The sequence below is a fragment of the Arthrobacter sp. T572 genome, from assembly GCF_056780115.1.
The window spans coordinates 2,622,560-2,852,715 of sequence record NZ_JBRAZQ010000002.1 but is presented as its reverse complement, the minus strand read 5'-3'; the positions used below and the strand labels follow the sequence as shown (position 1 = coordinate 2,852,715).

General features: G+C 64.1%; 201 protein-coding genes, 3 tRNA genes, 1 other RNA gene and 2 riboswitches (2 of these 207 running past the window's edge). Of the genes, 135 read left to right on the top strand and 70 right to left on the bottom strand.

Annotated elements, in window-relative coordinates; genetic code table 11:
* Positions 1-664: the 5' portion of an amino acid ABC transporter ATP-binding protein gene (locus tag ACUYMZ_RS14365; protein ID WP_426003446.1), read on the bottom strand. It extends 92 nt beyond the left edge of the window; 664 of the gene's 756 nt are visible here — the first part of the coding sequence; its start codon is at positions 662-664; its stop codon lies beyond the left edge, outside the window.
* Between the two features lie 164 nt (positions 665-828).
* Here ACUYMZ_RS14365 and ACUYMZ_RS14360 point away from each other — a divergent pair, with 164 nt between their 5' ends.
* From ACUYMZ_RS14360 to ACUYMZ_RS14345, 4 genes are all read left to right on the top strand, one after another.
* Positions 829-1,662, top strand: a complete 834-nt coding sequence (locus tag ACUYMZ_RS14360) for an LOG family protein (protein WP_426003444.1) — start codon at positions 829-831, stop codon at positions 1,660-1,662.
* A gap of 18 nt (positions 1,663-1,680) precedes the next feature.
* Positions 1,681-2,040: a DivIVA domain-containing protein gene (locus ACUYMZ_RS14355; protein ID WP_426003443.1), complete on the top strand. Its 360-nt coding sequence runs from the start codon at positions 1,681-1,683 to the stop codon at positions 2,038-2,040.
* Between the two features lie 80 nt (positions 2,041-2,120).
* Entirely contained in the window at positions 2,121-3,311 is a 1,191-nt protein-coding gene (locus tag ACUYMZ_RS14350) for a hypothetical protein (RefSeq protein ID WP_481605898.1), read from the top strand.
* Between the two features lie 197 nt (positions 3,312-3,508).
* The gene (locus ACUYMZ_RS14345) at positions 3,509-3,676 is read left to right on the top strand and encodes a DUF3117 domain-containing protein (RefSeq protein WP_364159638.1); all 168 of its coding nucleotides are present in this window, start codon (positions 3,509-3,511) and stop codon (positions 3,674-3,676) included.
* A gap of 112 nt (positions 3,677-3,788) precedes the next feature.
* On the opposite strand, the gene ACUYMZ_RS14340 is transcribed toward ACUYMZ_RS14345, so the two are convergent.
* Entirely contained in the window at positions 3,789-4,421 is a 633-nt protein-coding gene (locus ACUYMZ_RS14340) for an O-methyltransferase (RefSeq protein WP_481604016.1), read from the bottom strand.
* 251 nt (positions 4,422-4,672) lie between these two features.
* On the opposite strand from ACUYMZ_RS14340, the gene sigE reads away from it, so the two are divergent.
* The 3 genes from sigE to ACUYMZ_RS14325 are packed head-to-tail and all read left to right on the top strand — an operon-like array spanning position 4,673 to position 6,639.
* On the top strand, positions 4,673-5,296 hold the full coding sequence (gene sigE, locus ACUYMZ_RS14335) for an RNA polymerase sigma factor SigE (protein WP_426003440.1): 624 nt from the start codon (positions 4,673-4,675) through the stop codon (positions 5,294-5,296).
* A 7-nt stretch (positions 5,297-5,303) separates the two neighbouring features.
* On the top strand, positions 5,304-6,209 hold the full coding sequence (locus ACUYMZ_RS14330; RefSeq protein WP_481604014.1) for a hypothetical protein: 906 nt from the start codon (positions 5,304-5,306) through the stop codon (positions 6,207-6,209).
* A gap of 31 nt (positions 6,210-6,240) precedes the next feature.
* Positions 6,241-6,639 carry a twin-arginine translocase TatA/TatE family subunit gene (locus ACUYMZ_RS14325; protein WP_481604012.1) on the top strand — a complete coding sequence of 133 codons (399 nt, stop codon included), beginning with the start codon at positions 6,241-6,243 and terminating at the stop codon, positions 6,637-6,639.
* A 70-nt stretch (positions 6,640-6,709) separates the two neighbouring features.
* Here ACUYMZ_RS14325 and ACUYMZ_RS14320 read toward each other — a convergent pair whose 3' ends face one another.
* From ACUYMZ_RS14320 to ACUYMZ_RS14310, 3 genes are read right to left on the bottom strand one after another with little or no spacing between them, the layout of a single operon-like run.
* The gene (locus ACUYMZ_RS14320) at positions 6,710-7,852 is read right to left on the bottom strand and encodes an Mrp/NBP35 family ATP-binding protein (protein ID WP_481604011.1); all 1,143 of its coding nucleotides are present in this window, start codon (positions 7,850-7,852) and stop codon (positions 6,710-6,712) included.
* A gap of 4 nt (positions 7,853-7,856) precedes the next feature.
* Positions 7,857-8,576 (bottom strand): DUF1003 domain-containing protein, encoded by a 720-nt coding sequence (locus ACUYMZ_RS14315; protein WP_426003435.1) that lies wholly within the window; start codon positions 8,574-8,576, stop codon positions 7,857-7,859.
* Positions 8,569-9,852 (bottom strand): magnesium transporter, encoded by a 1,284-nt coding sequence (locus ACUYMZ_RS14310; protein ID WP_426003434.1) that lies wholly within the window; start codon positions 9,850-9,852, stop codon positions 8,569-8,571. The genes ACUYMZ_RS14315 and ACUYMZ_RS14310 overlap by 8 nt, the downstream gene beginning before the upstream one ends.
* A 76-nt stretch (positions 9,853-9,928) precedes the next feature.
* Between ACUYMZ_RS14310 and ACUYMZ_RS14305 the strand changes: the two genes are divergently transcribed.
* The gene (locus ACUYMZ_RS14305) at positions 9,929-10,783 is read left to right on the top strand and encodes a YflT domain-containing protein (protein ID WP_481604008.1); all 855 of its coding nucleotides are present in this window, start codon (positions 9,929-9,931) and stop codon (positions 10,781-10,783) included.
* 106 nt (positions 10,784-10,889) lie between these two features.
* On the opposite strand, the gene ACUYMZ_RS14300 is transcribed toward ACUYMZ_RS14305, so the two are convergent.
* Complete coding sequence (locus ACUYMZ_RS14300) at positions 10,890-12,473, bottom strand: aminopeptidase P family protein (protein WP_426007580.1); 1,584 nt, start codon at positions 12,471-12,473, stop codon at positions 10,890-10,892.
* Between the two features lie 80 nt (positions 12,474-12,553).
* Here ACUYMZ_RS14300 and ACUYMZ_RS14295 point away from each other — a divergent pair, with 80 nt between their 5' ends.
* A complete protein-coding gene (locus tag ACUYMZ_RS14295) occupies positions 12,554-13,399 on the top strand; it encodes a PHP domain-containing protein (RefSeq protein ID WP_481604006.1) in 846 nt (281 codons plus the stop codon).
* Here the strand turns inward: ACUYMZ_RS14295 and ACUYMZ_RS14290 are convergent.
* The 3 genes from ACUYMZ_RS14290 to ACUYMZ_RS14280 all read right to left on the bottom strand — a co-directional run bounded on the left by ACUYMZ_RS14290 (position 13,396) and on the right by ACUYMZ_RS14280 (position 17,735).
* Positions 13,396-14,295 (bottom strand): DNA-methyltransferase, encoded by a 900-nt coding sequence (locus ACUYMZ_RS14290; protein WP_426003430.1) that lies wholly within the window; start codon positions 14,293-14,295, stop codon positions 13,396-13,398. The genes ACUYMZ_RS14295 and ACUYMZ_RS14290 overlap by 4 nt on opposite strands.
* Positions 14,296-14,303: 8 nt before the next feature.
* The gene (locus ACUYMZ_RS14285; protein WP_481604004.1) at positions 14,304-15,974 is read right to left on the bottom strand and encodes a DEAD/DEAH box helicase; all 1,671 of its coding nucleotides are present in this window, start codon (positions 15,972-15,974) and stop codon (positions 14,304-14,306) included.
* Between the two features lie 291 nt (positions 15,975-16,265).
* The gene (locus tag ACUYMZ_RS14280) at positions 16,266-17,735 is read right to left on the bottom strand and encodes an RNB domain-containing ribonuclease (protein WP_481604002.1); all 1,470 of its coding nucleotides are present in this window, start codon (positions 17,733-17,735) and stop codon (positions 16,266-16,268) included.
* A gap of 41 nt (positions 17,736-17,776) precedes the next feature.
* Between ACUYMZ_RS14280 and ACUYMZ_RS14275 the strand changes: the two genes are divergently transcribed.
* Positions 17,777-18,445 carry a ferritin-like fold-containing protein gene (locus ACUYMZ_RS14275; protein ID WP_481604000.1) on the top strand — a complete coding sequence of 223 codons (669 nt, stop codon included), beginning with the start codon at positions 17,777-17,779 and terminating at the stop codon, positions 18,443-18,445.
* A 3-nt stretch (positions 18,446-18,448) separates the two neighbouring features.
* Here the strand turns inward: ACUYMZ_RS14275 and thiE are convergent, their stop codons facing one another.
* On the bottom strand, positions 18,449-19,132 hold the full coding sequence (gene thiE, locus ACUYMZ_RS14270) for a thiamine phosphate synthase (RefSeq protein ID WP_481603998.1): 684 nt from the start codon (positions 19,130-19,132) through the stop codon (positions 18,449-18,451).
* 27 nt (positions 19,133-19,159) lie between these two features.
* Positions 19,160-19,277, top strand: a riboswitch (TPP riboswitch).
* Here thiE and thiO point away from each other — a divergent pair.
* From thiO to ACUYMZ_RS14255, 3 genes are all read left to right on the top strand, one after another.
* Positions 19,271-20,548, top strand: a complete 1,278-nt coding sequence (thiO, locus tag ACUYMZ_RS14265) for a glycine oxidase ThiO (protein WP_481603996.1) — start codon at positions 19,271-19,273, stop codon at positions 20,546-20,548. It overlaps the preceding riboswitch by 7 nt.
* A complete protein-coding gene (gene thiS, locus ACUYMZ_RS14260) occupies positions 20,545-20,781 on the top strand; it encodes a sulfur carrier protein ThiS (RefSeq protein ID WP_481603994.1) in 237 nt (78 codons plus the stop codon). The genes thiO and thiS overlap by 4 nt, the downstream gene beginning before the upstream one ends.
* Positions 20,782-20,785: 4 nt before the next feature.
* The gene (locus tag ACUYMZ_RS14255; RefSeq protein ID WP_426003417.1) at positions 20,786-21,598 is read left to right on the top strand and encodes a thiazole synthase; all 813 of its coding nucleotides are present in this window, start codon (positions 20,786-20,788) and stop codon (positions 21,596-21,598) included.
* Between the two features lie 85 nt (positions 21,599-21,683).
* Here the strand turns inward: ACUYMZ_RS14255 and ACUYMZ_RS14250 are convergent, their stop codons facing one another.
* The 3 genes from ACUYMZ_RS14250 to ACUYMZ_RS14240 are packed head-to-tail and all read right to left on the bottom strand — an operon-like array spanning position 21,684 to position 23,031.
* Complete coding sequence (locus ACUYMZ_RS14250; protein WP_426003416.1) at positions 21,684-21,986, bottom strand: hypothetical protein; 303 nt, start codon at positions 21,984-21,986, stop codon at positions 21,684-21,686.
* A gap of 35 nt (positions 21,987-22,021) precedes the next feature.
* Positions 22,022-22,246 carry a DUF3107 domain-containing protein gene (locus ACUYMZ_RS14245; RefSeq protein ID WP_426003415.1) on the bottom strand — a complete coding sequence of 75 codons (225 nt, stop codon included), beginning with the start codon at positions 22,244-22,246 and terminating at the stop codon, positions 22,022-22,024.
* Between the two features lie 50 nt (positions 22,247-22,296).
* A complete protein-coding gene (locus tag ACUYMZ_RS14240) occupies positions 22,297-23,031 on the bottom strand; it encodes a TetR/AcrR family transcriptional regulator (RefSeq protein ID WP_426003413.1) in 735 nt (244 codons plus the stop codon).
* 6 nt (positions 23,032-23,037) lie between these two features.
* Between ACUYMZ_RS14240 and moeB the strand changes: the two genes are divergently transcribed.
* The gene (moeB, locus tag ACUYMZ_RS14235; protein WP_426003411.1) at positions 23,038-24,237 is read left to right on the top strand and encodes a molybdopterin-synthase adenylyltransferase MoeB; all 1,200 of its coding nucleotides are present in this window, start codon (positions 23,038-23,040) and stop codon (positions 24,235-24,237) included.
* Positions 24,238-24,351: 114 nt separating this feature from the next.
* Here moeB and ACUYMZ_RS14230 read toward each other — a convergent pair whose 3' ends face one another.
* Entirely contained in the window at positions 24,352-25,674 is a 1,323-nt protein-coding gene (locus ACUYMZ_RS14230; protein WP_426003410.1) for a glutamyl-tRNA reductase, read from the bottom strand.
* A 159-nt stretch (positions 25,675-25,833) separates the two neighbouring features.
* Between ACUYMZ_RS14230 and hemE the strand changes: the two genes are divergently transcribed.
* From hemE to ACUYMZ_RS14180, 10 genes are all read left to right on the top strand, one after another.
* On the top strand, positions 25,834-26,949 hold the full coding sequence (gene hemE, locus ACUYMZ_RS14225; RefSeq protein ID WP_481603990.1) for a uroporphyrinogen decarboxylase: 1,116 nt from the start codon (positions 25,834-25,836) through the stop codon (positions 26,947-26,949).
* A gap of 5 nt (positions 26,950-26,954) precedes the next feature.
* Positions 26,955-28,412 (top strand): protoporphyrinogen oxidase, encoded by a 1,458-nt coding sequence (gene hemG, locus ACUYMZ_RS14220; protein WP_481603988.1) that lies wholly within the window; start codon positions 26,955-26,957, stop codon positions 28,410-28,412.
* 72 nt (positions 28,413-28,484) lie between these two features.
* The gene (gene hemQ, locus ACUYMZ_RS14215) at positions 28,485-29,186 is read left to right on the top strand and encodes a hydrogen peroxide-dependent heme synthase (protein WP_426003405.1); all 702 of its coding nucleotides are present in this window, start codon (positions 28,485-28,487) and stop codon (positions 29,184-29,186) included.
* On the top strand, positions 29,183-30,406 hold the full coding sequence (locus ACUYMZ_RS14210; protein ID WP_481603986.1) for a ferrochelatase: 1,224 nt from the start codon (positions 29,183-29,185) through the stop codon (positions 30,404-30,406). The genes hemQ and ACUYMZ_RS14210 overlap by 4 nt, the downstream gene beginning before the upstream one ends.
* Positions 30,403-31,401: a hydroxymethylbilane synthase gene (gene hemC, locus ACUYMZ_RS14205; RefSeq protein WP_481603984.1), complete on the top strand. Its 999-nt coding sequence runs from the start codon at positions 30,403-30,405 to the stop codon at positions 31,399-31,401. The genes ACUYMZ_RS14210 and hemC overlap by 4 nt, the downstream gene beginning before the upstream one ends.
* Positions 31,388-32,275, top strand: a complete 888-nt coding sequence (locus tag ACUYMZ_RS14200; protein WP_481603982.1) for a uroporphyrinogen-III synthase — start codon at positions 31,388-31,390, stop codon at positions 32,273-32,275. The genes hemC and ACUYMZ_RS14200 overlap by 14 nt, the downstream gene beginning before the upstream one ends.
* The gene (gene hemB, locus ACUYMZ_RS14195) at positions 32,272-33,252 is read left to right on the top strand and encodes a porphobilinogen synthase (RefSeq protein WP_481603980.1); all 981 of its coding nucleotides are present in this window, start codon (positions 32,272-32,274) and stop codon (positions 33,250-33,252) included. The genes ACUYMZ_RS14200 and hemB overlap by 4 nt, the downstream gene beginning before the upstream one ends.
* Positions 33,252-34,331, top strand: a complete 1,080-nt coding sequence (locus ACUYMZ_RS14190; protein WP_481603978.1) for an LLM class flavin-dependent oxidoreductase — start codon at positions 33,252-33,254, stop codon at positions 34,329-34,331. Before hemB ends, ACUYMZ_RS14190 begins: the two co-directional genes overlap by 1 nt.
* Before the next feature lie 61 nt (positions 34,332-34,392).
* Entirely contained in the window at positions 34,393-35,712 is a 1,320-nt protein-coding gene (gene hemL / locus ACUYMZ_RS14185; RefSeq protein WP_481603976.1) for a glutamate-1-semialdehyde 2,1-aminomutase, read from the top strand.
* 107 nt (positions 35,713-35,819) lie between these two features.
* The gene (locus ACUYMZ_RS14180; protein ID WP_481603974.1) at positions 35,820-37,085 is read left to right on the top strand and encodes a glycoside hydrolase family 3 N-terminal domain-containing protein; all 1,266 of its coding nucleotides are present in this window, start codon (positions 35,820-35,822) and stop codon (positions 37,083-37,085) included.
* Between the two features lie 87 nt (positions 37,086-37,172).
* Here ACUYMZ_RS14180 and ACUYMZ_RS14175 read toward each other — a convergent pair whose 3' ends face one another.
* The 4 genes from ACUYMZ_RS14175 to ACUYMZ_RS14160 form a co-directional block, all read right to left on the bottom strand.
* Positions 37,173-37,910 (bottom strand): amino acid ABC transporter ATP-binding protein, encoded by a 738-nt coding sequence (locus ACUYMZ_RS14175; protein WP_426003394.1) that lies wholly within the window; start codon positions 37,908-37,910, stop codon positions 37,173-37,175.
* Positions 37,907-38,671: an amino acid ABC transporter permease gene (locus ACUYMZ_RS14170; protein WP_426003392.1), complete on the bottom strand. Its 765-nt coding sequence runs from the start codon at positions 38,669-38,671 to the stop codon at positions 37,907-37,909. Before ACUYMZ_RS14170 ends, ACUYMZ_RS14175 begins: the two co-directional genes overlap by 4 nt.
* Positions 38,672-38,683: 12 nt before the next feature.
* Positions 38,684-39,634, bottom strand: coding sequence for an ABC transporter substrate-binding protein (locus ACUYMZ_RS14165; protein ID WP_442424785.1), 951 nt, complete (start codon positions 39,632-39,634; stop codon positions 38,684-38,686).
* A gap of 317 nt (positions 39,635-39,951) precedes the next feature.
* Positions 39,952-40,662 carry a 3'-5' exonuclease gene (locus ACUYMZ_RS14160; RefSeq protein WP_426003389.1) on the bottom strand — a complete coding sequence of 237 codons (711 nt, stop codon included), beginning with the start codon at positions 40,660-40,662 and terminating at the stop codon, positions 39,952-39,954.
* A 65-nt stretch (positions 40,663-40,727) separates the two neighbouring features.
* On the opposite strand from ACUYMZ_RS14160, the gene ACUYMZ_RS14155 reads away from it, so the two are divergent.
* The 3 genes from ACUYMZ_RS14155 to ACUYMZ_RS14145 are packed head-to-tail and all read left to right on the top strand — an operon-like array spanning position 40,728 to position 48,078.
* A complete protein-coding gene (locus ACUYMZ_RS14155) occupies positions 40,728-41,144 on the top strand; it encodes an MGMT family protein (protein WP_442424787.1) in 417 nt (138 codons plus the stop codon).
* Positions 41,141-44,545 (top strand): ATP-dependent helicase, encoded by a 3,405-nt coding sequence (locus ACUYMZ_RS14150; RefSeq protein ID WP_481603970.1) that lies wholly within the window; start codon positions 41,141-41,143, stop codon positions 44,543-44,545. The genes ACUYMZ_RS14155 and ACUYMZ_RS14150 overlap by 4 nt, the downstream gene beginning before the upstream one ends.
* Positions 44,542-48,078 carry an ATP-dependent helicase gene (locus ACUYMZ_RS14145; RefSeq protein WP_481603968.1) on the top strand — a complete coding sequence of 1,179 codons (3,537 nt, stop codon included), beginning with the start codon at positions 44,542-44,544 and terminating at the stop codon, positions 48,076-48,078. Before ACUYMZ_RS14150 ends, ACUYMZ_RS14145 begins: the two co-directional genes overlap by 4 nt.
* 14 nt (positions 48,079-48,092) lie before the next feature.
* Here the strand turns inward: ACUYMZ_RS14145 and ACUYMZ_RS14140 are convergent, their stop codons facing one another.
* Entirely contained in the window at positions 48,093-49,406 is a 1,314-nt protein-coding gene (locus ACUYMZ_RS14140) for a macrolide 2'-phosphotransferase (RefSeq protein ID WP_481603966.1), read from the bottom strand.
* Between the two features lie 171 nt (positions 49,407-49,577).
* On the opposite strand from ACUYMZ_RS14140, the gene nudC reads away from it, so the two are divergent.
* Genes nudC through ACUYMZ_RS14125 form a run of 3 tightly spaced genes read left to right on the top strand, consistent with a single transcriptional unit; the run spans position 49,578 to position 53,325 of the window.
* Positions 49,578-50,561 carry an NAD(+) diphosphatase gene (nudC, locus tag ACUYMZ_RS14135; RefSeq protein ID WP_481603964.1) on the top strand — a complete coding sequence of 328 codons (984 nt, stop codon included), beginning with the start codon at positions 49,578-49,580 and terminating at the stop codon, positions 50,559-50,561.
* Entirely contained in the window at positions 50,558-52,708 is a 2,151-nt protein-coding gene (locus tag ACUYMZ_RS14130; RefSeq protein ID WP_481603962.1) for an ATP-dependent DNA helicase UvrD2, read from the top strand. Before nudC ends, ACUYMZ_RS14130 begins: the two co-directional genes overlap by 4 nt.
* Positions 52,708-53,325 carry a YgjP-like metallopeptidase domain-containing protein gene (locus tag ACUYMZ_RS14125; RefSeq protein WP_481603960.1) on the top strand — a complete coding sequence of 206 codons (618 nt, stop codon included), beginning with the start codon at positions 52,708-52,710 and terminating at the stop codon, positions 53,323-53,325. Before ACUYMZ_RS14130 ends, ACUYMZ_RS14125 begins: the two co-directional genes overlap by 1 nt.
* Before the next feature lie 31 nt (positions 53,326-53,356).
* On the opposite strand, the gene ACUYMZ_RS14120 is transcribed toward ACUYMZ_RS14125, so the two are convergent.
* The gene (locus tag ACUYMZ_RS14120; protein ID WP_426003378.1) at positions 53,357-54,802 is read right to left on the bottom strand and encodes a zinc-dependent metalloprotease; all 1,446 of its coding nucleotides are present in this window, start codon (positions 54,800-54,802) and stop codon (positions 53,357-53,359) included.
* A gap of 211 nt (positions 54,803-55,013) precedes the next feature.
* Here ACUYMZ_RS14120 and ACUYMZ_RS14115 point away from each other — a divergent pair, with 211 nt between their 5' ends.
* From ACUYMZ_RS14115 to ACUYMZ_RS14095, 5 genes are all read left to right on the top strand, one after another.
* Complete coding sequence (locus ACUYMZ_RS14115; protein ID WP_481603957.1) at positions 55,014-56,150, top strand: YlbL family protein; 1,137 nt, start codon at positions 55,014-55,016, stop codon at positions 56,148-56,150.
* Positions 56,151-56,279: 129 nt separating this feature from the next.
* Positions 56,280-59,264 (top strand): UPF0182 family membrane protein, encoded by a 2,985-nt coding sequence (locus ACUYMZ_RS14110; RefSeq protein ID WP_481603955.1) that lies wholly within the window; start codon positions 56,280-56,282, stop codon positions 59,262-59,264.
* A gap of 132 nt (positions 59,265-59,396) precedes the next feature.
* A tRNA-Met gene (locus ACUYMZ_RS14105) sits at positions 59,397-59,470 on the top strand.
* A 190-nt stretch (positions 59,471-59,660) separates the two neighbouring features.
* Positions 59,661-59,734, top strand: a tRNA-Met gene (locus ACUYMZ_RS14100).
* A 119-nt stretch (positions 59,735-59,853) separates the two neighbouring features.
* Positions 59,854-60,651 carry a GntR family transcriptional regulator gene (locus tag ACUYMZ_RS14095; RefSeq protein ID WP_426003374.1) on the top strand — a complete coding sequence of 266 codons (798 nt, stop codon included), beginning with the start codon at positions 59,854-59,856 and terminating at the stop codon, positions 60,649-60,651.
* An 87-nt stretch (positions 60,652-60,738) separates the two neighbouring features.
* Here ACUYMZ_RS14095 and ACUYMZ_RS14090 read toward each other — a convergent pair whose 3' ends face one another.
* The gene (locus ACUYMZ_RS14090) at positions 60,739-61,527 is read right to left on the bottom strand and encodes a PspA/IM30 family protein (protein WP_426003372.1); all 789 of its coding nucleotides are present in this window, start codon (positions 61,525-61,527) and stop codon (positions 60,739-60,741) included.
* A 99-nt stretch (positions 61,528-61,626) separates the two neighbouring features.
* Positions 61,627-63,672, bottom strand: a complete 2,046-nt coding sequence (locus ACUYMZ_RS14085; protein ID WP_481603952.1) for a TPM domain-containing protein — start codon at positions 63,670-63,672, stop codon at positions 61,627-61,629.
* Between the two features lie 320 nt (positions 63,673-63,992).
* On the opposite strand from ACUYMZ_RS14085, the gene ACUYMZ_RS14080 reads away from it, so the two are divergent.
* The 5 genes from ACUYMZ_RS14080 (at position 63,993) to ACUYMZ_RS14060 (ending at position 69,105) form a co-directional block, all read left to right on the top strand.
* Positions 63,993-65,684 carry a S1C family serine protease gene (locus ACUYMZ_RS14080; protein ID WP_481603950.1) on the top strand — a complete coding sequence of 564 codons (1,692 nt, stop codon included), beginning with the start codon at positions 63,993-63,995 and terminating at the stop codon, positions 65,682-65,684.
* Positions 65,685-65,930: 246 nt separating this feature from the next.
* The gene (locus ACUYMZ_RS14075; RefSeq protein WP_481603948.1) at positions 65,931-66,734 is read left to right on the top strand and encodes an electron transfer flavoprotein subunit beta/FixA family protein; all 804 of its coding nucleotides are present in this window, start codon (positions 65,931-65,933) and stop codon (positions 66,732-66,734) included.
* A gap of 14 nt (positions 66,735-66,748) precedes the next feature.
* Entirely contained in the window at positions 66,749-67,702 is a 954-nt protein-coding gene (locus tag ACUYMZ_RS14070) for an electron transfer flavoprotein subunit alpha/FixB family protein (protein WP_481603946.1), read from the top strand.
* Positions 67,703-67,706: 4 nt separating this feature from the next.
* Positions 67,707-68,486, top strand: a complete 780-nt coding sequence (locus ACUYMZ_RS14065; RefSeq protein WP_481603944.1) for a PIG-L deacetylase family protein — start codon at positions 67,707-67,709, stop codon at positions 68,484-68,486.
* A gap of 73 nt (positions 68,487-68,559) precedes the next feature.
* Positions 68,560-69,105 carry a gluconokinase gene (locus ACUYMZ_RS14060; protein ID WP_481603942.1) on the top strand — a complete coding sequence of 182 codons (546 nt, stop codon included), beginning with the start codon at positions 68,560-68,562 and terminating at the stop codon, positions 69,103-69,105.
* A gap of 95 nt (positions 69,106-69,200) precedes the next feature.
* Here ACUYMZ_RS14060 and ACUYMZ_RS14055 read toward each other — a convergent pair whose 3' ends face one another.
* The 4 genes from ACUYMZ_RS14055 to ACUYMZ_RS14040 all read right to left on the bottom strand — a co-directional run bounded on the left by ACUYMZ_RS14055 (position 69,201) and on the right by ACUYMZ_RS14040 (position 72,313).
* A complete protein-coding gene (locus ACUYMZ_RS14055; protein WP_481603940.1) occupies positions 69,201-70,031 on the bottom strand; it encodes an anti-sigma factor in 831 nt (276 codons plus the stop codon).
* A 37-nt stretch (positions 70,032-70,068) separates the two neighbouring features.
* A complete protein-coding gene (gene sigK / locus ACUYMZ_RS14050) occupies positions 70,069-70,674 on the bottom strand; it encodes an ECF RNA polymerase sigma factor SigK (protein WP_481605896.1) in 606 nt (201 codons plus the stop codon).
* Positions 70,675-70,862: 188 nt separating this feature from the next.
* Complete coding sequence (locus ACUYMZ_RS14045) at positions 70,863-71,330, bottom strand: tRNA (cytidine(34)-2'-O)-methyltransferase (protein ID WP_442423520.1); 468 nt, start codon at positions 71,328-71,330, stop codon at positions 70,863-70,865.
* Between the two features lie 44 nt (positions 71,331-71,374).
* Entirely contained in the window at positions 71,375-72,313 is a 939-nt protein-coding gene (locus ACUYMZ_RS14040) for a J domain-containing protein (protein ID WP_481603938.1), read from the bottom strand.
* A gap of 207 nt (positions 72,314-72,520) precedes the next feature.
* Here ACUYMZ_RS14040 and ACUYMZ_RS14035 point away from each other — a divergent pair, with 207 nt between their 5' ends.
* From ACUYMZ_RS14035 to ACUYMZ_RS14025, 3 genes are read left to right on the top strand one after another with little or no spacing between them, the layout of a single operon-like run.
* Positions 72,521-73,195, top strand: coding sequence for a hypothetical protein (locus ACUYMZ_RS14035; protein WP_481603936.1), 675 nt, complete (start codon positions 72,521-72,523; stop codon positions 73,193-73,195).
* 53 nt (positions 73,196-73,248) lie between these two features.
* Positions 73,249-73,959, top strand: a complete 711-nt coding sequence (locus tag ACUYMZ_RS14030; RefSeq protein ID WP_481603933.1) for a helix-turn-helix transcriptional regulator — start codon at positions 73,249-73,251, stop codon at positions 73,957-73,959.
* 31 nt (positions 73,960-73,990) lie between these two features.
* Positions 73,991-75,223: a cysteine desulfurase family protein gene (locus tag ACUYMZ_RS14025; RefSeq protein WP_481603931.1), complete on the top strand. Its 1,233-nt coding sequence runs from the start codon at positions 73,991-73,993 to the stop codon at positions 75,221-75,223.
* A 14-nt stretch (positions 75,224-75,237) separates the two neighbouring features.
* On the opposite strand, the gene ACUYMZ_RS14020 is transcribed toward ACUYMZ_RS14025, so the two are convergent.
* Positions 75,238-76,491, bottom strand: coding sequence for an NAD(P)/FAD-dependent oxidoreductase (locus ACUYMZ_RS14020; RefSeq protein WP_481603929.1), 1,254 nt, complete (start codon positions 76,489-76,491; stop codon positions 75,238-75,240).
* 194 nt (positions 76,492-76,685) lie between these two features.
* On the opposite strand from ACUYMZ_RS14020, the gene mnmA reads away from it, so the two are divergent.
* Together mnmA and ACUYMZ_RS14010 are read left to right on the top strand one after the other, a co-directional pair.
* Entirely contained in the window at positions 76,686-77,810 is a 1,125-nt protein-coding gene (gene mnmA / locus ACUYMZ_RS14015; protein ID WP_426007577.1) for a tRNA 2-thiouridine(34) synthase MnmA, read from the top strand.
* Positions 77,811-77,901: 91 nt separating this feature from the next.
* On the top strand, positions 77,902-79,521 hold the full coding sequence (locus tag ACUYMZ_RS14010; RefSeq protein WP_481603927.1) for a gluzincin family metallopeptidase: 1,620 nt from the start codon (positions 77,902-77,904) through the stop codon (positions 79,519-79,521).
* 57 nt (positions 79,522-79,578) lie between these two features.
* On the opposite strand, the gene ACUYMZ_RS14005 is transcribed toward ACUYMZ_RS14010, so the two are convergent.
* Positions 79,579-80,406, bottom strand: a complete 828-nt coding sequence (locus tag ACUYMZ_RS14005) for a caspase family protein (RefSeq protein WP_426003354.1) — start codon at positions 80,404-80,406, stop codon at positions 79,579-79,581.
* 217 nt (positions 80,407-80,623) lie between these two features.
* Here ACUYMZ_RS14005 and ACUYMZ_RS14000 point away from each other — a divergent pair, with 217 nt between their 5' ends.
* The 6 genes from ACUYMZ_RS14000 to ACUYMZ_RS13975 all read left to right on the top strand — a co-directional run bounded on the left by ACUYMZ_RS14000 (position 80,624) and on the right by ACUYMZ_RS13975 (position 87,696).
* Positions 80,624-82,252, top strand: a complete 1,629-nt coding sequence (locus ACUYMZ_RS14000) for an ABC transporter substrate-binding protein (RefSeq protein ID WP_426003353.1) — start codon at positions 80,624-80,626, stop codon at positions 82,250-82,252.
* A 114-nt stretch (positions 82,253-82,366) separates the two neighbouring features.
* Positions 82,367-83,458 carry an ABC transporter permease gene (locus ACUYMZ_RS13995; RefSeq protein ID WP_481603923.1) on the top strand — a complete coding sequence of 364 codons (1,092 nt, stop codon included), beginning with the start codon at positions 82,367-82,369 and terminating at the stop codon, positions 83,456-83,458.
* 2 nt (positions 83,459-83,460) lie between these two features.
* Positions 83,461-84,438 (top strand): ABC transporter permease, encoded by a 978-nt coding sequence (locus ACUYMZ_RS13990; protein ID WP_426003350.1) that lies wholly within the window; start codon positions 83,461-83,463, stop codon positions 84,436-84,438.
* On the top strand, positions 84,435-86,138 hold the full coding sequence (locus ACUYMZ_RS13985) for a dipeptide ABC transporter ATP-binding protein (protein WP_481603921.1): 1,704 nt from the start codon (positions 84,435-84,437) through the stop codon (positions 86,136-86,138). The genes ACUYMZ_RS13990 and ACUYMZ_RS13985 overlap by 4 nt, the downstream gene beginning before the upstream one ends.
* A 109-nt stretch (positions 86,139-86,247) precedes the next feature.
* Positions 86,248-86,637 carry a chorismate mutase gene (locus ACUYMZ_RS13980; RefSeq protein ID WP_426003347.1) on the top strand — a complete coding sequence of 130 codons (390 nt, stop codon included), beginning with the start codon at positions 86,248-86,250 and terminating at the stop codon, positions 86,635-86,637.
* A gap of 3 nt (positions 86,638-86,640) precedes the next feature.
* Positions 86,641-87,696 carry a uroporphyrinogen decarboxylase/cobalamine-independent methonine synthase family protein gene (locus ACUYMZ_RS13975; RefSeq protein WP_481603919.1) on the top strand — a complete coding sequence of 352 codons (1,056 nt, stop codon included), beginning with the start codon at positions 86,641-86,643 and terminating at the stop codon, positions 87,694-87,696.
* On the opposite strand, the gene ACUYMZ_RS13970 is transcribed toward ACUYMZ_RS13975, so the two are convergent.
* The 6 genes from ACUYMZ_RS13970 to ACUYMZ_RS13945 are packed head-to-tail and all read right to left on the bottom strand — an operon-like array spanning position 87,693 to position 94,011.
* Positions 87,693-88,406, bottom strand: a complete 714-nt coding sequence (locus ACUYMZ_RS13970; RefSeq protein ID WP_442423529.1) for a DUF4166 domain-containing protein — start codon at positions 88,404-88,406, stop codon at positions 87,693-87,695. The genes ACUYMZ_RS13975 and ACUYMZ_RS13970 overlap by 4 nt on opposite strands.
* A gap of 11 nt (positions 88,407-88,417) precedes the next feature.
* Positions 88,418-89,710: a DUF58 domain-containing protein gene (locus ACUYMZ_RS13965; protein WP_481603917.1), complete on the bottom strand. Its 1,293-nt coding sequence runs from the start codon at positions 89,708-89,710 to the stop codon at positions 88,418-88,420.
* Between the two features lie 35 nt (positions 89,711-89,745).
* Entirely contained in the window at positions 89,746-90,819 is a 1,074-nt protein-coding gene (locus tag ACUYMZ_RS13960; RefSeq protein ID WP_481603915.1) for an AAA family ATPase, read from the bottom strand.
* Positions 90,816-92,009, bottom strand: coding sequence for a DUF4350 domain-containing protein (locus tag ACUYMZ_RS13955; protein WP_481603913.1), 1,194 nt, complete (start codon positions 92,007-92,009; stop codon positions 90,816-90,818). The genes ACUYMZ_RS13960 and ACUYMZ_RS13955 overlap by 4 nt, the downstream gene beginning before the upstream one ends.
* Positions 92,006-92,662, bottom strand: coding sequence for a DUF4129 domain-containing protein (locus ACUYMZ_RS13950; protein WP_481603911.1), 657 nt, complete (start codon positions 92,660-92,662; stop codon positions 92,006-92,008). Before ACUYMZ_RS13950 ends, ACUYMZ_RS13955 begins: the two co-directional genes overlap by 4 nt.
* 29 nt (positions 92,663-92,691) lie before the next feature.
* Positions 92,692-94,011 (bottom strand): DUF7847 domain-containing protein, encoded by a 1,320-nt coding sequence (locus ACUYMZ_RS13945; protein ID WP_481603909.1) that lies wholly within the window; start codon positions 94,009-94,011, stop codon positions 92,692-92,694.
* 257 nt (positions 94,012-94,268) lie between these two features.
* Here ACUYMZ_RS13945 and mtrA point away from each other — a divergent pair, with 257 nt between their 5' ends.
* The 7 genes from mtrA to secA all read left to right on the top strand — a co-directional run bounded on the left by mtrA (position 94,269) and on the right by secA (position 104,612).
* Positions 94,269-94,943: an MtrAB system response regulator MtrA gene (gene mtrA, locus ACUYMZ_RS13940; RefSeq protein ID WP_426003336.1), complete on the top strand. Its 675-nt coding sequence runs from the start codon at positions 94,269-94,271 to the stop codon at positions 94,941-94,943.
* 148 nt (positions 94,944-95,091) lie between these two features.
* Entirely contained in the window at positions 95,092-96,873 is a 1,782-nt protein-coding gene (mtrB, locus tag ACUYMZ_RS13935) for an MtrAB system histidine kinase MtrB (protein ID WP_481605894.1), read from the top strand.
* Positions 96,870-98,579 carry an LpqB family beta-propeller domain-containing protein gene (locus ACUYMZ_RS13930; protein ID WP_426003335.1) on the top strand — a complete coding sequence of 570 codons (1,710 nt, stop codon included), beginning with the start codon at positions 96,870-96,872 and terminating at the stop codon, positions 98,577-98,579. Before mtrB ends, ACUYMZ_RS13930 begins: the two co-directional genes overlap by 4 nt.
* Positions 98,580-98,650: 71 nt before the next feature.
* Positions 98,651-99,637 carry a ComF family protein gene (locus tag ACUYMZ_RS13925; RefSeq protein WP_426003334.1) on the top strand — a complete coding sequence of 329 codons (987 nt, stop codon included), beginning with the start codon at positions 98,651-98,653 and terminating at the stop codon, positions 99,635-99,637.
* Between the two features lie 143 nt (positions 99,638-99,780).
* Positions 99,781-100,509, top strand: a complete 729-nt coding sequence (hpf, locus tag ACUYMZ_RS13920) for a ribosome hibernation-promoting factor, HPF/YfiA family (RefSeq protein WP_426003332.1) — start codon at positions 99,781-99,783, stop codon at positions 100,507-100,509.
* Between the two features lie 29 nt (positions 100,510-100,538).
* Positions 100,539-101,828, top strand: coding sequence for a winged helix-turn-helix domain-containing protein (locus tag ACUYMZ_RS13915; protein WP_481603905.1), 1,290 nt, complete (start codon positions 100,539-100,541; stop codon positions 101,826-101,828).
* Between the two features lie 42 nt (positions 101,829-101,870).
* On the top strand, positions 101,871-104,612 hold the full coding sequence (gene secA, locus ACUYMZ_RS13910) for a preprotein translocase subunit SecA (protein WP_481603902.1): 2,742 nt from the start codon (positions 101,871-101,873) through the stop codon (positions 104,610-104,612).
* A gap of 56 nt (positions 104,613-104,668) precedes the next feature.
* Here the strand turns inward: secA and ACUYMZ_RS13905 are convergent, their stop codons facing one another.
* Together ACUYMZ_RS13905 and ACUYMZ_RS13900 are read right to left on the bottom strand one after the other, a co-directional pair.
* Complete coding sequence (locus tag ACUYMZ_RS13905; protein ID WP_426003328.1) at positions 104,669-105,091, bottom strand: Rv3235 family protein; 423 nt, start codon at positions 105,089-105,091, stop codon at positions 104,669-104,671.
* A gap of 153 nt (positions 105,092-105,244) precedes the next feature.
* Positions 105,245-106,018 (bottom strand): LysM peptidoglycan-binding domain-containing protein, encoded by a 774-nt coding sequence (locus ACUYMZ_RS13900; protein ID WP_481603900.1) that lies wholly within the window; start codon positions 106,016-106,018, stop codon positions 105,245-105,247.
* A 140-nt stretch (positions 106,019-106,158) separates the two neighbouring features.
* On the opposite strand from ACUYMZ_RS13900, the gene ACUYMZ_RS13895 reads away from it, so the two are divergent.
* The gene (locus tag ACUYMZ_RS13895) at positions 106,159-106,719 is read left to right on the top strand and encodes a hypothetical protein (protein WP_481603898.1); all 561 of its coding nucleotides are present in this window, start codon (positions 106,159-106,161) and stop codon (positions 106,717-106,719) included.
* A 10-nt stretch (positions 106,720-106,729) separates the two neighbouring features.
* On the opposite strand, the gene ACUYMZ_RS13890 is transcribed toward ACUYMZ_RS13895, so the two are convergent.
* Positions 106,730-106,957 carry a helix-turn-helix domain-containing protein gene (locus ACUYMZ_RS13890; RefSeq protein ID WP_442423537.1) on the bottom strand — a complete coding sequence of 76 codons (228 nt, stop codon included), beginning with the start codon at positions 106,955-106,957 and terminating at the stop codon, positions 106,730-106,732.
* Positions 106,958-107,098: 141 nt separating this feature from the next.
* Here ACUYMZ_RS13890 and ACUYMZ_RS13885 point away from each other — a divergent pair, with 141 nt between their 5' ends.
* Genes ACUYMZ_RS13885 through ACUYMZ_RS13870 form a run of 4 tightly spaced genes read left to right on the top strand, consistent with a single transcriptional unit; the run spans position 107,099 to position 115,471 of the window.
* Entirely contained in the window at positions 107,099-107,743 is a 645-nt protein-coding gene (locus ACUYMZ_RS13885) for an SAF domain-containing protein (protein ID WP_426003323.1), read from the top strand.
* Positions 107,740-109,056, top strand: coding sequence for a CpaE/TadZ family protein (locus ACUYMZ_RS13880; RefSeq protein ID WP_481603896.1), 1,317 nt, complete (start codon positions 107,740-107,742; stop codon positions 109,054-109,056). The genes ACUYMZ_RS13885 and ACUYMZ_RS13880 overlap by 4 nt, the downstream gene beginning before the upstream one ends.
* A 58-nt stretch (positions 109,057-109,114) precedes the next feature.
* On the top strand, positions 109,115-113,971 hold the full coding sequence (locus tag ACUYMZ_RS13875) for an NAD-glutamate dehydrogenase (protein WP_426003321.1): 4,857 nt from the start codon (positions 109,115-109,117) through the stop codon (positions 113,969-113,971).
* A gap of 30 nt (positions 113,972-114,001) precedes the next feature.
* Positions 114,002-115,471: a sensor histidine kinase gene (locus ACUYMZ_RS13870; RefSeq protein WP_426003320.1), complete on the top strand. Its 1,470-nt coding sequence runs from the start codon at positions 114,002-114,004 to the stop codon at positions 115,469-115,471.
* 82 nt (positions 115,472-115,553) lie between these two features.
* Here the strand turns inward: ACUYMZ_RS13870 and ACUYMZ_RS13865 are convergent, their stop codons facing one another.
* Positions 115,554-115,802, bottom strand: a complete 249-nt coding sequence (locus tag ACUYMZ_RS13865) for a WhiB family transcriptional regulator (protein ID WP_003804966.1) — start codon at positions 115,800-115,802, stop codon at positions 115,554-115,556.
* A 238-nt stretch (positions 115,803-116,040) separates the two neighbouring features.
* Here ACUYMZ_RS13865 and ACUYMZ_RS13860 point away from each other — a divergent pair, with 238 nt between their 5' ends.
* The gene (locus ACUYMZ_RS13860) at positions 116,041-116,544 is read left to right on the top strand and encodes a hypothetical protein (protein ID WP_426003319.1); all 504 of its coding nucleotides are present in this window, start codon (positions 116,041-116,043) and stop codon (positions 116,542-116,544) included.
* A 45-nt stretch (positions 116,545-116,589) separates the two neighbouring features.
* Here ACUYMZ_RS13860 and ACUYMZ_RS13855 read toward each other — a convergent pair whose 3' ends face one another.
* Positions 116,590-120,849 (bottom strand): FtsK/SpoIIIE domain-containing protein, encoded by a 4,260-nt coding sequence (locus ACUYMZ_RS13855; RefSeq protein WP_481603893.1) that lies wholly within the window; start codon positions 120,847-120,849, stop codon positions 116,590-116,592.
* Positions 120,850-121,011: 162 nt separating this feature from the next.
* Here ACUYMZ_RS13855 and ACUYMZ_RS13850 point away from each other — a divergent pair, with 162 nt between their 5' ends.
* The 10 genes from ACUYMZ_RS13850 to ACUYMZ_RS13805 all read left to right on the top strand — a co-directional run bounded on the left by ACUYMZ_RS13850 (position 121,012) and on the right by ACUYMZ_RS13805 (position 132,304).
* On the top strand, positions 121,012-121,629 hold the full coding sequence (locus ACUYMZ_RS13850; protein WP_481603891.1) for an acyltransferase: 618 nt from the start codon (positions 121,012-121,014) through the stop codon (positions 121,627-121,629).
* Positions 121,626-122,717 carry a DegT/DnrJ/EryC1/StrS family aminotransferase gene (locus tag ACUYMZ_RS13845; protein WP_426003315.1) on the top strand — a complete coding sequence of 364 codons (1,092 nt, stop codon included), beginning with the start codon at positions 121,626-121,628 and terminating at the stop codon, positions 122,715-122,717. Before ACUYMZ_RS13850 ends, ACUYMZ_RS13845 begins: the two co-directional genes overlap by 4 nt.
* Entirely contained in the window at positions 122,717-123,703 is a 987-nt protein-coding gene (locus tag ACUYMZ_RS13840; protein WP_426003314.1) for a Gfo/Idh/MocA family oxidoreductase, read from the top strand. Before ACUYMZ_RS13845 ends, ACUYMZ_RS13840 begins: the two co-directional genes overlap by 1 nt.
* A gap of 188 nt (positions 123,704-123,891) precedes the next feature.
* A complete protein-coding gene (gene glf, locus ACUYMZ_RS13835) occupies positions 123,892-125,076 on the top strand; it encodes a UDP-galactopyranose mutase (protein ID WP_426003313.1) in 1,185 nt (394 codons plus the stop codon).
* Positions 125,073-127,085, top strand: coding sequence for a glycosyltransferase (locus tag ACUYMZ_RS13830; protein WP_481603888.1), 2,013 nt, complete (start codon positions 125,073-125,075; stop codon positions 127,083-127,085). The genes glf and ACUYMZ_RS13830 overlap by 4 nt, the downstream gene beginning before the upstream one ends.
* A 2-nt stretch (positions 127,086-127,087) precedes the next feature.
* Positions 127,088-127,945 carry an ABC transporter permease gene (locus tag ACUYMZ_RS13825; RefSeq protein WP_426003311.1) on the top strand — a complete coding sequence of 286 codons (858 nt, stop codon included), beginning with the start codon at positions 127,088-127,090 and terminating at the stop codon, positions 127,943-127,945.
* The gene (locus ACUYMZ_RS13820; RefSeq protein ID WP_426003309.1) at positions 127,946-128,677 is read left to right on the top strand and encodes an ABC transporter ATP-binding protein; all 732 of its coding nucleotides are present in this window, start codon (positions 127,946-127,948) and stop codon (positions 128,675-128,677) included.
* 70 nt (positions 128,678-128,747) lie between these two features.
* Positions 128,748-130,856: a DUF6541 family protein gene (locus ACUYMZ_RS13815; RefSeq protein WP_481603885.1), complete on the top strand. Its 2,109-nt coding sequence runs from the start codon at positions 128,748-128,750 to the stop codon at positions 130,854-130,856.
* 2 nt (positions 130,857-130,858) lie between these two features.
* Positions 130,859-131,344, top strand: coding sequence for a GtrA family protein (locus tag ACUYMZ_RS13810; protein ID WP_426003306.1), 486 nt, complete (start codon positions 130,859-130,861; stop codon positions 131,342-131,344).
* 3 nt (positions 131,345-131,347) lie between these two features.
* Complete coding sequence (locus ACUYMZ_RS13805) at positions 131,348-132,304, top strand: glycosyltransferase family 2 protein (protein WP_426003305.1); 957 nt, start codon at positions 131,348-131,350, stop codon at positions 132,302-132,304.
* A 76-nt stretch (positions 132,305-132,380) separates the two neighbouring features.
* Here the strand turns inward: ACUYMZ_RS13805 and ACUYMZ_RS13800 are convergent, their stop codons facing one another.
* Complete coding sequence (locus ACUYMZ_RS13800) at positions 132,381-135,710, bottom strand: chitobiase/beta-hexosaminidase C-terminal domain-containing protein (protein WP_481603883.1); 3,330 nt, start codon at positions 135,708-135,710, stop codon at positions 132,381-132,383.
* Positions 135,711-136,028: 318 nt separating this feature from the next.
* Here ACUYMZ_RS13800 and ACUYMZ_RS13795 point away from each other — a divergent pair, with 318 nt between their 5' ends.
* Together ACUYMZ_RS13795 and ACUYMZ_RS13790 are read left to right on the top strand one after the other, a co-directional pair.
* On the top strand, positions 136,029-136,823 hold the full coding sequence (locus ACUYMZ_RS13795) for a hypothetical protein (protein ID WP_481603881.1): 795 nt from the start codon (positions 136,029-136,031) through the stop codon (positions 136,821-136,823).
* Between the two features lie 194 nt (positions 136,824-137,017).
* Positions 137,018-137,440 (top strand): hypothetical protein, encoded by a 423-nt coding sequence (locus ACUYMZ_RS13790; RefSeq protein ID WP_481603879.1) that lies wholly within the window; start codon positions 137,018-137,020, stop codon positions 137,438-137,440.
* A gap of 49 nt (positions 137,441-137,489) precedes the next feature.
* Here the strand turns inward: ACUYMZ_RS13790 and ACUYMZ_RS13785 are convergent, their stop codons facing one another.
* Entirely contained in the window at positions 137,490-138,836 is a 1,347-nt protein-coding gene (locus ACUYMZ_RS13785; protein ID WP_426003300.1) for a hypothetical protein, read from the bottom strand.
* A 237-nt stretch (positions 138,837-139,073) separates the two neighbouring features.
* Positions 139,074-141,812, bottom strand: coding sequence for a GH25 family lysozyme (locus ACUYMZ_RS13780; protein ID WP_481603877.1), 2,739 nt, complete (start codon positions 141,810-141,812; stop codon positions 139,074-139,076).
* Positions 141,813-142,098: 286 nt separating this feature from the next.
* On the opposite strand from ACUYMZ_RS13780, the gene ACUYMZ_RS13775 reads away from it, so the two are divergent.
* From ACUYMZ_RS13775 to ACUYMZ_RS13710, 14 genes are all read left to right on the top strand, one after another.
* Entirely contained in the window at positions 142,099-143,322 is a 1,224-nt protein-coding gene (locus ACUYMZ_RS13775; RefSeq protein WP_442423547.1) for a TadA family conjugal transfer-associated ATPase, read from the top strand.
* Positions 143,322-144,176, top strand: coding sequence for a type II secretion system F family protein (locus tag ACUYMZ_RS13770; RefSeq protein WP_481603875.1), 855 nt, complete (start codon positions 143,322-143,324; stop codon positions 144,174-144,176). Before ACUYMZ_RS13775 ends, ACUYMZ_RS13770 begins: the two co-directional genes overlap by 1 nt.
* On the top strand, positions 144,173-145,117 hold the full coding sequence (locus tag ACUYMZ_RS13765) for a type II secretion system F family protein (RefSeq protein ID WP_481603873.1): 945 nt from the start codon (positions 144,173-144,175) through the stop codon (positions 145,115-145,117). Before ACUYMZ_RS13770 ends, ACUYMZ_RS13765 begins: the two co-directional genes overlap by 4 nt.
* A gap of 200 nt (positions 145,118-145,317) precedes the next feature.
* Complete coding sequence (locus ACUYMZ_RS13760; protein WP_426007639.1) at positions 145,318-145,551, top strand: hypothetical protein; 234 nt, start codon at positions 145,318-145,320, stop codon at positions 145,549-145,551.
* Between the two features lie 113 nt (positions 145,552-145,664).
* Complete coding sequence (locus ACUYMZ_RS13755) at positions 145,665-146,012, top strand: TadE family protein (protein WP_481603871.1); 348 nt, start codon at positions 145,665-145,667, stop codon at positions 146,010-146,012.
* 43 nt (positions 146,013-146,055) lie between these two features.
* Positions 146,056-146,448 carry a hypothetical protein gene (locus ACUYMZ_RS13750; protein ID WP_481603870.1) on the top strand — a complete coding sequence of 131 codons (393 nt, stop codon included), beginning with the start codon at positions 146,056-146,058 and terminating at the stop codon, positions 146,446-146,448.
* A complete protein-coding gene (locus ACUYMZ_RS13745; RefSeq protein WP_481603868.1) occupies positions 146,445-146,957 on the top strand; it encodes a pilus assembly protein TadG-related protein in 513 nt (170 codons plus the stop codon). The genes ACUYMZ_RS13750 and ACUYMZ_RS13745 overlap by 4 nt, the downstream gene beginning before the upstream one ends.
* 48 nt (positions 146,958-147,005) lie before the next feature.
* The gene (gene prfB / locus ACUYMZ_RS13740) at positions 147,006-148,121 is read left to right on the top strand and encodes a peptide chain release factor 2 (protein WP_426003287.1); all 1,116 of its coding nucleotides are present in this window, start codon (positions 147,006-147,008) and stop codon (positions 148,119-148,121) included.
* Positions 148,122-148,276: 155 nt separating this feature from the next.
* On the top strand, positions 148,277-149,041 hold the full coding sequence (ftsE, locus tag ACUYMZ_RS13735; protein WP_426003286.1) for a cell division ATP-binding protein FtsE: 765 nt from the start codon (positions 148,277-148,279) through the stop codon (positions 149,039-149,041).
* Positions 149,038-149,952 (top strand): permease-like cell division protein FtsX, encoded by a 915-nt coding sequence (gene ftsX, locus ACUYMZ_RS13730; protein WP_481603866.1) that lies wholly within the window; start codon positions 149,038-149,040, stop codon positions 149,950-149,952. Before ftsE ends, ftsX begins: the two co-directional genes overlap by 4 nt.
* Before the next feature lie 49 nt (positions 149,953-150,001).
* The gene (locus ACUYMZ_RS13725) at positions 150,002-151,414 is read left to right on the top strand and encodes a peptidoglycan DD-metalloendopeptidase family protein (RefSeq protein ID WP_426007573.1); all 1,413 of its coding nucleotides are present in this window, start codon (positions 150,002-150,004) and stop codon (positions 151,412-151,414) included.
* A 76-nt stretch (positions 151,415-151,490) separates the two neighbouring features.
* Positions 151,491-151,961 (top strand): SsrA-binding protein SmpB, encoded by a 471-nt coding sequence (gene smpB / locus ACUYMZ_RS13720; protein WP_426003282.1) that lies wholly within the window; start codon positions 151,491-151,493, stop codon positions 151,959-151,961.
* A 106-nt stretch (positions 151,962-152,067) separates the two neighbouring features.
* Positions 152,068-152,436: a transfer-messenger RNA gene (ssrA, locus tag ACUYMZ_RS13715) on the top strand.
* A 160-nt stretch (positions 152,437-152,596) separates the two neighbouring features.
* Positions 152,597-153,616: a S1C family serine protease gene (locus ACUYMZ_RS13710; RefSeq protein WP_442423551.1), complete on the top strand. Its 1,020-nt coding sequence runs from the start codon at positions 152,597-152,599 to the stop codon at positions 153,614-153,616.
* 10 nt (positions 153,617-153,626) lie between these two features.
* Here ACUYMZ_RS13710 and ACUYMZ_RS13705 read toward each other — a convergent pair whose 3' ends face one another.
* Entirely contained in the window at positions 153,627-153,956 is a 330-nt protein-coding gene (locus ACUYMZ_RS13705) for a hypothetical protein (protein WP_481605892.1), read from the bottom strand.
* Positions 153,957-154,031: 75 nt separating this feature from the next.
* On the opposite strand from ACUYMZ_RS13705, the gene ACUYMZ_RS13700 reads away from it, so the two are divergent.
* Entirely contained in the window at positions 154,032-155,474 is a 1,443-nt protein-coding gene (locus tag ACUYMZ_RS13700; protein WP_481603863.1) for an MFS transporter, read from the top strand.
* Positions 155,475-155,492: 18 nt separating this feature from the next.
* Here the strand turns inward: ACUYMZ_RS13700 and ACUYMZ_RS13695 are convergent, their stop codons facing one another.
* From ACUYMZ_RS13695 to ACUYMZ_RS13665, 7 genes are all read right to left on the bottom strand, one after another.
* Complete coding sequence (locus ACUYMZ_RS13695; protein ID WP_442423552.1) at positions 155,493-156,206, bottom strand: metal-dependent transcriptional regulator; 714 nt, start codon at positions 156,204-156,206, stop codon at positions 155,493-155,495.
* Between the two features lie 9 nt (positions 156,207-156,215).
* Positions 156,216-157,019: a class I SAM-dependent methyltransferase gene (locus tag ACUYMZ_RS13690; protein WP_481603861.1), complete on the bottom strand. Its 804-nt coding sequence runs from the start codon at positions 157,017-157,019 to the stop codon at positions 156,216-156,218.
* A gap of 174 nt (positions 157,020-157,193) precedes the next feature.
* Positions 157,194-158,588, bottom strand: a complete 1,395-nt coding sequence (locus ACUYMZ_RS13685; protein WP_426003277.1) for an aminotransferase class V-fold PLP-dependent enzyme — start codon at positions 158,586-158,588, stop codon at positions 157,194-157,196.
* 30 nt (positions 158,589-158,618) lie between these two features.
* Positions 158,619-158,732, bottom strand: a riboswitch (SAM riboswitch).
* 183 nt (positions 158,733-158,915) lie between these two features.
* The gene (hisN, locus tag ACUYMZ_RS13680) at positions 158,916-159,728 is read right to left on the bottom strand and encodes a histidinol-phosphatase (protein ID WP_426003276.1); all 813 of its coding nucleotides are present in this window, start codon (positions 159,726-159,728) and stop codon (positions 158,916-158,918) included.
* Positions 159,729-159,782: 54 nt separating this feature from the next.
* Positions 159,783-160,898, bottom strand: a complete 1,116-nt coding sequence (gene rsgA, locus ACUYMZ_RS13675; RefSeq protein WP_481603858.1) for a ribosome small subunit-dependent GTPase A — start codon at positions 160,896-160,898, stop codon at positions 159,783-159,785.
* 2 nt (positions 160,899-160,900) lie between these two features.
* Positions 160,901-162,274 carry a 3-phosphoshikimate 1-carboxyvinyltransferase gene (aroA, locus tag ACUYMZ_RS13670; RefSeq protein WP_481603856.1) on the bottom strand — a complete coding sequence of 458 codons (1,374 nt, stop codon included), beginning with the start codon at positions 162,272-162,274 and terminating at the stop codon, positions 160,901-160,903.
* Positions 162,275-162,280: 6 nt separating this feature from the next.
* On the bottom strand, positions 162,281-162,796 hold the full coding sequence (locus tag ACUYMZ_RS13665; protein WP_426003271.1) for a DoxX family protein: 516 nt from the start codon (positions 162,794-162,796) through the stop codon (positions 162,281-162,283).
* Positions 162,797-162,960: 164 nt separating this feature from the next.
* Here ACUYMZ_RS13665 and ACUYMZ_RS13660 point away from each other — a divergent pair, with 164 nt between their 5' ends.
* Together ACUYMZ_RS13660 and rsrA are read left to right on the top strand one after the other, a co-directional pair.
* Positions 162,961-163,758 (top strand): sigma-70 family RNA polymerase sigma factor, encoded by a 798-nt coding sequence (locus ACUYMZ_RS13660; RefSeq protein WP_426003270.1) that lies wholly within the window; start codon positions 162,961-162,963, stop codon positions 163,756-163,758.
* The gene (gene rsrA / locus ACUYMZ_RS13655; RefSeq protein WP_426003269.1) at positions 163,755-164,015 is read left to right on the top strand and encodes a mycothiol system anti-sigma-R factor; all 261 of its coding nucleotides are present in this window, start codon (positions 163,755-163,757) and stop codon (positions 164,013-164,015) included. Before ACUYMZ_RS13660 ends, rsrA begins: the two co-directional genes overlap by 4 nt.
* A gap of 83 nt (positions 164,016-164,098) precedes the next feature.
* Here the strand turns inward: rsrA and ACUYMZ_RS13650 are convergent, their stop codons facing one another.
* The 5 genes from ACUYMZ_RS13650 to ACUYMZ_RS13630 all read right to left on the bottom strand — a co-directional run bounded on the left by ACUYMZ_RS13650 (position 164,099) and on the right by ACUYMZ_RS13630 (position 170,376).
* Positions 164,099-164,173 (bottom strand): 50S ribosomal protein bL37, encoded by a 75-nt coding sequence (locus ACUYMZ_RS13650; protein WP_369299106.1) that lies wholly within the window; start codon positions 164,171-164,173, stop codon positions 164,099-164,101.
* Between the two features lie 101 nt (positions 164,174-164,274).
* On the bottom strand, positions 164,275-164,889 hold the full coding sequence (locus tag ACUYMZ_RS13645; RefSeq protein ID WP_481603853.1) for a PadR family transcriptional regulator: 615 nt from the start codon (positions 164,887-164,889) through the stop codon (positions 164,275-164,277).
* Entirely contained in the window at positions 164,889-165,740 is an 852-nt protein-coding gene (locus tag ACUYMZ_RS13640; protein ID WP_481603851.1) for a DUF4097 family beta strand repeat-containing protein, read from the bottom strand. Before ACUYMZ_RS13640 ends, ACUYMZ_RS13645 begins: the two co-directional genes overlap by 1 nt.
* 103 nt (positions 165,741-165,843) lie before the next feature.
* Positions 165,844-166,443, bottom strand: coding sequence for a GDSL-type esterase/lipase family protein (locus ACUYMZ_RS13635; RefSeq protein ID WP_426003265.1), 600 nt, complete (start codon positions 166,441-166,443; stop codon positions 165,844-165,846).
* Positions 166,444-166,581: 138 nt separating this feature from the next.
* Entirely contained in the window at positions 166,582-170,376 is a 3,795-nt protein-coding gene (locus ACUYMZ_RS13630; protein ID WP_426003264.1) for a multifunctional oxoglutarate decarboxylase/oxoglutarate dehydrogenase thiamine pyrophosphate-binding subunit/dihydrolipoyllysine-residue succinyltransferase subunit, read from the bottom strand.
* A gap of 504 nt (positions 170,377-170,880) precedes the next feature.
* On the opposite strand from ACUYMZ_RS13630, the gene ACUYMZ_RS13625 reads away from it, so the two are divergent.
* The 5 genes from ACUYMZ_RS13625 (at position 170,881) to ACUYMZ_RS13605 (ending at position 176,349) form a co-directional block, all read left to right on the top strand.
* Complete coding sequence (locus ACUYMZ_RS13625) at positions 170,881-172,233, top strand: hemolysin family protein (RefSeq protein ID WP_426003263.1); 1,353 nt, start codon at positions 170,881-170,883, stop codon at positions 172,231-172,233.
* Positions 172,230-173,300 carry a hemolysin family protein gene (locus ACUYMZ_RS13620; RefSeq protein ID WP_442423559.1) on the top strand — a complete coding sequence of 357 codons (1,071 nt, stop codon included), beginning with the start codon at positions 172,230-172,232 and terminating at the stop codon, positions 173,298-173,300. The genes ACUYMZ_RS13625 and ACUYMZ_RS13620 overlap by 4 nt, the downstream gene beginning before the upstream one ends.
* A gap of 138 nt (positions 173,301-173,438) precedes the next feature.
* Positions 173,439-174,449 carry a metal ABC transporter solute-binding protein, Zn/Mn family gene (locus ACUYMZ_RS13615; protein WP_481603848.1) on the top strand — a complete coding sequence of 337 codons (1,011 nt, stop codon included), beginning with the start codon at positions 173,439-173,441 and terminating at the stop codon, positions 174,447-174,449.
* A 193-nt stretch (positions 174,450-174,642) separates the two neighbouring features.
* A complete protein-coding gene (locus ACUYMZ_RS13610) occupies positions 174,643-175,458 on the top strand; it encodes a metal ABC transporter ATP-binding protein (protein ID WP_426003260.1) in 816 nt (271 codons plus the stop codon).
* Positions 175,459-176,349: a metal ABC transporter permease gene (locus ACUYMZ_RS13605; RefSeq protein WP_426003259.1), complete on the top strand. Its 891-nt coding sequence runs from the start codon at positions 175,459-175,461 to the stop codon at positions 176,347-176,349.
* Positions 176,350-176,371: 22 nt separating this feature from the next.
* On the opposite strand, the gene ACUYMZ_RS13600 is transcribed toward ACUYMZ_RS13605, so the two are convergent.
* Complete coding sequence (locus tag ACUYMZ_RS13600) at positions 176,372-176,839, bottom strand: Fur family transcriptional regulator (protein ID WP_481603846.1); 468 nt, start codon at positions 176,837-176,839, stop codon at positions 176,372-176,374.
* A gap of 93 nt (positions 176,840-176,932) precedes the next feature.
* Here ACUYMZ_RS13600 and ACUYMZ_RS13595 point away from each other — a divergent pair, with 93 nt between their 5' ends.
* Entirely contained in the window at positions 176,933-177,613 is a 681-nt protein-coding gene (locus ACUYMZ_RS13595; protein ID WP_481603844.1) for an MBL fold metallo-hydrolase, read from the top strand.
* Here ACUYMZ_RS13595 and cds1 read toward each other — a convergent pair.
* A complete protein-coding gene (cds1, locus tag ACUYMZ_RS13590) occupies positions 177,610-178,701 on the bottom strand; it encodes an L-cysteine desulfhydrase Cds1 (RefSeq protein WP_481603842.1) in 1,092 nt (363 codons plus the stop codon). The genes ACUYMZ_RS13595 and cds1 overlap by 4 nt on opposite strands.
* Before the next feature lie 135 nt (positions 178,702-178,836).
* On the opposite strand from cds1, the gene ACUYMZ_RS13585 reads away from it, so the two are divergent.
* Genes ACUYMZ_RS13585 through ACUYMZ_RS13575 form a run of 3 tightly spaced genes read left to right on the top strand, consistent with a single transcriptional unit; the run spans position 178,837 to position 181,324 of the window.
* A complete protein-coding gene (locus ACUYMZ_RS13585) occupies positions 178,837-179,754 on the top strand; it encodes a sulfurtransferase (protein WP_481603840.1) in 918 nt (305 codons plus the stop codon).
* Positions 179,751-180,899: an NAD(P)-dependent alcohol dehydrogenase gene (locus tag ACUYMZ_RS13580; protein ID WP_426003251.1), complete on the top strand. Its 1,149-nt coding sequence runs from the start codon at positions 179,751-179,753 to the stop codon at positions 180,897-180,899. Before ACUYMZ_RS13585 ends, ACUYMZ_RS13580 begins: the two co-directional genes overlap by 4 nt.
* Positions 180,896-181,324, top strand: a complete 429-nt coding sequence (locus tag ACUYMZ_RS13575) for an HIT family protein (RefSeq protein ID WP_481603838.1) — start codon at positions 180,896-180,898, stop codon at positions 181,322-181,324. The genes ACUYMZ_RS13580 and ACUYMZ_RS13575 overlap by 4 nt, the downstream gene beginning before the upstream one ends.
* A gap of 70 nt (positions 181,325-181,394) precedes the next feature.
* Here the strand turns inward: ACUYMZ_RS13575 and hrpA are convergent, their stop codons facing one another.
* The 3 genes from hrpA to ACUYMZ_RS13560 all read right to left on the bottom strand — a co-directional run bounded on the left by hrpA (position 181,395) and on the right by ACUYMZ_RS13560 (position 186,652).
* Complete coding sequence (gene hrpA / locus ACUYMZ_RS13570) at positions 181,395-185,411, bottom strand: ATP-dependent RNA helicase HrpA (RefSeq protein WP_481603836.1); 4,017 nt, start codon at positions 185,409-185,411, stop codon at positions 181,395-181,397.
* The gene (locus ACUYMZ_RS13565) at positions 185,408-186,409 is read right to left on the bottom strand and encodes a helix-turn-helix transcriptional regulator (RefSeq protein WP_481603834.1); all 1,002 of its coding nucleotides are present in this window, start codon (positions 186,407-186,409) and stop codon (positions 185,408-185,410) included. Before ACUYMZ_RS13565 ends, hrpA begins: the two co-directional genes overlap by 4 nt.
* Positions 186,410-186,481: 72 nt before the next feature.
* Positions 186,482-186,652, bottom strand: coding sequence for a hypothetical protein (locus ACUYMZ_RS13560; RefSeq protein ID WP_426003244.1), 171 nt, complete (start codon positions 186,650-186,652; stop codon positions 186,482-186,484).
* An 81-nt stretch (positions 186,653-186,733) separates the two neighbouring features.
* On the opposite strand from ACUYMZ_RS13560, the gene ACUYMZ_RS13555 reads away from it, so the two are divergent.
* A complete protein-coding gene (locus tag ACUYMZ_RS13555; RefSeq protein ID WP_426003243.1) occupies positions 186,734-187,702 on the top strand; it encodes a GlxA family transcriptional regulator in 969 nt (322 codons plus the stop codon).
* 67 nt (positions 187,703-187,769) lie between these two features.
* Here ACUYMZ_RS13555 and ACUYMZ_RS13550 read toward each other — a convergent pair whose 3' ends face one another.
* The 6 genes from ACUYMZ_RS13550 to ACUYMZ_RS13525 all read right to left on the bottom strand — a co-directional run bounded on the left by ACUYMZ_RS13550 (position 187,770) and on the right by ACUYMZ_RS13525 (position 192,416).
* Complete coding sequence (locus tag ACUYMZ_RS13550; RefSeq protein WP_442423567.1) at positions 187,770-188,072, bottom strand: protealysin inhibitor emfourin; 303 nt, start codon at positions 188,070-188,072, stop codon at positions 187,770-187,772.
* A gap of 71 nt (positions 188,073-188,143) precedes the next feature.
* Positions 188,144-189,187, bottom strand: a complete 1,044-nt coding sequence (locus tag ACUYMZ_RS13545) for a M4 family metallopeptidase (protein ID WP_481603831.1) — start codon at positions 189,185-189,187, stop codon at positions 188,144-188,146.
* Positions 189,188-189,372: 185 nt separating this feature from the next.
* Positions 189,373-189,445 (bottom strand) — tRNA-Arg (locus ACUYMZ_RS13540).
* A 112-nt stretch (positions 189,446-189,557) separates the two neighbouring features.
* Positions 189,558-191,060 carry an FAD-dependent oxidoreductase gene (locus ACUYMZ_RS13535; protein ID WP_481603829.1) on the bottom strand — a complete coding sequence of 501 codons (1,503 nt, stop codon included), beginning with the start codon at positions 191,058-191,060 and terminating at the stop codon, positions 189,558-189,560.
* The gene (locus ACUYMZ_RS13530) at positions 191,057-191,929 is read right to left on the bottom strand and encodes an FAD:protein FMN transferase (protein WP_481603827.1); all 873 of its coding nucleotides are present in this window, start codon (positions 191,927-191,929) and stop codon (positions 191,057-191,059) included. Before ACUYMZ_RS13530 ends, ACUYMZ_RS13535 begins: the two co-directional genes overlap by 4 nt.
* A gap of 4 nt (positions 191,930-191,933) precedes the next feature.
* Positions 191,934-192,416, bottom strand: coding sequence for an FMN-binding protein (locus ACUYMZ_RS13525; RefSeq protein WP_426003237.1), 483 nt, complete (start codon positions 192,414-192,416; stop codon positions 191,934-191,936).
* A gap of 231 nt (positions 192,417-192,647) precedes the next feature.
* Between ACUYMZ_RS13525 and argS the strand changes: the two genes are divergently transcribed.
* The 25 genes from argS (at position 192,648) to ACUYMZ_RS13400 (ending at position 220,070) form a co-directional block, all read left to right on the top strand.
* Positions 192,648-194,312 carry an arginine--tRNA ligase gene (gene argS, locus ACUYMZ_RS13520; RefSeq protein WP_481603825.1) on the top strand — a complete coding sequence of 555 codons (1,665 nt, stop codon included), beginning with the start codon at positions 192,648-192,650 and terminating at the stop codon, positions 194,310-194,312.
* A gap of 2 nt (positions 194,313-194,314) precedes the next feature.
* A complete protein-coding gene (gene lysA, locus ACUYMZ_RS13515; protein ID WP_481603823.1) occupies positions 194,315-195,778 on the top strand; it encodes a diaminopimelate decarboxylase in 1,464 nt (487 codons plus the stop codon).
* A complete protein-coding gene (locus ACUYMZ_RS13510) occupies positions 195,771-197,084 on the top strand; it encodes a homoserine dehydrogenase (RefSeq protein ID WP_426003234.1) in 1,314 nt (437 codons plus the stop codon). The genes lysA and ACUYMZ_RS13510 overlap by 8 nt, the downstream gene beginning before the upstream one ends.
* A complete protein-coding gene (gene thrC / locus ACUYMZ_RS13505; protein ID WP_481603822.1) occupies positions 197,085-198,188 on the top strand; it encodes a threonine synthase in 1,104 nt (367 codons plus the stop codon).
* Between the two features lie 2 nt (positions 198,189-198,190).
* Complete coding sequence (gene thrB / locus ACUYMZ_RS13500) at positions 198,191-199,165, top strand: homoserine kinase (protein WP_426003232.1); 975 nt, start codon at positions 198,191-198,193, stop codon at positions 199,163-199,165.
* Positions 199,166-199,471: 306 nt separating this feature from the next.
* Complete coding sequence (gene rho / locus ACUYMZ_RS13495) at positions 199,472-201,595, top strand: transcription termination factor Rho (RefSeq protein WP_481603821.1); 2,124 nt, start codon at positions 199,472-199,474, stop codon at positions 201,593-201,595.
* 274 nt (positions 201,596-201,869) lie between these two features.
* Positions 201,870-202,943, top strand: coding sequence for a peptide chain release factor 1 (gene prfA / locus ACUYMZ_RS13490; protein WP_426003228.1), 1,074 nt, complete (start codon positions 201,870-201,872; stop codon positions 202,941-202,943).
* Positions 202,944-202,962: 19 nt separating this feature from the next.
* Positions 202,963-203,835: a peptide chain release factor N(5)-glutamine methyltransferase gene (prmC, locus tag ACUYMZ_RS13485; protein ID WP_426003227.1), complete on the top strand. Its 873-nt coding sequence runs from the start codon at positions 202,963-202,965 to the stop codon at positions 203,833-203,835.
* Positions 203,836-203,847: 12 nt separating this feature from the next.
* Entirely contained in the window at positions 203,848-204,639 is a 792-nt protein-coding gene (locus ACUYMZ_RS13480; RefSeq protein ID WP_481603818.1) for an L-threonylcarbamoyladenylate synthase, read from the top strand.
* A complete protein-coding gene (locus ACUYMZ_RS13475) occupies positions 204,636-205,424 on the top strand; it encodes a WecB/TagA/CpsF family glycosyltransferase (RefSeq protein ID WP_481603816.1) in 789 nt (262 codons plus the stop codon). The genes ACUYMZ_RS13480 and ACUYMZ_RS13475 overlap by 4 nt, the downstream gene beginning before the upstream one ends.
* On the top strand, positions 205,421-206,383 hold the full coding sequence (locus ACUYMZ_RS13470) for a glycosyltransferase (RefSeq protein ID WP_481603814.1): 963 nt from the start codon (positions 205,421-205,423) through the stop codon (positions 206,381-206,383). The genes ACUYMZ_RS13475 and ACUYMZ_RS13470 overlap by 4 nt, the downstream gene beginning before the upstream one ends.
* A 276-nt stretch (positions 206,384-206,659) precedes the next feature.
* Positions 206,660-207,772 carry an MraY family glycosyltransferase gene (locus ACUYMZ_RS13465; protein WP_442423575.1) on the top strand — a complete coding sequence of 371 codons (1,113 nt, stop codon included), beginning with the start codon at positions 206,660-206,662 and terminating at the stop codon, positions 207,770-207,772.
* A 121-nt stretch (positions 207,773-207,893) separates the two neighbouring features.
* Complete coding sequence (locus ACUYMZ_RS13460; RefSeq protein WP_442423576.1) at positions 207,894-208,385, top strand: Cg1360 family ATP-synthase-associated protein; 492 nt, start codon at positions 207,894-207,896, stop codon at positions 208,383-208,385.
* The gene (locus tag ACUYMZ_RS13455) at positions 208,372-208,707 is read left to right on the top strand and encodes a hypothetical protein (RefSeq protein ID WP_426003219.1); all 336 of its coding nucleotides are present in this window, start codon (positions 208,372-208,374) and stop codon (positions 208,705-208,707) included. The genes ACUYMZ_RS13460 and ACUYMZ_RS13455 overlap by 14 nt, the downstream gene beginning before the upstream one ends.
* A gap of 81 nt (positions 208,708-208,788) precedes the next feature.
* Positions 208,789-209,589 (top strand): F0F1 ATP synthase subunit A, encoded by an 801-nt coding sequence (gene atpB, locus ACUYMZ_RS13450; protein WP_426003217.1) that lies wholly within the window; start codon positions 208,789-208,791, stop codon positions 209,587-209,589.
* 83 nt (positions 209,590-209,672) lie between these two features.
* A complete protein-coding gene (atpE, locus tag ACUYMZ_RS13445; RefSeq protein WP_011775261.1) occupies positions 209,673-209,891 on the top strand; it encodes an ATP synthase F0 subunit C in 219 nt (72 codons plus the stop codon).
* Positions 209,892-209,941: 50 nt separating this feature from the next.
* Positions 209,942-210,496 (top strand): F0F1 ATP synthase subunit B, encoded by a 555-nt coding sequence (locus ACUYMZ_RS13440; protein ID WP_426003216.1) that lies wholly within the window; start codon positions 209,942-209,944, stop codon positions 210,494-210,496.
* On the top strand, positions 210,496-211,323 hold the full coding sequence (locus ACUYMZ_RS13435; RefSeq protein ID WP_426003215.1) for a F0F1 ATP synthase subunit delta: 828 nt from the start codon (positions 210,496-210,498) through the stop codon (positions 211,321-211,323). Before ACUYMZ_RS13440 ends, ACUYMZ_RS13435 begins: the two co-directional genes overlap by 1 nt.
* Positions 211,324-211,406: 83 nt before the next feature.
* On the top strand, positions 211,407-213,044 hold the full coding sequence (gene atpA / locus ACUYMZ_RS13430) for a F0F1 ATP synthase subunit alpha (RefSeq protein WP_426007570.1): 1,638 nt from the start codon (positions 211,407-211,409) through the stop codon (positions 213,042-213,044).
* A gap of 76 nt (positions 213,045-213,120) precedes the next feature.
* Positions 213,121-214,011 carry a F0F1 ATP synthase subunit gamma gene (locus tag ACUYMZ_RS13425; RefSeq protein WP_426003213.1) on the top strand — a complete coding sequence of 297 codons (891 nt, stop codon included), beginning with the start codon at positions 213,121-213,123 and terminating at the stop codon, positions 214,009-214,011.
* Positions 214,012-214,088: 77 nt separating this feature from the next.
* Positions 214,089-215,540 carry a F0F1 ATP synthase subunit beta gene (gene atpD / locus ACUYMZ_RS13420; protein ID WP_426003212.1) on the top strand — a complete coding sequence of 484 codons (1,452 nt, stop codon included), beginning with the start codon at positions 214,089-214,091 and terminating at the stop codon, positions 215,538-215,540.
* Position 215,541: 1 nt separating this feature from the next.
* Positions 215,542-215,826, top strand: coding sequence for a F0F1 ATP synthase subunit epsilon (locus tag ACUYMZ_RS13415; protein ID WP_364158459.1), 285 nt, complete (start codon positions 215,542-215,544; stop codon positions 215,824-215,826).
* 10 nt (positions 215,827-215,836) lie between these two features.
* Entirely contained in the window at positions 215,837-216,268 is a 432-nt protein-coding gene (locus tag ACUYMZ_RS13410) for a DUF2550 domain-containing protein (RefSeq protein WP_426003211.1), read from the top strand.
* Positions 216,269-216,273: 5 nt separating this feature from the next.
* Positions 216,274-217,572 carry an alpha/beta hydrolase gene (locus tag ACUYMZ_RS13405; RefSeq protein WP_481603809.1) on the top strand — a complete coding sequence of 433 codons (1,299 nt, stop codon included), beginning with the start codon at positions 216,274-216,276 and terminating at the stop codon, positions 217,570-217,572.
* A gap of 32 nt (positions 217,573-217,604) precedes the next feature.
* Positions 217,605-220,070, top strand: a complete 2,466-nt coding sequence (locus tag ACUYMZ_RS13400; RefSeq protein ID WP_481605890.1) for a phosphatidylglycerol lysyltransferase domain-containing protein — start codon at positions 217,605-217,607, stop codon at positions 220,068-220,070.
* Positions 220,071-220,238: 168 nt separating this feature from the next.
* Here the strand turns inward: ACUYMZ_RS13400 and ACUYMZ_RS13395 are convergent, their stop codons facing one another.
* The 3 genes from ACUYMZ_RS13395 to nucS form a co-directional block, all read right to left on the bottom strand.
* The gene (locus ACUYMZ_RS13395; protein WP_018776337.1) at positions 220,239-220,442 is read right to left on the bottom strand and encodes a cold-shock protein; all 204 of its coding nucleotides are present in this window, start codon (positions 220,440-220,442) and stop codon (positions 220,239-220,241) included.
* Between the two features lie 269 nt (positions 220,443-220,711).
* Positions 220,712-221,968: an N-acetylglucosamine-6-phosphate deacetylase gene (locus ACUYMZ_RS13390; protein ID WP_481603806.1), complete on the bottom strand. Its 1,257-nt coding sequence runs from the start codon at positions 221,966-221,968 to the stop codon at positions 220,712-220,714.
* A 45-nt stretch (positions 221,969-222,013) separates the two neighbouring features.
* The gene (nucS, locus tag ACUYMZ_RS13385) at positions 222,014-222,709 is read right to left on the bottom strand and encodes an endonuclease NucS (protein WP_426003205.1); all 696 of its coding nucleotides are present in this window, start codon (positions 222,707-222,709) and stop codon (positions 222,014-222,016) included.
* Positions 222,710-222,758: 49 nt separating this feature from the next.
* Between nucS and ACUYMZ_RS13380 the strand changes: the two genes are divergently transcribed.
* Together ACUYMZ_RS13380 and ACUYMZ_RS13375 are read left to right on the top strand one after the other, a co-directional pair.
* On the top strand, positions 222,759-223,103 hold the full coding sequence (locus ACUYMZ_RS13380) for an ATP/GTP-binding protein (RefSeq protein WP_426003204.1): 345 nt from the start codon (positions 222,759-222,761) through the stop codon (positions 223,101-223,103).
* Positions 223,104-223,122: 19 nt separating this feature from the next.
* Positions 223,123-223,917, top strand: a complete 795-nt coding sequence (locus ACUYMZ_RS13375; RefSeq protein WP_442423580.1) for an alpha/beta hydrolase — start codon at positions 223,123-223,125, stop codon at positions 223,915-223,917.
* Here the strand turns inward: ACUYMZ_RS13375 and ACUYMZ_RS13370 are convergent.
* Positions 223,914-225,206 (bottom strand): AI-2E family transporter, encoded by a 1,293-nt coding sequence (locus ACUYMZ_RS13370; RefSeq protein ID WP_442423581.1) that lies wholly within the window; start codon positions 225,204-225,206, stop codon positions 223,914-223,916. The two genes, ACUYMZ_RS13375 and ACUYMZ_RS13370, sit on opposite strands and share 4 nt — an antisense overlap.
* A gap of 201 nt (positions 225,207-225,407) precedes the next feature.
* Between ACUYMZ_RS13370 and ACUYMZ_RS13365 the strand changes: the two genes are divergently transcribed.
* The 5 genes in view from ACUYMZ_RS13365 to ACUYMZ_RS13345 are tightly spaced (at most 40 nt apart) and all read left to right on the top strand, a layout consistent with a single transcriptional unit that may run on beyond the window.
* Positions 225,408-227,147: a DUF8094 domain-containing protein gene (locus tag ACUYMZ_RS13365; protein ID WP_481603803.1), complete on the top strand. Its 1,740-nt coding sequence runs from the start codon at positions 225,408-225,410 to the stop codon at positions 227,145-227,147.
* A gap of 38 nt (positions 227,148-227,185) precedes the next feature.
* A complete protein-coding gene (locus ACUYMZ_RS13360; protein WP_442423583.1) occupies positions 227,186-228,169 on the top strand; it encodes a tetratricopeptide repeat protein in 984 nt (327 codons plus the stop codon).
* Positions 228,169-229,269, top strand: a complete 1,101-nt coding sequence (locus ACUYMZ_RS13355) for an NADH:flavin oxidoreductase/NADH oxidase (protein ID WP_426003197.1) — start codon at positions 228,169-228,171, stop codon at positions 229,267-229,269. The genes ACUYMZ_RS13360 and ACUYMZ_RS13355 overlap by 1 nt, the downstream gene beginning before the upstream one ends.
* Positions 229,270-229,309: 40 nt before the next feature.
* On the top strand, positions 229,310-230,149 hold the full coding sequence (locus ACUYMZ_RS13350; protein WP_426003195.1) for an ABC transporter ATP-binding protein: 840 nt from the start codon (positions 229,310-229,312) through the stop codon (positions 230,147-230,149).
* Positions 230,131-230,156 carry the 5' portion of a transporter gene (locus ACUYMZ_RS13345; RefSeq protein WP_481603800.1) on the top strand. 1,546 nt of this gene lie beyond the right edge of the window, so only the first 26 of its 1,572 coding nucleotides appear in the window; the start codon lies at positions 230,131-230,133; its stop codon lies beyond the right edge, outside the window. Before ACUYMZ_RS13350 ends, ACUYMZ_RS13345 begins: the two co-directional genes overlap by 19 nt.

The following is a 230,156-nucleotide window of genomic DNA, read 5'->3' as shown; positions in this document are numbered from 1 at the left end:
GGCCGTCGGCCATGAACACCACGCGGTCGGCTGCCTTGCGGGCAAAACCCATCTCGTGGGTGACCACGATCATGGTCATGCCTTCCTTGGCCAGTTGGATCATGACGTCCAGGACCTCATTGATCATTTCCGGGTCCAGTGCCGAGGTCGGCTCATCGAACAGCATGACCTTGGGCTTCATGGCCAGCGCCCGGGCGATCGCAACACGCTGCTGCTGTCCGCCCGAGAGCTGCGCGGGGAGCTTGGGAGCCTGGTGGCCAACGCCTACGCGTTCCAGGAGGGCCATGGCCTCGCGTTCAGCAGTTCCCTTGGCAACGCCTTTGACCTTGATCGGCCCCAGGGTGACGTTCTCCAGGATCGTCTTGTGGGCGAACAGGTTGAAGGACTGGAAGACCATCCCGACATCGGCGCGCAGGTGCGCGAGTTCCTTGCCTTCCTCGGGGAGTTTCTTCCCATCGATCGCGATCTCGCCGTCGTCGATCGTTTCAAGACGGTTGATCGCACGGCACAGGGTGGACTTGCCGGAACCCGAGGGTCCGATGACCACCACGACTTCGCCCTTCTTGACCTGAAGGTTGATGTCTTTGAGGACGTGCAATTGACCGTAGTGTTTGTTGACGCCATTCAGGGAGACGAGAGCATCGCCGGACACATGAGTAGTCATACGACGAATCTAGCGAACAAAGATGCAATTATGACCACGGTCACGGCAAGTTCTCCAAGATCGTGACTGAACAGAAACCTGCTTCCCGGACCCGTACCGCAACTGCAATGCAAGAACCGGGTCGCTGGGGCAGCGTACGCGCCCATGCACGCTAGCCTTGGGCAATGAGCATCAGCCAGCACCCAGTTCCCCATCCGGATGCCAATGGAAGGTCAGGCGGCACTGTGCCCCTTCCGTCGGACATTGCACCGGCCAAGCACAAAGGCCCCTTGGAGCTTCGGCGCAAACAGGCGGATGCGGGAATGTCGGACCAGCATTTGCTCGATTCAAAGGGCGCCGGCCAATTCATCCACACCGACCCCTGGCGCGTCCTGCGGATCCAAAGCGAGTTCGTGGAGGGCTTTGGTGCGTTGGCGGACCTGGGCCCTGCGGTGAGCGTGTTCGGTTCCGCCCGGACGCGGCCCGGTACGGAGTACTACGACATGGCCGTCGATGTGGGACGCAAGCTCGCAGAAGCCGGTGTCGCCGTCATTACCGGTGGCGGGCCGGGCTCCATGGAGGCTGCCAACAAGGGCGCCGTGGAGGGCAACGGCGTGTCCGTGGGACTTGGCATTGAGTTGCCGTTCGAACAGGGCCTGAACCCGTGGGTGGACCTGGGCATCAACTTCCGGTACTTCTTCGCCCGGAAGACCATGTTCGTCAAGTACGCCCAGGGCTTCGTGGTCCTCCCCGGCGGGCTGGGTACCCTTGACGAGCTGTTCGAGGCCATGGTCCTGGTGCAGACACGCAAGGTCACGTCGTTCCCGATCGTCCTGTTGGGCGTCCGTTTCTGGGGACCCATGATCGAATGGATCCGCGACACCCTGGTGGCCGAGGGAATGGTTTCCGAGAAAGACCTCGACCTCATCCAGTTGGTGGACGACCCCGCCGACGCCGTCCACCGCGTGCTGCATGGAGCGCCCCTTCCGAGCCCGACCGGGGAGCAGCGGCCGGAATAGGGCCGGCTATCTGGCACGATGGTGGCTGTGAGCTTTTTCCTCGTTTTCCTCGCGGTCGTCCTCATTGGAGCTGCCCTGTATCTGGGTGCGGGACTCGTGCGCGGAGGCAGGATGGGCGCAGGCCTTGATGAGCCCGTCCCCAACTTGCCTCCCGTCCTCCTGCCGGCTGACGCGACGGCAGCCGACGTCGATGCCTTGAGGTTCGGTTTGGGCCTGCGGGGTTACCGGATGGACCAGGTGGACCAGGTCCTCGACGAGCTCAAGGACCAGCTGGAAGCGAAGGACCGCGAAATCCAACGTCTTTCCGCCCACCCACGCTCCGGTTCACAGCCATCCTCCCGGGCCGGGGAAAGCGACGCCGGCCACTTGGCACCGTGACCGCGCCGGTCCCTGCCGCGCCATCCACCGAAGGCCCGGTGCCCCTGATCACCGGCGCGTTGTCGCGGGCGGCCGCACGCATGGGACAGTGGCCGTGGTGGCTGCAGGTTTCAGCGGTCTTCATCGCCGCCCGGCTCGTCAGTGCCTGCATCTTCATGGCGGCTGCGGTGCACCAAGGCACCAATCCCTGGTTCCCGCCTGCTCCCGACTACTGGAGCTTCATCACGATCTGGGATGGCCGCTGGTACCAGCAGGCAGCAGAGTCCGGCTACCCCAGTGAGCTTCCCGTTGACCAAAACGGAGTAGTCAAGGAAAACGCGTGGGCTTTCTATGCGCTCTTCCCCTTCCTTGGCCGCGGGCTCAGTGCCATGACAGGGTGGGGAACCCTCCCGTCGTTGACTGTGATCGCGATGGTGGCCGGACTTGCGGCAGCGTTGGTCGTGTACAAGCTGTTCCGCGAAGCCGGCAGCGGGAAGGCAGCGCTGTGGGGTGTGGTCTTCATGTCCACCTTCCCGGTATCTCCCATTTTGCAGGTGCCCTACGCCGAGTCCCTCAACCTGTTCCTCCTGGCGTCCTCGCTGCTGCTCGTGGTGCGCCGGCACTACCTTGCCGCCATTCCGGTGGTGATCCTCATGTGTCTGTCCCGGCCCACGGGGGTGCCCTTTGCCGCGATGCTGGGACTGCTCCTGGTATGGCGGCTGTGGCAGCGTTTCGGTCCGAACGCTCCCGGCGGGTCCCGGGACGGAACCACGACGTCGACTCCCGACCTCGTCCGCCTTGCCGTCCTGGTGCTGGTGGCAGGGACGGGAGCCTTGGCATGGCCGGCCATCGCCTGGGCGGTCACCGGAGACCCCACGGCATATACACGGACCGAGACGGCGTGGCGAGGGGACGACCTGGTGCCCTTCAAGCCCTGGTTCGATACCGGGCGGATGCTGTTCGGCCCGTTCCTGGGCGTGCTCGCTCCCTTCGTCTTCGCCGGGTTGTTTGTCCTCATGATGATGTCCAGGCCGGTCCGCGCCCTGGGAACTGAGTTGCGGCTTTGGTGCGCCTGCTACATGGGGTACCTGATCACCTTTCTCCACCCGCAGACCAGTACGTTCCGCATGCTTTTGCCGTTGTTCCCGCTGGCCCTGGCCGCGGTGCTGCTGTCGAAGTCCAAGGCTTACCGGGGCACTGTCGTGGTGATGTTTTTCCTGCTCCAGATCGTTTGGGTGGTCTGGCTGTGGGCATGGGCTCCCTTGCCCGGTGGCGGCGACTATCCACCGTGAATCTGTGCCCGTCATTAATCCATTGATTCGCTACGGATGGGTAAGTACGGGATAATGGAAGACGAGCAAGGACAAAAGCACGTAAAAGTGCCCGGCCAAGGCGGCCTCCAAAGCGTTGCCGCCGGCTGCAATTGCTAACGCTGATCCAGCCCGGCCGGGTTGGGCGTGACTTGGGACAAATGGAGGGGATTTTCCTAATGGCGGCTATGAAACCACGTACCGGCGACGGCCCTATGGAAGTGACCAAGGAGGGCCGCAGCCTGATCATGCGTGTGCCGCTCGAAGGCGGAGGGCGGCTTGTGGTAGAGCTCAATGCCACCGAGGCGGAGAACCTCAAGGAATGCCTTGTAGGCGTGACCGAATAGAGCGCATGGAAGATTCACTGGCAGGGCACGGCATGAAGCCGTTGCCCTGCTTTTGTTTAATCCCCGGCAGTTTTTACGGAATGCCGGAGCAAAGCCTGCAACGAATTCGCAGCTATTTCTTCACGGCCACCAGAAGGCCATCGCCGGTAGGCAGCATTGCCGAGGCAAGGCGCTCGTCGTCCCTGATCGATTTGCCCACCTGGCGCAGGACCACAGTGGTTGAATCGCGCGCCGCCGGGTTTGAAACACGGTCCTTGTCCAAGGCGTCGTTAATGACCAGCGTGCCGCCGCGCTTGAGCAGCCGGATCGCCTGCTCAACATAGTTGGGGAAATTGGGTTTGTCCGCGTCAATGAAGACGAGGTCGTAGGCGGAGTCCGTGAGCCGCGGAAGGACATCCGCGGCGCGTCCGGAGATGGTCCGCGTGCGGTTGGCGGGGCTTCCCGACTCCAGGAAGGCCTCCCGGGCGGCCTTGAGGTGTTCGACGTCCACGTCGATCGTGGTGAGCACGGCCTGGGGACCAAGTCCACGCAGGAGGCAGACGCCGGAGACTCCCGCGCCCGAACCCACTTCCACCGCGGTCTGGGCCTTGGATGCTGCGGCGAAGACGGTCAGTACAGCCCCCACGCCCGGACTGACCGGGGTGACGCCCAGCTCGAAGGACCGTTCCCTGGCGCGCAACAAGACGTCGTCCTCGGCAGGCAGATCTTCTGCGTAGGACCAGCTGGTTGACTTGTCGGCACTCATGAAGTGATCGCTTTCGGCGGGTAATGGGGGTGTCACTACCAGACTACTGGGTGGGAGGCTTTCCTTCGGGCGTTGAGGGCGGAGCGGAAGTGTGTCCGAAGGCCTCGATGCCTCCGCTGGAAGTTGTCCGGAAAATGCGCCTTTAGTCAGGAAACTCCCAGACAAACTTGACATGATAATGCTCCGGCCATCCAGCGGGGTGACCGGCACCGAATAACGTACGGTGAACCACAGTGTGAGGGGAGTGGACGATGCCGGCATCGCATGCTGCGCCTGTCCAAACATCAGCAAGCCTTGAGGCGGCAAGCGACTGGGTCATGCCCAGCTGGGAAGAAGTGGTGTCCAACCACTCTGCCAAGGTCTACCGCCTTGCCTACCGCCTGACCGGCAACAAGTTCGACGCCGAGGACCTCACCCAGGAGGTCTTCGTCCGTGTCTTCAGGTCGCTGGAGAACTTCAAGCCCGGCACTCTCGATGGCTGGCTGCACCGGATCACCACCAACCTGTTCCTCGACCAGGCCCGCCGCAAGAGCCGCATCCGCTTCGATGCCCTCGCCGAGGATGCTGAGTCCCGCCTGCCCGGGCGCGAGCCCGGACCGGAGCAGAGCTTCGAGCACAACAACCTGGATCTCGACGTCCAGCGCGCCCTGGAGGAATTGCCGCCGGACTTCCGTGCCGCCGTCGTACTGTGCGACCTCGAAGGCTTGTCCTACGACGAAGTCGCCGAGGCGCTGGGAGTCAAGCTCGGCACCGTAAGGTCGCGCATCCACCGTGGCCGGACCATGTTGCGGGAAAAGCTCGCCCACCGGGATCCCCGGGCGGCCGGTGCCCGCAAACCCCGGCTTAAGATGCCCCGCATCGCCGGCATCCTCTAGGCAGTCGATGGTTCGACGCACTGAGCGTCCGGGTCCTTTGGCCCGGCACCATCTGGCTGCCCTGCGCCATTCGCGGAATCCGGCGCACCTTGAACGGTGCACGGAGTGCCGCGCAGCCCTGAAGCGCGAGCGGGAGTACCTGGAACGGCTGCGTGGTGCCGCAGTCCCGGAGGCCAGCCATGAGCTCACCGCCCGGCTTCTGCTGCACACCCAGCGGCTTGCGAGCGAGCCAACCCCTGCTTCACCCGCGCCCCGCTCCGGTGCCGGACGGACGCTGCGGGCGGCGGGCATCGGTGCGGCGTCGCTGGTGATCAGTGTGGGAGCCTTGGGCGTTGCCGCCTACGCGGTGGCTGGCGACGGCGCGCCCGCAGCCTCCTATGCCGCCGGTTCCGGCAGTTCCCCGCTGAGCGCCGCCGTGACGGGCGATGGAGGCGGTCCCGTGGCGCACCAGGAGTTCAGCCCGGGCAGTTCCGTGGCCCTGACCGCAGGGCAACTGGATGCCTTACGTGACCAGGGGTGGGCCTGTCCTGAACTCGAGTCACTCGGTTTCACGGTGGTCGGTGCCGAGGCCACGCTCCACAACGGCCATCCCGCTGTTGAACTGCGGCTTGAAAGCAACGGCCATTACGCCACCGTCACCGAGGAACACCTGGAGCCTTCCTTCTCCGGAGGGACGTCATCAGCACGGCTGACGGTAACTCAAGGGCAGCCGTGGGAGGCTGTTTACAGGACGTCGACGGCGGTTATCAGCTACGCATCGGACCTGCCGGCAGACCTGGCGGACGACGCCGTTCCGGAACTTGTCCGTGCAGGTGACTCCATGACCGCGCGGACGGATGCTGAAACCGGCGAAGAATGGCCCGGACGGTTGCTTCGGGGCCTTCAAACACTCCTGCGCACTGCCGGTTTATGAGGGTTCCCACAGACAAGGTAATCTTCGTAGCGTGCTTGGAATCAACGGCCCGGAGTTCATACTCCTACTGATCATCGGCGTACTCGTGATCGGTCCCAGCCGTTTGCCCGAATACACCCAGAAGCTCGCCAACCTGGTGCGCGAGGTCCGCCGTATGGCCTCCGGCGCCCGCGAGCAGATCAAGGAAGAAGTCGGCATCGACATCGATGAAGTCGACTGGAAGAAGTACGATCCCCGGCAGTATGATCCCCGCCGCATCATTAAGGATGCGTTGCTGGACGACGATTCCGCTCCAGTGAATGCGGGGGCCCCGGCGGCTGCCGCAACAGTCGCGGCAGCAACGGCCGACATCAAGCCCAAGGCTCCTGCCCGCATGATCGAACGGCTGGCCGAAGGCGAAGCCGCACCGTTCGACACTGAGGCTACCTGAGCTGTGCAGAACAACACCTGGTAGTCCCATGGGCGGCCCGCCCCTCCTGTGTGGCAGCCCGGCGGCGACGTTACCTGGGCTGGATCCCCAACGGCATGCCCGCCAAGCCCCGTGGGCGTGAGGCGAGCTTCCCGGCAATGGCGGTCAAGGCAGTAGCCGCAGCGGCTCCATGTGAGGATTCGCCGTTCGCGGCCAGGACCACCGGCTTTCCTGCATCGCCGCCCTCGCGGAGCCTGATATCCAGGGGGATCTGCCCCAGGAGGGGCACTTCGGTTCCCACGGCGGCGCTCAACCTCTCAGCCAGGGTGGCACCACCGCCACTTCCGAATACTTCCATCCTGCCGCCGTCGGGCATTTCCAGGAAAGACATGTTCTCGATGACGCCGGCCACCTTCTGTCCTGTTTGGGTGGCGATGGTTCCGGCCCGTTCGGCGACGTCCGCCGCTGCCGCCTGGGGAGTCGTAACCACCAGGATTTCGGCGTTGGGGAGAAGCTGCGCCACAGAGATGGCGATGTCTCCCGTCCCGGGCGGAAGGTCCAGGAAGAGGGCGTCCAAGTCTCCGAAGTAGACATCGGTCAGGAACTGCTCCAGGGCACGGTGCAGCATGGGGCCACGCCACGCAACGGGCTGGTTGCCGGCAACGAACATGCCGATCGAGATGACTTTCACGCCGTAGGCAACCGGTGGCAGGATCATGTCGTCCACCTGCGTGGGCTTCTGGGTGATTCCCATCAGGGCCGGAACGGAAAAACCGTGGACGTCGGCATCCACGATCCCCACCCGCAGTCCCTGCGCTGCCAAGGCACACGCCAGGTTAACAGTCACCGACGACTTGCCCACGCCGCCTTTGCCGCTTGCTACGGCGTATACCTTGGTGAGTGACCCGGGCTGTGTGAACGGGATGCCGCGCTGGCCTCCTGGCCCCCGGAGTTTTTCCTTGAGGGCTTCGCGCTGATCCTGCGTCATGACCTGGAGGTCCACCTCCACGCCTGTCACCCCGGCAACGGCCGAGAGCGCCCGGGTGGCATCGCCAACGATAGTGTCGCGGAGCGGGCAGCCTGCAATGGTCAGCAGGACGGTCACGCGGACCATGCCGTCAGGATCAGCCTCTACGGAATCCACCATGCCGAGTTCGGTAATGGGACGCCGGAGTTCGGGGTCGATGACGGTTGCCAGGGCAGCATGCAGTGCCTCGGCGGTTGCGGTACTCATGGGGTCAGGCTCGGCTTTCGGGGTTTTCGGGTGTGGCCGGCTTGGTGCCGGAGGAGTCGGGCCGTGCGCGCGGCGGCCTGACTTTGGGGATCTGCTGCGTGCGGGGTCCCCGTGATTTGTCGCGCTTGTCCTTCAGCCGTTCCTTGACTTTGTCCGCGGTGGATTCCTGGCCCTCGGTCGTGGATTCGCCGTCCCGCAGTTCTTCCTGGGCCTCGATGATGTCCTCCAGGAGGCTCCGGAGTTCGGCCCGGACGTAGTCTCGGGTTGCGACTTCGCGGAGGGCGATGCGGAGGGACGCGAGTTCGCGGGTGAGGTATTCGGTATCGGACAGGTTGCGCTCCGCGCGCTGGCGGTCCTGCTGCAGGGACACACGGTCGCGGTCGTCCTGGCGGTTCTGGGCCAACAGCAGCAGCGGAGCAGCGTAGGAGGCCTGGAGGGACAGCATGAGCGTCAGGAGGGTGAAACCGAGCTCCACCCGGTCGAACTGCCAGTCTGTAGGCGCGAAGGTGTTCCACGCCAGCCAGAACACGCAGAAGATCGTCATGTACAGCAGGAACTGCGGCGTTCCCATGAACCGGGCAAAGCCCTCGGTGGCGATGCCAAAGGCGTCCGGGTTCGGCGAGAACTTGGGCAGGATGCGTTTGCGTCCGCTCAGCGGAGTGTCAAGGCTGCTGGTGGAGCGGCCCGGGGCTTTGGGGGAACGGGGGGCGTTGTTCTCAGCCAATGCGGCCTCCGAGTTTCCTTACAGGGGCGTCGTCCTCGTGGGCGCGCCAGTCATCCGGCAACAGGTGATCCAGCACGTCATCAACAGTCACCGCCCCCACAAGACGGCCGTCATCGTCGACGACGGGCAGCGAGTTGAGGTTGTACGTGGCCAGGGTCCGGGCTACTTCGCTGATGTGGGCCTGGTCCGACACCGGTTCCAGGTTCTTGTCCACGAGGTTGCCCAGCGGTTCAGGGGGTGGAAACCGCAGGAGCTGCTGGATGTGGACCACGCCCAGGAACCGCCCGGTGGGAGTCTCCAGCGGTGGCCGGGTAATAAAGATGGAGGAAGCGAGGGCGGGGGAGAGTTCCTCGCGCCGGACGTGGGCGAGGGCTTCGGCAACCGTGGCTTCCGGAGGAAGGATGACCGGCACCGGGGTCATCAGGCCACCGGCGGTGTCTTCGTCGTACTCCAGGAGCCTGCGGACATCCTCGGCTTCCTGCGGTTCCATGAGCTGGAGGAGTTCTTCAGCCTGCGCAGAGGGCAGTTCGGCCAGGAGGTCGGCGGCGTCGTCGGGGTCCATCTCTTCCAGCACGTCGGCAGCGCGCTCCACGTCCAGGGCGGAGAGGATTTCCACCTGGTCATCTTCAGGGAGCTCCTGGAGGACGTCGGCAAGGCGCTCGTCCTGCAGTTCGCTGGCTACTTCGAAGCGGCGTTTGTCGCTCATTTCCTGCAGGGCTTCAGCGAAGTCGGCGGGCTTGAGGTCCTCATGGGTTGCCACGAACTGTGTGGCGGCCTGGGGCTCGTTGCGGGCACCCGTTTGGGCATCGGCCCAGTCGATGATCAGGGTTTCGTTGCGCCTGAGCCGGCTGAGGGCCGAGAAGGAATGGCCCCGGCGGACGAAGAGTTTGCTGACGAACCAGTCCTTGGAGCGGTGCTGGTCCATGGCGATGTCTTCGATCGTGGCGTCACCGCTGCCATCGGCCAGGGTCACCCGGCGGTCGAACATCTCGGCCACCACCAGGGTTTCGGCGCCGCGCTGTTCAAAGCGTCGCAGGTTGACCAGTCCGGTGCAGATGATCTGGGTCTGGTCGATCGACGTAATGCGGGTCATCGGTACGAACACGCGTTTCTTGCCGGGCACTTCCACCACGATGCCCACCACATGCGGCGCTCCGCGGGTCCCTCTTGAAAGCACCACGACGTCGCGCAGGCGGCCAAGACGATCGCCCAAGGGGTCGAAGACGTCCAGGCCGAGCAGGCGCGCGACAAAGACGCGGGAGGGATGTGTGCTCATGTTTACAATCTACCGAGTCTGCTCTCTTTTAGCTGAATTCCAGCCGCTTCACATGTCCATGCGACAGAATGGGGCTATGTCGAACATTTTTGGTGCCCCCAAAGCAGTTGAGGAATCCCGCAGCGTCCCCCAAGGAGACACGGTAGGCTCGTACACCTCCTATTTGGATGCCCAGAAGGCGGTGGACTACCTGGCGGACCAGCAGTTCCCGGTGCAGATGGTGTCGATCGTTGGAAACGACCTCAAAATGGTGGAGCGGGTCACGGGCCGCCTGAGCTACCCGCGGGTTGCCTTGTCCGGCGCATTGAGCGGCATGTGGTTCGGCTTGTTCGTGGGCGTGATGTTGTCCTTCTTCGCCCCGTCCGGTGGTCCCTTCTCCATCATCACTTCGGTCCTGATGGGTGCTGCTTTCTTCATGCTGTTCGGCATCGTCACCTACGCCACCCAGCGCGGTAAGAGGGATTTCACGTCCACCAGCCAGGTGGTGGCCACCAACTACGACGTCATTGTTTCCTTTGAGGCAGCGCACGAGGCCCGGCGCCTTCTCCAGCAACTGCCCATGAACCCGTCCCAGGCGGCGGCCGGACAGGCCCACCACTACAACCCGCAGAACTTCCAGCAGCCCGGGCAGGCACCGGAGCGTCCCTCGACCTGGAACGATCCTTACGGCCAGCGCGGCCAGGACCAGCACGGCCAGGACCAGCGCGGGCAGGGCCAGCAGGGCCAGGGTGCAGGAAACACCGCCCCGCAGCCTTCAGGTTCCAGCGCCGTGAACGGGCAGGCAACCCCGGCTCCGTCCTCCATGCGTTATCCGGACTTGCCGGACGGCCGTCCGCAGTACGGTGTACGGGTCACGGAGGGCCAGAACCCCCCGTCGCAGGACAGCGGCCAGGAGTCCGGCGACGGCGAGGCTCCCCGGCACCAGGCTTAACAGTAGGCACCAGGCTTGGCCACCAGGCACCAGGCTTAACAGCAAAGGCCACCGGATATCCGGTGGCCTTTGCTGTTGCCGCATGATGCGGCGGAGATGAAGGAACTCAGCCCTGGGCTTCGTGGTAGATGCCGGCCATCCACGACTCGACGTCGTCGGCCTTGCGCGGCAGCGCGGCGCTGAGGTTGACCGGTCCGTTCGCGGTCATCAGGATGTCGTCTTCGATGCGGACACCGATGCCACGGTATTCCTCGGGGATAGCGAGGTCTTCGGCCTTGAAGTAGAGACCTGGCTCGATGGTGAAGACCATGCCCTCGGTGAGGATGCCGTCCAGGTAGAGCTCCCGTTTGGCCTGCGCACAGTCGTGGACATCCAGGCCCAGGTGGTGGCTGGTACCGTGCGGCATCCACCGGCGGTGCTGCTGGCCTTCGGGGCTGATGGCTTCTTCCACGGACACGGGCAACAGGCCCCATTCGGCCAGGCGCTCGGCGAGCACAGTGGTGGCCGCCGTGTGGATGTCCCGGAAGCGGACGCCTGGCCGGGCTGCGGCGAATCCGGCGTCGGCGGCATCCAGGACAGCCTCGTAGACCTTGCGCTGGATATCCGTGAAGGAGCCGTTTGCGGGCAGCGTCCGGGTGACATCGGCGGTGTAGAGGGAGTCGGCTTCCACCCCGGCGTCCAGGAGCAGGAGCTCCCCGGCATTGACCGTGCCGGTATTCCTGTTCCAGTGCAGCACAGTGGCGTTGTTGCCGCATGCTGCGATGGTGTCGTAGCCGAGCTCGTTGCCTTCTTCACGGGCACGCGCAAAGAACGCACCTTCCACCACGCGTTCGCCACGCTTGTGCGTGAGGGCGCGGGGCAGTGCCCGGACCACGTCCGCGAAGCCCTCCACGGTTGCCGCAACGGCGGTCTTCATCTGCTCGATCTCCCACTCGTCCTTGATCAGGCGGAGTTCGGAGAGTGCTTCGGAGAGCTTTTCGTCCAGGGCATCGAGTTCACCCAGGTCCAGGTTCTCGGGATCCTTGGCCGTGTTGTAACGAGCAGTGTCCACCAGGGCGTCGATGTTTTCATCCACCTTGCGGACCAGGCGGATGGAGATGCCCCCGATTTCAGGCGCGCCGACGTTCTTGGTGATGGCCACCTCAAGTTCGGAAATATGGGCCGTGGGCAGGCCGAGGCGGGCCTCGAACTCGGCGAGCGTGGGGCGTGGGCCGATCCAGAACTCACCCGCACGGGAGTCGGCGTAGAACTGTTCGGTGTCCCGGCCGGCCAGCGGACGGAAGTACAGGGTGGCCGTGTGGTGGCCGCCGTCGTCGCCCTTGCCCTCAGCCACGGGCTCGAGGATCAGGACAGCGTCGGGTTCGTGGTCCAGTCCCAGGCCGGTGAGGTGCGCGAATCCGGAATGCGGGCGGAAACGGTAGTCGCAGTCGTTGGAGCGGACCTTCAGGGGACCGGCGGGGATGACGAGCCGTTCGCCCTTGAACAGTTCGGAGATGGAACGACGGCGGCGGGCGGCGTGGTCCGCAACGGCGTCGCGCGCAGGGGTCACCTGCGGAGCGGGCGCCCAGTTGCTGGCCATGAATGCCTTGAAGGCATCTGACGTGGGCCGCTGGGAACGGTTGTTGACGCGTTCCTGCAGGGGCTGGGAATTTGTGGAGTCCATGTTTTGGGTGTTTTCGGCAACATTCACCGTTACATCGTCCCACCAGTTCAGGAAGGAGGCCAACGGCGCTGCGCTCCTTGCCGGTCCGCATCCCCTAGGCTGGGGAAGTGAGGATTGACCTGCATGCGCACTCCAATGTTTCCGACGGAACCGAAGCCCCGGCCGGTGTCATTGCCTCGGCGGCCTCCGCCGGCCTTGACGTGGTGGCCTTGACCGACCACGACTCCACGGACGGGTGGAACGAAGCAGCCGAGGCGGCGGGCAGGCACGGAGTGGTGTTCGTCCCCGGAATGGAGATTTCCTGCCGCACGGAACAGGGAATCAGCGTCCATCTGCTCAGCTACCTGCACGATCCCGACCACCCCGGACTGCTGGAAGAAATCACCAAATCAAAGGACGCACGGCTGACGCGCGCCGAGCGGATGGTCACCCTGCTGTCGGAAGATTATCCGCTCACGTGGGATGACGTGATCCACCACGTTGCCCCGGGTGCCACTGTGGGGCGCCCGCACATCGCCGATGCCTTGGTCGCCGCAGGCGTGGTCTCCGACCGTTCGGAAGCCTTTGCCACGATCCTCACGTCCCACTCGCGGTACTTCGTACAGCATTACGCTCCTGACCCGGCCCTCGCCGTCGGGCTTGTCCGCGCCGCAGGCGGAGTTCCGGTCTTCGCCCATCCGGTGGCTTCGTCCCGGGGACGCATCGTGGGGGAGAAGACGTACAAAGAGATGATCGACGCCGGGCTCATGGGCCTGGAGATCGAGCACCGGGACAATCCGGAGGAAGGCCGGCTGTTCCTCCGGAAGCTGGCCGCCGAGCACGACCTCCTGGTCACCGGTTCGTCGGACTACCACGGGGCGGGCAAACCGAACCTGTTGGGGGAGAACCTGACCTCGCCGGACGCGCTCGCCCGCATCGAGGAGTTGGCCACCGGCAGCCGGGTGGTCCGCTAGGAAGTAGCGCCCAGCTGGTCCTGGGCTGTTGCGGACGGGGAGTGGAACAGGGCCTTGCTTCCCAGCCGCTTGCGCATGACGTCGATCGCCTGCTCGTTCTGATCGACGCAGACGAAGTTCCTGCCCAGTTTCGCAGCGACAGCCCCCAAGGTTCCGGAGCCCGCGAAGAAGTCCAGGCACCAGTCGCCCTTGCGGCTTGAGGCCGAGACGATCCGTCGGACGAGGCCTTCGGGCTTCTGGGTGGGGTAGCCGGTTTTTTCACGCCCGGTAGGGGAGACGATGGTGTGCCACCATACGTCGGTGGGAAGCTTGCCGAGTTCGCGCTTGGCAGGCGTCACCAGTCCCGGTGCCATGTAGGGTTCACGGTCGACTTCGGAGTTGTCGAAGTGGTACTTGGCCGGGTTCTTGACGTACACCAGGATGTTGTCGTGCTTGGTGGGCCAACGGTTTTTTGCCCGCGCCCCGTAATCGTAGGCCCAGATGATTTCATTCAGGAAGCACTCGCGGCCGAAGATCGCATCCAGCATCACTTTGGCATAGTGGACTTCCCGGTAGTCCAGGTGCAGGTACAGGGTGCCGTCTTCGGACAGCAGGCGCCACGCCTCTACGAGCTTCGGCTCCAAAAAGGACCAGTAGTCGCTGAAGGCGTCATCGTAGCTGTGGAGTGCGCCCTTGATGGTGTCGTAGGAGCGGCCCTTGAAGCCGACCCTGTCGCCGTCGCCGTCCGCGTTACGGACCATGCGCGTCTCCTGGCGGCGCTGGACCCTTCCTGTGTTGAAGGGAGGGTCCACGTAGATGAGTGTGAAGGCGCCGTCCGGCAGCGTGGGGAGGAAGTCCGCGTTGTCTGCGTGTACCACCAGGTTGCCGCCGTCCGGCGCCCAAACAGTGTCAGTCATTGAAGGCTTTAGGCCTCGCCGTTGCCGGACGCCGTGCTCTTCTGCTCGCCGGAGACAACCTCGCCGTTGCGGCGGCGGGTGCGGGGACGGCGCGTGCGGGCGGGCTTGGTTTCCGCAGCGGCAGCCGATGCCTCGGAAGGACCGGCAGCCGGGGCTGTTTCGGCATCGGACGTACGACCGCGGCGCGTGCGGTTGCGACCGCCCTCGCCCTGGGTTTCGCTGCGGTTTTCGTCAGACCGGCTACGGCTGCGGCCCCGGGTTCCGCCGCGGCCCGAACCACCGGAACGGGAGTTCTTCTTGCCGGTCTCGCCGAGGTCCTCGAGGACTTCGGCGTCAACGCCGGCCAGGGTGCGCCGGCTGCGCGGCAGGCGTCCCTTGGTGCCTTCGGGAATGTCGAGGTCCGTGTACAGGTGCGGCGAGGACGAGTAGGTTTCCACCGGCTCCGGAACGTTGAGTCCAAGGGCCTTGTTGATCAGTGCCCAGCGGGGCACGTCATCCCAGTCCACGAACGTGACGGCAGTTCCCTTGTTGCCTGCGCGGCCGGTGCGGCCTACGCGGTGGAGGTAGATCTTCTCGTCCTCCACGCACTGGTAGTTGATGACGTGGGTGACGTCCTCGACGTCGATGCCGCGGGCCGCGACGTCGGTAGCCACCAGCACGTCCACCTTGTTGTTCCGGAACGCGCGCAGTGCTTGCTCGCGGGCGCCCTGCCCAAGGTCTCCGTGGATGGCGGCAGCAGCGAAGCCGCGATCCACCAGCTCCTCGGCGACCTTCGCGGCAGTGCGCTTGGTCTTGGTGAAGATAACGGTCCGGCCGCGCCCCTTAGCCTGCAGGATGCGGGCCACGACCTCGGTCTTGTCAAGGCTGTGCGCGCGGTAGATAAGCTGGCGGATGTCGCGCTTGGTCATGCCTTCGTCGTTGGGATCAGCGGCCCGGATGTGGGTGGGCTGGGTCATGTAACGGCGGGCCATGGCAATCACAGGCCCGGGCATGGTGGCGGAGAACAGCAGCGTCTGGCGCACTGCGGGCGTTCCGGCGATGAGGGTTTCAACATCGGGAAGGAAGCCCAGGTCCAGCATTTCGTCGGCTTCGTCGAGGACCACGATCTTGACGTTCTTGAGGCTGAGATGGCGCTGCTTGTAAAGGTCGATCAAACGGCCGGGCGTGCCCACGACCACCTCGACGCCCTTCTGCAAGGCCTCGATCTGGGGCTCGTAGGCCCTGCCACCGTAGATCGTGGCGATGCGGGCGTTGCGCTTGCGGGACGCTGTCTGGAGATCGTTGGCTACCTGCACGGCCAATTCGCGTGTCGGAACGATCACCAGGGCCTGTGGCGCTCCCGGCACGGCGAGCTTGTCATAACCGGCGTCGTCGCGTCCCAGGACCCGCTGCAGCGCGGGAATGCCGAAGCCGAGGGTCTTGCCCGTTCCGGTTTTTGCCTGGCCGATGATGTCGTGTCCGCTGAGTGCAACGGGCAGGGTCATGGCCTGGATGGGGAAGGGATGGGTGATGCCGGCGTCGGCCAGGGACTCGACGATGTCGGCGCGGACGTTGTAGTCCGCGAACGACTTTTCTTCGAGCTCGTGGGGAGCTTCGTCCGAGGTGATGGTTTCCTCGGGCTCGATCGACTCGGTGCCGGTGGCGTCCGTCAGGACTTCATGGGTGTGCAATTCACTCACAGGGAGTTTCCTTATTCATTTGGGCATTGGCGCTGCACGCTCAACGGCGGCCGCAAAGCCGTACCGGAGCACGGACGGGCGCACAAGCAATTCCAGTGGAAGCCGATCGCGGGCTATCTAAGTACTGGCACTGGGGACCAGTTGGTACATCTCAAGATCGCGTAGGGGCGGGCTTGTTGATTTCAAGAAAAGGACTGAATCAACGACCGGGCATCCATTACTACAGGCCCAGTCTATCCTCTGCGGACCCCAAACCCCGGATCATAAGCGTATTCCCGCCGCGGAACTGCCTCAGGGCAGGAGTTCGAAACGGATTTCCCGTGCCGCGATGTCTGCCTTCACCAGCCGGACCCGGACCTTGGTGCCCGACTCAAGTTCGCCGTCGCACTTTGCCGTCACGGCAGGTTCCGCGATCTGGATGGTGCCGAAAGGGCCGTTGCCGTTCCCGTTGTTGCCGTTCCCGTTGGACGGCTTTGACCCCGAGATCACCACGGCGTCGAATTCGTCCCCGATCCGGTTGGCCACCAGGGCCGCTTCCACCGTGTCCAGGGCCAGGCGCTCCAACCGTCCCGCGAGCTGGTCTGAGGCTGCCATGATCTCCGGCAAGGTAGGCAACGCCTCGCGTGCCCAGTCCGGGATGTCGTGGCCGTTGCTGAGGGCCTCGCAGATCACCAGCACAAAGCGGTCTATCAGGCGGCGCAGCGGGGCAGTCGTATGCGCGTACGGCGCACCGATGGCCGCCTGGACGACGTCGTCAGGGACATCGCCGTCGAAGGGCGTGTAGCCGGCGCCGCGGAACAGCGTGCCCGCCGAGTGCAGGATTGCCAGCTGGCGCGGATCGGACGCGTCCAGCGTGCGGAGGTATTCACCATAGGTAATGCCGCCGTCCCACGGCTTTCCCAAGGCCTGCGTCTGGCGCTTGAAGTGCAGCAGTGAGCGCTCATCCGGGGCGGGCATGGTCCGCAGGATGCCTACCTTGCCCTCCAGCATCAACTGCGCTGCCGCCATGCCAGTCATCAGGGAGATCTGGGCGTTCCAGTCTTCCACCGGCAGCGAAGGTGCGGCTGCAATCCGGTAGCCACCTCCGCCTGTTGCCTGGACAATCTCCTGCTCGGGCATGTTGAGGCTGGCGCCGCCACGCCGGCGTTCCAGCTCGACGCGCTTGAGTCCCACTTCCTTCAGGAGCCGAAGCACCTCAGGCGCCGTGCCGGCGTCGAGCTGCTCCTGGGCGCCCTTGTAGCTCAACTTGGCGCGGCTGCGGACGGCGGCCCGTGACACGGACGTGCCAGCAACCTCACCGTTCGGGTCCAGCCTGAAGTCCCAGACGAAAGCACTGCAGTCCTGGTTCGCCAGGAGGCTGCCGGCGTTCTCGCTGATCACCTCCGGGTGCAGCGGGATCCGGCCATCGGGCGCATAGAACGTCTGGCCGCGCTGCCGGGTCTCCGCGTCCAACGCACCGCCAGGGGCAACGAAGGACGGCACATCGGCTATGGCATACAGGACCTTGTAGCCGTCGCCGTCGCGCTCGATGAAGAGGGCCTGGTCAAGGTCCGTGGAGCTGGCAGGATCGATCGTCACGAACGGAACGTGCCGCAGATCGTGGTCCGGCAAGCGGTGCTCTTCCACCGCGCGCCGGGCCTCCTCCACAGCCGGTGCCGGGTACTCCCGGGGAAGATCCAGCTCCGTCCTCAAGGCAGCCAGGGCATCGGCAAGCTGGTCCGTGGAGTCGTCGACGTTGGGAGCTATCCGATGATGTGACACGAAAGTCACATTAGCCCGAAAACCGCCGATAGTCTTGAAGCATGGGCACTTCCCAGGACAGCAATGCTCCAGTTGGCACCCTTGCGATCGAGCTCCTTGGGGCCATGGCCTACGGGGAGTTGTCGGCCTTCGGGAGGCTGTCCGCGGACTCCCGGCATGCTCCCACCCTGCGGGATGCGGCCATGCTGGGCAAGATTGCCGTGGGAGCCTACGGAAACTTCGCCATGATCAGCGACCACCTCGCCGGGTTGGGCGTTGATCCCGAGGATGCCATGCTGCCATTCCAACGGTCCTTCGACCACTTCCATGAGCGCACCCGGCCGGGCGACTGGTACGAGTCGGTCATGAAGGCCTACGTCATCGATACGGTCTCGGCTGACTTCTACCGTACCGTCGCAGGATTCCTCGACGCCCGAACACAGGTGGTCGTGCACCAGGTCGCTTCTGCCGACCATGCCACGGAGGCCCTCCGCATGCTGCTGCGGAAGGCGCTCGCCGACGATCCCAGGCTCGCGTCACGACTCGCGCTGTGGGCACGGAGGCTCGTGGGGGAAGCACTGACGCAGGCACAGCGGGTGGGACTGGAACATCCCTGGCTGGGCCCCGTGCTCAAGGCCGGCGGGGAGGCGCGGGAAGCGGTGGGCCGCTTGACTGCGGACCTGGCAGCGGGGCACGGACAGAGGATGTCGGGCCTGGGACTGGCCCCCTGACCGTCAGCGGCCGGCGTCGAGGGCCTCGAGCAGCGACCTTGCCGCCGCCGTCGGATCGTCCGCCTCCGTGATGGCGCGAACCACCACGATCCTTGCGGCACCTGCGGCCACTACGTCCTCGACGTTGCCGAGGTCGATCCCGCCGATGGCGAACCAGGGCAGATCAGCGCCCGCGGCGTCGTTCCCGCGGGCACGTTCCACTGCTTCTGCGGCAAATGTGACCAGCTCCAGTCCAACGGCCGCGCGACCGGGTTTTGTGGGAGTGGCCCATACGGGTCCGACACAGAAATAGTCCAGCCCGCCCGGCACCTGCGACGCCGCGATGGCGGCATCGGCCTGTTCCGGAGTGTGGGTGGAGAGGCCTATCGCGGCACCGGGCAGGAGCTGCCGGGCGGCCGGAAGCGGAAGGTCCTTCTGGCCGATGTGGAAGACCGGAGCCCCGGAAACACTGGCAACATCGGCCCGGTCGTTGACCGCCCACAACTTTCCGTGGCGTGCAGCGGCCTTGCCGAGGACCTCCAGGAGCTCCAGCTCCCGGCCGGCCTCCATGGACTTGTCCCGGAGCTGGATGATGTCCACGCCACCGGCGAAGGCGGCGTCCACAAAGTCCGCAAAGTCCTCCTTCTCCTGGCGTGCGTCGGTGCACAGGTAGAGGCGGGCAGAAGCAATGGCGTTGGGCTGGGTCATGGAAACCAGAGTAGTTCCTCTAAACTGGGCTCGTACTGCGGGAGCCGTGGCAGCGTCATATGACTGCCCGGCTGAGAGGGCTTCAGCGCCGACCGCTTGACCTGATCCGGGTAATACCGGCGTAGGGAAGGGAAAAACATGGTCGTATCCCGGCCCGTTCCGGAAACAGCACCGGACCTTGAAGCAGACGTGATCGTCATCGGTGGCGGGATCATCGGATTGGGCATCGCGCACGAGGCCCGGGCGGCCGGCCGTTCGGTGGTGGTGGTCGATCCCGCACCTGCCACGGGGGCCACTTTCGCAGCAGCAGGCATGCTCGCCCCCGTCAGCGAACTCCATTACCAGGAGGAAGACCTCCTGGAACTCATGCTGGAATCAGCCCGGTTGTGGCCGGCTTTCGCGGCGGACCTCGCCGGACGTGGAACAGCCATCGGTTACTGCACGACGCCGACACTTGGTGTGGGTGCCGACGCTGCCGACCGCCGTGCCTTGACCGATCTGCGGTCCGCCCAGCTTGCGGCCGGATTGGCCGTGGCGCCGCTGGCCCTGCGGGAAGCGCGGGAGCGCGAACCGCTTTTGAGCCCGCAAATTTCCTGTGCTTTCGATATCCCCTCCGACCACCAGGTGGACCCGCGGAGGCTGGCCGCCGGCCTGATGTCGGTCCTGGCCTCCCATTCTCCGGAAGACCAGACCTGGGTCTCCGGGGCCGCCGACGGTTTCCTGGTGACGGAGTCCGCAACCCGGTTGCTCCGCGAGGAGGACCGGGTGTTGGGTGTGGGGCTGGAGTCCGGCATAAAAGTCCGGGCTGCGGAGACGGTGGTGGCCAACGGACTCGGCGCCGCCAAGCTCGACGGACTCCCTGATGGGCTGTCCCTTCCCGTTCGTCCCGTCTACGGGGATATCCTGCGGCTTCTCGTGCCGGAGCACCTGCGCCCGCTCGTGACAGCCACGGTCCGGGGAATGGTGCGCGGGGTCCCGGTCTACATCGTCCCGCGTGACGACGGGACCGTGGTCATCGGGGCAACGCAGCGCGAAGACAACCTTTCTGCCACGTCCAACGCAGTCTCAGCCGGAGGTGTCTACCAGCTCCTTCGCGATGCCCAGGTCCTGGTGCCCGCCGTCGCCGAACTCGAGCTGCTCGAGGCCACGGCACGTGCACGGCCAGGCACACCGGACAACGCACCCCTGCTGGGACGGGTGACCGGCAGCACCGGGGAGGTTCCCGGACTGGTCATCGCCACCGGCTTCTTCCGCCACGGCGTCCTCCTCACCCCGGTCGCGGCAAAGATCGTGGGCGGGCTGCTGGGCGGCTCCAGCGACCCGCGCTGGTCGCGGTTCGCACCGGACCGTTTTGCGCCAACTGCACAGCATGAACTTCCTCCCGCACCACGCACGTCGATCAAGGAACCCGCATGAACATCAAACTCAATGGCACTGCCCGTTCAGTGCCGGACGACGCATCCGTCAGCACCCTCGTCAGCGACGTCACCGGCCGCGCCTTGGACCACCGCGGTCAGGCGGCCGACGGCGGCAAGCTGGGTGTCGCCGTCGCACGCAACTCCGAAGTAGTCCCGCGGAGCCAATGGGCCGCGACGACCCTGGCCGACGGCGATGAACTCGAACTCGTTACTGCGGTCCAGGGAGGCTGAGAGCATGACCATCACCAGCACAGGCAATACGCGGCAGACCGGGACCGACGACGCCCTGGTCATAGACGGAGTCGGATTCTCGTCCCGCCTCATCATGGGAACCGGAGGGGCGCCGAGCCTGGACGGACTTGGTGCGGCGCTCCTGGCCTCGGGCACCGAGCTCACCACCGTGGCCATGCGCCGGTACTCGCCGGCAGAGACGGGCTCGCTTTTCCAGCTCCTGGTGGACAACGGCATCCGCGTACTGCCCAACACGGCCGGATGCTTCACTGCCAAAGACGCGGTGATGACGGCCGAACTGGCCCGTGAAGCCCTGGAAACCGATTGGGTCAAGCTGGAGGTCATCGCTGACGAGCACACTCTCCTCCCGGACGCAGTGGAGCTGGTGGATGCCACGGAGCAACTGGTGAACCGGGGTTTCAAGGTGTTCGCCTATACCAACGATGATCCTGTCCTTGCCCTGCGCCTGGAGAACCTCGGAGCCACGGCCGTCATGCCTTTGGGATCGCCCATTGGGACAGGACTGGGCATCCTGAATCCGCACAACATCGAACTGATCGTGTCCCGTGCCTCCGTTCCCGTGGTGCTGGATGCGGGCATTGGCACGGCATCGGATGCGGCGCTGGCCATGGAACTCGGCTGCGACGCCGTCCTGCTGGCTACCGCTGTTACCAGGGCCCAAAACCCTGCGCAGATGGGCGAGGCGTTCAAGCATGCGGTGGCGGCTGGCCGGCTCGCCCGGCGTGCCGGCCGTATACCGCGGCGCGAGCACGCTTTGGCGTCCTCTGCCATGGAAGGCCGTGCCGAGTTCCTGTGACCGGTGCTGCATTCCCTGCAGCGGCGGGGACTCAAACGGCTGTGGCCACCACCCGAGGGGTGGTGGCCACAGCCATTGCCGGGACCTAGAGCCGGAGGGCCTTGGTCAGGGCCGCAGTGTCGTGTGCTGTCCGCTGCCGGCCCAGGAAGACCGCTACGCCCGCAGCTGCCGCCGTGCCCAGCACAATCGGGAGGACCCACGGGATCCACGTCAGGCCGGGCTGGTAGCCCAGGCCGAACGCGATGAAGATGATCCAGGCAACCGTACCTGCAGCCGCAGCGACGCCCGCCGGCACCGCGATGCCGTACTTGCTGTGGCGCTTGTCATTGGCCCACACAATAAAGCCGGTGGCAACGGTGGCTAGCACCACAACGACGAGTGACAGCATCGGTTCTCCTTGCGGCTGGCTATGAAACGGTGGCTTTAGAGGGCGCCAAAGCCCACGCGGCGGACTTCCTCGGCGCCGATCTCCACATATCCCAGGACGCTGCCCGGAACGATCACCTGGCGGCCTTTCTCGTCCGTGAGACGCAGGTCAGACCCCTTGGAGATAGCTTCCCCTACGATCTTGGCGACGGCCTCGGCATCGAGGGCGGATTCGAGCACGATTTCGCGGCCAACATTCTGAATGCCGATCTTTACTTCCACAGCAAGGCCTCCAAGCCAGTCAAGAGTTTAGTCAGTCCTCTATTTGTAGCTTAGGACTCTTTGGGGAATCGACTGATTCCGCGCCAAGCTAAACGATAGATCAGATCGCTGGCGACATCGAGGTCGAGGTTCCCGTCCGTTTCCAGCCAGTAACGCGCGCTGACCTGCGCCATTCCCGCCAGGCCCCGGCCCAGGAGCTGGGCCTCCAGAGGGGGCAGTTTGGTGTCTTCCGCGATCACGCGGGCCACGGCGTCGGCAAAGGTCTTGTTGAACGTTTCCAGCCGGGAACTTACGTCGGGATCGTTGATGAGGTCCGATTCGAACACCAGGCGGTGCGCCTGGTCGTCGTCGGCGATGAACTTGTAGTACGCACGCATCACGGCCTTGACGCGTTCCTTGTTGTCCGTGGTGGAGTTCAAGGCGGTGAGCATCAGTTCCGTCAACGCGGCCAGGTGGCTGTCCAGGAGTGCCATGTAAAGCTCGCGCTTGGAGGGAAAGTGTTGGTACAGGACGGGCTTGCTCACATGGGCGGTCTCGGCGATTTCATCCATGGCAGCACCATGGAACCCATTGGAAACGAACACTTCCAAGGCAGCATTGAGCAGCTGCGCGCGGCGTTCATCCCGCGGCAACCTCGCTGAACGCGTGGTGCCGCTCCGTTCCTGCTTAGCCGGTGATCCGTCGCTTGCCCGTGTGCCGTCAGCCACAGTCTGCCGCCTTTCCCTTGCAGTTATGACCACTGTACCCGTGGGTAATATGACCGGGCGGCATCGGCAGGCATACATTGGGGTATGGCCTCAATTCCTGCTGCCCGCACCGCGCCCGCCGTCCTGCCGCCCCTTGTTGAACCGGCCGACGCTCTGACGCCGGCCGAGGTGGAGCGTTACTCCCGGCATCTCATCATTCCGGAAATCGGCGCGCTGGGCCAACGGAGGCTTAAGAATGCGAAAGTCCTCGTCATAGGGGCAGGCGGCCTGGGTTCACCGGCACTGCTGTACCTGGCTGCAGCCGGCGTGGGAACCCTCGGAATCGTGGACGACGACGTCGTGGATTTGAGCAACCTCCAGCGCCAGGTGATCCACGGGGTCAAGGATGTGGGTTCGCCCAAAATTGAGTCAGCACGGAACGCGATCGCGGAGCTGAACCCCTTGGTCACCGTGGTTCTGCACGATCTCAGGCTTGACGCGTCCAACGCCCTGGACCTTTTTGCCCAGTACGACCTCATCCTGGACGGCGCGGACAACTTCGCCACGCGGTATCTGGTCAATGACGCCGCTGCCATCCTGGGCAAGCCCTACGTATGGGGTTCCATCTTCCGGTTTGACGGCCAGGTCAGTGTCTTTTGGGCGGAGCACGGCCCCACCTACCGCGACCTCTATCCCGAGGCGCCGCCCGCCGGCTCAGTGCCGTCCTGCGGGGAAGGGGGAGTGTTCGGCATGCTGTGCGCGGCCGTGGGGTCCCTCATGGTGACTGAAGCGGTCAAGCTGATCACCGGCGTCGGACGTTCCTTGCTGGGGCGCGTGGCGCTATTTGATGCCCTGGGTGGAAGCTGGCGCGAAATCAAGGTTTCCAAGGACCCTGAAGCCGCGCCCATCACCGAACTGACCGACTATGAGGCTTTCTGTGGCATCACTCCCGCGGCAGAAACGGACCGGGAGCACACCGTCTCCGCGGAGGAGCTGTCACGGATGCTGAAGGAGCGTGCTGAGGGGGAGCGGGACTTCGACCTCGTGGATGTCCGGGAGTCGGGGGAACACAGCATCGTCAACATCGAAGGTTCCGTGCTCATCCCGCAGGGCAGGATCCTCGCGGGCGAAGCGTGGGTGGATCTGCGGCAGGACCGGGACATCGTCTTCCACTGCAAGGCGGGCACGCGTTCGGCTGCCGTGCTGGAGGCCGCCAGGACGGCGGGCTACACCAGGGTCAGCCATCTCGACGGCGGTATCCTCGCCTGGGTGCGCGACGTGGAGCCGTACAAGCCGGTCTACTAGGCACCGCCGGTGTACCAGGCAGCCAGGCGCAGCAACGCAGTAGCAGCGCGCAGCAGCAACGCAGCAGCAACGCGCAGCAGCAAGGCGCAGCGATTCAGCGCCTGGCGCTGATTCTCAGGCGCTTTCGGAGCGCAGCTGTTCGTGGTCTACCGGGCATTCGGCGGCAGGCGCGGCAACCTGGGGCTGCTCGACCTGGATGCCGTAGAGTGCCTCGAGGGCTGCCACATAGTCGTCCTGCTGGCCCTTGGCGGCAAGCTCCCTGGCCCGCACGGTGGGAACATGGAGGAGCTGCTTGACCATGCGGCGGAGGGCGAACTCCACTTCTTCGGCAGCAGCCGTGCAGCCGTGGCGGGCGCGCACTTTTTCCATCTCGGAATCCAGTACGTTCATGGTGTGGCGGCGCAGGGCCACGATCGCCGAATCCACCGAGCGCGATTCACGCTCCGATTCGAAAGCCTGGGCAGCGGTGTTGACGATCGTGCTCGCCTGGGACAGGGACTCGGCCTGCTCCTGGGGCGCTGCGAGGCGCACGGATTCCAGGGTGAGGAGTTCAACTCCGTCGAGTTCCCCCACGGCGGGGTCGAAGTCGTGGGTGAGGGCGAGGTCGATCGCGATCAACGGCTTGCCGGAGTTGGCGCGGACCCGCTCCAGGTCTGCCGCTTCGACGCGGGTATCAGATCCGCTGCAGCCGATCATGACATCCGCCGCAGCCACGGCAACGGGCAGGGTGTCGGCATCCAGGGCCGTGCCGCCGCGGGTGGCCACGAAGCCTTCGGCGCGGCCGGAGGAGGAGTAGACCGAGATGTCCGTACAGCCGCGTTCACGCAGCAGGGACATGGTGGCGCCGGCGTAGGCGCCCGTACCGAAGACGACCACTTTCTTGGTGGACCAATCCGCGGAGTCCGACAAATCCGTTGCGAGGTCCAGGGCCACGGACACGATGGACAGGCCGCGTGAGCCCAGGGCAGTCTGCGCCCCGACGTCCTTGGCGGTCTTGGATGCCGCTTGGAAGAGCCGCACCAGCCCGGAGCTGGCGGTACCCTCCTGCTGCGCGGTGATCAGGGCACGGCGTACCTGGCCGGCGATTTCACGCTCGCCCACCACAGCGGAATCAAGGCCGGCGCTCACGGCGAAGAGGTGGCGGGTGACGTCTGGCCCCGTGTTGGTGCTGAAGGAGCGGGAGACGAGTTGCTCGTTGAGTCCGCTGAGCTCGCTGATCTGGGAAACGAGGGCCGAGCGCGCGGCTTCAAGGTCCGCGCCATTGGCCGTTTCGCCATAGATTTCGTAGCGGTTGCAGGTGGCCAGGACCACCGTTCCGGAGACCACCGGAGACCCGGACAGGGCCGAAGTGGCAAGCCCGGAAGAACCGTTGCTCAGTTGAGCGACGGTTTCGAGATCGATGTCGGCGTGTGTAGCCACCAATGAGAAAAGAACCACAGCAACCCCATCATAGCTTTTTCGTAGCTCGGTAGAACAATGCCCGGCAGTGGGAATCGACACCGGGCAGGGTGATCCGCGCCACTCCGGTGCCCGACAGGTCTGTACATGACAGCCTGTCGTTATCTTTTAGCCCGGATTTTCGGCACAATCGAAGGCATGACTTCAAGCGCGGCAGCTTCCAACAATACGGCCATCAATGCCCCGGCGGGGATCCTCGGCGCCGACCATCCGCTGGTGGACGGCCGTACTTCGGACTCTCCGCTGATCACCGCCTACCGCGGTGGAACGCCCTCCCGCAGGCCGGTGTGGTTCATGCGCCAGGCAGGCCGCTCCCTGCCCGAATACCTCAAGGTCCGCGAGGGTGTCGCCATGCTTGACTCCTGCCTGCGACCGGAACTCGCGGCGGAAATCACCCTGCAGCCGGTCCGTCGGCACGACGTCGATGCCGCAATCTTCTTCTCGGACATTGTCATTCCGCTGAAGCTGGCAGGCGTGGGAGTGGACATCGTGCCGGGCGTGGGGCCGGTCCTGGACAAGCCGGTGCGTACTGCAGAGGACGTTGCGGCTCTTCCGCAGCTGACCTGGGAAGCGCTTGAACCTATCCGGGAGGCTGTCCGACTGACCGTTGCCCAGCTGGGCAAGACGCCGCTGATCGGATTTGCCGGTGCTCCCTTCACGCTGGCTGCCTACATGGTGGAGGGCCGGCCTTCACGCGACCACCTGGGACCGCGGACCATGATGCACGCCGACCCGGAAACCTGGGCAGCGCTGGCCGCCTGGGCTGCGGACGCATCGGGTTTGTTCCTGCAGGCACAGCTGGAAGCGGGTGCCTCCGCCGGACAGCTCTTCGATTCGTGGGCCGGTTCGCTGGGCCTTGGAGACTACACCAAGTATGTGGCCCCGGCTTCAACGCGGGCCCTGGAACACGTCCGCGGGCTGGGTGCACCCTTGGTGCACTTCGGTACGGGAACCTCCGAGCTCCTGGTAGCCATGCGCGATGTCGGCGTGGACGTCGTGGGGGTGGACTACCGGCTTCCGCTCGATGAGGCGAACCGCCGCCTGGGTGGCGCGGTTCCCTTGCAGGGCAACATCGATCCCGCCCTTTTGTCCGCTCCGTGGGAGGTGCTGGAGGCCCACGTCCGCGAGGTGATCGCGGCCGGTTCCGAGGCGCCCGGCCATGTCCTGAACCTGGGACACGGCGTACCGCCGGAGACCGACCCCACCGTGCTGACCCGCGTGGTGGAACTCATCCACTCCATCCCGGCCAAGTAGGACTGATGCGCGGGGGACACGCACCTTCCCGTCCTGCTGCCATCGTGGTAGGCGGTGGAGTCTCCGGCCTGGTGGCTGCCCGGGAGCTGGCGCTGGCCGGACACGCCGTGACGGTCCTCGAAGCGACGGAGGCGTGGGGCGGATGTGTCGGCCGGCACGAGGTGGCCGGCCTGGCCCTGGACAGCGGGGCGGAGTCTTTTTCGACGCGCTCGTCTGTGGTTGCGGATCTGGCCGCCGCACTGGGGCTGCAGGACAACATCGTCGCTCCGCATCCTGGCGGCGCGTGGGTGCAATTGCCCGATGGACCCCGCGAACTCCCCAAGACGGGGGTGCTGGGTATCCCGGCGAATCCCTGGGATCCGGAAGTCCGGAGGTCCCTTGGCTGGGCCGGGGCCTTCCGGGCCTCCCTGGACCGGTGGCTTCCGGCGTCCGTTGGCAGTTCACAAGATGTGACCAGCGTTGCTTCCCTGGTCCGGCAGCGTATGGGCCGGAGGGTCCTCGAACGACTGGTGGTTCCGGTTGTTGGTGGTGTCCACTCCGCCGATCCCGCCTTGCTGGATGTCGACATGGTGGCGCCGGGCCTGCGCACGGGCCTTCGCGTCCACGGCTCCCTGGCGGCGGCCGTGGCGGCGCAACGCAAAGCTGCGTCCGCGTCGGGGCCGGCACCCGCCAAGGCCGGTTCCGCCGTCGCCGGCTTGAAAGGCGGCATGAATACCTTGGTGGAGGCGCTCGTCAAGGATGCGCGGGACCGGGGCGTGTCGCTGTTGAGCGGACGGCGCGTGGACGGCATTGCCAAAACAGCCACGGGCTGGCGGGTCACCGCGGGTGAATCCGCGTACGACGCCGGCAGGCTCGTCGTGGCGCTCGACGGTCCCGCCGCCGTCGGGCTTCTTGGGAAGGCCCTGCCGGAACTGACCGGCTTGCGGCCGGCGGCAGGGCCGCTGGTCAGCCTGGTCACGATCGTGGTGGACCTTCCCCAACTCGACGGCCGCCCGCGCGGTACCGGAATCCTGGTAGCGCCCCAAACGCCGGGAATCACTGCGAAGGCTTTGACCCATGCCACCGCCAAGTGGGACTGGTTGGCAGAAGAGGCCGGTCCGGGAACGCACGTGCTGCGGCTTTCATACGGGCGGCGGGAAGAAGCCGGGGGAGAAGCGGTGGACCTGGTCCTGTCCGACGACGAACTCCTGGCGGCGGCCCTTGCCGATGCCTCGGCCCTGCTGACGGTGCCGGTCACCGGTGCCGACGTCCTGGACTGGGACGTGGTGCGGTGGGATGGAGCGTTGCCTTTTGCCGCGGTCGGTCACAAACAGCGGGTTGCCGAGGTGCGGCGAGTGTGCGCTGCAGCCAACGGCTTGACCGTGGTCGGCGGGTGGTTGGCAGGCAATGGCCTGGCCGCCGTGGTGTCCGACACCCAGGCCCAGTTGGCGGACATGGTGGACCCGAAACCCTCCAGAGTGTGATTTGTATCACTTCTACGTGTTGTAGAACTATTCCGTTTCGACTTAGGGGCCGGCACGGGGCAAACTTGAACCATGAGCCACACTTCTGCCGAATCTGTCACTAAAACTGCTGGAACCGAGGAACAGTTCTACACGCTGTGGACGGTCTTCAAGCGCTCGGCCGACGTCCTGCGCAGCGACGACGCTGTCGAGGAATTCGAGACCCTGGTCGGGAAGCTCGCTGCGAACGGCGTGATCCTCAGGGGCAGCTACGACGTCTCGGCCATGCGCTCGGACGCCGACGTCATGGTGTGGCTCCACGGTGCCAAGCCGGAAGACCTGCAGTCCGCCGTGCGGGACATCCGCCGCAGCGCACTGTTTGCGGGCACTGGGATCGTATGGTCCGCCATGGGTGTGCACCGCGAGGCCGAATTCGCCAAGAGCCACGTCCCCGCCTACGCACGCGGTGTGGAACCCAGCACCTGGCTTTGCGTCTACCCGTTCGTCCGCTCCTACGAGTGGTACCTCCTGCCGTCCGAGGAACGCGGCAAGATGCTGCGGGACCACGGGCTCCTGGGCCGTGAATTTCCCCAGGTCATCTCCAACACCGTCTCATCCTTCGCCCTGGGTGACTGGGAATGGATCCTTGGCCTTGAAGCACCTGAGCTGGTGGACCTCGTTGACCTGATGCGCCACCTCCGCGCCACCGAGGCCCGCCACCACGTCCGTGAAGAAATTCCCTTCTACACCGGCCGCCGCATCTCGGCCGCCGAGATCGCCGAGGTCCTGGCATGAGTGAACTCCTTGTCTCCACCGAACCCAACGCCGTGACGGAGCGTGGGCGCCAGGAGCCGCAGAACTATGACGCCGTCCTCCTGGCCTCCTTCGGCGGTCCCGAGGGCCAGGAAGACGTCATCCCCTTCCTGCGCAACGTCACCCGCGGCCGTGGAATCCCGGACGAGCGGCTCGAAGAGGTCTCCCACCACTACCGGGCGTTCGGCGGCATCAGCCCCATCAACCAGCAAAACCGGGAGCTCAAGGCCGCCATCGAGGCCGAACTCGCCAAGCGCGGCATCGGGCTGCCGGTGCTGTGGGGAAACCGGAACTGGGACCCCTACATCGCTCCGGTCCTGCAGGATGCTTACGACGCCGGCCACCGCCGGATCCTGATGCTCACCACCAGCATCTACTCCTGTTACTCCAGCTGCCGCCAATACCGCGAGGACATCGGCGTCGCGCTGACGGAAACGGGCCTCGACGGCAAGCTCCAGGTGGACAAGATCCGCCAGTACTTCGACCACCCCGGCGTGGTGCAGCCGTTCCTCGAGGGCACGGCTGCGGGCCTGGAAGAGATCCGCACCAAGCTCGCCGCTGCCGGGGAAGCCGATCCGGATTCGGTCATCCGCGTGCTTTTTGCCACCCACTCCATCCCCACGCGGGATGCCGAAGCTGCCGGCAGGTCCGACGACGAACCGCGGGACTTTGCCGAGGGCTCCGCCTACGCGGCCCAGCACCTTGCCAACGCCCAGGCCATCATGGATGCCGTGGCACCGAACGTGGCCTGGGACCTTGTGTACCAGTCGCGCTCGGGGGCACCGCACATTCCGTGGCTCGAGCCAGACATCAACGACCACCTCGAGGAGATCGCCCCCACCGGCGTCAAAGGCGTCGTCATCGTGCCGCTCGGCTTTGTCAGCGACCACATGGAAGTTGCCTGGGACCTGGACACCGAAGCCCTGGAAACCTGCAGCAACCTCGGCATCGAGGCCACCCGCGTTCCCACGCCGGGAACCCACGCTGCCTTTGTGTCCGGCCTGGTGGACCTGATCTGCGAACGCACGGTGGAGAACAACATCGCCGACCGCCCGCACCTGACGGGACTGGGGCCCTGGTACGACGTCTGCCGGCCCAACTGCTGCGAAAACTTCCGTGGGGCCAAGCCCGTCATTTCGGAGGTTGGTTCCACCACCGGAACCTCGCACGACGCCTACCCTGCCGCGGAGGCCACCAAGTGACCGTAAGGATCGGCACGCGGGCCAGCAAGCTCGCGCTGACCCAGACCCAGCAGACAGCCGACCGGTTGGCCGCTGTGGGTGGCTTCCCCGTGGAACTGGTCCACATCCGCACCGAGGGCGATGTGAAGACGGGATCGCTGTCCCAGATGGGTGGCACCGGAGTCTTCGTGGCTGCGCTGCGGGATGCCCTGCTGGTGGAAAACTGCGACGTCGCCGTGCATTCCCTCAAGGACCTGCCCACCGGGCCTGCCCTTGGCCTGAGCATCGCCGCCACGCCTCAGCGCGTGGATGTGCGGGACGTCCTTTGCGCGCGGGACGGGCTGACGTTGGCCGAACTGCCCGGTGGCGCAAAGGTAGGCACAGGCTCGCCCCGACGCGCGGCCCAGCTGCGTGCAGCGCGTCCGGACATTGAAGTATTGGATATCCGCGGAAACGTGGACACCCGCCTCAACAGGGTCCCGGGCCTGCCTGGCAACACCGTGGTCGATGTTGTGGAAGGCAAGTCCAACGACCTCGACGCCGTGGTGCTCGCCGCCGCAGGGCTGGAACGCATGGACCGCCTGGACACCGTCACGGAATTCTTTGACACCTCGGTGATGCTGCCGGCTCCCGGACAGGGTGCGCTGGCCATTGAATGCCGTACCGCCGATGCCCCGCAACGCGAGGGCTCGGCCGACGGCGGCAACGTCGTGCTGGCCCAGGCCTTGGCCGCACTCAACGACGACGACACCCGGCTTGCGGTCACCGCGGAGCGGGCAGTTCTGGCGAGGCTGGAAGCCGGCTGCGCTGCCCCCGTAGGCGCCTATGCCTACCGTAAGGGAAGCATGCTCCATCTCGAAGCCGTGGTGTGCGCAGTTGACGGCACAAAAACAGTCCGGGAAAAGAAAGCAACCGACGGCTTGACCGAGGTAGGCGCCACCCTGCTGGGTATCGAGGTCGCAGAACTCCTCCTCGCTGCCGGTGCGGCGGAGATTGCCGATCTTGCAGCGTCCTGAGCTGCCGCAGCATGCAGGCCTGGCCGGCCGGCGCATCCTGATTACCAGGAGTGCCGACCGCGCCAGGCCGCTTGCTTCCCTCCTGGCCGGCCTTGGCGCGGAACCCTGGATCCTTCCCCTCATCGACTTTGAGCGCGCCCGGGACCAAGCACCCCTCGACCTGGCCTTGGACAAACTGGCCCATGGCGAATTTGACTGGATGGTGATCACCAGCATCACCACCATCCGCGCCCTGCTGGGGAAGGCAGCTGAACGTGGGGTTGAGCCCGCCGCGTTGGTTCCTTCCGGAACCCGCATCGCCGTGGTGGGTGCGGCATCGCGCCAGGCCCTTGAAGCGCTGGGCCTCACGGTCGCACTGGCTCCGTCGGGTTCCCAGTCCGCAGAAGGGCTCCTGGCAGAGTGGGCTGCTGCAGAGCAACCTGCAGGACGTGTCTTCCTGCCCCAAGCTGATATCGCCGCTCCCGCGCTTCGGGACGGGCTGACGGTCCTTGGCGCAAGCGTCACCGCCGTGACGGCTTACCACACGGTCGATTACCCGGCCCGGCCGGAACTGCGGGTCGACGCCCCGCCGGGGTCCGCCGTCGTGGGTTCCGCTGACGCGCCCATCACCGAGCCAAGCCCGGAAGACGTCCGCGCCGCGCTGGCGGACCAGGCACTGGATGCCGTGGTTGCCGCCTCGCCGAGCGCCGCCCGGCGGATAGCTGCGACCCTGCTGCCATTGGGCACCTGCCGTTTCGTAGCGATCGGGCGTCCGACGGCGGAAGAAGCCGCCGCGCTGGGGATCGCCGTTGCTGCGGTCGCCCGGGAGCCGACTCCAGAGGGCATCGCAGACGCCCTCGCAACAGTTCTAGCCAATGAAGGGAACCCAGCATGAGCTTTCCAAACCACCGGCCCCGCCGCCTTCGCACCACACCGGCCCTGCGCAAGCTCACCGCAGAGAACCGCCTTGCCCCGGCCGACCTGATCCTTCCGGCCTTCATCCGGGAAGGACTGACGGAGCCAAGCCCCATCACCTCCATGCCGGGTGTGGTGCAGCACACCACCGACACCCTCAAACGTGCTGCCGCTGAAGCAGTGGAACTTGGCGTCGGCGGCATCATGCTGTTCGGTGTGCCCCAGGTCCGGGACGCCCGCGGTACCGCTTCCCTGGACCCTGACGGGGTCCTGAACAAAGCGATCCGCGATGTCCGGTCCGAGGTGGGCGACGCCCTGGTGGTCATGAGCGACGTATGCCTGGACGAGTTCACCGACCACGGCCATTGCGGCGTGCTTGATGCCGACGGGTACGTGGACAATGACGCCACGCTGGAAATCTACGCCCGGATGGCTGTGGCCCAGGCGGACGCCGGCGCGCATGTGCTCGGACCCTCGGGAATGATGGATGGCCAGATCGCCGTGATCCGGCAGGCGCTGGAGGACGCCGGCCACAAGAACACCGCCGTCCTGGCCTATGCGGCCAAGTACGCGTCGGCGTTCTACGGGCCGTTCCGGGAGGCTGTTGACTCCCAGCTCAAAGGCGACCGCCGTACCTACCAGATGGACGCCGCCAATCGCCGGGAAGCCATCCTGGAAGTGGAGCTGGACCTCGAAGAAGGCGCAGACATGGTCATGGTCAAACCTGCCATGAGCTACCTGGATATTCTTGCGGACGTAGCGGCCATGAGCCCGGTGCCGGTTTCGGCCTACCAAATCTCCGGGGAATACGCCATGATCGAAGCTGCCGCCGCCAACGGGTGGATCGACCGGCGCGGTGCCATCACCGAGTCGGTCCTCGGCATCAAGCGTGCCGGTGCTGACAACATCCTCACCTACTGGGCCTCCGAGCTGGCAGGCTGGCTGAAGGAGTCCTGATGAACCCCGTCCCCGCCGACCCCACCGCCCCCGTGCCGGGCGACCGCATCCTGCTTGGACTCAACACGTTCGGTGATGCCGGCGTGGACGCCGACGGCAACCCGAAGGACCATGCCCGGGTCCTGCGTGAGCTGCTGGAGGAAGCAAAGCTGGCTGACGCCGTCGGAATCCATGCATTCGGCGTGGGGGAGCACCACCGCCGCGATTTCGCCGTGTCTGCCCCCGAGGTGTTCCTGGCGGCCGCCGCGGCGGTGACATCCCGGATCCGCTTGGGCTCTGCCGTTACTGTCCTCAGCTCGGACGATCCCATCCGTGTCTTCCAGCGGTTCGCCACAGTGGATGCCATAGCCAATGGCCGCGCCGAAGTCATGCTGGGCCGTGGTTCGTTCATCGAGTCCTTTCCTTTGTTCGGGCTGGACCTCGCGGACTACGAGGTCCTGTTCGAGGAGAAGCTCGCACTCTTCGACCAGGCACGCGCCCAGAAGCCCATCCACTGGGAAGGCCGGACCCGGCCGGGCATCAACGGCCTGCAGGTGTACCCGCACCTGCAGCACCACCTGCTGCCCGCCTGGATTGGCGTGGGCGGAACGCCCGAGTCCGTGCTGCGGTGCGCGGAGTACGGCTACCCCATCATTTTTGCGATCATCGGTGGCGAACCCCGGCGTTTTGGCCCGCTCGTCAAGCTGTACCGGGACGCCATGGCCAAATACGGGCATCCCATGCAGCAGATTGCCACGCATTCTCCGGGGTACATCGCGGACACGGACGAGGCCGCCCGCGAGGAGCTCTTCCCGCACTGGCTCGAACAGCGCAACCGGATCGGTGCCGAACGTGGCTGGGGGCCGGGCAACCGGAGCGAGTTTGAGGCCATGTGCGGCCCCGAAGGCGCGCTCTATGTGGGATCTCCGGAAACGGTTGCCCGGAAGATCGTGCTGCTCAAACGCAACCTCGGCGTCGACCGCTTCGACCTCAAATACAGCAATGGAACCCTGCCGCACGGCTCCATGATGCGTTGCATCGAACTGTACGGAACCGAAGTGGCACCCCGGGTTGCGCAACTGCTGGCCGAGGCCCCGTAAGCCCTGCGCACCCCTGGCGCTTCCCCGGAAGCTGCCGCCAAAGACTGAGAGAATAGGAACCATGACTTCAAACACCCCTGTGTCCGACCAGCTGTTCGACCGCGCCAGGTCCCTGATGCCCGGCGGCGTGAACTCCCCGGTGCGCGCCTTCGGTTCAGTGGGCGGAAACCCCAAGTTCATGGTCTCGGCCAAGGGGGCCTACCTCACCGATGCCGATGGCCGGGAATACGTGGACCTCGTGTGCTCCTGGGGTCCCGCGCTTCTTGGACATGCCCACCCGGCAGTACTGGATGCAGTCCACGCCGCAGTGGACCGCGGCCTGTCCTTCGGTGCTTCCACTCCGGACGAAGCCAACCTTGCCGCGATCGTCAAGGAGCGGGTTTCAGCCGTGGAGCGCCTCCGCATGGTGTCCACGGGCACGGAAGCGACCATGACCGCCGTACGCCTCGCCCGCGGCTTCACAGGACGCAACCTCATCATCAAGTTTGCGGGCTGCTACCACGGACACCTGGACGGACTGCTGGCGTCTGCCGGGTCCGGCGTGGCAACGCTGGCCCTTCCCGGATCGGCGGGCGTCACTGAAGCCACCGCTGCGGAAACCCTGGTTCTTCCCTACAACGACCTCGCTGCCGTCGAGGAAGCCTTCGCAGCCCACGGCAGCAACATCGCAGCAGTGATCACGGAGGCAGCCCCTGCCAACATGGGCGTGGTAACCCCCAAGGATGGCTTCAACGCCGGGCTGTCCCGGATCACCAAAGAGTACGGCTCCTTGTTGATCGTGGACGAAGTCCTGACCGGGTTCCGCACCGGCTACGCCGGCTACTGGGGCCTCACCGGGCAGCACGAGGGGTGGGTGCCGGACCTGCTCACCTTCGGCAAGGTCATCGGAGGCGGAATGCCGACGGCGGCACTGGGTGGCCGGGCGGATGTCATGGATTACCTTGCTCCGGTGGGACCCGTCTACCAGGCGGGGACGCTGTCCGGAAACCCGGTGGCCATGGCAGCAGGTGTGGCCACGCTGACGCACGCCACGCCGGAGGTCTACGCCCACGTGGACGCGCGTTCACTGGAGCTCTCCTCCGCGCTGTCCGCAGCCCTGGACGCAGAAGGAGTGGACCACTCCATCCAGCGGGCAGGCAACCTGTTCTCAATGGCGTTCGGCACGTCGGCCAACGGCGTCAACAACTATGCGGACGCTCAAGGACAGGAAGCCTTCCGGTACGCCCCGTTCTTCCACTCAATGCTCGACTCCGGCGTCTACCTTCCGCCGTCCGTGTTTGAAGCGTGGTTCCTCTCGGCAGCACATGATGACGCTGCCATGGGCCGCATTATCGATGCCTTGCCGGCCGCAGCGAAGGCGGCAGCAGCTGCAAGCGCATGATTCGTCCGGCAGCGGCAGGCTCGTGAGTTACCCCGGAGAGGAATACGACCGGATTCTTGGGTAGGCTCGTACATGGAAACCCACCCCCAACGAATTCACGGTTTGCCATGCGCACGTCCCAGCCAGCAGCATTCTCCCGTCTGAAGTTGGTGGCCGCCGGAGCCCTTGTCCTGATGGTCGGGGGTTGTTCCGGCGGCACTGGCGCACCGGGTCCGACGCCCTCCGGAAACGCCACGTCAACGCCGACGGCCGCCACCGTTACGCCTCCGGCCCCGGCCACCCCGCAAGCCGGGACAGGGTCTCCGCCGGCGGCCTCCACGGCCCCGCCTGCTGCCGCGACACCGGCGGAGGAACAGTTGGCCAGGCTCAGCCTCGAACAACGTGTGGGACAACTCTTCATGGTCGCAGCGAAGGCCACCGGCGCCGAGCCTGGCACCCTGGAGGCGTTGAAGAGCTATCACGCGGGCAACGTGTACCTCAGCGGTCGAAGCAAGGCCGGCGCGGCAGCTACCGCCGACGTTGTTGCCTCCCTGACCGCTACGGTCTCGCCGGAGACCACCGGCGGACTTCCGCTCTTCGTGGCCACCGACCAGGAGGGTGGCTATGTGCAGGTCCTGTCGGGTCCCGGGTTTTCAACCATCCCTACGGCCGTGGAGCAGGCCCAGGCCGGTCCTGCCAAGCTCAGGGCGAATGCCGCACTATGGGGCAAGGAGCTCGTGTCTGCCGGAATCAACGTCAACCTTGCACCCGTCCTGGATACGGTGACCAGTCCCGACTTCGCACCATCGAATGCACCCATCGGCCGGTTCCAGCGCGAATATGGCTACACCCCGGCCCAGGTCTCTTCCCTGGGCAACGCCTTTGCCCAGGGAATGCAGGACGCCGGCGTGGATCCGGTGGTCAAACACTACCCGGGGCTTGGCAAGGTAGTCCCCAACACGGACGTCAGCAGGGATGTCCGGGACACTGCCACCACCCGCAACGATCCTGCGCTGGAACCCTTCAACGCAGCCATCAGGAACGGGGCGGATTGGGTCATGGTTTCGAATGCCTATTACGACAAGATCGACCCCGCAGCCATTGCGCCCTTCTCGCCGGTCGTCATGGAATCCATGCTGCGGCAGGACGCAGGCTTTACGGGCATTATTCTGTCCGACGACGTCTGCAGTGCCGCGCAACTGGAGCCGTGGACCGACGCTGACCGCGCGCTTAACTTCTTCGGCGCGGGTGGCACCATGCTGGTGTGCGCCGATCCCACCAGCATTCCGGCCATGTACGGGGCGGTCCTGGACAAGGCCGGGAAGGACCCGGCGTTCCGTGCCAGAATCGATGCCGCGGCGCTGACTGTCATCAGGGTGAAAACCGGGCAATAGCCGGCAGGACCAGGCAGAAAAACCCCGCCTCCATCCCTTGCGGTCATGGAAGCGGGGTCTGCTGGTTCAGTGCTGGGGAACGTCCGGCTAGAGAACGTCCGAAAGGAATCCCTGAAGACGTTCCGTCTGCGGGTTGGTGAACAACTGCTCGGGTGGTCCCGACTCAACAACCACGCCGGCATCCATGAACGTGACTTTGTCGGAAACGTTCCTGGAGAAGCCCATCTCGTGCGTCACCACCACCATGGTCATGCCGCCCCTGGCCAGGTCTGCCATGAGGGCAAGAACGCCCTTGACCAACTCCGGATCCAATGCAGAGGTTGCCTCGTCAAAGAACATGACCTCCGGCTTCATGGCCAGGGCACGGGCAATGGCCACACGCTGCTGTTGACCGCCGGACAGGTTGGCCGGACGCGAATCGGCCTTGTGCTTCAGGCCCACGAGGTCCAACTGATCCAAGGCTTCCGCGCGAGCCTCATCCTTGGACATGCCGCGGAGCTTGCGCAAGGCCAGGGTGATGTTCTCCGCCACCGTTTTGTGCGGGAACAAGTTGAACTGCTGGAACACCATGCCAATCCGGCGGCGGAGCTCATCCGGATTGTCCTTCAGCACCGACCGGCCGTCCAGCAGGATGTCGCCCTGGTCAGGTTCGATCAGGCGGTTCATCACGCGCAGCAGGGTGGACTTACCGGAACCGGAAGGGCCGATAACCGAGGCCGTTGTGCCTTTTTCCACGTGCAGATCAATGCCGCGCAGAACATGGTTGCTGCCAAAGGACAAATGGATGTTCCTGGCGGTCAGCGTTCCGGATGCGAACTCGGTCATGCTTGGGCTCCCTTTCCTACGACCGCGGCGGCGTCGTCAGGCTCTTTCTTCTCGGGCCGGCCCGAACGGAGGCGTGCGTCGATCCAGTTGACGAAGTGGGTGAGCGGGATCGTCAGGACAAGGTAGAACACAGCTGCGGCCACATAGGGAGACAGGTTGCCCGTGTTGGCTGCAGCGTCCTTGCCGATCTGGAAGATCTCGCGTTCCGTCGCCAGGAGGCCCAGGAGGAACACCAGCGACGACTCCTTGATGAGCGCGATGAACTGGTTAACCAGCGCCGGCAGCACCCTTCGGACACCCTGGGGAACAACCACCAGGCGCATGGATGCGCCGTAGCCGAACCCCAGGGCCCGGGAGGCTTCCAGCTGGCCCTTGTCCACGCTCTGGATGCCGGACCGGAAAATTTCGCCGATGTAGGCACCCGACATCAGGGACAGCGCGGCAATGGCCATGGGATACGGGCTGGTGGAGCCCGTCAGTTCCCGGATGATCGGGCCGAAACCGAACCCGATCACCAGGATGGTCAGTACCGGGGGAAGGCCGCGGAGGATGTCCGTGTAAACACGGGCAATCCACCGCGCCACAGGGTTCCGGGAGATCCCCATCAGGGCGAGGGCCATGCCCAGCAGTGTCCCGATGATGCCCGAAATGACCGCGAGCACGATCGTGTTCGGCAGGCCCACGGCGAACATCTTGGGAATGACTTCGCCCATCGCCTCCCAGTCAAGGAAGGTGTCTGCGAGTTGCTTGAGGATATCCATGGAACCCCCGGATTACTTGGCCGGGAGCTGGACGGCCTTGCTGCCCGGCTTCCAGCCCTGCGGGGTCTGCTCGGCAGCGGTCGGACGGTCCTTGTACCACTCGCTGGTCAGCTTGGTCCACGTGCCGTCCGCGATGACGGCGTCCAGGCCGGCGTTCAGCGCGTCAATGAGGGCCTGGTTGTCCTTGTTCACGGCGTAGGCGGTGAAGTTCTGGGTGTTGACGACCTTTTCGGCGATCTTGGTGTTGTCGCCTTCCTTGACCTGGCCGTCGGCCTGCTGGGACGGAGCTACCCAAGCGTCGATCTGGCCGTTCTTCACGTTGCCGTAGACCGTGTTGTAGTCCGGGAAGCGGACCGGTTCGAGGCCCAGGGTGTTGGTGACGTAGTCGTCCTGCACGGTGCCCTGGACGACGCCGATGCGGACGCCCTCCTTGAGGTCGGCGAAGCCGGCGACCTTGGCGTCGGTCTTGGTGACCACTGCCATGTAGCCGAAGTCGTAGCCGTTGGTGAAGCCGACCGTCTTGCGGCGCGCGTCCGTGGTGGAGATCGAGGAAGATCCGACGTCGAACTGCTTGTTTGCAACCTGGGAGAGCAAAGCGGAGAAGTCGGTGGAGGCGAACTCGACCTTGAGGCCCAGCTTGTCGCCGATGGCGCGCAGGAGTTCGTTGTCGTAGCCGGTGAACTTGCCGGACGGATCGATGAAGATGTTCGGCGGGGCATCGGAGAGGGTTCCAACACGCAGCGTGCCGTCAGTGATCAGGCCAAGCTTGGACTTGTCGATCTGGTCCAGGGCAGTGACATCCGCGGTGGTGTACTTGTCCAGCGTCTGCTGGTCGCTGCCTGCAAGCGCGTCGGTGGGCGAGCTGCCGGGCTCCGGGCTTCCACCGCCGCACGCGGCCAGGGAGATAACCAGGGCTGCGGCTACCGGAGCGGCAGCAAGCCACTTGGGGGCTTTGAATTTCATGAAGAAATCACTTTCATCGAGGGTCACGTCAGACGTATGCGGTGGGCGGGGAAAACAGGGCAGCAAGCAAAGGCTTCAGCCGCCGTAGCAGACTTCGACCCGCCAAACTTAATTATGTCACCAGCGTTGCAGGCCGGGTCGAATCGAAGAAATGAGTGCTCAAACTCAATTTGATCGAATGTATGGACTGTGTTGTGGCCTCAGTGGCCGAGAGTGTTCCGCTTCACGAGTCCAGTCATGAATCCCCACACGGCTCGGGGCCGCGCAGTAGATACCGGAAAAGTTGTGACTTGCATCGCAATAGGTAGTACTGGCGTCTAGAAACCGCCCCGGCTGGCGTCTTCCGGAGGCAGTACAGGCCATTCTCCCTCAATGACGGCAGTGGGCTTGCTTCGCCTCAGGTACTGCTGGAAGTCGGCTGCCTGCGTGGCTGCCCAGTCCACCTGCAATCCGTGCAGCGTGGAAGCCGGCATGTGGAGTTTGGGGAACTTGCCCGCCATGGCATCGAGGACACGCAGCGTTGCCAGGGCGTCCGCCGCAGACGTATGGGCGTTGTCCAGGGTTATCCCATACTCCTCGCAAAGTGCCGTGAGCGTGCGCTTGCCCTTGCGGTACCTGTCCACCTGCTTGTTCATGACGTATGGATCCAGGACCGGGAACCGGCTCAACTGGGGGACACCATGGCGTGCCGATTCGGCGGCAAGGACAGTGAAGTCGTAACTGGCGTTGAACGCGATGACTGGAGTGCCGTCGTCGAACAGGGCCTGAAGCACGCCCGCGACCTCGCGGGTGACCTCCGCCGCAGGCCGGCCTTCGGCCCGCGCTTTTTCCGTGGTGATGCCGTGGACTTCGCTGGCTTCGGCGGGAATCTCGACCCCGGGATCTGCCAGCCATTCATGCTCGCGGACGAGTTCACCGTGGGCGTCGACCACAGTGATGGAAGCCGTGACGATGCGTGCTGAGCGGGAATTCTTCCCCGTGGTTTCAAGGTCGAAAGCGGCGCGGGGGAGGGTGTTCCAGGAGCTCATGTTTTCAAGCTACCGGCTGGCCCCGACACTATGGGGCACGACACTCCTGCAGCTACGCTGAAGTCATGCGGATGGAATATGTGACGGCTGTCCTGGCCGTCGTGGATCTCGTTCCATCCGGTGCGGCCGTCTCCTATGGGGACGTCGCGGAGCTCCTGGGATCCGGCGGGCCCCGGCAGGTCGGGTCGGTCATGAGCCACTACGGCAGTTCGGCAGCGTGGTGGCGCGTCCTCAAAGCCAGCGGTGAAGCGCCGCCCGGGCATGAAGCCGAGGCGCTGCGGCATTACCTGCAGGAATCAACGCCCCTGCATGGCGCCTACGAGGCATTCCAACGGACGGGCGAGGGGCGTTGGCGGGTGGACCTCGCCGCAGCCCGATGGGCTCCCACTGAGGCGGATTTCGACCGGTTGGATGTGATCTCGGACCACTTGGAGCGTCAGCTCCATGTTTTGTCGGTGCCCGATGATGAAATGACTGTGTGACCGCAACAGCAGCAAGAATCCGCCAGGCATCTGCAGCCCTCCGCCTGCTTCCGCCACGCGAAACCCACTACGCGGCGCCCCGGCTCTCGCCGGACCAGCTCGCCGTCGTGTCGGCCGTACAGGGGAGCGGGCCGCTCCTTGTGCCTGGCGCTCCCGGCACCGGAAAGTCCACGGTCCTCGTCGAATCTGCAGTCAGGCGGGTCCGCGAGGACGGAGTCGACCCCGAGCGGATCCTGATCCTGGCTCCCGGCAGGCATGCCGCTGCGGCGCTGCGGGATACTTTCACGGGGCGGCTGGACAGAAGCTTAAGTACGACGCCGGCCCGCACCTGGGCGTCGTACGCTTTCGATCTCATCAGGCGGGCCAAAGCGGAAGGCATCCTGCCGCTGCCGCGGCCCCCGAAGCTCCTCTCCGGCCCGGAACAGGACCTCATCATCAAGGAGTTGCTGGAGGGCCACGCCCGTCCGGGAGCCGGTCTTCCGTGGCCCGAGGACTTTTCGGCGGCGCTGTCCACCCGGGGATTCAGGCACGAAATCCGTCTCCTGTTCGACCGCATCATCGAGTCCGGGCGGACCGCGGAAGACCTGGCCGCCCTGGCCCGTGAGTGCGGACGCCCGGACTGGGTGGCCGCTGCCCGGCTCTACACGGAGTACAGGGACGTCCTGGACCTGCGGATGCCGGAGGCCTTCGACCCCGCGGGCATTATCACGGCCGCCCGGCAGATTTTCCAGGAGGCTCCGGGTTTCCTCGCGGCCGAGCGCGAGCGGCTCCAGCTGATCCTGGTCGATGATGCCCAGGAGTCCAACCCGGCGGTGTTTGAACTCCTGGCGGACATTGCAGAGGCCAAGGATGCGATCGTGACGTATTCGCCGGACACTGTGGTGCAGGGCTTCCGCGGAGCCCGCCCGGACCTCGTTTCCGAGCTCCCCGTTTTGCTGGGCGGGGTCAACGGCCGCGTCACGGAGGTTCCGCTGAGCTTCACGCACCGGCACTTGCCCGGCATTGCTGACGCTTGGATCCGTGTTGCGGCCCGCATCTCGCAGCGTTCGGGCGGGCAGCTTGCCCGCCGCCTGGATCAGCCTGGGCCGGAAGCCCGTCCGGGCCCCGGAGTGCAGCCCGGAGGAGAGGGACGGCAGGAACCGGGAAAGATTGCGCCGCCTGGTGCCGGAGAGCCCTCCAGGGATGGGCAGGTCGAAGGCCACGTGCTGCCATCGGCTGTCCACGAGATGCGCTACATCGCCCAGCGGATCCTGGAGGCACAGCTGCGGGATGGCCGCACCCTGGGAGACATTGCCGTGATTGTCCGCAACGGTGGAATGATTTCGCGGTTGCAGCGTTACCTGAGCGGCCAGGGTATTCCGGTCAGGGTCCCGGTGGCTGATGCCGCTGTGCGGGACGAGGTCGCCGTCCGTCCTTTGCTCCAGGTTTTCGAAGTGGTCCTGGACCAGGAGAAGCTCACCCCGGAGGCAGCGGTTTCATTGCTGACCTCCCGGATCGGTGGGGCTTCCGCCATCGAGCTGCGCCGCCTCCGCCAGTCCCTCCGGAGGGAAGAACTGCTGGGCGGGGGTGGACGGTCCAGCGACGCGCTGCTGGTGGAAGCGCTTCTCCACCCCGGGGCATTGGCCACAGTCGGAATTGAAGGCAGCTCCGCGCGTCGTCTCTCGCGCATGATCGCCGCCGGCACCGCTGCCGTGGCCAAACCGGGCGCCAACGCCGAGTCGGTGCTGTGGGCGCTGTGGGACGCGACGGGACTCTCCTCACGCTGGGCGGAAGCTGCCGTGGATGGCGGGAACGCCGGGGCGCGTGCTGACCGGGATCTCGATGCCATGATGGCCCTGTTCCATACGGCTGAGCGTTTTGTGGACCAGTTGCCGGGGTCCGGCCCCGAACAATTCCTGGACTACCTGCTGAACCAGGAACTGCCCATGGACACCCTGGCTGCCCGCGCGCAGCTGGAGGAATGCGTCGAGCTCATGACGCCCGCCAGTGCTGCCGGCAGGGAATGGCCCGTGGTGATCGTCGCCGGCCTGCAGGAAGGTGTCTGGCCCAACACCCGGCTGCGGGGTGAGCTCCTTGGCAGCACCTTGTTCGCAGATGCCGTGGAACACGGAGTCGATGACGCGCTGGGGCGGGGGCCTCTGAGTCTGTTGCGTGACATCCGCTATGACGAACTCAGGAGCTTCTCCACGGCGGTCTCGCGCGCCCGTGAAGTCCTGGTCTGCACGGCCGTCTCATCCGAGGATGAGCAGCCGTCGGCCTTTCTGGACTATGTCGCCCCCCTCGCTGCCGGAGCCATCAGGCGTGAGTACACGCCAGTGGACAGGCCCATGACGCTCCGCGCACTGGTGGCCGAACTCCGGCAGCACGTGCAGGAGGAAGACCCGCAGTCCGGACGGCCTACAGATGCTGCGCTCGAGGCAGCACGTATCCTGGCACGTCTGGCACAAGCCGGGCCCCCCGTCCCGGGGGCCCATCCGGATACGTGGTGGGGCCTTGCACCGCTCAGTTCCACGGAACCGGTGATTCCCGCGGGAGGCGTGGTTCCGGTTTCGCCTTCCAAGGTTGAAGCCGTCCATAAGTCACCGCTCGACTGGTTCGTTCAGGCTGCCGGAGGTGAGGCTGCAACGGACTTCGCCCGAAGCCTGGGAACCTTGGTGCACGGCATCGCGCAGGAAATGCCGGAGGCAACGGGGGCGGAGTATGTCGCTGAGCTGGCCCGGCGGTGGCCTTCCCTGGGCATGAAGGACAATTGGGAAGGAAAACTCGACTTCCAACGTGCCGAACAAATGGTCCGCAAGTTGGCCCGGTACGTCCTGATCATGCGAAGCGAAGGCCGTAGCCTGCTGGCTGTGGAACACGACTTCCAAGTGGACTTACCGGACGTTGAGTTGCCTCCTGCAGGGGAGCACACAGGCGTTACGAGCCGCCGCGCCGTTCTTCGCGGCCAGGTGGACCGCCTGGAAATTGACGCCGAGGGGCGTTTGGTGATCGTCGATCTCAAAACAGGGAAAAGCCAGCCGGGTAAAGCCGAGATGGAACGGCATCCGCAATTGGGGGCCTACCAGGCCGCAGTGCTTGAGGGAGCTTTCGAGGACGCCGTCGTTACGGATACACCAGCGCCCGGCGCCGGCCCCACAGCCGGTGGTTCCGGGCGTTCACCTGGTGGCGCTGTCCTTGCCCAGCTCGGCACCAAGGCCAAGAGCCCGGCGGTCCAGCAGCAGGACCCGCTGGATGGGAAGGACAATTGGGCGGCGGAACTGGTCAACCAAGCGGCCGTCCTGATGGCCGGTGCGGCGTTCGAGGCGCGGCACGACCCCGCTAAGGGCGGACACGGGGGGCATGGGTGCCGCCTGCCTGATGTGTGTCCGCTGTGTGCAAGAGGAAAGCAGGTTACGGAATGACGATCGATCTCCTGGAGGGAGCAGACCTCAACGGAGCTTTGGCATCGGAACCCGGACCAGACCTGCCGAAGCCCCGGTTCTCCCCGGCAGGACTGGCCGCGATCCTTGGTGAAAAGAACAGTCCCACCGACGAGCAATCGGGCATCATCGCTTCTCCGCTCACACCGCGCCTGGTCATCGCCGGTGCCGGTTCCGGCAAGACAGCCACCATGGCGGACCGTGTGGTGTGGCTCGTGGCCAATGGATGGGTCCGTCCCGAGGAAGTCCTGGGCGTGACCTTCACTCGCAAGGCCGCGGGGGAACTCGCTACCCGTATCAGGTCCAAGCTCGCCACGCTCCAGCGAATCGCCGCTGAAGATGATGGATCCATCGGATTCCCGGAGGGAATTTCAAGTGCCACGGACCTTGAGCCCAAAGTATCCACCTACCATTCCTACGCCAGCGGCATCGTCGCCGATTATGGTTTGCGTCTCGGGGTGGAAAAGGATGTCGTCCTGTTGGGTCAGGCCCAGTCCTGGCAACTGGCCAGCGAGGTAGTTGAAGCCTACGACGGCGATTTCGAACATTTCCGTGCCGCCAAGTCCACCTTGGTCAATGGGGTCATCCAACTCGCCGGAGAATGCGCCGAACATTTGCAGGATCCCGGCGCGGTCCGGGATTGGGTGCTGGACCGCGTTGCCACCTTCGAACAGTTGCCGTATCTCGCCACCGCCAAGAAGAACCCTACGCAGGGTGCACTTGATCTCGCGGGCTTGCTGCGGACACGTGCCAGCGTCGCCGACATGGTGGTTCGCTACCAGCAGGCCAAACGCCAGCGTGGCGTCCTGGATTTCGGTGACCTCGTGGCCCTGGCCGCCCGTATTGCCAGTGAGATCCCTGTTGCGGCCGCAGCCGAACGCGCGCGCTACAAAGTGGTGCTCCTGGACGAGTTCCAGGACACGTCCCACGCCCAATTGGTGCTGTTCTCGCGGCTCTTCGGCCAGGGCCATGCCGTGACAGCGGTGGGGGACCCCAACCAGTCCATCTATGGGTTCCGGGGTGCTTCCGCCGGCCAGCTCTTCCATTTCGTGCAGGAGTTTCCGGTCAAGACTGCCGACCCCACCACGGGGACAGTGTCCTACGGCGTCGCTCCGACGTCCTATCTGACCACTGCATGGCGGAACGGGAGGAACATCCTGGCGGCAGCCAACATGATTGCTGCGCCTTTGAACCGGGCAGTCGCAACCACGTCCGGCCCGGGAAGTCCCGCCGGTTCAGGTCCTCATGGTGGCGGGGTGCCAGCTCTCGTGCCCAGCCCTGCCGCAACGGACGGCGTGGTATCCATGGGTCGCTTTGTCACCGACGAAGACGAAGCCTCCGCCATAGCCCGGGATGTGCAGCGTTATCAACGAACCGTGTTCGAAGAGGAGAAGGACGGAACCCCGGTTAGGCCGACCCTGGCTGTGCTGTGCCGAAGGCGTGCCCAGATGGAAAGCCTCCGCCGCGAGTTCGAACTCCAGGGAATCGCCTACGAAATCGTGGGTTTGGGGGGACTCCTCGATACTCCGGAAGTCGTGGACCTGGTGGCAACACTGAGGGTCCTGGCCGACCCCGGACGTTCAGATTCCTTGATGCGGCTCCTTGCGGGTGCCCGCTGGAGGATCGGCCCGGCGGACCTGATGGCCTTTCATGATTGGTCCAGGTTCCTCGCGCGCAGGCGCGAAACCCACGCCGATGATTCCCCAGCCGACCAACCCGAGGACGCAGCAGTCGTGGTGGAGGGCGACATCACGGACGCGTCCAGCCTGGTAGAAGCCTTGGACTTCCTTCCCAAGCCGGGGTGGACGTCAGCGCAGGGCAGGACCCTGGGGCCGATCGCCCTGGCGCGGTTGCAGTCCTTGGCTGCCGAGCTTCGGACGCTGCGAACATTTGTCGGTGACGACCTCACGACGCTCCTCAATGAGGTCGAACGTTCCATGCTGCTGGACATTGAAGTCGCTGCCAAGCCGGGTGTCAGCATCCACCAGGCGCGCCGGAACCTGGATGCGTTCCAGGACGCGGCTGCCGGGTTCCTCCAGACGTCCCAACGGATCGATCTCCTGGCATTCCTGTCCTGGCTGGAAGCTGCAGCGTCCGAAGAAGGCGGGTTGGACGTGGCGCCGGCGGAGACCAACCGCGAAGCCGTCCAGTTGCTGACCGTCCATGCCTCCAAAGGCCTGGAATGGGATGTTGTCTTCGTGCCGGGGCTCAATGACGGCTCCTTTCCCAGCAACAGGGACTCCCGCTGGACCAGCGGGGCGGCCGCCTTGCCGTGGCCTCTCCGGGGTGACCGGGCTGATCTTCCCCAGTGGGACACTGACCAGCCGGACCAAAAGGGCTGGTTGGATGCGGAGAAGGTTTTCAAAGCCGATGTCCAGGCGCACGGTGAAGCCGAGGAGAGACGTCTTGCATATGTGGCCTACACCCGGGCCAAATTCGTGCTGTGGGTTTCCAGCGCGGCGTGGAACGGTTCACGTGCCGGCATCGCCGGGATGTCCCCGTTCCTCGCTGAACTGGCACCCCTGGCCGGTGTCGGGGAGACCGCGGAACGCCCGTCCGGGATGGCGGGATCAGCAGCTGTGGTGCATCCGCAGTCAGTCGCAGAGGACGTCCTCCCCGGCAGCAGCCCGCTAACCAGCGTCCTGGAAGTCGCGGAATTCCCCTACGACCCCTTGGAAGGCCCCATCGACCCACGGACCGGTCACCGCTTGAGGCTTGTTCCGGGCCGACGCGCCGCCATGGACCGTGCCGCTGGTCTGGTGAGGGAGTTCATGGAACAGCCCGGGAACGGTGCGGCATCAACAGATCTCCCGGGAATTGCGGGCAAGTGGTCCGCGGAAGCCGACTTGTTGCTTGACCGCCAGCGGGGACGGAACCTTGGCCAGGACGTACATCTGCCGAGCCATATCTCTGCCTCGCTCTTCGTGGACCTGGGCGCGGACCCGTCCGGCGTGCTCGCAAGGTTGCGCCGACCCGTTCCACGGGAGCCGGGGATGTCGGCGCGTCAAGGTACCGCGTTCCATGCCTGGGTGGAAGAGTATTTCGGCACCGCGGGAATGCTGGACCTTGACGAGGCCCCGGGCTCGGACGCCCATATCGATGAGGCCTATGGCCTCGACCAGATGGTGGCCGCGTTCAAAAAGTCGGAGTGGGCCCACCGTGAACCCGCCTTTATCGAGGTTCCCGTCGAGACGAGGATCGGCGACGTCGTTGTCCGCGGCCGCATCGACGCCGTATTCCAGGATGCGGACGGCCAGTGGCAATTGATCGACTGGAAGACGGGACGCCGCCCCACGGGCCAACAACTGGCCATCCGGTCAGTCCAGTTGGCTGTGTACAGGCTTGCATGGGCGAGGCTGAAAGGCGTGCCGCTGGGGGAAGTCAGCGCGGCGTTTTATTACGTCGCCGAGGACGCCGTGGTCCGGCCGCACGATCTTGGCACGGCGGAGGATCTCGAGCGGATCATCGTCGGCGCCCTCAGCAGGCAGCGTTCTGCGGAGACCGTTGGTGAGTGACGCCTTGACTGTGGTCAGGGCACCGCCTTGACCACGGTCAATGCGGTGGTCGAGGTATCGTCAACCGCACTGGATGCCGGTGCCTGTTCCTGCGTTTCCTGCGTGGCGTCCGGGCCGTCGTTCTCAACGCTCTGATCGCTGGTCCGTGCGTCGGACGCCGGCCCTGTGGGAGTGTCATGCGCCTCCCCGGGGGCGTCCTGGGCGGGCGGGACAGCGTCCGCGCGTGGTTCCGGCGCTGTTTGCACAGCGGGACGTATGGACGAGACCGACACCGGTGCGGCGCCGTCGGGCATGGCGCTGTCGGGGATGGCGGCGACGGTGACCGCAGCCGACTGCGGCGCAACCTGCGGCACCCCGGTGGCGGCGGTTTCCGGGTCGGCGTCACCGGGGTGACCTGCCTGGGCGTCCTGTTCCTCCTGGGCCTCGATGTCCTCAGCCAGCGTCTTGAGCATGGATTCGGCTTCCGCTGTCATGTCCTCATGCCCCACAGCCATGGCTTTGACCAGGTACTGCGCCAAAGCGAATTCCGCCAGGAGCGCAGCACGCCGAAGGAGGTGCGCGTCAGGGGATTCCCGACGTGCCTTGGTGTACTGGTACAGGACAGCTTCCACGAACGCCGGCTCGTTCGACGCCACCAGCCAGGCGAAGTCGTCTGCAGGATCACCGATCCGGAGGTCGGTCCAGCCCGTGACGGCGGTCACGGCGTTGTGGTGGATCATCAGGTTGTCTTCATGAAGATCTCCATGAACCACCGAGGTGTTGAAGCGCCACAAGGCGACGTCTTCCAAAGCGTGTTCCCACCGGCGCAGCAGCGACGCCGGGATCTTTCCGGTAGTGGCCGCCTGATCCAGCTCATTGAGTTTGCGCTGGCGGAACTCGTTGGCTGAGTAGCTGGGAAGGTCGGCGTTCGTGACCAGTGCCAAGGGAAGGTCATGGATCGCAGCCAGTGCTGTACCGACCTCCCGCGCCAAGGCAGGGCTTGCCGACGACAATTCCTCGATGGAAAGAGTGGAGCCTTGCAGGTGGGCGTAGACGAACGTCGTGAGGGCACCCTGGCGGACGGTGCCTGCCACGGTCGGTACGTGGAAAGGGAGTTCGGCCCTGATGGCAGGCGCAAAGGCGCGCAGGACCATGAGCTCTGTTTCCAGGCGCGTACTCGCCTCGGGATGCCGCGGGGAACGGACGCGCCAGCGCTTGCCTTCCGCGTCGAGCAGCAACGCTGAATCGAAGTCGGCGTCGTCGTCGGGGGAAAAGGCTGTAGCCGTCGGTGCCAGGCCGGGCACCGCCGCAGTTGCTACAGCGGCCAGTTCGAGCGGTGTTCTTCTCACGCTTCAACGGTAGATTGACCGGAGCGTCTGGCCATGATGCAGTGCGGCGAGTCTTCACATCCGCCTGAAAACAAGGGCCCTTTCTACCTTTGCTGCGCCTGTCCCGGTGATGTCCACAACGCCCAGGCGGTCCAAATGTTTTTTGTCGGTGGGAATCAGTACGGTAGGTACATGAGTTATGCGGAGTCTCCGGCGCTTGCCAACCACCTGATGGATACTGTTCTTCCAGTTCGTCCTGCGCTGGTGGACCGCGGCTCAGTGGAACGCATGAAGCCCGGCATGGTCCAGCAGTTGGTGGATTCAGGCACGGCCAAAGCCATGGTGATTTCGCAGCGCAAAGCGTTGGTCACCCCGGACGGGCTGTGGTTCGGCGACGCTTCACCGTTGTGGGCGGCCCTGGAAGCATCCGGTACGGCTTCGGCCATCTATCTGGGCGCCACGCTGGGACCGTCGTCCCTGCCCCAGGGAACACCTGTATTGCTCTTTACTGTCGCGGATGCCCCGGAGCCGGGCACCCTCGGCATTCCCGCCAACGCGGAATGGTCGGGTTTCCGGGAGGTCGCCGGCAGCCTGGATCCCAGTGACACCGCACTGTTCATCGAGGCCAGTGCCATCTCGAACTGGCATGCCACCCACACCCACTGCCCCCAGTGCGGGGCGCCCACGGACATTGAAGCCGGTGGATGGGTACGTCGGTGCCCCAAGGACAACTCGGAGCATTACCCCCGCACTGATCCGGCCATCATCGTCACGGTCGTGGGGCCGGACGGCCGGGTTCTCCTGGGCGGAGGTGGCCCGGCGGACGCCCGGAATTACTCCACGTTCGCGGGTTTCGTGGAACCGGGGGAGTCCTTGGAACAGGCCGTGGTAAGGGAGATCGGCGAGGAAGTCGGGATCCGCGTCACTGCCTGCCAGTATCTGGGTTCCCAGTCGTGGCCGTTCCCGGCCTCCCTCATGCTGGGCTTCACTGCTGTCACTGAAGACTCTGTCGCGCGACCAGACGGTGTCGAAGTCACCCGCGCCCGCTGGTTCAGCCGCGAGGAACTCCAGAAGGCGGTGTTGGAGGGTGAGATCACCATTTCCACGCGTCTCTCCATCGCACGTTCCCTGATTGAGCATTGGTACGGCGGCGTTATCGAAGACCTTCAACCGTGACGCTGGGCATTTTCGACACCGCCGGTTCCTTGGAGGACAGGGTCCTCGGGGGACTGGACGAAGAACAGCGCGAAGTTGCAAGCACCCTCAGCGGTCCTTTGTGCGTTCTTGCCGGTGCAGGCACCGGCAAGACGCGTGCCATTACGCACCGCATTGCCTACGGGGTGCATTCCGGGGTTTATTCGCCCCAACGCCTGCTGGCGGTTACCTTCACCGCACGGGCCGCGGCAGAGATGCGAAGCCGTCTGCGGGATCTCGGTGTAGCCAACGTCCAGGCCCGGACCTTCCATGCAGCGGCCCTGCGTCAGTTGCAGTTCTTCTGGCCGCAGGCCATCGGTGGTACGTTGCCCAGTCTCCTGGACCACAAGGCCACCATGATTGCCGAGGCTTCCCGCCGGCTGCGCCTCAGCACGGACCGGGCCTCCATCAGGGACCTCGCCGCGGAGATCGAGTGGGCCAAGGTCTCCATGCTCACCCCGGCAAACTACCTTGAAAACGCCAAGGGCCGGGGTTCGCCCGGCGGGTTCGATCTCACCACCGTCTCCCGGGTATTCCAGGCCTACGAGGATTTGAAGACGGACCGCAATGTCATCGACTTCGAGGACGTCCTGCTGATAACCGTGGGGATCCTTCAGGAGGACCCGAAAGTTGCAGCCACGGTGCGGGAACAGTACAGGCATTTCGTCGTCGACGAATACCAGGACGTTTCGCCACTGCAGCAGCGGCTCCTTGACCTGTGGCTGGGTGGCCGGGAAGAGCTGTGCGTCGTTGGGGATGCCAGCCAGACCATTTATTCCTTCACGGGAGCTTCGCCTGAACATCTCCTGAACTTCAAAGCCCGGTATCCAGGCGCCACCGTGGTCAAGCTCGTCCGTGACTACCGTTCAACCCCGCAGGTGGTAAAGCTGGCCAACGATCTCCTGGGCAACCGGCGCAGCGGTGGTCCTGCAGCCGACGCGGCGTGGGCTCCACCGCTCCGGCTTGTGGCCCAACGGCCTTCCGGTCCGGAGCCGCGTTTCATGGAATGCCCTGACGATGAAGCCGAAGCCGCTGTGGTGGCCGGCAGGATCCAGGAGTTGCTGGACGCCGGGGTAAAGGCCAGCGAAATTGCCATCCTTTTCCGCACGAACGGCCAGTCCGAGGCTTACGAGCAGGCGCTGGCGTCTGCGGGTATCGGTTACCAGCTCAGGGGCGGCGAGAGGTTCTTCGCCCGCAAAGAGGTCCGCGACGCCATTCTTCAGTTGCGTGCTGCTACCCGTGCGGTCGCCGAGGAAGGGCAGCAGTCCCTGGGGCAGGTCGTGCGGGACATCGTGTCGTCCCTGGGCTATACGGATTCAGCTCCGCACAGCGGCGGGGCGCTTCGTGAGCGGTGGGAGTCCCTTGCTGCCTTGGTGGCGCTGGCCGATGAGCTGGCTGCCAGCCGCGGAGAGTCGTATGCCCTGGGCGACTTCGTCAATGAACTGCAGGAGCGTTCCGTGGCGCAGCATGCTCCGACCGTCCAGGGTGTCACTCTGGCCTCCCTTCATGCCGCCAAGGGCCTCGAGTGGGACGCCGTATTCCTTGTGGGCTTGAGCGAGGGCCTGATGCCCATTTCCTTCGCTGATTCACCGGAGGACGTGGACGAAGAACGTCGCCTGCTCTACGTGGGCATCACGCGCGCCAGGGAACATCTCACTCTGTCATGGTCCACGGCCCGGACCCCGGGAGGGAGGGCCAACCGCAAGCCGTCGCGCTTCCTGGAGGGGCTGCGCCCGGAAACCGCCGGCGCCGCGGGTGCGCGCAGCCGGACAACCACCCAGAAGCGGAAGGCAGCCGCGCCGGCCTCGTGCCGGGTTTGCGGGAGCATGCTGGCTACTGGCGCGGAGCGCAAGGTCGGCCGGTGCAACCAGTGTCCTCCCGGGTATGAGGAACAGACCTTTGAGGCGTTGCGGCAATGGCGCAGGACTGAGGCCCAGTCCGCGGACGTTCCGGCGTATGTCGTCTTTACGGATGCCACGCTGACGGCCATCGCCGAAGCCAGGCCTTCCTCTTTGGAAGAACTCTCCGCGTTGGCAGGGGTGGGCCCTTCAAAGCTTGAGCGCTATGGAGAGGCCGTGTTGGCGGTGCTCGCCGGGACTTCGCATCCCACGGAAGGTGAGGAGGCGTGATGATGCGCAGCCATTCCAGGGACGCCAACAACGCCGGGGTGCCTTTGACGACTGAAGAGGGCGCCCCTGTAGTGGTCCGACGCTCTGCGCGGCGCAAGCGGACGGTGGCGGCTTTTTGGGAAGACGGAAATGCCGTGGTGGCCATTCCGGCGACCTTCAGCAAGGCCCAGGAACGTGAATGGGTCCGAAGAATGCTGGCCAAGCTGAAGAAGCAGGGGGAGCGTTCCGGGGCCAAGGGGAGGCGGCCGCCTGCCAACGATGAGGCCCTTGCCCGGCACGCCGGAACCCTTTCCCGGACCTATCTGGGTGGAAGGGCCGTGCCCACGTCCGTCCGCTGGGTCACCAACCAAAACTCACGGTGGGGTTCGGCTACACCTGCCGATGGCACCATCCGGTTGTCCCACAAGCTGCAGGCCATGCCGCAATGGGTGATCGACTACGTTCTGCTCCATGAACTTGCGCATCTGTTGGTCGCTGGACACGATGCCTCGTTCTGGCGCCTTCTGGAGACCTATCCGGAAACGGAGCGGGCCAAGGGCTTCCTGGAGGGCGTGGCCTTCGCCACCTCCCGGGGCCTGCCCGGGAACCCCGGGCCAGCGGCGGAAGAGCAGGACTGACGCCCGGCTGTCCTGCCGCGCGCCGCGCCCGTTACCTGACGGGCGGTTGGGGATCGCCGTCCCGGCCCTCTGCGTCGTCGTCCTTCGCTGCCTCACCGGGGGAGCTGTCCCCTTCGTCGGCGTCGGCCGGAGCGTCGTAGCCGCCACTGAGCAGCTTCTGCAGGGCGTCGTCCACTTCGCTGTCGCTGGCCTCCGCCAACTTCCGGCGCGATGAGAAGCCCTGGGGATCGTCCAGGTCCTCGCCCGTCGGCAGGAGATCCGGGTGATGCCAGATGGCGTCACGGCCTGCTATCCCGCGTTCCTCCTTGAGGGTGGCCCACAGGGTGGCAGCTTCCCGGAGTCGGCGGGGACGCAGTTCCAGCCCCACAAGTGACGAGAACGCGTGCTCGGCGGGACCGCCCGTAGCGCGGCGCCGGCGGACAGTTTCCCGCAGTGCGGTGGCCGAGGGAAGTACGTTGGCCGTGGCTTCGGCCGTCAGCTCATCCACCCAGCCCTCCACCAACGCCAGTGCAGTTTCGAGTTTCTCCAGCGCAGCCGTTTGGACGGGGGTCCGCTCCGGCGTGAAGACGCCTTGGGAGAGGGCTTCCTGGATGCCTTCGGGGTTGCTGGGATCCAGGTCGCGGGCGAGGTCTTCTATGCGCGACATGTCGATGTGGATGCCCCGGGCGTAGGCCTCGATGGCGCCAAGCAGGTGGCCGCGGAGCCACGGCACCTGAACGAACAACCGGGCATGCGCGGCCTCCCTGACCGCGAGGAACAGCCTGACATCGTTTTCCGGAAGGCTCAGGCCTTCACCGAATTTGGCCACATTGGCCGGCAGCAGGGCCATTTCCAGATCGGCCAGCGGCACGCCAATGTCCGTGGAGCTGACCACTTCCGCGGACAGGGCACCGATTGCCTGGCCCAACTGCATCCCGAAGATTGCACCGCCCATGTTCTGCAGCATGGAGGAGGCACCGCCCATCATGGACTTCATCTCCTCCGGCATCTGCTGGGTCAGCGCATTGGACAGCGCGTTCGCGATGCTGTTGGCCACCGGTTCGGTCAGCCGCTTCCAGGTTCCGAGCGTGGCCTCCACCCATTCCGCGCGCGACCACGCGTGGCCAATCAACCCTGTTGCCGGGAGGTCGGTGACGGGGTCGAGCCACAGCTCAGCCAAACGGAGGGCTTCGTCTACCCCGCGGGACTGCTGGGTGTTCACGGACGGATCACCGCCCGCAGCTGCCACACGTCGGGCGTTGTCGTGGGCCAGTTTCCAGTTCACGGGCCCCTCGGAGGTGGAGCTCATCATCGCCTGGACCTGGGCGAACATCTGCTGCAGCAGCTGGGGATCGTTGGGCAGCCCGGCTGCCTTGGCCAGTTCAGCGGGGTCGATGTTGCCCATCCCCTGGCCGCCCATCAGGTTTTGCAGCATTTCTGCCAGCGGATCCTTGGGTGCGTCGTCGTCGTTGGACGGATTGTTGGGGTTGGAAGTCATGGTGCCGCCGATCGTCGAACCTACCTGGTGATCACTTTCACCGTACCCCGAGGGGCAGGGGCTGTCTGCCTGTTCGCGGCGTAGTTCGCTGTAGGCAAAGCAGCCCGGCAACCCGGGACCGCGTAGTGTGGATGTTTGGTATATATCGCCGCCGCTTCGCGCGGGCGGAGCCAATGTGCCGCGCACGAACCACCGGCAAGAGAGGCCCTCAATGCTTACTTCGCCCAGCCCTGGGGGCTCGGTTGACCCGCGTCAAATGCCCGACGCCGATCCCTCCTCCGTGCCTGCGGAGCCTTCCGGTGGAAGCCGCTACATGCTGATGGTGGTGTCGGGGCTGCTGGCCTTGGGGCTGGGCCTGGGGGCGGCAGCGCTGCCCGTGCCCTATGTTGTCGAATCGGCCGGTCCGACCTTCAACACCCTCGGGCAGGACGGCGACAAGCCTGTCATCAGCATTTCCGGCCGGGAGTCCTTTCCGGCCCAGGGCAACCTGGACCTGACGACCGTCGTCATGACCGGTGGCCCCAAATCTCCGGCAACAATCTTCGACGTCTTTGGCGGATGGGCGGACCCCTCCAAAGCCGTCTACCCGGAGGAACTGATCTACCCCAAGGGCACCACGGCCGAGGAAACCGTCAAACAGAGCGAAGTGGCCATGGAGTCCTCCCAGGAGAACGCCGTCGCCGCCGCGCTCAGGGAACTGGACATCCCCTTTGAGCAGAAGCTCACTGTCGCGGGACTTTCGGAGGAGTCCCCGTCGGAAGGCAAAATCCAGGAAGGCGATGTCCTCACGTCCATCAACGGTAAACCGGTGTCGTCCATGGCGGTGATCCAGGAAGAACTGTCCGCCGGGGCAGGCGCTGCAGCGGCCGTCGTCGTGGACCGCAACGGAAGCTCCGTGACGGAGTCGGTGACTCCCGTGAAGAACCAGGCCGGCAGGTACGTCCTGGGTGTCCTTCTGGCCAGCGACTTCACCTTCCCCTTTGATGTGAAGATTTCCCTTGAGAATGTTGGCGGGCCCAGTGCCGGCATGATGTTCGCGCTGGGCATCGTGGACAACCTGGAACCGGGGGACCTCACCGGCGGGAAGCATGTGGCCGGCACTGGCACCATTTCCGCCGACGGGGCCGTAGGGCCAATCGGCGGCATTGCCCAGAAGATGATCGGGGCGCGGCAGCATGGCGCCACCATGTTCCTTGCGCCGGCGGCAAACTGCGCGGATGTCGTGGGACATGTGCCGGACGGTTTGCAGGTAGTCAAGGTAGAGACTCTTGCCGATGCCCGGGCCGCAGTGGAACGCCTTGGTAACGGCCAGGACACCAAAGGCCTTCCCACCTGCACGAACAATTAGACTGGCGGTGGAACTTAGCTCCACTGCCACTCGTGGCATATATGACAGCTCCCGCCACCCCAGTGTCGGGAATTGTCACATCACACGCATACCGACTGTTAACTGACGACCACCAATGAGGTACAGAGTTTGTCCCGTCCCGCCAGCTCCAGCCCGCCCGGAAGATCGCCGCTGAGACGAGGTGCCCTGACTCCGACGCTCATTGTCGTCGCAGTGGTGGTCGTCGGCTTCATTTTCTTCGCCAATGTGTGGACAGATGTCCTGTGGTACCAGCAGCTTGGCTTCTTTGAGGTCTACCTGCGTGAGAACCTCGCCCGGATCCTGACCTTCCTGGTCGGGTTCGCCATGATGTTCGCTGCTGTCTTTTTTGCCATCAGGATCGCCTACCGCTCGCGGCCCGTCTACGCCCCCGACGCCGAGTCACGGGACAACCTGAACCGCTACCAGGCGCAGCTTGAGCCTGTTCGCCGCGTGGTGATGATCGGCCTGCCGATCCTGTTCGGCCTGTTCGCCGGCAGCGCTGCGGCCAGCCAGTGGCAGAAAGTACTGCTGTTCTTCAACCAGGAGCCGTTTGGACAGAGTGATCCTCTGTTCAACCTGGACATCAGCTTCTACCTCATGTCCCTGCCCTTTCTGGGGTTCGTCACCGGTTTCCTGATCAGCATCGCTGTCGTGGCCGGCATTGCGGGCATCCTCACGCACTACCTGTACGGCAGCATCCGGCTCATGGAGCGCGGGATCTTCACAAGCCGCGCCGCCCAGATCCACATCGCCGTGACCGGCGCGTTCTTCCTGCTTCTGCTGGGTGTGAACTTCTGGCTCGACCGGTACACCACGGTGCAGAGCTCGGCCGGACGCTGGGCGGGTGCCTTGTACACGGACGTCAACGCGGTGGTTCCCACCAAGGCCATCCTGGCCGTGGCAGCGGGCCTGGTGGCAATCCTGTTCATTGTGGCCGCTGTGATCGCCCGCTGGCGCTTGCCCGTCATCGGCACGGCGATGCTCATCATCACTGCCATCCTGGCCGGCGGCGTCTACCCCTGGGTGATCCAGCAGTTCCAGGTACGCCCGTCGGAGAACACCCTGGAAAGGGAGTTCATCAACCGCAACATCACCATGACCCGTGCTGCTTACGGGTTGGACAAGATCGAGGTGTCCGCGTACAACGCCACCACCACGGCCACAAGCGGTGCCCTGGCCGATGATGCGCAGACGGCAGCAAACATCCGCCTGTTGGATCCGAACCTTATTTCCTCGGCGTTCTCGCAGCTGGAACAGTACCGTCCGTACTACCAGTTCCCGCAGACGCTGAACGTGGACCGCTACACGGTTGACGGCAAGGTCCAGGACACCGTGATCGCGGTTCGGGAGCTGAATCCGGATGGACTTAGCGCCAGCCAGCAGACCTGGGTCAACCGGCACATCGTGTACACCCACGGCTATGGCGTGGTTGCCGCCAAGGGCAACAAGTTCACCGCGGACGGCAAGCCGGAGTTCCTCCAGTCCGGCATTCCCACCAACGGTGTCCTCGGCAACGACACCACCTACCAGCCCCGTATCTACTTCGGCGAGAACTCGCCGGAATACTCCATTGTGGGTGCTCCGGACGGCGCCCCCAACCGGGAACAGGACCGTCCCGCCGGGCGTGAAGGCAGTGGCGAAACGCAGTACACCTTCACCGGCAACGGCGGGCCCAACGTCGGCAACTGGTTGAACCGCATTCTGTACTCCATCAAGTTCCAGTCCTCGGACCTCTTGCTGTCGGACGGCGTAAATGTGGAGTCGCAGATTCTGTATGACCGGAATCCGCGCGAACGCGTCGAGAAACTTGCCCCTTACCTGACCGTTGACGGCAACGCCTACCCGGCCGTGGTGGATGGCCGGGTGAAGTGGATCGTGGATGGTTACACCACCAGCCAGTACTTCCCGTACTCCCAGCCCCAGCAGCTGCAGAACGCCACTGTCGATTCCCAGACAAGCGCCGGCCGGACCGTTGCCTTGCCCAACAGCTCGGTCAACTACATCCGGAACTCGGTCAAGGCCACTGTCGACGCCTACGACGGATCGGTCACTTTGTACGCCTGGGATGACCAGGACCCGCTGCTGAAGGCCTGGCAGAAGGTCTTCCCGACTGTCATCAAGCCATACTCCGATATGTCGGGCGACCTCATGAGCCACGTCCGTTACCCGGAGGACCTGTTCAAGGTCCAGCGTGAACTCCTGGGCCGCTACCACGTGACGGACCCGGACAGCTTCTACCAGAACAACGATGCTTGGAGCGTTCCGAACGACCCAACGGTCTCCGAAGCCGTCAAGCAGCCGCCGTTCTACATGTCCCTGCAGATGCCGGACCAGGAGAAGCCTGCCTTCCAGCTGACCTCCTCCTTCATTCCGCAGACGGTCAATGGCAATGCGCGTAACGTCTTGTACGGGTTCCTGGCCGCGGACTCCGACGCGGGCAACGTCAAGGGCGAGAAAGCGGACAGTTACGGCAAGCTGCGGCTTCTGCAACTGCCCACTGACACCCAGGTCCCCGGGCCGGGCCAGGCCCAGAACAAGTTCAACTCCGACCCCACGGTGTCGCAGGCACTCAACCTGCTTCGCCAAGGCGCCTCGGACGTGCTGAACGGCAACCTGTTGACCCTCCCTGTGGGTGGTGGCCTGCTGTACGTCCAGCCTGTCTACCTCAAGTCCACGGGTGAGACGTCCTACCCGACCCTCCAACGCGTCCTGGTGGCCTTTGGCGACAAGATCGGCTTTGCTGCCACCCTCGATGAGGCCCTGAACCAGTTGTTTGGCGGTAACTCCGGAGCGGAGGCAGGCGACTCTGAGAACAACGGCCAAACACCGGCTACGCCGCCCGGCACCACGACTCCGCCGGCCGGACCCGTTGATGCGAAGGCAGAACTCAAGGCCGCCCTGGATGAAGCCAACCAGGCGATCCGGGACGGACAGGCCGCCTTGGCCAAGGGTGATTTCGCAGGTTACGGCCAGCAGCAGACCAGGCTGTCCGAAGCCTTGCAGAAGGCTTTGGACGCAGAAGCCAAGCTTGGTGTGACTTCTGCTCCAGCGGCGACGCCGAGTGCCACGCCGTCGCCTACCCCCAGCAGCTAGGGGATAGCCGGGGTTCACCCTGGAAGGCCGGTATCCGTGAGACTGCGGATGCCGGCCTTCCTGTGTGGAGACGCAGATCACTGCCCCTCGATTTGGTCCGCAGTTCACCGGACGGTAATGTTGTTCTTGCGACGCGGGGTGGAGCAGTTCGGTAGCTCGCTGGGCTCATAACCCAGAGGTCACAGGTTCAAATCCTGTCCCCGCAACTGGGAAAAGACCCGGATCAGAAAAACTGGTCCGGGTCTTTTGTTGTTCGTGCCTGTTTCTGCCTGCCGCATGCAACCTCACTGATTTGCGGAGATGCCAATCGGGCCACCTACGCCAATGTGATCTCCGGCACCAAGTGCCCCGAATGGCAAAAAGCGCCTTTCACATGGGGTATTGTTGATCAAGCGACGCGGGGTGGAGCAGTTCGGTAGCTCGCTGGGCTCATAACCCAGAGGTCACAGGTTCAAATCCTGTCCCCGCAACTGGAAGATGAAAGAAGTCCGGACCGGTGAAAACCGGTCCGGACTTTTTTCATACCCGGCGGTTCGCCTGGCTGGTGTAGCATCAGTCCGGCACTGGGCAACCACGGCGGAAAGGTGACATGGTCGACGAAGACAACGCGAAGGGCCCACACCGGCCGGTCCTGGAGAGGGACAGCCCCGTTGCCGTTTACCAGCAGGTTGCGGACGTCCTGACCGAACTGGTGGGCAGCCTGGAACCTGGTTCGCGGATCCCCACGGAAGAGTCGTTGATGGCGGACTACGGCATCAGCCGCACCACGGTCCGAAAAGCGATCGAGACCCTGGTGGTCAAAGGCCTGCTGGTGCGCCGGCAAGGCAAGGGGACCTTCGTCAGGGCGCAGAGCCCCGTCCGCATGCTCAACCGACTTGCACCGTTCATGGAGACCTTTACCGCCGCCGGCATGAAAACGGTCAAGGGCCTCATCGAATACAAATGGATGGAGAAAGACAGATCGGTGCCAGCCAAGCTGGTTTCCGACGACAACCTCGTCCTGGTCATCCGCCGTTCCTACTCCAGCGCCGGCTGGCCCTACGCCATTGCCGAAATCTTTATCCCGTCCCACATAGGCCGCCACATCAGCCTCGCCGACGCCGAGAAGAACTCCATCTACCAGGTCATCCAGGACCGGACCCTGAAACCCTTGCACCGGGCAGAGATCACTGTGACCATGCACGCACCTCCGGATCACCTGGCAGACGCCCTGAACGTCAGGGAGTTCCCGGTAGTACCGCGCCTGGAGCGCACCACATTGGGGCCCCATGGCGAAGTCCTGGAATGCACTGTGACCTACTTCCACCCCAAAGGTTTTGAAATCCGGGCAGAAGTAGCCACGGATGCCAGCCCGGGGGAGGAAGCGCCGGGCTCCGCCGCGCCGTAAGGCCTCCCGGATGCACTAACGGCCGGATCCCTGTGGAATCCGGCCGTTACGGCTGCACAGTTGTCGAGGCCGTGGCCCCGGTGGTGCCTAGAGCTTGTCGAAGTCGGCTTCGTCGATGGTTGCATTGGTGGTGGAGGGGGCGCCCGCACCGATCGCCGGCTTGCTGCCGCCGGACTTCAAGGCCGCGAGGCGAGCCTCGATCTCCGTCTGCTCACCGAGGTCCTCAAGCTGGTTGAACTGCGCGTCCAGGCTGGAGGCTGCGAGTTCCTGTTGGCCCAGGACCTTGGCTTCCTCGCGGCGGATCTTCTCTTCGAAACGGCCGACCTCGCTGGTGGGGTCCATGATGTCGATGCTCTTGAGGGCGTCGTGCACCTGGGACTGGGCAGCAGCCGTCTTGGAACGGGCAACAAGCTCGTTGCGCTTTGCAGTGAGCTGGTTGAGCTTGTTCTTCATCTGGTCCAAGCCACTCTTGAGCTTGTCCACGACTTCGGTCTGCGATGCAATGCTCGGTTCGGCAGCCCTGGCTTCGGACTCGGCGGCCATCTGGCGTTGAATTGCCACCTTGGCCAGGTTGTCGAACTTCTCAGCATCGACGCTGTCACCGGACGCACGGTACTCGTCTGCCTTGCGGGAAGCCGCCAGGGCCTTGTTGCCCCAGTCCTGTGCGTTCTTGATGTCCTCGTTGTAGTCCGCCTGCAGCATGCGAAGGTTGCCGATGGTCTGGGCCACAGCGGACTCGGCTTCGGCAATGTTGTTCGTGTAGTCGCGGACCATCTGGTCCAGCATCTTCTGCGGGTCCTCAGCCTGATCCAGCAAAGCGTTGATGTTTGCCTTGGCGAGCTGTGCGATCCGACCGAAAATGGACTGCTTAACCATGGTGTTGCCTTTCGTCCTGCTCAGTGGGAACCACTGAAATCAGTGATCAGTTGTTGTACCGCTTCTACGTGGGCGTATGCCCCACCTAGTCTGTCCGGGCTAGAAGTCGCCGCCGCCACCGCCGTCGCCGCCCCAGCCGCCGGCGTCAAAGCCGCCGCCCGAGTCGCCACCGCCGAAGAAGCCTCCGTCGCCGCCGTCATTGTGGCCGCCGCCCCAACCGCCCCCGCCTCCGTTGAGGATGGAGTTGATGAGGATGCCGCCCAGGATGGCCCCGCCGAGGCCGCCACCTCCGCCGCCACCGAACATGCCGCCACGGCCGTAGCCCTGGTTGGCATAGCCGAACTGGTCAACATCGGACTGGGCAAGCTGCGCTGCCTGGGCCGCGAGCGAGTGGGCCTGCTGTGCATAGGTCAACGCAGTCACGGGATCATTGCGTGAAATGGACAGGGCATAGTCCAGGTTGCGCTGGGCCTCGGCCAGCCTGGTGCGGGCCTCGGTTCCCACGCCTCCGCGGCGGGCCGTGATGTAGTCCGAGGTTGCGCTGATCTGAGCCTGGGCAGCCATGATGGTCTGCTGCAGGGAGGCCTGTGCACGGCGGGCCTGCTCCTGCTGGTCCCGGATGCCGGACAGCGACTGATCCAGCGCCTGGTGGGCAGTCTCCACGCGGTTCAAGGTGGCGATGGGGTCGATCTTGCCGCCCTGGATTTCGTTCTTGACCTGCGCCAGAGCAGACTCGACGCCCGCCACCGGGCCCGCCAGCTCAGGATGCTGTCCGGACTGGATCATGGCGCGTGCCTGGGCAAGGTCCTGGCTGGTTTCCGCCACGGCGCTTTCCAGCGAGGTCCGGGCCTCGTCCAGGCTTCCGGCGGTTTTGGAGATGGCGTCGATAAGGACGTTAGTCTGGTGCAGGCTCTCTTCCGCTGCCCGTACTGCTACGGCGGCCATGCTGTTGTCGCCGGCTGTGAGCTTCTCCTGGGCGGTTGCGACGGCGTTCTGGACGAATGCCAGCCGTTCCTTGGCCTGCAGGATGTTATCGGAGACCTGCGCCAGGGCAGAGTCGGCGTACTTGGCACGAAGGCCGTCCAGGGACTGCTCGGCGCTGGAGATCCGGGCATCGGCTTCACGGGCGCCCGCGCTGACCGTTGCCAGCGCCTGCGGGGCATTTTTCTCCAGTTCGCGAAGCGAGTCGAAATCGGCCTTCTGGTCGCGAAGGGAGGCGAGTGCTGCCTCCGAGCGGCGGATAATCTCTCCCAGCCAGCTCCGCTGCTGCTCTTCAGTGTCCGGGATGTGGTCGTCCAGTTGCTGTTGCAGCTTGAACGACTCGGTCATGTGGCCCTTGGCTTCGTGGAGGGCCTTGGTGAAGTTCCCGATGGCGGCATCGCCATACTGTGCCTGGGCGAACCCGAGTTCCTGCTCGCTGGACTTGATGGCGTCATCTGCTTCGATCAGCAGGGAACCGCTTTTCTGGCGAAGCTCAGCAATGGTGAGCCCGGCCAAAGGATCGAGCTGCTCACCTTGCGGGCCGAAGCCGGGCGAGGAGGCCTGGCCGGACTTCTTCCGGCGATTGCGCAAGTACAGGTAGGTGCCTACGCCGCCGGCAGCAACGACGCCGGCTCCCACCAGCACTCCCACGCCTGCGTTGCCGTTGGGTACGTTGCCGCTGCCGCCTCCGGCTGCGTCACCAATGGCGGCAGCGGCATCGATGACAGCCTGGGCATAATTTCCGGCGCGCAGCTGTGGATCAATGGCCTTGCTGGTGATGTTGTCACGCTGCGCGTTGGTGATTTTGCTGTTGCTGGGCTTGCCCAGCTGGTATTGGCGGGTGTCCGTTGCTACGGCGAGGACCAGGGCGTTGGGTCCGAGGTTGGCTTTCTCTGCTACGTCTGCAACCCATTCGACCCGATCGGCCGGGTTCTCGAAGCGCTTCACGAAAACGGCGTGCAGTGTCATGGCGTGTTCCGACCCGAGCTTCTGGATGGCTTCCTGCACCTTGGCTTTATCACCGCCCAGGACGCCGGCGGAATCCACGATTTTGGTGGCGGGATCAAGCGTGACCGGATCTTCGGCCCACGCTGCGCCGGCCGGTAGGGCCAACATTCCAGCCACGCCAATCACGGCGAGTACACGTTTCACTATTGACCGCATGTGCAACCCTTCAGCACGTCTGCGACTGGAACAGGGCGAACCAATCGTCACAGAATGCTCAGCGCCCCCACGCATGGTGTAAAGCCGCAGGTCGCTGTGGCAATTCCTCTTGATTCTATGGTGCACCCCACACCCCGTCCAAGGCAGTGAATATGCCACCAGCGAAATGGTGGAGAACAGCGTTCAGGCCGCGCGTTGAAGCCCTTCAGGGGGCAGTTGCAACTCTTCGCGTTCCTCGTTCAGGAAGCTCTCAGCAAACGTCCGAATTTGTTCCAGTAATAGGGTTCATAGTTAGGGGAGACAAGGACGAAAGGAAGACCATGACGGAGAACCCAGCCCAGGGCGCCGGACCAGAGAACCGCGAGCCGTCCCAGCCGCGCCAGGCTCCCGGGGTGGCCCCGAACGCCGAGGCTGCGGAGCAGGCGGCGCAAGGACAGGACCAGCCCAGCCATGATCAGGGCAACCAGCCATCCGCCCCGGGGGGCGCAGAGCCTGTCCGCGACGCGCCGGGACGCGATGCCAACGCCACCGCTCCGCTTCCAGCCTTCCATTCGCCCGGTGCTGAACCCGGCCCCTCCCAGCATCCGCAGCCTTCACAGGACCAGTTCCGTCCCAGTTACCCGCAGCGGCAGCCGTTCCATGGCGCCGGCCCGGCCCAGCCCCACCAGGGGCAAGGGGGCAGCCAGGCCAACCCGACTGCGCCCTATGGCGCGCACCAAGGCGCCTACTTCGCGGGATCACCGGGCAACGCCGGCCACCCTTACGCACAGGGCCCCCAGCACACCCAGGGCGGCCAGGCCCCCGCGGCGACCAGGAAGAAGCCTGCCTTCGGTGTGGGGACGCTGGTGGCGAGCATCCTGGCGGCGGGCCTGGTTGGCGGCGGCGTCGTGGCCGGCAGCAACGCACTGTGGGACGAGCCCGCGCCCGCGTCCTCGACGGGCGGCCAGTCGAGCACAGTGATCGTCAACAACAAGGACGATGTCAACGTCATCACCGCGGCTGCGGCCAAGGCCTCTCCCAGCGTGGTCACGATCAAGGCAACCAGCGGCGGCGAAGGCGGAACGGGCTCGGGCATCATCATCGACGACCAAGGCCACATCCTGACCAACACCCACGTGGTGACCCTTGATGGTGCGACTGCCAACGCCGCCATCGAGGTGCGGACCCATGATGGGAAGGTCCTGAAAGCCACGGTCGTGGGCACCGACCCGTTGTCCGACCTTGCAGTGATCAAGGTCAGCGACGCTTCAGGCCTTGTTCCGGCCACGTTGGGCGACTCGTCCAAGATCAACGTGGGGGACACCGCCGTCGCGATCGGTTCGCCCCTGGGGCTGACCGGCACGGTGACCGATGGCATCGTCTCCACCTTGAACCGCACCATCAGCGTGGCGTCTTCGGCTGTGCCCGAAGACGGTCCGGACGACAGCCAGGGCGACGACGAGGGCTTCCAGTTCGCGCCTCCGAACGGCGGGCAAAGCCAGCGGTCGGCCAACGAGGGGTCGATCTCCATTAATGTCATCCAGACTGATGCCGCCATCAACCCCGGCAATTCCGGTGGTGCGCTGGTCAACAGCAAGGGCGAAATCATCGGCGTCAACGTAGCGATCGCTTCGGCAGGAAGCGGCACGTCCGAATCGTCGTCCGGCAACATCGGCGTTGGCTTCAGCGTTCCCATCAACCACGCCAAGCGGGTGGCGCAGGAAATCATCGACAACGGCAAGGCAAGCCACGGGCAGTTTGGTGTGTCCGTACGGTCCAAGTCGTCCACCGGCAGCGATTCCGGTTTCTCGGTCGGCGCGGAAGTCGCGGCAGTAACCGCTGACTCAGCGGCAGCGAAGGCCGGCATCAAGGTGGGGGATGTCGTCACCAAGTTCGGCGATTACTCCATCAGCGACCCCAACCAACTCACCGCCGCTGTCCGTGAACAGCCGGCAGGCGCCAAGGTCAAGGTCACTATCCAGCGCAGCGGCCAGTCGCAGGAGATCGAGGTCACCTTGGACGCGGCCCAGTAATGCCGATAACGCACGACGGCGGCACGCACCCGGGGCGGCATGCGCACCTTGGCGCGTGCCGCCGTCGGGCTTTGGCGGTTTATCAGCGGGGTGCCAGGGACGAAACAGGGGTTAACGCCGCTGCGGATTTCCGGGCGCAATATGCTTAGCTAGGGTAGGCCCGTACGCTGGGCACTTCACGGCCACGCTGCTGCGGTTGGCCGTCCACAAGCATGGAAGGCTGCTTCGAAGACAGTGGAAGAGACATTGAAGATTGTCGTTCTGGTCAAGCACGTCCCGGACGCGCAGTTTGACAGGCACATCACCGGACCGGGCAACACCACGGACCGCGACGAGAGCATCTTGTCGGAACTGGACGAGTACGCCCTCGAGGCAGCATTGCAGCTGGCTGAGGAACGCGGCGGCGCCAAGGCCGGCAACGAGGTCATCGCGCTGAGCATGGGGCCGTCGGGCGCGGTCAATGCGGTCAAGAAGTCCCTCCAGATCGGCGCCTATTCGGGGGTCCACCTCAGCGATGACGCTTTGGCCGGTTCCGATGCCGCTGCCACCTCACTGGCACTTGCGGCGGCGATCAGGCACATCTCCTCCGATGGCCGGCCGGTGGACCTGGTCCTGACCGGCATGGCGTCCACGGACGGCGAGACGTCATTGATCCCGGCGCAGCTCGCCGAGCGTTTGTCCCTTCCGCAGGTGACCTTCGCATCCACCCTGGACGTCAATGGGCGTACAGTGGTTGCCCGCCGTGATGCCGGCACCCATTCGGAGACGGTGGAGGCGCAGTTGCCCGCGCTGGTCTCGGTCACGGACCAGATCAATGAGCCGCGCTACCCCAACTTCAAGGGCATCCTGGCCGCCAAGAAGAAGAAGATTGCGTCGCTGACCCTGGCCGATCTTGGAATCGATCCTTCACAGGTGGGCCTTGCCGGTTCATGGACCGTCGTGGAAACTGCCGAGGCCCGCCCGCCGCGGACCGGCGGCACCATCATCACCGACGAAGGCGATGCCGGCATCAAGCTGGCCGACTTCCTGGCCGCACAGAAGCTGCTCTAAGAGGACTGCACACCATGGCTAACGCACTCGTTTTCATCGACAACCCCGGAGCCGCGCTCAAGAAGAGCAGCCTGGAGCTCCTGACCATCGCCCGGCAGCTGGGGGAGACCGCCGTTGCCGTCAACGGTGACCTGGGTGACGACACCGTCGCCACGCTCGGCACGTACGGGGTCACCACGGTCTACCAGCCCTCCGCGGACGACCTCGGCGACTACCTGGTGGCCCCCAAGGCCGCCTTCCTTGCCGCTGCAGTGGCAGCGTCCGGCGCTACCAGGGTCCTGCTGGAGAACTCTCCTGAAGGCAAAGAGATCGCAGGCCGGCTGGGCATCAAGCTGAATGCCGGAGTGATCACCGACGTCGTTGGCGTCGAAGCGGACGGATCTGCGCACAAGTCGGTGCTGGCAGGTTCCTACAACACCACCTGCAAGGCCACCACTGCGGTGGCGGTCCTGACGGTGAAGGCCAACCTCGTGGAGCCTGAACCCGCGGCATCGGCCAGCTCGCCGGAGACAGCCAAAGTGGAGATTCCCGCAGACGCGGCATCAACAGCGGCCCGCATCGCCTCACGTGCGGCCAAGCCTGCCAGTGGCCGCCCGGACCTCAGCGAAGCCCGGATCGTCGTGGCCGGTGGCCGCGGCGTCGACGGCGACTTTGGGCCCCTGGAAGATCTTGCCGATGTCCTGGGGGCTGCCGTGGGTGCTTCGCGTGCGGCCACGGACGCAGGCTGGATCGGCCATGACGCGCAGGTGGGCCAGACCGGCGTGACCGTTTCGCCCCAGCTGTACATCTCGGCGGGCATCTCCGGCGCGATCCAGCAGAAGGCCGGCATGCAGACATCCAAGGTAATCGTTGCCATTAACAAGGATGCCGAGTCGCCGGTCTTCGAGATCGCCGACTTCGGCATCATTGGTGACCTTTTCAAGGTCATCCCGCAGGCAACCGAAGAGATCAAGAAGCGGAAAGGCTGATCCTTTGAGTTCTGGCGTTTCGTCAGCAAAGAGCCCGTTCAATGCCTCCACGGAGCGTGTTGAACGGGTGCTTTGTTTTACCGCCCATCCGGACGACATCGACTTCGGCGCCGCCGGAACCATTGCGGCCTGGACTGCAGCCGGTGTCGAGGTGACGTACTGCATCATGACCGATGGTGACGCGGGCGGCTTCGATCCGGTGGACCGCCAGCGGATCATCGAGCTGCGGGCGGAGGAGCAGCAGCGCGCGGCCTCGATCGTGGGCGTGGAGGATATCCGCTACCTGCACGAACGCGATGGCTACCTGGAGCCGACGCACCATGTCATCAAGCAGGTGGTCCAGCTCATCCGCGAGATCCGTCCTGACATTGTGCTGACCATGCATCCCGAACGGAACTGGGACCGCATCCAGAAGAGCCATCCTGACCACCTGGCCGCTGGAGAGGCGGTGACCCGCGCCGTATATCCGGCGGTGGAGAACCCTTTCGCCTACCCGGAGCTCGCCGAGGCCGGCCTGCAGGCCTACAAACTTCCATGGCTGTGGTTCATTGCCGGTCCGGAAAACCGCGAGAACCACTTCGTGGATGTATCGGACCACGTTGAGGCCAAGGTGGAGGCGATCCGCGTCCACGCCAGCCAGCACCCGGACATCGGGGCGATGGAGCGGGTGGTGCGGGGCATGATGGTCGCCAATGCCGAACGGGCGGGGCTCCCCGCCGGGCTCAGTGCGGAGGCTTTCCACGTTGTGTCGGTGAATGGATCCAGCACAATCGCCGGCTTCTGATATTGCCGATGGTTCTCCCTTCCCCTAAGCTGGACCTCAGTTAAATCATATTTATTGAGGAAGGCAGGCTTTGATGACGAAGACTGCACAGCAGCCGGTGTTGGTGATCATGGGAGTCTCCGGCTCGGGAAAGTCCACCGTTGCCGGTGTCCTGGCCGGAAAACTCGGGTGGGACCTGGCCGAGGGAGACGACCTCCACCCCGCCGCCAATGTTGCCAAGATGCAGGCGGGCCAAGCGTTGGACGACGCCGACCGCTGGCCTTGGCTGGACACGATCGCAGAGTGGATCAGGAACCACACAGTAGCCGGGACCCCGGCCATCATCACGTGCTCGGCCTTGAAGAAGAAGTACCGTGATGTACTGCGTGGAGACCACGTAGTGTTCGTCTTCCTCCAAGGCAGCCAGGACAGGATCTCGGACCGGCTGGCATCACGGCACGGCCACTTCATGCCTCCATCGCTGCTGGAGTCCCAGTTTGAGGCCCTGGAAGAGCCCACCGAAGACGAGAACCACATTTCCCTCTGCGTCTCGGCGTCACCGGCAGAGGAAGCCGATGAGGTCATCGAGCGGCTCGGCCTGGTGCCGGCAGCTGCGGACACCGGAGTGGTCGCTCCCTAGTGCTTGCGAAACAATGACCGACGGCGGCCGTTCCCACATCTGGTGGGGCGGCCGCCGTCGTCATAAGCACCTGCGTGATCGGCGCGGGCGTGGCGTCAGGCAGCCAATGGGACCACAAGCACCAGCGGAAGGGTGGGTGAGCTCGAACCGCCGGTCGGTTCCACGGTGATCGCCACGGAGGATGCCGACGAGAGTCCCTTCACGACCGCAGGCTTGGACAGCGTCCGGGCATCCATGGTGCCCTGCGGTACCGGCGCTGAGCCGTCCTTGGGCAGCGTCCACAACTGGTAGACCTTGCCCTCCGGGGCGGGGGCGACGTCGTCCATGAGCACCACGAAGGAATCCTTGGCCGACGAGGCCGAGATGGTGGCCGTGCCTCCACCGGGGACCGGAGCGGTCTGCTTCTGGACGTCCTGGGCTTGCAGGATCTGGTTCACTGGATCGTTTTGCGCAGCAACATAGGCGCCAACCCCAACACCTCCCAAGGCAACCACGGCTGCCGCTGCCACACCCACCAGCCACGCACGGGCTCCGGTGAGGCGGCTGCGCCCGCTGCGCCTGGCCCTGGCCGCGGAGAGTTCGTCGATGCCTGCAGCGCCACCGGCCGGGCTGGCGTCGACCGCCGTTGAACCGGCAGTGTTGTGGACCGGACCTGCGGCTGCGCCGGACGTGGGGGACCCCGCAATCCGGTCAAGGATGCTGTCGAAAAGCCCCGGCGGCGGCTCTTCCTCGGCCGTGAAGCTGATGGTCAGCGCCTCGCGGGCCTGCCGGACACGCTCGTGGAACTCCGGTGCCTCCGGGGCATCCTTGAGGTAGTCATCCACCATGGTCCGTTCAGCATCGCTGAGGGCATCCAAAGCGTAGATTTCAGCCAGTTCGAGGACGCGGCCCTCGGACAGGTCGGTTGCAATATCATTGGCGAACATTCTGCGGACAAATCCTCCACCGGTATTTTCGCTCACGTCAGACCACCCCCAGGCAGGTCTTCAAACGCAGAAGGCCATCCCGGATGCGGGACTTGATGGTGGGCACCGCCGCGCCGAGGTGCTCTGCGACTTCGCGGTAGGTCAGTCCGCCATAGTAGGCAAGGCGCACAGATTCCCGCTGTGTTTCGGTGAGGGTGCCCAGGCAACGGCTCACGGCCTCGGCTTCAAGGTTGGTATCGGCTTCTTCGGCCACGACGTCGCGGTCCGGATCCTGGCTGGCAGCGCCATACTTCGCTTCACGGTCCGTGGCGGATTGCACTGCACGGACGCGGTCGATCGCCCTGCGGTGGGCTATGGTCATCAGCCATGCAAGCGGGCTTCCGGCTGACCGGTCGAACCTGGCCGCGCCTTGCCAGACCTGGATGAAGACCTCCTGGGTGGCGTCTTCGCTGAGTTCGGGGTCGATCAGCACGCGCCTGGCCATGCCAAATACCCGGCGGGAGGTCAACTGGTAGAACTCGGCAAATGCCTGCTGGTCGCCGCTGGCAATGAGTTCCAGCAGGCCGGCCAGCCGGGCATTCAGATCAGTTGCCGTGCCGGAAGCTTCGAAGACCGGGGGGCCTGGGTTGTTCGGGATGTCCATCACTTTCCAGCATAGGTCGTCGTGTTTGAAAGCGGCAGCGCGCCCCGGCTGTGTTGCGGGAGAGGCGGCACGCCGGCTGTCCAGGGCCGTCCTTGTCTCCATCGCACTCACGGCTGCTCCTCACTCGAATATCCAGGCCAGGGACGTTCCCTGCATATGTCATTCGGTGCCGGAGCCCGCGCGGATGGCTACAGCTTTGCCCCGGCGAACCCGTTTTGCCGCCATGCCTCGAAGACTGCGATCGAGGCCGCATTGGCAAGGTTCAGGGAGCGCAGGGTGGGCCGCATCGGGAGCCGGACGCGGGCCGTGACGTGGGGGTCGTCCTTCAGCCACTGGGGAAGTCCAACCGATTCCGGCCCAAACATCAGGACGTCGCCTTCCCTGTAGCTGACATCGGTGTAGGACGTGTCTCCGTCGGAGGTGAAGGCGAAGACGCGCTCCGGCTGCAAAGCCGACCACGCGGCGTCGATGTCTTTATGGACCGTCACCACAGCGAGATCGTGGTAGTCCAGCCCGGCGCGCCGGAGCTTGGCGTCGGAGAAGTCGAAGCCCAACGGCTCCACCAGGTGCAGCTCGGCGCCGGTGATGGCAGCCAGGCGGATGGCATTGCCCGTGTTGCCGGGAATTTCCGGGGTGTGAAAGAGGATGCGGAACACCGTTACATCCTAGCCAGCATTGGTGTGGTTCCCGGACCGGCAGTTCAGTGCATGCCCCGCAGCAGGCGCGCCAGGACCGGGACCACCACGGTATTTGGTGCCGGCCCGGATGACAGGAAGTGTTTCAGGCCGCGGACCAAACCAGCCCCGTTGACCACTTCCACAGCAGATTGGCTCGACTTTCCCCGGCCGTATTGGTCGATCACGGGCTCGTGCAGGTTGCCGTCCGGGCCGTGGAGCACTACCCAGCCCGTGACGTTGAGTTCGGGGAAGATGTCCTGCATGTGGCGCACGATGTGGCCCAGCTGCGGGGGAGCAACGGAACGGCCCCCGTGGCGCAGGGTCTGCCCGTCCCAGGCGTAGGCTCCTTTGGGCAACAGCATGGACCCGACCAGTGCCAGCCTGTAGCCGGACAGCACGGCGTGGTCGATGTGGTTGTTGTCCGACGGTGAGCGGAGCCCGTTGATGAGCCGGGCTGCGGGAATCCCAGGCAGGACTTGCCGGCTGATGAGGTTCACGGTTCGAAGCTCGCGTTGGATGCGCGCCTCGGCCCCGAATATGCCGCGCTTGCGGGGCAGCCCGTGGACCTGCCGGGCAGCCTCGGAACGGGAGAGCAGCGGCACCTCGTTTGGGTCGTCGAAAGACGGTACGTAGACGGCAGGGTCGCCAGCGGTGTTGCGCTGCGGCTGGGCCCGCTTCGCTGCGGTTGACGCAGCGTAGGCCGGCGGCTGTGTTCCGGTGTAGTCGCCGGGCCTGGGTTGCCCGGCGCGGCCGCTGGCGTAACGGCGGTCGTACTCAGCCCGCCGCTGGGGGTCGATCAGGGTTTCATAGGCCAGGGTGACGCGTCGGAACATTTCGGCCTCGCCGCCGTGATCCGGGTGGGCCTTGCGGGCAGCCTTGCGGTAGGCAACCTTGATTTCCTTCTCAGACGCCGTCACCGGCACACGGAGAACCTGGTAATGCGACTTGCTGCCCTCGGCCAAGCACTGGCCCTTCCCTTGGATGGCGACCCCGCCCCGGTATGGGGCGTTGGGGCCAGTTTATCCAGCCCACTCAATGAACGACGCCGGGAGTGTCCAGGGTTCCCGGCCGGCTGCCCCGACCGTCCTGCGGACGTGCGTGCCCGGGAGGGAAGCTAGACTCGGTGGGGCAACGGACACGTTAGACCGCACACTTCAGGGGGCCAGGCAATGCGCAGAGTTCGACGGCGGGTGGCGGCCTTGGGTGCCGCAGGAACCGTGGGCGTGTTGCTGGCCGCGTGCAGTGTCAGCGTTCCGGACCCGGCTGCGCCGACGCCCGCCGTTTCGGAGCCGGCCCTGGCAACGCCCACCATCACCCCCGGCCATGATGCCGCGGCTGTTGCGGCCAAGGATCTTCCGCTCGACGCCGGCGGCACCCTGGCCGCGGGGGACCCGGTGACGGTGGGCAACCGCCTGGAGGAGGTGCCTGGGTGGTCCGTGGTGCACTCCGGCCTGCAAGGGGAGAACAAATACAAAAAGACGGACGGCTGTATGGCAGTGGCAAGGGTCGCCGTGAACCAGGGACCCTTGGTGGTACCAGGCGATGACGCTGCCTCCACCAAGGCACTGTTCGCCTACCTGGACGCCGGAACCGCTGCGGAAAACCTGAAGCCGGTCAAGCTGCCGTGGGGGCAGGATACTGACGGGCCGCAGCGCCAGGTGGAGTTCCTTGCCCTGGAGTCTCCGGGCACATCCGGTGGACAGGCCATGCTGGTGTGGGCGCGGCTGTTCAGCAAGCCTGCCTCCTCGGTGTACGTTTCGCTTGCCTGTCCTGACGCGAACACGCTTGCCACCTCCAAGGCCGAGCTCGCCGGGCATGTTGCGGTGGTTCCTCCCGGCCAGTGATGTTCGCCGGATTCTTTAGCAATTCATCTTGTTTTTAGAGATACCCTTAACCCATGACAGGCCTTCCTTGGCTTCGGCGCATTTCAGCTGTTGCATCGCTTGACGACGCCGGCAGGCGCTCCCTTTACGGCTACGTCCGCAGCTCCGCCCATGCCGTGGGCCGGGACGAAGCTGCGCAGGCATTGGGCATGCCACGCAGTACCGTGTCTTTCCACTTGGACAGGATGGTCCGTGACGGTCTGCTGGCGGTCGAGTTCCGGAAATCTTCCGACCGGACGGGCCCAGGATCCGGCCGACCGGCCAAGATGTACCGGGCCGCGGTGGACGAGGTGTCCGCGTCCGTTCCCCAGCGGCGCTATGATCTCGCGGCTGATCTCCTCGCGGCTGCGGTTGAGCAATCCCTGTCCGCGGATGTCAGGGTTCAGGATGCCCTACGGGAAGCAGCGGAACGCACGGGTGTGCGTTTGGGGTCTGCGGACCTCCATGACTCCCTTGGGCAGCTTGGCTACGAACCGCGGGCTGATGCGGACGGCGGCACGAGCCTGACCAGTTGTCCCTTCCATCGGCTCGCCCTGGAGCACCGGGACCTGGTGTGCACCATGAACGGAGCCCTGCTTGCCGGCGCGGCAACGGCGGCCGGTCTCCCCGCGGACAGCGTCCAAGCGGACAACCGGCCGGGTTATTGCTGCGCCAGGATCGTTGCTTCCGGGACCGCTCCCGGCAACGTTCCTGGCCCTGCGGCGGAGGTGGGACCCCAGGGGTAACCTGCAGTTCCCTGCTCGATAGAATGGCAAGGTGCCTGTATACCTTGACCACGCCGCCACCACCCCCATGTCGGCCGAGGCCCTTGCCACCATGACCCGGGAGCTGGCCCGCACCGGAAACCCGTCCTCCCTGCACAGTGCAGGCCGCCGTGCCCGCCGGACGGTGGAAGACGCACGCGAGACGCTGGCTGCTGCCGCCGGCGCCCATCCCTCCGAGGTCATCTTCACCTCCGGAGGGACGGAAGCGGACAATCTGGCGGTCAAAGGCCTCTATTGGTCCCGTCGCGCCGAGGACCCGGCACGTACCCGGATCCTGTGCTCCGCCGTCGAGCACCACGCGGTCATGGATACGGTGGAGTGGCTTGAGCGGCACGAACATGCCGAGGTCGTCTGGTTGCCGGTCGATTCAACGGGTGCTGTGGAGCTTGACGCCGTCCGTGCTGAGATCGAGCGGGATGCGGACTCGATCGCCCTGATCACCGTGATGTGGGCCAACAATGAAGTCGGCACCCTGCAACCCATCCCCGGGATCGTGGAACTGGCCTCACTTCATGGAATCCCGGTGCATTCGGACGCAGTTCAGGCCTTTGGTTCCGTCCCCGTCGATTTCCGTGCGTCGGGACTGGCCGCGATGTCCGTTTCAGGGCACAAGCTCGGCGGTCCCGTGGGTGTCGGGGCGCTGTTCCTGGGCCGGGCGGTCAAGCTCACGCCAGTCCAGCACGGTGGTGGCCAGGAACGCGATGTCCGGTCCGGAACCCTGGACACGCCGGCCATTGCCGCTTTTGCTGCCGCCACAGAGCGGGCGTCAATGGATCTTGACGGGGAGGGAAAAAGGCTGGCTGCCCTGCGGGACAGGCTCATCGCGGGAGTCAGGGAGGCCGTGCCGGACGCTGTGCTGCGCGGGGCAGAGGGCAGCGGGAGGCTCCCTGGTAATGCCCACTTCACCTTCCCCGGCTGTGAAGGCGACTCCCTGCTCTTCCTGCTCGATCTTGCGGGTGTGGAATCGTCCACGGGCTCGGCTTGCACGGCGGGGGTGCCGCGGCCGTCGCACGTCCTGCTGGCCATGGGACTGGACGAAGAGACTGCCCGGGGCGCCCAGCGCTTCAGCCTGGGCCACAGCTCCGTTGACGCAGATGTTGATGCCCTGCTCAAAGCACTTCCGGATGCCTGCCAGCGGGCACGCCAGGCGGGCATGGCGGGCCACGAATCAACCATCCAGACAGCGGGCACCGTGGCCAGGCGAGGCGCAGCCGGACCAGCCTGACCCCATACCGGCTGCTAGGCCGAAGGCAGCAGTTCCTGCAGGGGAACCCCGGGGTCGGTCAGTTGGGCCGGGTCGAGTTCGACCTTCCCTGAAATCAGTGACTTGATGGTTTTGTGAACGCGGGGCACATTGACGCTGAGGCCGGCTACCAGCCGGCTGGATCCATTCCTTCCCCCGCGGAGCCAGAAGGCGAGGAAACCCTCGTCATCAAGGGAGCCGCGGAGCACAGGTGCGGTTCCGGTGGCGAGTGATGGGTAGCCGGAGTATTCCATGCCCACGCTGAACTGGTCCGTATAGAAGTACGGCACCATATCCAGGGCGGCATCCTGGCCGAGCATTGACTTCGCCGCCACTTTGCCTCCATTGAGCGCGTTGGACCAATGCTCGCTGCGGTGGTGCTGGCCCGTGAAGGGATGCAGGGCGTTGGCGACATCCCCGGCCGCGAAGATATCCGGAGCGCTGGTGCGCAATCCCGGGTCCACCAGGATGCCGTTCTCCAGGCGGAGTCCGGCCGTGGCAGCCAGGGCCGTATCAGGAACGACTCCTACGGCAATGACCACGATGTCTGCCGGCAGTACTTCGCCGGTGTCAGTGACGACAGCGGACGCATGCCCACCGTTGCCTTGGATGGCTTTCGCGCTCGCCGGAAGAAGGAAACGCGTGCCCTGCCCTTCATGGACCCGCTTGAAGAAATTCCCCAGTTCCGGGCCCACCGCTGCGCCGAGCGGTACGTCTTCGAGTCCGATCAGAGTCACCTGGTTGCCATATGTTCGTGCTGCAGCGGCCAACTCCATGCCGATCCACCCGGAGCCAACCATGACCACGCGGCGGCCGCCGTCCCTCAACTGGTCGCGAAGCTTGAGGCTGTCGTCGAAGGTCCGGAAGGTCATGACGCCGTCCAGCTCGCTGCCCGGAAGGGGGATGCTGCGCGGTTTCGACCCTGTTGCGAGCAACAGCTTCGAGTATTGGATGGTCCGGCCATCCGTGAGTTCCACCTCATGGTCCCTTGGCCGGACCCCGGCGGCCGGGGTGCCGGTGAGGAGTTCGACGTCGTTCGCGCCGTACCACTCTGCGGGAACAACGGGGACCGCGTCCTCCTCCGCTTTCCCGAGGAGGAAGTCCTTGGACAGCGGTGGACGGAGGTAGGGTATCCGCTCCTCGGCTGCCAGGAGGGTGATCGGGCCCGCGAAACCCTCGGCCCGAAGGGTCTTGGCGGCTGTGGCCCCTGCAAGGCCGCCACCTGCGATGAGCATCTGTCCGGTGTCCATGATCCGCTCGATTCCTAGCCGGTGATTCTAAAAGCAGTACTTTTGATTTTAGAGCGGCCGAACTGAGGGGTCAACGGTTTTAGGGCCCGTAGAGCACAGCGCGCTAGAATGGATGGGCGTTCCGGCTGCTCCCTGCCGGCCCGTTCTCCCACCATCCAGCAACCATGGAAGCCAGCATGCGAGTTCTTGCAGCAATGAGCGGCGGAGTCGATTCCGCCGTAGCCGCCGCCCGCGCCGTCGAGGCCGGACACGACGTCGTGGGTGTCCACCTGGCGTTGTCGCGCATGCCCGGAACACTGCGGACCGGCAGCCGGGGCTGCTGCACCATCGAGGACTCCCGTGATGCATGGCGCGCATGCGATGTCCTGGGCATCCCGTACTACGTGTGGGACTTCTCCGAGCGGTTCAAGGAAGACGTCGTCCAGGACTTCATTGATGAGTATGCCGCGGGCCGTACCCCCAACCCCTGCATGCGCTGCAATGAGCGCATCAAGTTCGCCGCCCTGCTGGAGAAGGCCATTGCCCTGGGTTTCGACGCGGTGTGCACCGGCCATTACGCCAAGGTCATCGAAGATGCCGACGGAAACCGCGAACTGCACCGTGCGGCGGACTGGGCCAAGGACCAGAGCTATGTCCTGGGTGTCCTGACGCACGAGCAACTCAAGCACTCCATGTTCCCGCTGGCCGATACCCCATCCAAGGCTGAGGTCCGCGCCGAGGCCGAGAGGCGCGGCTTGTCCGTGGCCAACAAGCCGGACAGCCACGATATCTGCTTCATCCCCGACGGCGACACTCGCGGCTGGCTGGCCGAGAAGATCGACATGACTACGGGGGACATCGTGGACGAGACCGGCACCAAGGTGGGCGAACACTCCGGCGCCAATGCTTTCACCGTGGGCCAGCGCCGGGGCTTGAAGCTCGGCACGCCCGCCGCTGATGGAAAGCCGCGCTTCGTGCTGGAGATCCGCCCCAAGGACAACAAGGTGGTGGTGGGCCCTGAATCCCTCCTGGCCATCGACGAAATCCGGGGCATCAAGGTTTCCTGGGCCGGGCTGCCCATTGCTGAGGTAACTACCGGTGAAGAGTTTGATTGCCACGCCCAGGTCCGAGCCCACGGCGACCCCGTGCCTGCCCGCGCCCGCGTGGAGGCGGTCACGGGCGACGACGGCCAGGATCGGCCCGGGCTTGTGGTGACGCTGGAGGACCCCCTGCGTGGCGTGGCTCCCGGCCAGACTGTTGTCCTGTACCAAGGAAGCCGTGTGCTGGGCCAGGCGACCATTGACGCGGCCCGTTCCCTGCAGAGGGCTGTCCTCCAGTAGTCATTGCCTCCAGCCTGACCCCACCCCATACTTGCCCTAAGCAGCGCAACCGCTGCGGCTGGGGTGGTCCGCGATCGGGATGGCGATGGCTGTGGCATTTCCTAAGAAGAGCCCGGGAGACATCAAAGCCGGTCAGATGGTCTCCGTCACGGTCCTGGCGGAAGGGCCGATCGGCAGCGGTGGCCAGCCGCCGTTGACCGCACAGGTACGCATTCCTGTGGAGCGGCTGCGCAGGGGTCCGACGGGCCATCGCTACGCCATCCACATCCGCAAATGGCGCGGTACCAACGTCTCGCCGGTGACCTTGACGCGGCAAGGAGACCCCTGGCAATTGGTGTCCCTGCCGCCACCGGAGGAACTGCGGGAACTCCTGGATGACACCCGCTTCCTTGCCCAGCACGTGTACGCCGTAGCGATGAACACACTGGACATTTTTGAAACAACTCTGGGACGCCGGATGCCGTGGGTGCCCGAAGGCAGGGTTGTGCTCAAGGCCCGGGACCGTGTCACGGCGACGGACACCGGATACGAACGCGGCACCAACATCATCCGCTTCGGTTCAGTCGACAGGATGGGCTACAAGGTCCCAACCGCTCTTTACCGGGATATCGTTGCCCACGAAGTGACCCACGCAATCCTTGACGGTTTCCGCCCGGCATGGGCGGACCACCTGGCAACCATGGAACAACTGGCCATGCATGAGGCGCTGGCGGACCTCGTGGCCATCCTGTCCGTCTTCTCCTCACGGGAGGTGGTCCACCGGCAGCTTGAGGCGGCCGCCGGCGGGGGACAACGCGGCGTCGGCGACGACGAGCTGATGCGTTCACTGTTCGACTTTGCCCGCGATCTCTTTGCCCGGGGTCCCCTGCGGGAACCGCTGCTTGGACCGGTGCCCGAAAACTGGCAGGACCTGGTGGAACCCCACGCCCGGGGGTCCGTGGTGGTGGGGGCGGTTCTCCGGGCCGTCCGGCACCTTTGGTCGGAGCGGAATGCACGCATGGGTGGGCACCCAAGCCTCCAGCAGAAAGCAGAGTCAGGATCAATCGTTGCCATGCGGGTGCTCCGCATGGTGATCCGGGGACTCTCCTATATGCCACCGGTGGATGTGGGCTGGCGCGACCTGCTGCGGGGGATCATCGCAGCCGACCTGGACATGGTGCCCGAGGACGCATACGGGTACAGGGACGCTCTGCAGAATGAATTTTCGGCGATCGGCATCCGCCGGGTTTCCCTGCATAACATCAGCGGCGTGGACAACTACCAAGGGCTGCGATATCCGATCCGCTTGTCTGCCCTCGGCTCAGATCCCCAGGAAGTGCAGCGGTTCGTGTGGGAAAACCCCAGGCTGCTGGACGCAGCCAGGCTGGAGCGGCGCACTCCCTTGAGTTCCACCCGGGTGCGGACCTCCGAACGGGTCTCCCCGGACGGGTTCATTATTTCGGAAATCGGTGCGTCGTTCATCCAAACAGTGCGTATGAGCCGGAAGGAAGCCTATGTGCGCCTTGGCCTCAAAACCCGCAGGGAGTACGTGGACGTCCGGGGCGGCGGGCTGCTCCGCTTCGACGCAGGGGGCCGCTTGGTGTACGCGGCGCTCAAACCGGTCATGGACAGGGAGCGCCAGGGACTTCTTTTCGGGTCGGACCAACATCATGACGCCGAGGAAGCCGCGTCATCGGGGGTCCGGGACAAGTTCCACGGCACCGGGGAGTAATGCCCGGCAACGGCTGCAGTTCCAAGTGATTTCAAGCAGTAGCGGCCACCGCCGCCGTCAGCTTCCCCACGCGGCCTTGCGTGCCGCCGTCGTGCCTTCCAACTGCGCTACTTGGTCAAAACCGCCGGCCTTCAAGCCCTTGCTGACCAGTTTCAGGATCTCTGCCCGGGGGGACGACCCGTCGCTCGCCAACGACTTCAACAAATGGTAGGTAAAGGCTCCGTTGTAGCGGCCATCGATGGGAGCATCGGCCGCAGTCTGGTCCGCCCGGCAAGCCGCCATGAGCACAGGCCGGGATGAAACCGATGCCTTGACCAGGTCACGGAGGGTGCGGGTGTCGCTGAACTCGCTGGCTGCCACAGCCCGGGGCGTAGGAGCCGGGAGGAAACGCGGGCGGCGGCCCGGCAGCAGATCCAATGACTTCAGTCCTGTCCCGCTGTGGCAGGTGTCCAGGACCACCTCCATGAGCACGCCTTCCGGAACGCGGGTAAAGAGCGATGCCAGTTCATCATCCGTGATGACGGTCGCAGGATCCCAGGCGTCTCCTGCGTTGTTGATGTCATAGCAGGCAAAGGCCTCATCCAGGCGGTCGGCTTCGTCGCCGCTGGTATCCGGGACCTGCGTGCCGTGGCTTGAGAAAGTAAACACCAAGTGGCGGGACCCGCCCTCGACAGCGCTGTCCACAAGCTCGTTCAACGCGGCCAGCACATTCTTCCTGGTTGCCTTGGCATCCCGCAGCACGGTGATGCCGGCTTCCGGAAAACCGTACGTGGCCTCAAGGACGGAGGCCAGGTCTTCAGCGTCATTGACGCATCCCTGCAGCCAGCTCGATGAGGGGAGGTACTTGAATTTGTTGATCCCTACACAGAGGGCTGACTTGGTCATGGGCCCGTCCTTTCGCAACCAAGATATTCCTGCACCCGCTGCCGGGCAATGGCCTTGGGCGGTGGGCAGGAAGCTACTGACAGGTAAAGTTTGTGTCTCGAATCACAAAATGAATGCTTCACGATGGCGGAAGTCTGGTTGAATCGGGAGGTCAAGAGTGTGCCGCCCATCACATTGCAGGGGCGCACCGAAACCATCGAACAGAAGGTTCACCCAGATGGCACTGAACAAGAAGGCCCTGAACAGCGTTATCGCGCTCGCGGGCATCTCCGCGCTCGCCTTGACCGCCTGCACAGGGCCCTCGGGCGGAGGATCCTCGTCCGCTCCGGCAGCCGAAGGACCCATCGCCTACGGCACCACCGACAAAGTCACTGCGCTGGACCCTGCCGGGTCCTACGACAACGGTTCATTCATGGTGATGAACCAGATCTACTCCTTCCTCCTCAACTCAAAGCCCGGCGGTGCCGAACCGGTGCCCGACCTGGCGGAATCGTCCTCCTTCACGGCGCCCACCGAGTACACCGTCAAACTCAAGCCCAACCTCAAATGGGCCAACGGCCACACCCTGGACTCCAAGGACGTCAAGTTCTCCTTCGACCGCCAGGTGGCCATTAACGATCCAGCCGGTCCCGCCACCCTGCTGACCAACATCGAGAGCGTCACTGCCCCCGATGCCAACACGGTGGTCTTCAAACTGAAGCTCGCGAACGACCAGACCTTTGCCCAGATCCTCAGCAGCCCGGCTGCCCCGATCGTGGACGACGAAGTGTTCCCGGCGGACAAGCTCCTGGCTGACGATGACATCATCAAGGCCAATGCCTTCCACGGCCAGTACACCATCGACAGCTACAAGAAGAACGAGCTCGTCAGCTTCAAGGCCTTCCCCGACTACCAGGGGGTCCTCGGCAAGCCGGCCAATGACGAAGCGACCATCAAGTACTACGCCAGCCCCACCAACCTGAAGCTGGACATCCAGCAAGGCAACATCGACGTTGCCTTCCGCAGCCTCAGCGCCACGGATGTGGACGACCTCAAGAAGGACTCCAAGGTCAAGGTCCTGACCGGTCCCGGAGGCGAAATCCGCTATATCACCTTCAACTTCGACACCATGCCCTTCGGCAACAAAGCCGAAGGGGCCGATCCTGCCAAAGCACTGGCCGTTCGCCAGGCAGTGGCCCATCTCGTGGATCGGCAGGCGATCGCCGACCAGGTCTACAAGGGCACGTACCTGCCGCTGTGGTCCAACGTTCCCAATGGCTTCCTCGGAGCCAACGAGTCCTTCAAGGACGCCTACGGCGACAGCGGCAAGCCCAGCCTGGACAAAGCCAAGAAAGTGCTGTCAGACGCGGGAGTCACCGGACCCGTGGCCCTGAACCTCCAGTACAACCCGGACCACTATGGCGGATCCTCCGGTGACGAGTACGCGATGATCAAGGAACAGCTCGAAAAGTCCGGACTCTTCACGGTGAACCTGCAGTCCACCGAATGGGTGACCTACAGCAAGGCCAGCCGTGCCGATGAATACCCGCTGTTCCAGTTCGGGTGGTTCCCGGACTTCAGCGATGCCGACAACTATCTCACCCCGTTCTTCCCGGAGGGCGGCTTCCTGAAGAACCACTACAACAACGCCACGGTGAACGAACTCATCAGCAAGCAGCTCACCGAAGCAGACAAGTCAGCCCGCGAAACCGCGATCAAGGACGTACAGAACGCCTTGGCCAAGGACATCTCTACGCTGCCGTTGCTGCAGGGGGCGCAGGTTGCCATTGCAGGCAGCGGAGTCAATGGCGTGGAAAACACGCTGGACGCCTCCTTCAAGTTCCGCCTCGGAACCATATCCAAGTAGCTGCGCCAGGGGGAGGCGGGACACTGACCAGGTGTCCCGCCTCCTGTGCTGACCACCATCGCCGGCAGCCACCAGCAACCCCGCGCAACCCACGGGCAGGAGCCATAGGCAACAATGACAACACTCATAGACGTACCCGATGCCGAACCCGGCGTCGTGGCCCCCAAAAGCAAATCCAGGCCCGGTGGAGGACTTGGCAGATACATCGTGGTCAGGTTCTTCCTGATCATCCCCACGGTTTTCATCCTGGTGACCCTGGTCTTCTTCCTGATGAGGGTCATCGGCGACCCCATCACTGCTGCCCAGGGCGGACGGTTGCCCCCGGACGTGCTTGCACAGCGGATTCATGAGGCCGGGTACGACAGGCCCGTCCTGGTCCAGTACTTCGAATACCTGGGCCAGCTGCTGACAGGCAACTTCGGCACCACCATCACGGACCGCCGTCCGGTGGTCGAAGTCCTGTTCACCTTCGGCGCTGCCACACTGGAACTGAGCATCAATGCCCTGATCGTCGCGCTTGCCGTGGGAATTCCCTTCGGGCTCATTGCCGCCCAGCACCGGGACAAGGCTTCCGACGCAGTCCTCAGGATCTTTGCCATCCTTTGCTATGCGACACCAGTGTTCTTCTCCGGGCTCCTCCTCAAACTGACCTTCTCGGTGTGGCTGGGGTGGTTTCCGGTGGCCGGGAGGGCGTCCACGCGGACTGAACTGGCCATGAGCAATCTTGCCGCGCCCTCCGGGATCTACTGGCTGGATGCCCTGCGCAGCGGCAACTTCACCGCTTTTGGTGACATCGCCTCGCACGCAGTCCTTCCCGCTGCTGCCCTGGGGCTGCTGACGGCCGGCGTCTTCCTGCGCCTGGTCCGCACCAATGTGATCGGAACGCTGGGCAAGGACTATGTGGAGGCCGGTCGCTCCCGTGGCGTCAGCGAGTACAGGCTGCTGACGAAGCATGCGTACAAGCCGGCGCTGATCCCCATCATCACCGTCATGGGCCTGCAGATCGCCCTCATGCTGGGAGGAGCCATCCTGACCGAAACCACCTTTGAGTGGAAGGGCCTGGGCTACCAGTTGGTGCAGTACCTCAACGCCAGGGACTTCGTCGCCGTGCAGGGCATCGTGGTGCTGCTTGCCGTGATCGTCGCCGTCACCAACTTCATCGTGGACATCATCGCCGCGCTGATCGACCCGCGAGTGAGGTACTGACCATGGAAACCCTGCAACTCACTGCTCCCAAGCGGTCCCTTGGATCGCGGCTCCCGGTGGTGTCCCATCTCCGCAAGAGTGTGGGACTCCAACGCGGCATGCTGGTGGCAGGTGTCATCCTCACGGGACTTTTCCTCCTGACCAGCATCCTCGCCCCACTGCTTGCGCCCTACGGCTATTCCCAGCTCAGCGACAGCTCGGGATCGTTCCCCACGCAGCAGGCGCCGGGACCCAAGCACCTGCTCGGAACCACCGTTGGCGGCTACGACGTCCTGTCCCGCGTCCTGTGGGGTTCGCAGACAGCCGTCACGGTGATCGCCGTATCCGTGGCCATGTCGCTGTTCCTTGGCGTGGCCCTGGGCCTGTTCAGCGGCTACTTCGGCGGGTGGCTGGACCGGATCCTGGTGGTGGTATCGGATGCCATCTACGCCTTCCCCACACTGCTGCTGGCGATCGTCATCTCCATTGTGGTCAGCCGCGGACAGTCGAGCTTCTGGGGCGGGATCTTCTCCTGTGCCTTTTCCATCACCGTGGTGTTCGTGCCCCAGTACTTCAGGGTGATCCGGGCTGAGACCATCCGCCTCAAGGCCGAGCCGTTCGTGGAATCCGCCAAGGTTTTGGGCGCATCAAGCGTCCGGATCATCGGCCGCCACATCTTCAAGAACGCCACCCGGACCCTGCCCCTGATGTTCACCCTCAACGCTTCGGAGGCCATCCTCACGTTGGCGGGGCTTGGCTTCCTGGGCTTCGGCATCGAACCCACCTCCGCCGCCGAATGGGGCTTCGACCTGAACAAAGCATTGGCCGACACGTCCTCGGGCATCTGGTGGACAGGAGTTTTCCCGGGCCTGGCCATAGTGCTGGCCGTGCTGGGGCTGACGCTGGTGGGCGAAAGCATCAACGATCTCAACGATCCACGGATCCGGGGACGCAAACGGGCCGGTTCCACGGCACCCACTGCACAGGAAGGCACAGCATGAGCGTCGATCCCGTCATCGTGCCGGACCGCGGGGCTGCCCCCGCCGTCCTGGACATCCAACACCTCAAGGTCACTTTTGCCACGGACGGTGGTGACGTCCACGCCGTGAAGGACGTCAGCCTGGATGTCAAAGCCGGAGAAGTCGTGGCGATCGTGGGCGAGTCCGGTTCCGGCAAGACCGTCACGGCCAAAACCATCCTCGGTCTCCTCCCCGAAACGGCCGTCAGCTCAGGCGCCGTGGTGATCAATGGGAGCAACGTCATCAGCGTCGGACCCTCCACGCTGCGGAAAATCCGTGGCCGGGATGTGGCCATGGTGTTCCAGGAACCGTCCACCGCCCTGAACCCTGTGTTTACTGTCGGGTGGCAGATCGCTGAAGGCATCCGCGCCCATGCGGCAGACGGTCACCGGGTCTCGGCAAAGGAAGCCAGGAAGCGCGCAACGGAGGCGCTGCGGAAGGTCGGCATTCCCGATCCCGAAACCCGGGTCGACTACTACCCGCACCAGTTCTCCGGCGGACAGAAGCAGCGGGTAGTCATTGCCGCGGCGCTGGCGCTCAACCCGGGATTGATCGTGGCAGACGAGCCGACCACGGCGCTGGACGTCACCGTTCAGGCCGGGATCCTGCAACTGCTGAGGGACCTGCGGGATGACTACGGGACATCCATTGTGCTGATCACCCACAACATGGGCGTGGTGGCCGACCTCGCCGACCGGGTGGTGGTCATGTACCAGGGAGACGTCGTTGAGGAAGCAACCTCCCGCGTGCTGTTTGCCGAACCCCGGCAGGAGTACACCAGGAATCTCCTGGCAGCCGTCCCGCACCTGGGCCGGAACTCGGCGTCAGAGGGAGCCCGTACCCGGCTCCATCAGGACGGAGAGGTGTTGGTCGAGGCAAAGAACCTGACCATCGAATATCCGGCCCGGTTCGGACGCCACGGCTTCAAAGCCGTGGACAACGTTGATTTCACGATCTCTGCCAATGAGGTTTACGGCCTGGTGGGGGAGTCCGGTTCGGGTAAGTCGACGCTCGGGAGGGCGATCGCCGGGCTGACCCGCGTGACAGGCGGCAGCCTGAAGGTCCTGGGCTACGAAATGTTGGATTTCCGGGAGCGTACCTTCCGGCCGCTGCGCAAGGATATCGGCTTCGTTTTCCAGGACCCCGCCGCGTCCTTCAACCCGCACCTGACCATCGGGGAATGCGTTGCAGAGCCGCTGCTCATCCATACCAGGCCGCGTCCTGAGGAGGCGCGGAAGGCGGTCGGCCGGCTGCTCGAATCAGTCCAGTTGCCGGCGTCGTTCGCCCAACGCTACCCGCATGAACTGTCCGGAGGTCAGCGGCAGCGTGCGTCCCTGGCCAGGTCCCTGGCCCTGAATCCGCGCCTCCTGATCGCCGACGAACCCACCTCCGCGCTGGACGTGTCAGTCCAGGCGAAAGTCCTGGACCTTTTCAAGGACATCCAGGAGGAATTCGGGTTCGCGGCACTGTTCATCAGCCACGACCTCGCAGTGGTGGACATGCTCTCGCATTGGGTTGGCGTGCTGTACAAAGGACGTTTGGTGGAGCAGGGAATCGGAAACCACGTCATGGGGTCGCCGCAACACGACTACACCAAGCGGCTGATCGCCTCACTGCCGGTTCCGGACCCGGAACAACAAGCACGACGGCGGGAGGCCCACCGCGCGCTGTTGGGCGGCTGACACCTGGCCCGTCCGGCGGTCCGTTCCTGTCATGGGGCGGACTGCCGGCACCCGGTGGGCTGCAGGTAACACCCGCGCCTGTGTGCGCCCAGACCCTAGACTGGGACTCATGACCGAGCAGAACAATGCCCTCCCGGATGACGTCCCTTCCTTCAACCCGGCAGCAAGCTCCCTGGCCGGCCAGGTGGACAGCGCCATCATGGATGAGCTCCTGTCCATCCGGTCCAGTATCGACAACATTGACGCCACGCTTGTTTTCCTGTTGGCCGAGCGCTTCAAAGCGACCCAGAAAGTGGGGATCCTGAAGGCTACCCACAAGCTCCCGGCAGGAGACCCCGGGCGCGAAGCCGCGCAGATTGCGCGGCTGCGGCGCCTCGCCGAGGATGCGCACCTTGATCCGGCTTTCGCCGAGAAATTCCTGAACTTCATCATCAGCGAAGTGATCCGCCACCACGAGGCCATTGCCGAGGATCACCAGATTTCCAGCCAGCAGGCGTAGCCCGTGGCGGAGCAGACAAACCCGTCCAGCGGAATTCCCGTGCCCGCTCCCGAGCGCGCGTCCGCTACGGCGCTGGGCACCTGGCCCGGCACCGACCATGCCGAAGCTGTCCGGACAGTCCGGGGCGAGCTCGGCGATCCTCATCTGCCGTTCCTTCCTGAGCTTCCGGACCGCGGGGTGGGTGCCGACGCTGTCGGCCGGACGAGTGCCCTGCTGGTGGACCTTGCTGTCGATGTGCAGCCGCACGGATGGCGGCTGGTGGACCGCCCGGGAAAGGACGAACAACGTGCCCGCTCCCTCCTGGCGTCCGACATCAACGTCCTGGCCGACATCGCGGGGGCCGAGGACGCCCAGGCCACCACACTGAAGGTCCAGTTCGTTGGTCCGCTGACACTGGCGGCCAACCTTTACCTGCACAATGGCGAGCGCTCCCTCCTCGACTACGGGGCACGGCGGGACATCGCGGAGTCGCTCGCCGCCGGCGTCGGCAGCCACCTCCAGCGCCTTGCGGCGGCCGTGCCTGGTGCGCGCATCGTGGTGCAGGTGGATGAACCGGACATTGCGGCCGTCATGGCCGGCACCATCCCGACGGCGAGTGGTTACCGGACGCTGCGGTCCATTGCCAGGGAGGAAGTCACCGGAGCATGGCGGTTGGTGGTGGAGGCGCTCAAGTCAGGCGGCGCCGTCGAAACCGTTATTTCCGTCCCTGAGATCGAGGCTCCGATCGAGCGGATCCTGTCGGCCGGCGCCGACGGAGTCGCCGTTCCCCTCAAGGCCCTGACCACCCGGCAGTGGGAACAGCTCGCAGCAGCCGCGGAAGCGGGAAAACGGGTGTGGGCAGGCGCAATGGCGACGGACGGCCCCTTGCCGCGCACTGCGGATATCGTCAACACCATCTGGCGCCCGTGGCGTCAGCTGGGCCTCCCGGCATCCTTGCTCAGCGGGCTCCGCGTCACTCCAGCCACAGGGTTGGCACACCTGCCGCCGTCGACCGCCAAAGAGGTCCTCGTCCGGCTCACACAGGTCGCCGACGGCCTCGACCAGCTGGCCCAGGGCTAGACGCGCTGCTCCCATCGGTCAGGTTCTGCGTAGCGGGGAAGCGAGTTCCCTGGCGCCGACCCCGGGAGGTAGGGGACCAACCGGTAATCAAAGCGGCCGGCGTAAACCAGCACCAGACCGATCTGGGGCTGGATGACCTTGACCTGGATACGGTGCTTCCCTTCTTCGCGGTCGTACCATTGCTCTGCGTAGGCCCGGGCATCAAGGAGTTCCGGAAGGGCTATCCGCAGTGGACCAAGGAACAGCCGGCTGGCCTTTGACACGCCCCGCAGCCTGCCTTCCGGAGTGACGCTGACCTCAAGGTCGGTGGCCAGGCGCCGGTAGCGGCCCAGATGGTCCACCAGCCGGGCCCGGTCGTCAGGTGGGTTTCCGGTGATGGCGCTGGTTGTATCGTGGAAGAGGCGCGTGCCGGACGGAAAATAAATCTCGCGGCGGGCAGTCAGGGCAGGCCTGCCGAAGGGATCCACATGGGCGTGGTTTTCGATCCGGAAGGGGATGTGCTCGCCGTACTCCGGAAAGAACGCTTCCTCGTGGCCGGTCAAGGCCAGCAGTGGCCGCAACCACCGTTGCCTGCATCCCACGACGTCGAAGACACCCTCACCGATGCCATAGCTTCCCGAACCTGCAGCCAACGAGAAATACTCCTGCAGCTCAGGAGCGAGGTCGTCGAACCCGCTGCCCAGGGCAAGCCGGTAAATGGGGGTACTCATATCCGTCCTTCCTACAATCGTCCGGCGGCCTTCAGCCGGATGTACGTGTCTGCCAGCAAGGGTGGAACGTCCAGCGGATCGGCGTCCACTACTTCCGCGCCAAGCTGCCGCAACTGGGCGGTGACAGCAGCCCGTTCCAGCAGGGTCCGCTCGGCAGCGGCTGCCCGGAAAACCTGACTGGCCGTGGCGCGTTCTTCCTTCATGGCCGTCAGCAGGGGATCCCGGACCGAAGCAACCACCACTACGTGCTGCTGGACCAAGCGTGCCACCACGGGGAGGAGCCCATCGGCAGGGTCGCCGCCGTCGAGTGCCGTCAAGAGCACCACCAGGGAGCGGTGGGCGGAAACCGCCCGGACCTGTCCCGGAATCTGCTGCCAGTCCAGTTCGATCAGTTCGGCTTCCAACGGGGCCATGGCCTGGACCAGTTGCCCCAGCAGATTGCCTTTGGCGGCCGACTCCACCCTGGCCCGAAGCATCCTGTCATAGGCCAGGAAATCCACCCGGTCCCCGCCCCGTTCAGCAAGGACTGCCAGCAGCAAGGCTGCCTCGATCCCGGTGTCCAGGCGTGGTTCGTCGTCGATCCGCGCCGCTGCGGTGCGGGAGGTATCGAGGACGATCACAACGCGCCTGTCCCGCTCCGGGCGCCAGGTGCGGACCACCACGGAGGTGCGTCGTGCCGTGGCCCGCCAGTCGATGGACCGTACGTCGTCGCCGCGGACGTAGTCGCGCAAGGAATCGAACTCGGTACCGGCACCCCGGATCTGGACGGCGGCCTTGCCGTCCAGCTCGCGCAGCTTACGCAGCTTGGAGGGCAGGTGGCGCTTGGAATGAAACGGCGGGAGGACACGGAGCCGCCCCGGCAGCGGCCGCGTACGCTGGCGTGCCGCCAGGTGCAGGGGCCCATGGGAGCGGATGGTGACGTGGGGGGACTCGAGGTCTCCCCGACGGCGGGGCACCAGAGTCACGGACATCCGGCGGCGTTCACCGGGCGGAATGACAAGGCGGTGGGTGGATGCCCGGGCCCCGGCGGAGGGCTGCCAGGCATCCCTGACGACGGCCCGCAGCGTGCGGCCCGAGGCATTGGTGATGGTCACCACGGAGTCCACCTGGTGCTCCAGGGTGACACTCCCCAAGGGTTGTCGCGTAAGGCCAACCTTGGCCGGCGATACCGCGAGCAACAGGTCAATGACCACCACCAGCAGCAGCACGCCGACGATCATCAGCACGGTGGTCCACGAAGGGAACAGCACCAAGGGCGCCAGCCCCAACAGGGCAAGCAGGACGAATCTGCCCGTGATGGCCACTCAAATCACCTCCGTCTCCGCCTGTTCACCAAACCTCAACGCGGGACCGGGACGGATGAGAGGATGCTGCCCAGAACGTCGTCCACCCGGATGCCGTCCATCTGGGCCTCCGGGCGAAGGCCCACCCGGTGCCGAAGGCAGGGCAGGGACAGTGCTTTGACGTCGTCGGGGGTCACGAACGTCCGCCCCGACAGCCAGGCCCAGGCCTTGGACGTGTTCAGGAGGGCCGTGGCACCGCGGGGGGAGACGCCCAACTGGAACGACGGGGCGGCCCGGGTGGCGCGAACGATATCGACGATGTAGGCCAGAACTTCGGGGGCCACTGATACGTCCGCCACTGCTGCGCGGGCCTCGGCAAGTTCGCCGGCACCGGCCACCGGCCGCACACCCGCGGCGGTAAGATCCCGCGGGTCGAAGCCGGCAGCATGGCGCCGTATCACTTCGATTTCGTCGTTTCGGCCGGGGAGGGGCATGGTCAATTTCAAAAGGAACCGGTCCAGCTGCGCTTCGGGCAAGGGGTATGTTCCCTCGTACTCCACGGGATTCTGGGTTGCGGCCACGATGAAAGGCGCTGGAAGCGGCCGGGACACGCCATCCACGGAGACCTGGTGTTCCTCCATGGCCTCCAGCAGGGAGGCCTGGGTCTTGGGCGGAGTCCTGTTGATTTCATCGGCCAGCAGGATGTTGGTAAACACCGGCCCCTCCCGGAAGGAGAACTCCGACGTATGGGAGTCGTACACCAGGGAACCGGTGACATCGCCGGGCATCAGGTCCGGGGTGAACTGGACGCGTTTGGTCTCGAGGCTCAGGGCGGTGGACAAAGCCCTGACCAGCAGGGTCTTGGCGACTCCCGGGACTCCTTCCAGCAGGACATGGCCACCGCACAGGAGGGCGATCAGCAGGCCCGTGACCGTCGGATCCTGTCCTACAACGGCCTTGCCCACTTCCTCGCGGACCTTCAGGAGCGATGTCCGCGCAGGACTAACGGCTTGACTGCTTCCCTGTGGACCGGGGTTCCGCGGTTGGTCTGGCTGTGCGTCACTTGGCACCCGGGAAGAGCCCTGGTACCCGTACGTATCCTCCGTGAAGTTGCTCGGCTGGCTGCTCATCGGGCCGTCGCCTCCTGTTCGATGTGTTCGATCTGTTGTGCCCACTGGACCAGTTGTCCTTCTGTTTGCGGCCTGAAGTCGACCAGAATGGAGCGAAGTTCCGGTGCCGGCCTGCCCACGGCGACCGCCACTGCGTCCACCACCGACCCTGCGGTTGCCGCCGGCCCCAGGTTGAAGTGCTTGGCCAAGCGGGAAAGCAGGCCCGCCCGGAGATTATCGGCCGCACGGTCAAGGGCCCTCGAGTCCTGGTACAAACGGGCACGTCCCTCCGCCGTTTCGGCTGCCTTGACCACCACGGGAAGGGGCTCGAAAACCAACGGCCCCAGGCGGCGGCCACGCCACAGGATCGCCAGGACTGCCACCACTCCAAGCCACGGCCCAAGGAAAGCCAGCCAGGGCGGCGCCAACTCGCTGAGGGTCGGCGCCGATCGGTCAGTGGACATGTCCGAGGGCCCCGGCAGGTACCACACCAGCTCTGGGCCGCTGCCCAGGGTGCGCAGCGCCAGGGCTGCATTGCCTTCCAGCGCCAAGTGCCCGTTGTCAACCAGTCCGGAGCTGCCTAGCACCACGATGCTGCCGTCCGTGGATGTGGCGTACAGTCCGGCTGCGCCCGGCCGGATGGAGTAGCACACCACGGGCCCCGTATAGACAGGACCCTGGGCTGACACCGGGCCGGCCGCCGCCGGATCATCCTCGCGGCACTGCGGCTCAAGAACAGTCACCGCATCAGGAACAACGCCGCCGGGTCCGAACGCCGGATCGAGCCCGGCCAGGGTGCGGAGCCTGGGGCCGACCACTACGATCTTTTCGGCCGCGGCACGCAACTCCTCGAGTTGGGACCGATCCAGGAATCCCCGGGGATCGTAAAGGAACAGAACCGGATCTTCCTTCTGAGACAGCTGAGCCAAGGTATCGGGCAATGTGTCCGTCGGTGTGACCCGCACACCCTGCCGGCCCAGGATCTCGGCGACCGCCATGCCGCCATCCGGCGCAGGATTACGCACTGAAAGCGGACGCGCATCATCCGGGGCAGACAACTGCCCAACGGCGAGGTACGTCACCAGGGCCAGAAAGACCAATCCGATAGCGATCCAGGCCGCCCTTTTGCGCGCCCACGCGCGGAACCCGGACGCCTCGGACGTGGCGGGTTTTTGCGCCCGGCCTGCTTGCTGTTGGTCTACTGCCGTCATCGTGGCACCGCGAATCCGTGGCGGTCCTGTTCGGAGAAGTCAGGAACCATGGCAGCGAGGTCCTCGTCGAGCCGGCGGAGGGAGTCGAAGTCGCCCCGCACGGCAGGCTGGTCCCCGTACCGGACGGCGTCGAACAGGCCGGCGGCCCAGTCCAGCCGTTCCTGGACCGTGCCAAAAACCTGGCCGAGCTGCCACGCTGCCTCATCAGCCGTGCGGCCCGGGCGCGGTTCGATGATGTCGCGTTCTTCCGCTGACCTGACCACAGCGCGGAACTGCTCAACGACGGCGGCCGGCCAGTCGCCGTCGTCCGCTGCAGCCAGTGCACGGCGGCGGTAGGCAGCGGCGTCAACGGCCGGATCGTCACCATACAGGCCGGTCGCCGTCGGCCTCTTCCGCGCGTTAAGGCGCGGCCTGACCGCAAGGACCGCCACCACAATCAGGACTACGGCGACGGCAATCATGATCGGCACGGCAGGATTGCCGCCGCTGCCGGTTTCAAACTCCAAGGAATTGAGCCAGTCCAGGAAGTCGCGCCACATCTGCCGCAGCCACGTGGGCTGGGCTGCTGGATACTGCGGTTTGGACAGTTCCTCTTCCGCCCAGCGGCGGGCTTCTTCACGGTCAGGAGTAACCGGCGGCTCCAGCGGAATCATTCGGAGGAGGCCGCAGGGAACTGGAACCGTCATGCCGAAGGCCGTGGCCCGAACGGGTGGCCTACGGCAGGCCCCCCAAGGGAGGACGTGGGGCTGCCCGGAATGCCGTCGGGGTCGGCGCCTGTCTCCATCAGCCGCAACAATTCAACGTCCAGACCGTCGCGGCGCATGCGGAGGTCCATGTAGATCAAGGCGGAAACGGAGGTTTGGAAGGCAAAGGTCACTGAACCCACCAACGCGCCAACGACCGTTGAGATCAGCGTGGTGATGATCATTGCCGAGGTCAGGGTCTCCATGTCCGGATGAGGAGAAACCACCGAGCCGATGCCGCCGGCGGCGAGGGACACAGGAATCTGGACGACCTGGGCAACGAGGCCCACCATCAAAGCCACCAGGAGCGTGATGCCAAAAATACGCCACCAGTTGTTCCGCGTCAGCTGCCAGGAACGAAGCAGGCCGGCATAGACGCCAAGACGCTCTACGACGATGGCCGCGGGGGCAAACATCAGCTTCAAAGCGATCCAGAGAAACAGGATGAACACCCCCAGTCCCAGGGGGAAGACAACCAGCATGCCGGCAGGACCCATGCCGGTGAACAGCAGGATGGCGATTCCAACGAATGCAGCGGCCACCAGGAGACCGCCAAACACCAGGAGCGCGGCCACGCCCAGCAGCGGGCCGATGCGCTTCCCGGCCAGCTTCCACATCTGCTTGAAGCCAGTGCGCCGGTTGAGGACCGACCTGGCCACCGGAACCGCCAGAACCCCTTGCAGCGCGGCGCCCAGGAAACCGACCAGGATCGAGATGCCTGAGAAAGCGGCCATCATGGCAAGGAAGGGACCCATGGCCTCCTCAAGATCAGCGTTGCTCTCGACGGCCTCCAGTGTTCCCACTAACTGCAGCATGCCGACAGTGACAACACCCGCCAGCACGGCTGCCAGGGCCTGGACCAGCAGGGCCGAACCGAACATTGCCGCAGCGTTGCGGCGGATGGTCTGGAAGGAACCGTCCAGGATCTCGCCCAATTGCAAAGGCCGCAAAGGGATGATGCCGGGCTTGGGCGGGGCCACATAGAGTGGCTGGCCGTAGGGGACGCCACCTTGCCAGCCTCCACCGGGCCGGCCTCCACCTTGCCAGCCTCCGCCGGGCTGGCCATATCCGAAGGGTCCCGGCTGGGGAGCGCCCGGTCCGGGCTGTCCCGGCTGCCAAGCGCCCGGCGGTGGAGTCCCGGCCTGCGGGCCCCACGGCGGAGGGGCTTGCCAGGCGGGCGGCGTCCCCCACTGCGGCTGCTGGTCCCACCCCGGCTGGCCACCGGGATGTGGCTGGCGGCCGTGCTCTGGTTCTGACACGCTTTCCTCCCCATCGGACGCGGTCCGTTGACATCCGGGGTCCCCCATACGGACCTTGGCCCCAGCCTATAGTCCCGGCCTCATCGCTCATAGTCCCGTGCGCTGGTGTCATTAAAAGCCGGCATCCAGGTCCCGGACAGGCTGCCAAACACGCCTCCACGGGCACGTGCAGTACGGTGGAAGTGCCCCGGGGAGGACGCCATGCCGTGCGCACTGCCCAACAGGACAAAGGCTTGGCGATAAGGGAACATATAACTATGAAGGCACGCATTCTGGTAGTAGACGACGACGAAGCCCTGGCAGAGATGATTGGCATCGTCCTGCGCAATGATGGCTTCGAGCCGGTGTTCTGCGCAGACGGCGGCCAGGCGTTGGAGGTCTTCCGTTCCAGCAAGCCGGACCTGGTGCTTCTTGACCTTATGCTTCCCGGATCGGACGGCATCGAAGTGTGCCGTCAGATCCGTGGCGAGTCCGATGTGCCGATCGTCATGCTCACCGCAAAGTCCGACACGTCGGATGTCGTCAGGGGCCTCGAATCGGGCGCCGACGACTACGTACCCAAGCCGTTCAAACCGGCCGAATTGGTGGCCCGGGTCCGTGCAAGGCTGAGGCCGGGCGAGCAGAAGGCTCCTGAAACGCTCCGTATCGCCGATGTCACCATCGATGTCGCAGGGCACATGGTGACGCGCGGCGGCGAACGTATCTCGCTGACGCCCCTGGAGTTCGATCTCCTGGTGGCCCTGGCCCGCAAGCCGTGGCAGGTGTTCACCCGCGAACTTCTCCTTGAACAGGTCTGGGGCTACCGCCACGCCGCGGACACCCGCCTGGTGAACGTCCATGTCCAGCGTTTGCGCTCCAAGATTGAACGCGATCCGGAAGCGCCCGAAGTCGTTTTGACGGTGCGCGGTGTCGGGTACAAAGCAGGTTCCTGAGTCTGCAGCCGGCCACTCGACCGGCGATGAAGCGGACAGCGTTTCCGGGCGTCCTGCGGGCAGCGGAACGACTCCTGCGACGCCGGAACGCCCGACGCCGGAGCACTCGCCTTCGGGAGGCGGCAACGGCAAGCACAACGTCGCATGGTTGCTGACCCGGACCAGGATCTGGACGCGCCGTGGCCTGATCCTGTTCCTGCGGGTCTCGCGCCTCGTCGGGACCGGTGTACGGCACATCAGGCCGGGCCTGCGCCTCCTGTGGCGTTCACTCATCAAGCGCTGGCGTCGGTCGCTGGAATTCAGGACGGTCCTGACTACCCTCCTGCTCGCGGTTACCTCGTTCGCGATCGTGGGTGCCTACCTTTCGAACCAGATCGCCAACAACCTCTTCCAGGAACGCCTGGCACAGGCCGAGTCGGAGTCCCGTTTTAACGTCAAGCAGGTGCAGGACACGTTCGACGGCGCCCAGGTCACCGACCAGTCCAGCGTCATCACGTTGGTGTACGACACCCTGACTGCCGTGGAGGGCCGGGGGTCGGTCATCCAGCGCCGCTACGTGTTCGAAGCAGTGCCGGAACAGACGAAGCCCCGCAACCGTTGGGTCGAATCGCGTGCTTCCGACCAGCTGACCGTGCGTGTCATCCCGCCTGAACTGCGGAAGGCCGTCCAGGAAGGCGGCAAGCAGCAGTTCTGGGCTTCGATGGAATTCCCCGTGGGCAATGAGGACCGGCCCGGCATCGCGGTGGGCAACAAGGTCACGTTCAACGGCACGATGTACGAGCTTTACCTGATCTACGACCTCAACACTGCCCAGAAAACACTGGATGAGATCCAGAACGTTTTGTGGGCCGGTGGTGCGGCGCTGGTGCTGATGATCGGGGCCATTGCCTGGTACGTCACCAGGAACGTCGTGAGTCCCGTCAGCCATGCGGCCGTGGTCTCGGAGAAACTCGCGGCCGGCCAGCTCCAGGAACGCATGGTGGTCAAGGGTGAAGATGAAGTCGCCCGGCTTGGTGCCTCCTTCAACCACATGGCCGCAAGCCTTCAGGAGCAGATTACGCAGCTGGCGACCCTGTCCCAGATGCAGCAGCGCTTTGTCTCCGACGTTTCCCATGAGCTCCGTACGCCGCTGACCACGGTACGGATGGCAGCCGAAGTGCTCTTCGACGCCAGGGAAGAGTTCGACCCGATGAACAAGAGGTCCGCCGAGCTCCTTTACCATCAGGTGGAACGATTCCAGTCGTTGCTGTCGGATCTGCTGGAAATTTCCCGGTTCGATGCCGGGGCTGCCGTGTTGGACGCCGAGCCGCAGGACATTTTCCAGGTCATTTCCCATGTCATGGAAGGCGCGGCTCCAGTTGCTGCCGAGTATGGCTCGGAGGTGCGGTTGAACGCGCGGGAGAAGAGCATCGTCGTCGAAATGGACTCCCGGCGCATCGACCGCATCCTGCGTAACCTGTTGCTCAACGCGCTGGAACACGGGGAGGGCAAGCCTGTGCATATTTCCGTTGCCGCCAACCAGGAAGCCGTTGCCGTAGCGGTGCGCGACCACGGTATCGGCATGACCCCCGCTGAGGCCGCGCGGGTGTTCGACCGCTTCTGGCGCGCAGACCCGGCGCGGGCAAGGACTACCGGCGGCAGTGGCCTCGGTCTGTCGATTGCGGCCGAGGACACCAAGCTGCATAACGGCTGGTTGCAGGCGTGGGGGCGAAAGGGGGCCGGCTCCAATTTCCGGCTCACGCTGCCGCTGCGCCAGGGCGGGACCATCCAGAAGTCTCCATTGCAGCTTGAGCCGGCCGATATCGAACTGCCGGGGTCAGCCGGTGAACGGCAGATGCTGGTCCTCGGCGCCGATGTTGCACGGCCGGAGGCCAAGGTTGATCGCGGGCGTCCCGCTGCGGGCAGCGAAGAAGGTGGCGGCGCACTATGAGGACCCTTGCCCGTCCTGTCTTGGCCGCTGTGGTGGCCGTGTTGATGTTGCTGCTCGCGGCATGCGCCCAGATACCCCGTTCCGGGCCAGTAGGCAAGAGCCAGGACGAGGGCGCCGGCAATGCCAACGCCCCCGTGTTCTTTCCTGCGGCACCGCGACCGGGTGCCAGCCCGGAATCGGTCATAGAGGACTTCTACATGGCTGGAAGCGGATACGAAGACGACTACCCCGTGGCACGCCAGTACCTGACCCAGGCCCAGTCCGTGACCTGGAAGCCCGACGAGCGGGCCATCGTCTTCCGGGAAGCCCAAGTGGTCAAGACAGCGATTGAAAACGAGTACCTCTACGAATTGGACCTTGCCTACTCGGTGGACGCGGACGGTGTGGCCACGCAGTACCCGGCAGGCACCAAGGAGACCATTCCCGTCACCCTGGAACAGGTGGATGGTGAATGGCGGATATCGAAGCTTCCCAACGGAACCGCCATACCCGAGGAGACCTTCAAGGTGATCTACGGGCCGTTCCCGATCTACTTCTACGACCCGACCTTCACCTACGCTGTGCCCGACTACCGCTGGTTCATCAAGAAGAACACCGTCAAATCAATGACGAGCGCCCTGCTGGCCGGTCCGGCCCCCTATCTTCGCGGTGCCGTCGTGAGCGCCTTTCCCTCCGGCATGAAACTGACCCGTGAATCTGTCCCGGTGGTGTCAGGCTCCGCCCAGGTCGATCTGTCGGCGCGGGAGCTGTTCAACGCCTCCGCCGAAGACCGGCAACGGATGCAGAACCAGCTGGCCCTTACGTTCAGGAGCCAGCCGGATGTGATCAGCGTGGAACTGCGGGCCGACCAGGACCTGGTCCGGGTCGAGGACAACGGCTCCGTCCTGCCACCGGTAGTGGACAAGACGGTCCCCGCCCGGCAGGTGGCCGTGAACAACGGGGACCTCGTCCGCTATGAGAACAACCGGGTGTCGCCACTGCCGGATATCCAGTCCGTGGCCGCACTGGGTCCCCGTACCCCTGCCGAGTCGCCCGTGTCCCAGACCATTGCGTTCCTCAACGGTGAGAAGAACGCGTTGTACTCCATTGAACCGGGACAACCTCCCCGCCAATTGACCACGGGAAGCACACTGACCGGTCCGTCGTTCAGCCCGCATGATTGGATCTGGACGGCTCGTCCGGCTGCCGGAGGCGGCAGCGAACTGGTGGCATTCAAGCCCACCGGGGTTGCGCCCGGGATGGCCGTACCGACTGTCACCATGGCGCCGGCTTGGTTGTCCGGACGGACGGTGAAAGACCTTCGTGTCTCCCGGGAAGGTGCCCGGGCGTTGGTCATATCCGAAGTGAACGGCAAGACACTGGTACAGGTGACCGGCATCGTGCGGAATTCAGACGGCACACCAAAGGATCTCACCGGCCCGCTGACCCTCTTCAGTTCCTCATCTCCGGATCAAGGTGTCTGGGTCAATGGTTCAACGGTCGCGGTGATGGCAGGCTCCGCCTCGGGGACGGTCGTTCCGGAACTGTTGTCGCTGGCGTCCGGAGAGCCGCAACAGCTGGCCCCCTGGGATGGGCTTACCTACCTCAGCGCAGGCAACGGGTCGGAACAAATCTACGGACAGTCGGCCGACGGTGTCTTCCAGCGCGTCGGCAACGGTTGGGAACTGCAGCTGAAGGGTCCTTCTGAACCAGCGTTCCCGGGGTAGCCTGGGTCCCGTTGTCCACATAGCGCACCTGGTGGCTTCTGCGGGGCCGGGCCACCGGCGATGCTTGGACAATGCCAACCTTGCCTGCCGGATTGCCGGCACTGCCACTCCGTCCGCCGGATCCGGACCTTACGGCGGCTGATCCGCGGGCCCCACGGCGCCGGGCCGTGGCCAGGGCCGGTCCGGGGCGGATGCTCCACGGGTTCCTCAAAGCCTGGGCCGAGGTGGCGGCACTGCTGTTTCCCGTGGACTGCATATGTTGCGGCGTTGAAGACACCGTTCTCTGTGCCGCATGTGCCCGCCGCATAAGGTTGCTGTGCAAGTCTCCGTTCAGGGCAGAACAGCAGGCTCCCGCCCTGGTGGAAACGGATGGCTCAGTCAAGCTCGGCGTCGTGGCTGCCGGTGCATACCGCGACGAATTGGCCCAGGCGATTCTTTCCTTCAAGCGCTCAGGGCAGTGGCGGCTTGCAGGCGTTCTCGCGGTGTGCCTCGGCAACGCCCTGCGTACTGCCATCGGATCCGGGCATGGACTCCTGCTGGTACCGGTTCCCAGCAGCGGCCCTGCCTTCCGGCGCCGCGGATTCAGTCCGGTCCATGTCCTCCTGGGCAGCTTGCGGCGCCGGAGAATGCTGACCAACCTTGGCATTGCCGACGTCCTGGAGAAGCCGGCCGGGGCGTTGCCCGCACTTGCTATCGACTTCTTGCGAAACCGGGCGGGGGTCTTGCGCAAAGGCGGCGCACCGGCAATGCACGCGGAGGGGCAAAAAGGCCTGGCCCGGGGGGAGCGGGCGCGGAAGGTCCGTGGATCCATGCGCGTGAGGCGCCGCAGCCGGGGCAGGATCAGTGGGCGCAGATGCCTGGTGGTGGACGACGTCCTGACCACAGGGGCCACACTTGCTGAAGCTGCCCGGGCGGTCTCGGAAGCCGGAGGTATCGTCTGCGGAGCCGTGGTGTTGGCGGCCACGAGGCCACCAGCCTACGCCTCCCAGGGCAACCCGGTCGATACCGAAACGGTGGTTAAGACTCAATCAAAAAATAAGTTGCTAAAGGGTGAATAACTCGTGCCGATGAACTAACGTCGGATGTGGGTACCAAGAAAAGTTGTACCTGTCGATAGCGGCTCGGAAAGGGGCTCGACTGTCTGTCAGACCGGCCCCCAACAGCGTCGTTGTCGTGTCACCTGAGTTATTTGGAGGGCACCATGGAGTTCATGATCAGCGGACGAAATCTGACAGTTTCTGACCGCTTTCGCGAATACGCCGGCGAAAAAATCTCAAAGATTGAATCGCTGGGGGACAAAGTTCAGCGAGTAGACGCCAAGGTTTCCAAGGAGACCAATCCCCGGCAAACCCCGGGCCAGCTCACCGTTGAAGTAACTGTTCTGGGCCGCGGCCCCGTTATCCGTGCAGAGGCCACCGCCGCTGACAAATTTGCTGCCTTCGATCTCGCGTACAACAAGCTGCTGGAGAGGCTTCGCCGCGCGAAGGACCGGAAGAAGGTGCACCACGGGCGCCACACGCCCAAAGCCGTTCGGGAAGCAACGGCATCCCTTGAACCCGCAAGTACCAGTGAGCCCATTTACGCGGAATCCTCCAATCACCAGGAACCGCAGGCCCTGGCGGACGAGCGGTCCCCGTATGACATTGAAAATGACATCCCGGCGGGTGACTCGCCGGTTCTGATCCGGCGTAAGGTTTTCCCGGCTGCATCGCTGACGCTGGATGACGCCGTGGACAACATGGAATTGGTGGGCCACAACTTCTACCTCTTCCTCGATAAGGAAACCAACGCCCCCTCCGTGGTGTACCGGCGAAGCGGCTGGACCTACGGAGTGATCACTCTCGATTCAACGTGCGAGCCCGGAGTCGAAGCCGTGGAGGAGAAAATCCACGCCTACCGCTCTGACGACCAGGCAGCCAGCGCAAAATAGGAGAATGCCAACCGAGTGAAAGGACCCCCATGACCGCTTCGCTGAGCCTCCAGCAGGCACGGCGGATCGCATTGGCAGCCCAAGGACTCGCAACAGCCCGGCCCACCGGCCCCGTGACCCCGCGGGCGGTGGGCCGGACTTTTGCCCGGCTCAACCTTGTGCAGATCGACTCCGTCAATGTGTTGGCAAGAAGCCATTACCTGCCCTTCTTCTCAAGGCTGGGCAACTATGACACCGCCATTCTCCAAGCAATGGCCGGCCGCAAGCCGCGGAGGATGATCGAATACTGGGCGCACGAGGCAAGTTTTATCTTGCCGGAACACTTCCACGACCTCCTGCAGTGGCAGCGCCGCTCGTGGGTCGGTGCCCACCGGATGGACCCAGCGGTGCGCCTGGATATGGAAGAGCAGATCCTGGCAACCCTCGCGGCCAGCCGTCCCCTGACGGCCTCGGAACTGACGGCAAGGCTTGGGCATGAAGAAGTCGGGACCCGGGATAATTGGGGCTGGAACTGGAATATCGTCAAACGCGTCCTTGAGCATTTGTTCGAGGAAGGGCGCGTGTCGGCTGCGTCCCGCACTCCACAATTCGAACGCCGGTATACCCTCGCTTCGCGGGTGGTCCAGGTAGAACGTACCCGCCATTGCACGGACGACCAATCGCTTGACCGTCTCATTGAAGCGGCCGCCCGGGCCCATGGGATTGGTACTGTGCGCTGTTTCGCCGACTACTTCCGCACGCCCTTGAAAGCCACCGCGGACTCTGTGCGGCGGCTGCTCGACGCAGGGCGCTTGGAACGGGTGGAGGTGAAGGGCTGGGATCGTGAGGTTTTCCGGCACTGCTTGTCGCGGCTCCCGCGAAAAGCGCAGGCGCGGGCCCTCCTCAGCCCCTTTGACTCCCTGGTTTTCGAGAGACGGCGGCTGGAGGAACTGTTCGGCTTCCACTTCCGGATCGAGATCTATACACCGGCAGCCAAGCGGCGCTTTGGTTACTACGTCCTGCCCTTCCTGCTGCGGGACAGCATCGTTGCCAGGGTCGATCTCAAAGCCGACCGCAGCGCAGGCCGTCTCCTGGTCCGTTCCGCCCACGGTGAGCCAACAGCCCCGGCGGATACCGCCGTCGAACTTTCCGCCGAGCTTTGGCTCATGGCCGCATGGCTGGGACTGAAGGACGTTGAGGTTTGGCCCGTGGGCGATCTCTCTGCGGCCCTCGCGGAGGAGGTGGCGTGGCGGAGCGTCGGCCCTGAGGATGATCTGGAACTCCGCAGTCCGCTGTCAGGGAAACCGGACAACGTGGCGTTGGTCTCTCCCGTAGACTGAAACAGCCAGAATTCGGCAGCATGAGACTGGGAGCAATTTCACGTGGCATCACTAATCGAAAAACTTCTCCGCACGGGTGACAAAAAAACGCTCAAGCAACTGCGGAACTATGCCGATTCCATTAATGCCCTGGAAGACTCCTTCACGACGTTTTCCGACGCCGAACTCCGTGAAGAGACGGACCGGCTCCGCAGCCGCCACCAGGACGGTGAAAGCCTGGACAGTTTGCTGCCGGAAGCTTTTGCCGCCGTCCGTGAGGCATCGTCGCGAACACTCGGCATGCGCCACTTCGACGTCCAGCTCATGGGTGGTGCGGCACTGCATCTGGGCAACATCGCCGAAATGAAGACCGGTGAAGGCAAGACCCTGGTGGCCACGGCCCCCGCATACCTTAACGCCCTTACAGGCAAGGGTGTGCACGTGGTCACGGTGAACGACTACCTCGCCGAATACCAGTCCGAGCTGATGGGTCGCGTCTACCGGTTCCTGGGCCTCACGAGTGGCTGCATCCTCGCAAACCAGGACCCCGCAGTCCGGCGCCAGCAGTATGCCGCTGATATCACTTATGGCACCAACAACGAGTTCGGCTTCGATTACCTCCGCGACAACATGGCATGGGATGCCAGCGAACTTGTGCAGCGCGGCCACCACTTCGCCATCGTGGACGAAGTCGACTCCATCCTGATCGACGAAGCCCGTACGCCGCTCATCATCTCCGGCCCTGCCCAGGGAGACACCAACCGGTGGTACAGCGAATTCGCCAAGGTGGTTCAGCGGCTGGAACCCAAGGTCGATTACGAGGTCGACGAAAAGAAGCGCACGGTCGGTGTCCTCGAAGCCGGCATCGAAAAGGTGGAGGACTACCTCGGTATCCAGAACCTCTACGAGTCCGCCAATACGCCCCTGATTGGCTTCCTTAACAACGCCATCAAGGCCAAGGAACTCTTCAAACGGGACAAGGACTACGTGATCCTTGACGGTGAAGTCCTGATTGTCGACGAACACACCGGCCGTATCCTTGCCGGTCGCCGCTACAACGAAGGCATGCACCAGGCCATTGAGGCCAAGGAAAACGTCGAAATCAAGCCCGAGAACCAAACACTGGCCACCGTGACGCTGCAGAACTACTTCCGCATGTACAGCAAGCTGTCCGGAATGACCGGTACGGCGGAAACTGAAGCCGCCGAGTTCATGAGTACGTACAAACTTGGCGTTGTTCCGATCCCGACCAACCGCGACATGCAGCGCATCGACCAGCCGGACCTTGTGTACAAGAACGAGGTCGTGAAGTTCGACGCCGTGGTCCAGGACATTGCCGAACGGCACGAAAAGGGACAGCCGGTCCTGGTGGGCACTACCAGTGTCGAGAAGAGCGAGTATCTTTCCAAGCTTCTTGCCAAGGAAGGGATCCGCCACGAGGTACTCAACGCCAAGAACCACGCGCGTGAAGCATCGATCGTGGCGCAGGCTGGCCGGAAGGGCGCCGTTACCGTGGCCACCAACATGGCAGGCCGCGGTACCGACATCATGCTCGGCGGCAACGCGGAGTTCACGGCCATCGCCGAACTGGCCAAACGCGGTCTGGACCCCGAGGAAAACTCCGAGGAATACGAGGCCGCCTGGCCTGGTGCGCTGGCCGAGGCCAAGCAAGCGGTCAAGGACGAGCACGAGGAAGTCCTCAACCTTGGCGGTCTCTACGTCCTCGGAACCGAACGCCACGAGTCCCGGCGGATCGACAACCAGTTGCGTGGCCGCTCCGGCCGTCAGGGCGACCCAGGCGAATCCCGGTTCTACCTGTCGTTGACGGATGACCTCATGCGCCTGTTCAACTCGGGCGCGGCAGAACGGCTGATGAACAGCTCCGTTCCGGACGATGTCGCACTTGAATCAAAGCTTGTTTCGCGTGCGATTGCCTCCGCACAAGGCCAGGTGGAGGGCCGCAACGCGGAGCAACGGAAGAACGTCCTCAAGTACGATGACGTCCTTAACCGCCAGCGTGAAGCCATCTACGGCGACCGTCGGCGGATCCTCGAAGGTGATGACCTCCATGAGAAGGTCCAGTACTTCCTGGAAGACACCATCAACTCCCTGATCGACGCCGCTACGGCCGAGGGTACCGGCGACGACTGGGACTTCAACCAGTTGTGGGCCAACCTGAAGACTCTCTACCCGGCCACCATCACGGCCCAGGACATCATTGACGAAGCCGGCGGCAGGTCCAAGGTCACCGCCGAATTCCTCAGGGACGAAATCCTCTCCGACGCGAAGCTTGTCTACCAGGCCCGCGAGGAGGCGATCGGTTCTGAAAGTATGCGCGAGCTTGAGCGCCGGGTCGTCCTGTCCGTGCTCGGCCGGAAGTGGCAGGAACATCTCTATGAGATGGATTACCTCAAGGAAGGCATCGGCCTGCGGGCCATGGCACAACGTGATCCGCTGGTGGAGTACCAGCGCGAAGGCTTCGTGATGTTCCAGAGCATGATGGAAGCCATCCGTGAGGAAAGCATCGGCTTCCTGTACAACCTTGAGGTCGAGGTGACCCCGGCCGAAGACGTGGTTGTGGCGGACGACAGTCCTGCCGGCATCCATACCGAACACCACGACCCGCAGATCCGGGCAGCAGGACTGGAAGCCCCCGAGAGGCCCGCGCAATTGCAGTACACCGCGCCCGGGGAAGATGGAGCAACGCAAACGCGCATTGAAGGCCGGAGCGCAGGCCGATCAGGCAATCCTGCCAAGGCAGCGGCCCAGGACCAACGGAAACAAACAAAGAAGAAGCGCCGCTGACCTGAACCATGGAGCAGGCCCGGCACCGAACACTCGGTGCCGGGCCTGTTCTGTTCCTAACCAATTTCCAGGGCAGTGACCTGCCACATGCCTTCCTGATGCTCCAACCTCATGGCAATCGCCCTGGACCGTTGTTCTTCTGACACGACGACTGCGGCCTCGTGGATGGTCTCCGAGATGCTGCAGACGCGCACAGAGCGAACCATCGGGCTCTGGTGGATTTGGCAGGAAGTGCGGTTGCGGGCCATGTGTTCCCGTGTGAGCGCTGCCCGCTGCTGCAACGACAGAAAACATTCCGCATTCATGGATCTGGCCAACTGCTGAATCGGGCGGGTCCCTGCCAAAACCTCCACCGCCGCCTGGGCAATGCTCCTGGCCACCAGCCTGATATCTATTCCGGGGGCGGGCGAACCGTGATGCGTAGGAGGCCTTTTGGGCCTCGTACGGCTGGTAGTGCGGCTGGCTGTTCCAACGGTCATGGTCGATCCTCATGCGTTCGCAGTGTGAACCGTGGCGTGGGCGACGCCGGTTCTGATGGCTACGTCTGGGATGACTCTGGATGGTTTTTTTGGGGGCAAGACACTGCCCCTGAGTGGGCGGTGTCCGGTACGGAACGGAGTCTGGAGGGTCGCCTAGGAGAGCGACGGAGGCTGCAGAACCTGGCCCGGCAGAAGCTTCGTGGGATCGTCTCCGATGATTGACCGGTTGGCCGCAAACCACTTGGGCCAGTGAAGAGCAACTTCTGCATCGGTGGCCAGGGGCCCGAGATGCGCAGAGGCCAGGGTCCACAGCGAATCGCCCTCCCGGACTACAACTCCGGACCGGCCGACGGTACCCGGTTCTGCGGCCCGTGAACCCGTACGGCTGAGCAGACCCGTTTCTTCGACGATCCGATCCGGTTTCCATCCCGGCAACGGCACCGTGGGTAAGGACTGCCGGGCATCGTCCTGATTCAACGGGGACGCGGAGATTGCCTCTGGGCCAATGCCGGGTTGCCATGCCACGGATGCCGAGGTGTGGGGCTGCGGATGCCATGCAGGTTCCGGTGCTGTCGCAGCGATGGCCGCCGCCGCGGGACCCGCCAGGTTCAAACCAACCAAGGCCACAGCCAGCCGAAGCATGAACGCGGGGCTGAATTTCGCCGCGGCTGTGCCTGCACGGCCCTTTCGATGCAGCAGTGCCGCGACCAAGGCAAGGGTGAACGACAGCACCCACCACGCCACGATGATGACTCCCGTCAGGCTGGCGACCACGCCCAGAAGTTGATCAAAGGGAATGTCGTTGCGGTGTTCCATCATTCCCGACCGGCCCAGGAGCATCCGGCCGGCAGCAGCAAGCAGTATGCCCAACAGGAGGACTGTCCCGGCCATGGCAGCATCGCGGTGGACGGGCATTGGTCGGCGCATACGGGAGCCTCTCTGTGGTCATTTGATGTCATTTAGTACTCTTGGCTCATTCTGACCACAGATGTTTGGAATTGTCCAATCATGACAAGTCTTGTGTGCAATGAGTTGGTTTTGGTGTTGACGGCACTTAGGCTATCAAGATGAGATGGGACTCTCTCTTTGAGGATCTTGAATCCCAGATGGCCGCGCTGCAGATGCGCGGGCTCGAGTCCGAGATATCCGGGCGCGCGCACGTGGAGATTGCGGCTGTTGGGTTGACGGACCGGCTTCGCGCAGCCACCCATAACGTGATGGGGCTGGTGCTTGAGGGCGGCCTGCGGCTGCACGGCGAACTTCGGTACGTGGGACGTGAGTCGCTGGTGCTCGCCGATGGTCCCCGTCAATGGCTGGTGCCACACGCGGCCGTCACGTACGTGATGGATCTGGGGCGGAGGGTGGAACAGTCCACCCGCCCGGGAAATCTGGGGTTGGCAAGCGGCCTGCGGGCACTGGCCCGTGACAGGGTACATGTCAATGCCCACCTTAGCGGGAGCGGCAGCGAAGGACGCGTTGTAACCGGTGTGATTGACCGGGTCGGCAGGGACCATTTCGATCTCACCGTGAGTCGCGGCGAGGTCCGGCGGGAACACGATGTGAGGGCCGTCGTAACGATTCCCTTCGGTTCGCTGCTTGCCCTCTCATCGAGAGAGGTTCATGCCTGATGGGCGAGGTCTATCGGGAAGGCTGGTGCGACTTGGCCTTGGCTTCCTCGATCATGCGGCTCGCCTCCGCATAGCGGTCCTCGATGTACTGTTCCAGCATTTTTTCTTCGATGCGCCACTGGCCGCGCCCACCGACCTGGATGGCCTTGAGTTCGCCACTGCGAACCAGGGCGTAGGCCTGGGGGGAATTGATTTGTAGCTGTTCGGCGACGTCCGCCAGAGTCAAAAAACGGGGCATGGAACTATTTTGCCACCGGTTGTCCTTGTTTGGTGCAGTTATCCACATTTGCGCGCCCTTTGCTTTGGTTTGCATCATCTCGCCGAGCAGAATGGGACGCGGTGCAGGGGTTGTGCTGTAAACCTACCGGGGGAGTGGATCATGAAACAGGGAGCGGCTGTCGAGGCAGTAAGGCTCAGGAAGCCGTCCTGGAAAGACCCCCGCCTATTAATCGGGGTGCTGCTGGTTCTTCTCTCCGTTTCCGGCGTGGTTGCGGTTACATCTTCCGCTGACAAGACCATCCCGGTCTACGCTGCGCGGGAGGACATCGCCGTCGGCCAAACCGTCACGGCTGAAGACCTGGCAGTGGTCAATGTCCGGCTCGATGACGTGGAGCCCGCCTATGTCACGGTCGGCGGTGGACTTGCCGACGGCCAGGTAGCCCTGCAGCGGGTGGCCAGGAGTGAACTGCTACCCCGGCAGAGCCTGGGGCGGCCCGACGACCTGAACCGAAAGCCGGTCGCGGTTTCCGTCAAGGAAATGCTGCCGCCACAGGCTGTTCCCGGCGCAAGGCTGGACGTATGGGTCGCCATGCCTGGCCCGGGGGGTTCTTTTGGCGATCCCCAATTGCTGCTCCCCGGCGCGGAGATCGCCCACATCACGCCCGGATCCACTGGCCTGGGCTCGGCAAAGGAGACGGTGGTCCTCGTGCTGGTCACCGATGAGCAGATGCCGAAGTTGCTGGCCGCCCTGGCCAATGAAGCTGCCGTTTCTGTGGTCTGGAACCCTGCCGGGGTGGCCAAGTGAGCATTCCCGTCGTCACTGTCGGGCCAGGGCAGGAAGATATCGTCAGCGGGTTGGAGCGGCTGCGTGGCCCCGTCACGGTTGTCCGCCGCTGCTCGGAGCTCGCGGAGTTGCTCGCCGCCTGTCAAAGCGGACTTGCTGCCGCAGCAGTTGTTGCCGAAGGCAGCGGCGAATTGACGGGTACTCTCGTGGAGCGGATGCAGGCTGCCGGTGTCTCGATAGTTGCCCTGACGGATGATCCGTTGGAAGCCTCCCGTCTCCGCTCCATTGGCGTCGTGCCGGCTCCGTTGGCGATTGATGCCCGCTCGCTGGCCTCCAGCATCACTGACGCCGTTGACAGCGTGCAGGACCGATTTTCTGTGCAGACGGTCTTCCATGCGGGATTCTCTGATGCGGTGTCACGGGCGCCTGTGCGGGCAGCCGCGACCCCCTCGGTGACCACGGCAGCAGCATCCGGGGCAGGGCGCATACTTGCCGTGTGGGGCCCGGCGGGCTCGCCGGGCCGCACCTTGCTGGCCGTGAACATTGCCGCTGAGCTTGCGGCCACGGGGAAATCTGTCGTCCTGGTTGACGCGGATACCTACGGTGCCAGTGTGTCGGTCCTGCTGGGGCTCCTGGATGAGTCGGCCGGACTCGCACAAGCATGCAGGATGGCCGACCAAGGGGTCCTGGACGATGCCGCCCTGGATAGGGCGAGTCTTGAGGTGTTCACAAAGAGCGGTTCTTTCCGTGTGCTCACAGGTACCACAAGGGCGGACCGCTGGATTGAGCTTCGGGCTTCGGCGTTGTCACAGGTTCTCGAACGGGCAAGGGAGAAGGCTGACACGGTCGTGGTCGATACGGGCTTCTGCCTCGAAGCGGACGAGGAACTCAGTTTTGATTCCATGGCCCCGCGGCGCAACGCGGCAACCCTCAGGAGCCTTGAGGTCGCAGATGAGGTCATTGCGGTCGGGGCGGCCGACGCAATCGGTATGCCGCGCCTCGTCAGGGGTTTGGCCGAGCTGGCTCAAGCCGTTCCGGACGCCGCCCCAAGGGTAGTGCTGAACAAGGTCCGGCGTTCATCGGTGGGGCGCTCGCCCCGAAAGCAACTGGGGGAGGCCTGGCAGCGTTTTGGTCCGACGGGGGATATCGAGGCCTTCCTGCCTGCCGACTCCGAGGCTTGTGATGCCGCGCTGCTGAGCGGGTCAGTCCTTCTGGAATGCGCCCCGGATTCAGCCCTCCGTCTCGCCATCGCCCGGCTCGTCTGTGCAGGCTTCCAGCAGAATCGCACATCTGCTGGACGATCTACCAGAGCCATGCGCCTCCTAACGCGCTAGGCTCACGGTGTGGGCTGCAGAGTCGCAGCAATCAACATGTGATGGAGGCGTTTACAACATGTCGTCAGGATCCAGCGTGGAGGATCGGTCGGGTACAGCAGTGGTCCGGGAGGGGTTTTTCGGCGACTACTACGAGCACCTGGCTGAAGAGGATTCCCGAAGCTACTCACCGGAGACGCTCACTTCACGGGCAACCAGGCACAGGGAAATCGCTCAGTCCCGGCGCCCGGGCAATGCCCTTGTGGAGATCGTTAGCGAGCCCGAACGTAACGTCGTCTATATCGTCACAGACGACATGCCTTTCCTGGTGGACTCCGTCAATGCCGAACTCGTCCGGCAGAACTGTGCCATCCGCCTCGTGATGCACCCGTTGTTCGTCGTTACGCGCAACCGTGTGACAGGCGAACTCAGCCAGGTCTCGAGGGTCCCTTCCAATATCGGGATCTCCAGCGGTGACACTGCCGCCTTGCCCAGCGTCGCCCATCTGCTCGGCGATGGCGACAACGCCTCCCACATGGAGTCGTGGATCGCCGTCGAAATCGACCGTGTCAGCGAAGAAGCCCGTGCTGAATTGGTAGCCGGGCTGCAGAGAGTCCTCGGCGACGTTCGTGCCGCCGTTGAGGACTGGCCCAAGATGCGGAGCAAGGCCTTGGAGCTTGCCGAGGCGCTCGGGAGCGTAACCCATCCCGAACAAATCGCGGAACTGCGCCAGGCCCAGGACTTGCTGCGTTGGCTGGATAACGGCAATTTCACGTTCCTCGGATACCGCGAGTATGACCTCGTGAACGAAGACGGGGAAGATGTCCTGCAGCTTCGTGAAGACAGCGGGCTGGGTTTGCTCCGAGCCGGCGACCACACCCGCCAGGTTCAACATCTGACGGACGCGGGCAGAAAACGTGCCCGCGAGAAGCGCGCACTGGTCATCACCAAGGCAAACTCCCGCTCCACGGTTCACCGCCCGGCCTACCTTGATTACATCGGCGTCAAGAGCTTTGATGCCGCAGGCAATGTCAATGGGGAGCGGCGCTTCATTGGCCTGTTCGCCACCAGCGCCTACACAGGTTCCGTGCGCAGCATTCCGATCGTGCGGGACAAAGTCGATGCTGTCCTCCGTAACGCCGGGTTCCCCATTGACTCCCACTCGGGCAAGGACCTGTTGGGTATCCTCGAAACCTACCCTCGTGATGAGCTGTTCCAGATTGAAGTGCCGGACCTTGCCGCCACAGCCACCGGGATCCAGAGGCTCCAGGAACGGCGCCGCACCAAGCTGTTCCTGCGCCCGGACATCTACGGCCGGTTCATGTCGGCCGTGGTGTATCTCCCGCGCGACCGCTACACCACCAGTGTGCGGCTCCGCATTGAACAGGAACTGCGGGAAACGTTCCAGGCCGAAAGCATCGATTACGAGGCACGCATCACGGAATCGGCCCTCGCCCGCGTCTTCTTCCGGATCAGGTTGCCCCGCAACGTTGAACTGGCTGAGGTGGATGCCGCAGACCTCGAACACCGCCTCATGCGAGCTTCCCGGTCGTGGAGTGAAGGGATCGCGGAAGTCCTCCGCGACAACCGTCCGTCTGAGGACGCCGACATGCTCTCAGCACTGTGGGCCGAGGCTTTTCCTGCCGGTTACCGGGTGGACTATGAAGTAGAGGACGCCCTCGAGGACATCGAACGCTTCGAGAAGTACGGCGCCGAGGCGGAACGAACGGGTGGTGTCCCCAAGGACCTGCGACCCGGTGTCCACGTATACCTGCCCGAAGGTGCGGGGGAGTCCCTTGAGGAAGACGCCCGCGTCAAGCTGTACTTGATGGAGCCTAAGAGCCTCAGCCAAATTTTGCCCTACTTCCACAACCTGGGCCTGGAAGTACTGGATGAGCGTCCCTTCGAGATTGAAACGGCTGACCACCGGGACTTCTTCCTCTACGATCTGGGTCTCAAGTACCCCGCCGGCATCGATCCCCTGACCACAGGTGAACTCCTGGCTGATTCCTTCGGTGCTGCCGTCACGGGTGCGGTGGAATCTGACAACTTTGATCGCCTGGTCCTGCGCGAAGGGATGCACTGGCGCCAGGTAACGGTCCTGCGGGCCTACGCGAAGTACATGCGGCAGATGGGCAACACGAATTCCTTCGGTTTCATTGCCGATACCTTGCTGTCCAATCCTGACGTTGTCCGCGGCCTCATCGTCCTCTTCAATGCGCGGTTCGATCCCGCCGTGGATGCGGACCAGCGCCCGCAACGGCAGGCGGTGGCGCGTACAGCGCTTGCCGAAGCCATCGAACAGGTGGCCACGCTCGATGCGGACCGTGTGCTGCGCACCTTCGTGAACCTTATCGAATCCACACTCCGCACCAACTACTTCCAGAACAAGGGCTACTTGAGCTTCAAGCTCGACCCGACGTCCATTGACGGCCTGCCTTTCCCGCGGCCCATGTACGAAATCTGGGTTTACTCGCCCCGGGTCGAAGGCGTGCACCTGCGCTTTGGCAAGGTGGCCCGCGGTGGCCTGCGCTGGTCCGACCGCCGTGAAGATTTCCGCACGGAGATCCTTGGCCTGGTCAAGGCGCAGACGGTGAAGAACGCCGTCATCGTTCCCACCGGGGCCAAAGGTGGGTTCTTTGCCAAGAAGCTGCCAAACCCTGCAGAGGACAGGGCCGCCTGGATGGCTGAGGGTATCGAGAGCTACAAGACGTTCATCCGGGGCCTGTTGGACATCACGGACAACCTCGTCACCAGTGCCGACGGCGAAAGCCTGGTGCCGCCGTCGGACGTTGTTCGCCACGACGGCGACGACTCCTACCTGGTGGTGGCCGCGGACAAGGGCACCGCGACGTTCTCCGACACCGCGAACGGTCTCGCCGCGGACTATGGTTTCTGGCTGGGAGACGCCTTCGCCTCCGGAGGCTCCGTCGGGTATGACCACAAAGCGATGGGCATCACTGCGCGTGGAGCGTGGGAGTCTGTCAAACGGCACTTCAGCGAGCTTGACCTCGACACCCAGACGGAAGAATTTACCGTGGTGGGCGTGGGTGACATGTCCGGTGATGTCTTCGGCAACGGCATGCTCCTGTCACGCCACATCCGTTTGGTGGCCGCGTTCGACCACCGGCACATTTTCCTCGATCCCGAGCCTGACGCAGCGACGTCCTTCGAAGAAAGGAAGCGGCTTTTCGAACTGCCACGCTCCTCGTGGGACGACTACGACCGGAACTTGATCAGCGAAGGCGGGGGCGTCTACCCGCGCCAGGCGAAGACCATCCCGGTTTCCGAACAGTCACGCAAGGCACTCGGGCTGCCGGAAGGGACAACCCAGTTGAGCCCGCCCGAGCTCCTGAAAGCCATCCTCCTCGCTCCTGCCGACCTCCTTTATAACGGCGGCATCGGCACCTACGTCAAAGCGAGCACGGAGAGCAACGCCGCTGTTGGAGACAAAGCCAACGATCCGATCAGGGTCGACGGCCGGGATCTTCGCGTGAAGGTTGTCGGGGAGGGTGGAAACCTGGGTCTTACACAGCGTGGCCGGATTGAAGCGGCACTCCAGGGAGTCATCCTCAACACCGACGCCATCGACAACTCCGCCGGCGTGGACTGCTCCGACCACGAGGTCAACATCAAGATCTTCGTCGACAGGATGGTCGCCGCCGGGAAGCTGGAGGCCGCAGAGCGCTCGGCCTTCCTCGCCGACATGACCGAGGAAGTGGGACGCCTGGTCCTCCAGGACAACATCGACCAGAACATCCTGCTCCTGAATGACCGCACGCGCGTTGCCGACTGGAGCCCGAGTTACGAGCGGCTCATGGATTGGCTGGAAAAGTCTGCCGACCTGAAGCGCGACCTCGAGGCGCTGCCGACAACCGACTCCTTGCGGCAGCGACTGGAGCAGGGGCAGGGCCTGACATCGCCCGAACTGTCGGTCCTGGCCGCCTACGCCAAGATCGAACTCACCGCTGCGCTCCGGGACAGCAACCTCGCGGACGATCCTTGGTTCAAGGAGACGATCCGTTCCTACTTCCCGCAGCAGTTGCGGGAACGGTTCGACGCGGAACTGGATACCCATCCGCTGCGGCGTGAGATTGTTGCAACGGTGGTGGCCAACGACATCATCAACCTGGGAGGCATCACCTTTGCCTTCCGCGCCATCGAGGAAACCTCGGCCTCCGAGGTTGCAGTCGCCAAGGCATTCGTAGCCCTGCGTGAAATCTACGACCTCGACCCCATGATCGCTGAGCTGAACGCCCTCCCGGCGTCCTTCCCCACGGAGCATTGGAGTGAAGTCCACCTGGACATCCGGCGACTTCTCGACCGCGCAGTCCGCTGGATTCTTGGCCAGGGCATCGCTTCGCAGCCGATCGCCGACGTCGTGGATTCCTTCAAGCCAATGATGGCGCCCCTGCGGGCCAGGCTCCTGGATTACTTGCGCGGTGATGACAAGGAGCGCGTCACCGAATGGCTGGACAAGGCCCGGGGATGGCAGTTGCCTGACCATCTGGCCCACCGCTGGGCGGAACTCTTTGAGAGCTACGCTTTATTGGACATCGCCAGGATCGCCCAGGCCGGCAGCATCAGCGTCGAGGACGTTGCCCACGTTTACTACACCGTCTTTAACCGGTTCCACGTCGACTCATTGCTGGAGCGGATCAGCTCCCTGCCACGCGATGACCGCTGGCAGGCGCTTGCCCGCGCAGCGCTGCGGGATGACCTGTACTCAACGGTGGCGGATATTACGACGTCGGTCCTTGAGGCGAGCGAGCCCGGCACCCCTGCCGCGGATCGCCTCAAGGGTTGGGAAACGCTGAATGCCGAGCAATTGGGTCGCGCGAAGACGATGTTCGATGAGGTCAATGCCCTCGAGGCCGACGACATGGCCTCCCTGTCGGTAGCATTAAGGCTCTTGAGGTCAATCGTCCGACGCTAGGGCAGGTCCCGCGTCGAAACTGGAGGTGCAGTGGCAATCTTTACGGACCCCATCAGGGAACACGCTGATTTCGGGCCTGGAGATGCCGAATGGCTGCACCTCCTGGTCGGCGACTGGCAAATGGTCGCCGACCTCGCGTTTGCCGACCTTGCCCTGTGGTTCCCGCACCCGGAGCTTGGATACATCGCCCTCGCCCACGTCCGTCCCTCGACATCGCATACGGTGTTTCATGCGGACTTCGTGGGCGAGGGAATCCGTTCCGATCTGCGGCCGCTGGTTGAGAAAGCCTGGAACAGCCGTTCCATAGAGCGTTCCAGCGAGACAAGCTGGAGCAGCGATATGGCACTGCGCGTCGAGGCGGTGCCCATGGTGCGCAACGGCAGGACGCTGGCAGTGGTCACCTCGCACATGGACCTCTCCAGTTCCCGCATGCCCTCACGTCTCGAGCTGACTTACAGGCAGTGCGCCTACGACCTTCTCCGCATGGGGACCTTGGGCCTGTGGCCGGACTTCGCATCACCCACTGGGTCGCGTCGTGGCGCACCGCGCGTGGGCGACGGCCTGATACGGCTTGATGCCGATGGCGTAGTCCAGTACGCCAGTCCGAACGGAGTGTCAGCCTTCCGCCGGCTTGGCGAGGTGGAATCACTGGAAGGCAGGTCCCTGGCTGAGGTGACAGCAGGCCTGCTCAAGGACCGCCGGATGGTTGATGAAACACTGCCGTTGGTGGTCACAGGCCGTATGCCGTGGCGCAGCGAAATTGAATCCAGGGGAGTCAGTCTTTCCTTGCGGGCCATTCCCTTGCGCGATGAACAGCATCGGTTCGGGGCGCTCGTCCTGTGCCGTGATGTTTCGGAGCTGCGGCGGCGCGAAATGGAACTGGTCACCAAGGATGCCACCATCCGCGAGATCCATCACCGGGTCAAGAACAACCTGCAGACAGTGGCAGCACTCCTCCGGATGCAGTCGCGCCGCATGGTGAGCGACGAGGCAAAGCAAGGTCTGGAGCAGGCCATGCGGCGGGTGGCGACCATCGCCCTGGTCCACGAGACCCTGTCCCAGGGCCTGACGCAGAGTGTCGACTTCGATGAACTCATTGGTCGGCAGTTCCGGTTGTCGGCCGAGGTAGCGTCGCCGTCGCAGCATGTTCGCACCGAGCGATCAGGCTTGTTCGGCGAACTGCCGAGCGATTTCGCAACACCTCTGGCCTTGGTCATCAATGAGTTGGTTACCAATGCCGTTGAGCACGGGCTTGAGGGCCGGACCGGTACTGTCTGGCTGCTGGCCGACCGTGCGCCAGGAGATGGGAACGATGAATTCCTCACAGTCACCGTGGCCGATGACGGCGTGGGGCTGCCTGACGGGCAGTATGCCGAGGGCCTCGGGTTGCAGATTGTGCGCACACTGGTCACCAGTGAGCTGGGCGGAACCATCCAGTGGCGTGCCCGCGAAGGCGGGGGAACCGCCGTCGATATCGTTCTGAACCTTGCGCGGGCTTAAGGCCGGCAAGACGCAGGATGCCGTTATTAAATGACTAAGGCTGCGGACCATGGTCCGCAGCCTTAGTTTCTGGTGTGCCTGCCTAGGAAGCGCGACGGGCGCGTGCTGCACGCCGCTTGAGGGCGCGCCGTTCGTCTTCGCTCATGCCACCCCAGACGCCTGCGTCCTGACCGGACTCAAGGGCCCACTGCAGGCAGGTGTCAACGACGGGGCAGCGGCGGCAAACGCTCTTGGCTTCCTCAATCTGCAGAAGTGCTGGTCCCGTGTTGCCGACTGGGAAGAAGAGCTCCGGGTCCTTGTCGAGGCAGGCTGCGCGGTTACGCCAATCCATGCTGATCAGTCACTCCATTCGTGAGAACTAGGGGGCCGTCTTGTGAAAACATTCACGAGAGGCTTCAAAGGAAAGGGGCCCGCATGGGCCCCCTTGGTCGTCTGAGTCAAGCGTTTCATGTTAACGCCTTGTAAACAAGGGGTATCAGTCGTTGAAATGCCCGGAATCCGTGAGCGATGCATCACATCAGCCGCCACTGCCCTCACCGCTAGATGACTATGTCCGGTAGTGTGCCAGTGTGTCAAGACCTCCTGAAAACCCTGCTCAACCGGACCATGGACCGGATCCAAGCGATGGCGCCATCGGGCGCTCCGACAGGGGCGGTTCGTCCGGTGCAGCGGGCAGCGCCCGACCTCCCGGAGTTGTTGTCATCTCCGTTGTTGTCTTGCTGGAGGCCCTGGCGTTGCTCGGTGCTGCGGCATGGTACGCGTTCGAACTTATCTCCGGGGCCCCCGTGCTCACCTTCTGGGGTGCCGTCTTCACACTGGGTCTCTTGTTGGTTTTCGCGGCCTGGTTGTTCGCTGTTGGACACTTCCTGTTCAGGGGGTACCGATGGACCCGCGCGGCTGCTTTGGTGGCCCAGCTTTTTGTCCTCACCATCGGTTTTCCGACGATGACCGGCGGACTGGTCCTTCCCGGGTTGGCCATGATCGTTCCCGCCCTTGCAGCGCTCGTTTTCCTGTTCACCAAGGATGTCATTGCCTATGCTTCCAAGGTGGGGGGAAGCACCGCTGCCTTGTAGGCCACCCCCGTGGACCAGGTTCTGCAGCCCGTGGGTGGTGCCGGGTCAAACGGTATACGCCGCTTGGAATGGCTGCAGCCGTCCGTGCTGCACGATGTATCCCCTTCCCGCGCCAGCTCCGGGGTCGGCTTCCAGCCGGATGTTGAAAAAGTCGCCGTCCAGGGGCGAACGCGGCATAAGGACCGCACCTGCACCCGATGATTGCGCCTCAACTGCCAGGGGGAGCCGCTGGACGAGCGTTGGCCCGGATGTTGCGGTCAGCACTAGCCCACGCACCTTGTCTTTGAGAAAGGCCAAAATACGGCGTCCGTCTGCACCCACCTGATCAGCGTCGTCCAGTTGAAGAACGCTGGAGCTATCCAGGGTTCCGGCCTCGGCCGCGGCGGCCGCGGCCGCAAGGAAGGCTTCGGGGGAGCGGGTGTCGTTCGAGGCGATCCATGGAACGCCGGGATTCAGCTCCCGGAGGGCCGCCAGCAGGGAGCTCTTGCCGGAAAGCCGGCCGCCGAGCACGGTACATATACCGCCGGGCGGTAGGGGCAACGCAATGGGCACGGCGTCGTCACCTCCCAACCCAACCCATAGATCCAGTGGGCCTGCCGAGGTTCCTGAGGGGGTGACCATCCGGGGGACGGGGGCCACATCAGGGTTCTGTAGTGCTCCGAAGGTGTTGGCCATGGCGGCGTGGAACTGTTGACGGGTCACCGTGCCGGGCAGGGGCCGGACCCGGAAGGGCGGACTGGTTGCGGGTGCGAGGCGCCTGAAAGGCCAGGTTCCCAAGACAGGTGGAGAACGGAACTGGGCGGCCGCAGCGGAGCCCCCCACGAAGCTACCCATGGTCCATGCCCTGCCGGGAATGGGATCTAGGTCCGGAATGCGTGGCCAATGGAACCGTGATTCTTCCGTGGAATCTGCTGGGAAAAAGGCGCGGTTGGGTATCGACCCGAAAAAGCGGGCGCTCACAAGTTCCCTTTCTCCGGACACGAGCACAGTGACGCCCACTGCGGCACCGTCGCGGACGATATCCCTGAAGAGGTCTTCGGCCCAGGCCGACCGGCACTCGCGGAATGCTGACGCCCAGGAACACCAACCGGTGACTACCAGAAGCAGCGCCGGGGGTTTCTGGTGCGAACCCGCGGCAGCCCGGCGACGGGCCATTTCGTCCGCAAGGCGTTGGAGTACCTTTAGCGCGAGGGAAACCTGGTGAAGTCCCACCAGGGCCCCGATGGAGTCAGGAATCCCCGCGGTTGTCGAGGTGGCGTTCACTGTGTCCGGATTCTCAGTGCCCGAATGCTGGCTGTCCGGATGCTGGGTGCCGGGATGCTGAGTGCCCGGACCCTGAGTATCCGGATGCTGGGTGCCGGGATGGAAAACGTCGGTGAACATTCCGTGCGCGTCCAGGATGTAAAGGTGGGGTTCTGTCCCTTGTGCTGCTGCCAGTGCAGCGGCTGCCCTGAAGGCCTCAGGCATTCCGCTGGAGATGCTCCCGATCATGGCGAGATGCCCCTGGTGGCAACACCAGGCCAAGACCTCCAGTGCCTGTTGTTCGGGCCGGTCCAGGACACCCAGTACGCATCCCCGCCCGGGATCCCGTGCCTCGCCGAGGACGGCCTGAATGTCCTGGTCCCAGGGAACAGAAGAAGGAAGCGGTTCTGCCATGGGTGGAGGGGGGAGTTCCCTTTCCAGGCCACGCCAGGCAATCGTTGTTCCGGCGATGATCGTGTCTGCCCCTGCCCGGGTTGCAGTTGGATCCTGGCTGGCCGTTGCAGGCCGGGTGCCCCCTGCCACCTGGAGCAATGCCTCCGCGGCCGATCGAACAACCACGGTTCGTTGCGTCCGGCCCGGAACCCCCGGGGATGCGAAGGGTGACCGGCATCCGCTCCCACTGCGATCCGTCGTGTCCAAGGTGGCTGCTTGGAATTCCTCCGGCTGACCCGCAGCTCTTGCGAGGAATGATCGCCCTGGAAGAGTAATCGGGATCGATGCTGCAGATTTTGACCTGATGATGTCCATCGATTCAGCGTCGGACTGGACACGGAGTGCGATGCTGGACGTCACGTTGGCGCGGATGTCCGCCGTCACTGCTCCCTGGGGCCGCTGGGTAGCCATGACCAGATGAATGCCCAGCGACCGCCCGATCGTGGCGATCCGCATAAGTTCAGCCAGGACCGCTGGCGCGTCATCAACAAGCATCCTGAATTCGTCGATAACGATCACCAAGGAGGCGATGACCGGGTCAGAGGGAACCCTTCCTTGCCGGTATTCCACCAGCGCGGATACGCGGGCTTCAGCAAAGATTGTCTCGCGCCGACGGATCTCACCACGCAGCGACGCCAGGACACGGCCCAACGCCTGCCCGCCAATATCGGTCACCATTCCCACGCAGTGTGGAAGACCACCCAGGAGTCCCAGCCCGGAGCCTCCCTTGAAATCAAAGAACAGGAACTGCAGGACATCCGGTGGATATCTCAGGGCCATGGATGCAACCAGGGTTCTCAGCAGTTCAGACTTGCCCGAACCCGTGGTTCCCCCGATGAGGAGGTGCGGGCCGTCCGTGTGGAAATCGAATTCCACCTCACCTTGGGCATCCACACCCAGAACAGCGCGGAGGCCGATGTCCGTGTCCGATTGTTTCCAGCGCCGCTGGATACTGCGGGCACCCGCTGGCAGGAGGGTTGGCAAGGGGCAATACGTGGGGACGCCCGCGACGGGCAGCTTTCCATCGGAACCTGCCCGGCTGATGCCGCGGGCAAACCGATTAAAGGCCTGTGCCGGCACCAGGTCGGGAACAAACTCATGCCGTGTCGTGCCGTCAACCATCAGCGCCGAAGTCCCGGCCGTTCCCAGTTCCAGGACGACATCGGCTTTCCAGGGGTATTCGGATCCCATCGGGGAGTGAAGTACGACCCGCCAGGACATCGCCACGGCGGTTTCGACAAGCGACCCCGGCCCTCCCGGTTCCCCGAGAATCGATGGGTCTAGGATGACCAGCATCCCGCTGCCCTTTCCCCGGCAGGAGTTCAGCGCGGACAGGGCGGCGGATCCATTCGCCGCCAGACTCCCCGCGGGCAGGAACCTGGCTGCGGAGGGCAGTCTTTCGTGGTGCCCGGCCACAATCAACGGAGACCCGGGCGCGTAGAAGGCCATCTGCATCAGGATGAATCTCACCAAGGCGTCGACGTGTCCGTTGCTCCCGCGGAGAGCCACTGCCTTGTGGCGAGGGTCCAGCGTGACTGGAACAGTCCCGATGGAAGGTGGCACGAACCGGGGATCGTCGGGAACGACCGCGATATTGGCCCGGGCATCCGAGAGGCCGAGCCGCAACCACACATCGCGCGGTCCCGCACGGTGATCCTGACGGTCTTCCTCCGGCTGAAGGGCGGCAAGGGGCCTTATGGCAGCGCCCGGGCGGCTGTTGCCGCCCGGGCTTGAGTGGAAGGATGCAGCCAGCACAAGATCGGCCGCCGACGGCGAGCCGCGCTCCCGGCGTCGTTTGTCCCGGGCAGCAGCTTCGGCCACGTCCTGCGCGAACTCCCGGCGTGCCCTGCGGGTAGCCAGTGCCGGCACAAGAAGGCTGACGGCTGACATCACCGTGAAACCCAGGAACATCCACATGCCCGTAGCCATGGCAAGCCCGACACCTGCCAGCAGCGGCAAGCCGGCAGTTGCTGCCAAAGCCCATCGGTTTCCGGCGGGGCGGACCCTGCGGACTTCCACAGCGGATGCCACCGAGCGTCCCGCTTCAGCAGCTATGTCCGGGCCACAAGGAGTACAGGTGTAGGCGGTAAAGGTGGAGTGGCCTGCCTTGATGAGTGATTGCGAAGTGACGGTGGTGGCCTCGGTCATGACGCCATCCACGAAGACCGGGTTACGGCGTCCTGTGGCTGCTAGCTCGAGGGCAGTGCCGGACATGCGGAGTACCGCGTGGTGCCGGGACATTCCAGGGTCGGAGACAGCGATGTCTGCGTCACCGCGTCCGATGCGGTAGGTCCCGCGGACAAGGGGAAAAACGGAACCCGCAGCCGGCCCCGAGTGCGCGAGCAACAGAAGCCGTGCCGTGCTGGTCTGTTCTGCCCGCGGTTCTGCCCCGTTGACCAGGACCGCGCCTGCCACCAACGGAGGATTCCCCACCGTGAGCCGGGAAAGCTCCTGGCCGTCGACAAACAGGGTGCCCACTCCGCGGGCATCCTCGAGGGCAACCTGCAGCGTTTCCCCGGAGGTGCCCGGGGCAACTTCAAGGGACAGTTCCTCCACTGCTCCGGGGTTTGCGGCGGCAGGGCCGTGTACGAGCGTGCACTCCAGCGTCACGGGTGTCCCTTCAGGTAGGTGGATTGTTCCATCAGGCTATGAATGTCGGCAGCGGGGTGCTGTTAGGCTGTTGCGCTATGTGGAAAACTTCCGCAACTCCGTGCCCCGCGGCCTTGACGCGAGGGCATTGCGTCTCGGCTAAGATGAGACTCGTTGTCGCGTGTGCTCAATGAGGAAGGACCTTCACCGGTGATAGTGATTGCAGAGAGCGCCGATGTTTCGGACGAGGCGCAAATTGGTGAGGGATCCAAGATCTGGCATCTGGCCCAAGTCCGTGAGAAGGCGGAGTTGGGAGCCAACTGCATCGTAGGGCGGGGTGCCTACATCGGTACCGGCGTCAAGATGGGTGATAACTGCAAGGTCCAGAATTACGCGCTGGTCTACGAACCTGCGGAACTGGAAGCAGGGGTCTTTATCGGACCTGCGGTGGTCCTTACCAACGATACTTATCCGCGGGCGGTCGGCCCCGACGGCAGCCTGAAAAGCGCCCATGACTGGGAACCCGTCGGCGTTACCATCCGCGAGGGTGCCTCCATCGGAGCCCGCGCTGTCTGTGTTGCACCCGTAACGATCGGCCGTTGGGCCACGGTTGCCGCAGGAGCGGTCGTCGCAAAAGACGTACCTGACTTCGCCTTGATGGTTGGTGTCCCCGCCAAGCGGCACGGATGGGTCGGAAAAGCGGGATTCCCGCTGCAGCGCAGCGGTGATGCCTGGGTTTGCCCTGAGACCGGCGCCAAATATGTTGAAGAAAACGAAACCCTTCGAGAGGTAGAGGCATGAGCCCCGAATTCATTCCCCCCGCCAAACCCATCATTGGCGACGAAGAGCGTAAAGCCGTGGAGGTTGTCCTTGCCTCGGGACAGCTCGCGCAGGGCTCGGAGGTTGCGTCCTTCGAGCAGGAGTTCTCCCAGGTCCTCCTGGATGGCCGGGCGGCCGTCGCCGTTAACTCCGGTACCTCGGGCCTCCACCTCGGCCTCCTCGCCGCAGGCATTGGTGCGGGCGACGAAGTCATCGTTCCGTCCTTCACTTTCGCAGCAACCGCCAACTCCGTGGCATTGACAGGCGCTACTCCCGTATTTGCCGACGTCGATCCGGTCCACTACACGCTTGACCCGGCCTCCGTGGAGTCGAAGATCACCGACCGCACGGCGGCGATCATGCCGGTGCACCTCTACGGCCACCCTTTTAACGTAGACGCCATTGGGGCCCTCGCCGCCAAGCATGGAGTCAAGGTGTTTGAGGACGCAGCACAGGCGCATGGTGCTTCGGTCAACGGGCGCAAGGTGGGTACCTTCGGTGACTTTGCCATGTTCAGCCTCTATCCCACCAAGAACATGACATCGGGGGAGGGCGGCATGGTCAGCACCGGGCTGGCTGACGTCGAGCGCCGCCTCCGCCTTCTGCGCAACCAGGGCATGGAGCGCCAGTACGAAAACGAGCTGGTGGGCTTCAACGCCCGCATGACCAACATCCATGCAGCGATCGGCCGCGTTCAGCTGACCAAGGTTGAAGCCTGGACCAAGACCCGCCAGGCAAACGCTGCTTTCTTCGACGCCAACATCGAAGGCGTTGTCACGCCCAAGGTCGCCGAGGGCTACGAACACGTCTACCACCAGTACACCGTCCGGGTCGAAGAGGACCGCGACGGTTTCGCCAAAGCCCTCCGCGAGGAATACAACGTCGGATCGGGTGTTTACTACCCCATTCCAAACCATCGGCTGGCCCCCTTCCAGACTTCCGACGACCTTCCTGCCACGGAGGAAGCAGCAGCCAGCGTGTTGTCGCTGCCGGTACACCCGTCCCTCAGCCAGGACGACCTGGAGCGTATTGTCGAGGCCGTTAACGCCGTCGCAAAGGCAGGCAGCTAGTGGCGAACCTCCGCGCAGGGCTCATCGGGTTGGGCATGATGGGACGCCACCATGCCCGGGTCATTCGTGAACTTGACGGCGTTGACTTGGTCGCCGTCGCGGATTCGTATGGCGACCCGCACAATGTAGCCGACGGTTTGACGGTTTACGGCTCGGTCGAAGAGCTCATCGCCCAAGGGATCGATATGGCGGTTGCCGCCGTGCCCACGATCCTGCACGAGGAAGTAGCCCTTCAGCTCGCTGAAGCCGGTGTCCACTGCCTGGTGGAAAAGCCCATTGCGAACGACTCCGAGTCCGGACGCCGCATCGCCGAGGCCTTCGAAGCCAAGGGCCTCGTGGGCGCGGTAGGGCACATCGAGCGCTTCAACCCCTCATTGCAGAGCCTGCGGGACCGTCTTGGCAATGGCGACCTCGGTGAGGTCTACCAGATCAGCACACGGCGACAGGGGCCGTTCCCGGCCCGCATCGCGGACGTCGGAGTGGTCAAGGACCTGGCCACGCACGACATCGACCTCACGGCATGGCTGGCCCAGAGCAACTTCGTCAACGTTGTTGCCCACACGACCTCCCGCAGCGGCCGTGAGCACGAAGACATGGTCACGGCAATCGGCCACCTCAAGAGCGGTGTGGTCACCAACCACATCGTCAACTGGTTGTCACCCATGAAGGAACGCACCACGGTGGTCCTTGGCGAACGTGGTGCCTTCATCGCCGACACGATTTCGGCCGATCTGACGTTCGTTGAAAATGGCACCTTCCAGACCGACTGGGACTCCGTGGCAGCTTTCCGTGGCGTTTCAGAGGGCTCTTCCACCCGGTTTGCCCTTGCCAAGCGCGAACCGTTGAAGATGGAGCATGAGGCGTTCCGGGACGCTGTCCTTGGCAAGTCCATGAACATTGTCACCATGGCCGAAGGCCTGGAGACCCTGCGCGTTGCTGAAGCCGTCCTGGATTCGGCCAAGTCAGGTGCTGTGATAGCACTCTGAAACGGCAGGCCAGCCATGGTTTGCGATGGGGGAGGTTGGCTGTGGGCCAGCCTCCCCTCGCCGTTTCCGGGGGCTGATGACCAGTGCCCGGCACTGGTGCCGAATCGGGGAACCCGCGGCACGTCGGGTAGCCTTGACCAGTAGACGTGGGCACTTCTGTGCCCGCACGCCAATACACAGGAGAGTTTGTGAACGCTGATCTCGTCGTCGTCGGCTCGGGTTTCTTTGGCCTGACCATTGCAGAACGCGCCGCTACCGAGTTGGGGCTGAAGGTTGCGGTTCTGGATCGCCGCCACCATATTGGAGGAAACGCCTACAGCGAGAATGAGGAGAAGACCGGAATCGAGGTGCACCGTTACGGGGCACACCTCTTCCACACCTCCAATGAGCGTGTCTGGGATTACGTGAACAACTTCACCAAGTTCACCAACTACCAGCACAAGGTCTACACCAGCCACAAGGGCGAGGTGTACCCGATGCCCATCAACCTGGGCACCATCAACCAGTTCTTCCGTTCGGCCATGAGTCCGTCCGAAGCCCGCGCACTGATCGCGGAGCAGGCGGGCGAGCTGGCGGGCACGGATCCGCAGAACCTGAATGACAAGGGCATCCAGCTGATTGGCCGCCCGCTCTACGAAGCATTCATCAAGCACTACACCGGCAAGCAGTGGCAGACTGATCCCAAGGATCTGCCGGCGGAGATCATTTCCCGCCTCCCTGTCCGGTACAACTACGACAACCGCTACTTCAACGACACGTACGAAGGCCTTCCGGTTGACGGCTATACCGCGTGGATCGAACGCATGGCGGATCACCCGAACATCGAGGTCATCCTCAACACTGACTTTTTCGAGGACGGCGAATTTGGCCGGTCCTCGGTCCTTGGCCAGGTCCCCGTCATCTACACGGGCCCGGTGGACCGGTACTTCGACTATGCCGAGGGCGACCTGTCATGGCGCACCATCGATCTTGAAGAAGAAGTCCTTCCCATCGAGGACTTCCAAGGCTGCGCTGTCATGAACTATCCCGACGCTGAAGCGGCATATACCCGCATCCACGAGTTCCGGCACTTCCACCCCGAGCGCGACTACACCAAGGACGCGACCGTCATCATGCGTGAGTTCTCGCGTTTCGCGGAGAAGGGCGATGAGCCTTACTACCCCGTGAACACCGCCGAAGACCGCACCAAGCTGCTGGCCTACCGTGATCTTGCGCGGGGGGAAAAGTCGGTACTGTTCGGCGGCCGCCTTGGCACCTACAAGTACCTTGACATGCACATGGCCATTGGATCCGCCCTGTCCATGTTCGACAACAAGATCAAGCCGCACTTTACCGGCGGCGCCAAGCTTGAAAGCGGCGGAGTCGACGCATGACCGCCACGAAGAACGAAAGCCAGGAGACTGCCATGACGGCCACCACTGCTGCTGAAGCTCCGGCCTCCACCAAGGATGGCCTGAGGATTGTCCAGCGGGTTGTCTTCCCGGCCAACCGGGACCTCGACACCCTTCCCCTGTATGTCGATCCGGACACCAACAAGGTCCGCAAGCAGGACGACACCGGCGGCGCAGTGGTCCAGGCCGTGGGAATGGCCCGGAAGCTGCATCCCGAGGACATCCTGGACCGCGGGTCCGTCCAGGTCCGGCGCGGCGAGCGTCTTTCCTTCGGTTCCTATTTCAACGCGTTCCCGGCCAGCTACTGGCGCAAGTGGACCATCGCCACCAAGACCGTTCTCCACATCGAGACCGAAGGTGAAGGCACGGTCATCGTGTACAGGTCGAACGCACGCGGTGCTGCCCAGCGCGTCGACTCCATCCTCGTCGAAGGCAACGCTTCCAATGATTTCGAACTGACGCTCGCGCCATTCGGCGACGGCGGCTGGTACTGGTTCGACCTCATCGCAGGCGGCGAGGGCATGACGCTGCGCAGTGCGCATTGGGCCGTACCGGATGAGGGCCGTCCGCAGGGCAAAGTGACGCTTGGCGTCACCACGTTCAACCGCGCTGACTACTGCTTGGAGACGATCAAATCGATCGACGCCGATGCCGGCCTGCGCGGGATCCTCGCCGAACTGATCATCGTGGACCAGGGCAACAAGAAGGTGGCAGACGAGGACGGATTCGACGCCGTAGCCGCCTCCATGGGGGACCAGCTCCGCATCATCAACCAAGGCAACCTTGGCGGCTCTGGCGGTTTCGCCCGGAACATGTATGAAATGGTCGTCTCGGACAAGAGCGACTACGTCATGCTGCTGGACGATGACATCGAACTGGAAACGGAAGGCGTCCGGCGTGCGGTGGCATTCGCGGACCTCTGCCGCAAACCCACCATCGTGGGCGGTCACATGTTCGACATGTACAACAAGTCAGTCCTGCACGCCTACGCCGAGGTAGTGAACTTCTACCGCTTCCTGTGGGGCCCCGTTGAAGGCCTGGGTAACCACGATTTCTCCGCGGAGGGCCTGCGGTCCACCCCGTTGCTCCACCGCCGCTGGGATGCCGACTACAACGGCTGGTGGATGTGCCTGATTCCCAAGACGGTGGTCGAGACGATTGGTTTGTCCCTCCCCGTTTTCATCAAGTGGGATGACGCGGAGTACTCGCTTCGTGGACGTGCAAACGGATTCCCGACTGTGACGCTTCCCGGTGCGGCCGTATGGCACGTCTCCTGGGCGGACAAGGACGACTCCGTGGACTGGCAGGCGTACTACCACGAGCGGAACCGGTTGATCGCCACCTTGCTTCATTCGCCGTTCCCCAAGGGCGGCCGCATCTTCCGTGAAAGCCTGAACACCGACATCAAGCACCTTGTTTCCATGCAGTATTACCCTGAGCAGGCCCGCATCATGGCGCTGCGGGACGTGCTGGAAGGGCCGGGCAAGCTTCACGAGCAGCTTCCGAGCACCATGCCGAAGCTCCGCGCCATGCGCGATGATTTTGTCGATTCGCAAGTGAAGACCGATCCCGGGGCATTCCCGGAGGTTTTCCGGAAGCGTCCGCCGAAGAAGCCGCAGACCTACAAGCAGCCGGGCGCACTGGGCCTGCTTCCCTGGGCTGTCAAAACTGTACTCAAGCAAACACTGGCACCGGTCCGCGATGCTGCCAGGACCAACCCGGAAGCCCATGTGGCACACCAGGATGGCAAGTGGTGGAGCCTTGCGCACTTGGACAGTGCGGTGGTCTCCAACGCCGATGGCACGGGCGCTTCGTGGTACCAGCGTGATCCCAAGCTGGCCCGCCGCCTGCTCGCCGAGACCGCCCAGTTGCATGCTCAGCTCTTCTCCAACTGGGAAACTCTGCGTGCCCAGTACCGCGCTGCCCTTCCCGAGATCACCTCCATGGATTCCTGGCGGGAGACGTTTGACGCTTCGGAGCCCACAGACTAGCGATGTCTAATTCCACTGATACATACGCAGTACCCGGGGTTGGCGCCGGACTGCTGGACGTCTTCCGGCGTCGGTACCTGCTCAAGCTGATCGTCCGCAAGGAGCTCAGGGTCCGTTACCGGGGATCGGTCCTGGGCCTGGCATGGTCATATGTAAAGCCGCTGGTCCAGTACATCGTGCTGTTCCTTGCCCTCGGCATTGTCCTGCGGGTGGGCGACCAGATCCCCAACTATGCGTTGTACATGTTCTCCGGCGTCATCGTGGTCAACTTCTTCACGGAAGCCTTTTCCAATGCCACGCGCTCGATCGTGTGGAATGCCGCCCTGGTCAAGAAGATCTACCTGCCGCGCGAGCTTTTCCCGGTCGCTTCGGTGTGGGTGGCGGCGGTCCATTTCCTGCCCCAACTGGTGGTGCTGCTGGCTGCGGCCCTCCTGAACGGATGGCGTCCTGATGCCATGCAGTTGCTGGGAGCGGCCCTTGGCTTCGTGATAGTAGCCATAACTGCCACAGGCCTGGGCTTGCTGGCAGGCGCGATCAACGTCTTCTTCCGGGACGCCGAAAACATCGTGGACATGCTGATGATGGTGGTCACGTGGACATCGCCGGTGCTTTACGACTGGACCATGATCCGTCGTCTCGCCCCGGACTGGGCGTTGACCATCTACCAGTTGAACCCGGTCACAGTGGCTGTGGAGCTTTTCCACTGGGCCTTTTGGTATCCCACGGTGGACCGGCCCGTTGAACTGCCGCCGCACTTGCTGATGACCGGTTTCGCCGGCCTGGGCATGGCTGTCCTGTTCCTCATCATCGGCCAGCTGGTGTTCCGCCGGCTCGAAGGCCACTTCGCGCAGGAGGTCTGAATGGGCGCCGCAATTATCGTCAAGAACCTCAAGAAGACCTTCAACCTTCGGCACTCGCACTCCCTCAAGGAGACGCTGGTGTGGCTGGCCAAGGGACGCAAAGGCGACCTTTCCAGGAAGTTCGACGCCCTCCATGATGTGAGCTTCGAAATCCAGCCGGGTGAAACGGTGGCCTTGCTCGGATTCAACGGTTCGGGTAAGTCCACGCTGTTGAAGCTTATTTCCGGGGTGATTCTTCCCGACAAGGGAACGGTCCGCACCAAGGGAAGGGTTGCCGGCCTTATTGAGGTAGGTGCAGGCTTCCACCCGGACCTCTCCGGCCGCGAGAACGTCTTCCTGAACGCCGCCATCCTGGGCATGACGGAAGACGAGATCAATGAGAAATTCGACGAAATCGTCGCCTTCTCGGAGATTGAACAGTTCATCGATACTGAAGTGAAGTTCTATTCTTCCGGCATGTTCCTGCGCCTGGCATTTGCCGTGGCCGTTCATACCCAGCCGGATATCTTCCTGGTCGATGAGATCCTTGCTGTGGGCGACGAACCTTTCCAGCGCAAATGTCTGGCCAAGATCAAGCAGCTTTCCGACGAGGGGCGGACGTTGGTTGTTGTCAGCCACGATCTCGACATGATTTCGCGCATTTGCGACAGGGGAGTTGTGCTGTCCTCGGGGACTGTCCAGTTCGAAGGGCCCGCAGACCAAGCTGTGGCCTGGTTGCGGGAACGCAACTAGCAGGCATCAATGCCCACGTCGTCTATCTGAGGATGGCCGGCAAGAGCATCTAAGAAAGGCGATCGTAGGAATGGGTATCGGCCCACTGCTGTTGTGTGTACTCCTGATCGTAGTGTTGTGGTGGGGACCCGGTTGGCTCCTCGGCGAGGCGCTTGGGGTACGCAGGACTCTCCTGCCTGTTGTGGCACCCTTGCTCGGCATGGGGGTCCTGACGGTCATCGGCGTCACTGGAAACTCCCTGGGCATGAGCTGGGATCTGCTTCCGGTAACGGCGGTCCTGCTGGTTTTGGCAGGCCTCCTCTTCGCGGTCCGTCTGGTGCTGCGGCGCCGGTTTCCCGACAAGTTCGGCCACGGAGTCCGCGAAACGCCAAGCATTTTTGGCAAGCACCGGTTTGCAGGTTCCTGGTGGATCCTGCTGGCCGGCCTGGTCGCCGGTGGAGCAGTCGCAGCGGTCTCGTGGATAGTCGGCACTGAAGGCCTCCTGGGCATCAACCAGGACTGGGACATCCCGTGGCACGCCAACATGATCCGGCTGATCTCCGTGAACCATGAATGGGATCCTTCCATTGCGGGCAACTTTGCCTACTACGACACCACCATTCCGGAGGCTCCGATCCGGAGCTATCCAATTGCGTTCCATGCGGTTCTTTCCCTTTTCTGGCCGCTGAGCAATGTCAGCATTCCGGTGTTTTTGAACGTTTTTGTCCTGGTGATGATGGCCATCCAGTTGCCGCTCAGCACCATGGCCCTGACGATGCTGGTGACCCGCCGTCCCATCGCCGTTGCTGCAGCGGCGGCCGTTTCCGGCTGGTTCACGGTGTATCCCTACGACCTCCTGTGGCGCGGACCGTTGATTCCGTTCTTTGCAGGGATGCTGCTGGTGGGCCCGTTCGCATTCCTGGCGGTGAAAGGTGCGCTGGAGCGGCAGAAGTTCTGGATCATCGGGATCGCTTTTGGTGCCGTCGGCGTCATTGCGGTCCACCCCTCGCTTGCTTTCGTTGTCCTTCCCATCCTGGTCTTCTGGTTCCTCTCCGCGCTGATCCGCCGCAAGGGCAGGGTACTGGGCATCACTGTCTACCTCGCTGTGTCAGGTGTCCTTGCCGCAATCCTGGGACTGCCGATCATTGCGCAGATGCTCAAGGAATCGGCACGTGTCTCAAAGCAGGTCTGGGCTGCGGATACCGACCGGAACGGTGCAATCCAGAACATCATTTTCCTCAATCACGGTTCCATGGCCATGCCCATCCTTACCGCACTGGTGGCCCTGGGATGCCTCGCAGTGGTTCTGCGGATCCGCATGTGGTGGTACTTCGGTCCTGTGTTGGCCTTTGCCTTCCTTTCCGTCTACACCATGGGTACCGACAATCCCCGTTTCATGACTCTGACGGCCCCCTTCTACGATGACCAGTGGCGGATTTTCGGCATCCTGGTGATGCTTCTTGTCCCGCTGGCAGGACTGGGCGTCGCCCAAGCCGGGGAGGCCGTTGAGTGGCTGGTCAGGAAGCTTCGTCGTTCCCCGGCTGCTGAAACCGGCACCCGAACGAAGCGCCGACCCAACCACATCATCACGGCGGCTGCGTCCGCCGTCGTACTGTTGGCCTGTGGTGTGGCAGCCATCCCGTACTTCAAGCAGAATGCCCAGAGGATCAACATCAACACCAAGGTGGATGGTGCCACACTGAGTGCGTCAGAGGTAGGCCTGCTCAGCAAGATCGACCAGTACGTGCCGCAGGATGCAACTGTGCTCAACGACTCCTGCGACGGATCAGTATGGATGTACGCCTTGGGCGACAGAATGCCCATGATCCGGCACTTTGAAATTCTTCCGACCAACCGCCAGTTGCTGGTCCTGCAGAAGTTGCCGGAGCTCGCCACCGATTCCGAGGCCCGGGCCGCCGCAGCAGAACTCGGCATCGAGTGGGTCTACGTGGCAGATGGCCGGATCCGGGCCTGGGATGAGCCGAAGCCTGGCCTGACCCAGCCGGACTCCATCCCGTTCCTGGAGCTCGTGGTGCGCGAGGGCAACGCTGCCCTGTACCGGCTCGACTGGTCGCAGCTCCCGGGTGGAAAAGCGGAGTTCGACGCCGCAGCGAAGGACCGCGTGCAGCTCGACGGCGTTTCCGGAATCCTTGAGAACAAGAACCCCGATGGCATCGCCCCGCTTGGAAGGATCTGCTGACCATGAAGGCACTCATCGCCAAGGTACTGGCTTCCAGCCTGTTCCGTTTCCTGGTTGTCGGCGGACTGAGCTTCCTGGTGGACCTCGGCCTCCTGGCTCTGTGTTTCCAGGTCTTTGGCTGGCCCTTGTGGCTGGCAGCAGGAGCCGGATTCTGGGGCAGCTTTTTCTTCAACTACTTCCTCCAGCGCCATTTTGCCTTTGGCGGGGGAGGAACGGCTCTTGGCGGCGTGCTGAGGTACTCCGGTCTGCTCGCCTTCAACACGGTAGCCGTGATGGGCATTGTTGAGTTCTTTGAATTCATCGGCGCCGGATATGTCGTCGGTAAAGTGGTGTCGACGATCGTGACCATGGGATGGAACTACTTCATCTACAAGCACTGGATCTTCCCGCAGAAAAAGCACCCGGAGAACACCAGCCCCATTCCAGAAGGCGGGCCGGACACCGGCGCGCCTGCCCAAAAACTCACCCCTAACAGCAGCGAAGGATAATCGATGTATCGAGGCGTGCGAATAGCCGCGGTAGTGCCGGCGTACAAGGAAGAAAACCACATCGCGACGGTTATCAAGACGATGCCCGACTTTGTGGACCACATCGTGATTGTCGATGACTGCAGCCCCGACGACACGTCGGGCGCTGCGCGCCGCGCCGACGACGGCAGGGTCACCCTCATCCGCCATGAGGTGAACCAGGGCGTGGGCGGTGCGGTCCTGACCGCGCACAAGGCAGCCATGGAACTCGGCTCCGACATCAACGTGGTCATGGCCGGTGACGCCCAGATGGATCCGGAGTACCTGCCGCAACTGCTGGACCCCGTGGTCGAAGGGTATGGCTTTGCGAAGGCAAACCGGTTCTTCTCCGGCGAGTCCTTTGCAGGCATGCCCGGCTACCGTATTTTCGGCAACATCGTATTGTCCTTTATGACCAAGCTGGCGTCCGGCTACTGGCACATCTTCGATCCGCAGAACGGCTACACGGCCATCCGCACGGAGGTCCTGCGTCGACTTCCGCTGAACAAGGTCGCTGCACGTTACAGCTTCGAGAATGACCTCCTGATCCACCTGAACATCCTGGATGTGCCGATTGTGGACGTGCCGATTCCGGCGGTCTATGGCAACGAGGTGTCCAGCATCAAGCTGCGTAAGGTCATCCCTGAACTTTTGGCGATGCTCTTTGGAGGCTTCTGGCGCCGCGTGTGGTGGAAGTACATGGTGTGGTCGTTCTCCGCGGTGGCTCTGCTACTGATTGCCGGACTGGCCCTGATCGTCATGGGCCTCGGTGTGGGTGCCTGGGTCCTCGCCGCAAGTGTGGGGTCCCCGACGGCAGGCTCGGTGATGCTGGCCGTTGTGCCCTTTGTCCTGGGTGTCCAGATGCTGCTGGTTTCGCTGCAATTGGACATACAGGCAAGCCCGGACAGACCCACAATGCACCCCATGAAAGAACGCGCCTAGCGTTCTTCGTTCTTCACCAAGGCGCAGGGCCCGGACGCGACGCGTCCGGGCCCTGCGCCTTTAATGCAGGCTCTCCCTAGGGGAGGGACGTAAAGCCACCCCAGCCCCAACCGACCTGGCTGCGTGAGAGCCATCCGGAGGTGCCGTTGCCCGGGTAGAGGAACAGGTTGCCTCCCGAGTCACGGGCCAGGACGTCATTTTTGCCGTCCCCGTTGAAGTCGCCCGGCCCGACGATGGCAGTCATTCCGCTCCAGCCGCTGCCTACCTGGACGCGGGCAAGCCAACCACCGGTTCCATTGCCCGGGTACAGCCAGAGGATTCCGTTGGTATCCCGGGCCAGTACGTCAGTCCGGGTATCCCCGTTGAAGTCGCCAGTGCTGAGGATGGCTGTCATGGTGTTCCATCCCGTACCGACCTGGGCACTTGAGGCGAATCCGCCGGTTCCGTTGCCAACGTACAGGATCAAGGCTCCGGTGGAGTTCCTGGCGAGGACATCTGCTTTTCCGTCACCGTTGAAGTCACCCGGTGCCAGTATCAGGGTCATCCCGGACCATGCGGTTCCTGCCTGAGTGCGCGTTCCCAGGCCACCTGCACCATTGCCCGGGTAGAGCCACAGGACGCCGTTGGTGTCGCGGGCCAGGATATCGCTGCGGCCGTCTCCGTTGAAGTCCTTGGTAGGCACGATGGCGTTGAGCGAGTTCCAGCCTGTTCCGATTGACCGTTGCGTCAGCCAACCGCCGGTGCCGTTGCCCGGGTACAACCACAGCGTGCCGCCATTGTCGCGTGCCACGACGTCGTTCTTCGCATCGCCCGTGTAGTCCTTCCAGGGATTAACCGGCGGTGCCGTGACGGTGTAGGTCTGGGTGACGATTGCGGAACTGTTGTTGGCCGTGTCCACAGCGAAGTATTTCAGCGTCATCGCCGTGGTGAGCGTGATGGGAGCAGCGTACTTGTTGGCCGCAGTGGCCGTCGGGTTGGTGCCGTTGGTGGTGAAGTAGATGCTCGCACCGGTTTCGTTGACGGAGAGGGTGATCTGCTGGTTGGCAGGGTAGCTGCCGCCGGCAGGCGATACGGAAACCACAGGAGCAGTGGTGTCCAGGACGGTGTATGCCCTGGTGGCCGCGGCCGAGGCGTTTCCGTAGGCATCGACTGCGACCGCTTTCACCGTGGTGTTTGCAGTGAGGGCGAACGGTGCCGTGTATGCCTTGGTGGATCCGGTGGCAGAGGTCGCGGGCGTGGTTCCGTCGACCGTGTAGAAAACGGCACCGGGTTCACTGGATGACAAGGTGACCAACTGACCGGACGGATAAGCGCCGGCTGCAGGGGAAACCGTCAGCACGGGTGGCGTGGCGTCCACGATGTACGTCTGGCTACCTCCTGTTGATGCGTTGCCTGCCGTGTCCCGGGCGAAGTATTTCAGGGTCATGGACGCCATGGGGATCGGGCCGGAATACACCGTGCTGCTCGCGGTGGGAGTGCTGCCGTCCGTTGTGTAGTAGATGGTGGCTGCCTCATTGACCGATAGCGTCACCGTCCTGTTGGGGCCATAGGTACCGCCTGCGGGATCGACCGATACTACGGGAGCCGCGGTGTCGGGGGCGAAGACCGTCACGGTCCTGCTGGCGGTGGCGGTGTTGCCGGCGTTGTCAGTGGCCTCCACCGTGAAGGTTACGGGGCCGCTGGGCAGGTTGGTGTAGGACTTGGGCGAGGTGCAGGCCGTGAAGGCGTTCGACCCGGTCCTGCACCTGAAGCCTGCGACATCGGTTGAGGTCGATGCGAAAGCGAACGACGGCGAGATGCCCACTGTAGCGCCTTCTGCCGGTGAGCTGATGGCCACCTGGGGTGGGGTCAGGTCAGCGGTGACTGTCACCGACGCCACGGCACTGATGTTGCCGGCCTTGTCCGAAGCCCTGACCCGGAGGATGTGCTGCCCGGAGGTACCGAGGTTGAAGACGTGGCCATTGCTGCATGCCGTGAAGGTTGTCGTGGAGTCGACGGAGCAGGAAAGCGTGGTGTCAGGTTCGGAGGTCACGCCCAGTACCGGCGACCCGCTGACAGTCGCACCGGAAGCCGGTGAGGTGATCACCGGTGCCGCAGGTACCGTCAGGTCCACAGTGAATGACCGTGAGACGGGCAGTCCGGAAGGTGCGGCCCTGACCGAGAAGGTGTAGGCCCCGTTGGCCAGGGAGTTGGCCGGAGTGAAGGATCCACCGGAGCAAACCTGCCATACAGGTGTGGCCGTGCTCAGCTGGAGGCTGCATTCAAGGGCTCCGCCAGGAGGGGTCGAGGCCACCGTAAACGTCGGCGTTGGGTCATTGGTGAAAGCGGGGTCGGGAGCCTGCGCTCCGTTGGCCGCCGTCGGGCCGCTGACAATCGAAGGAACCACGCCGCCCAGGGTGAGCAGCCTGCCCTGTTGCGCCGGCTTGGCCGGATCCAACTGGCCCGGATCTTCCAGGACCAGCAGCTTGCCGTCGCGCATGGAGAGCCCGCCGATCTTGCTGAACCCAAGAGCCCACTGGTTATCAACAGTGTCCGTGCTCAGATCGATACGGGAAATGGTGTCCTTGCCGGCATCTGCAGTGGTTGTGCCGCCGCCTGTTCCCGTGTAAAGCACCAGCGGAGAGTGCCAGTCATAGTAGATGGCGGTGGGCTTCCCCACGTTGTACAGGGGCGAAGGGACGTAGTTGGTGAGCACACCATCGTCTGGTGCTGTGAAGACCGTCAGCCCCGATGTTTCGGCGACGTAAACCACCACGTTCCCGGCGCTGTTCCGATGTGTTGCTGCCAGGCCCAGGGAACTGGAATTGACACTGGCGATGGATTCGATGCTGGGGTGCAGTGCGGTGGGGTGGACGATCTTGACAATGGAGCGCGCGTTGGCGAACGAAAGATAGATGTTGCCGTCCGGTCCATCGCTGACAGCGTTGGGACGGAGGTCGCCGTCGAAGATGGTCAGTTCGCCGTCGTAGACGAAGACTCCTCCGCCCGGGTTCCAGTAAGCGCGGACAACGTCGGAACTTCCGACGGCGGCATCCGGGATGAACGCGAATTCGTCGCCGCTGCCGTGGTTTGCGGGAGTTGGGTCGATGATTGCCGGGGCTCCGGCCAAAGCCGGGCCGTTCTTGTGCCCGGGGAGCGTTCCGCCCAGGCAGGTAGCGGCTTCGAGGCCGCCGGGTGTGGTTCCGGAGGCCTCGGTGACCCGGCAGAAACCGGCGCGGGCGTCTGAAACCCACAGCCGGCCGTTCGGGTCAACCAGCGTTCCCGCAGCCTTCGTCAGACCAGTCGCCACCGTCTGGCGGGCCTGGTCAGCTACGGCGGAAGCAGGCGTCAGTACACCGACCAGCGCGGCCAATGCCATGCTGGCAGCGGCGAGGAAGGCCGTGGCTTGGTGCCTTGGCCTGCCCACCGTGCGGCCTTGGATTGACGACCGGAATTTTCCCTTGGTTCTAAAGCGACCGGCGAGGGCAACACATGCCAAACCATGCTGAAGAACACTGCGATTGCGCGTGTCCACCGAGGAATCCCCACTTCATTCGGATGCTCCCCAGCTCCGCATGCATTGGTTATTCGCCCCACGCCGTTTCCGGCTGCGTCTACGTACATCTTCCACCAATTTTCACATTTGTCACTAGGGCGCAGAAATTTCCCGCCTCGCTGACGGTCGTTGGCGGGGTATCCCTTGACCCGGCAACCGGCCGATCGCACGATGGACGTGGAGGTCATCATGCGCAGACTTTTTCCCTTGGCCGTCCCCCTGGCGCTGCTGCTGGCCGCCTGCACCGTACCCACGACGCCCCCCGGCTCTGGCTCCACCGGCTCCCAGGCAACCAGTCCCGCCACAACAGCAGAACCCAGCCGTCCGCCGTCGTCCGTTCCACCAAGCCGGGACGGTACGGCAGGAGAGGTTCCGCAGCCGGCAGAGGATGATCCCGGGCGCTTCATCTACGCCTGCACGAGCCTTGACGCTGCCCCGGAGGTTCGGTTGTCGAGCCTGGCCGAAGTGTGGGCAGCGCCAAACTACACGCGGTTCGAGTCCTGCGAGGTGTCCTTCGAAGGGGACGGAAGTTTCGACCCGAGCAACCGCGAGGCCCAAGCGATCGATGCTGCCGCGCCAGGTGGAACGGACGATCCCCAATCCGTGATCGAGGAGGTCCTGCGCCTTTGCACGAGGATCAGCGATGAAACCGGTCCAGGCGGATTCGCCGAAGCCGGACGGGAGACGTTGTTGGCGGCGGCGGCCATGTGCCCCGATGCTCCGCAGGCAGGGATCATCAATGGCTGGGCCGACGGCACGCGCACAGGTGACGGTTCCGTGGTCGCCGGGGAGTCCCTGCAGCCCGGTTCGTACCAGGTAGTCAAGCAGGGCCCCGCGCCGGGGGAGTGCTCCTGGACGGTGGCTGATCCAGGGGGTGGAACCGTGGGGCGGGGTGGCATGCAGGAAGCCCTTGCGGGCGTCCCGGTTGACGAAGGCCAGAAATTCACTAGTGACAAATGCGGAATTTGGTGGAAGATGTACTAAGACGCAGCCGGAAACGGCTTGGGGCGAATAACCAATGCATGCGGAGCTGGGGAGCATCCGAATGAAGTGGGGATCCCTCGGTGGACATGCGCAGGCGCAGTGTTCTTCAGCTCGGTGTGGCAACTATTGCTCTGGCCGGTTGCTCAGGAACCAACGTAAATTCTTCCCAACCCTCCGGGCTCGAGGCCGCGCCAGTGGACGCGACCGACAAAGTTCCCGAGGAACGCCCGGAGCCGTTAATCCGGTACCAGTTCACCTGTACGGCCCAGGACGGCACCCTGATCGGCAAGTTCTCGAGTCTGGATGAAGTGTGGGCCTCTACCCGCTACATGCACATCACGGATTGTCAGGTAGCCTACGTTGGCAGCAGCCCGCATGTCCTGACCGCGGAGGAAACCGCGGCGGTCAACACCGCCATCGCCGCGGGTGCTGCCCCGGGGCAGGCATCGGAGCTGTGCCTTCGCATCATCAGGGCCAGTACGCGCACAGATCCGCGGAACCTGGCCGCGGCCTTGTCCGCCTACGGTGTTCCCGTGGTGAAGGGTGCCTTGACGCTGGCACCGCTGGCTCCCCAGGCAGCCCTGCTGACCAGATGGTTGAAAACCGCTGCCGCTTAAAGAAAAGGCGCGGATCCCTTGGCGGGATCCGCGCCTTGTGAATTTCGATTCAGGCCAGCAGTGAATTCATGGCATTGATGAGGGTGGTTTCCACCCCATTGGTGCCACCTTTGAAATGTGCCAGATGGCCATACACCGTCATGGATCCACCGGCAATTCCCGGGAAATCAGGTTCCCAACCACCCTCGTAGCTTCCCAGCGGCATATAAGGGGGGAAGAATTCATTGCTGGGAATGTAACAGCATGATTCATTGGCATATCCGCCGACGATTATGCCGTTGTTTCCACCGTTTCTGCTGCGGAAATATGCAGCGTATCCGCTGACGAGTTCACCGCCGATCATGGCGATCTTCAGCTGCGGACTGCCGTTGAATTTCCACACCTGGAACGGTGACGGCACGGAGGTTTCGTAGCTGTTGCTGTCTATGCGGCCGATCATCACCTGCGCATGCCTTTGGTACCACTGGGGCTGGCCGTTGGGGTTGCCCAGCCGCGCCACGTAGGCCGCCCGGACAGCTGCCAGGTTGCCGGCGGTAGGAGTGATGTCCAAGGGGAGCTGGACTTCCTGGTACCTGGTCACCATGGGGCCACTCAAGGCACGGCCTGCGGATTGCATATTGTTGTGGACAGTTGCACCCAGGGCGTCGCCGTGCTGGTCCCGCAGCGTCCAGCTGCGTACACCGCCCGGGTCCTGGTCGCCTGCGGGGCCCTGGATGAACATGGCAAAGCAGTTCGGATTGCGGTTCTCGATGTAATTGCAGGCACCGGAGGCGAAATCGCCGTCGAAGAGGGTCCGCAGGCCCGCACTGATCGGATGGCAACCGTAGCTGAAGATCACTGCCGCAGGGGTGCCGTTTCCCCGGCGCGCCACCAGGATCGGAACTGCGGTCTCCGTATAGGGCAGGCCGACCCGGTTGGCGCTGAAGTTCTGGGACGACACCTTGTAATCGAAGGTCACCGGCGTTTCGTCTGCGTCCAGTGCGGCCTGGGCAAGATCGACGATGGTGTCCTCAAGATCAGCGCTGTAGGAGCGGATGAGACCAAGGTCCGACACGCCATAGGCCATGTAGGGATGCAGGGTATCGATCAGGGCAGGACCGTTGTGCGTGTGCGTCGCCTGGATCAGGATGTCGCTGCTGGACCAGTTGGCCAGCCCGATGATCCTGTCACGTACCCGTTGGTGCATGGCCCGTGGCAGGGCAAGGACATCCAGGCTGATGATGATATGGGGGTGGGCGTCCTCCCAGATAAGAATGGCCCGAGCATACAGGGGCTCGAACGGAGAACTGCTGGTGGCCTCCCGTCCGCCGTCGGTTGATCCATATCCGGCCATGTACGGATTGGTGCTCAGCGACGGCGTTATGTCGGTGATAGCAGTTCCAACTCTAAACGCCATAAAGATCACTCCTTGATTGCGCGCAATGGGTGATCTTGCTTGCCCCCAAACAAAGTCCGTTTCCCGAATGCGCCGAACAGCCAAAACGTGAGACCACCTTCATTAGACCATGTGATCGACAAATTTAGGACGGTCGGGCGGAACTATTTATCTGCATTGATGCACGAAGCAGGAAGGGCCTGTCCGCGGGGGGAAATTCCCGTGGACAGACCCTGCAAGCTGGCTCGGCGCGTTGTGTCAGCGTGCCGCCGGTGCCAGGATGTTCAGGCCGTTCCAGCCCGTACCGATCCTGGAGGCGGTGCCCCACGTCCTGTTGGAGCCGACGGGGTAGTACTTCAACTCGCCGGAGGTGGTCCGGGCGATGATCCCCGTGGAACCCGCGCCGGCGAACCCGCGGACGGATCCGTAGGAAGAGATGACATTCCAGCCTGTTCCCACGACCGCGGGGGCCTCCTGGATGAAGTTGCCCAAGCCGTTGGAACGGTAGAGCTTCAACTCGCCTGTGCCGGTCTTCGCCAGGAGATCGGCGTTGGAGTCTTTGTCGAAGTCCATGTGGACGATGGCCAGTCCCGTCCAGCCTGCCCCGATGGCTACGCCCGTGGAGACGGTTCTGCCACTGGGGTTGTTGAAGTAGTACAACCGGCCGGAACCGTCATAACCGACGATGCCGGGATGGGCATCGGCTTTCTTCCACGTGCCAACTGTCAGTGTCCAGTCCCTCCAGTTGCTGCCCAAGGCGATGGGGGCACCGAATCCGCTGCCGGTCCGTCCCGGGTAGACGTTCAGCCGGCCGTCGGACCACTGCGCCACGATGTCCAGGGCACCGTCCCCATTCCAATCCGTGACAAAGCCGGCCTTGAGGCCCGCCCAGCCCGTACCGATGAGGTCTTCGGGAAGGAGTGCAGTGGTTCCCGTGCCCGGGTAGCGGTAAAGGTTGGCATCCGGGCGGACGGCGAGGACATCTTCCTGGTCGATCCCGAGGGTGGACTCGACATCGAGGGGCGCCCCGCTGATGAGGTTCGCGTCATTCCAGCCCAGGCCGATGAGGCTGCGGTTGCCCCAGTTGCCGCTAGCGGCCGGGTAGTAGAACAGGTCACCGTTGGTTGCCCTGGCGTGGAGCCCCTGGGATGCCGGACCACTGAAGTTCGTGGCCGAGCTGACTGCCGTCATGGAACCCCAGCCGGAACCAATGACCCGGGCCGGTTCGCCCACGAAGCTGCCTGTGCCGTTTGACCGGTACAGGCGAAGTGTTCCGTCCGCAGTCCGGGACACGATGTCCTGGTTACCGTCAGCATCAAAGTCGATCTGGTTGAGTTGGTGTCCGCTGAAGCCGGTACCGATGAGGATTCCGTTGCCAAGTCCACCGCCGCTGGCGTTCGGATATCTGTACAGGTTGCCGCGGTAGTCCTGGCCAATCACGCCCGGATAGGGGTCTTTGGCATTCCACCACCCTGCGGTCAGCGACATTTCCTGCCACCCCGAACCCACCTGGATGGGTGCGTAGAAGCTCCCGCCGGGGGCACCGCGGAAGACCTTCAGCGTTCCATCCGGCCACTGGGAGAGGATGTCCTGAACGCCATCCTGGTTCCAGTCGATGACGAACAAGGATTTGGCCCCGCTCCAGCCGGACCCGATGGACACCGGTCCCGTGATGCGCCCGCTGCCGTTCGCCGTGAAGGCGTCCAACCGCCCGGACGATGTAGTGGCCAGGATGTCTGCGCCGGACTTGATGGACGGGTTGGAAGCGTAGGAGACTCCACGGGCAAAGGTCCGCAGCTGGTCGTAGCTTCCGTTGAAGATGTTGGAGTCGCCCTGGAACGGTCCAGTGCTGCTGTACTGCCACATGGTGTAGTTGCCCCAGCTCACCGGCATGGAGCCCGGGGAGTTGGTGGGGTTGGACCAGTAGGAGGCGATCCACAAGGGGTAGGCACCGAACGTGGTGTTGCCGACGCAGGTGTTCCACCAATCGGTGGTGCTGTAGATCACGGGGTAGCGGCCGGTCAGTGCCTTGACGGTGTTGCCGAAGTCGGCGGCCCACTGGCCCAGCTGTGCCTTGGACATGTCATAGCAGGTGTTGCCGAAGTAGAAACCGTTGATGGTCCGCCCGGCGTAGGGGTTGTACTCGATGTCCAGCACAGGAGGGAGCGTGTAGCCGTCCGCGGTCCAGCCGCCGCCGTTTGCCACGAAGTACCTCGCCTGGTCAGCACCCGAGGACCAGTTGGGGATGGCGAAATGGTATGCGCCCCGGACCATGCCGACATTCCGTGAGCCGTTGTACTGCTGAGTGTAGTTTTCGTTGAGGTAGTAGTTGCCCTCCGAGGCCTTGACATAGGCCCACCGGGATCCCTGGTTCCACTGGCTCTGCCAGTTGACGTTGCCTTGGTGGGCGCTGACGTCCTGCCCATGGACTCCGATGGTTGGGCGCCAGTGCCCCGGATCGGCCGCCATGGACACCACTTGGCCGACACCCCGGGATGCCGCGGGCCCCGAACCGCCCGGGTTGTTCTTGTCCGCCAGGACCCTCGGCGAGCGCTGGCCCATCTCCGCACCACCGGCGGGGATGGCGGCGCGCATGGCTTCCTTGATGGATTCAGCGTTGGGAGCTTCGCCTGGCATGGCCTTGGCTGCGGACGTTGCGTCGGCCGGGGTTGCGTCGGGCGCCGGTCCTGCCGCAGGTACGGGCCCGCTTTCCGGTGACTGTACGACGCCGGTCCCTGCGGCGGGCGGTTGACCCGCCGCAGCTGCCCCTGAGGCAGGAGCCGGCGGCTGGGCCTGTCCGGGGGTAATGGCCGGATATTGCGGCGACCCGGAGACCGCTTCCTGGGTGGCATCAGGTGGGGCGGGCCTGGGCCCGGACGTCTCCGCCCAGGCGGGCGCTCCGAGGAAGCAGCCCGCAACAAGCGCCAGGGAAAGGGCAATCCCGGACTGGACGAAGGGGACGCGGCGGCTAAGCGACCTGCCTGGGGTACGTGTCATATCGTTTTCCGGCCCTGTGCCGCGGCTCAGCGGCGCATGGGTGGCTTGCGGACAAGCTTCCGGGGCGGGCGCTTGCGCATGGGACCAAAGGCCAGCTCCTAACGGGCATTACCCTAACATCCTGAAACTGGAGTGACTAGTGGGACGTGCGATACTGGCGTGGCCATCTGGTACGGGTTATCCACATGCAGGCACCAAGGGCTTTATTCACCGGATGCCGCTGACCTAGCGTGGTGATGCGAGATTCGCCTCTCGCTTCACGGACATGCTGCAGGTTGGGGGAAATATGGATGCGCTGAAGATCGTCGAGGGTGAGGTCCGTGAGTTGATCCGCCGGCAAGGTTTGGATCCGCTGGAGCAGGCTTCGGATGTACGGCGCCTCGTGGACGCTGCGGTCAATGACTACGACGAACGGGCCCTCCTTGGGCCGCTGCCGCCGCTGGGCCAGCTCGAAGCAGCCCGACGGTACGTCTATGACGCCGTGGCCGGATTCGGTCCGCTGCAGCCGTTTCTGGATGACCCCTCCATCGAGGAGATCTGGATCAATGCTCCGCAGGAAATCTACGTGGCCAGGAACGGCGAGTCGGAACTGACCACCGTTTCACTCAGCACCCACAATGTGCGCGACCTTGTTGAAAGGATGCTCAAGAGTTCAGGACGGCGCCTCGACCTGTCCTCGCCGTTTGTCGATGCGTCATTGCCCGACGGCTCCCGGCTGCACGCGGCTATTCCTGATGTGACCAGGAAGCACTGGGCCGTGAACATCAGGAAGTTCATTGCCAGGGCCAGCCGGCTGGAGCATCTGGTTGAACTGGGCAGCCTCACTCCGCAGGCGGCCAGGTTCCTGGGCGCCGCAGTCGCAAGCGGATTGAATATCCTGGTCTCCGGCGCCACGCAGGCTGGCAAAACCACCCTGTTGAATTGCCTGGCGGCAAGTATCGGCCCGCGGGAGAGGGTCATCACGGTCGAGGAAATCTTCGAACTCCAGCTGCCGCTGCGCGACGTTGTGGGCCTTCAGTGCCGCCAGCCGAATCTTGAAGGCCAGGGGGAGATACCGCTCCGGCGGCTTGTCAAGGAAGCCCTCCGCATGAGACCGGACCGCCTGGTAGTGGGGGAGGTCCGGGAAGCCGAAAGCCTGGACATGTTGATTGCGTTGAATTCAGGCCTTCCCGGTATGTGCACGGTCCATGCCAACTCGGCGCACGATGCTGTCACCAAGATCTGCACACTGCCCCTTCTGGCGGGGGCCAACATCTCCAGTGCCTTCGTGGTGCCCACGGTCGCAGCCTGCATCGACATTGTTGTGCATTGCAGCCGCCATTCCACCGGCCAGCGGCAGGTGACAGAAATCCTGTCGCTGGGAAAACGTGTTGAGAACGGCATTATTGAGTCCTCGGCGGTCTTTAGGTTGGTGGACGGGCAGCTCCAGCCCCACGCGAATTCGATGCCTGCCATCGACAAGTTCGCCCGCGCCGGCTTCGACGTTTCCGCCTTGCTGGAGTTGAACTGATGGGACCGTTCCTGGGCATCGTTGCCGGTGCCGGGGTGTTTCTGATCTGGTGGTCCACCTGGGAGACCCCGCCAGGGCCGGCAGGTAAGCGCCGGTCCAGCGCTGTGCAACAACTCCTGTTGACGGCGGGAATCGAAAAGGTCACGGGTACCGGCCTGTTGCTGACCTGTGCAGGCACCGGGCTGGTGGTCTTCCTGCTGTTCCTGGTGTTCACGGCGTCGGCGCCCCTTGCACTGTGTTTCGCCACGTTCGGGGCGTGGTCTCCCTTGGCCCTTGTTCTGCGACGGGCACGCAAACGCCGGGCAGTCCTGCGCCGGCTCTGGCCGGACGTCGTGGATCACCTGCGTTCTGCCATCCGGGCAGGGTTGTCCCTGCCCGAGGCACTCATGCAGCTGGGCCATAAAGGGCCCGATGAACTCCGTGGGATGTTCCTCGACTTTGGGGCGGACTACCGATCCGGCGGCCACTTCGAAACAGCCCTGGACACCTTGAAGTCCAGGCTTGCGGACCCGGTGGCAGACCGGATCCTTGAGGCACTGCGCATGACACGGGAGGTCGGCGGCTCTGATCTGGGCAGCATGCTCGGGACACTTGGCATGTTCCTGCGCGAGAGCACCAGGATGCGCAACGAACTGGAAGCCCGGCAGTCGTGGACGGTCAACGGCGCACGCCTGGCCATAGCCGCTCCGTGGATAGTGCTCATGGTGATGTCGGGACGTCCGGAAGCGGCGGCAGCGTATAACTCCGGAACCGGAGCGGTAGTCCTCCTGGGTGGCCTGGTGGTATCGGCCGTCAGCTATTCAGTGATGCTTCGCATCGGAGCGCTGCCCGAGGACAGGAGGGTCCTGGCATGAATCCACAAGCGGCGACAGCCGTGCTGTTGGGTCTCCTGCTCGGTGCCGGGGTCTGGCTCATCATCGTCCGTCTTCCCTTCATGCGGGCAACCACGTTCGCTGAGCGCATCGAACCGCAGCTGAAATCCCATAACCTCGAATCCAGGCTGTTGACGGAACCGATGCACAACATTACGCCGTTCGGCCCACTGGAGTTGATACTTCGACCCGTCGCAGCGGATGCATTCGCCTTCCTTGCGCGCTACAACCACGGGAGTTCGGCCCTCGCCAGGCGCCTCACGCAGGCCGGCTCGGGGAAATCGGTTGTCGACTTCCGCGCCGAACAGATGCTGTGGGCGGTCGGCGGGTTCCTGGCGGCTCTGGCAGCGGTCGTTTTTGGCGCCCTGATTGGCCGGCTGAATCCCGCGTTCCTTGTCCTGGCTGTGGCGGGAAGCGCGCTAGGTGGCTATTTGCTGCGGGACTTTGTCCTCGGCCGGCGGATCAAGAAGCGGGAAGCCAGGATACTCGCCGAGTTTCCCAGCCTTGCCGAGCTGATGGCGCTCGCCGTGGCCGCGGGAGAGAGTGCTCCCAATGCCATGGACCGGGTCTGCCGGAGCAGCCCGCACGGGGAGCTCGCCCGGGAGTTTGCCGCCGTTCTTGCCGACACCCGCGCAGGCAAGCCCTTGGCGGAAGCACTGCAGGCGTTCTCCGCCCGTACGTCGCTCCAACCGCTGGCCCGGTTCGTCGACGGGCTCGTTGTCGCCGTTGAACGCGGGACACCGCTCGCAGACGTCCTCAAGGCCCAGGCCGCGGACGTCCGGGACGCTGCCAAGCGGGAGCTCATGGAATCGGCAGGCCGTAAGGAGATCGGCATGATGGTGCCGCTTGTCTTTGGCGTCCTTCCGCTGACAGTCGTCTTTGCAGCTTTCCCCGCGTTGGGAGCGCTCCAGATGAGTCTTTGACCCACGAAGGGCCGAAGCGCCTGCTCCACGGTACCTGCGGCAACAACCAGCCTGTTCGGCACCGCACCGGCTTTTCCCGGCCCAGTCTTCACCCTTGGCCCAACGACCGGGACCACATCATTTTCCGGGCCACGTCTTCTTTCCGCACCAATTTCCGCACCAATTCTGTCCAGCAACCAACACACCCTATGGGGGATACCTTGAGCATCTGCACCGACCGACCGTCCTCAGCAGCCACTGCCGGCAAAAGCGCAGCAAACCGGCTCACCCACCGCATGGTGTCCGGTCTCCAGGAAAGCCCGGAGCGGGGAGACGTGCCCGGGTGGGTCATGATCACCTTGATGTCCGCGATCCTCGTCGCAGGCCTCCTCGCCATCGCATCCCCTGCTTTGGCTGACCTTTTCAACCAGGCCATGGCCAAGGTGGGCAACTAGGCGTGTGCCCCCGTACGAACGGCCCGCCAGCGACGCAACGGGCAGGCAATCCAGCGAGCCCCCGGCGGGTACTGCCCCCTTCGGCTACCTGGCCAGGAGAATGTGGATCGGCTGTGGTGGACTTCGTCCTCGTCGGAGCGCTGCTGACTCTGTTCTTTGTATCGGTCGTTCAGCTCACCTTGGCGTTGCATGTCCGGAATACGCTCATTGATGCTGCATCCTCCGGTGCCCGCTACGGTGCCTTGGCCGATCGGTCGCCGGAGGATGCCAGGAGCAGGACCATTGATCTGATCACCATGGCGCTGAACGGCGATTACGCGGCAGACGTTGTGGCTGTCGAGGAAACGCGCGACGGGTACGGCACGCTGGAGGTCATTGTGCGGGCGCCTCTTCCGGTGGTGGGCCTCGCAGGTCCGGGCAGCATCCAGGAAGTGAGGGGCCATGCGCCGCGCCCGGACTAGCCCCGGCACGGCCGCAGGGATTGCAGGCGAGAGGGGCAGCGCCGTGGTGGAGTTCACCTTCCTTGCGCTGTTGCTCATGCTCCCCGTGGTGTACTTCGTGGTGACCATGGCGCAGCTTCAGGGAGGCTCCTTCGCTGTGGTGGGAGCGGCGGACCAGGCCGCGAAGGTTTACGTTTCCGAAGGGCCTTTGGAGGACCGGACGGCGGCGGCCGGGCAAGCGGTGGCCGCGGCCTTGCAGGACTATGGTTTCGCCCCCGGGCAAGCCACCATGGATGTGGTGTGTATTCCGGACGATTGTGCCGCCGGAGGTACAGCCGTGACGGTTACCGTGCATCTGGCCGTGCCATTGCCGATGGTCCCCTTCGGCGATGCCTTGAGGCTCGAGGCAGCCAGTTTGAGCTCTTCGGCCACCCAGATTGCCGGACGGTTCCCATGACGCCACAGGAACCAACGGACGTGCCGGCTGCTGCAGGAAACCAATGTCCGGCCGGCTGCAGCCGCCTGTATCGCGGCGGCAGCAACGAAGACGGGCAGATCAGCGTCCTGATCCTGGGTTATCTGGTGCTGGTTCTTTTGGTTGCTGCCGTGGTCATGGCTGTTTCTGCCGTCTACCTTGAACACAAGAAGCTGTTGTCTTTGGCTGATGGGGCAGCCCTTGCCGCGGCCGACACGTACGGGCCCGAAGCCCTGCAGGCCGGCGGCGCTCCAGCGCTTTCCTTGACCGGGGACAAGGTCCGGCATGCTGTGCAGCGCTACCTGGAGGCCAGCCAGGCCGTTCCGCTGCACGACCGGCTGGAAATCGCCCCGGGAACCGGAAGCTCGTCAGGGGGGACCGCCGTCGTGGTCCTGACATCGGTGGCGCATCCACCATTGGTGAGTTTCCTGCTGCCCGAAGGAATCGTGGTCGAGGCGAAGTCCTCGGCCCGGTCCCGCCTGACACAATGAGGACCTGCCGCAGGGACACTGCGGCGGATAGCGTAGGCTGGAATGACCATGGCTGACATTGATTTTCCCGCAGAAATCCGCGCGCTGCGCGCTACTTACAGCTCCATCGAGAACGTCACAGATGTTGATGCCTTGAAGGTCGAGATCGCAGAACTGAGCGAACAGGCCGGCGCCCCTGACCTTTGGGATGATCCCGCATCCGCCCAGGTCGTAACGTCCAGGTTGTCCCACAAGCAGGCCGAAGTTGAGCGCCTCACCAAACTTGCGGCCCGTATCGACGATCTCGAAGTACTCGTGGAATTGGGCCAGGACGAAGGCGATGATGCCTCGATGGCGGAAGCGGCCAACGAACTCGAATCGATCCGCCAGGCGCTGGCGGAACTTGAAGTGGTCACGCTTCTGTCCGGCGAATACGACGAACGTGAAGCCGTAGTCACCATCAGGGCCGGAGCCGGTGGTGTGGATGCGGCCGACTTCGCGGAGATGCTCTTGCGGATGTACCTGCGCTGGGCAGAACGCCACGGGTATCCGACCACCGTGATGGATACCTCCTATGCGGAAGAAGCAGGCCTCAAGTCCGCCACGTTTGAGGTCAAGGCACCCTACGCTTTCGGCACCCTGAGCGTCGAGGCCGGAACGCACCGCCTTGTCCGCATCAGCCCCTTCGACAACCAGGGCCGGCGCCAGACATCCTTCGCAGCTGTTGAGGTGATCCCGCTCATCGAGCAAACGGACTCCATCGAGATCCCGGACAACGAGATCCGGGTGGATGTCTTCCGGTCTTCGGGCCCCGGTGGGCAGTCGGTGAACACGACGGACTCGGCGGTGCGTTTGACCCACATCCCCACGGGCATCGTCGTGTCCATGCAGAACGAGAAATCCCAGCTGCAAAACCGCGCGGCGGCCATGCGGGTCCTGCAGTCCCGCTTGCTGCTGCTCAAGAAAGAACAGCAGGACGCCGAAAAGAAGGCACTGGCCGGTGACGTCAAGGCATCCTGGGGCGACCAGATGCGGTCGTACGTCCTGAACCCCTACCAAATGGTCAAGGACCTGCGGACCGAACACGAAGTCGGAAACACCTCTGCCGTTCTGGATGGCGACATCGACGACTTCATCGACGCCGGCATCCGTTGGAGGACCGGCAACCGCAACGCCGACGCCTGACCGGATTCTGCGACACGCCATCCAAAGCCCCGTGATCACGGTCCCCGCCTGCGTATAGTCAAAAGGCCGGTGCTCTCACTTCCCCCACCGAAAGCCCGCGCGCCGGCTGTTGGACTGGGCCGCAATGTCATGTCCGGCGGGGTTCCAAAAGGGCCATGATCAGATTTGAGAATGTCACCAAGGTCTATGAGCAGAATGCCCGGCCGGCGCTCGATTCTGTCAGCCTTGAGATCAACCGTGGCGAGTTCACCTTCCTCGTAGGTGCCTCGGGTTCGGGCAAGTCCACGTTCCTGCGTTTGATCCTGAAAGAAGACAAGGCCTCATCAGGCTCGGTCTATGTCGCGGGCCAGAATGTTGCCAACATCTCCAGTTGGCGTGTGCCCAAGCTCCGTCGGGGCATCGGCGTGGTTTTCCAGGACTTCCGCCTGCTGCCGCAGAAGAATGTCTTCCAGAACGTCGCCTTCGCGATGCAGGTGATCGGAAAAAGCCGGTCAATCATCCGCGAGACAGTCCCGGAGGTGCTGAAGACGGTGGGCCTTGAGGGCAAGGAACGCCGTATGCCGCACGAGCTTTCGGGCGGTGAGCAGCAGCGCGTGGCCATCGCCAGGGCCGTAGTGAACCGTCCCGGCATCCTCCTGGCGGATGAGCCCACCGGAAACCTGGATCCGATCACGTCCATGGGGATCATGGGTGTCCTGGACAAGATCAACCAGAACGGCACCACGGTGGTCATGGCCACCCACGACGACGACATCGTCAATGAGATGCGCCGCCGCGTGGTGGAGCTGGAGAACGGCAAGGTCATACGTGATGAAGCCAAGGCTTTGTACACGTCGATGATTCCGGTGGTGGGAGAGTCGCGTCGACTTCGCGATGCCAGCGGAGAAGAGATCACCCGGGCACAGGGGGCAAAGCTGTGAGGCTTCTCTTCATTCTTGGCGAGATCGGCAGCGGCCTTCGCCGCAATCTTTCCATGGTGGTTTCCGTGGTGCTGGTTACCTTTGTCTCTCTGACCTTTGTCGGTGCAGCAGGGATGCTGCAGATGCAGATCAACCAGATGAAGGGTTACTGGTACGACAAAGTCCAGGTTGCCGTCTTCCTCTGCAATGACAGCTCGACGGCGGTGGGCTGCGCGTCCGGCGCGGTCACCAAGGAGCAGCAGGACAACCTGCAGGCGATGCTTGAATCCCCGGCCGTAAAGCAGTACATCAACGACTTCCAGTTCGAGTCCCAGACTGAGGCCTACAAGCACTTCAAGGAGCAGTTCTCCAATTCCCCGATCGTCGATTCGGTGTCCGAGGACCAGTTGCCGGCGTCGTTCCGGATCAACATGAAGAATCCGGAGAAATACCAGATCATCAGCGAGACGTTCTCCTCCCAGCCGGGCGTTGAAACCGTCAGCGACCAGCGCCAGGTGCTGGAGAGGATCTTCTCATGGATGAACGGGGCCTCCGTCGCAGCGGTCGGTGTCGCCGCCGTGATGATTTTCTGTGCGGTGCTGCTGATCACCACCACCATCCGGTTGTCAGCATTCAGCCGCCGCAGGGAGACCGGGATCATGCGCCTGGTGGGAGCCTCCAAGACGGTGATCCAGTTGCCCTTCATCCTTGAAGGCGTCATCGCTGCCGTGGTCGGTGCTGTCCTTGCTTCCGTGACGCTCTGGCTCATGGCGCATTTCTGGCTCAACGGTGACCTTTCCCGGCAGTTCCTGAACACACCCTTCATCTCATCCACGCAGGTTTTGGTGATCGCACCGGTCCTCATTGCACTCGGAGGCGGCCTGGCCGGGATATCCTCCTTGTTGACCCTCCGGCGCTACTTGAAGGTTTAGCGGTGGGTGCGCGCCAACGAACAAGACTGACAAGCGAAAAGGACTCATGATGACCACCTTGGACCAGAATTCCCTGCGCCGGCGCCTGGCGTCGGGGCATGCCCGGATTCTGGGTGCCGTGTTGGCCGTCGGCCTTGCCGCAGGTCTGCTGTCGGGTGTTCCAGCGGCACACGCTGACCAGCTCGATGACCAGCAGGCTGCCCTAGAAGCGGAAGCGGCACGGGTCCAAGCGTCCCTGGAGTTCGTTGATTCCAAGATTGCGAAGGCGGCCAGCGACCTGGTGATTTACCAGGGGCGGCTGCCAGGTGCCCAGCAGGCCCTCCTGGAAGCGCAAGGCCGTGTGGCCAGTGCGGTCAAGGAAGTTGAAGCCCTGGCTGCCAGGGTGGAACTTGCCCAGCAGAACAAAGCCAAAATCACCGAGCAGCTTGAAAGCGACAAGCAGAAGATCAGCGATACCAAGAAGCTGATCGGCCAGATTGCCTCCCAGGCGTACAAGTCCGGAGGTGTGCCCACCAACATTGCGCTCCTGTTCGGTTCCAATGAATCCGGCAGCTTGACGGAGTCGATGGACCTGGCTGACCAGGCGATGCGCAGCCAGAACGCAGCCATGACCAAGCTGACGCAGCAGAACGCCACCAACGTCAACTCCCAGGCCCGGCTTGCCGCCGTCGAAGCGGAAATCCAGGACCTGAAAGCCAAAGCCGATGCTGCCTTGGAACGCGAGAAGGCGGCCAGGGACGAGGCCGCGGCGAAGAAGGCCGAGGTGGACCAGTTGATCGAGGACACCACCCGGTTGAACGGTCAGCTGCAGGCAGCCAAACCAGGAATCGAAGCAGACCTTGCCCGCGTCAAGGCCGAGCAGGACTCGGTTGCCGCAGAGATCGTGGAGCGCGATCGCAAGCTGCGTGAAGCATGGGAAGCAGAACAAAGGCGCCTGGCGGCAGAAGCAGCCGCCGCCGCAGCCGCTGCTGCTGCGGCCCAGGGCCGTCCGGCGCCACCGGAAACTCCCTTCGTCCCGCCCGTGGGTTCGCCCTCGTCCTTTGGCCTGAGGCACCCGTTCGCCAGCTATGTGCCGATCACTTCCGGCTTCGGGTGGCGTGCGACCCCGCCGGGCACGATCGACTTCTACGGCACCGGCGGGTACATGCACACAGGCATCGACTTCGGTGCGGCCTGTGGCACTCCGGTTTACGCGGCCGCTGCCGGAGAGGTGTTCAACTCCGGTTGGAACTCAGCCGACGGCGGTGGCTGGCGGGTTAAGCTTTCGCATGGAGTGGTTCAGGGCAACTCCCTGACCACCATTTACTACCACAACAGCAGCATCGTTGTGGCCAACGGTCAGCGGGTTTCGGCCGGCCAGCTCATTGCCTACTCGGGCAGCACCGGTAACTCCACGGGTTGCCATGCGCACTTCGAGACCTGGCTCAACGGCGCCGCGGTCGATCCCATGAGGTTGCTGTAGGAAAGAGCAGGCTGCCGCTGACGTACACTGAATGGGATCTGCACCTGCTGATCCACCTAAGACAAGGAGTTCTACCGTGCCCAAGGAAAGTGGCCGTAAGGTAGTGGCCACCAATCGGAAGGCCCGGCATAACTACCATGTCCTGGACACCTACGAGGCCGGCATCGCCCTCATGGGTACCGAAGTGAAATCCCTTCGCGAGGGCCACGCCTCCATGGTGGACGGGTTCTGCACCTTCTACAACGACGAGTTGTGGATGGAAGGCATCCACATCCCCGAGTACAACCAAGGGAGCTGGACCAACCACGCCGCGCGCCGCCGTCGTAAGCTGTTGCTCCATCGCGAGGAGCTCGACAAAATCTCGCACAAGATCCGCGAGTCGGGTTTTACAGTTGTCCCGTTGCAGCTGTACTTCCTCGATGGCCGTGCGAAGGTGGAAATCGCCGTTGCCCGGGGCAAGAAGGATTACGACAAGCGCCAGACCCTCCGCGAGCAGCAGGACAAGCGTGAATCATTGCGGGAACTTCGGGAGCGCAACCGTCGCTGACAAATGCCGTGTCGCGGGAATGCCGGCAGCTTTGCGTGCGTTATGATTGATAGTCCGGATGGGGTTCGAAGCTTTCGACCCGCCGTCCGGGTTGGTAACAAAATACGGGGATGATCGGTTTCGACGATGTTAGTCGCGACAGGTGAAGCGGGCCGAGGATGCAGAATTATCTCGTAAACGCTGTCTGCAAACCAATAAGTGCCGAATCTAAGCGCACTGACTTCGCTCTTGCTGCCTAAGCAGTAAGACAGTCCGTCAGCCCGGGGTTGCTATCGCCCCGGTTCCTGGCGTCATTTAGATAGCCACTGCTGTTTGCCTTCGTCATTGGGGTAAACGGGACTTTTAGATGACTGGGCCCGGATCAGCCACCTGTTTGCAGGATGGCTGGGGCCGAGAAAATCCGACGCAAACTGCGCCCGGAGAAGCCCTGACAACACGACATCGGACGGGGGTTCAATTCCCCCCATCTCCACGGACTTGCCCCCGGATCATCACGATCCGGGGGCAATTTCCCTTTAAGGCCCCTTTTTCGTTCACCCACGGCGTAGCCCATCAGGGACTACCCACTGGCCCGCCGTGCGTTGACTCCGGTAGGACCAACAGTCCCGTCAGCAGTGCGCAGCGCAACGAGAGGCATGACCATGGGCACCGCACCGGAGTTTGAATGGCCGGACGAGCCGGCCGGGGGAGAGGACAGTCAGTTCCGGCAGGGAAGCGAGGAACTGGACGCCTATTCGCAGACCGTGATCCGCGTTGCGGCGACGGTTACCCCGCATGTAGCAGCAATTGAGATGACCAGCAGGGGGCGTCATGGGCGCAGCCGGGTGGGCAGCGGGTCAGCGGTGGTTTTCACCGCTGATGGTTACATGCTCACCAACGCGCACGTCGTGTCCGGCATCCAAGCCGGCCGGGCTGTCTTTGCCGACGGCAAACAGACAGACGTTGAATTGGTGGGTGCCGATCCGCTCTCGGACCTGGCCGTGGTGCGGGGACTCCGGGCAACCCCGCCGCCCGCCAGCCTGGGTAACGCCGAAGGCCTGCACGTGGGACAACTGGTCATCGCTGTTGGGAATCCGCTGGGTTTGGCCGGGTCGGTCACCGCGGGAGTTGTCAGCGGCCTGGGCAGGTCCATTCCCGTCCGTGCCGGGGAACACCGGCGCGTCATTGAGGATGTCATCCAGACAGACGCTGCGCTGAATCCAGGAAATTCCGGGGGCGCACTGGCCGATTCCCGGGGCCGGATCGTGGGTATCAACACGGCGGTGGCCGGCTTGGGCCTTGGCTTGGCCGTGCCCATCAACAGGACGACACAAAGGATTATCGCGGCGTTGCTCAAGGACGGCAGGGTACGCCGTGCCTATCTGGGCCTGGTCAGTACCCCGATCCCGCTGGATGCCAGTGCCGTTGTGCGGACCGGACAGCGCGAGGGACTGCGGGTCGTGGAGGTCCTTCCGGGATCACCAGCAGCAGCGGCCGGGCTGGAACCTGGGGACTTGGTGCTGCGGGCCATGGGCCGGCCGGTCTCCAGCGCCGAGAGCCTCCAGAAGCTGCTGTTCACCGAGGCCATTGGTGAGCCGTTTCCCCTGACGGTGTTGCGTGAGGGGAAGACTCTGCAGTTGGTCGCGGTGCCGTCGGAGATGGTCACCCCGGGATAGCGGGCACCGGCTAGCGGTCTTCAGGCTGGATATCGACCACACCGATGAAGCGGCTGCCGATGCCTTCGTACTCGGTGCGGACATCGCCCGGGAAAGCTACGGGCAGTTCCTTGCCGTGGTGGTGCCCGCACACAACGAATGAGAACTCCGGCCACCACTTCTTGGGCCTTGCGGCCTCCGAGTAGCCGCAGACCGCACATTCCAAATGAACCCAGACGGGACGCTTACCGGTACGGTTGGCGCGGGATTGCACCAGCCAGGGCGGCGGATTGTCCTGCAGTTCCCGCAATTGCGCTTCGGAAAGCCTGGACGGGATGCCGTGCCGTTGGGCCATTTCCATGGAGATATCGAGGGCCAAAGCTGCATCACGTCTGCTGATCACCACTCAACGATACGGCAAGCGTAGGCTGTGCAGATGACCGAACAAGCGGCACCAAGCCCACCACTCCAGCGCCGCGTGCTGGTGGTGGCCATTGTTGCTTCTTTCATGGCCATCCTTGACGGTTTTGTGGTGAATCTCGCACTTCCGGCGATCGGCAGGGAACTCGGCGGCGGCTTGGTGATTCAGCAGTGGGTGGTGGATGCATACCTCCTGACACTCGGCGCGCTGATCCTGGTTGCGGGATCGTTGTCGGACCATTTTGGCCGTGCCCGCATCCTGGAATGGGGTCTGGCCGGGTTTGCGGCCACGTCCGTGATGTGCGGCCTTGCCTGGAACGGTGAGGTCCTTGTGGTGTCGCGGGCGCTGCAGGGCGTGGCGGGTGCTTTGCTGGTGCCAAGTTCGCTGGCCATGATCATTTCCGCATTCTCGGGACCGGCCCAGTCGAAGGCGATCGGGCAATGGTCCGGCTGGACGAGCGCGGCCGCCATCGCCGGTCCACTGATCGGTGGCCTGTCCGTCGACCTGTGGTCCTGGCGGGTCATCTTTTTTATCAACGTCGTTCCTGCCGTAGCGATCTGGCCTGTGCTGGCAGGGCTGCGCGCCTCCGACGCAGCCCGTGACAGGAGCAAGCGCATAGACTATCGGGGCGCGGTCCTGGCGATGATTGGCCTGGGCGGTCCCGTCTTTGCGTTCATCGAACAGGGACGGATGGGCTGGGGCAGTCCGCAGGTGTGGGTGCCGCTGCTGGCAGGCGCGGCAGCCCTGGCGCTGTTCCTCGTCCACGAAGCGCGCACACCGGAACCCATGCTCCCGCTGCGGCTTTTCTCGATCCGCAACTTCGGGTGGGGAAACCTGGCCACACTGGCCATCTACGGTGCCATGTCCCTGGGGTTCTTTGTCCTCGGCATCTACCTCCAGCAACTTGGCGGCATGGGGGCCACGGTTGCCGGTATCGCCCTGCTGCCGGGTACCGTCATCCTGATGCTGGCGGCCTCCTGGTTCGGCGGGTTGGCAGGCAAGTACGGGCCGCGGTGGTTCATGACGGTCGGACCGTTGCTGTGCGCGGTGGGATTCCTTATGTCCTTGTCGATCCAGGAGCCGCTGGATTACTGGACGCAGGTCTTCCCGGGGCAGATTGTGTTCGGGCTGGGCCTGGCCACGCTGGTCGCTCCGCTGACGGCGGCGATCCTGGGTGCCGTGCCTCCGGAGGAAGCCGGAATTGGTTCGGCCGTCAACAACGCGGTGGCACGCATTGCCGGGTTGGTGTGCATCGCCTTCGCAGGCTTGATCGTAGGTCCCGTCTTCACACGGGAGGGTCTCTACAACGCCTTGGTGGTCACGGCGGTCCTGTTCGTGGCCGGGGCGCTGGCGTCCGCCGTCGGGATCCGGAACGGGGTTCCTGAACCGGCCGGTTCAGCCGGCAACCCCAGGGGGCGCACAGCCGACGACGGCAGCAGCCCGGAAGTGCCAACCTGACCTTTCGCGTCGCTCCAGTCAGCGGGCGGGCAGGACGCAGCCTTCGTGGACGCCGGCGCTTTGCACCCAGAGGGCCGAGGAGACTTCATCGGCGAGATCGAATTCGCGGCGCTGGCTCCCGCTGCCGATCCGGACCACCAAGGCGCCGCCGAACGGTTTCCGCCCTATCACTTCCACCTGTGCATCCAGAGTGATCGCCTCTGCGGCGAGATAGCGCAGGAGATCAGGGTTTTCGTCGCTGATGCGGGTAATGCGCCCCGAATGCCCTTGGTCGAGTTCGATCATGCGGTACGCGTGCGGAAGTTCCACCGAGCCGTCGGAAGAGGGAATTGGATCGCCGTGGGGGTCGCGGAGCGGATGGCCGAGCTTGGCGGACATACGGTCGATGAAGGTGTCCGAGACGGCGTGCTCCAGCATTTCGGCTTCGTCGTGGACTTCATCCCAGCTGTATCCCAGTTCTTCGACCAGATAGGTCTCAATCAGGCGGTGCCGCCGGACCATGGCCAACGCCAGGCGCATTCCTTCGTCCGTGAGTCGGATAGCGGAGTACGGTTGGTGGTCCACCAGGCCCTGGTCCTTGAGCTTGCGGACCATCTCGGATACGGAGGAGTTGGCCACGCCCAGCCTCTGGGCCAGCTGCGAGGAGGTGATGGGCTTGTCCTGCCACTCCGTATAGGAGTAGATGACCTTGACGTAGTCCTCGATCGAGGAGGAGGGCGTACTGGTCTTCACACCACTAGCCTACCGTGGCGGCGCAGATCGGGCCTTTCGCGCCCGCCAGGTCTGCGTCACGTACGGCAGCCCGACGGTCTCTTCCGGCGCGTGGCCGAGGTGCTCATACAAGTACCATTCGAGGTTGCCGGTGACTTTCGTCCGGGTGGCCTGGTTGGCGCGCAGGTAGTAGCTGCGCGACTTGGCCAGTTCGATGATGTCGTCAGGAGTGAGGGTCTCCTGCCACACCGTCAGGTGGCTTTCAAGGTCCACGAACTCCGGTCCGACGACCGGCCGGAAGTCCGGTTTGTGGACGTCGCCCGCATGCATAATGCGCGACAAGCGGTGTACCCAGGGAACGGACGTATCGAGCTGGTTCCAGATCAGTCCCAGGACCCCGTCAGGCCTGAGGATCCTGGCGATTTCCGTACTCGCTTTGAGGGGATCGCACCAATGCCATGCCTGGGCGACGCTGACGACGTCGAATGCTGAGTCCGCCAGCCCTGTTGCCTCTGCCGTGCCCTCCAGCGCGTTCACCTGCGGCCAGGTTTTCCGCAGTTGCTCCAGCATGTCCCGGGAAGGGTCGACGGCGGCCACTTCCAGTCCGCGGTCGACGAGCAGCCCCGTGAATTTTCCCGTACCGGCACCAACGTCCGCAGCGAACCTGGTTCCCGCCGGCAGGAGCCAGTCAACCGAGTCCGCGGGGTAACCGGGGCGCACCCGGTGGTAGTGTTCGCCGCCGTCCTGGAAACTCTGTCCCAGTTCCTGCCGTCGTTCATGATGCAGTCTGGGACCGCTGGCGCCACCGGATACACGATGTGGACTGATGGCCACGCAAGGACTCCTTCGGAAGCTTGAGACCGGGGTACCTTACGAATTTACCGCAAGAGCGGTGCGATTCAGTGGCCGCCCGCCTCACCCAACTGGGTCGCAGTTAAGCGCGTTTTGAGGGGTCAAAACGCGCTCTGCTGCTACTTAGTTGGGTCGGGAGTCGTTCCAGTGCGCAGGCTAGTCCACGGTGCAGGGTGCGGCGCCTGCGGTACCCGGGGTGTTCGGGGCCCATTCCGGGTAGGTGCGGTGGTCGTTGGCCGGTACCCAGCGGCCTTCATCCACCACGTAGTCCCAGCCCAGGCCGGTGCGCTTGAGTTCTTCGATGCCGCGCAGCAGGCGCCCGGCGTCCTCCAGCCTGGAACCTACGCCGAAGCTGGCGCGCAGCGAACCCGAGGGCAAGCCCAGGCGCTTGAGCAGCGGGTGGGCGCAGAAGCGGCCGTCGCGGAGGCCCACACCGTGCTCTGCAGCGAGGTAGGCGGCCACCAGTCCGGCGTCGAATCCTTCCACCGAGAAGTTGACCACACCGATGGTATCGGTCGAATCGCTGAAGATCCGGTGGACGCTCACGCCGTCAATGGCCTGCAGGCCTTCCACCAGGTAGGCCCGGATGGCGGCCTCGTGGTTGTGCCATGCCTGCGGATCGAGGCCGGAAAGTACCTGGGCAGCGCGGGCGAGGGTTGCTGCACCAAGCACGTTGGGGGAGCCGCCTTCGTGGCGGGCAGGGCCGGTTGCCCAGCTGACGGAGTCCAGGCGTGCCTCGCGCACCGCTCCGCCGCCGGCAAGGTGCGGGGTTCCGGCGTCGAGCCAGTCCGGGCGTCCCACCACCACACCCGCGCCGAAAGGTGCATAGAGCTTGTGGCCGGAAAACACAACGTAGTCGACGTCGGCCGCGGCGATGTTGATGGGGCGGTGGGGTGCCAACTGTGCGGCGTCAACAACGATCCGGGCACCGTATTCGTGGGCCAGGGCTGCGAGTTCCTTGATGGGCAGGATTTCGCCGGTCACGTTGGAGGCGCCGGTGACAGCCAGCAGGGAGACGCCACCCTGGCTGAGTTCTCCGCGGATTTTCGCGATGGTGCCGGCAAGGGTGGTATCAGCCACCACGCTGCGGTGGGGAACTCCTTGCCACGGAAGCAGGTTGGCATGGTGTTCGATGTCCAGGTACAGGACTTCACCGGTGTGCTTGCCATCGATCTGTGGCAGGCAGCCTGCCAGCAGGTTCAGCGAGTCGGTGGTGTTACGGGTGAAGATCACGGAATCGTCAGGACGGCCGCCTACGAACCCGCGAACGATGTTGCGCGAGTTTTCGTACACCGAGGTGCTGATCTGCGAGGCATAACCGGCGCCCCGGTGCACGCTGGCGTAGTAGGGGAGGACCTCGTTCAAGTAGGCTGACACGATGGTCAGGGCCGGTGCCGATGCTCCGTAGTCAAGGTTGGCGTACCTGACGTGACCGCCCTGGATCAGTGGTGCCTGCAGCTCGGCGCCGGTGACGGCGGCCAGTGGCCTGCCGGCGGCAAGCTCCTGCCCGGGGGACGGCTGGATCGTGGAACTGAACGTAGCTGTGCTCATGTGACCTCACTCAAGAGGGACCCCGCCGGGGATCCGCGCTTGCCGTATCCGTTCCGGACCGGCCTGGTCGTCACCCGGGGCACCCCACCGCGAATGGAGGGTTGCCGGCCAGCAAACCGGGGTTTTGCGCTGGCACTCGTGACCTGTAAATGAGGTTAGGGCACGCCCGCCGCCCGTTTCAAAGCCGCCCGGATTGTTAAGCGCTTTATTACGCCGGTTGAAATTTGGCCGATTTGCCGAACAAACAGACGGCGGATGCCCCCGAAAGGTGGCATCCGCCGTCGAAAATTCTGCTTGGCTGCCAGGTGGCAACCGTGGCATTAGCTGCTAGAGGAGGTCGTCAACCTCGGGGTTCAAGCGCTTGAGGACTTCGGAATGGAGGATCGAATTGGTCGCCAGGGCGTTGCCACCGAAGGGGCCATCCTCACCTTCAAGGGAGGTGAACCGGCCACCGGCCTCGGTGACGATGGGGACCAGGGCCGCCATGTCGTAAAGGTTGAGCTCCGGTTCGCAGGCGATGTCCACCGCGCCCTCGGCAACAAGGCAGTATGACCAGAAGTCCCCGTACGCGCGGGTGCGCCACACGTCTTCCGTCAAGCCCAGGAACTCCTCCAGGTTTCCGCGGTCCTTCCAACCCGACAGGCTCGAGAAGGACAGGGAGGCATCGGCCAGGTGCGAGACGTTGGAAACCTTGAGCCGTGTGGCCGACGCCAGGGAACGGCCGGTGTAGGCTCCCATCCCTTTTGCAGCCCACCAACGTTTGCCCAGGGCGGGAGCGCTGACGACCCCCACCACTGGCTCCCCCTCGTCAACCAAGGCAATCAGTGTGGCCCAGACGGGAACTCCGCGGACAAAGTTCTTTGTGCCGTCGATCGGATCGATGATCCAGCGCCGCGAGCCGTGACCCGTGCTGCCGAATTCCTCACCCAGCACAGCATCCCGCGGCCGGGAACGGGACAACTGGCCGCGGATTGCTTCTTCGGCGGCCTTGTCGGCATCTGTGACCGGAGTGAGGTCTGGCTTGGTTTCGACCTGCAGGTCCAGGGCCTTGAAGCGGTCCATGGTCTGGGCATCCACGGAATCCGCCAGGACATGGGCAAGGCGAAGGTCGTCGTTGTAGCTGGAAACGGGTTGGGTCATGCCACCAAACTTATCGTGAAACGTTCCCCCGCAGCGGGACGTGAAGCCCGCTGGCTAGTTGACGGTTCCCAGTTCCTTGGCTTCCTTGGCCTCCAGCCTGGGGTCTGCGCCCAGGAGTCGTCGCAGTGATGCCAGCCGGGCCGGACCGGAGGGACCCGCGTGGCCCTCGTTGACCCACGCATCGAGGCCGCAGTTGACCGCCCCGGCGTCGTGCTTGCAACCGCGGTCGCAGGCGTCGGTGCCGGGCTCCAGGTCCGGGAACGAGTGCAGGATGCGGTCCGGATCCACCAGGGCCAGGCCGAAGGACCGGATGCCGGGAGTATCAATAATCCAGCTGCCGGACGGGGCATCGGCGAGCTTGAGCGCCAGGGCCGAGGACGAGGTGTGGCGCCCGCGGCCCGTGACGGCGTTGACGCCGCCTGTGGCGCGTTCGGCACCGGTCAAGGCGTTGACCATGGTGGATTTGCCGACGCCGGAGTGACCCAGCATGACCGTGACTTTGCCGTCCAAATGGCTGCGCAGACTTGCCACGGCTTCGCTGTCCAGGCGGGCTGACAAGCCGTCATCCGACCGGGCATCGATGCCGGATGCGGCTGCGTCCGCCGTACGGCTGATGATCACGGGGAAGTCCAGGCTCACGTAATTGGCCAGCAGCTCAGACGGATCCTTGACGTCAGCCTTGGTGACGAGCAGCAGTGGTTCAATACCTGCGTCGTATGCGGCCACCAGGGCCCGGTCAATGAAACCGGTCCGGGGTTCGGGATTGGCCGCGGCCACTACAACCACCAGCTGGTCGGCGTTCGCCACCACCACCCGTTCAACGGGGTCGGTGTCGTCGGCGCTGCGCCGCAGGACCGTGCTGCGCTCCTCTACGCGGACCAGCCGGGCAAGCGTGTCCGGCCCGCCGGAGACATCGCCGACCAGGGCCACGAAGTCACCGGGGACCACAGGGGACCGGCGGAGTTCGCGGGCCCTGGCGGCGATGACCGTCCGTTCCTGCGGGGTGTCTTCGGCCACCACGGCCGTATAGCGGCCACGGTCGACCGTGATGATCCGGCCGATCACGGCGTCGTCGTGGCTGGGGCGGTCCTTGGTGCGGGGCCGGGAACCTTTTTTGTTGGGCCGGATCCGGACGTCGGACTCGTCCCAGGAGCGTGCGTCGCGGGCCATGGTCAGGCGCTGGCTCCGTTGGTGCCCTCGCCCTGCTGCAGCATGGCCTCCCACATCAGCGGAAAGTCGGGCATGGTCTTGGACGTGGTGGCGATGTCTTCCACCTGGACGCCCGGGACGGCGAGGCCCAGGATGGCTCCTGCGGTGGCCATTCTGTGATCCGCGTAGCTGTGGACCACCCCGCCATGAAGCGGGGCAGGGCGGATGACCAAGCCGTCCGCTGTTTCTTCGGCGTCACCGCCCAGGCGGTTGATTTCCGCGACGAGGGCAGCCAGCCGGTCGGTTTCATGGCCCCGCAGATGGGCAATACCCGTCAGGCGGGATGGTCCCGACGCCAAAGCGCACAGGGCGGCCACCGTTGGTGCGAGTTCGCTGGTCTCGTCGAAATCGCCCCCCTTGATGTCCGGACCGCCGGTCACGGTCAGCGTGCCGTGGTCCAAGGTGACCTGCGCACCCATCGACGCAAGGATGCTCCGCCAGAGATCGCCCACCTGGGTTGTTTCGGATGGCCAGTTGGGAATCCGCACGGTTCCGCGGGTCGCCAGTGCTGCCGCCAGGAACGGGCCGGCGTTCGAAAGGTCCTGCTCGATTCTTTGGTCGAAGGCCCGGATGGGTCCGGGCTCGACGCGCCAATGGTTGGGAACGGAATCATCGACCCTGACACCGACGCTCCGGAGCACAGCAACCGTCATGGCGATGTGGTCGAGACTTGGTACGGGTTTGCCCACATGTTCCAGGTGCAGGCCTTCAGTGAAACGTGCCCCCGCAAGCAGCAGGGCGGACACGAACTGGGAAGAGGCACTCGCGTCGATCACCAGGTGGCCCCCGCGCACCTCTCCGGTGCCTGCCACAGTAAAGGGAAGGGCCGACGGCGTCCTGCCGCCTTCCGTGCCCACCGGCACCCCGAGCGCTGAGAGGGCTTCGATGATGGTTCCCATAGGCCGCTTGCGGGCGTGGGGATCACCGTCGAAGAGGGTCGTGCCCTTCCGCAGGGCGGCCAGCGGAGGGACGAATCGCATGACGGTTCCGGCGAGTCCGCAGTCGATGGCTGTGTCTGTGCCCGACGCCGCCTGGTCCATGGGCGTGATCTCGAGATCAGGTCCGTAGTCGCCGTCGCCGGGTACTTCAGTGACTGTGGCACCCAATTGCCTGAGCGCCTGGATCATGAGCACCGAATCACGCGAATGCAATGGTGCCCGGAGCCTGGAAGGGCCGTCGGCCAGGGCCGCGAGAACCAGGAAACGGTTGGTCAGGGACTTGGACCCCGGTACCGTGACGGTGGCGTCCACGGGTGCCTGTGAAAACGGAGCCGCCCAAAGCGGCAATGCAGGGGCGGAGCCTGCCGGCCCCGGGTGTGCTGCGGTGGTACCTGTCATGCTTCCTTATGCTCCAACTGCGTTATCGACGGCTTTGCGTACGGCTTTGTCTGCCCGCTTGATCTGCTTGCCGGTGACCTTCCGGGCGTCCGCCGCCAGGTGCTCTGCCCGCCAGGCAAGACTGGGCCGTCCCGCGGTGTCGACGGCGGCCAACAGCACGCCTCCGGTCAGGGATATGTTCTTGAGCAGCTGTGCTTTGCGTGCGGTACGGCCTTCCTTGGTGCTGATGTCCGCCGAACGCCACTCTACGAAAGTGTTCAGCGCCGATGTCACGGCCAGGACGGTGGCCGCAAAGCGGGACAGCTTGCCCAGGCCCAACAGGGCGCCGGCGCCCAACTGTGCTCCGCCGATGACCCGGGCCAGCACCTTCTCGTCCGCGGGGAAGGGCAAGGACTCGGAGGCGCGCCGCAGGACAGGGGAGAGTTGCCGGGCAGTGTCGTCAGCGTGCTTGAGCTTGTCCAAACCTGCCACGACAAAGCTGGTTGCGAGCATGGGGCGGGCGAGGAACCGGATAACTGACATGTCTTGCCTCCTGGATGGGTTGCCACAAGTGTCACGGGGTGCAGTCTGGTCTAGTCTTGCACCTTTGCGGAATATTTACCCAGCGGCCGCCGTTGTGAACAACAGGCGCGGTGGAGGCCGGGCTGCGGCAGCGTGATGCCGCTTCGCTGAACGGAGTTGGTTTTTTGACCTTGGTGAAGGACCGGGCAGGCCTGCTGGAGTCCGGCGGGACCAGACAGCCTGATTCCCCGCGGCTGACAGTAGACTTGGCTTCGATGAGCACCATTGAACCGGCCGCAGCGGCCATGTACCAGGCAGCCGAAGCGGACGACGACGTCGCGGTGGCTTCCGACGTCGATCCTGCTACCGAAACTGTTGAACAGCGGCGGGAGCGCTTCGAGCGGGACGCCATGCAGTATGTCGACCAGTTGTACTCTGCGGCGATGCGGATGGCCCGGAACCCCTCCGACGCGGAAGACCTCGTGCAGGAGGCCTACACCAAGGCATTTTCGGCCTTCCACCAGTACAAGCCGGGGACCAACCTCAAGGCATGGCTGTACCGCATCCTGACCAATACGTACATCAACCTCTACCGGAAACGGCAGCGGGAACCCCTGCAGTCCAACTCGGACACCATCGAGGACTGGCAGTTGGCCAAGGCGGAGTCCCACACGTCGTCCGGATTGCGGTCGGCCGAAGCCGAGGCCTTGGACCACCTGCCTGACTCCGACGTCAAGAACGCGCTGCAGGCCATCCCGGAGGAGTTCCGCCTGGCGGTCTACTTCGCGGACGTCGAAGGATATGCGTACAAGCAAATTTCAGAGATCATGAATACCCCGATCGGTACCGTCATGTCGCGTCTGCACCGCGGCAGGAAGATGCTTCGGGATATGTTGGCGGACTACGCCGCAGAACGGGGCTTCAGCGCCCACACAGAAGACCAGGCTGCGGCCGGGAGCAAAAATCAGGAGAAAGAGCAATGAGCGACTGCCAGGGATTGGGCGATTGCGACGACACGCGGATGCAGCGCATCTACGAATACCTGGACGGGGCACTGACCCGCGAGGACCTGAAAGACATCAAGGAGCACCTGGACTCCTGCGAAGAGTGCACCGAGCAGTATGACCTCGAATGCCTGATCCGCACCATGGTCAAGCGCTCCTGCACCGAGTCTGCCCCGGAAAACCTCAAGAACTCCATCCTGGACAGGATCCACTCCATCAAGACCGTGGACGCCTGAGCTGCCGGTTGGACGCCAAAGGCCCCGGAAACCTGCTGGTTTCCGGGGCCTTTGCTTTTAAGCCTTGACGCTAAGCCGCTGGCTTAGGTGTTGGGACGCTTGCCGTGGTTCGCGCCGCCACGCTTACGGTCACGACGCTTACGTGCACGCTTGCTCATAGCTGGCCTCCTTAAATGTTTTGATACTCAATAGAGCTGCCCTCCAGTCTCGCACATCAGCACGTTCGCAGGCGAACCGGCCCCCGGCCGGGTCTTCCGGCCTAGCTGCGCAGTGAACTCCTGATGGAAATGCGGGCCTGGTCCAGGACGGCCCTGATGGTCTCCAGGACCAGGGGCGTGAGTTCCTGCCCGGCGCTGTGCTGGCGTAGCTCCACACGCATGTCGTCACGGAAGGACTGCACCATGAGTTCGGCTTCCTTGAGCATCTGTTGGCCTTCGGCTGAATAACTCCGGGTCCTGGCCTGGAAGGGAACGGGTCCGGGCTGGGTCCTTGCCGCTTCTGCCGTGGCGGCGAGGTCGGCACGCAGTCCGCGCATATTGGCGCGGATATCCTCGCGAAGGGTATCCGCCAGACGACGGACAGAGGCAGAGATGGTGTCCTCGACGCCGGCCAGTTCCTCCCTCCGCCGGTCAAGCTCCGCCAGGCCTGCTTCGGTAATGAGGTACTTGGTCCGCCGGCCTTCCGACTCCGTAGCTACAAGCCCTTCTTCTTCCAGCTTGCCCAGACGCGGATAGATGGTTCCGGCGCTGGGCGAATAGGTGCCCCCGAACCTGTCGCCGAGCGCCTTGATGAGCTCGTACCCATGCCGTGGGCCCGACTCGAGAAGGGCCAGGAGGTACAAGCGCAACGCACCGTGCGCGAAGACGGGAGGCATCAGAGGCCTGCTTCGCCGGGGACCGGATACCCTGGCTCCCCCGGGGCAGGTGCCAGCGCATGCATGATGTGGGTTTTGCCGGACACTGTGTTGGTCCGGACCAGCATCAGTTTCCCGTCGGGCCCCACGATCGTGTTCACGTTGCCTCCCGGCTGGTTGTACACCTGGTTGTCAATGACAACGGCGCCGCTTGCCGACTTGGCGGAGATATCCAGTCCCACATCACGGGGGAGGCGGACGGTGAGGTCCCCGGACACCGAATTGGCGCCAAAGTCGTGGGTGAAGTCCTGGAGGTCAAAGGTGAGGTCGCCGCTGACGGTGTTGGCGCGGATGTTCGAGAACGTGCCCGACGCCGTCACTTCGCCGGAGACGCTCTTGGCGGTCAGGACGCCGTCGTGGTTTCTGACGATGACTTCGCCGCTGACGGTGTTGACGTGCAGTTCGCCGCTCGTGTGGTCGGACATCACGGAGCCTGCGACGGTGCTGAGCCGGATGTTGCCGGTGAGGCCGGACACCATTCCGTCGCCGCTGACCGTTCCCGCCTCCACATCGACGCCGGGCGGCAGGGCGATCCCGACCACCGCGGTGTTGGTGCTGGAGTTGTTGACGGTCCCCATGAGGTTCTTGAACCACCCCTGCGGTCCCTGCAGTTGGTGCCGGACCTCGAGGCGGCCGTTGACCAACGTCACGGTCAGGGGGTCGCCGGTGACGTCGCTGACTTCGATCCTCACGAAGGGTTCGTCGTGCGTTACGACGTCGAACCGGCCTTTGACGATTCCGAGTTTGAGTGAGCGGACGTTCTCCACATCGATGGTTTGCGGGCCCGTCACAGTCCATAGCTCGTCTGACATGATCCCTCCAGGTTGCGATATATCGCGTTGATGTAAACACGATATATCGCGATGGCAACGATGGCAATGGACGGCGCTGACCGGGGTAGGGCGCGGTTGGCTGCTACTCCGGCTGGGCGATGTTAAGCCACTGGAACCAGCCGCGGTGCAGGACCAGCCACGCAATCAATCCGTAACCGGCCTGTCCCGGTGTGCCGCCATTGGCTGCGAGGTCAGTCCTCCACTGCTCATGGTTGAGCAGTGGAGAGAACGTGTCAACGTAGTGGTGGTTCCTCCTGGTCGTGACATCGGCAAAGGCTGTGTTCAGTTCGGCCAGGCGCTTGTTGCGGGCCGGGTCCAGGGTGGGTGGCGGGCCGACGACGAAGACCTCGACACCGCTGTGCGAGGCGCCGTCCAGGATGTTGGCGAGATTGAGGCGGCTGCGGGCGGTGGACAGGCCGAACTCGACGTCGCGCCCTGAGAGACCTATGACCAGCCGGTTTTCGTGGGTGTCGCTGAAGCGCCGGCCGGCTTCGTCCTGCCACCGTGTCGCCAGGCCCTCCGTGCCTTCCATGGGGCAGGGGAGGGAGAAGCTTTCCACCACGACTGAATCCTGGGGTGTCCGTGCCAGGACCCTTCCAAGCCAACCAAGCGCCCGGGGATCTCCCAGCCCTGCCAGCAGTTCATCTCCAACAGCTGCAATGCGCAGCTTCCTGTCTTCCACGGTTACCTCTTCACACTCGTTACGGTCCTTGCACGGCATCAGGATCAGCGCCTGTTCTTGAACCGGGTTTCTGTCCCATTAAACAGAACTGCCCGGCTGCAGGTGCGGAACCGCACCCCAGCCGGGCAGTTTTTGGTGTTACTTGCGCTCGAACGCCTGCTTGATCAGGATGTCCTGCTCGGCAGCGTGTCGCTTCATGGAGCCTGCTGCCGTGGACGCCGACGCCGGACGCGACACCAGGCGGACCTTCCGGTCCAGCTGCGGAGCCAGGTTCAGGCCCATGAACGGCCACGGACCTTGGTTGGCGGGCTCGTCCTGGGCCCAAACGATGTCTGCGTTCGGGTACTTCGCCAGTTCGGCTTCGATCTCGGCCTTGGGCAGCGGGTAGAGCTGCTCCACACGGACGATCGCCGTGGACGTGTCGCCCGACTTCTGCCGGTTGGACAGGAGATCGTAGTACAGACGGCCGGAAACCAGGATGACGCGATCCACCGTGCCGGGCTCGAGCTCGTGCTCGCCAATGACCGGCTTGAAGCCGCCGGTGGTGAAGTCCTCCACGGCAGAGGCTGCGCCCTTCAACCGGAGCAACTGCTTCGGCGTGAAAATGATCAGCGGCTTGCGCGGCCGGCTGTAGGCCTGCCGGCGGAGCAGGTGGAAGTGCGACGCCGCGGTGGTGGGGTTGGCCACGATCATGTTGTCCTCGGCGCACAGCTGGAGGAAACGCTCAATGCGTGCGGAGGAGTGGTCCGGTCCCTGGCCCTCGTAACCGTGCGGGAGCATAAGCACCAGCGATGAACGCTGGCCCCACTTCTGCTCGGCCGAGGAAATGAATTCATCGATGATCGTCTGGGCGCCGTTGACGAAGTCGCCGAACTGGGCCTCCCAGAGGACCAGAGCGTCCGGCCGTTCCACGGAATAGCCGTATTCGAAGCCCATGGCTGCGTACTCGGACAGCAGGGAGTCGTAGATCCACAGCTTGGCCTGGTTGTCCGAAAGGTTGCCCAAGGGCAGCCATTCGTTGCCGTTGGCACGGTCGTGGAAGACGGCGTGACGCTGGACGAAGGTTCCGCGGCGGGAGTCCTGGCCTGCCAGGCGTACGGGAACGCCTTCCATGATCAGGGAGCCAAAGGCTGCGATCTCGCCAAAGCCCCAGTCGATGCCGCCTTCACGGGACATCTGTTCGCGCTTCTCCAGCAGCTGCTTGAGCTTGGAGTGGACGGTGAAGCCTTCCGGGATCTCCAGGTGGGCCTTGCCGATGCGTGCCAGCGTCTCTGCCGAGATGGCGGTGGACGTGGGGGAGTTGGTTCCGAAATCGGACTGCTGGGCAATGGGCCGCTCGATGTCCGACACGGCAGCGGAGTCCGCGGTGATGATCGGGATCGGAGAGGTCTGCGCGGCGTGGGTCTCGGCGAAGACCCGCTCCAGGCGCTCCTGGTAGTCCCGCAGCAGCTGCTCGGCTTCTTCCTCGGTGATGTCTCCACGGCCGATGAGCGATTCCGTGTACAGCTTGCGCACCGAGCGCTTGGCCTCGATCAGGTTGTACATCAGCGGCTGGGTCATCGAGGGGTCGTCGCCCTCGTTGTGGCCACGGCGGCGGTAGCACACCATGTCGATGACAACGTCCTTGTGGAACCGCTGGCGGAACTGGTAAGCGAGCTGGGCCACGCGGACCACGGCTTCGGGATCGTCACCGTTGACGTGGAACACCGGAGCCTGGATCATCTTGGCGACGTCCGTGGAGTAGGTGGACGAACGCGAAGAGGACGGAGCGGTGGTGAAGCCGACCTGGTTGTTCACGATGACGTGGATGGTGCCGCCGGTGCGGTAGCCACGCAGCTGTGAGAGGTTGAGGGTTTCCGCCACAACGCCCTGGCCCGCGAAGGCGGCGTCGCCGTGCACCATGATGGGCAGGACGGGGAAGGACTCACCCTGGTCCAGGCGGTCCTGCTTGGCGCGGACGATGCCTTCGAGGACCGGGTCCACGGCTTCGAGGTGGGACGGGTTGGCAGCGAGGTAGACCTTGGTCTGCTTCCCGTTGTCCGAGGTGAACGTGCCCTCGGTGCCCAGGTGGTACTTCACGTCGCCCGAGCCCTGGACGGAGCGCGGGTCCTGGGTGCCTTCGAACTCCCGGAAGACCTGGGCGTAGGTCTTGCCGGCAATGTTCGTGAGAACGTTCAGGCGGCCGCGGTGGGCCATACCGATCGCGACCTCGTCCAGTCCGTCGTCGGCCGCGTCGGAAATGACGGCGTCGAGCAGCGGGATCAGCGACTCTCCACCTTCAAGGGAGAAGCGCTTCTGGCCGACGAACTTGGTCTGCAGGAAGGTTTCGAAAGCCTCGGCCGCATTGAGCTTGGAGACGATGCGGAGCTGCTCTTCGCGGCTCGGCTTGGAGTAGGGGTGCTCCAGCTCGTCCTGGAACCACTTGCGCTCGGCGGGTTCCTGGATGTGCATGTACTCGATGCCGGTGGTGCGGCAGTAAGCATCGCGGAGGACGCCGAGGATGTCGCGGAATTTCAGCTGCGGCTTGCCGCCGAAGCCACCCGTGGGCCATTCGCGGTCGAGGTCCCACAGCGTCAGGCCGTAGGTGAGGACGTCAAGGTCCGGGTGCTTGCGCTGGACGTATTCCAGGGGATCGGTGTCGGCCATGAGGTGGCCACGGACCCGGTAGGAGTGGATCAGTTGCTGGATCCGTGCCACCTTGTTGATCTCGTCGGCCGGGTCCACCTGGAGGTCGGGGCTCCAGCGGACGGGCTCGTACGGAATGCGCAGGGCTTCGAAGATTTCGTCGTAGAAGTTCTGCGCGCCCAGCAGGAGCTGGTGGACCAGCTTCAGGAATTCGCCGCTGCCTGCGCCCTGGATGACGCGGTGGTCATAGGTGGAGGTCAGGGTCAGGATCTTGCTGATGGCGTTCTGGGCGATGATCTTTTCGCTCGCGCCCTGGAACTCGGCCGGGTAATCAAGGGCGCCGACGCCGATGATGGCTGCCTGTCCCTTGGAGAGGCGGGGCACCGAGTGCACGGTGCCGATGCCGCCCGGGTTGGTCAGCGAAACCGTGGTACCGGCGTGGTCGTCAGCAGTCAGCTTGCCGTTGCGGGCACGCTTGATGAGGTCCTCATAGGTGTGCCAGAACTCAGCGAAGTCCATGGTCTCGGCCTTCTTGATGTTGGGAACCATCAGGAGGCGGGTGCCATCGGGCTTCGGCATGTCAATGGCGATGCCGAAGTTGACGTGCGCGGGCTGGACTGCGCTGGGCTTGCCGTCGATTTCGTCGTAGTAGACGTTCATGGACGGGAACTGGGAGAGCGCACGGACTACGGCGTAGCCGATGAGGTGGGTGAAGGACACCTTGCCGCCGCGGGCGCGGGCAAGGTTGGAGTTGATGACCACCCGGTTGTCGATCAGCAGCTTGGCCGGAACGGCCCGGACGCTGGTGGCCGTGGGTACTTCCAGGCTGGTGACCATGTTGGAAGCGATCGCCTTGGCGGGGCCGCGCAGGACGGACACGACATCCTCTTCAGGCGCGGTTGGTGCTTTGGTGCTCCGGGGAAGCTGGGCGGGGATCGGCTGTGCGGCATTACCGCCGACGGGCTTCTTTGCTCCGTCCTTGGCTACCGTGGCAGGTGCTTTCTTCGCTGCGGCCGGGGCCGCCGGCGCGGCAGCGGGAGGTGCCGCAGGGGCTGCCGGCGCCGGTGCCGGAGCCGCGGGCGCCGGGGCTACCACGGGAAGTACTTGGGTGGGTGGATTGGCAGCGGCAGGGGCTGCGGAGGTTCCGTTGGAAGAAGTGCCGTCACCGGTGTCAAAGGATTCGAAGAGCGGCCACCACTTGGCGTCGACCGAATTCTTGTCCTGCTGATACCGCTCGTACAGTTCGTCAACGAGCCACTCGTTTCCGCCAAATTCCTCTGGTAGACGGTGGCTGGGCTGCTCTGGCACTTGAAATACGCCTCTTCCATGAGTGTTGATTTCCCGCTGGCCAAGGTTGCTTTTCCGCAACGATGCACCAGGGTCCGGGTCCCGCGAACTCAGACCTTTGCCAGTCTAGTTAGGATCGTCGGTTAACTGCCAATAGTGGTGACCTAAATCATGTTGCCCGGTTCTCAAAGGGGAAAACCCTTGATTCCGGGCCCCGGCGGCACGTCAAAAACCGTCCTGTCCCCACGCCTGGACGCACAGGCGTGGCCTGTAGACTGAAATCCTTATGGACAGTAAATCTAGGTGCCGGCCTGGGTACTGCAAGGGGAACCGCATTGCGCTTCCCGCGGAACGTACCCCCCGAGCCGGCAACACCCGTTCACATGCCCATCACCCGCCGGCCCTCCAGGCCGGTGGTCCCGCGGACCACGCGTCCACGGGGCCCGACCAGCCTCCGCCGGGCAATCGTCCCGCGGTGGAGGCGGCCCGTTCCTGGCATGCTCCGGTTTCCGGAGTGATGTTCTGATGGAATGGATTCTCCTGATAGCCGGTTTCGCCCTCATTCTGGGAACCGGCTTTTTCGTAGCAGTTGAGTTTTCCCTGGTGGCCCTGGACCAATCAAGCGTCCAGCGGGCGATCGACGACGGCGACCACGCGGCGGTACCGCTGCTGAAATGCTTGAAGTCCCTGTCCACCCAGCTTTCGAGTTGCCAGCTGGGCATCACCCTGACCACGTTGCTCACGGGTTTCGTCATGGAACCGTCCGTGGGGCAGCTCCTTTCAGGGCCCCTGGGCCTGTTGGGCCTGGCGCCCGAGGTAGCGCATTCGGTGGCCTTGGTGGTGGCGATGGTCCTTGCAACCCTGCTGTCGATGCTCATCGGCGAACTGGTACCCAAGAACATGGCCATAGCCCTGGCCTTCCCGCTGGGCAAGGCGCTTGCCCGGCCACAACTGATCTTCACCGCTGTGTTCAAGCCGGCCATTGTGGTGCTGAACGGTTTCTCCAATAAGGTCCTGAATCTGTTCGGGCTCGAGGCCAAGGAAGAGATTTCCGGCGCGCGGACGCCGGCCGAACTGGCGTCCCTGGTGCGGCGGTCGGCTGAACTCGGCACGCTTGACGCCGGAACCGCAAATTTCGTGGCGCGGACCCTGAGCTTCTCCGGCAGGACGGCCGCGGATGTCATGACACCCCGCATCCGCATGGAAACGATTGATGCGGGCCAGCCCGTTTCCGATATTCTCGACGCCGCGCGCCGGACCGGATATTCGCGGTTCCCGGTGATTGGTGACTCGGCGGATGACATCCGGGGAGTCGTGCATGTCAAGAAAGCGGTGGCGGTCCCTGCCGACCGCCGGGGCAAGCTTGAGGCCGGAGCCATCATGACCGATGTGCTCCGGGTGCCGGAGACCATCCACCTGGATGCCCTGCTGTCCGAACTCCGTGAGGGCAACCTTCAGTTGGCGGTGGTCCTGGATGAATACGGAGGAACCGCGGGCATCGCAACCCTGGAGGACTTGGTGGAGGAAATCGTGGGAGAGGTCTCCGATGAGCACGACAAAGTGCGCCCGGGCCTGCTCCAGAGCGCGTCCGGTGACTGGTATTTCCCGGGCCTCCTCCGGCCCGACGAGGTATCGGAACAAATTCCCCACCTGAAGGTCCCGGACGAGTCCGCCTACGAAACCGTAGGGGGCTACGTCATGAGCAAACTGGGCCGGATCGCCAGGGTCGGTGATGTTGTTGACGCCGGCGGCGGCACGTTGACTGTCACGCGCATGGACGGCCGGCGGATCGACCGGATCAGTTTCCACCACGTGGCCGAACCTGACGACGCAGCTGCCGGGGCCGGGGACAACCACCATGAGGCAGGTGCCGTATGAGTGACTGGGCCGGAATTATCTGGTTGGTTGTCCTGCTGATCGGCAACGCCTTCTTTGTTGGCGCCGAGTTCGCAGTCATGTCGGCCCGCCGAAGCCAGATCGAACCGCTGGCGGAGGCAGGGTCAAAGAGGGCACAAACCACGCTGCGGGCCATGGAAAATGTCTCCCTCATGCTCGCGTGTGCCCAGTTGGGCATTACGGTCTGTTCCCTGCTGATCCTGCAGGTAGCCGAGCCTGCGATCCACCATCTGCTGGCGGCTCCGCTGGAGATGATAGGGATTCCTGTTGAACTGGCTGATGTGATCGCCTTTGCGATCGCGCTGCTGTTCGTCACCTTCCTGCACGTGACGTTCGGTGAGATGGTCCCCAAGAACATCTCTGTTTCCGTGGCGGACAAGGCTGCGCTGCTGTTGGCTCCGCCGCTGATGTTCATCGCCCGCGTGGTGAACCCGGTGATCTGGACGCTGAACTGGCTGGCCAACCACATCCTGAAGCTGATGAGGATCGAGCCAAAGGATGAGGTGTCGTCCTCCTTTACCTTGGAGGAAGTCCAGTCGATCGTCCAGGAGTCCACGCGGCACGGCCTGGTGGACGATGAAGCCGGGCTGTTGAGCGGCGCCCTGGAGTTCTCCGAACACACGGCGGCCAACATCATGGTCCCGCTGGAGCATTTGGTGGTCCTGAAGTCCGCTTCAACTCCCCGGGAGTTGGAGAAGGCGGTCAGCCGGACGGGCTTCTCGCGGTTCCCGATAGTGGACGACGACGGCGAACTCGCCGGATACGTGCACGTCAAGGACATCCTGTCCATCCCCGATGAAGGGCGCGGCCACCCCATTGCCGAAGGCCGGATACGCTCACTGGCCAATCTTTCTCCCGAAGATGAAATTGAAGAGGCGATGTCCGTCATGCAGAGGACCGGCTCGCATCTGGCCCGGGTCGTGGGTCCGGGGGGAGCTACGCAGGGAGTCCTGTTCCTCGAGGACGTGATTGAGCAATTGGTGGGCGAGATCAGGGATGCCACGCAGGCCACGGGAATACGTCGCCTGGGCGGCGCGCAGGCCCAGTAGTCACGTGCCCCGCCAGGAGTTCGTCGCCAACGGCACCGGCCGCCCGGCCGGTGCCGTGGCTCCCCTGAACGTTGACGTGGAGCGCTAAATAGGAATCATTCCTATTTAGCGCTACACTGGGCATGCCAGTTATTGTGTTTGATTCTCATTTTGAGTAGATCCGAGGTCTTTGTGCGTCGTCCAGCCGCCCGCCTGTCCATGGCCGCTTCCGCCGGTCTTGCTGCCCTGTTGCTCTCTTCCTGCGCCGGAACTGCAGGAGCGGGTGATTCTTCCCCGGCGTCGTCCTCGGGCGCCATCGAGGTTGTCACGTCCACCAACGTCTACGGTGACATCGTCAAGGCGGTGGGTGGAGACAAGGTCAACGTCAGCTCGATCATCACCAAGACCAGCCAGGACCCGCACTCATACGAGGCAAGCGCCCAGGACAAGCTGGTGATCTCCAAGGCAAAGCTGGTGGTGGAGAACGGCGGCGGCTACGACGAATTCCTCCATAAGATCGCAGACGAGACCAAGGTCGGCCACGACAACATGATCAGCGCCGTGGACGTTTCCGGGCTGGCACCGGAGGGCGAGAGCCACACGGAGGAGTCCCACTCCGGGGACGGTCACACGCACGACCACGGAGAGTTCAATGAGCATGTCTGGTACAGCCTGGACACCATGGGCAAGCTTGCCGACGCGATCGCCGGCAAGCTAGGTTCACTGGACGCCGCATCCGCCTCCACCTATACGGCCAACGCCGATGCGTTCAAGGCCAAGCTGGGAGAATTGACCGGGAAGCTTGACGCCCTGAAGGCCGCACACCAGGCTTCTCCGGTGGCGATCACGGAACCTGTGCCGCTGTACCTTCTGGAGGCTGCCGGTCTTGAAAACAAGACCCCCGAAGCCTACAGTGCCGCCATCGAAGAGGGCACTGACGTTCCCGCGGCCGTCCTCAAGGAGACTACGGACCTCGTTTCCGCCAAGAGCGTCAAGCTCCTGGCCTACAACGAGCAGACCGAGGGTCCGCAGACAGAATCCGTCAAGCGTGCCGCCGAGGCTGCGGGCGTGCCCGTGGTCAACTTCACCGAGACCCTCCCGGATGGCAAGGACTACCTGCAGTGGATGGGCGGGAACGTGGAGTCCCTGTCGGTCGCTTTGGCCCAATAGGCACGCAGTTCCGCAAAGTAAGCCCGCACTTATGCGGTGAAGGCCCCGCTGGAGTCCTAAGATATTGGGGATGGCCGCGGGGCCTTTTCCTGCCCCACCTTCGTGCCCCAACCACAGGGTGGGCCATCCCTGAACGCGAACACCATCGCACCAACAACGGCGCACCAACGGGCGCTTGGATCGAGGACAAGTTTTGACACCGGTAGTGAGCCTCCGCGGAGCCAGCCTGCAGTTCGGCAGGAGGACGCTGTGGAGGGACCTGGATCTCGATATCCATCCCGGGGAGTTCTTCGCGGTCCTCGGGCCCAACGGCAGTGGCAAGACAAGTTTCCTCAAAGTCCTGCTGGGCCTCCAGGAACTCCATTCCGGCAGCGTAACGCTGGCGGGACATCCCGCGGAACGCGGAAGCAAGCGCATCGGCTACATCCCGCAACAGAAGTCTTTTGCTCCGGACACGCCGCTGCGGGCACGGGACCTCGTTGCCCTGGGCATCGACGGTCATCGGTGGGGCATGCGCCTCGGCTCCGGCACGGTAAACCGGCGCGTTGATGAACTCCTTGACCTGGTGGGTGCCTCGGATTACGCCAAGGTTCCGCTGGGGCAGTTGTCCGGTGGCGAACAGCAGCGCCTCAGGGTTGCCCAGGCCCTCGCCACTGAGCCCCAGGTCCTGCTGTGCGACGAGCCGTTGCTGTCCTTGGACCTTCACCACCAGCAAGGCGTCAGCGCGCTCATCAACGAACAATGCCACGCGCGGAACAGCGCCGTGGTGTTTGTGACCCACGAGATCAATCCGGTCATCGACTACGTGGACCGGGTGCTGTATCTCGCGGGGGGCCAGTTCCGGCTTGGTGCTCCTGAGGATGTCATGACCACGGAAGTGTTGTCGGAGCTGTACAACAGCCACGTGGAGGTCATCCACGCGAACGGAAGGATCGTCGTCGTCGGCCTTCCCGACGCAACCACGCACTTCCATGACGATGCCCACGCAACTGCCGGGGAGGAGTTCTAAATGGACCTCGGTGAGATCCTCCGGACCATCTTCACTTTCGACAACTACGCCGAGCTCCTGGTCCTCGTCCAGAACTCGATCTGGGCCGGCGCGGTGCTCGGGCTGCTCGGCGGCCTGGTGGGAACCTTCGTCATGAAGCGGGACCTCGCCTTTGCCGTCCATGGCATTTCGGAGTTGTCCTTTGCCGGTGCCGCGTTCGCACTGCTGGTGGGGGCCGACATCATCTTTGGTTCCCTTGTCGGCTCCGTTGCCGCCGCCGTGCTGCTGGGCTTCATGGGCGTCCGCGCCCGGGACAAGAATTCGATCATTGGCGTGATCATGCCCTTCGGCCTGGGCCTGGGCATCCTGTTCCTAGCCCTCTATGAAGGGCGCGCGGCCAACAAGTTCGGTTTGCTGACAGGGCAGATCGTGTCAGTGGACACGGTGCAGCTCACGGCCCTGGCCGGCACGGCCGTGGTAGTGATGATTGCCTTGGCCGCCATCTGGCGTCCGCTGGACTTTGCGAGCGTCGACCCTGAGATGGCCGAGGCGCGGGGCGTCCCCGTCCGGGGACTGGCCATCGGCTTCATGGTGTTGCTGGGTGTCAGTGTGGCGCTGTCCATCCAGATCGTAGGGGCCTTGCTGGTGCTGGCCCTGCTGATCACTCCTGCCGCCGCGGCCTTGAAGGTCACCACCTCGCCGCGCCTGGTGGTGTTGCTGAGTGTCGTCTTCGCCATGACCGCCACAGTGGGCGGAATTCTCCTGGCCCTCGGCAGCCGGATCCCGATCAGCCCCTACGTCACCACGTTGTCGTTCGTTATCTACGTGGCCTGCAGGATCATCGGACGGGTGCGGGCGAACCGTGGCCTGAACGGGCGGGTCTCCCGCGGTCAGCCGGCGGGAGCACTCTAAGCGCCTGGAGCCTGCAGGCGGCCTAAAGCCCGCCGGCCGCCTTCCGGGCAGTGCAGTCGGGACAAAGACCAAAGATTTCCACGGTGTGGGCCACCTCGGTAAAGCCGTGTTCGGTGGCGGTACGGGCAGCCCAGGTCTCGACGGCGGGGGCCTCCACCTCAACGGCCTTGCCGCAGTTGCGGCACAACAGATGGTGGTGGTGACCCGTAACGGCGCACCTGCGGTACACGGCCTCGCCCTCGCCGTTCCTCAGGACATCGATCAGGCCGTCGTCTGCCAGCGACTGAAGGATACGGTACGCCGTGGCCAGGGAGACCGACGTGCCCTTGTTCTGCAGCAACCGGTAGAGTTCCTGGGTGCTGACGAAGTCATCCAATTCGTCCAGGGCAGCGCTGACAGCGAGACGTTGCTTGGTGACGCGCTGCTCCTTGGCGCCGCCCGTGGCCGGCGCCGAAGGGCCGGTGGTCGCGGAATTGGTGCCTTGTGGCATTGAAAACTCACTTCCCTGGTGACGCTGGCAAACCCCAATTTTACCAGCAGGGGATGGTTGGAAACTGTCAGGGGCCGACCCTAGGCTGTCAGCATGAAGCTCACCAAGTACACCCATGCCTGTGTCCGGCTTGAAAAGGAAGGAAACGTCCTGGTGATTGATCCCGGGACGTTCTCGGAGGCCGGTGAGGCTTTGGCGGGAGCCCAGGCGGTCCTCATCACCCACCAGCACGACGACCATATTGACCGGGCGGCGGTCCTGGCAGCGTTGCGTAGGGATGAAGACCTGGAAGTGCACGCTCCGCAGGCCGTGGTCAACGCCCTGCTGGATGCAGCGGGTCAAGACGCCGGGGAGGGGGCAGGTTCCCTGGCCGGCCGCATTCATGCAGCGGCTCCGGAATCCACCCTTGACGTTGCCGGTTTCCGGGTGCAGACCTATGGCGGACAGCATGCGTTGATCCACCCCCAGATCCCAGTGGTGGCTAACATCGGCTACCTTGTGGACGGCAACGTGTTCCACCCCGGCGACTCGTTCGTGGTTCCCGATTCCATGGAGGTCAAGACCCTGCTGGTTCCGATCCACGCACCGTGGTCCAAGGTGGGGGAAGTAGTGGACTTCGTCATCTCGGTCCGGGCGCCGCAGGCATTCCCGGTCCACGATGCTCTGCTCAACGAACTCGGCAGGGGAATCGTGGAGGGCCACGTCACCCGGATCGGTGCCAAATACGGCACGCGCTACAGGCGGCTCGCTCCCGGGGAGTCCGTGGAAGTCTAGGCGCGCGGGCCGTTCCAGATCCCGGTGTCGTGGAACCCCTCCAGCGTGGCTTCGTAGGGCGTGGGATCCAACCCCTTTCCGGCGAGCCAGCCGTCGTCGTAATAGCTGCCGGTGTACCGGTCACCGCCGTCGCACATGAGCGAAACGATACTGCCGGTGCGGCCCTGGGACACCATGTCGGCCACGAGTTGCCACACACCCCAAAGGTTGGTGCCGGTGGAGGGGCCGGCGTGCAGTCCGGTCAGTTTGCGCAGATGCCGCATAGCGGCCACGGAGGCAGCATCCGGGACCTGGATCATGTGGTCGATGACGGCCGGGATGAAGCTCGGTTCCACCCGGGGGCGCCCGATGCCTTCGATGCGGGAGGGTTGTCCCGTGGGTGATGCGTCCTGTCCGTCGCACCAGGCCGGATAGAAGGCGGAGTTCTCCGGGTCCACCACGGCAAGCCGGGTGCGGTGCCGGTTGTAGCGAAGGTAGCGTCCAATGGTGGCGCTGGTTCCGCCGGTGCCGGCGCCCACCACGATCCACTCGGGAACCGGATGTTCTTCCAGGGCCAACTGCTCAAAGATGGACTCGGCGATGTTGTTGTTGCCGCGCCAGTCAGTGGCGCGTTCGGCATAGGTGAATTGGTCCATGTAGTAGCCGCCGGAGGTCCGTGCGGTTTCTTCGGCGACGGCGTAAACCTCCGATGCATGGTCCACCAGCAGGCATGCACCGCCGAATTCCTCGATCAAGGCGATCTTCTCCGGGCTGGTGGTCCTGGTCATGACAGCAATGAACGGCAGCCCGATGAGCCGTGCAAAGTAGGCTTCCGACACGGCCGTGCTGCCGCTCGAGGCTTCCACGATGGTGGTGCCTTGGGTAATCCAGCCATTGACCAGCCCGTACAGGAACAGCGACCTCGCCAAGCGGTGCTTGAGGCTTCCGGAACGGTGGGTGGACTCGTCCTTCAGGTAAAGCTGGACCCCCCAATGCGCGGGGAGCGGAACCGCATAAAGGTGCGTGTCCGCCGAACGGTTGTTTTCGGCCTCGATCTTCCGGATGGCTTCGTCTGCCCAGCGACGGTCCTGAATACACGATGTGCTCACCGCTAAAGCCTACCGGCGGCACGCAGGTGCGCCGGTGTCACACCCCGCGCGGCCGGCTGCTGACAGGACTAGGCTGGGACGCGGATGCCCTGTGAGCAGTACCTGAAGAAACGCCAACGACCGCAAGGAGTTTGAATGCCACCGCTGATTGACGCTGCCGGGCTGCATGGCCGGCTCGCGGCAGGGGAGCGCATTGTGCTTCTCGATGTCCGCTGGGTCCTGGGCCGGACCGATGGCCGTGAACGCTACCTGGAGGGCCACCTTCCCGGGGCGGTGTTTGTGGACCTGCCCACGGAACTCGCCGACCACGCGCAGCCCGCACTGGGGAGGCACCCGCTGCCGTCCACGGACCGCTTCCAGGAAGCAGCCCGCCGGTGGGGCATAAATGAGGGCGACACCGTGGTCGCGTACGACGACAGCGGCAGCATGGCTGCCGCCCGCGTGTGGTGGATGCTCCGCAACGCCGGGGTTGCGTCGGTTTACCTGCTCGACGGCGGCCTGTCCGCCTGGCGCGCGGAAGGCCACCTGCTGGAAACAGGCGAGGTAAGTCCCGGCGTCGGGAATCTCACGCTGGCTGAAGGCAGGATGCCGGTGATCAGCGGGCAAGAGGCTGCCCACTGGCACGGTGACCGTGTTCTGCTCGATGCCAGGGCGGGGGAGCGCTACCGCGGGGAAGTGGAACCGGTTGATCCGCGTGCGGGGCATATTCCCGGTGCCTTCAGTGCACCGACCACCGACAACATCTCCGCGGCCGGGACCTTCCTGCCCGCGGAGGAACTGCGGGCCCGCTTCGCCGGGCTCGGCGTCACGGACGAGACTCCCGTAGCGGTTTATTGCGGATCCGGCGTGACGGCCGCCCACCAGATCGTGGCTCTCGAACTGGCGGGGTTCAAGGCCGCACTTTTCCCCGGGTCCTTCTCGCAGTGGTCCAACGACGCCGGCAACCCTGTGGCCACAGGGCCGGAACCATTCGAGGGCGAGCCGGCGACCGCCGGAACGGGACGTCCGCAAACTGGCACAGCCACAGGCGCCGGAGGTAGCGTCGAACCATGACGCCAGGACGCCCCGTACCACCGCCGCTTGCCAAACCCATCACGGTCGAACACCCGCCCTCCGTGGCGACCAACCTCGCAGCCGCCTACGGCGCCACCTCCCCTGGGAGCGGCCTGGTGCCCCTGACCGTCTTGAGGCGGGAACCCAAGGACGACGACGTGGAAATCGGGATCGAATTCTGCGGCCTCTGCCATTCGGACGTGCACGCCACCCGCGGGGAATGGCGCATCCCGCCCTATCCGCTGGTGCCTGGCCATGAGATCGTCGGCAAGGTGACGCGCGTTGGCGCTGCCGTGACGGAATTCGCGCCCGGCGACCGGGTGGGAGTGGGCTGCATGGTGGACTCCTGCAGGGAATGCGACAGTTGCCTGGACGGCCTGGAACAGTACTGCGAACGGGGCAACGTGGGGACGTATGGCGCCCCCGATCCCCGCAATGGGGATGCCATCACCCAGGGCGGCTACTCCACCTCCGTGGTGGTTGACCGCAGGTTCGTCCTGCGCATACCGGATGCCTTGGACCCGGCGGCCGCCGCACCGCTGCTGTGCGCAGGAATTACCACTTACTCGCCGCTGCGGTACTTCGAGGTGGAAGAGGGGGATGCGGTTGGCGTTGTGGGTTTGGGCGGACTGGGCCATATGGCGGTCAAGATCGCCAAGGCCATGGGCGCCGAGGTCACCGTGTTCACCACGTCCGAGACCAAATTCCAGGCCGCCCGTGAGCTCGGCGCGGACCACGTAGTCCTGTCAACGGACCCGGAAGCCATGGACGCTGCCGGCCGCAGCATCGATGTCATCATCGATACCGTGGCTGCTCCGCACGATCTCAACCCCTACTTCCGGACCCTGCGGCTCGAGGGTGCTTTGTTCCAGCTGGGCCTTCCCGCGGAGGACATGCCGCCGGTCAGCCCCGGGCTCCTCATCCGCCGCCGCCTGGCTTATGCGGGGTCCCTCATCGGCGGCATCCAGGAGACCCAGGAGATGTTGGATTTCTGTGCCGGGCATGGCGTTGCCAGTGATATCGAAGTAGTGGACGCCTCCCGGCTGAACGAGGCCTACGACCGCATGGTTGCCGGGGACGTGAAGTACCGATTCGTGCTGGACACCGCAACACTCCACCAACCGTCAGAAAGGGCAGACGCATGAGCACGCTGTTCACCAAGATCATCAACGGCGATATCCCGGGCCGCTTTGTATGGAAGAACGAGGACGTGGTGGCCTTCCTGACCATTGCGCCCATCACGTCCGGCCACACCCTGGTGGTGCCGCGCACGGAGGTGGACTCCTGGACCCATGCCAGCCCGGAACTGCTGGGGAAGGTCATGGATGTGGCACAGCGCATCGCGCAGGTGCAGGAGAAGCTGTTCGACGCCAAACGCGTGGGTGTGCTCGTGGAAGGCTTCGAAGTGGAACACCTGCACGTCCACATCTGGCCGGCCTATTCCACGGCTGACTTCGAAGTCCATAACGTCGACCACAACCCTGATCCAGCGGTGATGGACGCGACCGCGGTCAAGTTGCGCGCCGCCTTGCGGGCGGCCGGCCACGAAGAGTTCGTCCCCGAAGACTGAGCGCAGTTTTAACCCGGTGGTGCTCGATGAGGCACCACCGGGTTGGCGGATATGGCGCGGACGTGGCGCTTCAGGCGGGCGCCAGCGCCTGGTTGAGGGCCGTCCGGATCCGCTTTTCCGACACGGAATAGGCTGTACCCAGTTCCACGGCGAAGAGGCTGACCCTGAGCTCTTCGATCATCCAGCGCACGCGTGTTAACTCGTTGCCGGCGCGCCGTCCGGGCAACAGTGCTGCCACGGCGTCGTCATACCCGTCTTCCAGGGACTGGACCACGGCCATATTCAGGCCGTCCCGTTGCACGTTGGACGGCAGCTTCTCGAGACGCTTCTCCATGGCTTGGAGATACCGCGGAAGCTGGCTCAGCTGCGCGTAGCCCGTCTGTGCCACAAAGCCCGGGTAGACCAACTGCTCCAGTTGGCTCTTCATGTCGTTCAGGGCGCTGATGAGTGACAGGCTGGTGGCCGCCTTCAGCTGTTTCTGGATCCTGCGCGTGCTCGCGAGGATGCGCTCGACGACGGCGGTTACCGTGAACACGGTGTCGATCAGTTCCGCACGGACTGCCTCGTACAAGGCATCGAAGGCTTCCTTGTCCCAGGGGAGGTCCTGAGGCGTCAGTTTGTCGATGGCGGCCAGTGCACAATCGGCTATGAGGGCATTGACGGAGCCGTGCGGATTCTGGCTGAACGTCAGTTTCTCCGTGTTGCTCAGGTGTTCCAGAACGTACCTGTCCGGCGAGGGAACCCGAAGAGCCAGAAGCCGGATCACGCCGCCACGCATGGCCGCTTCCTGCTCCTGAACCGTCTGGAAAACCCGCAAGGCAACCGATGAACCTTCGTCGACGATCGCCGGGTAACCCGTGACGGCGTGGCCCTTGACGTTTCGGGAGACCTGCCGTTCGACCTTCCCGAAGTCCCAGGATGTGATTCCGCTGCGCTCTGCAACCGTGCCGTCTGCCGGTTTGCTTCCCGGCAACAGCGCTTCCCGGGTGCCCTTCCCGCCGGGGGCCGCAGGGCTGGTCTTCGCTGCCCGGGTGGTGGCCGGGGTGGCCCCGAGCGATTCGGCAATCGCACGCCGGGTGGCCGGTGCGAGGGTTTCCTGAAGCGCGGCAAGGTTCTTTCCTTCGCCAAGGACCTTGCCCCGGCTGTCCACCACCTTGAAGCTCACGCGCAGGTGTGGAGGAACAGCCGCCCAGTTCCACGAACCAGGGGGGATGATGTGCCCCTTCAACCTGCGCAGGACGAGTTCGAGCGAAGGCTCCAGCTCATCGGCAGCGGGATCGAACTCCGCTTCAAGGGCCGCCGTGGCCTGCCGGGCGACATCCGGGGCCGGAACAAAGTTCTTCCTGACCTGTTTCGGCAGCGACTTGATCAGTGCCGTGACGAGGTCCACCCGCTGGCCGGGGATCTGCCAACGGAACGGCGCGTCGTCCATCTGGTTCAGGAAAAGCACGGGCACTTCGACCGTGACGCCGTCAGAGGGATCGGGCGTGGAGCCTGGCGCCACAGGGTGGAACTCGTAGCTGAGTGGAAGATCGAAGCCTTTGTGGACCCAGACCTTGGGGTACGCGGATTCATCGAGGTCTTCGGCGTCCCCGCTCATGAGGAACGATTGGTCGAAGTCCAGCAGCGTTGGGTCCGACTGGCGGGCTTCCTTCCACCATTTGTCGAAGTGGCGTTCGGACACCACATCCTGGCCCACCCGGGCGTCATAGAACTCGAAGAGCGTTTGGTCGTCCACCAGGATGTCCCGGCGCCGCATGCGGGTCTCGAGTTCCTCGACTTCCTGGAGGAGGGCGCGGTTCCGATGGAAGAACTTGTGGTGGGTACGCCACTCGCCCTCCACCAATGCGTGGCGGATGAACAGTTCGCGGGAGAGCTCCGGGTCGATGCGTCCATAGTTGACGCGGCGGTTGGGAATGATGGGGACGCCGTAGAGCGTGACTTTCTCGTGGGCCAGTACGGCACCCTGGCGAGAGGACCAGTGCGGCTCGCTGTAGGAGCGCTTCACCAGGTCAGCTGCCACCTGTTCTGCCCACAGGGGATCGAACTTTGCAGCCACCCGCGCCCACAGCCGGCTGGTCTCCACCAACTCCGCCGCCATCACAAAAGGAGGCGACTTCTTGAACAGGGCAGAGCCGGGAAAGATGGCGAACCGGCTGCCGCGTGCTCCGGCGTACTCGCGTTTGCGTTCGTCATAGATGCCGATGTGGCTCAGGAGGCCGGACAGCAGGCTGATGTGAATGCCTTCATGGTTGCCCACGGGGTCGGCTTCGCGTTTGTTGTCCAGGGTGATGCCCAGCGGCTTGGCCAGCTGGCGCAGTTGGGTGAAGAGGTCCTGCCACTCACGGATGCGCAGGTAGTTGATGAACTCCGTCCGGCATAGCTTCCGGAACTGGGTGGAGGAGAGCTCACGCTGCTTTTCCTGGACGTAATTCCACAGGTTCAAATAGCCGGTGAAGTCCGAGTTTTCATCACGGAAGCGCGCGTGCTTTTCCGAAGCAAGCTGTTGCTTGTCAGTGGGCCGTTCCCTTGGGTCCTGGATGGTCAAAGCCGCAGCGAGGATCATGACCTCGCGGACACAACCGCGCTTGCCCGCCTCGACGATCATACGGCCGAGTCTCGGGTCCACGGGCAGTTGGGCAAGCTTCTGCCCGACGGCGGTCAGTCCGCTGCCGCTTCGGGCCTGGCCATTGCGGCTCCGGCCACTGCGTCCGCGGCCGTTGCGGCCCTCATCGCCGCCTCTTCGATCCGCACCCTGCCCCTCGCCGGCGTCCTGTTGCCGGGCCGCACTCAAGGCACCGAGTTCACGGAGGAGAGTGACGCCGTCGTTGATGGCGCGTGAGTCGGGTGGCTCCACGAAGGGGAAGTTTTCGACGTCCTTCGGTCCCCGTGCCACACCCATGGCGGTCATTTGCAGGATGACCGCGGCGAGGTTGGTCCGGAGGATCTCGGGATCCGTGAACTGTGGACGCGACTCAAAGTCCTCTTCGGAGTAGAGCCGGATGGCGATGCCTTCTGACACGCGTCCGCAACGGCCCGAGCGCTGGTTGGCAGAAGCCTGGGACACGCGTTCGATGGGAAGCCGCTGGACCTTGGTGCGATGCGAGTACCGTGAGATGCGGGCCGTTCCCGTATCAATCACGTACTTGATTCCGGGGACCGTCAGGGACGTCTCGGCCACGTTGGTAGCAAGAATGATGCGCCGCTTCCCACCGGGGTTGAAGACTCGGTGCTGTTCCTGCAGGCTCAACCGGGCAAACAGCGGAAGCACCTCGGTTCCGGCGAGCCGGCGGTTGGCCTGGATCCGGCCGTTGATGGCTTCTGCGGCATCACGGATTTCGCGCTCGCCCGAGAAGAACACCAGGATGTCCCCGGGTGCCTCCTTGGCGAGTTCGTCCACGGCGTCGCAGACAGCGTCGAGGGGATCGCGGTCTTCCTCGAGTTCGTCGTCTGAGGCGTCTTCATCCGGATCAGCCGGTTGGGACAGTGGACGGTACCGGATTTCCACCGGGTAGGTACGGCCGGAAACCTCAATGATGGGAGCCGGGGAATCGTCCGTGCCGAAGTGGTTGGCGAAGCGTTCGGGGTCGATGGTGGCCGAGGTGATGATGACCTTCAGGTCCGGGCGCTGGGGGAGGATCCGCTTCAGGTAGCCCAGGATGAAGTCGATGTTGAGGCTTCGCTCGTGCGCTTCATCGATGATGATGGTGCTGTATTTGCGCAGCAGCTTGTCCCGCTGGATCTCCGCGAGAAGGATGCCGTCAGTCATGAGCTTGATTTTGGTGGCCGGGCTGGTCTCGCCGGTGAAGCGGACCTGGAAACCTACCTCCTGGCCGATCTCCACGCCGAGTTCCGACGCGATGCGTTCGGCCACTGTCCGGGCAGCGAGGCGCCGGGGCTGGGTGTGGCCGATCAGGCCGTTGTCGCCCAATCCCAGTTCCAGGCACATCTTGGGGATCTGCGTTGTTTTACCGGAGCCGGTTTCGCCGGCGATGATGGTCACCTGGTGTGCGGCGATGGCCGCCATCAAGTCCTCGCGGCGCTCGGAAACGGGGAGCTCGGCGGGGTAGGAGATATGAAGTGTCATGGCTGATGCCAGTCTACTGCCGTGTCATCGGCAGGAGCTGACGCCGGACCGGCGGCTGCCGTCAGTTTCCGGGAGAGCTGCAGGGCAAAGGCCTTGAACTCGGGCGGTTCCAGGATGTCGAAGTCCATCTCCAGCGACGCCAGATGGGCCGCGGGCGCGGCAAGGTTGTCCCAGCCTGCCCGGAGAATGGTGGCGGACCCGCCGTCTGGTGACAACGCCGCGATGGTGGAATTCACGACGGCGGCCACCTCGGCCATGGGGGCGTGCAGCCGGACCACAACGTCGTACCTGTAGGGCGACCTGGTGATGGACTGCTGCACATAGGCCGCCAGGTCGTCCGCCGGCAAAGACCGCGGAACGTATTTGCGGCGTTCGGCGGGAAGTGAACCGATGCGGTCGGCCCGGAATGTCCGCCAGTCATCGCGGTCAAGGTCCCAGGCAACCAGGTACCAACGACGGCCGGTATCGACCAACCGGTACGGTTCCACCAACCGGCGCGCGGCGGAAGCATCTGACTTGATGTAGTCGAAGGAAACCTGCCGGTGGTCGGAGATGGCAGAGGACAGAGCCGTCAGGTGCTGCGGGTCCACTGATGCCGCGTTGCTTGGCAGGGTGGTGACGGCTGTCTTCAGCATCGCGAATTTGGGTCGCAACCGGGCGGGCAGAACCTGCTCAAGCTTGGCCAACGCCCGGACTGACGCTTCGCCGATGCCTGCCACGGGGCCCGCGGCCACCGCATTAAGGCCGAGGGCAACAGCGAGGGCTTCGTTGTCGTCCAGGAGAAGTGGTGGAAGCTGCGCGCCTGCCCCCAACTGGTAACCGCCGGCGAACCCCGGCGAGGCGTGGATGGGATAACCAAGGTTGCGCAGCTTGTCGATATCCCGGCGGACGGTCCGCTCCGTGACGCCCATTCGTTCCGCCAAGGCCGGACCTGTCCATTCCCGGCGCACCTGCAGCAGCGACAGCAGTTGCAGGAGGCGGGCGGAAGTTTGGATCATGCTGATGAATCTAGTCCACGTGCTGCCCGGGCGGATGCACGTGGGAAAGACTCGTTGCGGGCAGGAGAGCGGTCAGTAGATGCGCGGGTTCCAGTAGGGCGAGCTGGGGGCGTCAAACGCCGTCCAGGGCTGCTTGGAATTGATGGGCGGGTTGTGTCCGCGGCCGTCCTTGAGGAGGGCGGAGACGGTGGCTGCTACAGCAGTGACGAGGACCAGAAAGAGGATGATTCCGAAGATTTCCATGCCTCCATCCTTCTCTGGAGATGGTCAAGGAAACAGTGGCAGAAATGCCCCATTTAGCAAATTTTCTGCCACACTGGATGTATGTTGACCTCAGTGGCAGTCATCGTGGTTCCCAACTTCTCCATCTTCGAGTTCGGTACGGCTTTCGAAGTCTTCGGCATCGACCGCTCCGACCGCGGCGCAGGCGTTCCTGCCTTCGATTTCCGGGTGTGCGCGCCGGAGCCGGGCGACATCAGGATGAAATCCGGGCTCTCACTGCACGTCAGCCTCGGGCTCGAGGCCGCAGCTGACGCCGACCTCGTGATCATGGCCCCCTTCGGCCGCGACCAGGATGTTCCGGAGTCCGTGCTGGACGCGTTGCGGGCAGCCCACGCCCGCGGAGCGTGGGTCATGTCCATCTGCTCCGGAGCGTACGCCCTGGCCCGGGCCGGCTTGCTGGACGGGAGGCGCTGCACCACGCACTGGCATTATTCGCAGGACCTCGCCGCCCGCTACCCGGCGGCGATCGTCGATGAAAACGTCCTCTACGTCCAGGACGGGACCATCATCACCAGCGCCGGTACAGCCGCGGGAATCGACGCCTGCCTGCACCTGGTCCGCACGGAACTTGGCGCCAACGTTGCAGCCGCCATAGCGAGGGACATGGTGGTGCCGCCGCACCGCGACGGAGGCCAGGCACAATTCATCGACCGGCCCATGCCGCAATGTGGATCCGCGCCCATGGAGCAGCTCCTGCGCTGGATGGTGGAACACCTGGAGGAGGAACACAGCGTCAACGAGCTTGCCGCCAGGGTCCATATGTCCCCGCGGACCTTCGCGCGCCGGTTCCGGGCCGAAACAGGTGCGACCCCGGCTGCCTGGCTCAACTCCCAGCGGGTGCTCCGGGCCCAGGAACTGCTGGAGACCACCGAACTGAACATTGACGAAGTAGCCCGCGAAGCAGGATTTGGACATTCCGTACTGCTGCGGCACCACTTCGCCAAAGTCCTGGACACGAGTCCACAGAGCTACCGGAGGGCGTTCAGGGGCCAACTGGCTGAAGCCATCTAAGCTTCCGGCGGTAGCGGGTGGGGCGGTAACGGGTGGTTTATCTGCGGGCTGGTTGTTCTCCGGATGGTCAGCGCCGTGTGCCGAAGCGGCCGCGGGTTTCTGCGCCCTCCGCTTTGGCGCAATCGACCAGTTCCTGCCAAGGGCCGGTGACTTCCCGTTCCGGGAGGGTGGCGCGGCGTTGCCCGGCCCGGATCGAGTACATGAACCGGTCCGGTTGGTTGCCGGCCGGGGAGCGGTGGCTGGCCTCATCCCAAGGACACGCCTCCACCATGGGCAGCCACCGCTCCTTGTCCTGGGCGGACACCGCCTCGACGATCCAGACGCGCGTCATGGCGGCGATGCCCCCGCTGCGCTGGACTGTGATTTTCATGGCGCCGGCCCGTCACCGCTTTCTGTACATGACCGGCCGGGCGGGAACGTCCCCGCCTGCCCGGCCGGCTCCTAAACCTTGACCTTCACAGTTTCCCACGCCTTCCTCACGGCGTCATGCTCGGCCGAACCGGCACCAAAGAGTTCTTCCGCGGTAGCAAGGGTAGTCCTGGCGAACTTGCCGAAAGTGCAGGTGGCAGGAAGGGCGCCGCTGGTGAGGGTCCCGTACCAGATCTGTCCCGGGGCTTCCCAGGCGTTGCCACCCAATTCCGAGGCCACCAGGTAGAAGGCCCTGTTCGGGATGCCTGAATTGATGTGCACTCCTCCGTTGTCCGCGCTGGTGCGGACGTAGGTGTCCATGGAATAGGGCTGGGGATCCTTTCCCAGGACGTCGTCGTCATACGCCGTGCCGGGAGCCTTCATGGACCTCAGCGCGGAGCCCTGGACGTGTTCGGTGAAGAGGCCCTCGCCAATCAGCCAGCTGGCACGGCTGGCCGGCTGCTTCCTGACGTACTGCTCCACCAGCGCACCGAAGACATCCGACATGGACTCGTTCAAGGCCCCCGCCTGGTTCCGGTACGCCAAGTTGGCGGTGTACTGCGTCACGCCGTGGGCCAACTCATGGCCGATGACGCTCAAGGATTTAGTGAAGCGCTGGAAAATCTGGCCGTCGCCATCGCCGAAGACCATTTGGCTTCCATCCCAGAACGCGTTGTCATACAGCTGCCCGTAATGCACCGTGGCGTCCAGGGCCAACCCGGCGTCGTCAATGGAATTGCGCCCGAAAATGTCTGCGTAAAGCCCGTGCGTTCCGCCCAGGCCGTCATAAGCCTCATCCGCCGCAGCGTCCCCGGAAGGGGGTGCGCCTTCCTTCCGCACAACCCGCCCTGGCAGCGATTCGGACGACCCGGCGTCGTAGATGGTCCGGGAGGGCGGCCCGGGCTTGGCTTGGCGGGCACTCGGCGGGGCTGCGGGCACGGGAGTCGCCCGGGCGGCCTGCAAATCCCTGATATGCAGGAGCGATTCCTTGGCGGCCCGGGCTACGGCTCGGAGCCGGGGCTCGTGCTGAGCCGCAAGCCGGCGCAGCATGTACGGCGGGACGATCGAACACATCATGGACTACCCCTTTGGCTCTCTGCGACTGCAACTGCGACCAGCCTAGGAGCGGGGTCCGACAATTTCCGGGTGTCGCCCCGGCATGCCCCGAACTGATAGTCCGGCACCGCCTGGCGCCCGGACAGTGGCGAAAAGGGGCCGGGAACGACAAAGACCCCGCCAGGTAACTGGCGGGGTCTTCATTGTGCCCTCGATAGGATTCGAACCTACGGCCTTCTGCTCCGGAGGCAGACGCTCTATCCCCTGAGCTACGAGGGCATCCGGGGATCCCTCCGTTGCCGGTGGGACGTCCTAGAGCTTAGCAGCCACTGCGCCGCAAACGAAAACGGCACGCGACGCCGCCGCATCCGGCCTGCCGTCCCCCGAACCCCTAGTAGCCTGCGAAGGAGTCGATGTGGACACGCCGGGCGCCAGCCGACCGTGCAGCGGCCCGCAGGGACTCCACGCTGGCCGGCGACCCGGAGATATAGACGTCCCGCCCTGAAACATCCGGAACCAGCTCCTCAAGGCGGGTTCCGTCGATCCGGGAGGGACCGGCGTCGTGCATGAACGCCGGGGGAGTGGAACCATCGGCGAGGCGGGCAATCACCCGGGCACCGGAGGCTTCCAGCGCATCGCAGGAAGCAAGTTCATCGCGTCCTTTAGCCAGGTACAGCACCACCACATCACGGCCGGGGCCGCTGGCAGCAAGATGGGAGAGGAAAGGCGTGATCCCGATCCCCGCAGCAATCAGCAGGACAGGCCTCCCGGCGTCGTTGGGAAGCAGGAAGTCCCCGCCCACGGAGGTTGCCGATACCTTATCGCCCGGCTGCAGGGCGAGCAGCGCCTGCTTGGCACTGGACAAGGGACCGGCGGTTCCGACGCCGAAAGTCACCTCCGGCGCACTTGGTGCGCTGGTGATGCTGAAGACCCGGCGGCGGCCCTTGCCGTCGGATTTCCGGTGCGGCAGGTTCAGCTCCATGTACTGCCCGGCAGCGAAGCGGACGGGACGATCAGGCTCGAAGCGGAACTCCCTGCTGCCCGGGGTCAGCGGCCGCGAACCCTTGTACGTCAGGTGGACGGCGCCGCGCTGACCAAGGAAGAACGCCAGGAGGTTGCCCAGCAGGAGCGCGAGCTCGGGGGAGTTGGCGACGAAACCGAAATTGTAGGGAACGGAAAAAACGACGCCCACCAGTGCGGCCAAGGCCAGCTGTTGCCAGCGCCGCGGCGGAAGGGTCAGTGGCTCAGACAGCATGAAACCAACGAAAAACAGGACCGGCCGCTGGGCAAGCGGCTGCCACAACGACTGCCCCGCCGTCATCCCACGGCCCATGAGCTCGACGAAGATGATGCCGGTCGATACCACCGTGAAAACGGTGGCCATGGCCATTTTCCGCGTACGGTAGAGCACGGCCAGGACACCGGGAACCAGCAGCCACAGCATGGCAGGCGTTGCCGCCCACCATGTGGCGATGTTCAGCCCCGTCAAACCCGTGAGGAACGCTCCCGCCGCGGCCGGATTGAAAATGTGGCGCCCGCGGAACGCCAGCGCGTACTTGGAAGCACTGGACAGGACACATGCGAGAGCCACCCCGGCCATGTCAGTGGGGGCGAACGTTGGCCAGAAGAGGAAGTAGAGGAGCAAACCCGTAATCAGGGACGATTCCGAATGGGGCGTGGTCCGGAACAGCAGCGCGAGCAGGCGGTTCGATGCGTAGGTAACGCCGAGGCATACTGCCAGATGGACCAGCATCTGCGGAATTCCGAACGTCAGCCAGCCAAGGGCATTCAGGACCAGGCTGTAGGCCGCCAGGATGCCCAGCACCCACAGGACCAGGCGGTACATGGTGAACCTGCCAAGCCAGGTATCAAGCCGCGATTTCACTGCGTTCATGTGAACAGTTTCCCCTCAAAGTCCTTCGAACGGCTGAAGGTGCCGTCCGAGGACACCCGGAGCCAGGAAAATTCAAAACCGGACTCCAGCCGGGCCGGTTCCGCCATGAACAGCGCCGTGGCCAAGGCATCGGCCACCAATGCCGTGGATGCGCGGGTCCAGGTGGCTACCGTGGTCTGGATCGGCCGTCCGGTCCGCCCATCCAGGACGTGGTGCAGGCCATCACCCCATGCGCGACGGTTCGAAGCGGACGCGCAGAGCGCGCCGTTCTGCAGTTCGACCGTGCCGATCGCCTGCCGCGCATCATAGGGATGTTCCAAAGCGACGGTCACCGGGCGGCTGCCGGCATGGAGCATGTCGCCGCTGCCGTCCACCAGGAACTCGCGATGCCCGGCGGACCGGAGGACATCGCCGAGCAGATCCACCAGCTGCCCCTTGCCGGCCGCGCCGATGTCAAACACCAGGGGCTCCAAGGCACCCAGGTTTGTGCCCGTCCATTCCAGGACATCCTCCCACCGGGAGGCGGGCGCGGGGGCACCGTGTGGTGCCAGGGTGTAGGAGGAGTCATAACCAAGGCGTTCCAGGCTCCAGCCCACCAACGGGGTCATGGCGCCGTCGGTCAAGCGGTACAAGGACGCGTAAACGCCTTGGAGGGCCACGGCGTGGGCCGGAAGGACCACAGTGCCTGCCTCGCGGGCCAGGGCCGACACGGCAGAGTCCGCCCTGAACCGTGAGTAGGTCCGGTCGTAGTCCTCCACCGTGGACAGCAGGTGTCCCTGTACCTCAGGCGTGAGGGGGTCCTGCGTCGCGATGTCCCACTGCGTGCCGATCCCTTCAAAGCTGAAACTGCTCCAGCCCGGGTGCGGCATGGTGCTACTTTGCCTGGGACTTGATCTGCTGGACGGCGTCGTTGAAGCCGCCGGAGGTCAGCGACGAGCCGGCCACCTTGGAAACATTGAGCTCATCGATGTTCTTCCCCACTACCTGGCCGGCGATCCCGCTGGCGAATTCACCCTGGAACTTCTTGGTATTGGGGTTGGAAGGGTGGACCGTGATGTTCACGGCCGACACCGTGTCTCCAGCCAGGGTCAGTTCCACCCCGACGGTTTCCTGGCCGTTGGGAGACGTATAGGTCCCGTCTGCGCTGTAGGTGCCGTCCTTGTACGTAGACGTACCCGACCCGCTGGAAGAGGAAGCTGCCGCGGACGGGCTGCTTGTGGACGCCTGTCCGCCGTTCTGCGTGGCGGGCGTCTGGGTGGAAGGTGCCTGGGTGGAGGGCGCGCACGCTGCAGCGGTTCCGATGATGGAGAGGCCGGCGATACCAACGTAAAGGCTTTTGCGAAGTGGCGTAGTCATGGTTCTGCTCGTTTCAACTGGGCTTGGGATTGGACGCGGATCCGTCAATGGACCGGTAGTGCTCGGTAATGGCCGGCAAGGCCACCTCCTACGTCTTCACAACGATGAAATCAGCGTAATGGTTCACCCTGTGCCCCCGGCCAGCCGTTCCTGTGCCTCCGCTGTGTGCAGGTTGTCCACGTCCACGGCCCGAATTCCGCGTCTTTGCAGGCCCCCCGGTACGCTAGATGGGTGACTCCCGAAGAACTCTCCGCTGCCATATCCGCCTGCCTCAAGGACGCTGTCTCCGCCCAGGAAATCGCCCTGACGGAAACCGACGTTCCTGAAACCGTCCGCGTGGAGCGTCCCAAGAACAGGGAGCACGGAGACTGGGCCACCAACATTGCCCTCCAGCTTGGCAGGAAAGCAGGCATGAACCCGCGCGACTTCGCGGTCATCCTCAGCAACCGGCTGCAGGAAATCCCCGGGGTTACCGGTGTTGACATCGCCGGGCCGGGATTCCTGAACATCACCGTGGACGCAGCTGCCGCGGGCGCCCTGGCAAAAGCCATCGTGGAGGCCGGGCCTGCCTACGGCACCAACAAGGCGCTCGCCGGGCATGTAGTCAACATGGAATTCGTTTCAGCCAACCCCACCGGGCCGCTCCACATCGGCCACACCCGTTGGGCGGCACTGGGCGACGCCATCGCCAGGGTCCTGCGTGCGTCAGGCGCGGATGTCACTGCCGAGTACTACATCAACGACGCCGGCTCGCAGATGAACGTCTTCGCCAACTCCGTCCTGTCCCGCCTCCACGGACGCGATGTTCCCGAAGGTGGCTACCCCGGCGAATACATCCGGGAGTTGGGGGATGAAGTCCTCAAGGCCCACCCGGACATCCGCGAGCTCACGGACGAGGCGGCGCTGCCTGTGATCCGTGCCGCTGCCTACGAGGCCCAGATGGTGGACATCAGGAACACGCTGGCCGAATTCGGGGTCGAGTTCGATGTCTTCTTCTCCGAGAAGGAACTGCACGACGCCGGTGCCATCGAATCCGCGGTTGCCCGCCTTCGCGAGCAGGGCCACGTCTTTGACGACGGCGGAGCCGTCTGGCTGCGTACCACCGACTTTGGCGATGACAAAGACCGCGTGATGATCCGTGCCAACGGCGAACCCACCTACTTCGCTGCCGACGCCGCGTACTACCTGTCCAAGAAGGACCGCGGATTCATCGAGAAGATCTACCTGTTGGGGGCAGACCACCACGGCTACATCAACCGGCTCAAGGCCATCGCCGCGTGCGCAGGCGATGACCCGGAGGTCAACATCGAGGTCCTGATCGGACAGCTGGTCTCGATCAACGGCGCCAAGCTCTCCAAGCGTGCCGGCAACATCATCGAGCTCAAGGACCTGATCTCCTGGCTGGGCAAGGATGCCGTGCGGTATTCCCTGGCCCGGTTCCCTGCCGACTCACCGCTGACGCTGGACCCTGAACTGCTGAAGAAAAACAGCAATGAAAACCCGGTGTTCTACGTGCAGTACGCCCACGCCCGTTCACGCGGTACCGCGCGGAACGCAGCTGAGGCCCGGGTGGAACGGCAGATTGATGGCGAGGACGCCTTCGACGCGTCCTTGCTCGACCACCCGACCGAAAACGAACTCCTGTCCTACCTGGGCAGCTACCCGTCCATCGTCGCCAAGGCTGCGGAACTGCGCGAACCGCACCGGATTGCCCGGCACCTGGAAGTTATCGCGGGGGCTTACCACCGCTGGTACGATGCCTGCCGTGTGTCTCCGCAGGGTGAGGAACCTGTAAAGGACGTCAACCGCACCCGCCTGTGGCTCAACGATGCCACCAGCCAGGTGCTGGCCAATGGACTCGGACTGCTGGGCGTCTCTGCGCCGGAACGGATGTAACCATGACCACCCACGAATCACCGCTGGCCCCCGAATGGCTGGCCGTTCCCGAGGACCTGAACGCCCTGCAGCCGCTTCTGTGGGCTGAAGGCGTGCAGAAGAACGACGCCGGTGAGGTCACCATTGACGGCATCGCTGCCAGCGCGCTGAAGGAGCAGTTCGGTACCCCGTTGTTCGTCATGAGCGAGACCGACTTCCGGTCCAGGGCACGCGCTTTCAAGGATGCTTTCGATGCTGCCTTCGCGGACATCTGCGGGGGAGTGGATGTCTATTACGCGGGCAAGTCGTTCCTGTGCACCGCCGTTGCACAGTGGGTTGCCGACGAAGGCCTGCGGCTCGATACCTGTTCCGGCGGGGAACTCGCTGTGGCAGCGCACGCCGGACTTCCCGGAAGCCACCTGGGCCTCCACGGAAACAACAAATCCGATGCCGAAATCAACCGGGCCCTTGACATGAACGTAGGCCGGATCGTGGTGGACAGCCTCGATGAACTGGAACGCGTGGCCAAAATCGCGTCCAGCCGGGGCACCAGGGCAAACGTGATGTTGCGGCTGACTCCCGGGGTGCACGCACACACGCACGAGTTCATCGCAACGGCCCATGAAGACCAGAAGTTCGGACTCTCCATGGCCGGTGATACCACCGATGAGGAGGGCCTGTCGGCGGCGGAGGAAGCCGTTGCTGCTGCGGTGGCCTACGACAGCATCGAACTCCTGGGGTTGCACTGCCACATTGGCTCGCAGATCTTCGAGCCGGACGGCTTTGCCCTGGCGGCCCAAAAACTGCTGGGCTTCCAGGCTGCCATGCAGCAGAAGTACTCGATCGTGATGCCGGAGCTCGATCTTGGCGGAGGTTACGGCATCGCCTACACCCCCGTGGACACTCCGCGCCCGCCGGCGGACATTGCGCAGGCGATGGCTGCCGTGGTGCGTGCAACCTGCGCGGAGCTGGGCATCACTGCACCGCGGATCTCCATCGAACCCGGCCGTGCGATCGTCGGCAGCACCACGTTCACCCTGTATGAGACGGGCACCACAAAGACGGTACGTGTGGACGGTCCGGCTGACACGGATGAGCCGGACAACGTTACGTACCCCCGGCGCTATGTGTCGGTGGACGGCGGAATGAGCGACAACGCCCGCCCGGTGCTGTACGACGCGGATTATTCGGCGATTTTGGCGTCCCGGAACTCCAGTGCGGCTCCGCAGCTGTCCCGCGTAGTGGGCAAACATTGCGAGAGCGGCGACATAGTTGTTAGAGATGTATATCTGCCCGCGGATGTGGCAGCCGGTGATTTGCTCGCAGTACCGGGTACCGGCGCCTACTGCTGGGCCCTCTCCAGCAACTACAACTACCTGGCACGGCCCGGTGTTGTCGCGGTGCGCGACGGCGTCGCAAGGCTCATTGTCCGCGGGGAAACCGAAGAAGATCTCTTGAACCGCGACATGGGAGTGGCGAATGTCTGAAGTGCGAAACCTGAAGGTGGCCCTGCTGGGCTGTGGCAACGTTGGGGCCCAGGTCGCGCGGATTCTGATTGACGACGCCGAGGCCCTTGCGGCCCGCAGCGGGGCACGGCTGGAACTGTCCGGTATCGCCGTGCGGAACATCGATTCACCCCGTGATGTTGAGCTGCCCCGCGAACTGTTCACCACTGACGCCGAGACGTTGGTCAAGGACGCCGACCTGGTGATCGAGCTCATGGGAGGCATCGAGCCGGCCCGTTCGCTGATCCTCACCGCCATCCAGAACGGCGCCTGCGTGGTCACGGGCAACAAGGCATTGCTCGCCCAGGACGGTCCCACCCTGTACGAGGAAGCCGACAAAGCCGGGGTGCAGCTGTCCTACGAGGCCGCAGTGGCCGGTGCCATCCCGATCCTTCGTCCGATCCGGGACAGCCTTTCCGGAGACCGCATCACACGCGTTCTGGGCATCGTGAACGGCACCACCAACTTCATCCTTGACCAGATGGACAGCACGGGCGCGCAGTTCGCCGACGCCCTGGCCGAAGCCCAGCGCCTTGGCTATGCCGAAGCCGATCCCACTGCCGATGTCGAAGGCCACGACGCCGCAGCCAAGGCGGCAATCCTTGCCTCGCTGTCGTTCCACACGCGTTTCTCCCTGGATGATGTCTACTGTGAAGGCATCACCAAGGTCAGCGCCGAGGACATCGCCTCCGCCAAGGAAGCGGGCTTTGTCATCAAGCTCCTCGCCATCGCGGAGAAGATTGACTCGGAGGACGGAAGCGGCATCTCCGTCCGCGTCCATCCCACGCTCTTGCCGCGGGAGCACCCGCTTGCAGCTGTCCGTGGAGCCTTCAACGCAGTGTTCATCGAGGCGGAAAACGCCGGCGAGCTGATGTTCTACGGCCAGGGAGCCGGCGGCACGCCCACAGCTTCGGCAGTGCTGGGCGACCTTGTCTCCGCTGCGCGGCGCCTGGTCCTGGGCGGACCCGGTCGAACCGAAACCACGACGGGCCATGTTCCGGCATTGCCGGTTGACGCCTCGAACACCAGCTACTACATCGGCTTGGATGTGGCAGACCAGGCCGGCGTGCTGGCTCGCATCGCCCACATCTTCGCGGAGAACGGCGTGTCCATTGAGATCATGCGCCAGACAATCCACCGGGATTCCGCATCCAACGTGGAATCGGCTGAGCTGAAGATCGTGACGCACCGGGCATCCGAAGCTGCACTTGCAGCAACCGTCGAGGCCGTGAAGGGCCTTGACGTCATCAATTCTGTGACATCCGTACTGCGGGTAGAAGGGGTCTAAGTGGCTCACCAATGGCGCGGAGTAATCCGCGAATACGCTGATCGTTTGCCTGTAACGGAAGCCACCAAGGTCATTACCCTCGGCGAGGGCGGCACTCCTCTTGTCCACGCGCAGAAGCTTTCCGAACTGACCGGCTCCGAGGTCTACCTCAAGGTCGAAGGCATGAACCCCACCGGTTCCTTCAAGGACCGTGGCATGACCATGGCCATGACTGCTGCCGTCGAAGCCGGTGCCAAAGCAGTTGTTTGTGCCTCGACGGGAAACACCTCCGCCTCCGCTGCTGCGTACGCTACGGCCGCCGGACTCAAATGCGCGGTCCTGGTACCCGAAGGCAAAATCTCCATGGGTAAGCTGAGCCAGGCCATTGCCCACGGCGCCACGCTGCTGCAGGTGGACGGCAACTTCGACAACTGCCTGGACATCGCCCGCAAGCTGGGCGAGTCGTACCCGGTGTTCCTGGTGAACTCCGTCAACCCTGCACGTATCCAGGGCCAGAAGACGGGTGCTTTCGAAGTTGTGGACTCCCTGGGCGACGCGCCCGACATCCACGTGCTGCCCGTGGGCAACGCAGGGAACATCAGTGCCTATTGGAAGGGTTACAAGGAGTACGCCGCTCCGTTCGAGACCGCCAACGGGACACTCCCCGCCGTGTCCACCAGGACCCCCGTCATGTGGGGCTTCCAGGCTGCAGGTGCGGCTCCCTTCGTGGCCGGACACCCCATCACTGAGCCTGACACCATTGCCACCGCCATCCGGATCGGCAACCCTGCATCGTGGGAAACCGCTGTTGCGGCCCGTGACGAGTCCGGCGGCCTCATTGAAGCCGTGACGGACGAGGAAATCCTCGCCGCACACCGTTGGCTGTCATCGAAGGAAGGCGTCTTCGTCGAACCCGGCTCGGCCGCCGGTGTCGCCGGGCTGATCAAGAAGCACGCTGCCGGCGAGGTGCCCTCCGGAAAGACCATTGTCATCACCGTCACGGGCCACGGCCTGAAGGACCCGCAGTGGGCCCTTCGCACCGAGGACGGCAGCGACGTCCAGCCCGTCAAGGTGCCCAATGACGTCGTTACCGTGGCAGCAGAACTGGGACTGGAAGAAAAGTAAGAGTGGAAACAACGCAGCCCACCGCGACTGATCGTGCACTTGTCGCGGCAGGCCAGCGGCTGACCGTCACGGTCCCCGGAACGAGTGCCAACCTGGGGCCCGGCTACGACAGCCTGGGCCTGGCCCTGTCCATCCATGACACCCTGACGGTGGAAACCCTGGAGTCCGGGGAGCTCGAGTTCGAGCTCTCCGGCGAAGGGGCGGATACCCTTCCCCGCGATGCTTCCCACCTGGTGGTGCGTGCGATCGATCTTGCCCTGGAGCGGCTCGGCTACCAGCGTGCGGGCCTCCGGATCACTGCAGACAACGTCAACCCGCATGGACGTGGGCTCGGTTCGTCGGCTGCGGCCGTGGTTGCTGCGGTCACCGCCGCCAATGCCTTGGTTCCGGAAGCAGCCCGGCAGGACCGTGACTGGATATTGCAGCTGACCAGTGAGATCGAAGGTCACCCTGACAACGTCGCACCCGCCATCTTTGGCGGATTGGCGCTGTCCTGGCAGGACAGCGAGCAGTACAGCAGTACGCGCGCCGACGTCGCGGCGTCGGTGGTTCCGGTGGTGGCAATTCCCGACTATGAACTGTCGACGGAAACTGCCCGCGGACTGCTGCCGGCCTCGGTGGGCCACCATGCGGCAGCCATGAACTCGGGGCGCGCTGCGCTGCTGATCCACGCTCTGACCAGCCAGCCCCGCTTCCTGTTGCCAGGTACCGAAGACTATTTGCACCAGAGCTACCGGGCCGAGGCAATGCGTCCCAGCGCCGACCTCATTGCATCGCTGCGGACCGCCGGGCATGCCGCCGTTGTTTCAGGTGCCGGGCCTACTGTCATGGTCCTGGCCAACGGCCAGGGTGAAGCCGCGGAGATTGTCCAAAAGATTGAGGCATTTACGGCATCCAACACACCGGATGTCGGATGGCGCGTGATGACGCTGGCTGTGGACGTCGAAGGTGCTAGAGTGGAAGTGCACCGCCGGTAAAGCCGCGGGCAGTTCCCTGATTTTGGACTACGGTGGATTCGCCGTTCCTTTCGTCAACTGCGTCAACGCCTGGTGGTGCCGTCTCCTTCCGGCCTGTTTCAGGTTCCGCAGAACTCTCTCTGTTCCCTGAATAGTCAGTCGGCTGTCCGGGCAACTGGATCCAGTGAAGACGATCAGTACCGGCCCTGTTGGCCACAATCCATCAGGCAAGGCCGAAAATACCGGCTGCAGATCTGAACTGCAGCCCAGATCAAATCATCGCGTCCGGCTCTCGCCCTGGACGCCGTCGAGGGGGAAGGATCCTTCGTGACAGAAACCACTGAGCTGGCTTCAGCTGTGGACACATCATCTTCTGCTGCCGAGTCGTCAACGGCAGCCGCCACCAAGAGCAGTGGCCTTGCAGGCCTCAAGCTCGCCCAGCTTCAGGCTCTCGCCAGCCAGCTGGGAATCTCCGGTGGTTCGCGCATGCGCAAGGGGGACCTGGTAACGGCCATCTCTGCCCACCGGGCCGGGACGTCCACCGCCAAAGCACCTGCCAGGGCAACCAAGGCAGCCAAGGCAACGGACACCGTTGCCACCCAGGCGCCCGCCGAAGCCCCGGCCCCGGCAGCAGACGCCGCAACCGCACCGGATGCCGGCGCCGAAACCCCGGCCCAGGAAGCACCCCGGGGCCGTGGACGTGGCCGCAGCCGCCGCGCCACCAGCGACGGCGTAGTAGCCGCCGCTGCCGAGGCAGCTGCTGTCGCCGCTCCGGGTGAATCCGCCCAAGCAGCCGCTCCGGAAGCTGCGCCGGCCGAAGCGCCTGCCACGCAGGACAACAGTGAAGCTGCAAGCGAACGCCGCCAGCCGCGTACCCGCAACCGCCGCCGTGGCGAGGCCGCCGCAGCTTCCGCGGAAACAGCCGAGGCAGCCGCACCTGAGCAGCGCGAACCCCGTGCCGAGCGGGCAGAACGCACCGAGCAGCGCGGCGAACAGCGCGGCGAACGCAGCGAACAGCGCGAGCAGTCCGAAGCCGGGGAGCAGCCCCAGCGCGAACGTCGTGACAACTCCCGCCGCCGGGAGGACAACGAAGGCGAGGACACGGGCAACCGCCGGAACCGCCGGAACCGCCGCGACCGCAATGAGCAAAATGACCGGAGCGACCGGCGCGGTGGCCAGGACGGACGCGACGGCAACAGCCGCAGCGACCGCTTCCGCGACCGCAACGAGCGCCGCCGCGGCCGGGCCCAGGGTCCCGAGGTAGACGACATCGAGATCACTGAGGACGACGTCCTCCTGCCGGTGGCAGGCATCCTCGACGTCCTGGAAAACTACGCGTTCATCCGTACCTCCGGCTACCTCCCGGGCGCCAATGACGTCTACGTCTCGCTGGCCCAGGTCAAGAAGTACAACCTGCGCAAGGGCGACGCCGTGGTGGGTGCCATCCGTGCCCCGCGCGAAGGTGAAGACCGCAACCAGCAGTCCTCCCGCCAGAAGTTCAACGCCCTGGTCCGCGTGACCTCGGTCAATGGCAAGACGCCGGAGGAACTGAAGGACCGGGTCGAGTTCGCCAAGCTGGTTCCGCTGTACCCGTCCGAGCGCCTGCGCCTGGAGACGGACCCCAAGAAGATCGGCCCGCGTGTCATCGACCTCGTGGCTCCGATCGGCAAGGGCCAGCGAGGCCTGATCGTCTCCCCGCCCAAGGCTGGTAAGACGCTCATCCTGCAGTCCATCGCCAACGCAATCACCACCAACAACCCTGAGGTCCACCTCATGATGGTGCTGGTTGACGAACGTCCCGAAGAAGTAACGGACATGCAGCGTACGGTCAAGGGCGAGGTCATTGCCTCGACGTTCGACCGTCCTGCCGATGACCACACCACAGTTGCCGAGCTTTCGATCGAGCGTGCCAAGCGCCTCGTCGAAATGGGCATGGACGTTGTGGTCCTCCTGGACTCCATGACCCGCCTGGGCCGCGCCTACAACCTGGCAGCCCCCGCCTCGGGTCGTATCCTGTCCGGTGGTGTGGATTCCGCCGCGCTGTACCCGCCCAAGCGGTTCTTCGGTGCTGCCCGCAACATCGAAAACGGTGGCTCGCTCACCATCCTGGCCACCGCACTCGTGGAGACCGGTTCCAAGATGGACGAGGTCATCTTCGAAGAGTTCAAGGGCACCGGCAACATGGAACTGCGCCTGTCCCGCCAGCTGGCGGACAAGCGCATCTTCCCCGCCGTGGACGTCAACGCGTCCGGCACGCGCCGTGAAGAAAACCTGCTCTCGGCCGAAGAAGTCAAGATCATGTGGAAGCTGCGCCGTGTCCTCTCGGGCCTGGAGCAGCAGCAGAGCCTTGAGCTGCTGACCAACAAGATCCGGGAAACGCAAAGCAACGTCGAGTTCCTCATGCAGGTCCAGAAGACGACGCTTGGAGCAAAGTCGGACAACGACAAATAGCTGCTCTGGTGAGCCGCTGATTCTGCTGCCCCCGCCCCTACGCGTGGTGGCAAAGTCCCTTCGGGCTTTGCCACCACGCTCCGGCAGGCCCGAAGCCACTCCCGGGGCAGCAGAATCAGCGGCTCGTCCCGCTTTCGGCCCGCCTTCGCGGGTTGGCAAAATGCTCGACGTCGGCAACGGTCCCCGACAGGCGGATCAGAGTGGGCTCTCACCCGGTGTCATTGGCCCGTCGTTGCAGTTATTAGACTTGTACGAGTCGAAAGAGGTTTGAAAAATGTTTGAGTCCGTCCAGGGATTGCTTGATGAGCATGCCGCCATCCAGGCGCAGCTGAGCGATCCTGCCGTGTATGCCGACCAGTCGCTTGCCCGTAAGCTGGGGCGGCGCTCTGCCCAGCTCCAGGGCATCGTGGAGGCGTACAACAAATGGCGCGGACTCAACGACGACCTTGAGGCTGCCAAGGAAATGGCCGCCGAGGATCCCGACTTTGCCGCTGAGGTGGAGCAGCTCGAGGAGCAGATTCCCGCCGCCCAGGAGAGGCTGCGGCGCCTGCTCATCCCGCGCGATCCGGATGATGCCCGTAACGTGATCCTCGAAGTCAAGGGCGGTGAAGGCGGCGACGAGGCTGCGCTGTTCGCCGGCGACCTCCTTCGGATGTATATGCGCTATGCCGAGTCACGGGGCTGGAAGACGGAAATGATTTCCGCCACCGAGTCCGATCTCGGTGGCTACAAAGACGTTTCCGTGGCCATCAAGGGCAGTTCGAACGATCCCGCGGAGGGCGTTTTCGCCCGCCTGAAGTTCGAGGGCGGCGTGCACCGGGTGCAGCGCGTTCCCGTGACGGAATCCCAAGGGCGCATCCACACCTCCGCTGCCGGTGTCCTGGTGCTGCCGGAAGTTGATGAGCCTGAGGAAATTGAGATCAACCAGAACGATCTCAAGATCGACGTCTACCGTTCGTCCGGTCCGGGCGGTCAGTCGGTGAATACCACAGACTCCGCAGTACGCATCACGCACCTTCCCACCGGGATCGTCGTGGCCATGCAGAACGAGAAATCGCAGCTGCAGAACCGCGAAGCCGCCATGCGCGTGCTCCGTGCCCGCCTCCTGGCCCACCAGCAGGAGCAAATTGACGCAGCGAACTCGGAGCAGCGCAAGTCGCAGATCCGGACCATGGACCGTTCCGAGCGCATCCGTACGTACAACTTCCCGGAAAACCGCATTGCGGACCACCGCACCGGCTACAAGGCCTACAACCTCGACGCCGTGATGAACGGTGACCTTGAGCCCGTCATCCAGTCGGCCATCGACATGGATGAGCAGTCCCGCCTGGACGCCATCGGCGAATAGCGTCCGGCAGGTTCAGCCCATGACGTTCCATCCAGGCCAGAGCCTCGCGGAGGCTGTGCGAGCAGCCGAGTCGGTGTTGTCCGAAGCTGGTGTTCCCAGTCCGCGGGTTGATGCCGAACTGCTTGCCGACCACCTGTTGGGGGTTGGCCTCGGGCGGCTTCGGGCCATGCTCCTTGGAGACTCGCCCGCTCCGGAAGGGTACGCGGAACTTGTCGCGGAACGCGCCGGCCGGGTCCCGCTGCAGCACATCACCGGAATCGCCTATTTCCGGCACCTTGAGCTGCGCGTCGGTCCGGGAGTGTTCATCCCCAGACCTGAAACAGAATCCGTCGTCCAACTGGTCATCGACCACCTGGCCGGAACAGACCATCCCAAAATGGTGGACCTGGGCACCGGTTCAGGCGCGATCGCCGGATCCCTGGCCCACGAAATCCCCGGTTCTGAGGTCCTGGCCGTCGAGTTCAGCCCCCTTGCCTACGCTTGGGCGGCCCGGAACCTTGAACCGCTGGGCGTTTCCTTGGTCCAGGGTGACCTTCGGGATGCACTCCAGGAACATAACGGAACCTTTGACGCCGTCGTGTCCAACCCGCCCTACATCCCGGCTGAAGCCATCCCGCAGGAGCCGGAAGTCGCGCTGCACGACCCACCGGAGGCACTCTACGGCGGGGGAGCCGATGGCATGGAACTCCCGACGGCGGCAGCGGCCTCAGCTGCCCGTCTTCTGAAGCCGGGGGGCTTCTTCGTGATGGAACACGCCGAGGTCCAGTCTGCATGGATTGCCGGAATGATGCGCCGCATGGGCTGCTGGGAAGACATTTCGACCCACGTTGACCTCAACGGCAAGGAACGTGCCACGAGCGCGGTGCTGGCAAAGAAGCCAACTGATCAATGAAAGAATAGCGGTGTGACCACAACATACAACTGCACTTCCGATGACCAGCGGGCTGAGGGACTCCAGCACGCACAGCGTGCCATCAGCGACAAGAAGTGCATCGTCCTGCCGACGGACACGGTGTACGGGATCGCAGCGGATGCCTTTTCCCCGCTGGCCGTCACCCTGTTGCTGGCCTCCAAAGGCCGCAGCCGCCAGATGCCGCCGCCTGTACTGATTCCCCGCATCAACGCCCTGGACGGGCTGGCCACGGACGTCCCGGCTGATGCCCGCGCCCTGGCGCAGGCGTTCTGGCCTGGCGGGTTGACCCTGATCCTGCACGCCCAGCCCTCCCTCGATTGGGATCTGGGCGAGACCAAGGGCACCGTGGCCCTCCGCATGCCGGACGACGAGCTCGCGCTGGAACTCCTGGGCCTCACCGGCCCCCTCGCCGTTTCTTCGGCCAACCGCACCGGCCAGGAAGCGGCGCAGACTGCCTCCGAGGCCCGCCTTCAACTGGCTGAATCCGTTGAGGTTTACCTCGAAGGCGGGTTCCGGCCAGTGCAGGGAACTGCGGCCGTTCCGTCCACGATCGTCGACGCCACCTCCGCGCCCTTCAAGGTGGTTCGCCAAGGGGCCATCTCCTTGGAACGTCTCCGCGAAGTTGTGCCCTCCATCCTTGGCTTCGGCGAATCGGCGGCAGCTGCCGAGGCAACTCCGGCGGACGCAGGGGCGGAACCAGTCCCCGCTGACCAGCCGGCCGCCGTCGACGATCCCCTGGAAGCCGCTGCGCCGAATGCCGCACCTGAGGCCAAGCCGGAATGATCCCGGACCGCCAGCGCGTCCCCGTCCTCGACGTCGACGCCACTCCGCTGCGCGTCAATGACCTCATCAATGCCCTGGGCGGGTTGATCGCCCGGGGTACCACCGCCACCGTGTTGGGACACAACCTGCACAGCGTGACACTGTTCCACTCATGCTCCACCTTCCGCTCCCTTTACGAGGACAGCTCCATCGTCCTCCTGGACGGTGCCCCCGTCGCCATGTTGTGGGGTCTCGCCCACAAACGACGCCTCAAGCACCTCGGGCAGGGGACCATGGCCTACCGCTTGGGTTCCACCGACTGGTTGCCTGCGTTGGGAGGCGTCGAGGGACTCGAACGGGTTGCAGTGGTAGGAGCCGGACGTGATGCGAACACCAAAGCCGTGTCACGGCTGCGTGAGCTGATCCCCGGCGCTGTGGTGGACGGCATGCCAGGCGAAGACTGGGATGATTCCCTGGAAGACGCTGTCGTCGGATGGCTGCACGGATTCCGCCCCCAGATGGTTCTTCTCGGACTGGGCATGCCACTCCAGGAGGAGGTCCTCGTCCGCCGGCTGCAGCAGCTGCCCCCCGCTGTGTACTGCGCCGTGGGTGGCGCGATCGACCAGGTGGCGGGGGTGCAGAAACTGGCACCGCGGTGGCTTGGCCGCCTTGGACTCGAGTGGGCATGGCGGCTGGTGCTCCATCCCGGGAGGGTCGCGTACCGCGTATTTGTTGAACCGTGGAAACTTGCCGGCCTGCTCATCCGCCGCCGTTTCCAACATTCCCCAAGCAAAGGCAGAAAATGACGTCCCAACCCGTCGTGGTAGCAGTTGTGGTGACCTATAACCGGCGCGAACTGCTGCAAACCACCTTGGCAGGCATCGCTGGAGGCACCATGGTTCCGGACGCCGTCGTCATTGTCGATAACGCCTCCACCGACGGCACCGCCGCCTACCTTCGCACCTACGCCGGCCCTCTAAAGACTGACGTGGTCACGCTCAACACCAACGTCGGTGGTGCCGGTGGTTTCGTGGTGGGCATGGAACGGGCTGTCCTTGACCATCATGCGGACCACGTCTGGATCATGGACGACGACACCGAACCACAGCCGGGTGCGCTGCGGGAAGCCTTGAATACGTCGGAGGCCTATGAACAGGAAACCGGCAGCGCTCCGGCGTTCGTCGCCAGCCGCGTTGTCTGGACCGACGGCCGGGACCACCCGATGAACCGCATGCGGCCCAGGATTGGCGCCGGCGAGGCAGCCCGCAGCGCTGCGGCCCGCATTGGTGCCACCCAGATCAGGAGCGCGTCGTTCGTCTCGGTGCTGCTCCGTGGCGCGGAAATCCGCAAGCACGGGCTTCCGATCGCTGACTACTTCATCTGGAATGATGACCTCGAATACACGGCCAGGGTCTCTCGGAGCGAAGCGGCGCTGGCCACCAACGCTTCGGTTGCCAACCACCACACCAAGGTGTTTGGTGATGCCGGGGCAGATCCGGGGCCGCGCTTCTACTACGAAGTCCGCAACAAAATCTGGGTGTACACCCGTTCCAAGGCCCTTGCGCCGTGGGAGAAAATTCTTTTCACGGGTGCATCGGTCCGCAACTGGACCCGGACCGTGGCCGCGTCGGGGAACCGCAAAGTACTTCTCAAGGGGCTTTTCACCGGGCTGGTCCACGGGTTCCGTCCACCACGGGCAAACGAGGACGTCCTGAGGGGGATCTACGCGCTTCGCGAGGTCCGCGGACCGGCAATGCGTCCCTGAAACCGTTCCGCCGGCTCCGTTTGGCGGGCGGCTTTGCGCTGCCTTGCGCCGGAGGTCACAGGCGTTGGCATTAGTATCGTGACTAGAGTCCACAACAATCCCGCATCATTCGGCACAGCCGGTGCAGGCATGGCGACGGAGTAGTTCCATTTATCGACAGACAGATTTCCACCCCTTGAGCTGCCCAGAACTACACGGCATTCCAGCGGCCCTCCGGCTGACCGGGATGGCCGTTGTTCGCGGTGCCGGCGCAGGCCTGCCGTCCGGAGCCGCCGCATGATCATGTATCTGCTGATGGCGCTGACGGCTGCCTTGGTCTCATACGCCGGAACCTGGGGAGCCCGGGTCCTGGGGAACAAACTCAGGCTGTACCGTCCCATCCGGAGCCGGGACATGCACTCGGTGCTGATCTCCAAGCTCGGGGGATTGGGCATATTTGCCGGCTTCTTTGTGGCGTTGGTTGTGGCAAGCAATTCCTTCTTCGTGAAGGATATTTTCCGCCACAACGACGCCCCGTGGGGCATTCTGGCCGGTGCTGTGGTCATTGTAGCCGTGGGGGTGGCGGACGACATCCTGGACATCCGGTGGTGGATCAAGCTGCTCGGGCAGGTGGCGGCAGCACTCATTGTTGCCATCTGGGGGGTGCGGATGTCCGTGGTGCCTTTCATTCCGGAGCCACTGTTCCTTGAGTCGGAGCTGGTCCAGATCCTCCTGACGGCCGGGCTGATCGTCACCACCATGAACGCGGTCAACTTCATCGATGGCCTGGACGGGCTGGCAGCGGGCGTGGCCACCATCGGCGGGGGAGCCTTCTTCCTTACTGCCTACTGGGTGCACCGGAACAACCCCTCCACGGACAATTCCGACCTTGCGACCCTTCTCATGGCCATCCTGGTGGGTGGATGCATCGGGTTCCTGCCGCACAACTGGTTCCCGGCCAAGATCTTCATGGGCGATTCGGGAGCGATGCTGATCGGGCTGTTGATGGCCTCGGCCGGTGTCGTGGCCACCGGCCAAATCAGTTCGGGCCTCTACGACCGGGCCAACGGTATCCCCACCATCATCCCGATCCTGCTGCCCTTCGCCGTGCTGTCACTGCCGCTGCTCGACTTCGGCATGGCCGTGGTCCGCAGGACCGCGCGCGGACAATCCCCCTGGTCAGCTGACCGCGGGCACCTCCATCACAAGCTGGTGGACCTCGGCTACTCGCACCGCACCGCCGTCGTGATGCTCTATGTCTGGACCTGCATCCTGGCCTTCGGCGGCGTGGCCTTCGCCATCTTCCCGTGGCAGGTCGTGCTGATCGTTGACGTCGTGGCGGCCCTGGTGATGGCCGCAGTCACCGCGTGGCCCTACTTCAAACGGAATGTGGCGCAACCGGGGGAGTAGTGCATGACGCCTGGTTATCGTCACAGTTCTATCTCATGTAGAATTCTTACTGCGGACATTCACTCGCCCGTTTCCCCACTTTGAGAATATGGCACCCCTTGCCACGAGGATTGGTATCCCCATGACATCCAACGCCAACACCGGACGCCCGTCCGGCAGACGTGGTGTTGGAGTTTCCGGACCATCCTCCTCACTGTGGCTGCGCCTGCTCCGGCTGAGCACGCTGGCGGCCTCTGCCGCAACCGTGGCCACCTGCGTGGTGGCAGCGGTCTTGAACGGCGGAACCGGAGCGCTCTCGGCAGCGTTCGGCTCGGCCCTGGTCATGGTCTTCTTTGCGATCAGCCTTCTGATCGGCCACTTCGTCGGCAGGAACAATCCCTCCGGTGCCGTGGGCCTCTTTGTTGCGACGTATTTCGTCAAAGTGATCGGCTTCGCGGTGGTTCTTTTCCTGACAGGTGCGCCGGAATGGCTCCACCACCGCTGGTTCCTTATCGGTGCCGTGGTGTGCGTCGTGTTCTGGCAAGCCGCAGAGATTTACGGATTCAGCAAAGCCCGCCTGCAGATCTACAACGATTCCGCAGACCAGGAGGGTAAACCCGATGCCACTGCGTAAGCGCCGCACCAGCCACTCCGCCCCGGCTCCTCAGACCCGCGAAACCAATGATTCTGCCGAGCCCGGAAACGATGGCGGCTACAACGCCGGCATCGCCGTCTTCAGCTACATCATTGGCGGGATCATTGTCTGGAGTTTGATAGGCTGGGGTCTGGATAATCTGTGGGGGACCCGCTGGATTGTGCTCCTTGGCGCTCTGCTGGGAGCCGCAGGAGGGTTCTATCTTTCCCATATGCACGGCCTCACCAAACCAAGTTCTTCGGCTGGCGGGAGCAACGCAGACAGCGGTCCGTCCACGGACGGGGACAGTAATGCCACATAATTTCACACGGAAATTGGATGCACTGCCTGTGTCCACCTTCCACCCAATGCCCAATGATGGACACAGCAGAGAGGAAACGCGTTGATCGCGCTTGCGCTCCCCGCCCAGGATTCGGGGTCATTCACCCCGCCCGGAATCGACGAAATGCACCTGCCGGCAATCCTGCCCTGGGGTGCACACGACGGCTTCTCCAAGCAAATGCTGCTGGTGATCCTTTCGGTCGTTATTATCGCCACCTTCTTTATCCTTGCCGCGCGCAAGCAGCAGCTGGTTCCCGGCAAACTGCAGTTCGCCGGCGAGATGGCCTACGGCTTTGTCCGTAACAGCATCGCCAAGGACATCATCGGCGGCAAGGACTTTATCAAGTATGTCCCTCTGCTGTTCAGCTTGTTCTTCTTCATCCTGCTGAACAACATCTACGGTGCCATCCCGCTGATCCAGCTTCCGAGCTTCTCCCATGTGGGCGGCGCCTATGTGCTTGCCGGCATCGTGTACTTCACCTGGATCATCATCGGCATCAAGAAGAACGGCCTGAAGTACTTCAAGCTGGCCACCGTACCGTCCGGCGTGCCGTGGTACATCCTCCCGATCGTCGTCCCGATCGAAATCATCTCCAACTTCCTGGTCCGCCCGGTCACGCACAGCCTCCGTTTGTTCGCGACCATGCTGGCCGGCCACTTGATCGTGATGCTCGCCGGTTCCGGCATCGAGTTCCTTGTCATGCAGGAGAACGTCCTGCTCAAGGGTGCCTCGGTCCTGGTCCTGGTTGGCGCCGTCGCCATGTACATGCTCGAAGCCCTGATCATGGCCCTTCAGGCTTACGTGTTCACGCTGCTGACAGCGATCTACATCGAAGGCGCACTGCACGCCGACAGCCACTAGGCACCCAACAAAGACTTCCCCTTGCGGGGATGAAGCAACCCAAACAACCTGCCGCACTGGCGGCATCTTGAAAGGAAGAAAAAATGGAAGGCACCATCAACGGCTCCCTCAACCTCATCGGCTACGGTCTTTCGGCCATCGGCGGTGGTATCGGTGTGGGTCTCGTGTTCGCCGCTTACATCAACGGTGTTGCACGTCAGCCGGAAGCTCAGCGCGTGCTGCAGCCGATCGCGTTCCTGGGTCTGGCACTGACTGAAGCTCTCGCCATCCTCGGCCTCGTCTTCGCTTTCGTTCTTTCCTAGTCCTTAGAACCAAGCGAATTCCAAGCACGAGTAGATAGGACGGGTGAAATATGAATCAGCTGATCATCTCAGCCGCCACTGAAGGCGAATCGGTCAGCCCCCTTATGCCCAATGTCTGGGAAATGGGTGTCGTCCTCGTCGGCTTTGCGGTCCTCATGTACATCGTGGTCAAGTTTGTTGTCCCGATGTTCGAGAAGACCTTCGCAGAGCGCGCCGAAGCCATTGAAGGTGGCATTGCCAAGGCCGAGCAGGCCCAGGCAGAAGCTTCTGCTGCACTCGAAGAGTACAAGCAGCAGCTCACGGATGCCCGTGCCGAGGCCAACCGTATCCGCGAAGAAGCACGCGCCGAAGGCGCCCAGATCCTCGCTGACCTGAAGGCCAAGGCTGCTGCCGAGTCTGCACGCATCACGGAACAGGCACACGCTGCCATCGAATCCGAGCGTCAGGCCGCAGTAGTGTCCCTCCGCTCCGAGGTTGGCACCCTGGCAACCACGCTTGCCGGCCGCATCGTTGGCGAAGCACTGACCGACGACGAGCGCGCAGCCCGCGTCGTGGACCGCTTCCTCGCCGATCTGGAGACCCAGAACGCAGGTGCAGCTAAGTAATGGCAGGTATATCGAGCGAATCGCTGACCACAGCGCTGGCCCAGTTGGAATCCAAGCTTCCCCTGGCGTCGCTGCAGTTGGCTAAGGACCTCTTCGGAATCCTGGGAACGGTGGACAGCTCGGCTGGCTTGCGCCGCGCCCTGACTGATCCTTCCCGTAGCGGAGACGAGAAGTCGGCGCTGGTCAAGCAGCTTGTTAGCGGAAAAGTCTCCGCTGATGCTGCTGAAATCGCAGGTGGATTGGCCAGCTCGCGCTGGGCTTCCGCACGCGATATCGGCGATGCACTCGAGACTCTTGCCGCCACGGTTGTCATTGCGGTAGCTGAAAACAAGTCGGCAGTTTCTGCCTCCGGTATCACGGGGCTGGAAGAGCTGGAAAACGATCTGTTTGCCTTCAACCAGGTCGTCGCTTCCAGCCACGAAGTACAGCGTGCTCTGTCTGAGCCGCAGGCATCCGCCGCGGCAAAGGTGGCACTGGCCGAGAAACTTGTTCCTGGCATCAGCGAGGAAGCAAAGGTTCTCATCAGCCAGGCCGTCACGCAGCCGCGTGGTGTCAAGCCGAGCAAGCTCGTCGAGTCCTTCGCCAAGCTTGCAGCCAGGCGTCAGCAGCGCTGGATTGCAACTGTCAGCGTTACCCGTCCGTTGACGGAAACGCAGGCCAGCCGTCTGCAGGCCGGGCTGGATGCCCTGTACGGCCGCGAACTCAAGGTCAACGTCACTGTTGACCCCACCCTGATTGGTGGAATCCGTGTCCAGGTGGGCGATGAAGTGCTCGACGCTTCGGTGATCGCCCGCCTGACCGAACTCCGCCGTCAGCTCGCTGGCTAGCCAGACCAAGCACAACACAACTGATAGAAAACCCGGTCATCGTGAGCAACGATGATCACGAAACAGGAGAGCAGGGACTGCAGATGGCCGAATTGACCATCAACGCCGACGACGTCCGTAATGCGTTGAACGAGTTCGCGGCGTCCTACGAACCCGGTAACGCAGAGCGCGTAGAGGTTGGTCGTGTGACCACCGCAAGTGACGGCATCGCCCGTGTTGAGGGTCTTCCCTCGGTCATGGCGAACGAGCTGCTTCGCTTCGAAGACGGCACCCTGGGCCTCGCCCAGAACCTCGACGTCCGCGAAATCGGTGTCATCATCCTCGGTGACTTCACCGGTATTGAAGAAGGCCAGGAAGTTCACCGTACCGGTGAGATCCTGTCCGTTCCGGTTGGCGACGCCTTCCTGGGCCGCGTTGTCGACCCCTTGGGCCAGCCGATCGACGACCTTGGCGAGATCAAGGCCGAAACCACCCGTGCGCTGGAACTGCAGGCACCCGGCGTGACGGAGCGCAAGTCCGTCCACGAGCCGATGCAGACCGGCCTCAAGGCAATCGACGCCATGATCCCGATCGGACGCGGCCAGCGCCAGCTGATCATCGGTGACCGCCAGACCGGCAAGACCGCCATCGCCGTGGACACCATCATCAACCAGAAGGCCAACTGGGCCTCGGGCGATGTCAACAAGCAGGTCCGCTGCGTGTACGTCGGTGTTGGCCAGAAGGCTTCCACCATCGCAGCCGTCCGTCAGACCCTCGAGGACCACGGCGCCCTGGAGTACACCACGATCGTGGCTTCTCCGGCATCCGACCCGGCAGGCTTCAAGTACCTTGCACCGTACGCCGGCTCGGCCATCGGCCAGCACTGGATGTACGGCGGCAAGCACGTCCTGGTGATCTTCGACGACCTGTCCAAGCAGGCCGAAGCCTACCGCGCCGTATCCCTGCTGCTGCGCCGTCCGCCGGGACGCGAAGCTTACCCGGGTGACGTGTTCTACTTGCACTCCCGCCTCCTCGAGCGTTGCGCAAAGCTCTCCGACGAGCTCGGTGCAGGTTCCATGACGGGTCTGCCGATCGTTGAGACCAAGGCAAACGACGTCTCCGCCTACATCCCGACCAACGTGATCTCCATTACCGATGGCCAGATCTTCCTCCAGTCGGACCTCTTCAACGCCAACCAGCGTCCCGCTGTTGACGTGGGTGTGTCCGTCTCCCGCGTGGGTGGTGCTGCACAGGTCAAGTCCATGAAGAAGGTCTCCGGTACCTTGAAGCTGGACCTGGCACAGTACCGCGACATGCAGGCCTTCGCGATGTTCGCCTCGGACCTTGACGCTGCTTCACGCCAGCAGCTCACCCGTGGCGCACGCCTGATGGAACTGCTCAAGCAGGGCCAGTACTCGCCGTTCCCGGTGGAGAACCAGGTTGTGTCCATCTGGGCAGGCACCAACGGTTACCTGGACGACGTTCCGGTTGAAGACATCAGCCGTTTCGAATCCGAGTTCCTTGAGCACCTCAAGCACCAGTCCTCCATCCTGACCACGCTGGCACAGACCAACGTCCTGGATGACGACACCGCCGCAGCCTTGAAGGAAGCCGTTGTCTCCTTCAAGAAGGGCTTCTTCGGTGAGGGCGACAACCGACTGGTTGGCGCCGGACACGAGGAGCACCAAGCGATCTCCGGCGGCGACGTCGACCAGGAAAAGATCGTCAAGCAGAAGCGCTAGTTTCGATGAACTGCCCTGCCGGGGTCCGGAAGGGCCCCGGCAGGGCAGTACGTCGGGAACTTAGGAAAGGATAAGTATGGGAGCCCAGATTCGGGTCTACCGTCAGAAGATCAGCTCGACGACGTCGATGCGCAAGATCTTCAAGGCGATGGAACTGATCGCTACCTCGCGCATCGGTAAGGCCCGCGCCCGCGTAGCAGCTTCACTGCCTTACGCGAACGCGATTACCCGTGCCGTTTCTGCTGTCGCAACTCAGAGCGAAATCGACCACCCGCTGACCACCGAGCCGGAGCAGATCCGCCGCGCCGCAGTCCTGATTGTCACATCGGACCGCGGCCTTGCAGGATCCTATTCTGCCAGCGTGCTCAAGCAGGCCGAAGGCCTCGTTGAGCTTCTCCACGCAGAGGGCAAGGAAGTCAAGTCGTACCTGGTCGGCCGCAAGGCACAGGCATACTTCGAGTTCCGCAACCGTGACTACACCCGCGTTTGGACCGGTGGAACGGATGCACCGGAATTCGAAACAGCCCAGGAAATCGGCGCTGCACTCCTCGAAGACTTCGCCACCAGCTACGAAGAGGGTGGCGTGGATGAGATCCACGTCGTCTACACCCGCTTCAAGTCCATGGTGACGCAGGAGCCCACGGTCATCCGTCTGCTCCCGCTGGAGGTCGTCGAAGAGGAAGCGGCTTCGGAGTCCGAGCTGCTGCCGCTGTACGAGTTCGAGCCGGAAACCGAGCAGGTCCTCGACGCCCTGCTTCCGCGTTACATCGAGTCCCGCATTTTCGCAGCCATGCTGCAGGCCGCTGCTTCCGAGCTTGCTGCCCGCCAGCGGGCCATGAAGTCGGCCGGTGACAACGCTACGGAACTGATCAAGAAGTACACGCGCCTTCGCAACACGGCCCGCCAGGCCGAAATTACGCAGGAGCTTTCCGAGATCGTGGCCGGCGCAGACGCCCTCGCGTCCTAGCTGGTCAGGCGCGAAGCCGCACCTGCACCAAACAGATAAACTTAACCCCACGCCATCTACTGAGTGAAGTGAGAGAGATGACTGCCACTGCTACCGAACACGTAGCAACGGCCGGTGCCACCGGCCGCATTGCCCGTGTTATTGGTCCGGTTGTCGACGTCGAATTCCCGGCTGACGCAATCCCCGAGATTTACAACGCCCTGACCACCGAGGTAACGCTCAACGGCCAGACCAAGACCATCACGTTCGAGACCTCCCAGCACCTGGGTGACAACCTCGTCCGCGCCATCTCCCTGCAGGCTACCGACGGTCTCGTCCGCGGTACCACCGTGCAGGACTCCGGTGCCCCGATCTCCGTCCCCGTCGGTGACGGTGTCAAGGGCCACATCTTCAACGTTCTCGGCAAGCCCCTGGACGTTGCTGAATCGGAGATCAAGGCTGACGCCTACTGGCCGATCCACCGCAAGGCCCCGAGCTTTGCCTCCCTCGAGGGCTCCACGGAGATGCTCGAGACCGGTATCAAGGTTATCGACCTCCTCACCCCTTACATCAAGGGTGGAAAGATTGGTCTGTTCGGCGGCGCCGGTGTGGGCAAGACCGTTCTGATCCAGGAAATGATCACCCGTGTTGCCCGTAACTTCGGTGGTACCTCGGTATTCGCCGGCGTTGGCGAGCGTACGCGTGAAGGCAACGACCTCTGGGTCGAAATGGAAGAGGCCGGCGTTCTCAAGGACACCGCCCTTGTCTTCGGCCAGATGGATGAGCCGCCGGGAACGCGTCTGCGCGTTGCCCTGTCCGCGCTCACCATGGCGGAATACTTCCGCGATGTGCAGAACCAGGACGTGCTGCTCTTCATCGACAACATCTTCCGCTTCACGCAGGCAGGTTCCGAGGTTTCCACACTGCTCGGCCGTATGCCGTCCGCAGTGGGCTACCAGCCGAACCTGGCTGACGAGATGGGTCTGCTCCAGGAGCGCATCACCTCCACCAAGGGCCACTCGATCACGTCAATGCAGGCCATTTACGTCCCTGCTGACGACTACACCGACCCGGCTCCGGCAACGACCTTCGCACACTTGGACGCCACCACGGAACTTTCCCGTGAAATCGCCTCCCGTGGTCTGTACCCGGCCGTTGACCCGCTGACGTCCACCTCCCGAATCCTGGACCCCCAGTACATCGGCAAGGACCACTACAACACGGCTGTCCGTGTGAAGCAGATCCTGCAGAAGAACAAGGAACTCCAGGACATCATCGCCATCCTTGGTGTTGACGAACTGTCCGAAGAGGACAAGATCGTCGTGTCGCGTGCACGCCGCATCCAGCAGTTCCTGTCCCAGAACACCTACACCGCCAAGCAGTTCACCGGCGTCGAAGGCTCCACCGTGTCCATCAAGGACACCGTGGAAGGCTTCACCGCCATCTGCGACGGCGAGCTGGACCACATCGCAGAGCAGGCGTTCTTCAACGTCGGTGGCCTGGATGACGTCGAGCGCAACTGGGCCAAGATCCAGGAACAGACCAAGTAATATGGCTGAGCTTGAGGTTGAGATTGTCGCAGCGGACCACTTCGTGTGGTCCGGCGCGGCCAAGATGGTGAAGGCCCGCACCAGCGATGGTGAAATCGGAATCCTGCCGGGCCACTCGCCCCTCCTGGCCATCCTGGCCGCGGGCGAGCTGGCAATCCAGCCGGTTTCCGGTGACCGTATTGCGGTAGAGGTCGACGGCGGTTTCTTCTCCGTTGACAACGATCGCGTGGTCATTGTTGCTGACAACGCCCACCTGGGCGAAGCGGCTACAGCGGGGATCCGATAGCAAGACCCAGATGGACGATTCCTTTATTCCGTTCATCGCCCTGGCAACGGCGTTTACGTTGCTGATTTTCACACTGTGCCTTTTCGGGGTGCGCCGCTTCAATCTGCGGCGCGCCCTGGGCACGGTCGACGCCTCCATTTGCACGGCTGGTCACAGCTGGCAGATGGGGGTTTGTCGTTATCAGGACAATGAACTTGAGTGGTTCCGCTTGATGTCCCTGAGCGTCATCCCCAAGCACCGGTTCAAACGCAGTTCGCTCGAATTGCTGGGCAGGCGGCAACCCACAGAAGACGAACTCGTACGGGTCCAGCCCGGTGTCGTCGTGGTCGAACTGCAGTACGAGGGCAACAAGTTCATGCTCGCCATGAACTTCGACGCTTATGCCGGCCTGTCCTCGTGGCTTGAAGCAGGGCCGGTCATCGGCGTCGGAACCTGGCGTTAGGCGCCATGGACTTCTTGTCGGACCTCAGTCTCGTAGATGGGCCGTTCCTATGGTTCAGCATCGCGTGCGGTGCAGCCGGGGCGGCCTGTTTGCTGTGGCGGCGCACGCGTTCCTGGCTGCTGGTGGTGCCGGCCTGCCTGGGTGCAGCCGTGGGCATAGTTGCGTTGGCGCATTGGCTCCTTGTTGACGTGCTCGCGGTTTTTTCGGAGGATCTTCCGTTCGAAACCCTTGTATGGTCTGTCCCTGCGGTGGCGGCCGTCCTGCTGTGTCTTGCGAAGTTTCCCCGATCCGGCTGGAAGCTCCGGTGGGCCAACGTGGCAGCCATGCTCGGCGTGGTGCTGCTCTGCGTAGTCCAGGTGAATCTGTATTTCGGGCTGAACAATACGGTTTCCGACCTCCTGGGCACGGCCGTAGCCCGAATCCAGCCGCTGGAGCCCGGCCTCCAGCGGGGGAGCGCGGCACAGGCACCGGTATCGGTTTCGACGTGGAAAACTCCTGATGCGATGCCACGCGGCGGTGTCCTTCGCAAGGCGGCCATTCCCGGCACAGTTTCCGGTTTCGCGGCACGCGAGGCCTATATTTATCTCCCGCCGGCCTATCAAACGGAACCCCGGCCCGCTTTGCCTGTACTGGTGCTCTTTTCCGGCCAGCCGGGTGGTCCGGCGGACTGGCTGACAGGAGGGCAGCTCCGGTCGCAAATGGACCGGTTTGCCGAATCGCATGGCGGCCTTGCACCGGTCACTGTGGTGGTGGACCCCAACGGTTCCGGCAGTGCCAACACCATGTGCATGGACAGCCGCATTGCCAAGGCCGGTACGTATTTGTCCCGGGATGTACCTGCTTGGATCGCAGCAACGTTGGATGTGTCCACGGACGCGGGTCAATGGAGTGTTGGCGGGTTCTCTTTCGGTGGCACGTGCGCGGTTCAGATGGGCACCAGCCATCCGGAGTTGTTTACCTCGGTGCTGGCTTTCGCCGCTGAGCAGGAGCCGGCTTTGGCTAAAGACCGGAACAAAACCATTGCCGATTCCTTCGACGGCGATGTCGCGGCCTTTGAAGCGGGAACGCCTTTGGTTCTGATGCGGGAACGGACTTACCCGGACAGCGGCATGTACCTGACGGCAGGTGTGTCGGACACCGAGTTCACCGGGTACATGCACGTCCTTGCCGATGCCGCGAGGGATGCCGGGTTCACCGTCGAGGAGCATTCCATCCCCCACGCCGGACATTCGTGGGATGCGGTAGTGCGCAGCATGCCCGGGGCGTTGTCCTTTCTTTCCTCCAGGTGGGGACTGACCAGGTGAACCTTGCGGTGAAGGGCGTCCTGGTACCGGCGATGCGGTTGACCGCCAGGCATCTTCGGGCCACTCCGCTGACGACCGCCGTGCTGATCCTGTTTGCTGCAGTTTCGATAGTGTCCGGCAGCTTCCTCTCCGGTCCGCCGGAGGCATGGCTACCGGTGGCGGGTGTCTCCCTGTCGGGATTGCGCTCGGGTCAGTGGTGGTCGCTGTGGACCTCGCTCTTCTTCACAACCAATGCGTTGGCCTTTGCCACGGCTGTCCTGATGATCCTGTTCCTCCTGGGGATTGCCGAACGGTATCTGGGTTTCCTGCGGACAGCCGTGATGTTCTTCGGTTCCCAGTTCGCCTCCGTTGCAGCTTTCCTGACGGTCACCCAAGTGGCACGCGTCGCAGACGACGGCTGGTTGTCGAGGATGGTGGACCAGCGCCTGATCGGACCCTACGGTGCGTTGATAGCCACGGCGTTGGCGGCCAGTGCCCTGATGCCCACCCTGTGGCAGCGCCGGTTGCGGACGGTCGCCTTGTCCGTGGCCATTCTCCTTGTCCTGTACATCGGCCATGCCGAAACGGTGGTGGGGCTGTTGGGCGCCCTGATCGGGCTTGGTGCCGGCTGGTGGATGCAGAGTACCCACGGGCACCTGCACCTTCACCGCTCCACGGGCAGGGAAGTGCGCAATCTGCTGGCGCTGACCATGGCGATCTTTGCCGTGGGGCCGATCCTCACGGCCGCAGCGAAGAGTCCCTCGGGTCCCTTGGCCCTGCTGCGTGATGTCATCCTCAACCCCCTGCCAACGCTGAGCCAATTGGAAGAGAGCTGCGGCGGAACCATCGATGTGGCCTGCCTGGACCTGGGCCGGCAGGGTTACACAGGTCCCTTGGGCCTTGCCTTGGCGGTGGTCCCGGTGGTCCTCCTGCTGATCTGTGCGGACGGCATGCGGCGTGGCCGGCGCTTGGCGCTGGGCATTGCCATTGCCGTGCAGTTGGTGGTGGTCGGCCTGTCGGCGGTGTACCTGGGGCTCTTCGCCCGCATGCCGCTCCCGGTTGTCCGTCCCCATGGCAGCACGCTGGGCTCCGCAGTTGCCCACGTTATTCCGTTGGTGCTCGTACCACTGGCTTTGGCGGTGCTGTTGTTTGCCTACCGTGGTCATTTCCGTGTGCGGTCATCAGGCGTACTCACCCGCAGGGTCTTCTGGCTGGTGGGCTTAACCGGCGGCGGACTGGCGCTGTTGTACTCCGTTGCGTGGTTCGCGGCCGGCGGCATGACGCGCGACGGCGGCCTGCTGGGCCTGGGTGCCGAACTCGCCCGGCAGTACCTGCCTGTTCCACTTCCTGGGGTTTACCGCAAGGTTTTCGCTGAGCGTGATGCCTTGGAAGTCTTTCTGTTCTCCTATTCAGGAACGTTCTTTTGGCTGGTGGCGCTGCTGGGGGTATGGATCCTACTGCTCCGCGGGCACCATGCCGGGGGATTGGACCACGAGGGGCGGGACCACGCCCGCGCGTTGGTGAAGAAGGGCGGGGACTCCCTGTCCTGGATGGCGCTTTGGGAACCCAACAAGTACTGGTTCAACCAGCAGGGGACAGGGTGCGTTGCATACCAGCAGCACGGCCACGTGGCCTTGACGCTGGCCGGACCGCTGGGGGATCCCGCGCACCGTGCCGTGACGATCCAAGGCTTCCTCGAATACTGCTCCCAGCATGCGCTGGTGCCATGCCTCTATTCGTGCACCGACGAGTTGTGGCCCCTGCTCAAGGGACGGGGTTTCCGCCGCGTGCCCGTGGCCCAGGAGACACGGTTGATGGTCAAGGGGCTGGAATTCCGCGGCAAGGAGTGGCAAAACGTCCGGACTGCCCTCAACCGTGCAGGCAAGATGGGGATCGCTCCGGTGTGGGGCCGGTATGGTGAACTTTCGCACAGCATCCGGACACAGATTACAGAGGTGTCCGAAGAGTGGGCCGCACAGAAACGTGTCCCCGAGATGGGCTTTACCCTCGGTGGCCTGGACGAACTGGACGATCCCGATGTCCTGGTCTGCGCCGCCGTGGATGAAGAGGGACTGGTGTACGGCGTCACCAGCTGGCTGCCCGTCTACAGCAATGGCGAGGTTGTGAGCTGGACCTTGGATTTCATGCGGCGACGGGGTGACGGCTTCCCCGGGGTCATGGAATTCCTGATTGCCTCTGCGATTCTCCATCTGCGGACATCGGTGGAGGTCATTTCCCTCTCAGGCTCGCCCCTGGCCCGGGACCAGGAGGACGGCGACCAGCGGCCGGAGGGTTTGGCGGGGATTCTGGACGTCGTGGGACAGGCATTGGAACCCGTTTATGGCTTCCGGTCCCTGGCGTCCTTCAAATCACGCTTCAAGCCCGACTACCGGACCTTGTACATGTATTACCAGGATCCCCTTGACCTTCCGGCAATGGGCCGCGCATTGACCCGGGCGTACCTCCCGGGTTTGTCCGTGCGACATTCGGCCCGGCTCCTCCGGACCTTGGTTGGTTGATTTATCAACCCATATTAAGAATGCCAACAATACGTATTTCTTCACTGTTTGTAACAGGGTTGTCGAAATATCAGACAAATCAGGCATTGCTGCTTAAAGAGTGATGGCCCCGGCGTAAGCCGGGGCCATCACTGGATGCGAAACCGGATCCGGTTTCAGCGGGTCATTCTAGACGACGGTAACGCCGGTTGCCTGGGGGCCCTTGGCACCCTGGCCGATCTCGAACTGAACACGCTGGTTCTCGTCGAGGGTCTTGAAGCCACCGGTCTGGATCTCGGAGTAGTGGACGAACACGTCCCCATCCGAGTCGTCCGGGGTGATGAAGCCGAAGCCCTTTTCAGCGTTGAACCACTTGACGGTTCCCAGTGCCATGTATTTCTCCTCATTACGAAACAGCAGTCCGATACACCTCGTACCGGCCTTGTTACTTCGCGAGAAGTTCCGGATTCCTGCCGGGGGGCGCCCGGTTGGTTTCGCAGGAGCTTCACGCTCGCAACTCGTCTTGCGAGCATGAAAACCACCTACACAAAGACTGCTACAACACTTTCATGCGGCGTGCCGCAGGTCAACGGTCTTTTAGGCAATTCGGGAAAATTTTCGGTAAAAAGAAGGTAACGTGCTGCCGGTAATTCACAAACACGCTATTGCCCCTGGTGCAGCCACTCTCCGTTGCGCATCACAGAAGTCAGGCCCAGCTCCTGGTCAGTGATGACGACGTCGGCGCGCAGCCCCCGCCGCAGGCCGCCCACCTCGTCCGAGAGGCCAAGGACAGCCGCCGGGACCGCCGTGGCGGAGCAGATGGCATCCGGGAGTGCCACCCCCGCTGCGACGGTTTTGCGGACCACCTCCAGCAGCGTTGCCGTGCCGCCCGCGATGGACCCCGTGGCATCCAGCGTTGCAACGCCATTGCTGACCGTGACGGGGGAGGGGCCGAGCATGTAGTTGCCGTCCGACAAGCCGGCTGCCGCCATGGAGTCCGTCACGAGCACGATGTTGTTGGCGCCCACCAGTTGGAAAACAGTGGCAACGGTGCTGGGATCCAGGTGGGTGTCGTCGGCGATGAGTTCCACCACGGCCTTTCCTTCCTGTGCCGTGCGCAGGCAAGCCGCCACAGGCCCCGGAGCCCGATGGTGCATCGGCGGCATTCCATTGAACAGGTGCGTGACGGTCGGAAGCGAGCTCACGCCGTCGAACCCTGCAGACTCAAGGCCCTCGCGGGCTGCGGCCAGGGACGCGGCCGCAGTGGCGTCGTCGCAGTCCGTGTGGCCCAGGGACGGCGTCACTCCGTGCGACGTCATGAGGTCCACCAGGGCCGAGGCTCCGGGGAGCTCCGGTGCGTAGGTCATGGTGGCGAGCTTCCCGGCAGCAGCTGCGACAAGTTCGTTCATGAGATCGAGGTCCGGCTCGAGCAGGAAGTCGGGATTCTGTGCACCACACCTGGCATGCGAGAGGAACGGACCCTCAAGATGGATACCGGCCACCAGCCCTTCGTCCGCCAGCTTCACAAAGAGCCCGATCCCCCGCAGGAGGTCCTCGCGCGAGGCCGTGACCATGCTGGCCAGGAAGGACGTGGTTCCGGAACGGTGCAGGAAGTCCGCAGCCTTCCGCGCAGACGCCTCGTCCCCGCCCGGAAAATCGCCGCCGTTTCCACCATGGCAGTGCACGTCCACCAGGCCCGGCAGGAGGTAGCTACCGCTGGGAACACCCAGGCGGACGGCGCTGCCGAAACCTTCGAAGGCTTCGGGATCGAAGTCCCTTGCCGGGCCGGCAAAGGCGATCCGGTCACCTTCGATGGCCAGGAGGCCGTCCTCCGTCACCACCCCGTCACTGATAAGTGTTCCGGTCAGGATTTGGTGGCTGGGCGCGGAAGAGGACACAAATCGGTCTGCGGCAGTCATGACTGTGATTCTAGTGGCCTCTGGCACAACGCCCGAAGGGCGGAATCAGAACAAGCGGGACTCGCTGTCATCCACGCCCCGCATCGCGTCATAATCCAGCGTGACGCAATCGATGCCCCGGTCGTTGGCCAGCACCTTGGCCTGGGGCTTGATCTGCTGGGCCGCGAAGATCCCGCGAACGGGTGCCAGCAGGGGATCACGGTTGAGCAGCTCCAGGTACCTGGTGAGCTGTTCCACGCCGTCAATGTCGCCGCGGCGCTTGAGTTCGATCGCCACCGTGGTGCCGTGGGCGTCGCGGGCCAGGATGTCCACCGGTCCAATGGCGGTGAAGTACTCCCGGCGGATCAGGGAGTATCCGGTGCCCAAGGTCTCAATCTGCTCGGCCAGCAGACGCTGCAGGTCGGCTTCCACGCCGTCCTTGATGAGCCCGGGGTCTGTGCCGAGTTCATGGGAAGTGTCGTGCAGCGATTCGTAGATGTTGATGATGAGCCGGTCATCCGTCTTGGCGGACTGGACAGTCCACTGTTCCACGACGCCCTCTTCCACCTCTGTTTCCTCAGGGGTGGTGACGCGCAGTGTGGCGGGCGGGCTCATCCAGTTAAGCGGCTTGTATGACCCGCCGTCCGAGTGCACCAGCACCGATCCGTCCGCCTTGACCAGCAGGAGCCTGGTAGCGAGGGGCAGGTGGGCCTTGAGGCGGCCAACATAATCAACAGAACAACGGGCTATGACAAGTCGCACCCGCCCCACATTACCGCTTGGCGGTGGTGGGCTGGGGCAGAATGGAGGTATGCCCCGCTCCAACCGCCCCCGCCGCAGCCCCTCCAGCGCGCGGTCCGGCAAGTCCGCGGGCAAGTGGACGGACCCGGTTCCGGAGCTGGACCTGGAGCGTGCCAGGGCGGGGATTGCCCGGCGCGAAAGCGCGCCTGACGGGGACTGGATGGTGCGCACCATGACGGCCCGCCAGGCGGAAAAACAGTACATCTGCCCGGGTTGTTCCACTGCGATCATGCCGGGCATTGCGCATCTGGTGGTGTGGAACGACAGCCACCTGTTCGGCCAGGCTGCGGGGTTGGCAGAGCGGCGGCACTGGCACACCAACTGCTGGACGTCCCGGACCTACCGCTACCGCTGATTCGCTTAGGCTTGGGTGCATGACTTTCGACCCTGCCTCCTTTGTTTTCACCCAGCCGGATGTCCCCGCGGAGATCAGGGCATCCACCGTGCTGCCGGCACGCCGCGAAAACATCGAGTTCACCACCGAAGACGGAAAGGTCCTTGTGGGGGAGTTGGCAGTGCCTGAGTCGGGAGACATCGCGGCGACGCTGATCACCCTCCATCCGCTGCCGACCCACGGCGGCTTCATGGACTCGCATGTGTACCGCAAGGCGTCCTACCGCCTGCCTGCCCTGGCCGGGGTTGCAGTACTGAGATTCAATACGCGCGGTACCCACTCGCCCCGGGGAACCAGCCAGGGGGTGTTCGAAGAAGGCGTGGGAGAACGGTACGACGTTGAAGCGGCAGTCCGCTTCGCCGTCGACCGCGGGCTGCCCAACCGCTGGTTGGTGGGATGGTCATTCGGCACCGAACTGGCCCTCATGTACGGCGCAACGGAGCCGGTGGCGCCGGCGGTCGAAGGCGCCGTCCTGTTGTCACCGCCGCTGCACCGCGCAACCGATGTGCACCTGAAAGAGTGGGCGGCGTCAGGCAAGCCGCTCACGGTCCTGGTGCCGGAGCATGACGACTACCTGCAGCCTGCCGAAGCAGCCCGGCGTTTCAGCCTCGTACCCCAGGCCCGGCTTGTCGGCGTCGACGGCGCCAAGCATCTTTGGGTGGGCGAGAAGTACGCGGCGCGCGTCCTGGATGAGATCGTCGACGACGTCACTGAGGCGGGCGCGGGCGTGGACGGCCTGCCGCGGGTCTGGGCGGGGCCGGTAGCGGGAGCTTAGTGCCGGTCCTGCCGCGCGATGAAGACTTCCTTGATGAGCAGCATGATGGCAGCTGCCGTGGGAATGGCGATCAACGCGCCAAGCACGCCCAGCAGGCTGCCTCCTGCGATCACCGAGATCACGGCGACAGCTCCTGGCACAGCCACGGCGCGTTGCATGATGCGCGGTGAAATGAAGTAGGCCTCGAACTGGAGGTAGGCGAAGTAGGCGATCGCGTAAATGACCGCGGTCTGCCAGCCTGCGGTCAGTGCCACCAGGATGACCACGACCCCGGCGATCAAGCCGCCCACGAGCGGAATAAACGCCAGCAGTGCCACGACGAAGGCCAGCAGCACGCTGAAAGGTATGCCGAGGATGCTCATGACGATGAACGCGAAGAAAGCATTGAGCAGGGCAACGCAGGCCTGCCCGATCACATAGTTGCCAACCGAGTCCGTGATGGCCTCGGACAGGGCTTCCACCCGTGGCCGGCGTGAGCGCGGGGCCAGCCTGTACGCCCACTTCTTCATGGATGGCAGCGCGGCAAGGAAGTACAGGCTCAACACCAGGACGATCAGCGTGCCGAACAGGCCGTTGGCGACGGTGGAACCGAAACCCACCACGCCGCCGAAGATGCCGCCCATGGCTTCGGGGTCCTTGACGAATTTGTCCAGTTCAGTGGTGATGCGGTCGCGGACGCCGAACTGGGAGTCTACAGTCCGGAAGAAGTCGGAGTCGAGGAAGCTGCGGATCCAATCAGGGGCCTGCCGGACGATTTCCGAGACCTGCTCCACGATCGTGGGAATAAGCGTTGCGAAGAACCCGGCCACGGCCAGGACCAGGACTGTCAGCGAGATCAGGATGCCTGCAGGGCGGGGGAACTTCCGCGTTTCCAACCACCGGACCACGGGGTCCAGGCCCAGGGCGATGAACAAGGCGGCGACGATCCACAAGAGCAGCTGGGTGGTGTTGCTGGCGATATAGAACACCAGCAGGGCAACACCCACCCCGGCAGTGCCCATAAAGCCCACATACAGCGGATGCTGGGAGGACATCCGCGGCCCGGGGGCTCCGAAGCCGTGGTCGTCGTCCGTGCCGGTTGCCTCCAGGGAGGTGCCGGCCTCTTCTTCAGGGGGCATTTCGAAGCGGACCCTGGTCCTGGCACCGGGAATGGGTTGCCGGAGACGGCGGGCCAAGGCAGCCATGCGGCCGGTGCGGACCGGGACCGTTGCGGAGGTCCCGTCCACGGGCGCATTCTCCGCAGTTGATCCCGGCTCTTCGACGGGTTGGGACTCCATGTGGTCTTTCACGCGGTTATGCTGCCTTTTCTACGCGGATGCTTGCCGATACTGGCGGTTGCTTGCCCCGATATCATGATCATCGCCACACTATCAGGAGCCCGTAATCGCCCTCTGTCGGCGCCATTACGGGGTTTTCGGCGTGTCCGTGCTTTTCCGCCGATCTGACTCTTTGATAACAAAACGGTTACCCTTGAAGTTCAACGACCGCTGATGATAGGTGATTCTGTGCGTTTGAAGACTGCAGCCTTGCTGGTGCTGCTGGGCCTGCTGACGATGCTGGCCGGCATTGGCCAGCTGACCTTCTGGGCTCCCGCTGAGACTGTAACGGCCTCTACGCCCGGTGACACCAAGGCGTCCCCGCTGACGGTGATCGACCAGGAGCTGATTGCCCGGCATGACGGGCCGGTAAAGATCAAGATCCAGGGCGAAGGCAATTTCATTGTTGCCACCGGCCGTCCCGGTGATGTGGACGCCTGGGTAGGCAACACTGCCCACACCACCGTCAAGGGCGTGTCCGAAGACCAGAAGTCCCTGGAAGTGGAGTCTGCTGACGGTGAACCGACGGCACCGTCGCCGGTTGGCTCTGACCTTTGGGTCAACACGGAGGACGCCAGCGGCGAGCTTGACTACACATGGAACCCACCTGCCGAGGGCGAGTGGTCCCTGCTGGTGGCCAGCGACGGAACCCAGCCCGCGCCGTCGTCGATTTCCATGACGTTCCCCAACAACGCAACCACCCCCTGGGCCGTGCCCCTGATCGTGCTCGGCATCATCATCATCCTGGTAGGCGCTGCCCTTCCGTTCGTCGCCAAGGCGATCAGCAACCGCCGGCATGACGATGACACGCACGGCGGCGGCGAGGGACAGACTACGGCGCTGCCAGTGACCCCGGCCGACGACGCCGCCAAGCGCCGCGGTGCAGGTGCCGAAGGTTCCACGCTCCGGATCAGTGCCGTAGCAGCGGCGACTGTTGCGGTCCTCGTGGGCGGTACCGCGGTGGCGGCCCACGCGACCACTACCCCCAGCCCATCTGCCTCGGCGAGTGCCGGGGACGACGCTGCCCGTCCGGTCATGCTCGAATCGCAGCTGCAGCGCATCCTTGAGCAGGTGGCCAGCACCGTTGACGCCGCCGATGCCGCCAAGGACGCAGCCAAGCTTGCACCCCGCGTGGACAAGATGGAGCTTGAGGTCCGGACGCAGAACTACAAGATCCGTTCGGCGGTTTCGGCCTACGAGGCCCGCATGCCGGTACGTGCCACCAAGCTGCAGAGCAGCGTCATCAGCACCAAGACAGACTGGCCGCGCACGGTCTTCGCCCTCACGCAGGGTGACGGAAACGTCGTTCCGCAGGTTTTGACGCTGGTCCAGTTGTCGCCGCGCGAAAACTACAAGCTGTGGGGCACTGCTCCGCTGCAGCCGGGAACCAACTTCCCGTCCTTCCCGGTCCCGCGCGACGGAACCGCCCCGGTGTCGGCTGATGACAAGACCGGACTGGCCTACAGCGGCAACGAGGCACTGGGGATACTCGGTGAAATGCTGACGACTCCCGATTCGCCCAACCGGAGCAAGCTGGCCGATGGCCAGTCGTCGCCCTACATTGCCGGTGCGCTGACTTACCAGGCAGACACAGTGAAGAACGGCACCAGCGCCAACTTCAAGTTCTCGCACACGCCCGTCATCAACCAGACAGTTGTTCTGCGCACAGCCGATGGCGGCGCCCTGGTGGTAGGACGCCTGAACTTCGCATTCGAAGGCACCCCGAAGGCCGCCGGTGACAAGCTGATCCTTGAAGACGACTCAGCGGTCTTTGCCGGTGGCAAGGAAACCACTACGGGCATGGTGCTCAACTTTGCAGAGTCGGTGGCCATCTACATTCCGCCGGCAGGTTCCAGTGATCCCATGAAGCTCGTGGCGGCCACGCGTGGACTGGTAGGGGCCAGCTTCAAGTAAGCCACGGCCTGTGCACGGCAGCGGCTAGAGTGGACGGTATGAGTTCGCCCGGATACCGACCCACTCCAGCCGCTGCCAGCCAGCTCAACCTTCGTGGCGCCGTCGACCTCTCGTCGCTGCGCCGTCCGGCCCCTGCCCAGCCGCCCACGCCGCAAGCCCCGGGTGATCCCGGCGCGCCCGCCGGCGGTGAGGCGCCAGGCGCCCCGCTCCGCGTGGATGCCACGGAAACCAACTTCCAGGACCTGGTGCAGTTGTCCGCCCAGATCCCCGTGCTGTTCCTGCTCTGGTCGCGCTACGCGGCTGAATCACCCGCCGTGCTCGATGCCGCAGAACGGGTAGTGAACAGCTATCACGGCCGGCTGGTGCTTGCGGCGGCAGATGTCGACGCTTTCCCGCAGCTCGCCCAGGCATTCCAGGTGCAGGCAGTCCCCACAGCCGTTGCAGTGGTCAAGGGCCAGCCCGTTCCGCTGTTCCAGGGCCCGGCTGACGACGAACAGATCCGCAGCCTTGTGGAAGAACTCCTGAAGGTCGCTGCCGCCAACGGCGTCACCGGAACCATCGGCGATGCTCCGCAGGAGGGCGAGGCCGGAACCGCACCGCTTCCCCCACTTCACCAGGCCGCCGTGGATGCCATCGAGGCAGGCGATTACGAGGCCGCAAAAGCCGCTTACAAGCAGGCCCTGCTTGAACAACCCGCCGATGCTGATGCCAAGGCCGGCCTGGCGCAGGTGGAGCTCATGGCCCGCCTGGAGAAGCTCACAGCACCGGAGGCGGAAAACCTGCGGACCATGGCGGCCGAGGAACCTGACAACCTCGACGCCCAGCTCATGGTGGCGGACCTTGATCTGTCCGGGGGGCACATCGAGGACGCTTTCCAGCGCATTATCTCCTTTATTGGCAGGAATTTCGGTCCCGAACGGGAGACTGCACGGGTACGGCTGCTGGAGCTTTTCGAGGTCGTGGGTACGTCCGATGACAGGGTGGCGAAGGCGCGGCAGGGGCTGGCGAGGGTCCTCTTCTAGTGCCGTCCGCCCTCTTTGCCCCGCTCCAGCTCCGTTCCCTTGCCATTGCGCACCGTGGCTGGGTTTCGCCCATGTGCCAGTACAGCTGCGGCCCGGAAACGGGGGAGGGGGTTCCCCATGACTGGCATCTCATGCATTTGGGTTCGTTCGCTGCAGGTGGTGCTGCCCTGATCCTCACCGAAGCCGCGGCGGTCAACGCGGCCGGGCGGATCAGCCCGAGGGATGCCGGGCTGTATTCGGATGCGCAGGCAGAGGCCTGGCAACGCATCGTCGGCTTCGTGCACAGCAACGGCGCCGTGGACTGCAGGATCGGTGTCCAGCTGGCGCATGCCGGCCGCAAGGCCTCCACGTACTGGCCGTTCGCTGAACGCTCCGGTTCGGTTCCGGAGTCCGACGGCGGTTGGCCCACCGTGGGTCCTTCCGCCGGGTCCTACGAGGGCTACGCAGCACCCGTGGCCATGACCGAAGCGGACATTCGTGGTGTGATCAGCGACTTTGCCGCCGCTGCCGCCCGCGCAGTGGAGGCCGGCTTCGACACCGTGGAAATCCATGGCGCCCACGGGTATCTGCTCCACCAGTTCCAGAGTCCCCTCATCAACACCCGGACGGATGACTGGGGCGGCAGTGAGGGCAACCGGAACAGGCTCATGCTGGAAGTCATTGACGCTGTCCGTGCTGCCATACCGGACTCCATGCCGCTGCTGCTGAGGATTTCGGCGTCGGACTGGGCAGAAGGGGGCGTGGACCTGGATGCCTCCGTCCGGCTCGCCAAGGAGGCCGCCGGGCGGGGCGTGGACCTGGTGGACGTATCAAGCGGAGGAGCAGTGGCCCACCAGTCGATCCGTCCCGCTCCCGGGTACCAGGCGGGCTTCGCGGAGACCGTCAAGCGTGAGGCCGGTGTTCCCACCGGGGCTGTCGGACTTCTGACTACTCCGGCGCAGGCTGAAGATATTGTGGCCAACGGCCGTGCAGATGCAGTCTTCATGGCCCGGGCAGCGTTGCGGGATCCCCATTGGTGGTTGCGGGCTGCCCACGAACTGGGACACGACATTCCCTGGGCTCCGCAGTACCAACGGGCCAAGCCACGCCATAGTTTTTAGGCCGCCCACCGCGCGCCCGCAGCACGGCTAGGCTGGTGCCATGACGGAACCAAGCCACGAGCCCGAGCCCGCCCAACCGCCCACCGGCCCCGCATCCTACGTCCCCCAGGACGGCTCCCTTGCCGGGCCCGCGGCTCTTTCGATCAGGGGCCTGGCCAAGAGGTTTGGGCAGAAGATCGCCGTCGATGGCGTCAGCCTCGAGGTACCGGCCGGTTCTTTCTACGGCATGGTGGGTCCCAACGGCGCAGGCAAGACCACCACGCTGTCCATGGCCACCGGCCTGCTGCGGCCCGACTTCGGAACGGCGCTGGTTCACGGTGTGGACGTCTGGCGCGAACCTCTCGCCGCCAAGAAGCTCATGGGTGTGCTGCCGGACGGCGTACGCCTGTTCGACCGGCTGACGGGCGAGCAACTCATCACGTATTCGGGGCTCCTGCGCGGCATGGAGCGCGACGTCGTCGCCTCACGGGTGGGCGAACTCCTGGCTGCCTTGGACCTTGAAGCCGATGCGGGCTCGCTGGTGGTCGACTATTCGGCGGGCATGACCAAGAAGATCGCTTTGGCCTCGGCCCTGATCCATGCGCCACGGCTCCTTGTCCTGGATGAGCCGTTCGAGTCGGTGGATCCGGTCTCTGCTGCCAACATCCGCGGCATCCTCGAGAGCTATGTGGCATCCGGTGGCACGGTCATCGTCTCAAGCCACGTCATGGACCTGGTCCAGCGCATGTGCAGCCACGTGGCCGTGGTGGCCGCCGGGCGGGTTTTGGCGGCAGGTACTGTCGAGGAGGTCCGCGGCGGTTCGACCCTGGAGGAACGCTTTGTCCAGCTGGTAGGCGGGGGACACCGGACGGAAGGACTGGAATGGTTGCGCACCTTCTGAGCCTGAA

What these genes read in the sequence shown, in the direction of transcription:
- ACUYMZ_RS13950 (WP_481603911.1), bottom strand. Translation starts at nt 92,662, where the DNA reads ATGATTCCGCTGGAGCCGCCGGTTACTCCTGACCGTGAAGAAGCCCGC.
- ACUYMZ_RS14190 (WP_481603978.1), top strand. Translation starts at nt 33,252, where the DNA reads ATGAACCCCGTCCCCGCCGACCCCACCGCCCCCGTGCCGGGCGACCGC.
- ACUYMZ_RS14330 (WP_481604014.1), top strand. Translation starts at nt 5,304, where the DNA reads ATGGTTCGACGCACTGAGCGTCCGGGTCCTTTGGCCCGGCACCATCTG.
- ACUYMZ_RS14310 (WP_426003434.1), bottom strand. Translation starts at nt 9,852, where the DNA reads ATGAGCACACATCCCTCCCGCGTCTTTGTCGCGCGCCTGCTCGGCCTG.
- ACUYMZ_RS13405 (WP_481603809.1), top strand. Translation starts at nt 216,274, where the DNA reads ATGGACTTCTTGTCGGACCTCAGTCTCGTAGATGGGCCGTTCCTATGG.
- hpf (WP_426003332.1), top strand. Translation starts at nt 99,781, where the DNA reads ATGGAGTTCATGATCAGCGGACGAAATCTGACAGTTTCTGACCGCTTT.
- ACUYMZ_RS13440 (WP_426003216.1), top strand. Translation starts at nt 209,942, where the DNA reads ATGAATCAGCTGATCATCTCAGCCGCCACTGAAGGCGAATCGGTCAGC.
- ACUYMZ_RS13560 (WP_426003244.1), bottom strand. Translation starts at nt 186,652, where the DNA reads ATGGAAATCTTCGGAATCATCCTCTTTCTGGTCCTCGTCACTGCTGTA.
- thiS (WP_481603994.1), top strand. Translation starts at nt 20,545, where the DNA reads ATGAACATCAAACTCAATGGCACTGCCCGTTCAGTGCCGGACGACGCA.
- ACUYMZ_RS13765 (WP_481603873.1), top strand. Translation starts at nt 144,173, where the DNA reads ATGAATCCACAAGCGGCGACAGCCGTGCTGTTGGGTCTCCTGCTCGGT.
- ACUYMZ_RS13565 (WP_481603834.1), bottom strand. Translation starts at nt 186,409, where the DNA reads ATGATCCAAACTTCCGCCCGCCTCCTGCAACTGCTGTCGCTGCTGCAG.
- ACUYMZ_RS14000 (WP_426003353.1), top strand. Translation starts at nt 80,624, where the DNA reads ATGGCACTGAACAAGAAGGCCCTGAACAGCGTTATCGCGCTCGCGGGC.
- ACUYMZ_RS13745 (WP_481603868.1), top strand. Translation starts at nt 146,445, where the DNA reads ATGACGCCACAGGAACCAACGGACGTGCCGGCTGCTGCAGGAAACCAA.
- ACUYMZ_RS14250 (WP_426003416.1), bottom strand. Translation starts at nt 21,986, where the DNA reads ATGCTGTCACTCGTCGTTGTGGTGCTAGCCACCGTTGCCACCGGCTTT.
- ACUYMZ_RS13510 (WP_426003234.1), top strand. Translation starts at nt 195,771, where the DNA reads ATGTCTGAAGTGCGAAACCTGAAGGTGGCCCTGCTGGGCTGTGGCAAC.
- prmC (WP_426003227.1), top strand. Translation starts at nt 202,963, where the DNA reads ATGACGTTCCATCCAGGCCAGAGCCTCGCGGAGGCTGTGCGAGCAGCC.
- ACUYMZ_RS13955 (WP_481603913.1), bottom strand. Translation starts at nt 92,009, where the DNA reads ATGACGGCAGTAGACCAACAGCAAGCAGGCCGGGCGCAAAAACCCGCC.
- ACUYMZ_RS13400 (WP_481605890.1), top strand. Translation starts at nt 217,605, where the DNA reads ATGCGGTTGACCGCCAGGCATCTTCGGGCCACTCCGCTGACGACCGCC.
- rsgA (WP_481603858.1), bottom strand. Translation starts at nt 160,898, where the DNA reads ATGGCCCGCGACGCACGCTCCTGGGACGAGTCCGACGTCCGGATCCGG.
- ACUYMZ_RS13475 (WP_481603816.1), top strand. Translation starts at nt 204,636, where the DNA reads ATGATCCCGGACCGCCAGCGCGTCCCCGTCCTCGACGTCGACGCCACT.
- ACUYMZ_RS13825 (WP_426003311.1), top strand. Translation starts at nt 127,088, where the DNA reads ATGTCTAATTCCACTGATACATACGCAGTACCCGGGGTTGGCGCCGGA.
- ACUYMZ_RS14020 (WP_481603929.1), bottom strand. Translation starts at nt 76,491, where the DNA reads ATGGACACCGGACAGATGCTCATCGCAGGTGGCGGCCTTGCAGGGGCC.
- ACUYMZ_RS13600 (WP_481603846.1), bottom strand. Translation starts at nt 176,839, where the DNA reads ATGCCACAAGGCACCAATTCCGCGACCACCGGCCCTTCGGCGCCGGCC.
- aroA (WP_481603856.1), bottom strand. Translation starts at nt 162,274, where the DNA reads ATGACAGGTACCACCGCAGCACACCCGGGGCCGGCAGGCTCCGCCCCT.
- ACUYMZ_RS13555 (WP_426003243.1), top strand. Translation starts at nt 186,734, where the DNA reads ATGTTGACCTCAGTGGCAGTCATCGTGGTTCCCAACTTCTCCATCTTC.
- ACUYMZ_RS14060 (WP_481603942.1), top strand. Translation starts at nt 68,560, where the DNA reads ATGACGAAGACTGCACAGCAGCCGGTGTTGGTGATCATGGGAGTCTCC.
- hisN (WP_426003276.1), bottom strand. Translation starts at nt 159,728, where the DNA reads ATGACCCAACCCGTTTCCAGCTACAACGACGACCTTCGCCTTGCCCAT.
- thiO (WP_481603996.1), top strand. Translation starts at nt 19,271, where the DNA reads ATGGTCGTATCCCGGCCCGTTCCGGAAACAGCACCGGACCTTGAAGCA.
- ACUYMZ_RS13425 (WP_426003213.1), top strand. Translation starts at nt 213,121, where the DNA reads ATGGGAGCCCAGATTCGGGTCTACCGTCAGAAGATCAGCTCGACGACG.
- ACUYMZ_RS13830 (WP_481603888.1), top strand. Translation starts at nt 125,073, where the DNA reads ATGACCGCCACGAAGAACGAAAGCCAGGAGACTGCCATGACGGCCACC.
- moeB (WP_426003411.1), top strand. Translation starts at nt 23,038, where the DNA reads ATGGCCTCAATTCCTGCTGCCCGCACCGCGCCCGCCGTCCTGCCGCCC.
- ACUYMZ_RS13820 (WP_426003309.1), top strand. Translation starts at nt 127,946, where the DNA reads ATGGGCGCCGCAATTATCGTCAAGAACCTCAAGAAGACCTTCAACCTT.
- nudC (WP_481603964.1), top strand. Translation starts at nt 49,578, where the DNA reads ATGAGTTATGCGGAGTCTCCGGCGCTTGCCAACCACCTGATGGATACT.
- ACUYMZ_RS13395 (WP_018776337.1), bottom strand. Translation starts at nt 220,442, where the DNA reads ATGGCACTGGGAACCGTCAAGTGGTTCAACGCTGAAAAGGGCTTCGGC.
- ACUYMZ_RS13470 (WP_481603814.1), top strand. Translation starts at nt 205,421, where the DNA reads ATGACGTCCCAACCCGTCGTGGTAGCAGTTGTGGTGACCTATAACCGG.
- ACUYMZ_RS13645 (WP_481603853.1), bottom strand. Translation starts at nt 164,889, where the DNA reads ATGCCTCCCGTCTTCGCGCACGGTGCGTTGCGCTTGTACCTCCTGGCC.
- ACUYMZ_RS14170 (WP_426003392.1), bottom strand. Translation starts at nt 38,671, where the DNA reads ATGGATATCCTCAAGCAACTCGCAGACACCTTCCTTGACTGGGAGGCG.
- ACUYMZ_RS13585 (WP_481603840.1), top strand. Translation starts at nt 178,837, where the DNA reads ATGCCACCGCTGATTGACGCTGCCGGGCTGCATGGCCGGCTCGCGGCA.
- ACUYMZ_RS13905 (WP_426003328.1), bottom strand. Translation starts at nt 105,091, where the DNA reads ATGACCGTTGGAACAGCCAGCCGCACTACCAGCCGTACGAGGCCCAAA.
- ACUYMZ_RS14005 (WP_426003354.1), bottom strand. Translation starts at nt 80,406, where the DNA reads ATGACCAAGTCAGCCCTCTGTGTAGGGATCAACAAATTCAAGTACCTC.
- ACUYMZ_RS13685 (WP_426003277.1), bottom strand. Translation starts at nt 158,588, where the DNA reads ATGAGCACAGCTACGTTCAGTTCCACGATCCAGCCGTCCCCCGGGCAG.
- ACUYMZ_RS13640 (WP_481603851.1), bottom strand. Translation starts at nt 165,740, where the DNA reads ATGTCAGACGAGCTATGGACTGTGACGGGCCCGCAAACCATCGATGTG.
- ACUYMZ_RS13980 (WP_426003347.1), top strand. Translation starts at nt 86,248, where the DNA reads ATGACCGAGCAGAACAATGCCCTCCCGGATGACGTCCCTTCCTTCAAC.
- ACUYMZ_RS13890 (WP_442423537.1), bottom strand. Translation starts at nt 106,957, where the DNA reads ATGCCCCGTTTTTTGACTCTGGCGGACGTCGCCGAACAGCTACAAATC.
- ACUYMZ_RS14160 (WP_426003389.1), bottom strand. Translation starts at nt 40,662, where the DNA reads ATGAGCTCCTGGAACACCCTCCCCCGCGCCGCTTTCGACCTTGAAACC.
- ACUYMZ_RS14360 (WP_426003444.1), top strand. Translation starts at nt 829, where the DNA reads ATGAGCATCAGCCAGCACCCAGTTCCCCATCCGGATGCCAATGGAAGG.
- ACUYMZ_RS13770 (WP_481603875.1), top strand. Translation starts at nt 143,322, where the DNA reads ATGGGACCGTTCCTGGGCATCGTTGCCGGTGCCGGGGTGTTTCTGATC.
- ACUYMZ_RS13545 (WP_481603831.1), bottom strand. Translation starts at nt 189,187, where the DNA reads ATGATGTGTTCGATCGTCCCGCCGTACATGCTGCGCCGGCTTGCGGCT.
- ACUYMZ_RS13865 (WP_003804966.1), bottom strand. Translation starts at nt 115,802, where the DNA reads ATGGATTGGCGTAACCGCGCAGCCTGCCTCGACAAGGACCCGGAGCTC.
- ACUYMZ_RS13665 (WP_426003271.1), bottom strand. Translation starts at nt 162,796, where the DNA reads ATGTCAGTTATCCGGTTCCTCGCCCGCCCCATGCTCGCAACCAGCTTT.
- ACUYMZ_RS13580 (WP_426003251.1), top strand. Translation starts at nt 179,751, where the DNA reads ATGACGCCAGGACGCCCCGTACCACCGCCGCTTGCCAAACCCATCACG.
- hemG (WP_481603988.1), top strand. Translation starts at nt 26,955, where the DNA reads ATGCGCGGGGGACACGCACCTTCCCGTCCTGCTGCCATCGTGGTAGGC.
- hrpA (WP_481603836.1), bottom strand. Translation starts at nt 185,411, where the DNA reads ATGACACTTCATATCTCCTACCCCGCCGAGCTCCCCGTTTCCGAGCGC.
- ACUYMZ_RS14080 (WP_481603950.1), top strand. Translation starts at nt 63,993, where the DNA reads ATGACGGAGAACCCAGCCCAGGGCGCCGGACCAGAGAACCGCGAGCCG.
- ACUYMZ_RS13605 (WP_426003259.1), top strand. Translation starts at nt 175,459, where the DNA reads ATGGACCTCGGTGAGATCCTCCGGACCATCTTCACTTTCGACAACTAC.
- hemL (WP_481603976.1), top strand. Translation starts at nt 34,393, where the DNA reads ATGACTTCAAACACCCCTGTGTCCGACCAGCTGTTCGACCGCGCCAGG.
- ACUYMZ_RS14035 (WP_481603936.1), top strand. Translation starts at nt 72,521, where the DNA reads ATGCGCAGAGTTCGACGGCGGGTGGCGGCCTTGGGTGCCGCAGGAACC.
- ACUYMZ_RS13435 (WP_426003215.1), top strand. Translation starts at nt 210,496, where the DNA reads ATGGCAGGTATATCGAGCGAATCGCTGACCACAGCGCTGGCCCAGTTG.
- ACUYMZ_RS14345 (WP_364159638.1), top strand. Translation starts at nt 3,509, where the DNA reads ATGGCGGCTATGAAACCACGTACCGGCGACGGCCCTATGGAAGTGACC.
- ACUYMZ_RS14340 (WP_481604016.1), bottom strand. Translation starts at nt 4,421, where the DNA reads ATGAGTGCCGACAAGTCAACCAGCTGGTCCTACGCAGAAGATCTGCCT.
- ACUYMZ_RS13550 (WP_442423567.1), bottom strand. Translation starts at nt 188,072, where the DNA reads ATGAAAATCACAGTCCAGCGCAGCGGGGGCATCGCCGCCATGACGCGC.
- hemE (WP_481603990.1), top strand. Translation starts at nt 25,834, where the DNA reads ATGACTTCAAGCGCGGCAGCTTCCAACAATACGGCCATCAATGCCCCG.
- ACUYMZ_RS14320 (WP_481604011.1), bottom strand. Translation starts at nt 7,852, where the DNA reads ATGAGTACCGCAACCGCCGAGGCACTGCATGCTGCCCTGGCAACCGTC.
- ACUYMZ_RS13895 (WP_481603898.1), top strand. Translation starts at nt 106,159, where the DNA reads ATGAGATGGGACTCTCTCTTTGAGGATCTTGAATCCCAGATGGCCGCG.
- ACUYMZ_RS14030 (WP_481603933.1), top strand. Translation starts at nt 73,249, where the DNA reads ATGACAGGCCTTCCTTGGCTTCGGCGCATTTCAGCTGTTGCATCGCTT.
- ACUYMZ_RS13960 (WP_481603915.1), bottom strand. Translation starts at nt 90,819, where the DNA reads ATGAGCAGCCAGCCGAGCAACTTCACGGAGGATACGTACGGGTACCAG.
- ACUYMZ_RS14165 (WP_442424785.1), bottom strand. Translation starts at nt 39,634, where the DNA reads ATGAAATTCAAAGCCCCCAAGTGGCTTGCTGCCGCTCCGGTAGCCGCA.
- sigE (WP_426003440.1), top strand. Translation starts at nt 4,673, where the DNA reads ATGCCGGCATCGCATGCTGCGCCTGTCCAAACATCAGCAAGCCTTGAG.
- atpD (WP_426003212.1), top strand. Translation starts at nt 214,089, where the DNA reads ATGACTGCCACTGCTACCGAACACGTAGCAACGGCCGGTGCCACCGGC.
- ACUYMZ_RS14240 (WP_426003413.1), bottom strand. Translation starts at nt 23,031, where the DNA reads ATGTATGCCTGCCGATGCCGCCCGGTCATATTACCCACGGGTACAGTG.
- ACUYMZ_RS13700 (WP_481603863.1), top strand. Translation starts at nt 154,032, where the DNA reads ATGACCGAACAAGCGGCACCAAGCCCACCACTCCAGCGCCGCGTGCTG.
- ACUYMZ_RS13535 (WP_481603829.1), bottom strand. Translation starts at nt 191,060, where the DNA reads ATGAACGCAGTGAAATCGCGGCTTGATACCTGGCTTGGCAGGTTCACC.
- ACUYMZ_RS13775 (WP_442423547.1), top strand. Translation starts at nt 142,099, where the DNA reads ATGGATGCGCTGAAGATCGTCGAGGGTGAGGTCCGTGAGTTGATCCGC.
- hemQ (WP_426003405.1), top strand. Translation starts at nt 28,485, where the DNA reads ATGAGCCACACTTCTGCCGAATCTGTCACTAAAACTGCTGGAACCGAG.
- ACUYMZ_RS13710 (WP_442423551.1), top strand. Translation starts at nt 152,597, where the DNA reads ATGACCATGGGCACCGCACCGGAGTTTGAATGGCCGGACGAGCCGGCC.
- ACUYMZ_RS13465 (WP_442423575.1), top strand. Translation starts at nt 206,660, where the DNA reads ATGATCATGTATCTGCTGATGGCGCTGACGGCTGCCTTGGTCTCATAC.
- prfB (WP_426003287.1), top strand. Translation starts at nt 147,006, where the DNA reads ATGGCTGACATTGATTTTCCCGCAGAAATCCGCGCGCTGCGCGCTACT.
- ACUYMZ_RS14070 (WP_481603946.1), top strand. Translation starts at nt 66,749, where the DNA reads ATGGCTAACGCACTCGTTTTCATCGACAACCCCGGAGCCGCGCTCAAG.
- atpE (WP_011775261.1), top strand. Translation starts at nt 209,673, where the DNA reads ATGGAAGGCACCATCAACGGCTCCCTCAACCTCATCGGCTACGGTCTT.
- ACUYMZ_RS13455 (WP_426003219.1), top strand. Translation starts at nt 208,372, where the DNA reads ATGCCACTGCGTAAGCGCCGCACCAGCCACTCCGCCCCGGCTCCTCAG.
- ACUYMZ_RS13415 (WP_364158459.1), top strand. Translation starts at nt 215,542, where the DNA reads ATGGCTGAGCTTGAGGTTGAGATTGTCGCAGCGGACCACTTCGTGTGG.
- ftsE (WP_426003286.1), top strand. Translation starts at nt 148,277, where the DNA reads ATGATCAGATTTGAGAATGTCACCAAGGTCTATGAGCAGAATGCCCGG.
- ACUYMZ_RS14155 (WP_442424787.1), top strand. Translation starts at nt 40,728, where the DNA reads ATGCGGATGGAATATGTGACGGCTGTCCTGGCCGTCGTGGATCTCGTT.
- thiE (WP_481603998.1), bottom strand. Translation starts at nt 19,132, where the DNA reads ATGACCCAGCCCAACGCCATTGCTTCTGCCCGCCTCTACCTGTGCACC.
- ACUYMZ_RS13365 (WP_481603803.1), top strand. Translation starts at nt 225,408, where the DNA reads ATGATAGGTGATTCTGTGCGTTTGAAGACTGCAGCCTTGCTGGTGCTG.
- ACUYMZ_RS13525 (WP_426003237.1), bottom strand. Translation starts at nt 192,416, where the DNA reads ATGACTACGCCACTTCGCAAAAGCCTTTACGTTGGTATCGCCGGCCTC.
- sigK (WP_481605896.1), bottom strand. Translation starts at nt 70,674, where the DNA reads ATGGACATCCCGAACAACCCAGGCCCCCCGGTCTTCGAAGCTTCCGGC.
- ACUYMZ_RS13985 (WP_481603921.1), top strand. Translation starts at nt 84,435, where the DNA reads ATGAGCGTCGATCCCGTCATCGTGCCGGACCGCGGGGCTGCCCCCGCC.
- ACUYMZ_RS14180 (WP_481603974.1), top strand. Translation starts at nt 35,820, where the DNA reads ATGCGCACGTCCCAGCCAGCAGCATTCTCCCGTCTGAAGTTGGTGGCC.
- ACUYMZ_RS13845 (WP_426003315.1), top strand. Translation starts at nt 121,626, where the DNA reads ATGAGCCCCGAATTCATTCCCCCCGCCAAACCCATCATTGGCGACGAA.
- ACUYMZ_RS13705 (WP_481605892.1), bottom strand. Translation starts at nt 153,956, where the DNA reads ATGGAAATGGCCCAACGGCACGGCATCCCGTCCAGGCTTTCCGAAGCG.
- ACUYMZ_RS13900 (WP_481603900.1), bottom strand. Translation starts at nt 106,018, where the DNA reads ATGCGCCGACCAATGCCCGTCCACCGCGATGCTGCCATGGCCGGGACA.
- ACUYMZ_RS13915 (WP_481603905.1), top strand. Translation starts at nt 100,539, where the DNA reads ATGACCGCTTCGCTGAGCCTCCAGCAGGCACGGCGGATCGCATTGGCA.
- ACUYMZ_RS14095 (WP_426003374.1), top strand. Translation starts at nt 59,854, where the DNA reads ATGGTCGACGAAGACAACGCGAAGGGCCCACACCGGCCGGTCCTGGAG.
- ACUYMZ_RS14275 (WP_481604000.1), top strand. Translation starts at nt 17,777, where the DNA reads ATGGGCACTTCCCAGGACAGCAATGCTCCAGTTGGCACCCTTGCGATC.
- ACUYMZ_RS14055 (WP_481603940.1), bottom strand. Translation starts at nt 70,031, where the DNA reads ATGTTCGCCAATGATATTGCAACCGACCTGTCCGAGGGCCGCGTCCTC.
- ACUYMZ_RS13595 (WP_481603844.1), top strand. Translation starts at nt 176,933, where the DNA reads ATGAAGCTCACCAAGTACACCCATGCCTGTGTCCGGCTTGAAAAGGAA.
- ACUYMZ_RS14305 (WP_481604008.1), top strand. Translation starts at nt 9,929, where the DNA reads ATGTCGAACATTTTTGGTGCCCCCAAAGCAGTTGAGGAATCCCGCAGC.
- ACUYMZ_RS14115 (WP_481603957.1), top strand. Translation starts at nt 55,014, where the DNA reads ATGCTTACTTCGCCCAGCCCTGGGGGCTCGGTTGACCCGCGTCAAATG.
- prfA (WP_426003228.1), top strand. Translation starts at nt 201,870, where the DNA reads ATGTTTGAGTCCGTCCAGGGATTGCTTGATGAGCATGCCGCCATCCAG.
- mnmA (WP_426007577.1), top strand. Translation starts at nt 76,686, where the DNA reads ATGAGCGGCGGAGTCGATTCCGCCGTAGCCGCCGCCCGCGCCGTCGAG.
- rsrA (WP_426003269.1), top strand. Translation starts at nt 163,755, where the DNA reads ATGAGCGACTGCCAGGGATTGGGCGATTGCGACGACACGCGGATGCAG.
- mtrA (WP_426003336.1), top strand. Translation starts at nt 94,269, where the DNA reads ATGAAGGCACGCATTCTGGTAGTAGACGACGACGAAGCCCTGGCAGAG.
- ACUYMZ_RS13575 (WP_481603838.1), top strand. Translation starts at nt 180,896, where the DNA reads ATGAGCACGCTGTTCACCAAGATCATCAACGGCGATATCCCGGGCCGC.
- ACUYMZ_RS13815 (WP_481603885.1), top strand. Translation starts at nt 128,748, where the DNA reads ATGGGTATCGGCCCACTGCTGTTGTGTGTACTCCTGATCGTAGTGTTG.
- ACUYMZ_RS13810 (WP_426003306.1), top strand. Translation starts at nt 130,859, where the DNA reads ATGAAGGCACTCATCGCCAAGGTACTGGCTTCCAGCCTGTTCCGTTTC.
- ACUYMZ_RS13995 (WP_481603923.1), top strand. Translation starts at nt 82,367, where the DNA reads ATGACAACACTCATAGACGTACCCGATGCCGAACCCGGCGTCGTGGCC.
- ACUYMZ_RS13390 (WP_481603806.1), bottom strand. Translation starts at nt 221,968, where the DNA reads ATGACTGCCGCAGACCGATTTGTGTCCTCTTCCGCGCCCAGCCACCAA.
- ACUYMZ_RS13375 (WP_442423580.1), top strand. Translation starts at nt 223,123, where the DNA reads ATGACTTTCGACCCTGCCTCCTTTGTTTTCACCCAGCCGGATGTCCCC.
- ACUYMZ_RS13930 (WP_426003335.1), top strand. Translation starts at nt 96,870, where the DNA reads ATGAGGACCCTTGCCCGTCCTGTCTTGGCCGCTGTGGTGGCCGTGTTG.
- ACUYMZ_RS13885 (WP_426003323.1), top strand. Translation starts at nt 107,099, where the DNA reads ATGAAACAGGGAGCGGCTGTCGAGGCAGTAAGGCTCAGGAAGCCGTCC.
- atpA (WP_426007570.1), top strand. Translation starts at nt 211,407, where the DNA reads ATGGCCGAATTGACCATCAACGCCGACGACGTCCGTAATGCGTTGAAC.
- ACUYMZ_RS14085 (WP_481603952.1), bottom strand. Translation starts at nt 63,672, where the DNA reads ATGCGGTCAATAGTGAAACGTGTACTCGCCGTGATTGGCGTGGCTGGA.
- ACUYMZ_RS13460 (WP_442423576.1), top strand. Translation starts at nt 207,894, where the DNA reads ATGACATCCAACGCCAACACCGGACGCCCGTCCGGCAGACGTGGTGTT.
- ACUYMZ_RS13620 (WP_442423559.1), top strand. Translation starts at nt 172,230, where the DNA reads ATGAGTGACTGGGCCGGAATTATCTGGTTGGTTGTCCTGCTGATCGGC.
- ACUYMZ_RS13925 (WP_426003334.1), top strand. Translation starts at nt 98,651, where the DNA reads ATGCCAACCTTGCCTGCCGGATTGCCGGCACTGCCACTCCGTCCGCCG.
- ACUYMZ_RS13725 (WP_426007573.1), top strand. Translation starts at nt 150,002, where the DNA reads ATGACCACCTTGGACCAGAATTCCCTGCGCCGGCGCCTGGCGTCGGGG.
- ACUYMZ_RS14145 (WP_481603968.1), top strand. Translation starts at nt 44,542, where the DNA reads ATGACGATCGATCTCCTGGAGGGAGCAGACCTCAACGGAGCTTTGGCA.
- ACUYMZ_RS13780 (WP_481603877.1), bottom strand. Translation starts at nt 141,812, where the DNA reads ATGACACGTACCCCAGGCAGGTCGCTTAGCCGCCGCGTCCCCTTCGTC.
- ACUYMZ_RS14210 (WP_481603986.1), top strand. Translation starts at nt 29,183, where the DNA reads ATGAGTGAACTCCTTGTCTCCACCGAACCCAACGCCGTGACGGAGCGT.
- ACUYMZ_RS13785 (WP_426003300.1), bottom strand. Translation starts at nt 138,836, where the DNA reads ATGGCGTTTAGAGTTGGAACTGCTATCACCGACATAACGCCGTCGCTG.
- ACUYMZ_RS13970 (WP_442423529.1), bottom strand. Translation starts at nt 88,406, where the DNA reads ATGAGTACCCCCATTTACCGGCTTGCCCTGGGCAGCGGGTTCGACGAC.
- ACUYMZ_RS13625 (WP_426003263.1), top strand. Translation starts at nt 170,881, where the DNA reads ATGGAATGGATTCTCCTGATAGCCGGTTTCGCCCTCATTCTGGGAACC.
- ACUYMZ_RS14255 (WP_426003417.1), top strand. Translation starts at nt 20,786, where the DNA reads ATGACCATCACCAGCACAGGCAATACGCGGCAGACCGGGACCGACGAC.
- ACUYMZ_RS13805 (WP_426003305.1), top strand. Translation starts at nt 131,348, where the DNA reads ATGTATCGAGGCGTGCGAATAGCCGCGGTAGTGCCGGCGTACAAGGAA.
- lysA (WP_481603823.1), top strand. Translation starts at nt 194,315, where the DNA reads ATGACCACCCACGAATCACCGCTGGCCCCCGAATGGCTGGCCGTTCCC.
- ACUYMZ_RS13530 (WP_481603827.1), bottom strand. Translation starts at nt 191,929, where the DNA reads ATGCCGCACCCGGGCTGGAGCAGTTTCAGCTTTGAAGGGATCGGCACG.
- ACUYMZ_RS14175 (WP_426003394.1), bottom strand. Translation starts at nt 37,910, where the DNA reads ATGACCGAGTTCGCATCCGGAACGCTGACCGCCAGGAACATCCATTTG.
- ACUYMZ_RS14350 (WP_481605898.1), top strand. Translation starts at nt 2,121, where the DNA reads ATGGGACAGTGGCCGTGGTGGCTGCAGGTTTCAGCGGTCTTCATCGCC.
- ACUYMZ_RS13380 (WP_426003204.1), top strand. Translation starts at nt 222,759, where the DNA reads ATGCCCCGCTCCAACCGCCCCCGCCGCAGCCCCTCCAGCGCGCGGTCC.
- ACUYMZ_RS14120 (WP_426003378.1), bottom strand. Translation starts at nt 54,802, where the DNA reads ATGACTTCCAACCCCAACAATCCGTCCAACGACGACGACGCACCCAAG.
- ACUYMZ_RS13350 (WP_426003195.1), top strand. Translation starts at nt 229,310, where the DNA reads ATGACGGAACCAAGCCACGAGCCCGAGCCCGCCCAACCGCCCACCGGC.
- hemB (WP_481603980.1), top strand. Translation starts at nt 32,272, where the DNA reads ATGAGCTTTCCAAACCACCGGCCCCGCCGCCTTCGCACCACACCGGCC.
- ACUYMZ_RS14125 (WP_481603960.1), top strand. Translation starts at nt 52,708, where the DNA reads ATGATGCGCAGCCATTCCAGGGACGCCAACAACGCCGGGGTGCCTTTG.
- ACUYMZ_RS13795 (WP_481603881.1), top strand. Translation starts at nt 136,029, where the DNA reads ATGCGCAGACTTTTTCCCTTGGCCGTCCCCCTGGCGCTGCTGCTGGCC.
- ACUYMZ_RS13410 (WP_426003211.1), top strand. Translation starts at nt 215,837, where the DNA reads ATGGACGATTCCTTTATTCCGTTCATCGCCCTGGCAACGGCGTTTACG.
- ACUYMZ_RS13360 (WP_442423583.1), top strand. Translation starts at nt 227,186, where the DNA reads ATGAGTTCGCCCGGATACCGACCCACTCCAGCCGCTGCCAGCCAGCTC.
- ACUYMZ_RS13875 (WP_426003321.1), top strand. Translation starts at nt 109,115, where the DNA reads ATGTCGTCAGGATCCAGCGTGGAGGATCGGTCGGGTACAGCAGTGGTC.
- ACUYMZ_RS14355 (WP_426003443.1), top strand. Translation starts at nt 1,681, where the DNA reads ATGGTGGCTGTGAGCTTTTTCCTCGTTTTCCTCGCGGTCGTCCTCATT.
- ACUYMZ_RS14090 (WP_426003372.1), bottom strand. Translation starts at nt 61,527, where the DNA reads ATGGTTAAGCAGTCCATTTTCGGTCGGATCGCACAGCTCGCCAAGGCA.
- ACUYMZ_RS13990 (WP_426003350.1), top strand. Translation starts at nt 83,461, where the DNA reads ATGGAAACCCTGCAACTCACTGCTCCCAAGCGGTCCCTTGGATCGCGG.
- ACUYMZ_RS14290 (WP_426003430.1), bottom strand. Translation starts at nt 14,295, where the DNA reads ATGACTGACACTGTTTGGGCGCCGGACGGCGGCAACCTGGTGGTACAC.